Here is a 200161-nt window from a genome sequence, read left to right on the forward strand (position 1 = left end):
GATTGTCTGCATCCAGCGCACCGACGAGGTGGCAACCGGTGATGGCAAAGATCTTCTGGTCCCGTAGTAATAAACCGTCGAGCGATCGTGGTAATGGAACGGTGAAGAGTTCTTTGCCTTCCGCGATGAGAACGCGATGTGAGTGGCCTAGTTTATTCCACATGGCCGTGGCTCCGATAGTGGCATAGGACAGGACGCCGTCGGCTCCGGCGCGGTAGAGAGTGGCAACGTTGTGTTCCGAGCTCGCGCGGGAAATGACTTGCAGTTCGGGTCGAAGACGGTGACAATACAGGGTGAGGTAGACGTTAAGGTCGTCATCGTGACTAGTAATGACCACCCCAGAGGCATCGTGCAAACCCGCGTTGCCCAGCACGTCGAAATCGGCTGCATCGCCCTCGATATAATTCAGGTGCTCGGGGACCCGCGACGGGACCTGTTCAACGATCATGTAAGGAACATTGGATTGTTTAAAGGTTTCGGCTACGGCGCGACCGACGCGCCCGCCACCAAGCACCAGGACAGGGCCCTGCAACTGCTGTGGATTCTGGAACTGGTCATCGTAGATCGCTAAGTCGTCCCGAGTGCCCGCGATGATCAAGACCATATTTTCGTCAAGGGTTGTATCTGGCTCAAACGATATGAGACGTCCCCGGCGCATGATCGCCAGAATTTGTGCTTGGGATTGAATGCGGCGTTGTGCTTGCGCGAGTGTCGACCCGACCAGAGCCGTACCTTTTACTGCCGCCTCGGCGATCTGGGTATCACCGATTGCATCAATGATATGAGAGCGACCTGTAGTGCCAAGGACACGATTGGCAAGCTCGGTGCCGAGGGCGGAACTGAGTTGCACGACATGATCGGCACCCGCCAGTTCAAGCACATCATGGGAAGCTTTCTTATCGGCCGTGACAGTGATCGGCACATCCTGACTGACGGCGCGAACAGTAAAGGCAACGTTGGTGTTGGTGGTATCGGCCTGGGTTGAGACCACCATCAGGGCGCGATTGGCCCCGGCGTGACGGTAAGTCGCCGGAGAATCTAAGGCGCCGACCATCGCCTCGTATCCTTCATCCTTAATTCGGCTGGCCTCGGCCGGGTCCTCGACCAGGACCACTGTCGGGGTTTTCGTCCGCTTCGCTCGAGCAATAAGGGTGCGGTTAATGCTGTCTAGCCCGATGAGTAACAGGTGTCCGCGCAGGTGGTCTGGGACTCTGCGCGGAGCACGTGCTTTGTCGCGGTCGGCAATCCATGGTGTCACAACGAACTGAATAAATAGATACGGCAGCAACACCAGGATCAGCAGTACTCCGCTGACCAAGACGACCATTGAAAAGAGGCGTCCAGCTATGGAGGAAAAGGTGATGTCACCGTACCCCAGAGTGGACATCGTGGTAATAGTCCAATAAAGCGCGCCGCTCCAGTCATGAACTTGACCTTCGCGGGCCATCAGCCAATGGAAGATCGTGCTGTAGATGAATAGGAGTGCTATCCCGCCCAGCGCTATCCATAACAACAGCCGGGCACGGCGACGCTTTTGCTGAGCTTGAACCGCGCGCGGTTCGCGTGAAAGGTATTGCATATATCACTCCTCGTAGTCTGGTGCTGATGAAGTTCGTCTGCCCACCATGAAAAACTCGTTGAGGTCTGGGTGATCGCACACGAACACCGCGGCAAATGGTCCTACTACAGCGTCATCGCCGCAGGTTTCGAATAATTGGGTATTGTGCTTGACCGCAGTGATATCGCCCAATAAAAAGTGGCACTAGAGAGACCAAAACTTCACAATAAGAGTGGGTAGAGCTGCTTCATTTCCCAAGAGCCACCTGATGCGACAGCCAAGCCACAGAAACGATTCGACGATACTCCCCGGATGTCTGCCGAGTACCACGGCTCCCAGCCGTGTAAATCCGCCAACCGAGGCCAACAATCAAAGACTTGTGCAGGCCGGAAAGAATTCCTGCTAGTTGTAACCAAACGTCGGCACTTTCGGGGTCCTGCATGCAACTGCGTAGAAGTCCGCTTAGCGGGTTTAACGCAGTTCTCAGGCGATTGGTTTGAGGCGCAACTGCTGATACAACCTGGCAGATGTCCTCGCAGGCGTGTCGACAACCTAGGCTTCAAATGAACCTCACACACGCTACTATATTTCTTGAGCTTGCCACCAGTGATGCCGAAACGCTGAGCAGTTTGCTCCGAATTGAAAAGTACCCGAAGTGGGACTCGAACCCACACATCTTTCGATATTGCATTTTGAGTGCAACGCGTCTACCAATTCCGCCATTCGGGCTAGGCACTTGACCTATTTTACACAAGTTTGTGGAATAACCAAAAGAAGAGCTCTGCGTTTCTAACGTAGAATGATCCACTGATCCCCGCCCGTCACACCGATGATATGAGGTTCTGATGACAGCTACCGAGTCAACCCAGCCGATACGCATTGTGGTGGCTGAAGACGAGACCATTATCCGTTTGGACATCGTCGAAACACTCACTGCACAAGGCTATGAGGTAGTTGGCGAGGCGGAAAACGGTGAGCGTGCTGTGGAATTGGTCGAGGAGCTTCGACCCGATGTGGTGCTCATGGACATTTCCATGCCCGTGATGGATGGCCTGTCGGCAACCCGTCATATTGCGGAACGTTCTTTGGCGCCGGTGGTGATTCTCACAGCATTTTCTCAACGGGATCTCATCGACCAGGCCACACAAGCCGGAGCGATGAGCTATATCGTCAAGCCGTTTAGTGAAACGGATCTGGTGCCGGCAATCGAATTGGCCAAAGCGCGGTTTGATCAGTTGGTTGCGCTTGAGTCAGAGATTTCGGATCTGACCGTCCGTTTTGAAACTCGAAAATTAGTGGATCAGGCAAAGGTTTTACTGCAAGAAAAACTGGAGATCACCGAACCTGAAGCGTTTCGGTGGATTCAAAAGACTTCGATGGACCGTCGGTTGACCATGAAAGATGTTGCCCAAACGGTCATTGACCAGTTGGGCAACAATCCTTCCTAGGGTGTTACATCGGTGACCAGCCGGACACGGCGTCCCAGCGATGGGCTGCCGGTGCTACAGCGGTGTCGATCAGTGCTGGATCTATTTCCGCAGTGGTAGCCCCCATACGGTGGACTTTGAGCATATTGGTCGATCCTGGGACGCCTGGAGGCGAGCCGGCGACCATCACCACGAGGTCATCGAGTTTTGCCAGGCCGTTTTTGACCAGTTCATGATCGATTTGTTCGGTCATTTGGTCTGTGGAGTCTTTGAACGGCACGACCTTGGGCACCACACCCCACGACAGGCACAGCACATTGGCCGTGGTGAACGAGTGAGTAAACGCATAGATCGGCTGTGGCGCGCGCAGTCGCGACAAACGTCGTGCTGAGTCACCCGATTGAGTGAAAGCCACCAGAAATGGAATGTCCAAGGACCTTGCAATATCCACGGCCGCCCGGGTGATCGCTCCCCCACGCGTGCGGGGCCGAGTACCTAATGGTGGCATACGCTCCAGGCCATGTTCCTCGGTGGACTTGATGATTTTCGCCATCGTTTGCACCGTACGGACGGGGTATTTACCGACCGAAGTTTCACCAGACAGCATGACGGCATCTGCGCCGTCCAAGACCGCGTTGGCACAGTCCGAAGCCTCGGCACGGGTTGGCCGTGGGTTTTCGATCATGGATTCTAAAACCTGGGTGGCCACAATGACTGGTTTGGCCCAGCGGCGCGCCAGGTCGATGGCGTTCTTTTGGACGACGGGGACCTGTTCGAGGGGTAGTTCTACTCCGAGGTCGCCGCGTGCAACCATGATCGCATCGAAGGCATCAATGATCTCTTGCAGGTTTTCAACGGCCTGGGGTTTTTCCAGTTTGGCAATGACTGGAATGCGTCGCCCCTCGTCCTCCATAATTTTGTGGACGGGTTCGATGTCGCTGGCGCTGCGTACGAACGACAGGGCGATCATGTCGACCCCGAGTTTGAGTGCAAAGCGTAAGTCTTCTTCATCTTTTTCGGTCAGGGCCGGAATATTGACGGCCACGCCGGGGAGGTTGATGCCCTTGTTATTGGATACTTCCCCACCGATGACGACGTTGGTCACCACATCCGTTGCGGTGACTTCGATGGCTTGCAGCTGGATCTTGCCGTCGTCGATGAGCAATTGGTCGCCGACTTCTACGTCCTGTGGCAGGCCCTTGAACGTCGTGGAGCAGATGTCCTGGGTGCCTTCAACGTCACGGGTGGTGATGGTGAAGGTGTCACCGTCTTCGAGTAAGTGTGGTCCGTTGGCGAACCGGCCGAGACGGATTTTGGGACCCTGCAGGTCGGCAAAGATCGCAACGGGTTGGTCAAGGTCGGATGACGCCTGGCGCACGGTATTGAATGTGGTCGTGTGGACCTCATGATCTCCGTGGCTGAAGTTCATCCGGGCAACATTGACTCCGGCTTTAATTAGTTCACTGGTGGTTTTATATCCCTGCGTTGCAGGGCCAAATGTGGCGACGATCTTCGCATGTCTCATATGCGCAAGTCTAGGGTTCAACCACCCGAAAGTTAATCATTGGACGCCGCTGACGGGCATGACCTACATCATGATCAGGGTCGGCTGGGATCGTCGTCGTCCGTAGTGGCAGCAGGATTGTCCGCCGTGTCGTCAAGGATGTCCGGGTTGGCGGCTTCGGCAACTTCATCACGGTCGTCGCGATAGAGTTTATTGGCCTCGGCCCACTGCTCCGGGGTTTTTGGACGATTGGCAATCGAGTAGATCAGTAGTGCCAGGGCGATCAGGAACATGATCACCGAGGTCCAGGTATTGGTCCGGAGTTCGAGTCCGAAGAGCGACCAGGTTTGGGCCTGGTCTAAGCGGATCGATTCGATGGGGATGCGACCCAGGGTGTACCAGACAATGTAGGACCACAGCATCATGCCGTTGCGCAGTTTGAAGCGCCGGTCGATGATCAGCAGGACGGCGACACCAAGCAGGTTCCACACGGATTCGTACAGGAATGTGGGGTGGAATAGGGTGTCAGCAGGTAATCCGGCTGGGAAGTTGAAGTGATCGGCTTCGACTTCCAGGCCCCACGGCAGGGTGGTTGGTTCTCCGAAGAGCTCCTGGTTGAAATAGTTACCCCACCGGCCCACAGCTTGGGCCAGCAGGATTCCAGGTGCAATGGCATCGGCCATGGCGGGCATGCGGATGCCGTAGCGTCGACATGCGAACCAGACACCCAGGGCACCACCGCCGATGGCACCCCAAATGGCGATACCGCCTTCCCAGATCGCAAAGATTTTCGCCAGGTCACCGGTGCCATCATAGTTGGGGCCAAAGTACACGTCAGGCACGGTCAGTACGTGATATAACCGGGCACCAATGATCCCGAAGACGACGGCCCATAGGCCGACGTCGTACATTTCTTCGGCCTTACCGCCGCGTGCAGCCCAGCGCTTACCGCCCAACCAGAAGGCAAGCACGCCTCCCAAAATGATGCACAGCGCGTAGATGTGAATCTTGACCGGACCGATTTCAAAGCCATCGAACGGTGGTGGCGGGATGGATGCCATCAGGGCTGCAAGCTGCATAAGGCGAGGTGTCCTAGTGGTGGGTTGTTGCGTTAGTTTTTGGTGGCGCCGCTTACCAGGTGGCGGGTCAGTTCACCGACTGCTGCTGGTCCACCATCACGTAAGGCGGCCACCAGCGCGGTGCCGACGATCGCACCATCTGCGTAGGTCCCGATCTCGGTGACGTGTTCAGGCTCAGAGATACCCAGACCAACACACACCCGTGGTGCCCCGGCTTGGTGAGCGCGTTTGACGACGCGCTCGGCGGCGTCGGACACTGACGTGCGTGCGCCGGTGATCCCCATGATGGACACGGCGTAGACAAATCCGCGTGAGGATTCCACGGTGAGTTTGACGCGATCATCCGGGGAGGATGGTGCGGTCAAAAAGATTCGGTCGAGTTCGTATTTATCGGATGCTTCGAACCATTCGGCGGCTTCTTCTGGCACGAGGTCTGGGGTGACGAGGCCTGCTCCCCCGGCTTCGGCGAAGCGGCGGGAAAATTCGTCGACACCCATGCGATCCACGAGGTTCCAGTAGGTCATGATGACGACGGCGGCATCCGTGCGTGAGGTGACTTCTTTGACTATGTGGAATACATCGGCCACCCGGAAGCCGTTTTCTAGGGCTTGGCCGGTGGCTTGCTGGATGACTTCGCCGTCCATGACGGGATCGGAGTACGGTAGCCCAATTTCGATGATGTCGGCACCATTGTTGCCCAGCTGGACGGCGGCTTCAATGGATTCATCAATGCTGGGGTACCCGGCTGGCAGGTAGCCGATAAACGCGGTACGCCCTTCGGCTCGGGCCTGTTCAATTTTCTGCGCGGTGAGTGAGCGAATCTGTTCTGACATGTATCTATTCTCCAAGTCCGGCTTGATCTTCTGGGACCATACCGAACCAGGTGGCGGCGGTACTGACATCTTTATCACCGCGACCTGACAGGTTCACGATAATAACTTTTTGGTCTGCTTCGGGGGTGTTGGCATCCACGACGCCGTCTGCGACCCATTGTTCGGCTAGGCGCTGTGCTCCGGCCAGGGCGTGTGCGGATTCAATGGCGGGCATAATGCCTTCGGACTGGGTCAGGGACTTGAAAGCGTTCATGGCTTCGGAGTCTGAGACCGGCTGGTAGCTCACGCGGCCGGAGTCATGCAGAAATGCGTGTTCTGGACCGACCCCCGGATAATCCAGGCCTGCAGAAATCGAATGTGAGTCGATGGTCTGTCCGTCTTCATCCTGCATTAGGTAGGTGCGTGCCCCGTGGAGCACACCGACGCGGCCTAAAGTAATTGGGGCGGCGTGTTTGCCGGTTTCGACACCAGCACCGCCGGCTTCCATACCGTAGAGCTCGACGTTCTTGTCATCAAGGAAGGCGTGGAAGATGCCGATGGCGTTGGATCCGCCACCGACGCAGGCAATGACGGCGTCTGGCAGTTTCCCGGCCTGGGTCTGGGATTGCTCGCGGGCTTCTTGGCCGATGACCTGGTGGAAGTAGCGGACCATTTCCGGGAAAGGTGCTGGACCGGTCACGGTACCCAGGAGGTAGTGCGTGGTCTCCACGGAGGCTACCCAGTCGCGCAGCGCTTCGTTAATGGCATCTTTGAGGGTGCGTGCACCGATTTTCACGGCGACGACTTCAGCACCGAGCATTTCCATGCGGGCAACGTTGAGTGCCTGGCGCTGGGTATCGGCTTCGCCCATGTAGACGGTGCATTCCAGACCGAAGAGTGCTGCTGCGGTGGCGGTGGCGACACCGTGCTGCCCGGCACCGGTCTCAGCGATGAGCCGGGTTTTGCCCATGCGTTTGGCCAGGAGTGCTTGGCCGATGACGTTGTTAATTTTGTGCGAACCGGTGTGGTTGAGGTCTTCGCGCTTCAAGAAGATGCGCACGCCCGGGTACGGTTCGGCAAAGCGTTTTGCTTCTGTCAACAGTGACGGACGGTTAATGTAGTTGGCATACAGGTCATCAAGTTCGGCAAGGAACTCGGGATCTTTAATCGCCTCGCGGAAGGTTTCTTCGACTTCCTGCAGGGCTGCCATCAGAGATTCTGGCATCCATCGGCCACCGTATTTGCCGAAGTATGGACCTTCTTGATCTCGGAAGGCTCCCTCATGCGAGGTGGAACCGGACTGTGGTGTATCCATTGGGACGCTCATGAACTGTCTTTCCAAATACGACAACCGCCCCGGCACATTGTCCGGGGCAGCTTAGAGGTGGTTATGATCTGCTGGCTTGTCGGAAGTCAACGATGGCCTGTTTGGGCTCTCCGTGTTTCACCAGTGCTTCGCCTACCAGCACCGCATCTGCGCCCTGGGAGGCGTACATTGCCACATCGCTGGCGGCTTTGACGCCAGATTCTGCGACTCGCACGACATTATCGGGCAGTTGATCCGCCAGTGTTCCGTAGTGGGAGGTATCGACCTCGAGGGTTTTGAGGTTGCGCACATTGATACCCACAATCTTCGAATCCACAGCTGCAGCGCGTTCGATCTCTTCGACCGTGTGTGTTTCGACCAGTGCGTTCATACCCAGTTCGTGGGTCAAAGCAAGATAGTCACGTAGCTGAGCGTCGTCGAGTGCAGCAACGATCAGTAACACGAGGTCTGCATCATGGGCGCGGGCTTCGTAGATCTGGTACTCATCGACGGTGAAGTCTTTACGCAGCAGTGGGATATCGACCCGCGCGCGAACGGCGTCAAAGTCTTGTAATGATCCGTTGAATCGCCGCTGTTCCGTAAGCACCGAGATGACTGCTGCTCCCCCAGCTTCATACTGGGCGGCCAGCTCGGCCGGAGAGTCGATCTGTGCCAGTGGACCGGCAGACGGCGAGGAGCGCTTCACTTCGGCGATGATATTGACACCGACGGGGTTGTCACGGCCACCCAGCAGTGCAGCATGCGCATCCCGCGCAGGTGAGGCCTCAGCAGCCAGCTGCTGCATGCGTGCTAGCGGGGTGTCAGCTTTTCGGGCGTCCATATCTTGGATGACGCCGTCAATAATGCTGTCGAGAACCGTTCCGGTTACGGGGTTTGGTCGGGTCATTTATGAGTAGTCTCCGTTGGCACCTTTACCGGCCAGGCGCATGAAGAAACCAACCGGCAGACCGATGACGGCGATGACGATGCCGATCCACATAACGATCCAGGCTGAAGCAAGCGAACCGATAGCAGCGATGACCAGGCCGACTAGGACCAGTGCGACCAGTGACCAACCAGCCGGTGAGTTCCCGTGGCTTGGTGATTCGTCGTGGGTAGGGTCGTTTAGAATACGCCCGTATGCATCGACTTGGATTTCATCTGTGGTGTTAGCCATGTGGTGTTGCCTTTCTTACAGCCAGGATATTTCCGGCAGCCTCAAGTTGCTAGCGATGATATGTGTTCCATTGTGCCATTTTTTCTTCTGGCCCACTGCAGAACACGAACTACTACGTGATTTTAGGTTGGATCTTGGCCGCGGGACAATTCATCCCACGTGTCAATCTCATCCAGCGGCCCGTTACGGTCGGTGCGCTGTTGCACACCGACGTCGTATTTTTTCGTTTTGCCCACCGGCCAGTGACCTCCTGCGGTCAGGGCGATGATCCCACCGGCCAGACCAATCAGAGCGCCAATGACCGTCAGCCATGGCAGCATCGAGACTTCGATGCTGGGCGCGATGTCTGCAATACCTGTGGTACCGGTGGTTTCGGCAATTTTCTGGGCGACCGCGTCGGTTGGGTTCAGCGCCACGTTGATGGTGGTCCAGCCCATGGTGATTGCAGCCAGCACGACGACTATGCCGATGATCCAGCGGCCAATGCGACGGGCAATGGACAGTGCCGCACCGGCTGCAACAGTGACAAGTGCCATGGCGGTGATGACCGGGGAGGCTTCCTGGCCGGATAATTCAACGCTGTGGATATGGGCTGCTTCAAAACCGGTGGCCGTCACCCAGGACTGGGTGGCACCGATGAGCGCCAGGACGCCGCCGAGCAGCATGATGATGACGGTTATACCGCGGGTAATGCCGGCAGAGCGCAGTGGCGGTTGGCTTGGTTGTGGTGTCGTCATCTATTGGGGGTCATCCGGTTCAATGGTTTGTAATTGCTGGGCGGCCAACACGGCACGGATCGCGGCGGTTGCTTTGGTCAGCGTCTCATCAGCTTCCGTGGCGGGCACGGATTCTGCGACGATGCCGGCACCGGCTTGCAGGTAGGCGACCTGGTCTTTGAGGATCGCGGTACGGATCGTAATGGCCATGTCCATGTTACCGGCCAGATCGAAATAGCCAACCGTGCCGCCGAATGGACCGCGGGCATGTGGTTCCCATTCATCCAAGAGTTCCAGGGCCCGGTGCTTCGGGGAGCCAGACAGGGTACCGGCCGGGAAGTTGGCACGCAGCACATCCAGTGCCGTGGTGTTGGCTGCGATGTCACCTTCGACCGTGGAGACGATGTGCAGAATGTGGGAGAACTGTTGGACGATCATGTAGTCCGACACTTCGACCGTTCCCGGGGCACAAATATTCGACAGCTCGGATTTTGCTAGATCCACCAGTTGTTGGTGCTCTTCGCGTTCTTTCGGATCGGCTAACAGCTCTTCTGTGATGGCTCGAATACTGCGCGTTGGATCTTTTGGCTTTGACCCACCGATCGGGTGAGTCAGTACACGCTGGTCTTTGACCGAGACCAGGGTCTCTGGGGAAGCGCCTACGAGGTGGTAGACGCCTTCGCGGTCCGGGTATTCAAACGTATAGAGGAACATGTACGGGCTGGGGTTAATGGCCCGCAGCACACGATACGTGTCGAGCGCAGTGGCAGTGGTCGGAGCGGTGAAACGGCGCGAGATGACCAGCTGGGACACTTCGCCGTCGCGAATCGACTGCTGAGTCTTGCGCACGGCATTGAGAAATTCGTGTTCGGGCCAGGAGTGATCAATGTCTTGGGAGAAATCTCGATCCAACCAGCCGGCCGGGGCGACAGATACTGGATCAGCAATTGGTTCTACCAGGCGCTGGGTCATATCTTGGAGTCGTGCGACGGCGCGATCATAGGCCGCATCGACGCCACTTGCTTCGCCGTCAAAGTTAATGGCGTTGGCCACCAGGGTCACGGTGCCATCGAAGGCATCATGGATGGCTAAGTCGGTTACCAGGTTCATGGCCATGGATGGCAGGTTCAGGTCATCCTGCGGTCCATCGCCAAGTTCAACCCAGGCGCGCACCGTATCCCAGCCGAGGAAACCCACAAATCCCGACACCAGGTACGGCAGGGCGTCCGAGATATCGGAGCGGACGTCGGTGGCAAGGTATTTCAGGGATTCTTCGAGTACCTCAAGTGGTGCGCCAGTGGCGGGGACACCGGCGGGGACTTGGCCCTGCCAAAACGCTTGACCGTTGTGTTCGGTCAGCGTGGCGGCAGTGCCGGCACCAATGAACGAGTAGCGTGACCAGTTACCGTCCTGGCCGGCCGATTCCAAGAGGAACGTACCGGGGGCGTCATTAGCTAGACGCCGGTAGATCCCGACCGGGGTGAGGGCATCGGGTAGCAGCGTCGTGGTTACCGGGATCACCTTGTGATCGGCAGCTGCAAGTTCACGAAACGTTTCTCGAGAAGGAAACACTGGGCCTATATCACGCATCGGATTCTTTCATGTGGTCTGAGGAGTCTTGGGTACCGGTGACGGTAAGCTCCCGATCAGTAAAACAGGATGGGGTGCCGGTGTGGCAGGCGGGTCCAATTTGATGGACCTGGACTAACAGGGTGTCGGCGTCGCAATCTAAGGCAACCGATACAACGTGTTGCACGTTGCCGGAGGTATCGCCCTTGCGCCAGTATTCGCCTCGGGAGCGCGACCAGTACCAGGCGCGACCGGTGGTCAGCGTCATGTGCAGTGCCTGGTCATTCATGTATCCCAGCATGAGGACCTCGCGAGTTGCGGCGTCTTGAACGATGGCAGGCAGGAGTCCATCGGGATTACGTTTCAACCGGGCGACGATCTGTGGGTCAAGATCGGATTCGGGCGGCGAAACTTCAGAAATGTTCATGATGGATCTAGTCTAGGGCGGCCTGTCTACTGTTGCCACTGATCAACACGTGATAATTTCACATATGTGACAAAAATATCTGCGGGATCCACCAGTTACGACGGCGACGACTTCGTTGCGGCGTCTCGTGATGCGCTGGTGGCAGCCCTGTATGCCGCTGGTCCCAACGAACCGACCCTGGTCGAGGAGTGGCAAACGCAACATTTAGCTGCGTCAGTGTTTTTGAAGGAAAATCCGCAGCATGTCACAGAACGAGGCTTCGGATCGAAGTCAGCTGCCCGCCAAGCGGCGATTACCAAACTGGGTGAAGAATCTTCATCGCGCAAGGCATTTTATAATCTCGTGCGCAAGATTGCCGACGGCCCGGAAGAACAGCCTGCACCACCACGGCAATCCGTTTTCTCACGTTTGCGTCATGCAGTCTCACCGCGTAAGCCACAAGCTGACAGCATGCTGCTGCATTTCTTTGTGCATACCGAAGACATTCGACGCGCCCAGAACCGGTGGGCTCCCAGAAGACTCACCGACGCGTACGCTGATGCGCTCTTTGAGCAACTGCGCGAACAGGCACGCAGCTATTATGCCCATGCCAAGACCGGGTACGTGTTGATTCGTACGAATGGTGAACGCATCGTTGCCAAACGCGGCACGGCACAAACATTTGTCACGGGTCCGGCCGGAGAACTGGTATTACATGCTCTAGGCCGACCGGACCACGCGTTAGTGTTGATTGACCGCCCGTAGTAACTGGCGGTTTGTGCCTAGCGGCGTACCGGGTAGCCGGCAGCCTCGATGGCGTCTTTGACCTGCTTGATCATGTCGTCTGGCCCGTAGTGGAACAGTGAGGCCGCCAGCACAGCATTGGCACCGGCCTCGATGGCAGGTGGGAAGTGTGCAGGCTCGCCCGCTCCCCCGGAGGCAATCAGTGGAACACCGACGGCGGCGCGGATCGCGCGAATCATTGCTAGATCAAATCCATCACGGGTGCCATCGGCGTCGATCGAGTTGATCAGGATTTCTCCGACACCGCGTTCTTCAGCTTCCTTGACCCATTCGATAGCGTCTTTGCCGGTACCCTCTTGACCACCTTTGATCATGACCTCATAGCCCGAAGGCAACTCAGGATTGGCACGAGCATCCAGTGACAGCACCAGAACCTGGGCGCCCCAGCGCTGTGAAATCTCGTTGATGAGCTCGGGATTACTTACAGCTGCTGAGCTGACCGACACTTTGTCGGCACCATTGCGCAGCAACTGCTCTACGTGCTCAACGCTACGAATCCCGCCACCAACGGTCAACGGAATGAATGCTTGCTTTGACGTTGCATTCACCAAGTCATAGGTGGTGTCGCGGTTTTCCGTGGTCGCGGTGACATCGAGGAAGGTCAATTCATCGGCACCTGCGGCGTTGTATCGATGAGCGAGTTCAACTGGATCGCCTGCATCGCGCAGGTTTTCGAAGTTGACGCCTTTGACGACTCGGCCATTATTGACATCCAGGCATGGGATGACGCGAATTGCAGTGCTCATAATATTCCTCGCGGTTGTTGGTGTTATAGGCGGATGGCGTGAATTGCTGAAGCCAAAATGGCTTTGGCACCCATTTCGTACAGTTCGTCCATGATACGGTTCATGTCCTTTTTCTTTGCCATGGAGCGTACCGCGACCCAGTCATCATCGGCTAGCGGTGAGATGGTGGGCGACTCCAGACCAGGGGTGACTTTCAGTGCGGCTTCCATGTGTGCACGCGGGACGTCGTAGTCGACCATGACGTATTCGCGAGCGACCAGGACACCGTGTAGGCGTTGGATGAGCTTATCCAGTCCGGCAGGGTGTTTGCCGGTTTGGCCAATCAGAATAGCCTCGGACCGTAGGATCGGTTCGCCGAAGATTTCCATGCCGGCGGCCTTCAGCGTTGAACCAGTTTCAACGACGTCGGCAATCGCATCGGCGACCCCGAGCTTGACTGAAGATTCCACAGCACCATCAAGGTGAACAATTTTATTCGTGTCGATGGCCGAGGACTTCAGATAGTCCGACAGCAACCCGTCATAGGAGGTTGCGATCCGTTTACCGGCAAGCTCTGCAACCGAGGTGAACGCTCCGGATGGTGCAGCGAAGTGGAACGTGGACCGAGCAAAGCCTAACGCCATAAGCTCTTCGGCGGCGTCACCAACCTGGGCGTCTAGGAACAGATCGCGCCCGGTCAGACCGGCATCCAGTGTTCCTTTGGCGACATAGATGGCGATGTCGCGGGGCCGCAGATAGAAAAACTCGACACTATTGTCCGGGTCTACGAACACCAGTTCTTTAGAATCACGACGTTGACGGTAGCCCGCTTCGATCAGGGTTTCCCGAGCTGCATCGGACAACGAGCCCTTGTTGGGCACAGCAATGCGCAACATGTTGCGTTCGATTCTCCTAGTTAGAGGTACTTGTAGACGTCGTCCAAGGAGATACCTTTGGCCAGCATCATGACTTGGAGGTGGTAGAGCAGCTGCGAGATTTCCTCGGCTGTCTCGTCGTTGGTTTCGTATCGTGCAGCCATCCAGACTTCGGCAGCCTCTTCGACAACTTTCTTGCCGATAGCATGCACCCCGGCGTCCAATTGTTGTACCGTTCCGGAGCCTTCCGGGCGGGTGCGCGCTTTTTCAGTCAGTTCAGCAAAGAGTTCTTCGAAGGTTTTCACACCTACTAGCGTAGTTGTTTGTGACCGGCTTTGTGGACAAGCATGCACTTCGTGACAAAGGTGGGTCAAGAATTTGCCCGCTGTTCATCGGGTTCTTGCAACGTCGGATCAGGCATAAGAGTTTCAACGGCGGGCTTTTCGCGAGCTCGTGCCCGTGCCCAAACAAAGAAGCCAATCAGTGTAAAGACCCCGTAGAACAGATACATGAATGCCGTGGCATAGTACCCGGCTGAGAACAGTAATGGCACTCCAACGATATCGACGGCCACCCAAATGAGCCAGAATTCGACCCAGCCTTTGGCCATGCCGAAGGTTGCTAGCAGGGAGCCGACAAAGGTCCAGGCATCTGCCCAGACCGGCTCATATGATCCCAGGGTGCGGAACAGTGGTGTTATGGCCACTGTCCCGCCGATCAGAATGACAACCAGACCAATACGTGTCGGCCAGGACGCCCATTTCGGCACGATGGCCGTGTTCTTTCCTGTGGCACCTTGCATGCCACGTGATTTTTGCCACTGTACCCAGCCGTAGATGGAAACGGTGGTGAACATGATTTGGCGTCCGGCCTGTCCCAGCAGATTCGCGGTGTCGGCACCACCAAAAATGCTGCTGAGAAAAACGGTAAGCAGCGTGAGGTTACCGATAATCCCAACCGGCCAGGCCCAGACTTTGCGCTGCATCCCACCCAGGGCCGAGGCCAACCCGAAGATATTGCCAAAGACTTCGCGCATCAGTAGCCCACCGCCAGCAATGGGGATGGTCCAGTTGAACAGGTCAATGAGCCACTGCATGGTTTCGGGAGTCCTTAGTGTTGTGCGTTGCGTGCCAAAGCGCGCAGCTGGTCAATAGCTTTGGCTGGATCCTCAGCCGAATACACGGCCGATCCGGCAACGAAAACATCGGCTCCGGCCTCGGCTGCTCGTTCGATCGTGTCAGGGGCAACTCCCCCGTCGACCTGCAGAGCAATTGGCACACCGGCGTCTTCGATGGCCTGGCGGGCACGACGGATTTTTGGCAGGACGACGTCAAGGAATGATTGGCCCCCGAAGCCGGGTTCTACCGTCATCAATAAAATCATGTCCAGCTCGGTGAGCATGTCCATATACGGCTCGATTGGGGTGGCTGGTTTCAGCGCCATAGACGCCTTGGTGTCACGGGCTCGCAGTTCTCGGGCCAAGCGTACTGGTGCTTTGGAGGCCTCGACGTGGAAGGTCACCGATTCAGCGCCTAAGTCTGCGTAATCTGGTGCCCACCGGTCGGCGTCTTCGATCATCAGGTGAATGTCCAAGGGTTTATCGGTCGCAGCACGAATGGCCTTGACCACCGGCACGCCCATGGTCAGATTCGGCACGAAGTGATTGTCCATGACATCCACGTGGATGGCATCAGAAGTGTGGACGCGTTCGATTTCCTCGGCGAGGCGAGCAAAGTCGGCAGACAGAATAGAGGGGTGGATGTGGATACCGGTCACGGTCGGGCTCCTTGAGTGTGGTGTGCGTGTGATCAGTGAGTCAGCAGGGCAAAAAACATGGCGTCAGTTTTGTGCAAGTCAGGCCACAGCTGCGCGGTATTGGATTCGGTGTCGGCACCGGTGATGGTGGCTCGATCCAGTGCAGAGGCGCCCTCGTGCTGTAGTGCGGCACCCTGCAGAGCTGTTGCTGAGTCCAGCAGTTTGGCGTCAGCGTTGCGTTTTAGCAGATCCGAAACCTGCAGTGTGGTCTCAGCGATGTGCGGGGAACAGGTCACATAGGCCAACAGTCCACCGGGTTTCAGCATGGTCATGGCGGCGTCAAGCAGTTGGGCCTGCAGCTGGGTCAGGGTTGCCAGATCCTGCGGGGTCCGGCGCCAGCGGGATTCCGGACGACGACGCAGCGCGCCCAGCCCGGTACACGGGGCATCGAGCAAGATGCGGTCAAAACGTTGCACGTTGGCGGGATCCTTGGCCAGTTCCAGACCGTCGGCCACCGACATCGTCCAGACATCCTCATCCACCACTCGTAGGGCTTGTGCAACGAGTTTGGTGCGGTGTTCCGAGACGTCGTTGGCCAGCAGGCTGGCGCCTTTGGTCTGGGCCAAGGAAGCCAGCAGTGCGGCTTTGCCGCCGGGCCCGGCGGACATATCCAACCAGGATTCGTCTGCCTCAATGTCACGTGCGTTCGCCAGGGCGCGAGCCGTCAGTTGCGAGCCAATATCTTGGACGCGAACGGTACCTTCCGCCACCCCAGGGATGCGGCCGGCATCGCCGCCAACAAAGACAGCAGCATCGGGTGCCAGGTCTGATGGTTGGGCACCGTAATCCAATACCGGCTGCAAGTCCCCGATGCCGGGGAGGGCGATGAGGTTTAATTCGGGAGCAATGTTGTTGGCGGCCAGTACCGCATGAAAATCTTCCGGGGGGCGCCCGTTAGTGGCCAGCGATTGCTTAATGGCGCGCAGAATCCAAGTTGGGTGAGCATAGCGGATGGACAGGTCGGTGTCGGATTCTCCTGGTGCCAAATGATCGAGCCATTCATCCAGGCTGCGGTCGCTGACCTTGCGCAGGACAGCATTGACCAACCCCGACGGCCCGGCTCCGATTTGGTCGCGAACCAGCGCGACCGTGGTGTCTAAGGCAGCGTGTGGGGGCACTCGCATGTTCAGTAGCTGGTGGGCTCCGATGCGCAGAGCATCTAGCACCGGTTTGTCGAGTTTTTTCAACGGACGATCAACACATTGGGCCAGGATCGCATCGTAGGTTCCGATGGAGCGCAGCGTCCCGTAGGTCAGTTCGGTGGCAAAGGCCGCATCCTGACGGTCGAGTTTATTGCGCCGGATGCGCGTGGGCAGAATCAGGTTCGCGTAAGCGTCTTCGTGCGTTACAGCCTGCAGGATTTGGAATGCGGTGAGCCGTGCAGGGTCGCTGGACCGCTTGCGTTGCGCCGGTGCTGCCGCAGAGTATTTGCGTTGACGTCCCGCCTGTCCACGGTTGCGCTGTCGCCCTTTGGTATTGCGGCGGTCTTGTGAGGTCTCGTCTGCCAAATTCTTTGTCCTTAGTTGACCTGAAACTCGTCTGGGTGCGTGAGTGACGTTTGTAGTCTCACGGCATCGTCTACGCCGCGCGCCCAGTCGGTTGCGCGCATCATTTTCTTGCCCGCTGGTTGGACGTCGGTGAGTTCAATAACACCATCTTGACATACCAACAGCACACGCTTGGCTTCCAGGATGAATTCGCCAGGTTGCAGGTCATATTCGGGCTGGTCTTCAACCGGGCGTGCCCGGCCGATTTTGAATCGTTGTGGTGCGCCGTCAGCGGATGCTAACTGGCTCCATGCTCCGGGGGCTGGCGAGGTGCCGTTGATCAGTCCCCGAACCGCTTCGGCGGGTTGTGCCGGATCGATTTTTGCCTGGTGACTGGTCAGTTTTGGCGCCCAGGTGACCGGGCCTTGTTGCGGCGTGGACTCAGCGGAGCCTGCAGCAATCTCGGTCAACGTGGTGGCCAACAGGTCGGCTCCAGTTTCGGCCAGATCCGCCAGGACCTCTCCGGCGGTATTGGTTCCGGACAGGGGCCGTGACACAGTGGAGAAGACTGGTCCGGTGTCCAGTCCAGCTTCCAGTTGGAAGACAGCGGCCCCGGTTTCGGTTTCCTGATTGATGATGGCCCATTGCACCGGGGCTGCACCACGGTATGCGGGGAGCAGGGAAAAGTGGAGATTCACCCAACCCTTGGGCAACATATCCAAGACGTGCTGTGGTAGCAGTCCCCCGTAGGCAACGACAGCGCCGATGTCGGGTTGGAGAGCTTTGAGCTGTTCGATGGCGGCCTCGCCGTCGTCGGTATGAAACCCATCAGCTTTGATGACAGGCAGTCCCAGTTCTTCAGCGCGTGCAGCGACCGGCGACGGTGTCAGAACACGTTTGCGGCCGACTTTGGCGTCGGTGCGGGTTAGCACACCCACAACATTGTGACCGGCCTCCACTAGAGCATTCAGAGAGGCCACTGCAGGTTCTGGGGTGCCAGCAAATACGATTCGCATGAACTTCCTTTACGAGGTTGATGAGCCAAATGCAGCGCCCGACCCAAAGGTCGAACTGGTCTCGCTGGAGCGTTGAGAGTTGACCCGCTTGGTGGCTTCCATGAATTTCGATGACACCATGGCACGGCGGGCTGCACGGCGTTGTTCGCCCTCGAGCCGGTCGACGAAGAGATAGCCGTTGAGGTGATCAACTTCATGCTGCAGCATCCTGGCGAAGAGGCCTTCGCCTTCATATTCCACGGGATTGCCCTCGACATCGACGCCCTGGACTTTGGCAAATTGTGCTCGCGGCGGAGTGTGGTAGAGCTCGGGCACTGACAGGCACCCTTCTTTTGGCTCATGTGTGGTGGGGCCCCAGGTTTCGATGACCGGGTTGATGACGTGACCGCGTCGTCCTTCAAGATCAAAAACGAAGATGGCTTGACTGATGCCGACCTGTGGGCCGGCCAGGCCGACTCCTTCAACTGTTTCCATGGTTGTGTACATGGAGTCGATGAGCCGCTTCAGGCCGGTGGAGCCGAATCGACTGGCATCAACGGGCACAGTTTGACTGCGCAAAACGGGATCTGGGACGGTCCGAATAGATAAAACACTCACGGGATAAGACTACCCAAGCTGATCAGGAATGTTGCGGCACGACAAGTGGTGGGCCAAGGGGCTGGAGTGGTTTGGGTGCAGCCTCTACTGCTTGCTGGTACTGCCACACTTGACGCAGTGCCCAGAATTTCTGCCAGTACTGTGGCAGTGTCTGCGGGTTGGCTTGATATGCCACGACTTCAGTCTCCCCGAGTGCTACACCAATAAGCAGTGCGTCATCCCCGTAGGCCCAGGGTTCCCAGGTGCCAGCCTCGGCGTCCACCAGAGATTCTTCTGCTTTGAATCCGGCAGCTAATTGCATGACGACGTTGTCGCTGAGCGTTTTGACGCGTCCAAATCGATCTGTCCCGCGGGTCTTGTAGTCGATTAGGCAGACTTTGCCACCGATTTCTGCCACGAGGTCCAAGGTGCCGGCGTATCCCACGGTGTGATTCCAAACTGTGATCTCTGCGGCGAGGGGTTTGACCTGATAGGTTTCCCACCATTCATCGAATCGGTCAGCGAAACCGACCTCGTTGTGCTGGGCGAGTGCTTCGCGAGCTTCCGCCATGGTGTGTGGTTTACCCAACATACGGAGGGCAACTTGCTCGGCGTAGTCGTGAACCCTGTCACCTCTAGCTGCTGAATCGTCCCGGAAACGCTCGGCGGCATCATTACATTGCCGCGCCAAAGTCTTGAGTTTTGCAGGTGACCCTACCGCCTCCGGCAGGCGCGTGTCAGTGATCAACGCGGTGGTGGCCATGTGACTTGCCCAGCCGGTGAGATCAAGGTGCTGTTGCCCGATAACAGTGGTGATCGAGGGAACTTCGGGAAGTCCCAGCAATGATCGAGAGTACATTCTTCCGGCGTTTGTTTGATGAGCAAGTTGAGGTTGAGTCATGGTCTCTATTATTGGTCATTTGGAGGACGCGATAAGTGTTTCCGCCCGACACGAAACGCAACGGTGAATCTAATTTGCACTTTTGAATTTTTGTTGTGTATAGTTCTTATCTGTTGGACACACGGTGAACAACTTCGAAACAGAAGTTCACCTCGTCTGCGGATGTAGCTCAGCTGGCTAGAGCACCACCTTGCCAAGGTGGGGGTCGCGGGTTCGAATCCCGTCATCCGCTCGCAACACCCTCAGGGTGGGGTGGCCGAGTGGTGAGGCAGCGGCCTGCAAAGCCGCGTACGCGGGTTCGAATCCCGTCTCCACCTCGATCGGATTTCCGAGATAGTACGAAAGATGCTATCGTAGGAATCTGCAAGACTTGCGTTTCACTTGGTGAAACACAAGCGCGATTGGCGCAGTTGGTTAGCGCGCTTCCCCGACACGGAAGAGGTCACTGGTTCGAGTCCAGTATCGCGCACAGGATTACTTTCCTAGTAATTCACGCGGATGTAGCTCAGCTGGCTAGAGCACCACCTTGCCAAGGTGGGGGTCGCGGGTTCGAATCCCGTCATCCGCTCGCGATAGAAAACCCCGGTATACCAACCGGGGTTTTTGCTTTCCCTTGTAGATGTCACTTCTCAGTAGGTGTGGGTAATATCACGAAGGCTCTACTAGTTTGGATTCACCTGGAAGATAAGTGGACATCAGTCGCCATGCTGATTCATTGAAGCAAATCTATGTCACTCCCCCAGTAGGGTTCGCATCCGATACTCCGCAGCGCGCTCAATGTCACCAGGGGCATCATATCGGGCGTAGCACCCTATGCGTCTATCAAGACCAGGCCATAACGGCAAGGTCCTCCCGTCTTGGGGCAGACCAAACTATTGCCATATAAGCTGAGCTTCCGTAACTCGGTCAGAACGTTTGGTGGGTGGCTGGCTAGGCTCAGGATGTCATCATTGTGTATGGGCCGTCCGACGCCGAGCCAGATAATTTTGGATGACCAGAACCTAGCGACAGAATAGCCGCTGTGGTCTGTGTTGAGGCGTTCCACGAACCTTACGACGTGGGAAACTTCTTGTCTTTGTTTAGTGCTTGAGATGCTCTGGATCTGCAGCAAGGCGTATCCGATAATCCTGTGACTCCCCGGTTCAACCAGGCACGATAACTACGGGGCGTCGAAGATTAAAGGGCTTTTTCGCCTAGGTGTCCTTCGCGTGCCAACGCCGTCATACGTGAGACGGTTCGGAAGTATTTTTTCATGTAACCGCCTGCCATCATGTCTTCAGTAAAGAGTTGTTCAAATGGCACACCGGAGGCCACCACTGGAACATCTTTATCGTAGAGGCGATCAGCTAGCACAACGAACCGTAGTGCCATGGCTTGCTCGGTAATCGTGGTGACGTTGCTTAGCACCAAGACATCGATATCTTTGACAAGTTCACGATACCGAGACGGATGAACGCGAGAAAGGTTTTTCGTCAAGGCGGCCCAGTCGTCGACTGCGAAGACTTTTTCGTCTGGGAAGTTTTCCTTTGCGCTCTGAACTTCAGCACCCACTGGAACTGGTTCAGGAGCGCGTTCTAGGCCGCGGTGACGGAAATCTTCGCCATCGACGCGGATCGTTTCAAACTGATCAGCCAGGACTTGAATTTCGCGTTTGAAGTCCTGGGATGCAAAGCGACCTTCCCCGAGTGCACCGGGTAGGGTGTTTGACGTCGCTGCGAGTTTGACGCCAGCATCGGATAGCTCCCGCATCAGCCGGGACATCAACACGGTGTCGCCGGGGTCATCGAGTTCAAACTCATCAATGCACACCAGGGTGTATTCCTTTAAGACCTCGACAGTGGTGGTGAAGCTCAGTGCTCCCACCAGGTTGGTGTATTCCACAAAGGTCCCAAAGGCTTTTCGTCCCGGCGCTGCGTGCCACAGCGACGCCAGCAAGTGAGTCTTGCCGACCCCAAAGCCCCCATCGAGATAGAGCCCATTGGGTTGTCCGTTGCCATTTTTCCCATTGGCCTTTTTGGCATCACGACGGAATATCGAAAACAGACCACCCGCTTTTTTGGGTGCTTTCATGGAAGCTGCAAAGGCTTCAAGGCGTTCTACGGCTCCGGCCTGGGATGGGTATGCTGAATCAGGAATATAGGTGTCGAAGGATACCTCACCGAAGCGATATGACGGATGAAACCCTGCCAGAAGTTCTTCGGAAGAAACCTGTGGGTTTCGCTCCGATAGAGCTACGATTTCTGTCACGTTGATTCCCATCCTTGATTATTGCAACGGTGCGACCATCAGAACAGTCGGCTAACCCTATACATCCTAAAACGCCCCAGAATCCCGGGCGCACTATTACTTTCACAGCGTGCATAGAAGTACTAGTGTGACGAGAGCCGTGGCAATTAACACACAGGCTTGTATCCTTAATATTCAGTACGTGTCACCTGCTGACGGTCACCCACTACGAAAGGCACATCCCTTCATGACTACGACAGTCCCCGTGGAACAATCCGACTACGCGCACCCGGAAAAACTGGTCTCAACCCAATGGGTCGCCGAGAACAAAGACAACCCAAGTGTTGTTGTACTCGAGTCGAATGAAGACACTCTGCTGTATTCCACCGGGCATATCCCGGGTGCAGTAAAAATCGACTGGCACACCGAGCTCAATGATCCGGTAACCCGTGATTTCATTGGTGCCGAAGCCTTCGCCAAAATGGCTGCCTCAAAAGGTATCAGCCGTGATACCACCGTCATTTTTTATGGCGATAAATCCAATTGGTGGGCCGCCTACGCGCTATGGGTTTTCACCCTCTACGGTCACGAAGACGTTCGCCTGATGAACGGTGGTCGCGACAAATGGATCGCTGAAGGTCGTGAAATCACCCGTGATATCCCAGAGATCACCGACGGCGTCTACCCTGTTGTTGAGCGCGATGACAACACTGAGCGTGCTGACAAGGCCCAGGTTCTGGACAGCATCGGCCAGGTGCCACTGATTGATGTGCGCTCCAACCCTGAATACACCGGTGAGACCACCCACATGGCCGGTTACCCACAGGAAGGAACGCTGCGCGGCGGTCACATTCCGACTGCCGAATCTGTTCCATGGGCAACTGCTGCCAACGAAGATGGCACATTCAAATCGCGTGGAGAACTAAAAAATCTCTACGCTGAGGATGCCAATTTGGGCAAATCGGACAAAGTGATTGCCTACTGCCGCATTGGTGAGCGCTCAGCGCACACCTGGTTTGTTCTGCGCTACCTGTTGGGCTACGAATCCGTCCGCAACTATGACGGATCGTGGACCGAATGGGGCAACAGCGTCGGTGTTCCAATCGTCGTTGGGGCTGAACCAGGTCAAGCACCAAACTAACTGATGGACAGTCTTCGCCGGTATCGGATGCCTTCCGATACCGGCGAAATATTTTGGGGCCCATCCGCGTTAGACTAGAGTGCGGATCTCTTCCACAGAAAGGCTTTCATTGACTGTTAAAACTCCACAGGTTCTGCAGGAAATCATCGACGATTTCCAGGATATGCACGAACAAGAACGTCTTGAACTGCTTTTGGAGTTCTCGGATAACCTTCCAGAACCACCAGAACGCTATGCCGGTCACGAAGACGAAATGGAACAGGTCATTGAATGCCAGACTCCCCTGTTCTTAGCTCTAGAATTCTCTGATGACCCAGACCCAGAGGTCACGATTATTATTTCGGCGCCACCGGAAGCCCCAACTACTCGTGGTTTTGCCGGTGTCTTGGTTGAAGGACTCTCCGGTCACTCAGCCTCCGTCATTCTTGGCGTCCCAGATGACATGCCAAATCAGCTAGGCCTCACGAAGGCTCTGACCCCACTGCGTCTGCGTGGAATGACCGCGCTACTTGGTCGTATCAAGCGCAATATCACCAGCCACCAGGCATGAGTACCGCAGCACGGACTGCCACACCTGCCCTGCAACTGCTCCTCGATGCTGACATTTGGCATCGGGTCTATACCTACGATCACAAAGCTTCCGATCAGGGTTTTGGTCTCGAGGCAGCCGAAAAACTTCAGATTGCACCTGAGCGTATCTATAAGACGCTGCTGGTGGAATCTTCTGAGCGCAAGCTAGCCAATGCGGTCGTAGCGGTTGCCGATATGTTAAATCTCAAACGCCTGGCCGCAGCGCTTGGCACCAAGCGGGTAGAGATAGCAAATCCAAACCTCGCGCAGCAAAAGACGGGGTATGTGCTTGGTGGTATTTCGCCACTAGGCCAGAAAACTCAGCTGCCGCTCGTGGTGGATACATCCGTTAAGCATCATGAGACCATCTGGGTTTCTGGTGGACGCCGCGGTCTTTCAGTCGAAATGCGTACTGATGATTTTCTAAGCATCACGGCGGCGACCGTAGCTGACATCAGCCGATAGGTATCCTCTAGCCTCGCATGCCGGTGGCTTGACCGCGCGTGGCGGTCAGCGATTCCGCGATCGCATTTTCAACTGCTTGCAGCGACTCCGCAATTGCTGGCTCTTGCTGGGCTGCTTCGGCATGAAACGCATCGAGGCGTTCTTTGACCATTTTATTCTGTAGCCCAGGGAATAATCTCGTCAGAACATCCGTGGAGTACAGCAGTTGTACCAGTGGCCAGGTGCTGGCATCAAGCGCGGTGTCCCGACCAAGCAACGTGGCTCGCAGGCGCACATACATATCCATCCGACCATAGGATTCGTCTGGTACATAGCGGGTGCGTGGCACGAGACCTAAGAAGCGTTTCGTCATGACCGTGATGTCGCCGCGAGTTTGCAAGGATTCAAGAATGGCATCCATAAGCGCTGGTCGTGAGAACCGATTAATCCATTGCTCAGCGTCTTGGTTTTCGGGTGCATCTTTCATGATCTGCAAGACGGATGCCAGGGGCTCTTCTAATACAATATCTGGTGCCGATTTCACGATCACCAAATCCCGGGTGACGTACAGGCACCCTCGACGTGCAAGGTCTGTCAGGACGGCACCTGCGATACCAACCCGAACCGTGTGTGTTTGGGTCAGCAGTTTGCCATGCTGATCAAGACACGTCAGCAGATAGTACTCCGCGATATTTAGTGGTCGATTTTTCGTGCCCTGTGTTTCCGACATCATGTCTCTATTGTCTCGACTTTTCTGGCTGGAGTTGGGAACTGAGACTTACCGCTGAAGCGTGTCACGCCTCACGCTCATTCATTGGTCGAGCTTGTTGCTCTCGAAAGCGTTGGGCTCCAGTTTCCCAAGCGTCTGCAATGATCTGTCGCATATCCCCGATGGTTCCGGTGACGTTTTTCGTTTGGGCAATAATTGGCAAGAAGTTGCCGTCGCCACCCCAACGCGGCACGATATGTTGATGCAAGTGCGCGGCAATGCCTGCTCCCCCGGCGTTGCCCTGGTTCATGCCGAGGTTGAATCCAGCAGCGTTTGAAACGTCGCGCAACACTTCCATACCGATCTGGGTCAGCTGTGCGAACTCGGCGGTTTCCTCAACTGTCAGATCGGTGTAATCCGGGATGTGCCGGTATGGGCAGACCAGTAAGTGCCCGGGATTATAGGGATATAAATTCATCACCACATAACAGGTGATCCCCCGGGCAACGATCAGCGACGTCTCGTCGTCGCGCTGCGGTGCAACACAAAACGGGCAGGACGCCTCATCGGTGACCTGACCTTGTCCCTTGGACACGTAGGCCAACCGATGAGGGGTCCATAGCCGTTGGAAGGCATCTGGCGTACCTGCTAATGCAAAATCATCAGTGAATTCTGCATCACGATCTGCATCGCGGTTCGCCATGACGAGCTACACCTGCTGACGCTGCTCGACAGCTGAGACAATGCGTTCAATGGCCTCATCTACTGGGACACCATTGTCTTGTGAACCGTCCCGGAAGCGGAAGGACACAGCGTTTGCCTCGGCGTCTTCTCCACCTGCAATCAGCACGAATGGTGCTTTATGTTTGGCTGCGGTACGGATTTTCTTCGGGAACCGGTCGGTGGAATCATCCACGCGGGCACGGATTCCGCGAGCCTTGAGCTTGCCCACAATGTCAAAGAGGTAGTCGTTGAATGCTTCAGCAACCGGAATAGCAATCACCTGTTCGGGTGCCAGCCACGCTGGAAACGCCCCGGCATAGTGTTCGGTCAGCACACCCATGAAGCGTTCGATGGAGCCAAATAGTGCACGGTGAATCATCACCGGACGTTGGCGGGTACCGTCAGCGGCCTGGTATTCCAGATCGAAACGTTCTGGCAAGTTGAAGTCCAACTGAATGGTCGACATCTGCCAGGTACGGCCCAAAGCATCACGAGCCTGGACCGAGATCTTTGGCCCATAGAATGCGGCACCGCCTGGATCATCGACGAGTTCAAGTTTGGATTCTTCGGCTACCTCCGCTAACACGCGGGTTGCGTTGTCCCAAACTTCCTCACTGCCAACATATTTTTCCGGATCGCGGGTCGACAGTTCAAGGTAGAAATCATCGAGACCGTAGTCTTTGAGCAGGTCCAGAATGAAGTTCAGAGTGTTCGTCAGCTCATCTTTCATCTGGTCTTCAGTGCAGTAGATGTGCGCGTCGTCCTGGGTCATGCCGCGCACTCGAGTCAGACCGTGGACCACACCGGATTTTTCATACCGGTAGACCGACCCGAACTCGAACATCCGCAGCGGCAGTTCGCGGTAGGAACGGCCACGGGATGCAAAGATCAGGTTGTGCATCGGGCAGTTCATGGGCTTGAGATAGTAATCTGCCCCGGCCCGGGTGACTTCACCGGTTTCTTCATCACGGATCTCGTCGATGTGCATCGGTGGGAACATGCCATCGGCATACCATTCCAGGTGGCCTGAGGTTTCATACAGGTTCTGTTTGGTGATGTGCGGGGTGTAGACGAACTCGTAGCCGGCTTCTTCGTGACGACGGCGTGAGTAGTCTTCCATTTCCTTGCGGATGATCCCACCCTTGGGGTGGAAGACGGGCAGGCCTGAGCCCAGTTCATCTGGGAAGGAGAACAGGTCCATTTCGGCCCCGAGTTTGCGGTGATCACGGCGTTCTGCTTCAGCGATGCGTTCCTGGTAGGCGACCAGATCGTCTTTAGATGCCCATGCGGTACCGTAGATGCGCTGCAGCTGCGGGTTGTTTTCGGATCCCAACCAGTAAGCTCCGGCGGCACGGGTCAGTGAGAAACCGTTGGCGATGAGTTTGGTTGATGGGATGTGCGGTCCACGGCAGAGGTCGTACCAGACGACTTCACCTTTGCGATCAAGGTTGTCGTAAATGGTGATCTCACCGGCACCGATTTCCACGGCAGCACCTTCGGCGGCGGCTTCTTCGTCATGTTGACGATCAAGCAGCTGCAATTTATATGGCTCGTTGGAGAGTTCATCACGGGCCTGGGCCTCATCCACGGCACGGCGGTTAAAAGTCTGACCTGCCTTGACGATGCGCATCATGCGCTTTTGGATCTCTTTGAGATCGTCAGGGGTGAAGGGTTCATCGACGTCAAAATCATAGTAGAAGCCGTCTGTAATGAACGGCCCGATGCCCAGTTTGGCGTCCGGGTGAAGCTCTTGGACAGCCTGTGCGAGGACGTGTGCGGTCGAGTGACGCAGGACTTCCAGTCCCTCTTGGTCAGTAATGTCGACGCGTTCAACGGTGGCACCGGCTGGGATGACGCGGAATAAATCCTGCAAGACGCCATCGACCTTCATCACTACCGTAGTTTTTTCATCTGCAAACAGGTCATTGCCTGTGGTTCCTTCAGCGACCTGGGTAGTTTGATCGTCTACGGTAATGGTTATTTCTTTAGGTTCGGCCACGTGCCAGTTCCTCCTTGTGTCAGGCTGTGAATTCGGTGGCATACTGGACCACCGATAAGCCACCCGCCATTCTATCTGCTTGGCAGATTGTTTGCAGGTGGCTCGCGGCGATGTGCTTAGTCGGTTTGGATATCCACAACAAGACGTACCGGGTCTTGCAGAATCGTCACGGCATATGGGCGTTGCTCATCGAGTCCAATGAAGTAGTTTGAGGTTGCCTCAAAGGGAGGGAACACGACCACGCTCTGGGCCGCGGTGGTGTTTAGATCGGTGATCGGGTCGTTGACCTGCATGAGTTCATCGACATCCATATCGTCAATGCTTGAGGTACCTGACCAGACGACTTCCAGTACGGCGTCTTGATCAATGCCTAAGTCAGCGCCTGATCCGGGTGCCATGGGCTCATCGGTGTAGCGCACCAGCATGCTCGGGGTACCGGTTCCGGCGTGTTCGATGACAATGCGTTCGAAGCCGTCGTGGACCGCTGAGCGCATCGCTACCGGATACACGCCTTTAGCGTCGCCGAAATCAGGCCAGTTGTCTGATTCATAGCTGCCCGTCCTGAACTCTCCCACCGGCTGGGTGCCGGGTTCAGACTGTTGCTGGGTTGGTTCTGACTGTTGTTGTGTTGGTGAGGTTTGCGGACTTGAAGCTGCCGAAGCATCGGGTGGTGTGGCATCGGGGCGCTCATAGGTACTGCAACCTGTGGCAGTCAATCCGACGATACATGTTGCGAAAACAAATCGCAGCACGACGGTGGGTGTACGGTGGTATTTCATGTTGGGCTCCGCCTTGGTCACGCATTAACAGCTATGGATTAATGATATCCCAGCACCCGTGCACCAGAGCCGGTGTTATGGGGTTTTCCTAGTTGGCTTTGATGCCGAATAGTTGGCAGTGGGGCGTTGCGAGTAAACCAGTTAGCCCAGTGGTCGCGTTCGGTATCGAAGTAGTCGGGATCCGGTAGCGACGTCGGGTCGTGCAAATCCCAGGCTCGTGTGGCTTGCAGCGTGATACCGCGGGCCCCGGTGCGCCGGGTTGTGCCTTCAATTAAGAGCAGTCGTGCCGAGAACAGGATATCGCCGGTGGCGTGTTGGGCTTGGGCAAAAAATGACGTGTCGATCACCCCGGCGCCGTCGTCGATGGAAATAAAGACGACGCGGTCCCCGGAACGCATCGGTGGGGTCTGGGTTGCCACCCGGACGCCTGCTACCAGTACCCGAGTGTGGTTGCGCAACGTGATGAGCTGATCTGCCGGGGTGATGCCCAGGGCTTCGAGATACGGTTTGTGAGATTGCATCAAATGCCCGGTGGTATCGATTGCGGTCAGGTCCAGTTCGGTGCGGATTTTTTGTTCTTTGCTGGGTTCCGGGAACAGTGCGGGGAGGGTGTCTAGTTCGGTGTCGCCGAGGCAGAAGGCTTGTTGGCCATCGATTTGTGGGCTGCCGGTGCGCAGGGTGCGTCCGGTGCGATCGCGTTTGGTCGGTGAGTGTAAAAATTCTAGGTGGTGGACGACGTCGGTGCGGCTGATGCCGGTATCGGGAAAGATACTATCGAGGGCTCCCAGTTGAGCGAGGTTTTCGAAACTCTTTTTGCTCAGCCGTGCCCGGTCGCGCACATCGGCCAGGCTGTCAAAGGGTTGGGCGCGTTCGATGCGTTGTTTTTCTTTCTGCGTCAGACCTAACACGGTTTCTAAGGACAGTCGGATCCCCCACGGGTGCCGCGAGGTGTTGTTGGTTTCGGCAAGGCGTTCTAAACGCATGTGCGTGGTGGAAGTATTAATATCGACCGGTAAAATTTCTATGCCCATGCGACGGGCCTCGGCAACCATGAGCCGTTGCGGATACATGCCCGGATCGTGTTCCAGTACCGCGGCCATAAATGCTGCCGGGTAGTGGGTTTTTAGCCAGGCGGATTCAAATGTTGGGATGGCAAAGGCTGCCCCGTGTGCCTTGCAGAAACCAAATGAGCCGAAGGCGGCCAAGGTATCCCAGACTTCGTCGATTACATCGAGTTCCCAGCCGTTGGCCATGGCTTTGGCACGAAAGTATGTTTCGACGTCGTCTTGGGTTTCAGAGCCTAACCTGCGGCGAAACTCATCGGCCTTTGCTAATCCACACCGGGTCATTTCATCAAAGGTGCGCAACAGTTGTTCGTGAAAGACGGTGACCCCGTGGGTTTCTTCCAGGATAGGTTTCAGTTTTGGGTGTGGGTAGCGGGCTGGGGCCAGCTGGTGTCGGTAGTCCAAGAAGGGTCGGACCATGTCGGATTTCATGGGTCCGGGTCGAAACAGTGAGATGTCGATGATCAGATCGGTAATGGATTCGGGTTCTAATTTGCCAATGAGTTCACGCTGGCCTGGCGATTCGATTTGGAAACACCCCAGGGTGTGGGTGGTTTGGATCATCGCATAGGTGTCCGGGTCATCATGGGCAATGTCTTCAAGGTTGATGGATTCACCGGTGGTGCGTTGGATCTCTTGTTGTGCATAGGCGATGGTGGACTGCATTCGCACACCTAGAACATCGAGTTTCAGCATGCCCATCGGGTCCATATCATGTTTATCAAATTGACTCATGGCCAGGCCCATGCCGGAAGCCTCAACCGGGGTCCGGTCCAACAGGGTTTGATCGCCCAGAATCACCCCGCAGGGGTGCATGGAAATGTGGCGTGGTAATCGGTCGAGCCGTTCGGTCAGATCTACTAACAGATCCAGTTGCTGGTTGCCGGCTTTGCGGTTGCTGTGCACTTGGGCGGCGAAGGTTTGCAGTTCTGGCATGTGTTCTAGGGCTTGGCGAAAATCGGATGCCGAGAATCGCCAGAGTTTTTTGGCCAGGTGGTCGACTTGTTCGCGTTCTAGTCCCAGTGCCCGTCCGGCGTCACGCACCGCACCGCGAACCCGGTAGCCGTTTTGCATGCTCATTAACGTGGTGCGTTCGGCCCCGAAGCGGTCAAAAATGGCGTGATAGATCTCGTGTCGGCGGGCAGATTCGACGTCGATATCAATATCCGGCAGTGTGGAGCGGTCCTGCGATAAGAACCGTTCAAAGATCAGGTTGTGTTCGATCGGGTCGACATGCGAGATTCGCAGGGCGTAGTTCACTAACGACGACGCCCCGGAGCCGCGGGCGGACACTCGCACGTTGCGGTCTTCGATCATTGCCACGACCTCGGCAACGGTCAGAAAATAACTGGAAAAACCTAGATCTTGGATGATGCCCAGTTCGTGATCCAGTTGACGGTGGATCCGGTCGTAGAGTCCCCCGCCGGGATCCAGGTGGCCAAAGCGCAGCGCTAATCCGGCTCGGGCGCGCTGGGTGAGCACGGTGGCCGGGTCGCCGTCGATACCGATGATGTCGAATTCGGGCACTCGGGGTTGTCCCCATCCCAGATCCTGAGCCGGGTCCAGCGCGCAGGTTTCGGCCAGTTGTTGGGTGGTCTCAAGTAGTTGCCGGGCCGCTGCGGTGCCCAGGCCGGCTTCGTACGTGATTTCATGGGCCAGGGCGTGCATGGTCTCGGCAGTTTTCAACCAGCCCTGCCCGTTGGGTTGGATATCAGTGAGTTTATCCAGGCTCGATAAGGCGCGGGCGGCGTCGACGACGTCTGCGGTGGCGGCCCCGTCCGGGGTCGCGTACCGGACCGCATTGGTTAACACCGCGTCCAGACCCAGCTCTGCACTGGCTCGCAACATGCGCACGGCGTGGGACGTTGCGAGCCGCTCGGTGGGTAATGACAGGTGGGAGACAATTTCTACGTGTGCGCTGGCTGCGGGCAGGACCTGTTTCCACAATTTCAGCCGTGTTCGACCTGCGGTGTATTTGCGCTGGGTCATCAACCCACCGACATCAGATTCTGGTCCCAGCAGCACGTGTAACACGGGCTTGTTGCCGGCAGCTTTGGCCAGCTGGGAGACCAGAATATAGGGGCGCTGATCGCGGGTGAGTTGGGTGTGGGCGCACGAGATGAGTCGCACTAGCGCCTGATACCCGGCCCCGAGGTTGCGGGCTTGACCGTACCCAACGTTGGCGGCGCTGGCAGCCAGGATCGTGACCCGCCCGGCAGGTAGCGGGTTGCCGTCCACGGTGTATTTTGGGTCCCACATGACCGCAAGATTCACCCCGACCACCGGGGCAATGCCGTGGGCAATGCAGGCTTTGAGGTGTTTGGCCATCCCGTAGAGCCCGTCTCGATCCGTGCAACCCAGCATCTGGGCGCCATCGGCCACCGCGACCTCGACGAGTTCTTCGGGCCAAGAGACTCCAAAGTGTGCCGAGTACGCGGTGGTGACGTTGAGATGGGCAAAAGACGGCGCCATGGTTTAGGCGGCTTCTTCTAACCGCAGCGCGTCGTGGACCTGAACCAGACGCCAGCGGCCAGATTCGATGTGGTGGGAAATATCCAGGGTCAACATCGGAGCATTGGCGGCTCGAGTGAGGCTGACCTGGACACGCCAGACCTGATAATCCACCAGGCCGGGGCCGTGGCCCAGCGCGGCGCGGTATTCTTCGGCCCACCAGCGACGTCGTACGTACCAGCGTTGTGGTTGGGCTTTGACCGTATAAGACCGGCCCCCGTAGTTCAGGTGCAGCGGGATCCCGGCGGTAGTGCAGGTAACGTGAACTGATTGTGTGAGTGTGCCCATGAAAATTCCCCTTCTGATCAGCGGCGTCAGTGCCAAACGGTTGTTCGCGCTTTCAGCATAAAAATCTGCGCGGACACGATAAGCGAACCTGTCGCCGGTGCATGACAGCATTCATAATGGGGAAGATGACCAACACTGCTTTTGATGCCGTATTGACCACGCTGCTGGATTCGCCTCGGTTGACCGGATTGACGGTGAAATCGGGCCGAATCCTCACGACCGTACAACAATTAAAACAAGACGGCACCGGGTATGTCAGCCAGCTGTGGGATGTGACCGACACACCAGTGCAACTGACATACGGTGATGACTCCGTGAGCGCTGTTGAACAAGCCGAGGACGGTCAGGTGTTCTTTTTGTCCTCGCGTGCTGGCACAGCCAATGACCCCGATGCCCCGTCCGAAGCAGGGGCGAAACTCTGGGTGTTGCCGCCCGCCGGCGAGCCTAGGGTTGTTGCTCAGCGGACCTGGGGTTTTACCGGGCTGAAGGTTGCTAACACCAAGCTGGTGGTCACAATGCAGTGGCACAGTGGTGCTACCACTCACGACGAGCACGAGGAGCTGGCCGCCACGCGCAATGATGCCAAGGTCACCGGCGTGCTGTACTCCACGTTTCCCACCCGCTACTGGGATCACGACCTGCCGGCCGGTCGTACGGTCTTGGGCATCGCACCGATCCCCAAACCCGGGCAGCTTCCTGAGTTTATTCGTATCAATCTGCCTCCCGGGCGCTTGTTGAACTGGCATCTGGATACCGCGGCGACCTTCGCGCTGGTGACCATGTCCCAGCACCGCGGCAACACTCCCGATGAGGTGGAAACCCAGGTGATCTATCGGGTGGATTTCATGACCGGACAGGCCATCGAACTGCTGGCCTCCACCCCGCAGCACGAATACAGTGCAGGGGCCATCAGCCCGGATAGCATGCGCGCCGTCGTCAGTATCAGCACCCCGTGGCGCGAGGGCACCAACCTGGCGGTCACCGCTGGCCTCATGGAGTTGCCATCGGGTCAGGTGCAACCGTTGTGGTCACAGTTAGATCGTTGGGTCTGGCCCGATTGGTTGACCAACGCGCATCTGGTGGCCGCGTGTGACGACCAGGGCGCCGGCGCGATCTATGTGGGCCACCGCGATGAACATCTCCCCACCCGACTGACCGCACCGGTGGATACTTGGCAGGCCCACGACGCCCTGGATGCCGCCCGGGTCTATGACGCCGTCACCACGGATACCGATGCCAATACCGACGACGAAGCCACCGTGTATGCAATCGCATCGGGAATTGCCGCCAGTCCGCAGTTGGTGCGGTTTTCGTTCAGCCCGGCAGCGCCCGTTGCGACCGATCCGGTGGTCGTGGACACCGCGGTGGACGCCCTGGACTCCCCCGGCCGACTCGACACTTTGAGTACCACCGCACAGGACGGTACGACGGTGCGTTCCTGGTTGCGTCTGCCCGACGGCGATGGCCCATTTCCGCTGTTGGTCATGGTGCACGGCGGGCCGTGGGGGTCCTGGAATGCTTGGACCTACCGGTGGAATTCTGATCCATTCGTGGCCGCAGGTTATGCGGTGCTACTCCCGGACCCGGCGATCTCCACCGGCTACGGTCAGCACATGATCGAGCGCGGCAATCAACAACTTGGCGGTACCCCGTTCACCGATCTGCTGGCGCTGATTGATGCTGCCGAGGCTCGCCAGGATATCGACGCGACCAAAACCGCCCTGGCCGGTGGTTCCTACGGCGGGTACATGGCCAACTGGGTTGCCGGGCACACCGGCGACCGCTTCCGCTGCATCGTCACACACGCCTCGCTGTGGGATACCATCGCGATGGGTCAGACCACCGATAATGCGGTCTGGGATCGGGCCATGGCTCCGCAGTCCCAGTACTCACCGCACCTACACGCCGGTGAGATCGCCGTCCCCATGTTGGTGATTCACGGGGATAAGGATTACCGGGTGCCTATTGGCCAGGCCCAGCAGTTATGGCACGCCCTACACACGGTCACCCCGCCCATTGCCGACGACGACGGCAACACCGCACACCGGTACCTCTACTTCCCGGATGAGGGTCACTGGATTCTGAGCCGAGGCAATGCCGAAGCCTGGTATCGCGTGTTCTGTAACTTCTTGGATGTCCACGTGCATGGCGCATCCGAGCAGTTGCCATCGCAATTGGGCTAGACCGGCACATTGGCTAGACCAGGGTGTCTTGGCCTCCGGTTGGATCAAACGGTTCGATGAGTTCCGGACCGTTATTGCGCACCGACCCGACGGCCGGGTCTACCGGATACATTTCCCATTGAGTCGCCACGTCAAAGGCCTGGGTAACGACGGCATCGACCAACTGCGAAGCCTCGTCTTTGGAGACCTCTCCTGCGCCCAGCCACTGGTCCATCATCTCGCTGCTCATCGGCAGTGGGAGTCGGTCGTGCAAGGCGGATAAGTCATTGAGGATCTCCGGCTGATCTCCGGGTTGCGGGGAGGCGCCGGTCAGGATCGTCGTCGAGAGCACCCATGGGGCGTCATCTTCGGCGGCCGGATCCTTCCACCATTCATAAAGTCCGGCAAAGAAAATCGGTGAGCCATCTTTGGGTCGGACAAAATATGGTTGTTTGCGTTCACCCTTGGTTTCTGGGGCTAACCACTCGTAGTAACCATCCACGGGCACAACTGCACGGCGAGCTTTGACGGCCGAACGGAACGAGGGTTTTTCGACCACGGACTCGGACCGGGCGTTAAACGTGCGTTGACCAAAGGACAGATCTTTGGCCCACACTGGAACCAGGCCCCAGCGTGCCATATAGAGGTTGCGTTGCCACGGGGTGGTGGTGTCTTTGGGGTCTTGATAATGCTCCACGACCACGGGCACATCTTTGGTCGGGGCCACGTTATAGTCCGGGCGCAGCTCTTCGAAATGCACTGCATCGGCACCTGTGGCTGCCATGAGATCACCAATTGCTCTGGCCATTACGTATCGTCCACACATGCTTCCAGTATGCCTCAGACAGAAACGATTATGCAGCCTTCCGGGAATCTGGAGTGGTTTGGTGACGGTCAATCATTCTTGGAACGCTAGCCTCCACCTGGTCCAGTTCATCATCAAACGATTTCACGCACATGTTCAGTGTTTCGGTCAACGTGGGATACCAAAGACTAGACCGCCGAGAGGACTAACGAGAACTATGCGGCTGTTTTGGTCGCTCGTTTCTTTTCTACTCTCTTCCTAGCCGCTTCTTCGATCTCTTCCTCAGACTTAAAAATCGTCGTCGCACCAGCCGCCAGAAAAACAACAGAGACAATCGTAAGTGGCAGAGCAACGAGCCACGTATACCATTCGCCATTTTGGAATACCCACAACCAAGCTGGATACATAGCGCAAAACACAATGACCGCTACGATAACCATCGCTACCAAGCTAGAGCTATCCAGCCTCTGTCGCATAGTTTCGCTCAATTTCTTTGCCACCGACTCAATTGCCCTGTCCAGCCTTTGACCTGCAAGGCTTTCATCGTCGCACCGCTCGCGTAGATCTAACAACGTGTCGAGCTCGGCCATTACACGTTTTTTACGATTTGCAAACAAGCTAATAGACGCAACACCAAGACTCGGAAGTAAAGCCAAAACTTGCGGCAACCATGCACCAATATTCAATCGTCTACTCAACCCCACCAGATTTGCGAACTTCCAGGCTGATTCCGACCTCGCCCATCACTCCCACTACTTCATATGAATCTTCAAAGACCATCGTAAGCAGTCTCAGTATTTGAGCAGAGTCGTTCTCAGTGGCTTCAATCTCGATATCCCCGTGCGCCATGTCGTTACCAAACAAACGGACCTGGTGCGCAGCATCTTTTATCGTTTTGCGAATCAACCCATCATCGGCAAGTTTGTCAATCTTTGTTGCGAGACTGCCCGATTCCACCTTATTATCTTTAGCAGCGGCTTCGATGGAAGTGCGAGCCATCAAGATTGCGGACATATAAGCGCCAATACCGTGGCATTTGTAAGCTTCGCTCGCAGCTTTTGCAATGTACTTAGGCACATGCTTAAATATTTTTCCTTCCACCCATTGCGGGGCGACGTCAGCCGGTTTATTCTCTCTCCAAAATTCCTCTACGTCATCAAGCTGGGCAGCACGCGCTGGCGACTCTCCAATAACAGTGAACGCAATCGACCGCCCTAAACAAGCAGAACACTGCATTGTGGTGTATACACGAGAAATTGGCGGCACCGATTTCTCTTGTTGCTCTTTACGGGTAAGCGGAACTACCCACCCTTGATCCGTAGGTTGCATGTATGCATGTTCCCCACACCAGCCACAGTTCCAGGCAGCCATTATTCTCCCTTTTCGGAGTGCGAGTTTTACGCCCCCATTATGCCTACATCTCTCGAAACCGAGTCGGCATGACTACTAATGTGACTTCATTCATGCCCACACAGGATAGGTCGCATGGCTGTTTATGGTTACTCATTTATGACAAGCCTGCCGCCCATCATCTGATAGGCATCGTTTTGCTTGCAAACAGCATATGCAAGGCTTTCCAGACCCCTACGTGGCAGGAGGAGAATGATGGCATGGAATTTTGCGAAGCTTTATACTGAGCCCTAGCTTAATGACCGGTCCAAAGTATTGTCATCGCATACGCACCCTTTGTTTATGCAAATTTTTAGTCAGTAACGTTTAGATAATGCCAACACCCCGTTATGACAGCTCACGGTAGCAGCCAGGTCAGCACCGGACCTGAGTCCGGGCGTCGTGGGCGATCGCTGCCCCGACCCAACGCAACTGCCTCTCCGCTCCGCACATGGAAAACCGTTGAATAATTCCTGAGTTAAAAACACTTTGCTGCAAAGCAATGAGAAGCCAGTATGTACACCACAAAAATAAAAAGTTGAGAACCTAGCCACAGACCGAGCACTAAGACCACCGCTTCTTATATATCAGCGTGTTGTCAACCATGGTCAGGGGCCTTACCGATATGGTCAGATAGTGTGTGACCGCCCACGATAGCTGGTGGGCGCAACCGTGATTTCAAGGAGAGATTAATGGCGTATAAGGTTCAGGCCGCCGTCGTGCGGGCCAAAGATGCACCAGTGACCATCGAAACGATCATCGTGCCAAAACCTGGCCCCGGTGAGGTGGTTGTTGATGTATCCACCTGCGGTGTCTGCCACACCGACTACCTGTATGTCGAAGGCGGGGTCGGCGATAACTACCCGTACCTGCTGGGCCACGAATCCACCGCCGTCGTCGCCGAGATTGGCGAAGGGGTCACCAACGTTGCCGTGGGTGACAAGGTCATCTTGAACTGGCGCGCCGTGTGTGGTGAATGCCGCGCTTGCAAGAAGGGCCAGCTGCAGTACTGCTTTGCTACCCACAATGCCACCCAGAAAATGACCCTGGAAGACGGTACCGAACTGGAAGCCGCCCTGGGCATTGGCTCATTTGCCGAAAAGACCCTGGTTGCCGCTGGCCAGTGCACCAAGGTCGAAGCCGATCTGGAAGATCACCAGGATGCCGCCGTTGGCCTGCTGGGCTGTGGTGTCATGGCCGGTATCGGTGCCGCCATCAACACCGGTGAACTCAAGCGCGGTGAATCCGCCGCTGTGATTGGCTGTGGTGGTGTCGGGATGGCTGCCATTCAGGGCGCCAAGCTGGCCGGTGCGACCACGATCATCGCCGTCGACATTGACGACGCCAAACTGGAACAGGCCAAGACCCTGGGCGCAACCCACACCGTGAACTCCAAACAGGTTGATGCCGTGGAGACCATTCGCGAACTCACCGATGGTTTCGGCGCCGACCTGGTGGTTGAAGCCGTGGGTCACCCAGAAACCTATAAGCAAGCCTTCTACGCACGCGACCTCGCCGGCCGCGTCGTCCTGGTGGGTGTACCGCACCCGGATATGAATCTGGAACTGCCATTTCAGGATGTGTTCAGCCGCGGTGGTTCGTTGAAGTCGTCGTGGTACGGCGATACCCTGCCATCACGGGACTTCCCAATGTTGGTTGAACAATACCTGCTGGGTAGGTTGGACCTGGATGCATTCGTATCCGAGCGCATCGAACTGAACGATATTAACGAAGCTTTCGACAAAATGAACGCAGGCAAAGTCTTGCGCTCAGTGGTGGAGTTGTAAATCCATGGCCAAGATTGAAAATATTGTAACCTCAGGAACGTTCTCCCTGGACGGTGGCACCTGGGATGTAGACAACAACGTCTACATCGTGGGTGATGACACCTCGGTGATCGTCATTGACCCGGCCCACGAGGTCGAAAAAGTCCGTGACGCGATCGGTGGTCGCAACGTGACAGCGATCCTGCTGACCCACGGCCACGACGACCACATTTCGGAAGTCATGAAACTGCGCGAAATGGTCGATGCACCAGTCCTGATCCATAAAGATGATCAGATGCTCTGGGACGCAACCCACCCCAACGATCAACCAGATGGTTACATCAGCGACGGCGATACTTTCGAAATCGCTGGCGTGACCCTGACCGCCATCCACACCCCGGGCCACTCGCCTGGTTGTGTGGTCTTCCACGCCCCTGAGCTGGAAGGCGGTGTGCTGTTCTCCGGTGACACCTTATTCAACGGTGGCCCCGGTGCAACTGGCCGTTCGTATTCGGATTTCGATGTCATCATCGAGTCCATTAAGAACAAGATCTTCCCGCTGCCCGAGCACACCAAGGTGTTGACCGGTCATGGTGATTCCACGGTGATCGGTGAAGAAAAACCGCACCTGGATGAATGGATTGCCCGCGGTCACTAAGCCGCATTTAAACGACTCGGGGCTCCACAATCGCAACAGATTGTGGCGCCCCGAGTGCATTTAATACAGGACTTATACGTCAGCGAGTCGAACCGTCTGGGATTGTTCGCTGCGACCCAGGACGCCGTCGGCGTCGTACAAGATGGCCGATGTGATACCGCCACCCGTTTGGCCAATATTGGCCGAGATCGCAAACCCGAGCCATTCACCAACCGGTGGACGCAAGAAGTGGATCGTTAGATCAACGTTGGCAAAAAAGACATTTTCTTCGGAGGGCTCTGCCAGCGGAGCCAACCCATTAGCGGTATCAGCCAGGCCAATGAGCTTGGCGAAGGAGGAGGTCTTTTCGCCTTCGATAATGTCCAGCTCGGTGGTGATCCACACGCGACCGTGGCCCGGTGCATGGTCCGGGAACTTTCGTGCCTGGATGGAACGAATAAACCCGCCGGGCCAACGCGTAGACATCTCATCCCAAGGTTTGGCCTCTTCAACCGGTGGCAGGTGCTCATCGCAAATATTTGCGACCCGGGACGTGTCAGAGGTGATGATCTTCCAGGTACGACCAACCAGTACGGCCCGACCTTGGGCATACACGGTGGACTGAATCAATTCGATGGTGCGTCCGGGGCGAATGGTTTCGGTAACGACTTTGACCTCACCGGCGTGCAGCTTGCCCAGAATATCGAAACTGATCCGCGACGTCAGAAAATCCTTGCGCGGATGATACGCTTCCAGTTCTGCAGCCACCAGACCCGAAACCGGAGCCATGTGCAGTTCATCTTCTTGCCACGCGCCCTGCGCGTGCTGTGTTGAGACAAAAAACGACGTCCGGACGTCTTCACTAATTTCGATAGGTTTAGTCCGGCGAAAATACGCAGTCTCGTGTGGTTGAGTTGCTTGGGGTGATGAGGTCATGAGCCTATCTTGCCAGAAACCTCAGTACCTTGTGAGATGTGGCACGGCAATGTTTCGTTGTTCGGTGACTGACTGCGAACTCAAATGAGTAACGGGATAAATTCGCTTCCGATAACGGAGATTCCCATGACTAGGACGAACCAACCGAATCCGGTTCGCAATGTGCTGGCTGGTATTTTGGCAGCAAGACGTGCCCCAAGCAGCGAACCGACAACGGCCAATGCCGTAAAAGCCAGAGTCAATGGCCAGTTGATACTTACAGCAAAGAGGTGTCCACCAAGTGCAGCGGCGTTTTTCATCACGATGGCTAGCAGCGAGGTACCGATCGCGAGGTGGACTGATAACCCGCCAAACATCACAAGCGCTGGCACAATCAGGAAGCCACCGCCGGCTCCGACCAACCCCGTAACAGCACCGACCCCTGCCCCAATCAGCAATGAGGCCCAGAGCTTCGGCATTGCCTTATCATCAGCTACACGTTGCTTTTTTCTGATCATATTGAACGAGGTGGCAATCATGATGACAGCAAAGAGACTCATCAGCAGGAACCCTGGAAGGAATTGCGCTGTCAAACCACCAAGAAAGGCTCCCACCATCGACGCCAGACCAAACGGTAGCCCCACGCGGAACGAGACGTGTTTGCCTTTCCAGTGTGGGATGAGAGCTGCTAAGGACGTCAGCGCGACGATGACCAGCGAGGAGGCGATGGCTTCCTGCGCTTCCATTCCCATGATGTATTTGAGAATGGGCACCGTCAGGATCGAGCCACCACCCCCTAACAGGCCAAGCGACAGACCTACCAGTATGGCGAGGACATAACCGGCAATGATCATGGTTTATGCCCTCGGGCGGGCTGGCACATTGCCGGGCTTGGCTGCCCAGGAATTGAAGTTTCCGTCGAGTTCGGCCACATCATAACCATATCGCCGCAGCGCCGAGGCTCCCACGGCAGCTCGTCGCCCGGAAGCGCAATACGTCACGATCGTGGCGTCGTCGGGTAGTTTCGATAAGTCCCAGATGACGCGGCTAACCGGCACTCGTTCGGCCCCCGGGATGTACCCTTCGGCAAATTCAGTGTTGTTTCGCACATCTAATAGGAACACGTCATCGTTCTCGGCCAGTTCATCCACACTCATGACCGGTACGCCCTGCCCCAACAATCCGTCAAGCGAGGTGGTGAATCCAGTGAGCCCATCCACACCAACCCGAATAAAGTGGTCACGATACCGTGCGGCGTCTTCGGCATCCTGTGCCAGAATCACCAGGTCGCGATGTTCGTCTTCGGGGTTGTACGCCCACGCAATGTGGGTGGCGGCTTTGGAAGCATCAGCAATGGAGAGGGCCCCGGCAACGGCGGCATCATATCGTTCGGTGTGATGCCGAGTGTCGACGAAGATCTTGTCGTCGTGGTCTAGCAGTGGTTTGAGCTCTGCAGGCGTATATTCGGTCAGTTCTGGCAGTTCGCCAAGAATTGCCGGACCTTGACGGTTTTGGACTTTCATCCGTGCAAAATACGCGTGGGCATCAGGCTGAGAGTTCAACAGCTCATTGACGAACCCGCCAATATCATTGTTTTGTACAAAAGGTGCCCACCATGAGAAATTGCGTTCGTATCCCACGGTTGTGGTGGGTACTGCACCAAGGGCCTTGCCACATGCAGAGCCCGCACCGTGTGCTGGCAAGACCTGCACATAATCGGGCAGCGGGAGAAAATGTTCACGTAGCGAAGCAAAGAGCTGCTGGGCGCCAACGAAGCGCGTATCTACGCCACCGGCTGCTTCATCCAGAAGATCTGGGCGACCCAGGTCGCCCACAAAAACGAAGTCGCCGCTGAGCATGAAGCCTGGTTCTGAGGCTTGCGCACCGTCAGTGACAAGGAAAGCCATGTGCTCTGGAGTATGGCCAGGAGTATGAACGGCTTCGAAAGTGATGTTTCCTATAGAAATTTTGTGGCCGTGCTTCATACGAACCGCGTCATCGAAGCCCTCACCGTAGAGCCAATCGGGCCCGCCTTCGTCTGAGACATAGACTTGTGCCCCGGTTGCATTGGCTAGTTCAAGGGTTCCCGAGAGATAATCCGCATGGATGTGGGTCTCGGTTACACCGATAATCTCCATACCTTCTGCTTCCGCCATATCGAGGTAGACCTGGATATCACGTCGCGGATCGACCACAATAGCGGTGTTGTTGGCCTGACAACCAAAGAAATAGCTGCCTTGGGCAAGATCTGGATCGTAGATGTGTTCAAGTAACATATTGGCTCCTTGTACTTCGTTGCAGGTGAGTTCTAGCGTCCGAATAACCGGGCCAAAATGCCCGGATTAGCTGCCCGAGCGGCAGCAATTTCTTGTTGAGAGTGCTTGCCGTTGCACCACTGCGCGGCTGGCACGGATGCCTTCACAACGTCAATGTGCTGGCCGCAACCAGCCCACGTCGTTTTTCCGCAAACATCACATTTCACTGATCGACACATTTATATCTTCCTCATACTGTTACGGGAGTTTACCTGTAAATACCCCCTGGGGTATACGAGACTATACTCCCTGGGGTATGCTGGAGGCAAGTTAACATCGATTTTTGGAGTGATGATGGTTCAGTCAACTGGATTAGAGAACGACCCCCAGGCTAAAAAGAAGGTAGTCAACCGCCTGCGTCGGGCACACGGTCAACTTGCGGCCGTTATTAGCGCAGTCGAAGATGACGCGCATTGCACAGAAATCATCCAGCAGCTGTCGGCCGTCTCGAAGGCCTTAGACCGTGCGGGCTTCTTGGTCATTTCTTCCGCACTTCAGGAATGTTTGACAGTCGGCAAGGTGCAAGAGGAAGATGTAGCACAGTTGGAAAAATTGTTCCTGTCGTTTGCTTAGGTTCAGGTCCATCTCACTACACTGTCGCCATGCTCCTGGACACCTCAACTCTGGTGAGAGACGGCAGTCAGCCAATAACTTGTGGAGGGCACCGCACTTCCCTAGTCCACGTCCTCTAACTTAAGCTGAGGTATGGTTTCTTGCTGCCCCGGGGCCCATATCTGAAGCGCATGAAGGCGTGTTCAATAGGCGATACGCCTGAAAACTGGCGAGCCAATACCCCTCCGTGGATTGACTCCTGCTGCCTCACGCATTGTTGAGGTTGTAACCGCAGCAGGGATGGATGCTTGTCTCTGATTGCTTGATGCAGGCGTTGAACTTGACCGCATCCGTTGGATTCGACCACGTGAAGCATGGTTCATCGACGGTGCCCAACTGCAACCGCTCAAGCAGGTCGGTGCTCTCATTGAGGGCGCAGCACACGAAGCTGAAGCGGGTGCTAAGGCGAGTGACGTCACCGATCTTTTCCGCCGCCTAGAAGACGCCGGGCGGGTCATGCGTTTGGATGAACATCTCGAACCAAAAATGTATCGCGTGACCATGCTCAGTCGTGCTGAGCTCATGGATTTACGACAGATTACCGGGGTGATCCGCCGCGGTCACGTGCGGGCGGTCGAGCAGAGGCGCGTCATGCTCGATGACGGCGAGCTGAGCATCTCAATCGATGAGCTCCTCATCGATAGTTCCGCTTATGGGCTCGCTGCCTCGCCGAAGGTGCAGATTTTCCAAGACAATAAAATTATCCTGCAGCAGATCAGACATGCCTCGCCTACCTTCAATGCAGCGCTTATTGCCTTTCTGGAAGTACACCGAGACGATAACAATGAACGAAACCGACTAGCGCCACCGAACGTCTCTACCAATAAACCCTCCGATATTCTCATGATGCTCGTCCGTACGTGGGTCGCCGCCGATCATTGGAGAAGTGAACCTGATGTGAAGAGCTAGATAGCGCACAGCCGACTGAAGCTGACGCGAGGTGTTAGCACGAGAATGGACGATCCGCTGGGGCGCGCCGCGGTTGAGCGATACGTCGCGCATCTACCTAAGACAATACAAATATGCGAGCCCTTGCGAAAGTGTAGCAGTGCTATTCATTAATATGCTCCGAGACCGGATGGGCAGATACAGCGGGATCGGTAGGGCTTCATCGTTTCAGCATATTGCGCAGAGTGAGGGTCTCGAAAGCGAACAAGACTAAAATACTATTCATAACAAGTTTTTTTCAGAATCTCATAGTCTGGGTGTGCATGGAGCCCATATTTTTCGGTGATCGGATCGATGAAGACGTCTGGTTCACTCGGCGGTCGAAGAGTAAAACGAAGAAACGCAACGAGTAACCCGCCGAGAAACACGACCGCAAATACAACTGTCACCCATGAAGGATCGAGTTGTTCTAAGACCAATACGAATAATGTCTGGGCGACGGCGATGATCACGAAGAAGGTAGCGATGTCCAACCAAAGGATGTTCCGCTTTGTGATGCTCTTGTAAAGAAATACGATGCCAATCATGCTGATCGGCAATGAATAAAGCGCGATCGTCGCGGCAGGGAGGAATGCAGGATACTGATAGCCGCCAGCTGCGAATAAGATTATCTGCAGGAGTACCACGGGCCAGATAGCGATTTTAATGTGTTCCCAGTAGCTCTCGTTGACCGCGCTGAAAATTGCAGCAAGTCTATTATGCCCTGTCCAATCAAACGTGAAGTGAAGTAAACTCCCCACAAAACTCAGCGGTAGGATCATCCACCAACTGACAGTAACCAGGGTTTCAAACGCCATGCACACACCGTAGCACCCTTCGGTGTAGAGCGTCTATTGGTGGTTCAAGTGACTTTTCCGTCACCAATACATGGTCTCTGCGATTGTGAAGAAGTCGCTAAAGACGCCCCGGACCTGCCAGAGATCGCAGATCCGGGGCGTGATCAGGTTTTATAGCAGAAGCTTCAAAGAGCGGTTCTTAGAAGTCCCAGTCGTCGTCTTCGGTTTCTTCTTTAGCACCGATGACGTAGGAGGAGCCGGAACCGGAGAAGAAGTCGTGGTTCTCGTCGGAGTTCGGGCTCAGCGCTGACAGGATCGCAGGGTTCACGTCGGTGACGGAGTCCGGGAACATGGCTTCGTAGCCCATGTTCATTAGCGCCTTATTAGCGTTGTAGTGCAGGAACTTTTTGACGTCTTCGGACAAGCCCAGTGGGTCGTAAATGTCGTGGGTGTAGGCCACTTCATTGTCGTACAGATCCTGGAGCATATCGAAGGCGAATTCTTTGAGTTCTGCTTCGCGTTCTGGGGTTTCGGTTTCCATGTTGCGCTGGTATTTATATCCGATGTAGTAGCCGTGGATTGCTTCGTCACGGATGATCAATCGGATGAGGTCAGCGGTGTTGGTCAGACGTGCCTGCGAGGAGAGGTACATCGGCCAGTAGAAACCGGAGTAGAACAGGAAGGATTCCAGGATGACCGACGCGATTTTGCGTTTCTGTGGGTCATCACCTTCGTAGTGCTTGATGATTTCGTGGGTTTTGTACTGCAGTGTAGGTTCGTCGCGAGTCCAACGGAAGATATTGTCGATAGCTTCGGTCGACGCCAGGGTGGAGAAAATCGATGAATACGATTTGGCGTGGACGGCTTCCATGAACACGATGTTGGAGAGCACGGCTTCTTCGTGCAGAGTCAGCGCGTCTGGGAGCAGCGAAACCGCTCCGATGGTGCCCTGAATGGTGTCAAGCAGGGTCAGGCCAGCGAAGACTTTCATAGAAACTTCGCGTTCGTCGTCGGTCATTTTGGACCAAGACTGCAGGTCGTTGGACAGCGGGACCTTTTCGGGCAGCCAGAAGTTTGTGGTGAGACGGTTCCAGACTTCGAGGTCTTTGTCGTCTTGAATTTGGTTCCAGTTGATTGCCTGGTACGTGGGGATGCGCTGCGCTACTTCTTCAGGAGTCATGCAACTTTCTTTCTACGATTTTAATTTCAGACGCTGATGCTTACCTGAGAAAGTGTGCCGCTTGACGCGTCGTCGGTCAAACGGCACACCCTCGTGTGTTGGCTTACAGCATGCAGGATACGCAGCCTTCGATTTCAGTTCCTTCAAGCGCCAGCTGGCGGACCCGGACGTAGTAAAGGGTTTTGATGCCCTGGGTCCAGGCGTAGATCTGGGCTTTGTTGACGTCACGTGTGGTGGCGGTGTCTTTGAAGAAGAGTGTCAACGACAGACCTTGGTCAACGTGCTGGGTTGCAGCAGCGTAGGTGTCGATGATTTTCTTGTAACCGATTTCGTAGGCGTCTTCGAAGTATTCGAGGTTGTCGTTGGTCAGGTACGGAGCTGGGTAGTAGACACGACCCAGGCGTCCTTCTTTGCGAATCTCTACCTTCGAAGCCACCGGGTGAATCGACGAGGTCGAGTTATTGATGTATGAAATCGAACCCGTTGGTGGTACTGCCTGCAAGTTCTGGTTGTAGATCCCGTGCTCCATGACGGAGGCTTTGAGCTCTTGCCAGTCCTGCTGAGTCGGAATGTGGACATTGGCATCGATAAAGAGCTGTGCAACTTTATCGGTGGCTGGTTTCCATTCCTGATCGGTGTATTTGTCGAAGAATTCACCGGATGCGTATTTGGAGTCTTCGAATCCGCCGAAGGTCTCGTCGCGCTCGATGGCAATCTTATTGGATGCGCGCAGTGCGTGATAGACCACGGTGTAGAAGTACATGTTCGTGAAGTCGATGCCTTCTTCAGAACCGTAATGGACTTGTTCACGAGCAAGGTAGCCGTGCAAGTTCATCTGACCGAGACCAATTGCGTGAGACTGGGAGTTGCCTTTAGCAATCGATGGGACAGAGGAGATATCTGACAGGTCAGATACTGCGGTCAATGCGCGGACTGCCGTTTCGATGGAGCCACCGAAGTCTTCGGAGTCCATGGTCTTGGCAATGTTCATTGATCCTAGGTTGCACGAAATGTCTTTTCCGACGTGGTCGTAGGACAGATCTGCGTTATAGGTCGATGGGTCAGAGACCTGCAAGATTTCCGAGCACAGGTTCGACATCGAGATGCGACCCTTGATCGGGTTGGCTGCGTTGACGTGATCTTCGAAGACCATGTAGGGGTAACCAGATTCGAACTGGAGTTCAGCAACGGTTTGGAAGAAGTCACGCGGTTTGATCTTGGTTTTCTTGATCCGTGGATCGTCAACCATTTCGTAGTACTTCTCGGTGACCGAGATTTCGCTGAATGGCATACCGTAGACGCGTTCAACATCGTATGGGCTGAACAGGTACATTGGTTCGTTCTTTTTGGCCAGTTCAAAGGTGATGTCTGGGATGACGACACCCAGCGAGAGCGTCTTGATGCGAATCTTTTCATCAGCGTTTTCGCGTTTGGTGTCCAAGAACGTCATGATGTCTGGGTGGTGTGCGTTCAGGTACGCTGCACCTGCTCCCTGACGTGCACCAAGCTGGTTGGCGTAGGAGAAGGAGTCTTCTAGCAGTTTCATGACAGGCACGACACCGGAAGACTGGTTTTCAATCTTCTTAATAGGTGCACCTTGTTCACGCAGGTTGGTGAGGTTTAGTGCGACCCCGCCACCACGTTTGGACAGCTGCAGCGAGGAGTTAATACCGCGTGCAATGGATTCCATGTTGTCTTCGACACGTAGCAAGAAGCATGAGACCAGTTCGCCACGCTGTTGTTTACCAGCGTTCAGGAAGGTCGGGGTGGCCGGCTGGAAGCGGCCCAGGATGATTTCATCCACCAGGCTGCTTGCCATGGCTTGGTCACCGCGCGCTAGGTACAAAGCGTTCATAACGACGCGATCTTCGTAGCGTTCCAGGTAGCGTTCGCCGTCAAAAGTCTTTAGCGCGTAAGAAGTGTAGAACTTGAAAGCGCCCAAGAATGATGGGAACCGGAATTTGTGAGCGTATGCCTGATCGTAGAGGCCAAAGACGAACTCTTCCGGGTACTGTTCGAAGGTTTCTGCTTCGTAGTAGTCGTTTTCGATGAGGTAATCGATCTGTTCGCGACGACTGTGGAAGAATACCGTGTTCTTGTTAACGTGCTGCAAGAAGTATTGACGTGCAGCAGCATGATCGGCTTCGAACTGGATCTCACCGTTTGAACCATAGAGGTTCAAAATAGCGTTCAGTTCGTGGTATCCGAGGCCTTTCCAGGCCTCAGGAAGCTTCTTAGCCGACTGAATTAGTTCTGCTTCAGTGAGTGTTGTTGCCAAAATGCATCCAATCCTTCACGAACTTTGGTGACATCCGTAGGGGTGCCCATGAGTTCGAATCTATACATAACCGGGACGTTAGTCTTAGCCGAAATGATGTCGCCGGCAAGACAGTAGGCGTCGTAAAAGTTTGTGTTTCCAGCAGCGATGACGCCTTGAATCAGCTCTCTGTTGTTTTTGACGTTCAGGAACTTAATGACCTGTTTGGGTACAACCCCTGGCCCTTTTCCTGCACCGTAGGTCGGTAGCATCAGAACGAATGGTTCTCGTGCGTACAGTGTGGGGTCTCGGGTAATCAACGGCAACCTTGCGGTGTCGCCTTCTTCTAACCCGAGCTTCTCCACGAAACGATGAGTGTAACCGGACACCGAGGAGAAGTAGATCAGATTCGCATGAGTCTCGACCATATCTTGCGATTCTGGAGACTTAACGAATGATCTATCCTGCACCTGGGCAGTCATTAGATCCCTGCTTTCAAAAAAGTTAAAGAAAAGCTTATGCAACGGTCGAGGCGGCGACGGCGGCCTCGAGGGTGGCGATTTTGTCAGGGCGGAAGCCTGACCAGTGATCAGAGCCTGCCATGACAACCGGAGCCTGCATGTAACCCAGGGCGCGGACACGTTCTAAAGCATCCATGTCCTGCGACATGTCGATGACGTTATATTCGATGCCTTTTTTATCCAATGCGCGCACGGTTGCGTTGCACTGGACACATGCTGGTTTGCTGTAAACGGTTACGGTCATGATCTCTCCCTAAGTCGTTGCCTTCGTGCCGGTCTACGCCGCCGTCCTCAAGAAAGTCGAAGGGGCTCTCGGCTGTTCTGTTGAATTCTTGGTGAACGCCTTATCGGGCTCAACCACTGTATTAATACTACATCTAGGGATTGAGAACGCAAGGCACAACTAGATGTTGTGCTCACGTGTTTGACATTCACCCACAGGGTTCTCCACAGCCTTGTCACCAGAATTCCACAAGTACCCCCATTGATACTTCGGCATCCTGGTGCGGGACTAGTGCAGCGTGCAAAAAGTTCTCCACATTCCCACATCAAGGACAAAACCCGTCAATCCACAGAAAAAGAAATTTTCGACACGGCGTGTTGCGCCCCGAAATCACCAGTGATTGTGTTCCACAACCGTGACAACCACAACAAATTGTGGTGTACGGGATATTAAGGGCGTCGGTCAACAGATGGGATCTTAGTTTCCGAAAGGCAAATTGAGCGCCTCTTCTCCGTGATGTTTGACCCACAACTGGGATCTGACCATGGTCCATGGAACAATGGTGTCTCGTGGACGCTGAGAACTTGACTAGAACGACATCATTTCGCCCCAATATCGGTTTCGACTCGCAAAAATACATTAAATTGCAGTCGCAATTCATCTCTCAGCGACGTCAGCAGATCGGCAACAAGCTGTATCTGGAAATGGGCGGCAAACTCTTTGACGACCTGCACGCCTCGCGCGTCCTGCCCGGTTTTACCCCGAATAATAAGATTTCCATGCTCCAGCAGCTCAAAGATGAGCTAGAAATCATGATGGTCCTCAACGCCAAGGATCTGGAATACGAAAAAGTTCGGGCCGATCTCGGCATTACGTACCAAGATGAAGCCATGCGTCTCATTGATATCTTCCGCGATGAGGGCTTCATGATCGAACATCTGGTCATCACGCAATTATCGGCAGATTTTTCCAACGCCCTGGCATTTAGTGATCGTATGCAACGTGCCGGGCTGAAGGTAACGCATCACTACCCTACCGCTGGGTATCCCACTGACACCGAGACCATCATCTCGCCTGAAGGCTTTGGCCAGAACGAGCACGCGCAAACGACCCGTTCACTCGTTGTCGTGACTGGCCCTGGGCCTGGTTCAGGCAAACTGTCTGCTTCGTTGTCTCAGATTTATCACGATTATCAACATGGGATTCGTTCGGGGTATGCAAAATTTGAGACATTCCCCATCTGGAATCTACCCCTGCAGCATCCGGTGAATCAGGCCTACGAGGCTGCAACCGCAGATCTTGACGACAACAACATCATCGACCCCTACCACCTTGCGGCGTATCACGAACAAGCCGTCAGCTATAACCGCGACGTCGAAGCGTTTCCGCTGTTAAAAGCGATGTTAGAGAAACTGTATGGGGAATCTCCCTATCAATCGCCGACCGATATGGGAGTCAACATGGTCGGGCATTGCATCAGCGATGATGCAGTGTGTGCTGAGGCTGCCCGGCAGGAAGTCATCCGGCGCTGGTATAAGGCTCGCGTTGAAGAGCGTCGCGAAGACACCGCCGATCACACCGTGTCGTCGCGTATCGAAGTCATCATGAAACGCATCGGCGTCACCAAAGAAGATCGTCCAGTGGTGACGCCTGCCATAGAACTGGCCGAGCGCACTGAACAGCCGGCAAGCGCGGTGCAATTACCCGATGGCACCATCTTGACGGGCAAGACCTCGGATCTTTTAGGCTGTTCTGCAGCCATGTTGCTCAATGCGTTGAAGTACATGGCCGGCATTGACGAAGATGTCCATCTGCTGCGTCCTCAGGCGATCGAACCCATCCAAACGCTGAAGACACGACACCTGGGTTCGGTCAACCCCCGGTTGCATACCGACGAAGTCCTGATTGCGCTGTCGGTGTCGGCTGCTGAATCCGATGACGCTCGCAAAGCGATCGCCGAGCTGCAGTATCTGCGAGGCTGCGACGTCCACACCACCACGATTCTCGGTTCGGTAGATGAATCTATGTTCCGCCAGTTAGGCATGCTGATCACTGCTGAGCCAATATACTGGCGGAAATCGCTGTATCACCGCAGTTAGCCACCCGCTGTAAGGCCCATTTCGAAGCTGTGGCGTAGATACGATCTGTTCAGTTCGTGAGGTGGCGGGCACTACCATAGGCGGGATAACCGTTTCTCGCAGTTCAGTCATAGGAGGCATGGTTCATGAAAGCGGCCATGGCACGCTTATGGCGGATCATCAAGCCCATCCGACCTCGTCTATATATGGGATTGGTCGTCACGATTGCAGCATCCATCGTGGGGCTGATGATCCCCCAGGTGCTCGAATTCTTGGTCAACAGTCTCAACACTTCCCCGACCGCCACCACAGTGTGGATTGCTGGTGCCGTTGTGATCGCACTGGGTCTGGTGGAAGCCGTGTTGTTGTGGTTGCGTCGGATCTTTGCTGTTGGTCCCTCAACGGAAACCGAACGGCAAATGCGAGTCAGGTTTTATACCCGCATCCTGGATATGCCGGTGGCGTTTCATAACGACTGGGGTTCCGGACAATTATTATCGCGTTCCCAACAAGATGTGACACAGATCCGTCGCTGGATTGCATTTGGCATGATCATGACGGTCTCCTCGGCCGCGACCGTGTTGGTAGGAATTTTCATGATGTCGCGATCCTCAATGCTGCTGGCGCTGATTTTTTTGATCATCGTCCTTCCCATTGTGGTGTTGACGTATCGTTTTCAGCGCGATTATTCGGTGTTGACGCGTCGTTCCCAGGATCTCAATGGTGAAATCTCGACGACGGTAGAGCAGTCCGTGCAAGGTATTCGCGTGCTCAAAGCATTTGGCCGCAGCGAGCAAGCCTTATCGAATTTTGAAACCGATGCGGTCGCACTGCGAAATAACGAAATTCGGAAGGCCACCACGCTGGCCCGATTCGATATGTTCATGTTGGCACTGCCCGAAACGATGCTGGGGATTTGTCTGTTGTTGGGCCTGTTGCAGGTCAATGCCGGTGCGATGAATGTCGGTGAGCTGGCTAGTTTCTTTGCCACTGCCACACTGGTGGTCGGGCCTACCCGGATGTTAGGGATGCTCTTCGGTCAGGCTGTGCAATCTACTACCGCTTTGGAACGGTACTTCGAAGTCATGGACACCGATAACACGATCGTCTCCCCCAAGGATCCAGCTGCGGTGGACTTCGAAAATGCCACCGGTGAATTGGTCATGGACGACGTTCACTTTCGTTTCCACGATGCCCCAGAAGACTCTCCTGACTTATTCCGTGGCGTGAATCTGCATATTCGTCCCGGCGAAACACTAGCTTTGGTTGGTGTGACAGGCAATGGAAAATCCACCCTGTTACAGCTGGTGCCACGCATCTTTGATATCACCGGCGGCCGCATCACGATTGATGGGGTTTCCGTGCACGACATGGACCTAGACGATCTGCGCCGGCTGACAGCTTTTGCCTTCGAAGACACGACACTGTTTTCTTTCTCCGTGCGCGAGAACGTGCTGCTGGGTGTCGATCCATCACTACCGGACGACGTGAAAGAAGACATCGCCTGGGAGGCCCTGCACGCCGCCGACGCAGGCTTTGTTGCTGACCTCGCCCAGGGACTCGACACACCTATCGGGGAACAAGGCTTCTCGTTATCCGGTGGCCAGCGACAACGCATTGCGTTGGCTCGAGCTATTGCTTCTCGGCCGGCATTGCTATTGCTGGATGATCCACTCTCGGCGTTGGACACCAAAACCGAGGAACGCGTCATCGCCCAATTGCGCGAGGTGTTGGATAACACCACGACCTTTATCATCGCCCACCGGTCCTCTACAGTCGCGCTGGCAGATCGTGTTGCCCTGCTGGATGATGGCCAGATCGCGGCGGTCGGCACCCACCAAGAATTGCTTCGAACCTCGGCTCGGTATCGCTATATCATGGCCAGCCAAACCGAGGACGCTTGGGAGGTGCAATCATGAGTGGGCCAGGACGCGCACGCGGTGCAGGATCCGCGGACTACCAGCGCATGACGCGTGCCGAACGGCGAGCCTCACTGCGGTTGCTGGGCACACTGCTGAAACCGTTCCGGTGGCAGCTGGTGGGGCTGTCGATCGTCGTCGTCATTGCCCAAATGGCATCCGTGGCCGGTCCGGCCATCATTGCTTGGGGTATTGATAACGGCATTCCGGCCTTACTTGAGGGCAATGCCACGCCCGCGATTGCAGCCTCGGTGGCACATATCGTCGCAGCGCTTGTTGCCGGCGGGCTCATGTATGTGTTCATTCGCTGGAACATGACCCTGGGTCAGACCATGCTGTATGGGTTACGGCGAAGGCTGTTTTTGCACAGTCAGCGCCTGGATATGAAGTTCCATGAGTCCTATGCCTCCGGACGTACCGTCGCCCGGCAGACCTCGGATATGGACGCGCTAGCCCAGCTGCTGAACTCTGGCCTGGATATTATGGTCGGGTCGGTGTTGCAAATGGTGTTCACCATGGTGCTGATTCTGACCATGGACCTGCCCTCTGGTGTGGTCATGGCCGGGCTGTTGGTACCAGCCACCATGCTGACCGTTTGGTTCCAGAAACGCTCGTCGGTGATTTACCGCCAGATCCAGACCAACTCTGCCCGGCTGATTTCACATTTCGTTGAGACCGTCTCGGGTATTCGCGCGGTTAAAACGTATCGTCGCCAACAGGCAAACGGTGAACGCTACGAACAACTTGCCGAAGATCACCGTCAGTCGGCACTGCGCTCAATTCAGCTGTTTGGTATCTACCAACCCACGCTGCGCTGGTTATCGTCGATCACAATTGCTGCGGTGCTCATGGTCGGTGGTTTCCGTGTTCTGGGCGGCGAGCTGCAAGTCGGTGTGCTCATTGCCCTGGTGCTCTATGCGCGCCGTTTCTTCCAACCGATTGATGAGATTGCCAACTTCTACAACACTTTCCAGTCTGCTGTTGCCGCGTTGGAAAAGATCTCAGGTCTGTTGGCAGAAAAGCCTTCGGTGACCGATCCAGAAGAGCCCGTGGAACTGGATGAGGCGTCCGGTGAGATCGTCTTCGACGACGTCTCGTTCCGGTATCAAGATGAGCTGCCCCTGTCGCTACAGCCAACCTCGCTCCACGTCCCAGCGGGACAAACCGTGGCCATTGTTGGCTCAACAGGTGCGGGCAAATCGACGATCGCCAAGCTGATGGCTCGATTCTATGACGTCACCGATGGGACGATCACCTTGGATGGGATCAATCTCAAGGACCTCGAGTTAGACACCCTGACCAAACACATCGTCATGGTCACCCAAGAGTCCTATCTGTTTTCTGGTTCGGTGGCCCAGAATATTGCGATCGGCAATCCGGAAGCTTCTCGAGAAGAAATCCGAGCGGCTGCGGCAATCATCGGCGCTGATACGTTCATTGACCGGCTGCCAGAGGGGTTTGATACCGATGTGCGAGCCAAGGGTGGTCGCATGTCTGCCGGGCAACGACAACTGGTCTCGTTCGCACGGGCATTTCTCGCCGATCCGACGGTGTTGATTCTGGATGAGGCGACGTCATCACTTGATGCGCCGACTGAGGCACTCGTTCAAGAGGGCCTGAAAGAACTGCTCGGTGAGCGCACCTCCTTTATCATCGCCCACCGCCTGTCCACGGTGATGATTGCCGATCGTGTGTTGGTGGTCGAAGGCGGGCAAATTATTGAAGACGGCACACCGGCTGAACTCATTGAAGCCGGTGGACAGTTTGCCCAGCTGCACCAGGCTTGGCAGGATTCCCTCAGCGATGCTGAACAGTATTAGTTTCTCAACACGTCAGGAGTACACAGACATGCATGGCAAACTCAAGGCCGCCCTGGTTGGTGGGATGATTGGCGCTATCGTTGTCGTCTTTGTCGAATTATTGGCGGTGCTGATTAATGACGAAGCATTTTTTGGTTCCGACCGGTCGTGGCTGATTTTGCTGTTTGCCGTGGTGCTTTTTGCCTGGAGTCAGATGCGTTCGTATGACCGCAAGCAGAACGAAGCTGCCAAGCGCGATGGTGCCCAGAATGGACCACAGGACCCGCATCGCCCATAGTGCTCTGCGGGTCCTGGACCAGCATTATCCGAACTGGATGTCTCCGAGGGCTCGTTGTGGCAGGTCATTGATCGTGCCAAAGCGGTGAGCTGTCATGGTGACGGCCTGTTCTCGAAGAAACGGTAGCATTTCCAACCGACCGGCCGAGGTGACCGGTTGACGATACACGGCGATCTCGGGTGTCTGGGCTGTGGCTTTGATCGTCTCGTCGGTTTCGTCGTCACCGATCAGTCGAATCCGCTGCGACCCTTTCGTAGGGTCTGCTTGTGCCAGCCGCCGGGCGCGTTCTAACCATGACGTCGTATCATCAAAGACCACGCGCACATTTGTAGCATTGAATACTTTGGTAATGGCTTCGGGAGTATCGGCGGGTAGCGACACAGTGTTCATTGGTAGAGCTCCGGTCCCCTGGCCGCTGGCAACAGCCCGCTGTGCACGGATTCCGGCGTATCCGACTCGAATCGCTTGCGCGAGGGTCGTGGAACCGGTGTCGGTGACACGCATCGTGACGGGTACCGGACGATAGCGTAGCACGTTGATTTCGACGTGCAGATTCGAGATGTCGCGCTGACCAGTATAAGTTTCGACCGCCGTAGCGTCGTGAGCAACAGCCTGGGTCAACCATTTGAGATCCGCAGAGTCAAGTACAGATCCGATGGTGGCCTCGAGCTGGTCAGCAATGTCGTCTTGGGCCGCGGAGACTGTGTCGGGGGCATCGGTCCAGTCCGTGAGGCTCAGGAGGTAGTTCGGTCCCCCGGCTTTGGCACCGGGACCGATCGCTGAGCGTTTCCACCCGCCAAATGGTTGGCGTTGAACGATCGCGCCGGTGATGCCGCGATTAATGTAGAGATTGCCCGCTGCGACATGTTCGGTCCAGAGGGCAATTTCATCAGGGTCTAGGGAATGGATGCCGGAGGTGAGCCCAAACGGTACTGCGTTGACGTACTCGATGGCCTCGTCGAGAGTTTCGGCTGACATGACACCAAGCACGGGACCGAAGTACTCGGTCATGTGATACTCGGACCCGGGTTGTACACCCGAGCGGACCCCTGGCGAATAGAGCTGTCCTGAGTCATCGAGCAATCGAGGTCGCAGGTGCCAGCGCTGCCCATGCTCTAATGTGGTCAACCCTCGGGTGAGTTTTTCTCCGGGCGGTTCAATGACGGGACCCATCTGAGCCTCTGGGTTCGTTGGATAGTCGACCACCAGAGAATTCACGGCGTCTAACAGTTGCCGATGAAAGCGTTTACTGCGAGCCGTTTGCCCCACCAGAATCACCAGGGAAGCCGCCGAACATTTTTGTCCAGCGTGGCCAAATGCTGAGTTCACGACGTCGGCGACTGCAAGATCCAGGTCGGCTGACGGGGTGACGATGATGGCATTTTTTCCGGAGGTTTCGCCAAACAGCGGCATATCTGGGCGAAGGTCGGTAAATAGCTTGGCGGTTTCGTATCCACCGGTCAGAATGACGCGTTCAACGCGCTGGTCAGTGACCAGGTTGGAACCAAGCGAATTCTCTTCCGCGATAACAAAAGTAAGAATCTCATGTGGGAGCTCAAACTCATCGAAGGCGTCCCAAATGGCTTGGACGATGACGGCGGCAGTGCGCTGCGCTTGTGGTGCCGGTTTGATAATGACCGGTGACCCGGTGGCCAGGGCGGAGGTCATGGAGCCGGTGGGAATCGCCATCGGAAAATTCCACGGCGGTGTCACGACGGTCAAGCCCACAGGATGCGGCTTAGCACCTGCGATGTTGTCCAATTCCAGACACTGCTGGCCGTAATACCGGGCAAAGTCGATGCCCTCGGATACTTCGGGATCGGCCTGGTCGATGGTCTTGCCGGTTTCTGAGCCCATGACTTCAATGAGTCGGCCCCGATTGGCAGCCAGGTGATCGCCGATACGGATCAGAACTCGGCTTCGAGTCTCCAGCGGCAGCTTCCGCCAGGTTTCCCCTGCTGCGATTGCCGAGTCTATTACCTCGTCGAGCTGTTTCTGATTGGTCACCTGATGCGAGGAAACCAGGTCGTCGCCCAGCTCAGAATCGGCCATGCGACCCAGTATGGCCCCGGCCCAGTCACGGTTCTGCGGGAGGTCGGGATCGGTATCAGCGGCATTGTGAAACTCCACTGGCGACGCTTTTTCGAAGTGTTCCGTTGCACGATTTTGTTGTCGGCGAGGTTGCGGCACCAGGTCTGCTTCAGCCTCGAGCTGTGCCAGCGATGCTTGGAATCGTTGAGTCTCGCGGTCAAAGATCACTGGATTGTCGAGGTCAAAGACCGCTGACATGAAGTTCTCGTGCGAGGCACCTTCTTCAAGACGTCGCACCAAATACGAGATAGCAACATCAAATTCATCCGGATGCACCACCGGGGTGTATAACAACAAGCGGCCGACGTCGGCTCGAATGGCTTGCGCTTGAGTAGTGGCCATGCCGAGCAGCATCTCAAAATCCACCGGCCCATCTATCGGAATGTTGCGGTGCTGCATGAGCAAATAGGCCAGCGCGATATCAAAGAGGTTCTGGCCGGCCACGCCAATCTCAACATTGGTCAGGCGCTCGGGAGTCAGAGCGTGGTTGAGGATGCGTTTGTAGTTGGTGTCTGTATCTTGTTTTGTGGGCCACACGGTTTGTGGCCAGTGGTGCATGGCGGCCTTCACCTTTTCCATCGGCAGATTGGCGCCTTTGACGACGCGCACTTTGATGGGTGCTCCCCCGGCCGCAACGCGCTGGGCGGCAAACTCCTGCAGGCCAACCATGGCCTGATAGGCATCCGGCAGATAGGCCTGCAAGACGATACCGGTTCGGAAGTGTTTGAATTCGGGTTCCGAAATCAGCCGGCGGTAGACATCGATCGTCAGATCAAGATCCTTGTACTCTTCCATGTCCAGGTTGATAAACGTGACCGGGTCAGAGGTCATTGCCGCGCGATACAGCGGACGCAGCTGTTGGACGATGTTTTCAACTGCTTCGTCATGTGCCCAGTGGTTATGTGGGGCGACCGTTGCTGAGACTTTGATCGAAACATAATCAACATCGTGGCGGTGGATCAGAGCCAAGGTAGCGGCAACGCGGTTATCGGCTTCACCTTGACCAAGAATGGCTTCGCCCAGCAGGTTGATATTGAGATCAATGCCGTCGGTACGTAGGCGTTTGATGGCTTTGCCGAGTTGTTTATCGCGTGAGTCGATGATCAAATGCCCGACCATGGCACGCAAGGCGGCTTGTGCCGCAGGAACGACAACCCCCGGAGCGACTTCGGCGAGTTTCCCACCGGTGCGAACAGCACTTTGAAGATACCAGGGTAGAAACGCTGGGACGTCGTAGGCAATGTGAGCTAGGGCGGAAGCCGCGGCATGATGATCCTCGGGTCGCACGACGCGATCGACAAAGCCGACGGTAAAATCGAGTCCGTTTGGATCTTTCAGCACACCCGCCAGTTGTTGGGCTGATGCATCCGGCTTGATGTTGGCGGCCTGAGCCAACCACGTGCGAACCTGTTCAATGGCCTGGTCGCCGAGTTGCCACGGGGTGATCTCGGAGGTGGCATGTGCTGGGGTTTGCATAAGACTCCCGGATAGACGGACAAAACTGTGTTGTGCCACACAGCTTACGCCTCAACGGGTATTCGGGTATAGCGAATAATATCGAAGTACACCATTCATAATATTCGAAAGGTCGTCATGCTGGATCTACATCGCTTGAGCTTACTGAGGGAACTTGCACTCCGCGGCACCATCACGGAAGTGGCCGCTGCGTTGAATTTCGCGCCATCGACCGTGTCGGCTCAGTTGACGCGTCTGGAGAAGGAAGCTGGCACAACCTTGTTGGTGTCCTCAGGTCGACGGCTCATGCTCACGACGGCCGCGCTAGGGTTAGTAAAACACGCCAATCAGATGTTGGCAATCATGGAAGAGGCCACCGCCGAGTTAGCTGCCGCGGCTGACACAGTGGCTGGAACGGTGCGCTTATCAATGTTTCAGACTTCGGCACTAGCGCTGCTGCCAGGAACCTTACGATTATTGAGCCAGAAGCACCCTGATGTACGCGTGGAAATGACACAACGAGAGCCAGAACAAGCCCTGCACGATACTTGGTCTGGCGATTTCGACATCGTAGTCGCTGAACAATACCCCGGTCATGCCGTCCCGCAGCTGCCAGACATGATTTCCACTGCACTGGTTGAGGATCCACTGCGACTCGCAGTTCCGAAGAACCTTGCCGCAAACATCGCAGATATTGGTGGGGCTGCGGATCTACCGTGGATTATGGAACCAGCACCTGCAGCATCGCGTCACTGGGCTCTGCAGCAATGTCGCGTCGCAGGGTTTGAACCCGATATCCGGTATTCATCGGCGGATCTCCAAACGCACGTGCAGCTGATCGAGGCCGGCGAAGGTGTGGCGATCCTGCCGGGTATCCTCGGTGGATATCGTCCACCAGATGTTGCCTGGGTACCCCTGGCAGACAAACCGAGGCGACAAGTGTTTCTGGCAATGCGCCAGGCTTCAGCCCAACATCCAGCCGTCGTGGCGGTTGCAACAGCCCTGCAACGACACGCGCAACACGCCGCTGCATAATATTCGTTATAACTCACGACCCTAAAACCAGCCTTTCAGGTTGTGACCAGGCTTTCTACAGGTTTCAACCAGGTTATAAACTTATGTATTTTGAAGTTCATTCCAAATGTGATTTGGTGATTTGGCTGACAGTGGCGAATAATTGTTTGCTATGAGTGAAGAACACGCCTTTCAATTGGCAGCAATCGTTGTATACCTGATCGGAATGCTCGTGATCGGCTACTATGCCTATCGACGAACTAAGACAGGTCGAGACTTCCTCCTGGCAGGCCGTGATCTCTCACCGCGCGTCGCAGCGCTGTCAGCCGGTGCCTCCGATATGTCAGGCTGGTTGCTGATGGGGCTTCCCGGTGCACTGTATGCCACAGGGCTAATTGAAGCCTGGATCGCCATCGGCCTCACTCTGGGTACATGGTTGAACTGGATGATCGTCGCACCACGATTGCGCGTCTATTCGGAGATCACCAGTGACTCGATCACGATGCCGGCGTTTTTCGAATTCCGATTCCGAGACAGAACTCGTCTGATCCGTTCCGTATCAGCAATCATTATCCTGGTCTTCTTTGTCTTCTATGTGGCCTCGATGATGGTTGCTTCCGGTGCATTCTTTGAGTCAGCGTTCGGGTGGAACTACATGACCGGGGTTCTGGTTGTAGGCGGAGTGACCCTGACCTATACAGCATTCGGTGGCTTCCTTGGGGCATCACTGACTGACGTCGCTCAGGGTCTATTGATGATGGCAGCTTTGGTGTCAGTACCCATTATCGCCACGATCCAACTGGGCGGCCCCGGCCGCGTCGTGAGCTTGATTGACGAAGCTGACATTCAAGTTGGTCTGGATCACCTGTCTTTTACCGGTGGTGGACTCTCCTGGGCATCGATGCTCGTGATCATCTCTGGTTTGGCGTGGGGTCTGGGCTACTTTGGACAACCACACATTCTGGCACGTTTCTTTGCGATCCGCAGCCACTCGGATGTCAAGACCGCACGTCGTATCGGAACGGGCTGGGTCATCCTGTGTATGGGTGGCGCGGTGTTGACTGGTCTGATCGGTGTGGCCTGGTTCCATGAAGCCGGTCAGCCACTGGACAACCCGGAAACCGTATTCTTGCTCCTGTCGCAGACACTATTTCATCCATTTGTTGCTGGATTGGTGTTAGCGGCAGTCATCGCTTCCATCATGTCGACCATGTCGTCACAACTGCTTGTCTCGGCGTCTGCCCTGGTTGAAGATATCTACGGACTGTTCAAACACGATCCAGGTGAGAAACAGCAATTATGGCTGGGACGTCTTGCCGTTGTGGTGGTCACTATCATTGCGATTCTCATTGCCCAAGATCCAGATTCCACTGTCCTAGACTTAGTTGGTTTCGCATGGGCCGGATTCGGTGCCGCCTTTGGTCCGATGATTCTCATGTCGCTGTACTGGAAGAGGGTCACCGCGATGGGGGCCCTGGCCGGTATGATCGCCGGCGCAGCCGTCTCCTATATATGGGGCACGGTGCCAGCAATCAAAGAAACCATCGATCTCTATGAAATCATTCCTGGGGTCATTGCCCACTTCGTGATAGCAATCATCGTGTCACGCTTGACCAAAAAGCCCGACCCAGAGGTCGCAGAAGAGTTCGAGCAGATGCGCGAAACGGTCTCTTCCAAGTAATCCGATTTCTGTTTACAATTTGGTTGGCGGCGACTCATATGCAGAGTCGCTGCCAACCTTTTTGTTTAACGGGTCTACGATGGTCACATGGGCTTTTCGCGGACACAAACGATATATTTGGCACTTTCCACAGACATGGTTTGGGACCTGCTGGCTTCTCCCAGCGCGTGGCTGCAGTTTGACGACCAACTACAAAAATTCACACCGGTCAAAATGGTCGGCAACCGGTTGCAAGTCGGCGATACCGTCAAAGTGGTCCCCAAGGCTTTAGTCCGGGGGTTCGTCCATGCGATCACCGCTCCTGCAGCCACGATTGTGACCGCACGAGAAAACCAGGAAATCGCCTGGCGACAAAATCAACCAGGAGGTCATACCCAACAGCGTTGGATTATTCATTCCGCTGACGACGGCGGCACGAATCTAACCCGTCACACCGAAGTTGTCGGACCACTTGCCGCTCCCCTGGGTGTTGCCCTGGCTGATCCGCTTGCCGGTGATTTAGGTGCCGTTGGAGCGCGTATGTTCAAGATGGCCGGCAAACCGGATCTTAGTCAGCCGTTGAATATCATTGCCGGTGGATCCGGGTACCTGGGATCTCGTTTGGCTACCCGGATGCTTGCCGCCGGAAAACGCGTCATGGTGCTGTCACGCAACCCGAAATCCGGTGCGCCTTTCCCTCAGACCCGGTGGGGTCACGACGATCTGGTGGCACTGCATGAACAACTCATGGATGATGCCGGATTCAATATCATCAACCTGGTCGGCCGCCGGATCGGCGCAAAATTCACTGCCCAAGAAGTCGACGCCCTAGCCGCCTCACGTATCCCGCCCACAGAAACATTAAGCAGAGCGGTCAGGACCGCAGAGCATCAGGGAGGCAAACTCCATCGGTGGATCCAGGGCAGCGCTGTGCCAATGTGGGATCCTAAATCCACCGCCGAATTCACAGAGGAAACCTCTCCCACCGCGGCACAAGATGGACCAGACGGTATGGGACAGCTGGTGGATGATTGGGAAGCAGCCGCACCAAAGGGCGCAATCATCGTACGGAGCGGGGTTGTCTTAGGACCGCAAACCGAAATCATCATGGGACTGGCCGCTATGGCGATGTCCAAGACGCGACCTAATATTGACGGGTTCCTGCCCTGGATCCACGAGGATGACTGGGTTGGAATTATCGAGCATTTATTGACGATGCCTCGTCCACCCAAGGTCATAGTGGCCGTTGCACCCCAACAAACGCGTCTATCAGAAGTTATTACAGCGTTGGCCCCCGGTCTTGGCACACGCAGCGTCCCGGTTCCGGCCACAGTGTTGTCCATTGGGATGAATATCATTCGGATGGAGCCCGGCATGTTGATGGGCAGCACGCGGGCACGATCGGAAGTACTGGAAGACTCTGGATATCACTTCAAGTACCCCACGATTGCTGAGGCTGCTGACGCAGTTACGCTGTAGGCGGCGCATGCTCGGCCAGCCACCGGCTATACAGCGGTCCGATCCGTTGTGCCTGCGGCCCGGGAACACAAATACCTTTACGGAACGCCCGTCCTAGTTTCCCAGGCATCGGTAACGGCAAGATAACTTGGCGTCTGGTGGGTAATTGTTTCGTCATATCCCAAAGCGTCATGGTTTCTGGACCCGCCAGCTCTACTGAGTCGCCGATCCGCCCGCCAACAGCAACGTCAGCGATCACCTCGGCGACCGCCTCCAGGGCCACCGGTTGGATGGTCATCTGTGGCACCAATGAAACTGGGCCGACTTTGAGTCGGACGAGATTCTGTGCGGCAAATTCAAACCACTGCGTGCTGCGAATAATGGTCAGCTTGTCGCTTTCGCTTCGAGCGACGCGTTCCTGGGCGGCTTTGCCCGCGAAGTATCCGTATCCTTGAACCTCTGGTCGCTCGCAATTGACGATGGACAGCAAAATATGGTGAGCCCCATGATGTTGTGCTGCCGCGGCTAGGGCCCGTGTCGAACGAGTGAAGAACTCGGTAGCAGTTTTCCTGCTCGTGGTAAATCGCCCAGTGGCTTCAATAACGACGTCGAATCCCGCCAGACGCAGGGTGGCGTTGTCCTGGAGCACGTCGAATCCGGTAGAACGTGATAATAATTCGGCTGTTGCTCCACGATCGAGCAGGGCTTGTTTGATGGCCTTGCCTGATATTCCTCCACCAACGACCGCGACTCGCATGGTTGGTTCCTCCCACCAAAGCAAACACTTCTATGCACCGCAGATGGTGTTTATCCTAGGAGATCACTGGCAGATGAACAATGCATTCAGCGCCACTACCGAAGCCGACCGTCGGTAATGGCGCTGAAGCCACAGTGGGTTACAGACTTACTCGGCGACCTTTGCGACGAGTCGGCCGGTCACTTCGCCGCGCTTGAGGCGATCAACGCCGTCGGCGATTTCTTCAAAATCAATCAGCGTCAACGTTGGCTCTAGATCACCGGATGCGATCCATTTCATGACGGAAGCGATGTCATCTTTGGAGCCACCGTTGGATCCGACCAGTTCGACCTGGCCGAGAATCATGGCGTTGGTGTCGATGTTGGCTTCAAGTTTGCCCATGCCGACCAGCACAACGCGGCCCTGGAATTTTACGGTCTGAACGGCTTCATTGGTGGTGGTACCGAATCCGGCGAAGTCGATGATGACATCGAGTTCATCGTCTTTGAATTCGGAGATCGATTTGGCGACTTTGACCGCACCGCCAGCTTTGGCCTGGTCCCAGACCTCTTCTTTAATCTCGGCAACATAAACTTCGGCACCTTCGAGGTGTGCCAAACGGGCACCGATCTGGCCGAGTCCACCAAATCCGATGATGCCGACCTTCATGCCGGCTTTGACGCGGCCTTTGCCGAAGACTGCTCCGGCGGACGTCATCCCGGCGTCGGTGGCAGCAGCGGCTTGTTCAAAGGAAATGCCTTCTGGCATGGCGACCAGCTGATCTGGGTCGACTTCGGCTTTAGCTTCCCAGCCACCGTTGACGCCGTAGCCGAATGGGCCGATCATTGGCCAAACAGCGACTTTATCGCCGACTTTCCAGTCGGTGACGCCTTCGCCAACCTCGGAAACAGTGCCGGAGGTTTCGTGGCCTGGCACAACCGGCATCTCTTTCATCAGGCCCATCCAGCCTTCATCTTCGAGAATACCGACGTCGGAGTGGCACAGGCCTGCGGCCTGCACATCGATGACAACCTTGCCCGCCGAGGCTTTTGGCTCGTCGATGTCAACGCGTTCAAATGGTTTACCGGTTCCGTGGAAATGCCAAGCTTTCATGCTGAACTCCTTCATAGAGCCAATGCTCTGGTCATCAATGGTTGCATGATTTATCCAACCATTCTCATGCTAGTCAATGCGCATACCGGGATTCCAAGGTTGGGGCGCTTACGGTTGGTCACATTGGGACCTGGGACTAGGAATGCTGCTGCAGAAGGTGCTTGGCCGTCAAGGCAACACCGCGATCCTGGTCATTGGTCATGCCGCAAAGTACATGCATCGCCGATTCGCTGGCAATCTCGGCTAAGGCAGCAGCCAGTCGTTGCCGAGCTGCGGGATCCACGAGTGTCAGAGCGTTGCCGATTGCCGCAATGACCTCGTCGGTGAGTCCAAAGGCTGCACATAGTTCAGCCAGTACCTCGGCGGCTTCAACGTCGTCGTCACCGTCGACGATCAGATCCACCAGTGTTGGGATCGCACTATGGCCACCTCGGCGTGCATGGGCAAGGGCTGCTCGGCGGTGCACGAACGGATCGGCGTGCGGGTAGGCGTCGGCTAACGCAGTATTTGCGGCAGCCGATCCGAGCTTCGACAAAATGGTCACGGCACGGTGACGTCGCTGAGCACTGGGCGCTTGCAGTGCTTGTTGGACGGGTGGGATGGCCTCGTCGCCGATCTGTACCAGCGTCCAGTCCAGCGCCCCGGCGGCGTTGGTGTCGGTTTCTTGCAGGGCTGCGTCAATCAGCACGGTCACGTTGCGCGAGTGCTCTGGTGCTTGTAGGGAGAGCGCGAGGCGGAGGCGTTCGGATGGGTTGGTGGTGTTGAGTCCGTGCATCAGATCGATGGTCCCTAAGACGTCGGACCAGTCGGCGGGCTCGCTGTCTTTGATGCTCAGCAGGTGGTCGCGCAGGGCTTGCTGCTGGGCGATGCTGTCTTCGGTGCGTTGAAGGAGCCCGTCAAGTGTGGCTTGGGCATCAAAGGTGAGATTGTCGATGATGTCGGCGATCTCTCGAAGCCCGAGACCCAGCGAACGCAGGGCTTCGACTTGAAAGAGACGACGAATGTCATCCGAGGAGTAGCTTCGGTATCCGTTTGAGGTTCGGGTGGAAGCAGATACCAGCCCGAGGGACTCGTAGTGTCGCAGCATGCGAGTGCTGATGCCGGATCGTTCGGCAACCTCACCGATCAGCATGATTTACTCCTTGCGTGGTGATCCCGAATGTTCTTCTTCGACACGTTGGGCTTGGTCCAGGAGCGTTTCGAAGGCGGCCTCCGGATTGGCCATGAGTAATAGCGTCGCTGTTGCATGAATCCGCACCCGGGCATCATCGCTGTGCTGGGCTTGTTCTATGACCGACGATACTGGATCACCCAGCGTGACAAAAGCGGCACTGAGGCTGCGCTGTACGTCGTGGTCGCCGCGACCAAATTGGGTGGCGAGGATGCTAGCCAAATTGAGCTGTTGTTCAGGGGGTACAAGACCTGCTGCGGTGCGCCATGCGGTTCTGGCGACCTCGTCGTCATCAGCGACCAGATGGTCTGTGGTGATGGCTTGCCAGGTGGTGGGTTCGCCGAGTTTCGACAGCGTGTGCAGGGCCTGACTTTGTGCCTGGGCCACCGGTGAGCTCAGGGCTGCGACGAGGTGCGGGACGACCTGGTCGTGATCGTGGCGGGTGAGCGCCCAGGTGATCATGTCACGAACGAAGAAGTCGGATTCGGCCGCGACGTGACGCATCAGGATGGTAATAAAGGTTGGATCAGGCGTGGTGCCTGCCGTCAAGGCGGCTTGTAATCGAGTGGATGGGTTGTGGCTGTCCAGACCGCTCTGCAGCCTGTCGGCAAGACTCATCACGTTTGGTGTATTGGTCATTGGTATCTACCTCCAGTGGCCAGTCAACACCTTGACACAGTGTGAAGGTCAACAACCCTGGCGGACTGTTCAATCGGCCGCCAATACATCAGCAGGTCGAAGCCCTCTCAACGGTTCGTTGAAAGGGCATCGACCTGTGGAGTGCTCCGAGCCGTGATCTATGAGATCTGTGAGGCTTGTGCCTTGTCGGTACTGGTGGGCAGGTCTTGGACCTGTGCCGCCTGGTGCGATCCGGACTGGCGACCGTTTCGCAGCAGCCGCATGGCGTTGAGGATGACGATCAGTACCGATCCTTCGTGGACCAGCATGCCAAGTGCCATGGTGACGTTGCCGGCAAAGACACCGACCAGCAGCACGGCCACCGTGGCCAGTGCGATGACGATGTTTTGTTTCATCACGCGGTTGGTGCGCTTGGCGAGGCTGATGGCCTCGGGCAGTTTCAGCAGGTTATCCCCCATCAGGGCAATATCTGCTGTTTCAATGGCCACTGCCGAACCGGCAGCACCCATGGCAACACCGATGTCTGCTGTCGCAAGGGCAGGTGCGTCGTTGACGCCGTCACCAACCATTGCCACGGTGTGACCCTGTTGCTGCAGTTCCACGACCGCATCGAGTTTGTCTTCTGGAAGTAACGAGGCATGAATTTCGTCGATCCCGGTGGCTTTCCCAATGGCTTCGGCCACTAGATGGGTGTCACCGGTGAGCATGACGACTTTCGATACGCCTGCATCGTGAAGTTGCGCGATCATCGCAGGGGCATCTGCCCGGATTTGATCTGCCACGGCGACGACGCCAATGATGTGCTCATCGACGGCGACGATCATCGGAGTCTTCCCCGCGCTTGCAAAAGAATCTGCCGCAGCTGTCGCTTCGAGCAGTCCCTCGACCTCATGGTCAGCCATAAGGGCTGGGTTTCCGATCAGAATCTGGTGACCGTCAACGTCAGCGACAACACCTTTACCGACCACTGGTGTGACATCTTCCGGTAGGTTTACTGGTGCTACACCGTGTTCGGCTGCGGCCTGCAGAATCGGGGTTGCCAGCGGGTGCTCAGAACCCGCTTCGGCGGCGGCAGCCCACGCCAAGACCTCGTCCTTCGTCATAGTGGGGCTCAGCACGAACACATCAGTGAGTTTGGGCTTTCCTGCGGTCAGCGTACCGGTCTTATCTACAGCGACCGCAGAGATCTTCCCGGAGGTCTCCAGGTACTCGCCACCCTTGATCAGGATGCCGTTGCGTGCGGCTCGACCGATACCGGCCACGATCGCGACGGGAATCGAAATGACGAGGGCACCCGGGCAACCGATCACTAATAAGGTCAGTGCCAACACGACGTCCTGGGTGATCAGTCCGGCAAGTAGTGCCAGAATCATGACCGCCGGGGTGTACCACGTAGAAAACCGGTCAATAAACGCTTGGGTCTTTGCCTTCGCGTCTTGGGCTTCTTCGACCCGGTGAATGATGCGTGCCAAGGTGGTATCGGCACCAATGCCGGTGGCCTCAACCTGGAGAAACCCTCCGTTTGAAATGGTCCCCGCATACACTAAGTCCCCTTGGGATTTTTCAACAGGAATGGATTCGCCGGTGATCGAGGCTTCATCGATCGAACCGGTTCCGGCAAGCACTACGCCATCGACCGGTACTTTGGCACCGTTTTTGACTAACACGGTTTCGCCGCTTGCTACCTCGTGTGCAGGGATTTCATATTGCGTTCCCTCACGTAGTACTACCGCGGTATCTGGAGCGACCGCGACCAATTCGGCCAGGGCGGAACGAGTCTTATTCATGGTGCCAGCCTCAAGAGCATGACCAATCGAGAATAAGAAGGTGACGGCGGCGGCTTCCCAGAAGTTCCCGATGATAATCGCACCGATGGCAGCGACGGAAACGAGCAGGTCAATACTGATCATCTTGGTGCTGAGCGCTCGAACTGCCGAGATAAGAATTTGATAGCCGGCTACCACAGCTGCAATGAGCATGAAGAGGTTTGCCAAGGTGAATTCATCTAGGCCATGGTGTGCGTGAGCGCCGGCATCTACCCACCAGCGTGGTCCAAAGATAACGTTGAATGCGCCGTCGGCCAGGTGCTCAACCGCAAATGATGCGATGATCAACAACCCTGAGATGGCCGGGATGGCCCATTTCCCGCGCAACCATGCTTGAAGCTTGTGCAAGTTCCTCGCCCCTTTCGTAGTAAGTCAACAGTGTGTAGTCAGAAATCGGGTGGCTAGCTGGTTGAGCAAGCCACCCGAGATTGGTTGTTAGAACGCTGATGGTTTCGCGGTGTAGCCCGCTTTGGCTACCGCATCGACCAGATCATCCACCGAGGATTGCGCCTCGTCATGGTCAACTTCGATGCGCGAGCTGGCGAAATGCACGGTGACGTCGTTGACGCCGGGGAGTTTGCTGACGCGCTTTTCGATCTTGGTGACACATGATGGGCAGGAGAAGCCTTCGGCACGAAGCAGAGTGTGAGTGTTTGGGGTGGTCATGGTGTGTTCCTTTCCACATACTTTCGAATTCTTTTCCTCAACTTCTGAGGATTTATCTTTAGATTATCCGGTGGCTGATCAAAGAGCCTTGACGAACGTCAAGCCGGATGTGCTGGGCTGTTGTAGCCTGTCAGCATGCGGGAATTACCGATTCGAGATATTACTGTCCACGACGACAACTGTGTTCGTCGAGTTCCGATTTTTGCCGGGCTGACTGCGACCCAACAAGATTTAGTGGCGACCATGGCGCGCCCGCAGTTTTTAGATGACGGCGAACTCGTCCACCGCGTTGGGGAACGCACGGGCAAGATGTTCGTGGTGCATTCGGGGCAAGTGAAATTGCATCGAGTCTTACCGACCGGCAGGAAATTATTGATCCGGGTGGCACAGCCCGGCGAGACCGTGGGCGAGCATGCGTTCTTGACGAGCAGCCCCACACTTGATGAAGCCGAGGCCATGGATGGCACCCGGTTATGTGTATTTGTCCATGATGATCTGGCAGGTCTGATTCAGCGCTACCCCGACATTGCCCATCGCATGCTGGTCACCCTGGGTGAGCGACTGGCACAGACCGAACATCAACTGACGTTAAATACCCAGAGTGTGGACGTGCGGATCGCGGATTATCTGCTCCAGCAGCCATTGCTACGCGACGGTCAGTCCAGCGAGTCGATGCGGGTGCGTTTGCCCCTGGATAAAAAGGATGTAGCGTCCCTGTTGGGGACGACGCCGGAGTCCTTTAGCCGAGCCTTGGCACGGCTTCGGACCAAAGGACTGATCAGTGTCGACGACGACACGGTGACCCTGTCAGACCCCGATGCGCTGGAAGCTCTCGTGGCCGGGGCCGCCTAGCGATATGCCCGGTGATACTGGATCGGGGTTGGTGGGGTCTTGTGGCGCAACACCTGGGCGGCATGGATTGGGAAATCTGCATTACGTAGGGATTCGCGACCTACCAACACGACGTCGGCTTGCTCAGTGGCCAGGATGTGCTCGGCCTGGAATGGTTGAGTGATCAGACCAACTGCGGCGGTGGGAACGCCGGTGCGCTCTCGGATGGTTTCGGCAAATTTCACCTGGTAGCCAGGCCCGGCAGGGATTTTGGCGGGCAGGTTTGACCCCGAGGACACATCGATCAGGTCCACACCGTGTTCGCTCAACCATTGGACAACCTGGACGGTGTCATCAATTGTCAGCCCGTCATCAATCCAGTCCACCGCAGACAGGCGCACCAGGAGCGGCATGTCTGATGGGATCTCGTTGCGGATGGCATCGACAACCTGCAGCAAGAATCGTGCTCGGTTTTCCAGCGAGCCGCCGTGGTCGTCGTCACGGGTATTGCTCAGTGGCGAGAGGAATTCGTGTAACAGGTAGCCATGCGCCCCGTGGATCTCGATGAAATCAAATCCTGCTTGCACGGCACGACGCGCAGAGGTCTGAAACGCAGCGATGAGCTCTTCGATACCGGTGCGGTCCAGGGCTTTGGGAACAGCGAGTTCTGGGTAGGCCAGAGCAGAAGGGCCAACGGTTTCCCAGCCACCGTCGGCAACTGGCACGGTGCCGGATTTGTCAGGCTCGAATGTTCGATAGGTACTGGCTTTTCGTCCGGCGTGGGCCAACTGGATGCCGGCTTTGACGCCTTGTGACTGCATGAAGGCAACCGTCGGTGCCAGCGCGTCGCGTTGTGCATCGTTCCATAGGCCAAGGTCTTGCGGAGAAATGCGTCCTTCGGGCGTGACGGCGGTGGCTTCGACGATCACGGCCCCTGCTCCCCCGCGGGCTAGGCCACCCAGGTGGACCATGTGCCAGTCTGTGGCCACACCGTCTTGGGCTTCGACGCTGTATTGGCACATCGGCGGAACCCACAGTCGGTTGCGTGCTGTCATGCCGCGCAGGGTGATGGGTTCAAAAACGAGTCGTGACACTTGGGAAAACTACCTCACGTGGTTGTGGCGTTGCATTGCAGGTCTGAAGCGGATGTTACCAGGCGCACGGCGATGGCTGTGGCGCATGCGTAGCACGCGTTGATATGCGGCATCAGCTCATCAGCGTCAGGATGTAGACGGAAAAAATCATCAGGTGTGCCATGCCGTGGACGGCGGTGGCACGTCCGCCCAAAAATGATGCGAAGGTCAGCAGCAGGCTGACCGCTAGCAATATCATGTGCGCGGGGCTTTCACCCAGAATCACGGATTGACCGGTGACCATCCCGATGATCAGGACCACCGGGATGGTCAGGCCGACCGTGGAGACCAATGCACCGTGGCACAGATTGCTCACGCGTTGCATTTCCCCGGCGGCGGCCGCGCGCACTGTGGTGACGGTTTCGGGTAGGAACACGATCGTGGCAATCACAATGCCCGACAGTGCTACGGGAGCGCCCGCCCGATCCAGCAGGGTATCCAGGTAGGTGGCCATGTCGTGGGATAGCAGCACGATGGGTAGGACGGTGGCGACGAGTAGTAGCGTGCGGGCGAGGATTTCGCTTCGATGTACCCGAAGAATCTGACCGATGCTGGAGCGTTGCTCGGTCGTTACAGTGCCGCGCTCAGCCGGGTCGAGATTCGCAGAAACCGTGGGTTCTTGGAAATCTGTGCGCTGGCGTCCAGTTTGGAAATACAGGAACAACCCATAAACCAGGATCGTCATCGCCACGATTGGGATAGCTTGACCCACCGAGTACTGGCCGTCGTCGCCGATGAAAGCTGGCAACACCAGCCCCACGGTGAGCAGCGGCAACAAGATGCCGAGATAGGCCCCGACACCCGTGCGATTGACACGCAGTTTGGCGTGTCGCAACCCGCCGACGATCAGTGCCAAGCCCACCACGAGGTTCAGAATGATCATGGACACGGCCATGACTGAGTCGCGGGCAATCGTTGGGTGTTCGCCGGGACCCAGCATTACGGCGGCAATCAAGATGACTTCGATCATGACGATCGACATGGTCAGAATCAGGGTGCCGTAGGGATCGCCGAGCCGTCGTGCTAGGTGTTCTGCCTGAGTAACCACGCCGAAGGCAGCACAAATAATGACGGCGACGATAGCCACCAGGATGATCACGAGCGCGACCGTTTTCTGGGGTGGTTGAAAAAATGTTGAACCGAGCCGGAAGAATACTACTGCCGCCCAACCGATGATGAATTGCAGTATGGCACTGGGGGTCAGAATGCTGCGAAGCAGTGCAGAGGTCATGAAGAGGCCAGAATATTTCTGCGGGCCGTCCCGGCACTGAGGTCATCGTCCGGGTCGTCCCGGACGTGTTTTGCACACGATACGATGCTAGCCCAGTGACCTCGAATTCGCGAGTTACCGCCTATTGTTGATCTCAACCAGATAGCTGCGGATCGTTTTGATCTTGGCCGTCTTGGAGTGTCCGGCAAAGATGAAGACGTGATTAAACGCGATCTCCGTGCCGTCGGTATACGTCACGCGCCCATCTGCGCCACAGTCAGTGCCGTGGGTAATCACGGTGTGTAGGTGCAAGGCTGTTGCTGACGGTTGGGATTCCACCCACGAGGTGGAGTCGTCCCCGCCCTGCAACTGGGCTGGCCCAAGGATGTCCCAGTCAACATCGTCTTTCAAGCTTTCTTGTACTTGCGGTATGTCGCGTTGACACAGCGCGATGAGAAAGTCCCGTATCACCGCTTTGCGTGGTGCATTGCCACAGTGTTCGGGAATATCGATGACGTCCAAGGTGCCAGCTGATTGGGTCATGGGATCGTGTCTCCTGGAGCAAATAGCAAAGGTCAGGGGGCGTGTGCTCCCCTGACCTTATTCCTAGCAATTCTATGCGCTCATTGCTAGACGCTTCTTGAAGATGCTGGCTTATGCTCCTGCACCGATGAGTTTTTCGGTCTTGGCGTCAAAGAACAACACGCGCTGGCGATCGGCGAGCAGTGAGATGCGCTCACCGGCCGCTGGATCTTGGTCTTTACCGATCCGGGCCACCATTTGGGTACCCTCTGGTGAGCCATGAACCGAACCGTACACGTAGGTATCGGACCCCACGGATTCGACGAGTTTGATGTCCATGGTGATGCGGTCGGAGTCTGACCCGGCGTCGACGACCGCCTCTTCTGGCACGAAGAGGTCTTCGGGTCGAACACCGACAACGACGTCGTCGTGGGAAAATTCCAGCTCGGCCGGGACGGGCACGAGGTTGCGTCCGACGCGCACGAAGCGGCCGGTGCCGTTGGACTCGAGTGTGCCGGGCATCAGGTTCATGGTTGGTGAGCCGATGAAGCTTGCGACGAAGAGCGTTTCGGGGCGGTTATAGAGGTCTTTGGGACGGCCGACCTGTTCGATGCGGCCTGCATTCATGACGACGACGCGGTCGCCCATGGTCATAGCTTCGGTTTGGTCGTGGGTGACGTAGACGGTGGTGACCCCCAGGTTGCGTTGCAGCTGGAGGATTTGGCCGCGGGTTTGCACGCGCAGTTTGGCATCCAGGTTGGATAACGGTTCGTCCATGAGAAAGACTTGCGGGTTGCGCACGATGGCTCGGCCCATGGCCACGCGTTGGCGCTGACCGCCGGACAGTTGGCGCGGTTTGCGGTCCAGGTACTGGTCGATGTCCAGCAGTTCGGCGGCTTTTTGGATGCGCGCGGTGCGTTCGTCTCTGGGCATCTTGGCGTTCTTTAGCGCAAACTCCATGTTGCCGGCAACACTCATGTGCGGGTAGAGCGCGTAGTTTTGGAACACCATGGCAATGTCGCGTTCGGCGGCGGGCACGGTGGTGACGTCGTCGTTATCAAATGCCACGGTGCCTTCGGTGGGCAGTTCCAGACCCGCCAGCATGCGCAGGGTGGTGGATTTGCCGCAGCCGGACGGGCCAACGAGGACGAGGAATTCGCCGTCGTTGATCGCCAAGTTGATGTCTTGGACCGCGTTGCGTGTGGCGCCGGGATAGCGCAGACCGACGTTTGACAGGCTGACGCGCATTGTGAGCGTTCTCCTTGCGGGCTAGCGGCGGGGACAACTGTTGTCGTCCCCGCCGTGATGTGGTGTTTTTGTGAGTTAGTTGTCCAGCACTGGGGCCAGGTCGGAGTCGTAGAGACCCTGGAGCGTGGTTTGAAGCTCGGTGAGGGTTTCGTCGACATCGGCATCGGTGGTCAGAATGCTCTGCAGGGTCTGGGACAGGTTGAGGTCACCGCCAGGCAAAAAGACGCGGGCGAAGTCTTGGGAGCGGGCGTTTTCTAGCTGGTTGACGGCAACTTCGAAGGCCGGGGTCTCGGCGTAGACGTCAGACATGTCAGCATCGGTGCGCACTGGCAGGTAGCCGGTGCCTGCGGAGAAGGTGGCGGTGTTTTCGGCGTTGGTAACAAAATCGATGAACATTGCGGCAGCGACTTTGTTTTCGGCCGGGGCTTTTTCGGCGATGCTCAGGCCGGCACCACCGGTTGGGACCACGGCGTTGTCACCGGTTGAGCCCAGTGGCAAGAAGCCAACGCCAACTTCGAAGTCAGCGGTTTCCAGGATGCCCGACAGCGAACCGGTTGAGGCAACAACCTGGCTGACAGCACCTGCGGAGAAGTCGGTCCCGGGGTCGCCGGAGACGACGGTGGCCCAGCCTTCATCTACGGCGTCCTGGGCGAATTCCAGGGCTTCGACTGTTTCATCGGAGGAGACGGCGGAGAAGTCCCAGTCGTTGCTCCAGGCGCCACCGTTAGCCCAGATGAGGTTGGACATGGTCCAGGCTGGGTATTCGGCTTGGGGTGGGAAACCAAATGGTGAGGCGCCGGTGTCAGCATCGGCGAGGGCGGTGGAGTGTTCTTCGACGTCTTCCCAGGTTTCTGGGGCGTCAGTCAGGCCGGCTGCTTCGTAGTGGTCGGCGTTGTAGTAGAACAACGGGGTGGAACGTGCGTATGGGGCGCCGTAGTGGGAGCCTTCATACAGGTAGTCGCCGTACAGGGCGTCCTGGTAGGTCGAGGTGTCGGCGCCGATTTCTTCAAATAGTGGGTCCACTGGTGCCAGCGAGCCGTTGAGGTAGTTGGTGAACCAGGTGGCATCGGATAATACGACGACGTCGCCGACGTCACCGGAGGCCTGGGCGGTTTGAAAGCGTTCGGAGACTTCTTCGTAGTTGGCGCCGGCGGTGACCAGTTCCACGCTGATGCCGGTTTCTTCTTCGAAGGCTGCGATCAGTTCGCGTTCGATGTCGATTGAGCCGCCGGGGTGGTTGGACCAGAAGGTGATCGAATCGGCTGGTTCGACCCCGGAAATATCGGCTGCAGCCGCTTCGGCGTCGTCGCCGGTGCTTCCGGTGGATGGGCCGCACGCGGTAAAGAGTAGTGCGGAGGCGGCGAAGATCGCGCCGGTGGCCAGCCGCTTGCGGCCGGTGAAGAAAGTAGACATGTTTGGGGTTCCTCTCGGTGATGGGGTGTGGTGTCTTCGGTGGTTATTTGACCGCGCCCTGAGTCAGGCCGGCCACGATGTAGCGCTGCAGGGCAGCGAAGATGATGAGTACGGGGATAATGACTAACACAGCACCGGCCATGAGCACGCCGTAGGATCCGGTGGATGATTCAATCGAGTTCAGCAGGTTCAAGCCGACCGGCAGGGTCATTTTGTCGGCCGAGTCGACGATGATCAGCGGCCACAAGAAGTTGTTCCATTCATTGACGATGGTCACCAGCGACACGGTGGCAATGGTGGGCATGGTCACGGGTACCAGCACAGTCCAGAGGCGTTTCCAGTGACCGGCCCCGTCGAGTTCGGCGGCTTCGACCAGAGCATACGGCACCGTTTTAAATTGCTGGCGCAATAAGAACGTGCCAAAGGCGGTGCCCAGGCCGGGCAGGATGATGCCCCACAGGGTGTTGCGCCCGCCTAAGGCTGAGATGGTCAGGTAGTTGGGTAGGATCGCGACTTCCGGTGGGACCATCAGGGCGACCAGGATGCCCAAAAAGATGACGTTTTTGAATCGGACGTTAATGAAGACCAGCGCATAGGCGGTGGTGATGGCCAGTAGGACCTTGATACACGACCCGACCGCGGTGGTGATGATCGAGTTCAAAAACACTTGGCCCAGGGTTACGCGCTCGGCGACCTGGTCGTAATTTTCTAACGTTGGATCACCGGGAAGGAAGGTCGGTGCGGTCGTGACGATTTCGGCCACGGGTTTGAACGATGAGATCACCATCCACAACAGCGGCAATACGACGATGAGGAGGGCCAGCAGCATGGGCAGATACCCGCCGGCGATGGCCGAGGCGAGGTTGCGAGGGGTCAGGGCGCGTTTCATGCGTAGTGCACCTTCTTCTCCACGAACCGGATCTGGATGAATGTGACCAGAAACAACACGACGAATAGCACCACGGAGATGGCAGCGGAGTAGCCGGCGCGCTGGTAGGCACCGAAGGACTGCAGGTAGACCTCAAACAAGATGGTGTTGGTACCGTTACCGGATGGGGTCATGATGCGCAGCACGTCGAATGCCTGCATGGATGACAGGATGCTGGTGATCAGAATGAAGAGCATGGTGGGGCTCACCAGTGGCAGGGTGACCTTGAAAAATGTGCGGACGGCGCCGGCACGGTCGATGGCTGCGGCTTCGAGCAGATCGTTGGGAATGGACTGCAGCCCGGCCAGAAAGATGACGGCACAGTACCCTAGGTTCTTCCAGATGTAGACGATGATGACCATCAACAAGGCCAGATCTGGATCCAAGAACCATTCGGGCGAGTTTTGCCCGAAGTAGGCAAATACGTGGCTGAGCACCCCCAGATTGGGGTCGAAGATGAAGCTCCACACCAAGCCGATACCCACACCGGAGAGCACATAGGGTGAGAACACTGCGGTGCGCACGACGGTACGACCGGGCAGTTTTCGGTTCAACACCACGGCTAGCAGCAGGCCCAGAACCATTGATCCAACCACGGTGGCCACGGTGAAGATGATCGTGACGCGCCAGACTTCCAGCCCGGTCGCCGAGGTGAAGAATTGGGTGTAGTTCTCCAGGCCAATAAACGTGGCCGTGTCGGACCCAAGGCGCCAGTTGAGCAGCGAGTAGCGAACGTTGGCGATTAACGGGTAGTAGATGAACAACAGGATCAGGGCAATATTTGGCCCGGCAAAAAGTAAGAAGGTCGTCCAGTTTTTTCTGGAACGTGCTCGACGAGCTTGCTTATGCTGTTGCGCGGTGTGGCGAACAACCGGGGTGCGTTGTTCTGGATCGGCCTTGGTGGCCGGCGGTCTGATGGACATAGCTGTTGAGATTAACAGTGGCTGGTAGACGGTTAGGGCCTGCCGGGTCAACGAATCCTAAACCTGCGGTAAACGAGTCCGGTTTTGTCGGCAACGTCATAGAGTGGAATCGATGAAACATGAATCTTCTGGCAACGGTTCGACTCTTGTAGTGGAGTCTTTCGATATTGTCGCGATCGGTGTGGGGCTACCAGGACCGGTAAAATCACGTACGTGCCACCAACAGTGGCCAATCGCCTTTTGACACAGGGTAGGTCCGGCAAGGTGGTGGTCACTCAGCCACGCGTATGACTGCTCGTGCGGCAGTCCGCAGCTTGGCCTATCTAACTGGTACCTGGCTAGGTAGAAATCGGGGTAGTCGGTGCGCCGGGATCAGCAGACATCCTCGACAACCCGGATTGTGGCCGTCCGATTCCTGGACTACTCGCGAGACAGATCTCCACTATCACCGATGACAAAGGACATATCGCCGACCTCCTCAAACCAGAGCTGGTACGCGACGAACGTCTCTGTAATGGCATAGGTGACGAAAGAGCGCCAGGAGGCTGAGTGCCAGAAGTTGCTCTACCGCAAAGAGAACGAGTCCTTGTGGGAGATCGCCAAGACAGTCGTGTCAAACGACTGCGCGATCCTCGATAAGCAGACTTATGAGTAGGTCGGCGACCACCAAGCCCCCTCGAACTACAGTGGCCAGAGGCGCTTCGTCATTCTTGAGTGAGGTCGTCCCACTCCCCCGGACGCCGTGATTCCAGGGCATGGGTGAGGCGGTCCGCCGCCGGCAGCACTGCTTTCTCGTCGGCGGGCAGCATCTCGTAGGTGTAGGAACTGACGGCCATGGGCCGGGTGACGCCGCTCAAGGCGTACCTAACGACTGACTCGCTCTTGTCTGAGACCATCAGAATGCCGACAGTCGGGGCGTGCTGCTCACGGCGGAAGAGATCGTCAACGACGCTGACGTAGAAACCGAGCTGACCGGTGTGCTCAGGTTTGAAAGGCCCGGTCTTGAGCTCGACAACGATGTAGCGCAGTTGCTCAACGTGGAAGAAGAGCAGATCGAGGTAGAAGTCTTGGCCGTCGATTTCAACGTGACGTTGCCGGTCCACGAACGCCCATCCGGTACCGAGTTCTCGGAAAACTTCAACCATGGGTCCATCAAAGCTTGCTCGAAGCGGCGCTCGTCGGCGTCAGCAGTCAGCCCGAGGAAATCGAAGACGTACGGGTCCTTTGCCAACTGACGTGCTAGGTCAGAGTCGGGATGTGCAAGCTGTTCGGAGAAGTTCGAGGGGGCAGCGGCCTCACGTCGAATCAGTTGGTTGGCGATCTGGTGTTGTAGGACGTTGCGTGACCAACCATGCTCCGAGGCGGTCGCGGCATACCATTCACGCTCGGTCTGGTCGTCGACCTTGTCTAGGAGGAGCCGGATATGGCCCCACGGCAAAAGTCCCACAGGCTGTGGGACTTTTGACCCCAAGGAAGGCCATGCGTCGGCGAAAGACCGCATGTAGAAGAGATTGCTGCGCGAAAGCCCTCTCATCTCAGGGAACTCTTTCCGCAGGTCCTCCGCCAGTCGCCCAACCACGCCGCTCCCCCAAGGTGCCACTTCCTGCCTCTCAAGGATGGTGCGTCCGATCCCCCAGTACAGAGTGACAAGCTCGGTATTGAGCGTTCGTTGGGCGGACCGGCGTGACGACCTTACCTGCTCCTTGATTGAGGACAGGGCGCTGTCGTACCCCTTGGGGAGGTTTACTTCGGAAGCCATGCCTCTAGCCTAGAGCCCAAAACAACCACGATGAGGCACATGTACCACGCGTGAAAGGCTCCGAGTCCCTCAATATTGCCTGGCTGCTCGGCTGCAACACGAGTATCAAATACTCGTGCATGTGCATGCCTCGGAGGTTGATCTGGCGGCGCACCCATATCGTTACATACCACAACACAACCGCTTCTTGTACCCGTTGCTGCATCCCCGCTCGTTACCGACGATCGGGCGGATGGCTGCAGCCGGTGCATTATAGGGGCGAGGTATTACCGGTACCCATACGTTTACCGGCTCTGAGCCACTCAACGCTTCGGGTCAAGGAATCCTAAACTTGCGGTAAACGAGTCCGGTTTTGTCGGCAACGTCATAGAGTGGAAGCGATGAAACATGAATCTTCCGGTACCAAGGCACGCTTTGACCTCGAGGTCATCGGTGCTGGGCTGCCTGCGGCGGATCTGACCGGGCCCTTATTAGCTGGCGAAAGCGCGCTGCGCACCGTGGTGGTGGCGCCTCCTGGGACCGGGAAGACCACCATAGTGCCGCCGACCGTGGCGAATCGTTTAGCTTCCCAGGGGCGAAGCGGCAAAGTCGTGGTTACCCAACCGCGTCGGATGGCCGCCCGTGCTGCTGCCCGCCGTTTGGCCCAACTAACCGGCACGCGGCTTGGTGCCGAGGTCGGATACGCTGTGCGTGGTGATCAGCAGACCTCGAAGGCTACCGTGGTGGAGTTTGTGACCACCGGTGTGTTGTTGCGTCGACTCATCCGCGACCCCGAAGCATCCGGGATTGCCGCCATCGTGTTGGATGAGGTGCACGAACGCCATCTGGATACCGATCTAACGTTTGCCATGGTCCAACAACTGGGGCAATTACGCGATGCACCACTGGACATCGTGGTCATGTCGGCAACGCTGGATGCCAAGCTGTGGGCAGGGCTGTTGACCGACGACGGCGAGGCGGCCGCCGACATTTTGAGTGTCGCAGCTGCCACCTATCCCCTGCGTGTGCAATGGGCGCCGCTGCCGGGTAACCAACGTGGCCTCGATGCCCGCGGGGTCACCGATACGTTTATCACCCATCTCGCCGATACCGTCGTCTCCACCGTTGAGCGCGAGCCGGATGGTGATGTCTTGGTTTTCTTACCCGGTGCTCGGGAGATCGATCGCGTAGCTCAGCGGCTATCCCAGCAGTTGCCTGGTGTCGAGGTTTTACCGCTGTTGGGCTCCACTCCGGCAGCTGAACAAGACCGCATCTTACAGCCGCACGGTGAACAACAACCGCGCAGAGTTGTCTTAGCGACCAATGTGGCTGAATCAGCCCTGACGGTACCCGAGGTCCGCATCGTGGTAGATGCCGGTCTAGATCGCCAAAGCCGACTCGATACCATTCGCGGGGTGGCCGGGCTCGTCACGGTTGGGGCCGCGAAATCCTCGATGGTTCAACGTGGCGGCCGTGCCGCAAGACAAGCACCCGGTCTGGTGGTGCGGTGTGTATCGGATGCCGAATTCGCGGCCCGTCCAGCACATCGGCCGGCTGAAATTCGCACCGCCGATCTCACTCAGGCGGTTCTAGATTTGGCCTATTGGGGTGCCGCCGACGGCGCCGGAATGGCGCTGCCCGAACCCCTGCCAGAGCGTGCATACACCACAGCCGTGGACACGCTTACGCAGCTGGGTGCCCTGGATGACCAGCACCGCGTCACCCCATTGGGTCGCAAACTGGCTGATCTGCCGGTGGATCCGCGGCTGGGTCGAGCCCTGTACGACGGCGCCGAATTTGCCGGTGCACAATTAACCGCAGAAACCGTGGCAACCCTCTCCTCAGACCAACGTGCCCCGGGCGCAGATCTCACCGCCCTGCTACGTCGTCTTCGATCCGAACGACCACAACCCTGGACCAGTGACATCGCCCGGTTGCGTCGTGTGCTGCCATCCGATGCAACAGAACCTTCCCGGGATCCACTGCAAATTGGCATGATCACCGCACTGGCCTACCCCACCCAGATTGCTCGTCGACGCGGTACAGCCACCGGCCAGGCTGCCGAGTATCACTTGGCTTCGGGCACGGCGGCCTCACTCCCCCGAGAGTCATCCTTACAGGGTTGTGAATGGTTAGCCATCGCGCAGCTGACCCTGCACGGCAACCGGGCAATCATCCGCAGTGCTGCCGAACTGGACCAAGACCACGCAGAACTTGCCGCAGGCCCCTTGGTCACCACACAGACCGAGGCGAAATTTGTCGACGGCAAAGTTTCAGCGCGCTCCATTCACCGACTCGGAGCCATCGAGTTATCTTCAACTCCGGTCAAGCCCACCTCGGAACACACAAAAGCCGCCGTGGCCGCCGCGATTCGTGAGCGCGGCGTGCTGGACTTTTTTGCTGTAGAAAACAATCCCAAACGGTATGCCGAGTTTGAGAACCTGCGGGGACGACTTGGGATCTTACACAAAGTCATCGGCGCGCCCTGGCCCGAGGTCACAGACTCGGCGCTGACACAGCACCTGGATGACTGGCTGGATCCGGAAATCGAACAGCTTGCCAGCGGCACCCATCGAGATCGTCTCGATCTGACCGCGGCACTACGGCGTCTATTGCCATGGCCCGATGCCGCACGCTTGGATGAGTTGGTGCCCGAGCGTCTCCAGGTGCCATCGGGATCGCACATGCGCATTGATTGGCCCGCACCAGAAGAACACAACGACGACGACGTCGCACCACCAGTGTTGGCGGTCAAACTCCAAGAGTGTTTCGGCTGGACCGGTAGCCCGACGACTGTCGATGGTAGGGTGCCGGTGATCTTGCACCTGCTATCCCCCGCACAGCGTCCACTAGCGATTACTCGGGATCTGGCGAATTTCTGGGCGAATGTTTATCCGCAGGTGCGAGCAGAAAATCGTGGCCGCTATGTCAAACACCCCTGGCCTGAAGACCCTATAGGCGCCGTAGCTACTGCTAAAACGAATCGGGCACTCCGCAATCAGCGTGATTGAGCAGCAAGTACAAGGCATCCAAAACGGTTATGCTCCACCGCGTTCAGCACGTGTAGATTCTGCGGCAGTTTCGCCCCCGTATGGCCGTACTTGTCGATCCGCAAACTTTTCACGGAGTTCTTTTGGACTCCGTACTGCTACCGATAGATTTTGCAATCGTCGCCACTCGGAAAAGTGCTCGCCGAAATCAGCAAGGCCTTTCTTAAGCGCTAATGGCCGAGGTCTGCGCAGCGGGCCACTTTCATTCATAAGTGACACATTACCTCAGCGAGTCGTCAAATATGACAGATCCTTACTGTCTAGCCAGTAAATAGTACTGTTTCTTCGACGGCTGCTGTTAATTCTCGTTGGAACGCGCTGTGACGTGAATATCGGGTTTTCCATTTCTGCAACAACACGACACTGGCTTCGGGGCGGTTCGCCAAAATCAGCGCTTCCCCACAGTATGTCAACAGGCGGGCCGCTCTTACATATTGGTCTCGGGCTGTGGATGAGACAATGACGTCGACGTCATGCTCAATCGCTTGAACAGCGATCTCGAGGCGTCTTGAAAGGATGTCCTGGTCGGCATTTTGTTTGTTGATCTGCGCCAGGAAAAGTTCAGATAACGGCGGCACGGTCGACCCATAACTGCCAACCAAACCCCATAAAAACGAGCGGTCAACGACGTTCAAGAAGTTTTTGAGACCGGTTGACAACCATTGGGGATGCTGCGGCCCCGCACAACCCGATATCAACAGATAGGGTACGACCACATCGCGCAGGGAACGGTCTGTCAGCCCTGTCGACTGTATGAGTATGGTCGCCGCGTCATCCACGCGTCCGGCCAGTACCAAAAGCACGGCGCGCAGTCCATTGCCTGGGTTATCCAGTGCTCTTTGTGTGCCCAATGCTGCAAGCTCATCTGCCATAGTCTCAGACGCCTGGGACAGTTGGGCCGCCGCTTCATGGAGCCGGATGAGCCGCAGCAGATTCGGATCTGCGCGCCAGGCAGCCCGACGCGCAGCGACCACGTGAACACCATTATCCTTGGAAAGAACAGCTAACTCTTCCGCGATGAGCGCCCGCATAGGTCTGTCGTGGTCCAGCATCGATAGCGCCTCATGTGCTGCCTCAATGGCTTCCCCTTGGCGTTCCGCCCGTCGAAGCGCTTGCACCCAGCGAAGGTAATATTCTCCCTGATCAATCCCGCTACCGCGTGCCAGGTCTCGTAGACCGTTGAGGCCTCCAGCAAGCTCTGCTGCTTCGGGCAGTAGCTCGCGGGCTATTGGTGAGTCACGGTCTAAGGAGTGCAATACGTTTATCCACTCAGGAAGAAATTGCTCGAGTTCTGGGAGCTTTTGCCCTCGACTTTGCCGCAGGCTATCAAGGCTGACGTCGGCGTCAAGTTCTGGAAGGACAAACCATTCCTTGGCTAATCCTGCGGCTCGTTCTTCTGCCGGTGTTGTTTCATACACAGCGCGCAGGTAACATGCCTGCGCTTCGGCAAGGTTGAAGCCCACCATGTCCATTGCAGACTCAGGACCACAGAACGTCTCGACGTCGTCGTCTAATGACAATGCGTGAAGCAGTCTTTGAAATGCTGCCCGGGCTAAGCCAAGCTGTCCGTTGAGAAATGCCTCATGAGCTTCTGATAAGAATTCGTCGAACTCCAGCACCCACGATTCGTCACCAAATGACCGCTCTTGGTAACTTTCATGGTCCCACTCGAAGCCGTCGAAATACTCTCCAGAGGCTATCCGGTCCACAAAAGCGTCAATTTCTTCAAGCAGTGGATGACTATCGACCGGCCATGTCACATTTGATGACTGCTGCTGATTCGTCTGGCGATTGTGCTCGAAAATAGCGAGGAATGCTGCTCGGTCACTATTTTGCAGGGTGTGCGCATGCTGCAGGAGTGACTGGCGGATTTCTTCTGTCGACATCTCCACTAAGCGGCGCTCAAGCGCATCAATGAATGTTTGAAGACTCGGGTTTGGGCTATTCACAAAGCAGCGCCTGTCTGATCATACGACGCACGAATTTCACACATTTCAGCATATTCGTTCAATCTCCATCAAGAAGGATGTCGCCATAGTAGTTGGTGGGAGCAGGACGCTACCAACGTATCCGTCCAAGCATCGTGTCATGGAGAAAGAAAGCACTCGTCGTGCGCCGCGGCACGCTGTCAGTGGCTTTAACTTCCTGCAGTTCTTCCTGCAGTTCTTCTTGCAGTTTACGAATCTCACGCTCTGCGTGTTCAAACCGTGCATGCACGCTACTGACTTTCAAGAACACTTTTCTGATCCCTATATCAATGTGCTCGTAGTGGGCATGTAACTGATCAAAGCGCTGGTCCATATGTCGTCTGATTCGCACGAAGCCAACCAAACTGACACTGCCTAGGGCGACCAAAACGCCGGCAGCGGCAATGATGATCGTGGTGATTTCAATCGACATCTGTCTTCCTCCATCGAGGTTCTGACCGGTTGTGTGTCACACCAAGCTACGACATCAACTGCTTTGGCAGAAGAGCATTTTCTCCAGCTGTGGAGAACTCCCACCGTCCACGATGTAGGTTCGACCAGCAATGAGCAGCGCTAGCTAACGGTCGTCGAGAGTTTGGTCCGCATGTCAGCGCCGAATGCCGCGAGTGAAATACAGGATCGGACCAACGAAGTCCACAGCAATAATAGCGGCCCATTTGCCTTTGCTGCCGTTGACTTCGGTAGCATCTCGTCGTGCCAAATCGATCCATGCCGTGCCGGCTAACGCAACCTGGACTGACGCTAGCGCAACGATTGCTGCGCGTTGACCAGGGCTGAAATCCTTCCAGCCCTTTTTCTTCGATGCTTTGGTATCCACAGTTAGTCCTTGTGTTCGATCCGGTGTGTTTCAGATATTATTCGGATGGGATGATATCTTCTAGCTCGGTCAGGAAATCTTCTAATACCGGCCCGTTGGTCTGGGCACCAGCAAAGCCCTCCGAATAGAACAGCGCCACCGCTAGATCACCGTGTGTGGCCATGATCCAGGTGTGGGCTAAGTCTTCGCCGTCATCGACATATTCAGCAGTGCCGGTTTTTGCATAGACCGGTGCGCCAGGCACGTTTTGCAGAATCGGCACGGTCCCGTATTCGACCGGCCCTGCCATGAGTTCCTGCAGAGTTGCTGCTTCGTCTTCGGTCAGCGGCGCATTACCCGGCAGATTATCGTTGTCATTCGGTTCCACGGCGGGGTCAGTCACCATTACCGGGGTGACGGTTTGTCCAGCCGCGATCGATGCCGACACGGTAGCCATTCCCAGCGGCGAGGCCTGTACGAGACCTTGACCAAACAGCCCAGCAGCGTGCTGAGTTCCTTCAACCTCGGTGGGTACCGAGCCCAGAAAAGCACCGTTATAGCCGACAATCGGGTCCTCGACCAGACCCAGGGCGACCGCCGCGTCGTGAACGTCTTGGGTGCTGAGCTCTTCCCACTGGCTAACGAAGCTGGTGTTACATGATTGGGCTATTGCATCGGCCAGCGTGATTTCACCTAAGTAGTCAGACGGGTAGCCCTCAAAGTTAGAGAATTCGGCACCATCGATGGTGATCGTTTGCGGACAGTCGACCATAGATTCCGGGGTCATCCCGTTGCGCAACATAGCCAAAGCGGTAATCATCTTGAAAGTCGATCCCGGCGGGTAGGTCCCGGTGGTTGCCAATGGCCAACTGAGCTCGGATGGTCCTTCCGCGGCGGCCAGGATATGCCCATCGGAGGGACGGACGACGACCAGCCCGGCTGGGACCTCGGCGTCGGCAATCATGTCCTCGGCCAACTGTTGAACATCCATGTGCAATGTTGTGGTCAACGCCTGGCCGTCCACCACCTCACGGCTATATGAGACTTCTTCGCTGGTCATTAATTCCGAGGTCGGCTGGGTAGCTTCGGTGTTATCAATAGTGATGTCCAGCCCGTCGCTACCGGCGAGGTGTTCGTTGTACATGCGTTGCAGCCCGGTCAGTCCGGTTTGCACACCGGCGGTGAATTCCCCGTCCGAGGCTTCGATTTGTTCGGCATTGGGCTGACCGTAGGTCCCAAACAGTGACCGAGCAAATGTGCGGGAGGGCCCTAGCACCATGGTGTCTTCCATGGCCATGGCACCTTGGATTTCAGCGATATCGTCGATAGGGATATCGGTGTCTTCGTCATCGCGTAGCACGATGAATTCAACCCAGGCGCGTTCGCCTGCGGCCAGGGTGCGGTCCACCAACGGTTCCGGATCCAGGTCCAGGGCTTCGGCCAGTGCGGTGGCCGATTCAGTCAGGGTCTGTTCGATATCGTCGTCCGAGGGTTCAGAATCAGCCGAGGATAATGCTTCCAGCACATGAGACTTATCGATCCCAATGCGTTGCACCGGGCGGTCCATGACCATGGCGTTATCGTCGCCGTCTCGGATCGTGCCACGTTCTGCGGTGTCGATCTCCACGTTCACGTGTCCGTCATTTGCTAATCCGGGAACCAGAGTGCTGGCATCCAGCTGGGGCTGCCAGCTTTCATTGGTCTCATCCCACACCAGGCTGGCATGGGTTTGATAGCTCCAGTCTTCCGACTCGGCGGCGTCTTCGTTCGCATCGCCCTCCCCGTCGGGCGTGCCCCCTGGGGTGAGATCCCAGGTGACTGTGTACTGAGCGGTTGCAGTGACCGTCTCATCATCCGTGTCATCCACCTGGGCAGAATCCAAGCTCACCGACAGTGGGAAACGCTGCAGTTGGGCAACGGCGTCTGCGAGCGCAGCCGGGTCCATCGAATCATCGGTCAGTGCAAGATCAGTTAGTCCGCTGAATTCTTCGGATACCAGTTGATCGGCAAATTGCTGGGCCGTGTCGGTTGGGTCGGGCACATTCGGACCACAGGCGCTCAACCCCAGCGCTCCGGCGATCAGCACGGCGGTGAGACTGTAGCGGCGTCGTCGAAATATCCGTGATGGTGCGGTTGACTGGGAGTGATGTGCGGTGTGAGTGGATGACATCATGGTGGGTAGTCTAACGGTCTGAACGCATCCCCAGGTGCGCGTGACATGGGCCACACGAGCGGCCTGGCAGTCTTCGGGTTATCCCGAACAAAGACGATGGGAAGCCCTGTCGTTTCCCACACCCGGGCCTTCTAGGCTGACTGGCATGACATCCTTGCAGCGGAATCTTGGCACCCAACCTGAAATGCCAGATCATGCGTTCCCATAAGCTTGCTAGCCGGTATGTGGTCAATGATGTGCGCCGGAATACGCCGGTCACGGTGGCGTTGTTGTTGCTGCTGACGTTGTCCAGTGCGCTGGTGGCCGGCAGTGTGCTGGTGATCGAACGGGTCAATTCTTCGGTAACACACCTGTTCGACACTGCTCAGCCTCCGCATTTTTTGCAACTGCATACCGGTGAGGTCAGTCGCGCAGCACTGCAGGATTTTGCCTCGGCGCGTGATGATATCGAAGCCTGGCAGCTTGCGCAGATGGTGGGGTTTGCTGGCACCGATCTGCAGGTGCAACGTGGTTCCGGTACCACGCCCACGGATCTGAGTGGGTCACTGATCGATCATCTCTTCGTAACCCAGAATCCAGACTTTGATTATTTGCTGGACGACGACGGCGCTATTCCTGAGCCGGCGGTCGGTGAAGTGTATGTCCCTATTGCCCTGGCGGATCAATTCGACATTGGTGCCGGCGACATCCTGGCGGTGAACACCGGCGCACAGGTGGAGGCGCTAACTGTGGCTGGCACGGTGCGAGATGCGCAGATGGGATCGTCGATGGCCTCGGCGGCACGGTTTGTGGTGGCTCCGCAGGATGTAGCCAGCTTGATGACTGCACCACGTGGGACGCCGGAAACCCTAGTTGCCTATCGTTTGACAGATACCGCTGATGTTGCGGCATTCCAGCAGGCCTATGAGCGTGACCCTCGCCTGCCTACCAATGGTCAGGCGGTGACTGAAGTGATGATCCGCCTGGTGACGGTGATCAGTGAAGGCCTCGTGGCGGCCGTGGGCATACTCGCCGGATGTGTGCTGATTGGCATTGCCTTGTTGAATATGCGGTTTGTCATCCGGTCTAGTCTGCAAGATGAACTCCATGAGATCGGCACCCTGCGAGCGCTGGGCATCCCGCCGGGAGCGATTACACGGTTGTATTTGACCAGATACCTTGCCCTGACCGTGGTCGCCAGCGTCAGCGGATTACTCTTAGCGTTGGCTGGAGGTGCACTGGTGGCTGGTGATTCCCAGCAGGCCCCGATCACCGCTGTCACAGTTCTGCTACCTGTGGCCGCTGTTGTACTGGTCAACGGTTTAGTCCTGGGCATCTGTGCGCTGACGCTTCGCCGCAGCCTGAGCGTCAATGTCCTGGATGCTTTGTTACACGGCACATCAGCACTTCGCGCTCAGCGGCTGGGTGGCTCAACATCCCGCTCTGTGTTGGGTTCCACACGTGGCCCAGGGGTAAATCGCCGATTGGCTCAGCGTCTGTTGCGCTGGGATCTGCGCCACTGGATGATTGTGCCCATCGTCTTTGGTCTCGCCACGGTCATGGTCACCATCCCGGCGCAGTTGCTCTCCACATTCGAAAGCCCTAGCTTCATGCAGTATCTGGGTGCACCACAAACCGATCTCCGGATCGAAATTCACGACCAAAACTCCTCCGTAGCATCCCAAGACCACGAGTCCCTCATGACCCGGCTGGCCGAGGATCCACGGGCGACGAATGTCCAGTCATATGCCCACCAGCGCTTTGACGTCGCACACGAGGGCAGTTGGCAGACCTTGAACGCACAGCTTGGTGATCACTCCGGTGCCGCCATAGCTTTTGTCGATGGTCAGGCCCCCGGTAGCAGTGAGATCGCGCTGTCGACCTTGAACGCTCAAGCACTAGAGGTGACCGTGGGCGATGACCTGCGATTACAGGATGCAACAGATATCCGCACTTTGCAGGTCAGTGGGGTGTATCAGGATGTCACAGCCGGTGGGTACACCGCGAAAATACACGACCCCACCGTAGAGTCTGCTGCACGGTGGACCGTCTTTAGTGATGTCCGTCCCGGTGTGGATCCAGGTCGTCTCGCGGCCGAGTATCGACAAGACTTTGCCACCGCCCAGGTGTTACCCATGACCGACTATGTCGACCAGACACTGGCCTATGTCACCGATGGCTTGCGCTCGGCGTCCTGGATCATCTTCATAATTGCTCTTGGCGCCGTCACCCTAATTACGACACTATTTCTCCGATTACAGCTGAGCCGTAACCACGCCGAATCAAACACCCTGCGCTTGCTGGGCTTTTCTGCACGACAGCTGACACTCCAGACCATGGCGCAACTGGGGCTGATGATCCTGGTTGGTATAGGAAGCGGGCTGGTTCTTGCTGCCACGGCCGGTCAATGGTTGACCTCCCAAGCCCTGGCGGCTGCAAACTTCGGCATTATCGAACTGAGCTTCATCTCCAACCCCGTGCTGATCTATCTCATCTATCCGGGGCTGCTGATCGGCACCAGCCTGCTGGGTGCAATCCTGTTGCTGCGAAAGCACTACGCCAACCGCGCTGTTTTTGCTTCACGAGTGGCCTAAGGAAAGGGACGTCATGCAACTGGCACAACACACCAAGACCGCAATACTCCACAGCAGCAACCTGACCAAGGAATTTGCAACGACCAGTCGCCCAACCCCGGTGCTCAATGGCATCGACCTCACCATCCACTCCGGTGAATTTGTCGCCATCATGGGGCCGTCTGGTTCAGGCAAATCCACCCTGCTGCATCTGTTGAGCGGGCTGGATGACCCCTCCAGCGGACAGATCGAATTTGAACAACACTCACTACACGATCTCAACGATCGTCAGCGCAGTCGCCTGCGCCTGCATCGGATGGGTTTTATCTTTCAGCAGCCACATTTTCTCAAAAGCCTGACCATCTATGACAACGTGCTGCTGCCCGCGCTGAAAGCAGCGCCGGATAGCAACGCCGTCCAGCACTGCGTGGATCAGCTGCTACACCAGTTCTCCATCGATCACATAGCCCACCAGTACGCCTCCGAGGTATCTGGCGGCCAGTTACAACGAGCTGCGCTGTGTCGCGCCTTGGGTACCAAGCCGGCCATGCTTTTTGCCGACGAACCCACCGGTGCGTTGAATTCACAGATGACCCAGGGTGTTCTTGACGCGCTGGCAGCAGCACACACGCTGGGAACGACCATCCTGATGGTCACGCATGACCCGGTGTGTGCCGCCCGTGCCGATCGTATTGTGTATCTCCGCGACGGCGTCGTCGTAGATGAACTGACCTTAAACGGTTCCCAGCACGACGCCGCAACACGGGAAAACACAGTGCGGACGTGGTTGAGCCACCAAGGCTTTTGAGTCCACTGCCAACTATGATCCCAGCCGGGCTGTCACGCTATGTACACTCGGTTCGAAGCGGGCTGGCAAAAGGTAGGGGCATGACATGACTCGCGACTCTCGGGACCAGACCCTGTGATCGAATGACCCCGACGTGAGTAATATTTAGGTATATCAACAGAACTCTGGACAGGATGACATCGTGTTGAACCACAACGTGATTTATATCGATGGGGTAGCCACACCTTCGGCATCCATGACCGACACTTTGAACCAAGTACAGGACGTCGGCGTTGCCTGGCTGGACTTCGTCAATCCCACCCCGCAAGAGCTTGCTCAGGTCAAGGCTGCGTTTCAGCTCCATGAGCTAGCCATCCAAGACATTCTGCAGGGCCGTCAACGGCCAAAGATCGAAGCATACGGCGCAACACAATTCATTGTGCTGCGCCCGGCCCGGGTTCTAGACAACAGACTGCACACTGTAGAGTTCTACCTTTTTATCGGGCCCAACTTCATTATCACAGCACGGCACGAAAACTTCCCGGCCCTCGAGCCAGCAGCACACCGGCTCATCGAAAACCCCCATCTGGCTACGAGCCCTCAACACATCCAGCAGGTCATCCTCGATACGATTTGCCACAGCTATAGACCAGCAATGCTCTATCTCCGCGATGCGATTGACGACGTCGAAGAAGATATTATCCTCGGGGAAGAAACTGCCCCACACCGAGTCTATGAACTACTTCGAGACGTCATGAAGCTCCAACGCAGCGCTCACCCATTCCCTGACATTGTCAACGATTTGCGTAAAGACCTCACAGGGGAACTGGACACCCATCTTCGCAGCCTGGAAGACAGGGCTCTTCGATTATCGGGGCATGTCGATAGTTTCCGCGATGCGCTCACCGCGGGCTTACAACTCCATGCTGCACTGTTAGGCGAACGACAGAATGAAGAGATGGCCCGCATGACCGAGGCTGCCTATAACCAAGGCGAACAAGCTAAAAAGGTCTCCGCGTGGGCCGCTATCTTATTCACTCCCACGGTGATCGCCGGAATTTACGGCATGAACTTCCGCCATATGCCGGGTCTGACCGAATCATACGGGTTTACGGTATCGCTACTGGCCATGTTGGTATCGTCCGTCACGCTGTACATCGTCTTCAAACGACAACACTGGCTCTAAGTCTCTTGAATGCCACCCTTGCCTGGCTAGCAGCATGTTGTCTGAGCGGCCGCCCCGGATAAGACCATGGGACTGGGTGCTGGGCGATTCCAGCTCCCACCGCACTAGCTGGCGGTGCAAAGCCCAGTGTCAGTGTCCGGAAGATGTGATTTTGGGATCCTTCTGAGCAGGAAGCTATTCTCGTTGAACTCGGACTAGATATACTCGAGACAGGGGTGTTGGTCGTGCACCTCGTGACTGTTCACCGTCACCTCCTAGCATTCTTTGTCCAACCGAGATCGCTTTGACAGCGGAGCAGGAGGACTCCATGCAAGCACTGATCGTCTATGAATCCGCATGGGGCAACACCAAAGATATAGCCCAGGCTATTGGCCAGGGACTCTCCGAAGAGGACATCCATCTGCAGCTCAGTGCGGTCCAAGACGCCCCTGCACTGCAACAGGTAGCGGTGGACCTCCTCGTCGTCGGCGCCCCGACCCATGCGTTTGGTCTGAGTCGAGAATCCACGCGCGAAGACGCGCATCACCGCGGTGGTGCCCTGATCAGCTCGGGAGTGCGGGAATGGCTCGACACTGGCCCCGTCGCGCTGACTGTGGCAACCTTCGATACCCACGTCCGGCATCCGAATCTGCCGGGGCATGCCAGTCGCAAAATCGCCAAGAAACTCAAGAAACTCGGGTGTACGGTACTGACCGACCCGGAAAGTTTCAACGTCGACGACTATGACGGTCCACTATCACCAGGGGAACACGATCGTGCTCGCGCTTGGGGCCACGAACTTGGGCGTCGTCTCATGGGCCGATACTACGAGCACCAGCCTTAACAGGCCCACCCTTGCACCGGGATGTGAACGGTGAGTTGTCACGGCCCCGAGGAAGGATGATTCGATGCGCGGCTCAAATATGACTAGCCACGTTGATGGACCCCTGACCCCCGCCGAGCTGAATGGCATCGACGCGTGGTGGCGGGCCGCAAACTATCTGTCCGTCGGGCAAATCTATCTGCTGGCCAACCCGTTGCTGCACGACCCCCTACGGGCGGAACATATCAAACCCCGTTTGCTGGGTCACTGGGGCACCACCCCGGGCTTGAACTTCATCTACGCGCATCTTAATCGGGCCATCATCCAACGCGATCTGAACATGATCTATGTGATGGGGCCCGGTCATGGTGGTCCAGGCCCGGTCGCAGCCAGCTGGCTGGAGGGCACCTACAGCGAAACCTATCCAGAGGTCAGCCAAGACATCGACGGAATGGAAAAGCTGTTTCAACAATTCTCTTTTCCCGGAGGCATCCCCAGCCACGTAGCCCCGGAAACCCCTGGCTCTATCCATGAGGGCGGGGAACTGGGATACGCTTTGTCCCATGCCTACGGTGCGGCTTTTGATAACCCTGATCTCATTGTGACAGCCGTGGTAGGTGACGGCGAGGCCGAAACCGGGGCACTAGCTACCAGCTGGCATTCCAATAAGTTCCTCAATCCCACCACCGATGGTGCGGTGTTGCCCATTTTGCATCTCAACGGTTACAAGATCGCCAATCCCACCATCCTGGCACGGATTGATCGAGACGAGTTGGACGCCCTGCTGCGCGGATATGGACATACGCCATATTATGTTGAAGGCCAGGATCCGGATCAGATGCACCAGGACTTCGCCCGCACCCTCGACACCTGTCTGGAGGAAATCCACCAGCTCCAACACCGGGCCCGTGAGCACGGCGAGACGACAAGGCCCAGGTGGCCGATGATCGTATTGCGATCCCCCAAAGGATGGACCGGCCCCACTGAAGTGGACGGACACCAGGTCGAAGGCTCCTGGCGTTCCCACCAAGTGCCCTTCAGTGCAGCCCGGGAGAATAAGGATCACCGCAAGATCCTAGAAAACTGGCTACGCAGCTACCGTCCAGAAGAGCTCTTCACCGCCACCGGGGCACCGGTCAAAGAGCTCCGCCGGCTCCGTCCCGAGGGTACACAGCGGATGAGCGCTAACCCGCATGCCAATGGTGGATCGTTACTTCGGGATTTACAGATGCCAAATTTCCGCGATTATGCAGTTTCCGTAGAACGCCCAGGGACTGGACAGATCGAGGCAACCCGAGTGCTAGGACAACTGCTGCGCGACGTCGTCGCCGCGAATATGCAGACCTTCCGAGTCTTCTCCCCAGACGAGAACAACTCCAACCGCCTGAACGCCATCCTGGAAGCCACCGATCGGATGTGGAATGCCCAAACGCTCCCCGAGGACGATCACCTTGCTCGCGACGGGAGGGTTATGGAAATCCTGTCTGAGCACACCTGTCAGGGTTGGCTGGAAGGTTACTTGCTAACCGGCCGACATGGGTTCTTTTCGTGCTACGAGGCTTTTATTCACATCGTAGATTCCATGTTCAACCAACATGCAAAATGGTTGGATACCACCAACGATATCTCCTGGCGTCAGCCGATTGCCTCACTAAATTATTTGTTGACCTCTCACGTCTGGCGGCAAGACCACAACGGATTCTCCCATCAAGACCCCGGGTTTATCGACCACGTTCTGAATAAGAAACCCGAAGTTGTCCGCGTATATCTGCCACCTGATGCCAACACGCTGCTATCCGTGGCTGACCATTGCCTACGCAGCCGTCAATACGTCAATGTCATCGTCGCGGGCAAACAGCCACAGCTGCAATACCTGACGATGAACGAGGCCATCGTCCATTGCGCTGAAGGCATCGGCACCTGGGACTGGGCCAGCACGCACCCGGACACCGAACCAGACGTCGTCATGGCCTGTGCCGGTGACGTGCCTACCATGGAAACCCTGGCGGCAGTGGACCTGTTGCGCAGCAATTTTCCGGATCTGGCCATCCGAGTCATCAACGTTGTTGATCTGTTGAGGTTACAACACGACTCTGTTGGTCCCCACGGATTGCCAGACACTGATTTTGATGCATTATTTACCACAGATAAGCCTGTAATCTTCGCCTACCATGGCTATCCGTGGCTCATTCATCGACTCACCTACCGGCGCACCAACCACGGCAACTTCCACGTCCACGGTTACCAAGAAGAAGGCACCACGACCACACCGTTTGACATGTGCGTGCTCAACCGGCTCGACCGTTTCCACCTGGCGATCGCTGTGATTGACAGAGTGTCCCGGCTCAAGAACGTATCGTCCGGTGCACGCGAAACATTCCAGAACGCCCTGATCCAGCATCACCAGTACATCCGTGTCCACGGCGAGGACATGCCTGAGATCAAGAACTGGCAATGGCCAGCTGCCCCGAACTCTTCTGCAAGCTCAGAGTGAGAGTCCTAGCCTCAAGACGAGTCGAAGCACTCAATGCCGAGGAGCATCAGGCTGGCCGGTCATGAACGAGCTCATTCACCAGAACGTTGTGCCAGACAGAAATATTGCGATCGTAAGGATGATTTTCACAATGCCCCTCGGTCTTGTCACCGTCTGTGACGGCTCAGCATTCGAGCTGGATTATTCGACGCGTTGGTCTTCGTAGTAAGAACGCAACGCCGGGAAGTAATCGTCGAAGTCTGGGACAGGATCGCCGTCAATGACGGCACAGAGCTGATCGAGATAGTATTCCCAACCGGGCCCAATTTCGCCGATTATTGATGGGTTAGCATCATGCATCGTAAAACGTAACTCGGCGTGTTCGTTGCTCTCGGTCAGCTCGATTGATAAGTCCCAGGGCAGGTGCTCGTCTAAGGTTTTGACCCGAAAATGTTCAGGAGCATGGCACTCGAGGATTTCGACTTTGAACCCGGGCTTTCCTTCCTCAAATCCCAGATACAGTTTAATGGTCTCCCCCACAGATCCGATACCGTCCCAGGGGCCAATCCATCGCTCCGTGAACTGGGATTCGGTGACGTAATCCCAGGCATGCTCGACGGCGATGGGCAGCTTCCGGGTGATCACAAGGTCGTATCCGTCCGTGGTCGATACAAGCTGACCGGTTGGTTTAAGCATCACGGTGTCCCCTACTGTCGAGCCATGTTCGCACCGTAAATTCTACGCCGGACCCACTCGAAATGTCTCACATATATGAGCTGGCGTACCTAGTCTGGGGCTCCAACGGTGACAATGTTTGCTGCAGTAGCGTTCTTGGTGCAGCGATCTTCCCACTGGCATAGTCTTTTGGTTATCAGCCACCAGTGTGGTGGTCTTTTTTGCTCTAGCAAGACATTGTCTAACGAATACGAACCAACGCTGACTCCAACTATGTGCAGAACGTCAACATGTGGTCTCGTGAAGATTGCTCCCCCACATCAGTCACCGAGCTGACTGATAGTAAAGGCCAGCAAAAACCCTGCCGAAGCGATTAGACCGGTCCAGGCGTGGGTCCGTTCGAAGGCTTCCGGGATCATCGTATCGGACAGCATCGTCAGGATCGCACCGGCAGCGAAAGCGGTGATAACTGCCACGGTCTGGGCCGAAGCATCACCCAGCAGCAGATAACCCATCGCAGCCGCCAGAGCGCTGGCCACCGCGATACTGCTCCAGACCCCAAATACGTACCGGGCACTGCGATCGGCTTGTTTCATCCCGGCAGCACTCGACAGCCCCTCGGGCAGGTTAGAAATAAACACCGCCGCAACCACGGCTGTGCTCACCCCACTGCCGCCGAGCAGACTCGCACCTAAGACCACGGACTCTGGTACACCATCCAGCAGCGCACCGACGGCGATCGCCCGACCACTACCCGACTGGTCACTCTCTGTAGGCTGTTGGTCCTGGGACCGTTTACGGTGCCGTGCGCCGAACCTGTCCAGTAGCTTATTGGCGAGCATGTAAGTAACCGCACCAACAGCAAAACCGCCTACGACCGGTGCGACACCGGCACTTTCGGCAGCCTCCTGAACGAGGTCGAATGCCAAAGCAGAGATCAATACCCCAGCACCGAAAGCCATCACTGCGGCCACAACTCGAGCGGGCACCTGAACAAACCACGCGATGGTCGCACCGATCACGAGCGCTCCACCAGCTAATAGCCCCCAGGCACCGGCCACGAGCGTCCCCATGAGTGGATCGCCCGAAGCGGTGGCGATGAGCGAATGTATCACTGGCCGGTTTTTCTTAACGCACTGCCCTTATGTGCCGCGATATGTTCGGTCTTATCACTTTTGATCTCGTATTGAGGCTCATCGTCTGAAGCGCGCCGAGTGTGGCCCTTATAGTCGAAATCTTCAGTGTGTACCTTGGTCACGGTGCCTGAAACTTGCCCGGCCTCGGAATTCCAGGTCACATGGTCACCAACCTTGAATCGTTGAGCCACGCCCACTCCTCTCAACCATTGCGGAACGCGAGCTTGATATGCACATTATCACCGTCCATGCCAAGTCTGTAGGCCCAACTTTTCACTGCAGCCAACCAGCCGAGGAGCATGTATCAGAGGTCAGTGTGATGCGGGCAGGTAGGGAAAGTCGTACACTCAAAACAACGGCAACCGCTGGTTCAGCAAGGAAATGAGGCCCGGATGTGTCGTTGGCTTGCTTATCTCGGCTCATCGATACCGCTGGAGGATGTGCTGGTGCGCCCGAACCACTCGCTCATCGATCAGAGTCTGCATGCCCGACAGCTATTCCTGCCCGGTGACCCGCTTGCAGCCCTCTTCCTCGATAATGCTTTCCCAACGAATGGCGACGGGTACGGCATAGCGTGGGCAGGGCGCGCTGGAACCCTCGGACAATACCGCCAAATCGGACCAGCCTGGGACAGCCTCAACCTTCGGCATCTTGCCGCGCAGATCGAAGCAGGATGTTTTCTCGCCCATGTCCGAGCGGCACCGGGTCAGACGATTGCTGAACAGAACTGCCATCCTTTCATCCACGACGGATGGATGTTCCAACACAACGGCGAGATACCCAATTTCCCTGAACTAAAACGAGAACTGACATTCGATGTCGATCCCAAACTGTACCCCTCAATCCTTGGCAATGCAGACACCGAGGTGTGTTTCTACCTGGCCCTGACCTATGGCCTGGCACATGACCCGCTACAAGCTATGACACGAATGGTAGAGCGAGTCGAACGCGCCCGCAACGAACATAATATTGCCGCACCTTTTCGTGCCACGATGTGTGCATCTGATGGCGATCAACTGGTCGTGCTGCGGTGGGTAAGCCCCGATGTGAAGGGCGCTTCTGCTCCGACTCTCTACCATTCCTATGGGCCCACCATGCTCCATACTGTCGACGGTGGCGCGGATACTCTGCCCGATAACGCACAGCTTGTCGTATCCGAGCCACTTGAGTTGCACTGGAGTACCCACGTGTGGAATGAAGTGCCGTCCGGATCGATTGGTATCTTTCGCCCAGAAATATCGCCTGCCTTCACACCTGTCGACGTGGACTTGCAACACTAAACGGGCACGCGACCATACCGTCTCAAAGACATCCGAGGCGAACCCGCAATGCCTGGAGTGACGCCCCTTCGAGTAGATCAACGACGACCGGAGGTTTGGAGATGAGTCCGGTGATCGAGTCCTTCGTACTGTGGGCAGCATTCGCGGCGGGATGGGTAGCGATCGCCGCCGCCACTTTGAAGCGTGAACCCAACAGCCCGCCGGTACGCTTCACCTGGTGGGCGCTGATTCTCTGGCTCATCGTGGCTGTCCCAGCACTTCTCCAGCTCGCGTTCCCGCAGCTTCTTGAGCTCGGCATGCGCAATGATGACATCGTTCAACACGGCCAGTGGTGGCGGCTTGTGACAGCCAATGTTCTGCAGGACGGCGGCCTGGCCGGAACGCTGAGTAATCTGTCGGTCCTTGCGGTTACTTTACTCATCGTCGGCCGCGTGCTCCCCGGCACGTTGGCGGTACCGCTGTTCATCGTCGGCGGGATAGGCAGCATGCTGCTGCAGCTCAATCACCCCGGCGCTGGTAACTCGATGGCCACTCTCGCACTGCTCGCGGGCACGGCTGTCATCGGATTTTCGCCCCGCCTCACTTCCATACTGGGCCTAGCTGCCCTCATAGTGATCGGCGCGGTGCTCACGGTGCTTGGCAATGAGCATGGGCCAGCGATCCTCCTGGGGCTCGTGATGGGCGTGATCATCCGTATCGTGTCGCGCCCAGAGAGTCCGCCGCGTAGTGGAATACACGCACCTCCTACGAGCAGTGACACGTGATGTCGCACAAACAACAGTCCGACTGGATCGCTCAACAGCTAGACGCCTTCGGCCAGCTCGGCCATCCGTGCAAGTCCCTGCTCGGCCACGGCTCCCAGCCGATCCACTGCGGAGCGAACCGCAGGTTCATCACGTCGGCCCGGATCAATGCGGGCAGGGTTGAGTGCACAGCTATTGGCCCACGCAGCGATGTCTGGTTCCGAATTGAACGCGCGTGTGGCCTGGATTCCTCGGACCTGCGTCTGGGTCCAGTCGAACGGGTTGTTGGGAAGCCTATTGGGTGGACACAGCCGATTGCGTTCCCGATCGTCGTCACGGGTTGCCTCAACGTAACCGGCCAGTGCAGCGCAAAAGCAGGGAAAGCCGGCCCGGATCGTCTGGCACCGAATTTTGTCATCACCCCAGATAGGGACCACAGGCGGGTACTGCAGTCCGGAGGCAGCACTGTGTACGACCAGGGCGTCTGGGGGCATGGCAACCGCACCGTCTTGCAGGACGATCCGGTCGTCGGTCATATACTTGATGTGTCCAAGGTGGACCACATGTTCGATGCTGCGCAGCAAATCCAGCTCCCAAGTGCCCAGCGTTGGGGTCTTTGCCATCGTCGGAGTACGGGCAGTATCAATCCGAAGCATCACCCCGGCTGCTTCGAGGCGTAAGAACATGTCCTCGACCGACTCGGCTCCAGCAGCCGCCTCCATAGTGTCAGCTGCAAGTCCGAATGCCACGACCGGGTCCGGCTGGACGACGGCACGATTCAGCATCCATGGTTCTCGTGGTCGTACCCACATGATCCGGTCTGGCTCAACACCATGGTTCAGCAGCCAGATGATCGCATCGGTGCCGGTCTTGCCAGATCCAACAATGACGTAGTTTCTGGGCGTCTCATCTAAGTTCGTCAGCGCATTGATGGGAACAACTCGGGTGCTGTCAGCAATTCCGAAGGGCGGGGGCGTCGTCACGGGGATGGTTGGGGCCAGATAGGTTGCATCGACAATACGTCGTCGTACGTTGATCAGGGTCGTTTCGCCTGATACCCGGGATGTGACGTAGTGGGAGGCGCCGTCGTCATGGTATTGGCTTGCTCCAAGAAACTTGACACGTCCTGAATCTTCGAAGCGATGATACAGCAGCTGGTCGTAGTAGTGGAGGATCTCGGAGCGTCGCGCACGTTCGTGAAGTCCCGCCTCAGGACCGTGCTGTTGCACCGCACCGGTACCGAGCAACGTCGAGGCAACCCCGTAGAACTGCGATGCCTGGTGAAGCTGTACGAAAGGGTAGGTATCTTGCCAGTGACCGCCGGGCCCATAACGACGATCGACCATCGTGACATGGACATCCGCGTGGTCAATCAGAGCATCCGTGAAAGCCATGCCGGTCGCGCCCGCGCCTACGACAAGGTAGTCAGTCTCCAACGAACGCATCGTCATCGCCTCTGATCTCGTCCTCGGAATAGACCTTCGATACAAATAAATGTACTCCGTTACCCAGCGCCCAACAATAAGCCCACATGCTAGATATCCAGCACGCGGTTCATGCCGTGCCTGACACATTTTCAACGCGAAACCACGAGTGCGACATGAAGGCTGGACCGTTGGATGTGATAGGGATGACGCCTCATCGATTCCGACCCCGCAGTATGTTGGGCAAGGGGTTACAAGTGGCTGGCAAAGCTGTCGATCTACTCCTGGTATCAATTGGTCGCATGATCGCGCCGGGACTACTGACCAGAACCGGTGCCCACCACTTGACGACAGTCAACGAGGGCACGAGGCAGTAGAAGCACGACCGATGACGATGCAGCCAAAACCAGCCTTCGCACATTCACATTGCCTCTCGTGGCGGAAGCAGTTGCTTATCTCCCCACCTCAGTCGATCGTCGTGCGTGACTGACCGAAGATCGGCGGCGTGCGCTCTTCAACCCAGGCAACGAGTGCATGAAAAGCCGCGGAGTCCTCAGCATCGATGCCGTCGCCACGAATGACCTCGTATTGGCGCCGGCCCACCGAGATCTTGAGTCGGCGCGTGAAGCCGTCAAAAATCACCGTGGTGGGTTCGACGTTTGGCACGTTGAAGAAGTCTGCCTGGGTGATGAGCTGCCGCAGCTTCTCATCGTCGGCCTCGCTAAGCCTGTAACTATCGGTTTCGAAGGTCGTTGACCACCCGCCGATGCCTCCCGACACCGTGTAACTGAGCCGGATCTCGGTGTCATCGTGCACCTTGCGGCGGGCGCGACGCACATTTCCCAAGCGATCAGTGTGATAGGTGGCTCCGCGTGCGAGCCGCACCCGGAACCCAGGGGTGACGACGTCGGAGCAGGCTTCGCCGTCAGACGGGACGCCGAGGCAGGAGTCGGGCCAGTCGACGGCCTCCACACTGTGAATCGCGATCTCGTCTGCCGGCACTCGTTCGCGCTCGCTGGCATCGGTGAGCACTGCTGAAAGTGCGCTGATCAGAGGGTGTGACTGCGTTGTCATGGCTGATCTCCTTAGGGTGAGGCTCAACAAGCGTGGCCTGTGAGGTTTACTCTAGTTCGTTTTATCGGACAATGGGGGTAAAGCTTCGGTATCCAGGGGCACTACCCCACCGTCGGGTCAGCAACGATCTGCGTCTGCGCGCAATGGGGTGATAACGTTCGATCGTGAGAATGGTCGCCGCCACCGCCATGGTGAAGACGTGGAACTGTCCAGTCAGGAGCACCAGCACCATGGCCGGGCCGCACAGCCCGACGCAAAGTGCGCCTGATCCGAGCCCGTAGCGTAGGGATTCGCGGGAGGCATCGATGCCGAACGCCCGCAGCGCCGGGGTGCGATGGCATCGTCTTAGCAGGCGCAGGCGAGGCGAACTGAACTGCCACACAAGCACCGCAATCGCCATGCAACCGATGAGCGCGATGTTTCCCGTGGTCGCCAAGTTCAGCGGTACGGCGAGGAGGCCCGCAAGTGCCCAGACGAGCGAGTAGCCAAATAGGAACAGCAGTACTCTCACCGTACGATTTCGGCGCAGACTCGTGCGCCACAACGTGCCGACCTCTCTGATAAGCATGGGCGGTGACATGGCGAGGATCATCGCGAGCCACATTCCGACAGCGGGCAGGATCACTGCCGCTGAGAAGGTAGAGCCGTGTCCGTTCTGCCCCGCATGAGCCTGCTCCGCCGATGGTGTGAACAACACCTGCCCGTCGGTCACGCCAGTCTCGAGAGCACCGTGGGCTCCTGGGTGCCACCCGATAAAGAGCCACCAGCCAACGATTGCCAGGAGGATCAGCGTAGGCGCAGGCGCACTCCAAGCGGTAGCCAGCACGGCTCGCAATCGGAGACGCATCTTGGACATGATTACTCGATCACGTAAATACTGACCCGGCCGACCGAGAATTCCGCCCGGGCAACGGTCTCATTCGCCGGGACGAAACGCACATCGAGCGTAAGCGCCTCCGCACCCAGGGCACCGACGTCGACGATGTCACTGATCTCGAGCACCTGACTGATGCCGCTGCCGGAATGTGTTCCCTCGGGGTCGCTTGCTTCAGAGACCCCGAACAGGGAAACGACACCGGCGAGGCGCTCGGGGTGATCCTCAGGTTCTTCGTTCTCCGGCACATCAACGTAGACGTGGTAGATTGCGGCGTCACTTGCACTTCGAATTCCTTCGAGCTTGAGGAACACGCGTGGGGGTATCGTGGGGGTCGCCTCCGACCTGCGAGCCGCGGTACGACTGAGCGATCGCATGCGAGACCCGTCGAGCTGCACTGGTGTGTCGGTCTGGCCGTGCACGACCACATGGGTGTCGCTGGCCCCGACGAGTTCTGGCTTGCCTTCTGATTTCATGATGACTCCTCTGCTGCGGGCGGTGACGCGCGCTGCTTCCGGCGCGGGGCGAACATCAACCGGTGCCGGTGTCTCGTCGGCCGAGGCCACCCGCTCCTCCGGCTCCGCACCCGGAAGAGCGTCATAGACGTAGCCGAGTGCGACGGTATCGAGGACCTCTTGCGCGGTGAACACCCAATCGCCGCCTTCCCAGGTCGGCACGACGAACGAGCGGTCAGCGGGACCTTCGAGCCAGCCGGGGTCGTCACTATCGGTGTTGGTCTGCCGCCAGAGCTCCCACAGGCGGTCGATGTTGGCGTGATGTAGCCAGAAGATCGGGTCGAGTGCGGCGGTGATCGGCATGGTCATGAGACCCAGATTGCGCCAGTCGTTCGGATCCTGTCCTGGCGCACTGCCCCCGAGCGCGGTGTGCAGCACATTGTGCGGCAGCGCTTCCAGGCTGCCGTTCGTGGAGGGCCCCTCAGTGCCGTGGTGGAACAGTGTGCGCGGGCCGCCGAAGCCGGGCGGGATATCGTTAGTGCCACCTGCGAATGCGGTGTCGGTAAGGGCAGAGAGTGAGACCATTCGCTCGTCGATGACGATCGGCATCTCGCCGCTACCGTAGCGGCGTTCGATGTTCAGCGGGTTCGGGGACCCGTCAGGGAGCGTCGGTTCTGAGAAGGCTGACGGAAGAGTCCGGGCGTCGGGTCGTGCGGGGTCACTGTAGTTCCAGTAGGGAACGGCCCAGTCTTCGGGGCCACCTGCCGCGATGATAGCAGCACGTGCGATCCGTTCGAACGAGACGAGATATCCCCGGTGCCAGGGCAGAAAGTACCAGCTCTGATGCTGGCATTGGTTCCAGAGACGCTGCTGGACCGTTGCAGGAGGCCTCGGCGCATCCGCATCGACGACTCCGAACTCGTCCCACACCTGCGGGTGGGTGCCGTGGATCGCCGCGAAGAACCACCAACTCGTAGCATCGGTGAGAGGACGTGATTGCATTTCGCGAACCGCCACTGCATACCACAACAGCGTTTCCGTCCAGCCCTCTCCGGACGAGCGAACTTCACGACGAACATCGGCCATGGCGACCTCTCCCTCAACGCAGCGTTGATTGAAGAGTAAGGTATGCCACACAGACAAGCAAGGCGTGCACTACGCCTACTAGGTGTATTCTGGGCGAGCGTCCAAGTGTAAGACCTGCACCCGCTGTGCCTGTCGGTGTCGCCGAGCAACTCATGGCCGTCGGCATCCAGATCAGCGCAAACAAAAAAGCGACGATAGAACTCTCGGAGTCCTTCGCCGCCCTCGCACTAGCCCGCGTCATCCTCTTTCGAGAGATCTAGCAGGTATAAGATTTGTGGAGCTTAGGGGATTCGAACCCCTGACCTCTTCCGTGCCACGGAAGCGCGCTACCAACTGCGCCAAAGCCCCTTATCAAGTTTTTCTTGTTACCTCGCTGGGCAACATGTATTAGTATACATAGCTTTGTTTTGAAAACAAATTCCGCATGTCAGATTTTGCACGTGATGTTAAACACTGGTTTGCGTCAGGGTAAATGACCCGAAAGCGCCCGAGTTCGATTGCAAAACGTGTGCATTGCAGTTGGCCAGTCGAGGCACGCTGGCATAGTCCTCATCGTCGTGTCCGGTCAACAGGTGCGCGGCAGCACGAAGTGCGTTGCCGTGAGCAATAACCAGCAGCACATCTGCGGTATCCAGGGCTTCCATGACAGCCTGGGCGGTACGGGTTCCCGATTCACGTGGGGTTTCTCCCCCGACGGGTCCGGCATCGATATTGGGCAAACGAAATGCGGCATGTTCGTCCGGCCAGCGCTCCGCGATATCGGTGTACAGCAGCCCTTCCCACTGTCCGCCATGAGTCTCTTTCAGATCTTCGTCGATGACAAAATCAAGTGCACGGTCGCGAAACATAATCTGGGCAGTTTCGACGGCGCGGAGCAGGGGTGACACAATCGCTGCATCAAATTCGGTGTGCCCCCACCGACGGGCGGCGGCCCTCGACTGATCTCGTCCAGTGTCGTTCATCGGAACATCTTGTTGACCTTGAAAACGCCCTTGAGCATTCCAGTCAGTTTCACCGTGTCGAAAAAAGACGAGAGTCTTCATGTCGAAGGTTCACCTATCTCATGTCAGAAGTCTTGGCTAATCAGTCTCTGGCAGATCGATCTGTGGAGCATCAGACCAAAGACGGTCCAGTGCATAGTTTTCGCGTTCTTCGTCATGTTGAACGTGAACCACGAAGTGCCCATAATCCAACAGTACCCAACGGTTTTCCGATTCACCCTCGCGACGCGAGGGCTTCAGCTGGAGCTGTTCGCGTAACTGGTCTTCAATCTCGTCAATAATGGATTTCACTTGTCGCTCTGTAGGAGCGGATGCGAAGAAAAATGCATCGGTGATACCGAGGCGATCAGCAACATCTACTGCTGCGATATTTTCAGCCTGTCGAGTTGCTGCTGCTTTAGCTGCGATGTGCAACGCGTCCAGGGTTGGTTCGGGAACTGCCACGAAACTCCTTCTAAGTTTAGCGAATCAGCAGAATGATGGCTGTGATCAGGGCAATGATGCCGATGGCAAAAACAATGGCTGACGACAGAACCATCCGGCGTTCTGGCGCTTCGAAAACTTTATCATCGAGAGAATCCAGGCCGTGTGCTTCAGTGGCATCGACCGGTTCACCCGAACTTTGCTTGGCTGGGCGCTGTAGCCCTCCGAGCAATTCGGCCGAAGGTACCGGTGCAGGCTTATCGGCCGCATGTTGGTCCACATCAAATGGACCGGTAATCATCGGTGGTGATTGGGCACGGCGAGTGCGCCGACGCGTCGCTTTCGGTGTATCCGGTGACGACGGTTCGTCTTGTATTTCAACTGCCGGTTGCTGAGTTTGAGCTATCGTCTCTTCGACGACCTCATCAGCTTCGGTGCCTTCGTCTTTGAGATCTTCTGGCTCGGGCTCGGGCTCAATAGGCTGGGCATCGGTCGTGGTAATGACCAGTTCTGCCTGACCAGGGTCCTGCGTGCCATCGTCGCTGGATGCCTCGTCATCGTCTGCAGTGGGCTGCTCGGATTCCTCGATGATCGCAATAGCGGCGGTCTCAAGATCCTGCAGCTCTTTCGATTTCTCAGCGAGTTCTTTTTGACGCCGCAACATGGCCGGATCAATGACATTTGGATTGGCTTGACCCATTTCCAAAATTTCTTGGGTCAACCGTTCGGTCTCGGCCCGCAGCCCTGCACGCCGAATTTCGATGGTGTCCAAACCGGACATGTCGGTAATTTCGACGGCAGATTCCGTGAAGGAATCCCCCATGGTCACATCGACGTCCTCGTCCGGTGCACTGTCAGGCTCAGCTGTTGTTTGCTGCGGCACGGCAGGCACCGTGATCGGAGGAATCGAAATTGGCGTCGTCTGTGGTGCGGTCGCACGACGAGCTGGCTTTGGATCCGATTTTTCTTGTTCGCGCTCTAAGCGAGCGATTTCAGCACGACGCTCGGCTGCTCGACGGGCTTCAATTTCACGTTTTTCACGACGCGATACCGGCCGTTCAGCAGCCTTATCTGCGCGAGGCTTGCTGATAATCGGAATCATGCCGGTGGAAGTGACTTCAGAATCAACGCGTCGGCGACGGCGGGTGCCCGCGGGAGCATCGACTGCGGCTTCATCGACGTCGGCGGGAGCATCAACCGGACGGCCCGATGCACGACGCCCCAGGGAGGCCGTGTCGTCAATATCAGCTTCCTGGTCTTCAACCTGCTCTGTGGGCTCGTCTTGGGCTGAGCTTGCCACTCGTTGTTCGAGTTCGGTAGCCCAGCGCTGCGCTTCCTCGTCGCGCAGTTTTGCACGTTCTTCACGTTCGCGTTGTAAGCGCAGCTCTCGGCGGGAGGGATAAGATTTACTCATCGGTTTCCTCCGGTCGATTGTTCAAAGATACGGTCGCCTGACGTTCCACTGTTGGTTGTTGCATGTTGCCATTATGGTCTATATAAAGACCATACTTTCCGATGTATTGCACCACCCCGTCGGGGACCAAATACCACACGGGTTTGCCTTCTGCCACACGTTCGCGGCAGTCGGTCGATGAGATCGCCATCGCGGGGATTTGCATCAGCGAGACTTCTTCTGACAACCCATAGTCGGTTAATTCATGGCCTGGCCGTGAGACACCAACAAAGTGTGCCTTGCCCCAGAGCTGTTCGACGTTTTTCCACGTCATGATTTGCCCCATGGCATCGGCCCCGGTGATGAAGAACAGATCCGCATCTGGACGTAATTCCTGGATATCGTCCAGCGTATCGGCTGTATAGGTCTGACCGGGTCGATCAATATCGACCCGAGACACAGAGAACCGCGGATTTGATGCCGTGGCAATCACGGTCATCAAATAGCGGTGTTCTGCTGGGGAGACGTCCCGCTCCGTTTTTTGCCATGGTTGGCCGGTCGGGACGAATACAACTTCGTCCAGATCAAACTCTGCGGCCACTTCACTGGCTGCCACCAGGTGCCCGTGGTGAATGGGATCAAAAGTACCACCCATAATGCCCAGTCGGGTTCGGCGGGCAGGGGGCGTTTGCGGAGTTTGCGTCACAGTCAGTTGTTTAGCGCTTTGCGGTGGTGGAGCCCTGAGTTGGCTGTGCGACGTCGGTAGAAGCCGGAGTGTCTGGGCGCAGTGCAACCGAACGCAGCGACATGATGGCCAGCAGCAAGAACATCAGCGCGGCAAAGATCGCGATGCCGTAAACCATCGGGTGAACGGCGAGTTCGTTAACGACAGCTTCTTCTGCTGCTGCGAGGAACAGTTCCATGGATTAGTACTCCTGTATGTGTCAATGTTGCTAGTAGATGAGCTTACCGAATTTTTGTGGCCGAATGGTCACGGTGTCGCCGGTTAATGCCGGATTTGACCGTCGCCACGCAGAATCCATTTGGTTGAGGTCAATTCTTCTAACCCCATCGGTCCGCGAGCGTGCAATTTTTGGGTTGAAATGCCGATTTCAGCACCCAAACCAAACTGGCCTCCGTCGGTAAATCGGGATGAGGCGTTGATCATGACCACGGCTGCATCGACTTCAGCAGTATAGCGATCGGCATTGGATACGTTTTCGGTCACAATGACTTCGGTGTGGCCGGTCGTATAGGTTTCAACGTGTTCGAGTGCCTCGTCAATGTCGTTGACGATCTTCACGGACATCACCATGTCCAGCCACTCGGTGGACCAGTCTTCTTCCGTCGCCGCAACCGCGTCGGCAACCCAGGTCGCAGCCGTGGGATCCACGTGCAGCACGACTCCTGCTTCTTGCAGAGCGGTGAGCACTTTGACGCCGGTGTCCTGAGCGTCCTTGTGGATCAGCACGGTTTCGGCAGCGTTACAGACCGACGGACGGTGGGTTTTGGAGTTGAACACAATGTCCACGGCTTTTTTCGGATCCGCGGATGCATCAACAAAAACGTGGCCAACGCCAGCTCCGGTTTCAATGACCGGTACGGCCGCGTTTTCTACCACCGCACGAATCAGGCCCGGGCCACCACGTGGAATCAAGACATCGACTCCCCCGCGATAGGTCATCAGTGCATTGGCGCCTTCACGACCAAGCTCATCGATACCCTGGATCAGATCAGCAGGTAATCCTTGGTCTTGCAGTGCCCCACGCAAGATGGAAATAGTGACGCCGTTGGTAGTTTCAGCAGCCGAACCACCACGAAGAATTACCGCGTTACCTGATTTAATGCCGATACCGGCGATATCCACGGTCACGTTGGGACGGGCCTCATAGATCGCGCCAACCACGCCCAGCGGCACACGCACCTGCTGCAAACGGATGCCGTTGGGCAGGTTATTGCCACGTACCATATTGCCAATCGGATCCGGCAGGGCAGCCAGCTCGCCAAGGGCAGAGACCAGCCCGTCAATGCGGTCATCAGTCAGCGCCAGACGGTCAAGCAATGCGGCGGCAATATTATCGGCCTTGCCACGTTCCAGATCGGTGGCGTTGGCTGCCAAAATTTTGTCACGGTTGGTGTCAATGGCAGCGGCCATGGCGTGCAAGGCAGCGTCTTTCTCGGCGCGCGAAGCACCGGCCAACGCTTTTTGTGCTTTGCGACCCGCCTGGGTGATCGCTGCGATCTGTTGGGTCACGGAATCTAGTTGAGCGGTCATAGTTTGATTCTAGCCGGTGTGTTAACTGGTCAGTGTTGTCTGCTTCACGATGACCGTATCATCGGTGTGGATAACCACCCGGTCATACTCCGGGCCGAGTTCATCGCGCAATTGTCGAGTCGATTTACCGACCATGGCGGGCAGTTCGGTCACTGAGTAGTTGGTCAGTCCGCGGGCGATCACGGTGCCTTGACTGTTGGTGATTTCTACGACGTCGCCGGCTTCAAAGGTGCCAGAAACACCAATCAGGCCTGCGGGCAGCAAGGAACGACGACGCACGGTGATAGCTTCGACTGCGCCGTCATCGATCATGATGCTGCCGCGCGAGATGGCCATGTGTTCCAGCCACGCATTGCGTGCGGATTTCCGTTCCCCTCGGGAGGCGAACCAGGTGCCAATATCTTCGCCATCGATGGCGGCCTGAGCGTTTTCGGCCGAGGTCAAAAACGTTGGGATGCCAGCATCCGTGGCGATCGAGGCGGCCTGGAGTTTGGTGACCATGCCGCCGGTGCCGATTGACGAGCCGGAATCGCCCACTGAAATGTGGGCCAGGTTGGCTTCTGCCGAGACATTGGCAATTCGGCGGGCGCCAGGCTGGGTTGGTGGCCCGTCATAGAGGGCGTCCACATCCGAGAGCATGAATAACACATCGGCTTTGATGACGGCGGCCACCAGCGATGCCAGCCGGTCGTTATCGCCAAACCGGATTTCGTGGGTGGCCACGGCGTCATTTTCGTTGACGACGGGCAGCACTCCGAGGTTCAAGAGGCGGTTGAGTGATCGAAAAGCGTTGTTGTACTGGGTGCGACGCATGAGGTCTTCTGCGGTCAGCAGCACCTGGGCGACACTGATCGAGTGTTTCCAGAACGATTCGGTGTACTGGGCCATCAGGCGACTTTGTCCCACGGCGGCAGCAGCCTGCTGGGTGGCCAGGTCTTTGGGGCGTTTGTCGAGTCCCAGTGGTCGAAAACCAGCGGCGATGGCACCTGAGGAGACCAACACCACCTGTGCGCCGTCGTGATACAGCTGTCCGACCACGCGAGTTAGCGCGTCGATCGCCGGGACTGAAACACCGCCTTGACCGTCTGTGAGCGATGAGGACCCAATTTTGACGACGATGCGTCGGGCATCGCGCAATTTGGTGCGATCAGTAACCGGATTGGGGGTAGACAGGTTTGGGGTGGACACAAGGTGCTTTCTTGAGGTGGTCTATTCGTTGTCGGAGTCGTAGTCGGTCCACAACCCGGAACGGCGTTCTTGTTCCATTTCGGCTCGTGTTGCAGCCCGAGCGGCTTTCCGGTCGGCGTAGTCTTGGCGTTTTTCTTCGCGGGTCGGTCGCTGGCGACCTTCCAACCGCGGGTCGGCGCCGCGTGGGCCGGTGAGGTGTTCGGCACCGGTGGTCATGGTGGGTTCCCAGTCAAAGACCACACCGGACTCATCATCGCCGATTACTACGGCATCACCGGGGCGGGCACCAGCTTCAAATAGGGCCTTTTCGATACCAAGACGTTCGAGCCGATCTGCCAGGTACCCAACGGCTTCGTCGTTATCGAAGTTGGTTTGGGCGACCCAGCGTTCGGGTTTGTCACCGCGAATCCGAAACAGCGGTTTTAGGCTGCGTTCTTCTTCGGTGAGGCTGAATTCTTTTGGACGGCCGCGGCGTCGGCGGGCCGGTTCAATCGTAATGGTCTGTGGTAGATCCTCTTGAGCTGCGACTGCCTCGGCGAGCTGTTCACGCGCTTCGGTAACCAGTTGCGCCATCGCGTATTTCAGTTCGTCCAAACCTTTACGGCTGACCGCTGAGATTTCAAAGACGCGCAGGCCGCGTGATTCCAGTTCGGCACGGGTCATATCGGCCATGGCTTGACCATCGGGTAGGTCCGTCTTGTTGATGGCCACCAGTTGCGGGCGTTCATTGAGGGCAATGAGTTGTTCGCCGGCTTCGGTCAGGATGGGTTCTACCGCATAGGCGGAGAGTTCTTTTTCTAACGCGTCGTAGTCGGAGATCGGGTCGCGATCCGATTCGAGTGTTCCGGCATCCAGTACATGGACCAGCGCGTGGGTGCGTTCTACGTGGCGCAAGAACTCCAGCCCGAGCCCTTTGCCTTCCGAGGCACCAGGAATCAGGCCGGGCACATCAGCCACGGTGAAGCGGATACCACCGGCATCCACGACCCCAAGGTTCGGCACCAGGGTTGTGAAGGGATAGTCAGCGATCTTTGGTCGTGCAGCCGAGATGGCGGCAATCAGCGATGACTTTCCGGCCGAGGGGAAGCCCACCAGAGCAATGTCTGCCACGGTTTTGAGTTCCAGGACGAAGCTGCGTTCTTCGCCGGGAATGCCCAGCAGAGCAAAGCCGGGAGCTTTGCGTTTGGGTGAGGCCAGTGCGGCGTTGCCTGCTCCCCCGGTCCCACCTTCGGCGATAATGACTTCTTCGCCTGCAGTGACCATGTCGTGCAAGATGTTGCCGTCGGTGTCTTTGATGACGGTACCTACGGGGACCGGCATGTAGAGGTTTTCACCGTTTTTGCCGTGTTGCAGATCGCCACGCCCGGGTTCACCATTGGTGGCTTTGCGGTGTGGTTGGTGGTGATAGTCCAACAGTGTAGTGACGTCGGGGTCGGCAACCAGAATGATGTTGCCACCGTGGCCACCGTTGCCACCGTCGGGTCCACCGAGGGGTTTGAACTTTTCGCGGCGCACGGAGGTTTCACCGTGTCCACCGTTTCCTGCGGTGGCGTGCACGGTCACACGATCAATGAATTGTGACAATTGGGTTCCTCCGGGCAATGCTGTGGTGAAAACTCAAAGCGGGGGCGGACCAGGGACGGTCCGCCCCCGCTGGAGCGTTATAAAGCGGTTTTCGTCTTAGGCTTCAGCCGGGACGATGTTCACAACTTTGCGACCGCGGCGGCTACCGAATTCAACGGCACCACCTTCGAGTGCGAACAGGGTGTAGTCTTTGCCGACACCGACGTTACGGCCTGGGTGGTATTTGGTACCGCGCTGGCGAACGAGAATTTCGCCTGCGTTGACGACCTGGCCACCGAAACGTTTGATCCCAAGATACTGTGGGTTTGAGTCACGACCGTTACGTGTGGAACTAGCACCTTTTTTTGTTGCCATGAGTTAAATCCTTTACGAGTTGATCCGAAAACTAGTTTACTTGATTTCGGTAATCTTCACGCGGGTCAGGTCCTGGCGGTGACCCTGGCGTTTCTTGTAACCGGTCTTGTTCTTGTATTTCTGGATAACAATTTTCTTCCCGCGGGTGTGCTCAAGCACCTCGGCGGTTACTGTGACCTTATCCAGATCTTTTTTATCTGAGGTGATCTTGTCACCATCGACCAGCATGAGGGCTGGCAGTTCAATTGAGCTGCCGACTTCTGCTGCTTGGCGGTCAAGGACCACCAGGTCTCCTTCAGAGACTTTTTCCTGGCGTCCGCCAGCGCGTACAATCGCGTATGCCATTTGGACTCACTTCTCTCGACGTTAATCAAAAAATGTATTCAGCTGTTTAAACACCTGAGGGTCTTGGCTCACGAGACAAGTTGCCGATATGGGACACCAACTGCCAGGTTTCACAGCACCAAACAGGTAGTCTATCGTTTTTCGCCTCATGAGCCAAATTGATCATCAGCCTGTCGTGCCTGGCGAGGAGATATCCTCCGCCGAGACCCCAACCCCCAGGATTGCTGATGATTTCACAGGTTTCTCAGCCTTCTTGGGCTGATCCTCCACACTGGCCGCAAAGGTTTTACCCTGCGGTTCAGGCGCATCGGTGGCCTGCTGAATCTTGGTGGCGCCGGTGGCCGATGAGGCGGCCCGACGACGCTTCTTGGCAGCCGGTTGGCTCTGAGTCACCTCTTGACGAGGCTGACCCGGCTGCTGTGGCGCCTGCTGTTGCTGCGTCTTGGGTTCGTCTGCCTGCTCAGCGGCCGAGGAAGACTGCTTGGCGCTTTGACCGCCAGTTTGGCCTGCCGAACCCTGCGGAGCTACCGCACGACGACGCTTGCGTGATGAGCGCGAACTGCGCTGACCTTCATCCGAACCAGTTGAGTGATCAGAGTTGTCTGACTGTGGCTGCTGTTTGGCAGGTTTTTCCTGGTCATGATGTTCATCACGCTGCGTGTCTCGTGAGGTATCATCGGCGCGACGGTTCGAGCGGCCACGGTCACTTCTGCGACGACGGCGCGATGATCCTTGCGAGGATTCTTGGGCGTCATCAGTTTGCTGCTTGGTCTCAGCAGCATCCGGCTTGGCGTCCCCATTGTCCTTATTTGTGGTGGCTGCAGCGATCGAGGCCATAGCGTTGCGAGTCTGCTCGGCCTTTTCATGGTGGCCATCATCCTGCTGCTGCGGCTGTTGTTGCTGCTCGTCGCCCTGCTGATCTTTCGTCTGACGACGACGGCTACGACGCGTGCCCGCTTCTCCCCCACGACGACGCTGTGATGACGACGTCTCATAGGGTTTACCGCGTTCAACTGGCTCATCGTGGACGATGATGCCGCGACCCACGCAGTGCTCACAGGTGTGTGAGAATACTTCGACTAATCCGGTGCCCATGCGTTTCCGGGTCATTTGGACCAAGCCCAGTGAGGTCACTTCGGCAACCTGGTGGCGCGAGCGGTCGCGGCCTAGGCATTCGACCAGACGACGCACCACGAGGTCACGGTTGGATTCCAAGACCATGTCGATGAAGTCGACCACGATGATGCCACCGATGTCGCGCAAGCGTAGCTGGCGGACAATTTCTTCGGCTGCTTCCAAGTTGTTCTTGGTCACGGTTTCTTCCAGGTTGCCCCCGGAGCCTGTGAATTTACCGGTGTTGACATCCACCACGGTCATGGCTTCAGTACGGTCAAAGACTAACGACCCACCTGATGGTAGGTTGACCTTGCGATCAAGGGCCTTGTGCAATTGTTCATCGATGCGGTAGTGCCCAAAGAGGTCCGCACCATTGAATGCTTTCGGGTCCCACTGTTCCAGTCGATCCACCAGATCTGGGGCCACGTAGGTGACATAGGCCTGGATCTTGTCCCATACCTCTTCGCCTTCGACTAGCATTTTGGTGAAGTCTTCATTGAACACATCGCGTACCACTTTGATGGTTAGATCCGGTTCGGAGTGCAAGAGTTCTGGTGCTAAGACTTTATTCGACTTGGACTGTGCTTCGATTTCTTCCCACTGCTTGCGCAAGCGGTTGATGTCGTTGAGCAGTTCGTCTTCGGAAATGCCCTCGGCGGCGGTACGAACAATCACGCCGGTCTTATTCGGCAGATTTTCCTTCAGGATCGCCTTGAGACGATTGCGTTCGGTATCGGGCAGTTTGCGGGAGATACCGGTCATCGAACCGCCTGGCACATACACCAGGTAGCGGCCGGGCAGCGAGATCTGTGCGGTCAGGCGGGCACCTTTGTGGCCGACCGGGTCTTTGGTCACCTGCACCAGAACCGAGTCACCAGATTTCAAGGCGTTTTCAATTTTTTTGGCCTTGCCATCCAGTTGGGCGGTATCCCAGTTGACTTCACCGGCGTACAGTACCGCGTTGCGGCCACGGCCGATGTCTACGAATGCGGCTTCCATGGATGGCAGCACGTTTTGTACCTTGCCCAGGTACACATTGCCGATCAACGAATCCTGCTGGGTGTTCGAGACAAAGTGTTCGGCAAACACTCCGTCTTCTAAAACGGCAATCTGAATGCGGGTGTCATGTTGGCGAACCAGCATCTTGCGTTCCACGGATTCCCGGCGGGCCAGGAATTCGGCCTCAGATACCACGGTGTTGCGTTGGCGACCGCGACGTGTTGAACGACGACGTTGACGCTTGGCTTCTAGGCGGGTCGAACCGCGCAGCGAGGTAACTTCATCTGGGCCAGAAGTTGAGGCTTGGCGTGGGGCACGCACCCGGGTAATGGTATCTTCCGGATCGCCTTCACCACCGCCGTCCATTTCTAAATCGACATTGCCACGGCGACGTCGACGACGTCGGTGGGACACCGGCTGATCTTCGTCCATGGGCCGGTGGCGTTCCGCATCGCGTTGACCGCGCGCCGAACGTTTATTGTCGTCACCAGAGTCGTCATCGGTCTGGCGATCCTGCTGGTCGGCGTCGTGTCGATCGTCTCGTTGTTTGCGATTGTTGCGCTGCTGGCGCTTGGTGTTATCGCGTTGACGGTCATCACGGGACCGGTCCTCTTGGGCTTCTTGGCGTTCGGGTTTCTTGCGACGAACGGGAACATGCGAGTAGTCAGGGGCTTGAAAGAGTAGCCCCGTGGGATCATCGGGCAATGGTGTGCCCGCGACAGGTGAAGACTGCGTATATTGAGTTTGTTCTTGAGTTTTATTGGCAGCTGGCATGCTGCGCCTCCCGGACCTAGCCGCGATCCGCACTCATCACGGGTAGGCCAAATCCGATTGCGCGTACGCCATAGCGGCGGATACGCACTACGAAAAAGCCTAAAATGAACCGGTCATTACCGGAGCCAGCAGAAGCATACAAGACGATTCAAAAACTTCAGGAGCTTACGTCGAGGGATTCAACATATTTATTGTCACAATGGAATCAACCTTCGCAGCCGTAAGCCATAAAGCTTCCGCAGGACCCATCGAGTGTGCGTGCACGATGTGGTCTCCACCATTGTGACATACTTTTGGCCAAAACCCGTTATTCTGTGCTCGCACTCAGCTGACGGCCCTATACTTGGCCGCGTGAATACCGCTCTAAACAACTCTTCTGACACCGAAGAACAACCCTGGTACGCCTCCAGTTTCGGCACCGCGATGGTGCTACTGGTAAGCGGCATTATCGGGCTGATTGCCACGTTGGTGTTGACCTATGAACGCGTGCAACTGTGGATGAATCCCGACTATGTCACCTCATGTGACATCAGTGTTTGGGTTTCCTGCGGGACGGTCATGCAGTCCTGGCAGGCCAGCTTATTTGGGTTCTCGAATCAGTTCATTGGCATCGTAGGTTTTACGATCGTCATCACGATTGCCATGGCGATATTTGGTGGGGCACGGTTTGTGAACTGGTGGTGGCATGCAACCTCAATTGGGCTTGGACTTGCCATGATCTTTTGTCTGTGGTTGTGGACCCAGGCGGTGTACGTCATCAACACGCTGTGCATCTACTGCATGATCGTATGGGCCGTGACTATCCCGGCTGCGGTACTCATCTTTGCGCGAAATGTTTCGCAGGACTTGATCAAAGTCACACCACGGACGAAGATGATCATCACAACAGCCACCTGGCCGACGATCATTTTGCTATATGTTGTGATCGCTGGATCAATCCTGCTGCGTTTTGGCGAAGCAATGTTTTAGGACCGTGTAATTGGACGCTCAAAAATTCAATGCCATGCCCCGACCGGAGCTCACCCACCCGTATGTGGCAGCCCGACAGGCCGCTTCCATCATTATGCTGCGCCAGGTGAACTCTGAGCTGCAGGTATATGTCCAACACCGGGCAACCACCATGGACTTTGCGGCCGGGGCCGTGGTGTTTCCGGGTGGTCGCACCGACGCCGAGGATGCGCTGTTTGACTTTGGTGACGAGGTACAGCCGATCTTGCGTCAACATGCCCGCGGCTGGCAGAGAACCTCGCTGGGTTCGGCAATTCCAGGCCGGTCAGTCAAAAATGCTGCCATGATGCTGCGCACCGGTTTGCGCGAAGTAGAAGAAGAAACCGGGGTGGCTCTCAAACCTGACATCATGCGTCCGTGGGCGAATCTGATCACCCCGGTGGGATACCCAAAACGGTTTGATACCTTCTTTTATCTGGCCACTCCAGATGATGATGTGATGCCCGAAAACATCACGACCGAGGCTACTGCGGCAGACTGGCACAGTATCGAATCGATTCTGCACGGTGATGAGGCCAAAAAGATCGCACTGATGCGACCCACGAAGTTCTTGCTGCTGGATATTGTAGAGGCCGGCTCAATCCAAGCACTGCTGGCTCGAGATCCGGTGGTCAACCCAATTCGCGGCTTGTAGGCTCATCGCCTCATGTATCGGTCAATGTGGTGTGGCGTGTAGGGGTTGCAATGATCGGACTCTTCGTTACAGGTTCATGATTGCAACGCTTTTTGTTTTAAGATTGCATATTCTTCCGCAGTGCTGGCACCGTCATCAAGCAGTTGCTTTGCTTGTGCAATATCTGCTGCTGCGCCACCAGTCACACCACGGATGTACGCTGTAGTTACTTCTCGGGTGTCGTCAGCCCGTTTTGTTGCACGTTCACCCATGCCGCCGCCCCGAACGATCAGGTACACAAGTGCGGTGAGAAATGGAAGGAAAATAATAAACACGAGCCATAGGGCTTTCACCCAGCCGTGAAGCTTCCGGTCGCGTACCAGGTCACTCATGATGAAGAAGAGTGTCATCAGGTATGCGATGAAAACAAAGACCGTTACACACCACAGAGTATGCCCCAAATTGTCGACCAAAACTCCATGACAATTGACCTCTTTTTACGCCGATGGTTGAGGTTCAGGCCGCTGTTTCTCCACGATGAGCGGCAGAAGCCACGTGCCCAGGGCAGTCACCAGCCACACCACAAGCGTTGCAAGAACCCAGGTCGTAACTTCCGAAATCTGCAGCCCACCAGGAAAGAGCGATGCGATGAGCAGGGCAACGAACGTTGACAGTAGCTCCACGCCGCCCAGAAGTGCTTCGGCATAGCGCTTGATCGCTTTCTCAATCAGCGGTGATAGCAGACTTTGCGCAACCGCGAACACGATGACAGCGGTCACAAAACCTGGCAGTGAGAGCCTGAAATCATCAAGCAAGAGCCAGGCAAGAACTATGCCCAGCATGGCGCTCCCCAAGAACATCGCCGTTCTGATAATCCAGCGAACCATGGTCATGTCCTTTCACGCAGCTTCGCAACGAGACAGGACTCGGAAAAACAATGTTGTGACCGTGTAATTGCATTATAAGTTGTGGCAAATACAGGTGTCTATGCGTTGGCCAGGTGATTCATCCCAGCGTGACCTCGTTAGTTAGCGCAATATTTTTGAACCTCAGTTTCTGGCCCAAAGACTAAGCGGTATCGAACACCGTCAGGGCTACTTCGACTCCGAAAAGCCCGCTTAAATATTCAAAGGGCACCGATACCGGTGCCCTTTGAATATTAGCGTTTGAGGTTTAGCCGAACCAGAGATCGATCTCGCGCTCTGCAGACAGCGTGGAATCGGAGGCGTGAATGAGGTTCTTCTGGACGCCTTCACCCCAGTCGCGTCCAAGATCGCCGCGGATGGTCCCGGCGTCTGCCAGGGTCGGGTCGGAGATACCGGCCAGCTGGCGGATTCCTTCGATCACGCGGTCGCCTTCAAAGATGGCCGCCACAATCGGGCCGGAGGCCATGAAGTTGACCAGTGGCTCAAAGAACTCTTTGCCCTGGTGTTCTTCGTAGTGTTCAGCCAGCAACTGAGGGGTGGCGTTGAGCATCAGCAGTTCGGTGATCTGATAGCCCTTGCGCTCAATACGCGACAAGATTTCACCGGTCAGTCCACGTTCCACGCCGTCGGGCTTGACGAGTACAAGTGTGCGTTCAGGCTGGCTCATAAAACTTCCTCATTCATCAGCTAGTTCAGGTCACGCGGTTGCGTTACCCTCAACGATCATACCTAATCGGTCTCGGATTCCGTACCGTGTTCTTGTTCCCAGGCTTCTTGTTCTTTGGCTCGTTGAGCGTTTTCGATGTCAATTTGTTGGCCCTTGGTCACGGCGTACCACCAGGCTAAAGCAAATGCGATGCCAACAATGAACCCAAAGGATTCAAAGAAACCGGAGGCAACCAGCATGCCTTGGATAATCCATCCGACGGCGATGCCCACGGGCTTTTTGACAAACCGTGATGTCACCGCGGCAATGAGGGCCAAGGCCAGGCTGCCCAGCAGCATCCAGAGTCCACCGTTGTCTTGGTTCAGGCCATAGAGCATCAGCCCGAATAATGCGATGACGAAGGCTTCACCCAGCAGCACGGTCGAGGCGAACATCACCAAAATGGACCGTTGTTTTTTCTGTTGACCGGGTTTCCACTCGCGTTGTGATCTGGTCTCGCGTTCTGCGCGCCAGGATTCACGGCCGGGTTGTTCTGCGTTACTCATGGTCATCGTCCTCCTGGTCTTCTTGCGGGAAGAAGTCGCTGAAGTCATCGTGGCCTTCGACTTCGACACTGGCATCCGTGGCGGTGGCTTCGGGGCCCAGCAGATCACGGACCTGACCGACCAGGGTGATCGACCCGGTGACAAGGATGCCCGCTCCCCCGGTGCCCGCAGTCAGACTGCGACCGGCGTCTTGAATTCGTGCGTCGATATCACGAACCCCCTGGACTGCCCAGGCGATGGCATCCACCACCGAGTCGGTGGTGAATAGTTGGTCTTCGTCCCAGCCTGCGTCCAGTGCGATCTCGGTGAGCTCTTCGGGGCTGATGGCTCGCGGTGAGTTGGATTTGGTGATGGCCAGGTGTTCGACGTCGTCACCAAAATGATCGAATAGGGCGGTGAGAATACCCAGGGCGTCTTTGTCGTCCAGGATGCCCACGACCAGGCCCAGCGATGAGAAGTTGAAGGTCTCGCGCATGGTTGTCGCGGTGGCTTCGATTCCCTGCGGGTTGTGTGCCGCGTCGATGACCAGCGACGGGTTGGTGCGCAAGAGTTCCAGGCGTCCCGGGCTGGTGACCATTGACAGGCCGTCCTGTAGGATGTCGCGTTGTAGTGGCTGGTCGCCGACTCCCAGAAAGGCTTCCAGCGCTGCGATGGCGACCGCGAGGTTTTGGACCTGGTGGGCGCCGTGCAGCGGTAAAAACAGGTTGTTGTAGTCCGCGGCGAGGCCTTTGATGGAGACCTGTTGTCCCCCAACGGCCACCGAGCGCTCGGTGACGCCGAATTCGATGTTTTCGAATTTGAAGTTGGCGTGTTTCTGTCGGGCGGCTTCCAGTAACACTTGGGCGGCTTCAGGATCTTGGGCCGCGGAGATCAGGTAGCCGTTGTCTTTGATGATCCCTGATTTTTCCACTGCGATCTGCCCCGGGGTGTCGCCGAGTAGCTCGGCGTGGTCAACCGAGATTGGGGTGACCACCGAAACCTGGGCATCGGCGACATTGGTGGCATCGGTGATGCCACCTAAGCCCACTTCTAACACCATGACATCCACGGGGGCATCGGCGAAGATCGCAAAGCCCAGGGCGGTCACAGTTTCGAAGTAGGTGAGTTGTTGTTCACCGGCCTCGACCAGTTTGGCGTCCACCATGTCGATCAACGGGGCGATCTCGTTGAACACGCGCACAAAGGTGTCGTCGTCAACGGGCTCGCCGTCCAGGGTGATGCGCTCGGTGACCTTGACCAAGTGCGGTGAGGTGTAGCGGCCGGTGCGTAGCCCGTGGGCGATGAGGACTTGTTCGATGATGCGCGCCGTCGTCGTCTTGCCGTTGGTGCCGGTCAAGTGGATGACGGGGGCACTGGTTTGGGGGTCGCCCAGTAGTGCCATGATGTCGAACATCGGTTGCATGCGGGGCTCCATTTTATTTTCAGGAGCCCGCGATAACAGGTGTTCATAAACCTGTTCTGCGGTTTCAAACATTAGGCGTCGACTTTCTGCACGGTGACGTCCACGGCTTTGGTGGCGTCGTCGGCGAAGGATTCGCGGGGGTCGGCGGCGTCGGTAGCTTCGAATGCGACCTGCAGCGACAGGGTCTCATTGCTGATCAGGCCTTCGTGGGCGCTGATGGCACTAATCACGGCGTCCGGTCCGGTGATCACGGTGTGAATCCGGTCCGAGACGTCCAGGTCGGCGTCGCGGCGGGCCGATTGGACGGCACGGATAACATCGCGTGCCGCGCCTTCGGCGGCCAGGGTTTGATCAACGGCGGTGTTGAGGATGACAAAGCCCTGTGGGATGACCGCAACGGCGGATTCCGGGTTGTCTGGGTCTTCTTCAACCACCGTGGACAGGTTGTATTCGTTGGGTTCTAGCGCGATGCCACCGGCAACTACGGTGCCGTCGTCTTGGACCTTCCAATCATCGGTTTTGGAGGCCTTGATGACGATCTGGACGTCGCGACCCAGGCGTGGGCCGGCTTCGCGAGCGTCGACGACCAGCTGCTGGGAGATCCCGAAATCTTCGGCCGAGGTGTTGGCCACGTCTACGAGTTTGATGTTCTTCAGGTTCAGCTCATCGGCCAGAATGTCGGTGAATTCTTGGGTGAAGCGCTGGATATCCGGCACGACGACGGTCAGCTCGGACAGTGGCAAGCGCACCCGACGGTTGGCACCCTTGCGCAAGGAGGAGGCCGACGAGGCGATCGTGCGGACTAATTCCATGGTGTCTTGGAGTTGTTCGGCCTCGGCACCGGATGGGAAGAGGTCGGCGTCCGGGTAGTCGGTCAGATGCACCGAGCGTCCACCGGTCAGTCCGCGCCAGACTTCTTCGGCGACCATGGGCATCAGTGGGGCGGCAGCACGCACGAAGGCTTCCAGCACGGTGTACAGGGTGTCCAGGGCCTGGGTGTCTTCGGCGAAGAAGCGCTGACGCGACCGGCGGATGTACCAGTTGGTCATGGTTTCCATGTAACCGCGGATGGCTTCGGTGGCTCCGGAGACGTTGTAGTCATCTAGCGAGGTTTTTACATCGCGCAGCATGGTGCCGGTGGCGGCCAGGATGTACTGGTCCAGCGGGTCGGTGGATTCATACCGGAAGGAGGCCTGGTAGCCTTCGGGGCGTTTGCCGCCGTCGGTGGCCGAGTTGGCATACAGACTAAAGAAATGCCAGACGTTCCAGGCCGGCAGGATGGCCTGGCGGGCGGCTTCGCGGATGCCTTCTTCGGTGACAATCAGGTTGCCGCCGCGCAGGATGGGCGAGGCCATCAAGAACCAGCGCATCGCATCTGAACCGTCACGGTCTAAGACCTCGTTGACGTCGGGGTAGTTCTGCAGGGACTTGGACATCTTGTTGCCGTCGGAGCCCAGCACAATACCGTGAGAGATGACGTTCTTGAAGGCCGGACGGTTGAACAGTGCGGTACCCAGCACGTGCATGGTGTAGAACCAGCCGCGGGTCTGGCCGATGTATTCAACGATGAAGTCGGCCGGGTTGTGGGTGTCGAACCAGTCCTTATTCTTCATCGGGTAGTGGACCTGGGCGTATGGCATCGAACCGGAGTCGAACCAGACATCTAGGACGTCTTCGACGCGACGCATCATCGATTTGCCGGTTGGGTCATCCGGGTTTGGACGTACCAGTTCATCGATCCATGGACGGTGGAGGTCGACCTCACCCTCGGCGTTGCGGGGCAGTTTACCGAAGGCTTCTTCGATTTCAGCTAAGGAACCATAGACGTCGATGCGCGGGTAGTTTGGGTCATCAGATTCCCATACCGGGATGGGCGAACCCCAGTAACGGTTGCGTGAGATTGACCAGTCGCGAGCGTTTTCTAACCATTTACCGAACTGGCCGTGTTTGACGTTGCCTGGGATCCAGTTGATTTCTTCGTTGTGCGCGAGCATGTCGTCTTTGAAGTCGGTGACTTTGACATACCAGGAGGTGATCGCACGGTAGATCAGCGGGGTGCGGCAGCGCCAGCAGTGTGGGTAGGAGTGCTCGTAGGATTGTTCACCTAACAGCAAGCCCTGGGCGCGCAGTGCACGGATGATGGTGCGGTTGGCTTCAAAGACCTGGACGCCGGCGATGTCTTTGAGTACACCGCCACCAAGGTTCTCATCGCCAAACAGGGGCAAAAAGTTGGCACCTTCGTCAACCGAAAGGACCACGGGGATGCCGTGGGCTTCGTTGACTCGTTGGTCTTCTTCACCATAGGCCGGAGCCTGGTGAACCAGGCCAGTACCGTCTTCGGTTGAGACATAGTCATCGACCAGGATGCGGAACGCGTTTTGCGTGCCGTAGGTTTCGGCATCAGCAAAGTAAGTGAACAGCGGCTCATAAGCCAGACCGGCCAGCTGTTGACCGGTGTAGGTTGCTTCGATAGCGGCCACAGCAGCATCGGCGTCATCGTAGCCGAGCATCTTGGCGTGGGCACGCACCCGGTCGGTTGCCAGCAGGACTTTGGCGGCGCCGAAGGAATCGACTTCTGCGGCTACTACCGGCACCACGGCGTATTCGATGTCTGGACCGGCGGCCACCGAAAGGTTGGTGGGCAGCGTCCACGGGGTGGTCGTCCAAGCCAATACGCCAACACCGGTCAGGGCTTCAGCGGTTTCGGCGGTGATACCACCTTCAGGTACCAGGGCTGGGTTGGCTGGCAGGCCGGTGACCTTGAACTGGACGGTGACCGATGGGTCTTGACGCATCTTGTAGACGTCGTCGTCCATGCGCAGTTCGTGGTTGGATAGGGGGGTTTCGTCGTTCCAGCAGTATGGCAGCACGCGGAAACCCCGGTAGGTTAGATCACGCTCATGCAGGGTCTTGAAGGCCCAGATGACGGATTCCATAAAGGATGGGTTCAGGGTTTTGTAGTCGTTTTCGAAATCAACCCAGCGGCCCATGCGGTTGATGTATTCGCGCCATTCTTGGGTGTATTCCAACACCGAGGCGCGGCAGGCGTCGTTGAATTTATCGATGCCCATTTCTTCAATCTCGGCTTTATCTGTCATGCCGAGTTGTTTCATGGCTTCCAATTCGGCCGGCAGCCCGTGGGTGTCCCACCCGAAGCGTCGCTCCACGCGGCGACCCTGCTGGGTTTGGTAGCGCGCAACGAGGTCTTTGACGTAGCTGGTCAGCAGGTGGCCGTAGTGCGGCAGGCCGTTGGCAAAGGGTGGGCCGTCATAGAACACGAACTCATTATTGTCGCCGTCGACTTCTGCCGGACGGTTATCTATGGAGGCTTGGAAGGTGCCGTCTGCATCCCAGTATTTTAAGATCAGCTCTTCAATGGCGGGCAGATTTGGGGTGGACGGTGTGGAACCGTTTTGAACCCATTGATCATGGGAACTAGCCAGAGGGTACACAGTTACCTTCCTTGCATCGACGTTGGTTGTCACGTGTATATACATGTGCAAGGACGCCTGACGACGCGGTACCACCCTGCTTATCTTGGAATACTCCAAGACCGCTTATAACAGCTATATCGGGCTGACCCGTTCGGTTCTACTGAGCATGTGCCGTTCTTCCGAAGCACTCCCCGATGATGGTCGGATCACTGCGCAATCGCAACCATCCTACAACATATTTGAGGCCATGAAATCAGCTCTACGCAAGGTTTTGCGCTTAGGCGACATGCACGATTGGCCGGTGGCGCACATTGGGTTCAGCTTCGCGGAGCACTTCCCGGGTGACCGATGCGATCGAACCCTCCCCAAAGACCAGGTAGCGCAGAATATTGGTCACCGGGGTTGCTTCGGTCCATTGGAAATACACGTGGGTTTCACAGTCCAGGGCATCTCGTAGATACAGGGCAATTGCCGCGATGGTGTTGGCGACCGTTGTGCCTTCAGCAACCAGCACGTGATAGCCGTAGCGTTGAACACCGCGCACCATGACATCGGTTTCAAATTCTGAACTATCGGCGACCACGACTTCGATAAATAACACCCCGTCGACCGGCAGGTTGTGCGCTGCCTGGGCTTTGCTCAGAGATTGGCGATAGCGCTGGGCGGCAACGTGTCTGGGGTTATGGGCAATGAGTCGCAGCACGCCGTCGGAATGCTGTTCCAGCAGGTGCTGGGCGGGCGCATCAAAGTGGATGGAGGTAGCGCGCAGTTCGGTTGAGCGCACGGCTCGAGAAATGAGGCTGACCACTAGGATGGCCAGGATGAAGCTGCCGGCAATTTTGATGCCGTCGGGGCGTTCAATAATATTTGCGATCGTCGTGTAAATAAAGATGACGGCGATACCGCCATATCCGAGCATGGCGCCCCGCTGAGCTTTGTGCCGTGCCGCCAGGGTGACGGCGATGGCTGCCGAAGTGATCAGCACCAGCACCCCGGTGGCATAGGCGCCGCCTTGAGCATCGACGTCGGCCTGGAAGATAACCGTGATGACAAAGGCGATGGCTGCGAAAACAAACACCAGTGGACGGTTGCGTTGTGTCCAGGCCGGGGCCATCCCGTAGTGCGGTAAATATCGGGGCACCAGGTTCAGCAGCCCGGCCATTGCCGAGGCGCCAGCGAACCATAGAATCGCCACCATAATGACGTCATAGACCGTCCCAAATACCGGCCCTAGATACTCATGGGCAAGATAGGCCAGGGCACGGCCGTTGGCTGGGCCGCCCGCTTCGAAGGCTGCAGCCGGAATCAGCACCACCGTGGTGATTGACGAGGTGATCAAAAACGCGCTCATGATCAGCGCTGAGGTGGTCAGCAGGTGTTTGGTGTGACGGATACGACCGGTTGGCTGAGCCTCGGTATCGGTGGCGTCCCCTCGGATCTGGGGCATGACGACGACGCCGGTTTCAAATCCTGACAGACCCAGCGCAAGCTTGGGGAAAACGAGCAGGGCCACTGCGACGGCGAATAAGGGATCGCCGTGCTGGGTGGTGAGCACCGTCCACCAATTACTCACCACTACAGGCTGTTGCAATAGATGGACGAATGCGACCACAATGACGATACCGTTCACGGCCAGAAACGCGGTGACTAGGACCGTGGCAACCCGGATGGCTTCTCGAAAACCCCACAGGAAGATCAGCGCGAGCCCGGCTAATAGGACCAGGGTGGTGACCACTTCCCTGCCGTTCACCACGGATGAGGCCACGGGGTTCTCGCTCAGATGGGCTGTGGCATCTGAAGCTGACAGAGTCATTGTAATGACGAAGTCGGTGACGACAAAACCCAATAAGATCAGCACCGCAAGTTTGCCTGCCCAGCGTGGCAGCAGTTTGGCCAGCATGGCGATCGAACCGGTACCGTGTGGGCTTTCTTGTGCGACGCGACGATACACCGGTAGTGCACCGGCCAACGTGACGACCACCAGCACAATGGTTGCTGCCGGAGCAATGACCCCGGCTGCCAGGGCGGCGATCGCGGGTTGATATCCCAAGGTCGAGAAATAATCCAGGCCGGTCAGACACATGACCCGCAGCCAGTGAGCACGATCGTCGTGGTCTTCTACCCGCCCGTGTGGCCCGGCATGACGACCATGCGGCACCGAGGTGTCGGCCAGCATCCAGCGGCGCAGACGTTTGATGTGTCTTGGTTGCGCTTGCTGCTCTGGGGCGGCGTGATGTGCCGGGTCCGGTCTGTGGGCTCGTTGCCAATCATGCGCATTGTGCTGGCCATCCATGGCCTTCCGATCACCTGTGGTTCCCATGCTCGCTCACCGTGCCTGGTGCGCTCATCGCAGACGCGAGGTCAGCGGTTTATGGGCTGGTTCAATCGTAGTCCTTCCCACGGCTCGGCGGGAGTCCCCTCATCGCACATTGGCTCGCCCCAGCCGAAACTCAATCTCATACAACCAGGCGTTATCACTTACCGGTCGGGTACGTCGTGTCCGGTGAGAACTCGACCGGTGGTAGGCGATACTTAGGCGCTGTCTTGAGCATCGCGAATGAGCTTGTGTTGGGCGGCCTGTTTGACCGGGCGCATCACGATTTCATCCAGGTTAATGTGGTGGGGAAGATTCACGGCATAGGCGCAAACATCGGCAACGTCTTCTGCGGTCAACGGCTTGTCGACTCCGGCATATACATCCGCGGCTTTGCTGGCGTCACCGCGCATACGATTGAGTGCAAACTCATCGGTCTTCACCAGACCAGGCAACACCTCGATGACGCGAATATTGTGCTCGGCTTCTTCCAACCGTAGGGCTCCGGTCATGGCGTGCTGACCAAATTTGGCTGCGTTATACCCGGCGCCGCCTTCATATGCGACGACACCGGCCGTTGAAGTGAGATTCAAAATCGTTCCGGCACCGTGCGCTCGCAGCATTGGTAAGAATTGCTTGATGACCCGCAGCGAGCCCAGCACGTTGGTGTCGATCATCCATTCCCAATCGGCCAGATCTGCCTCGGCGATTGGTTCAGCACCCATCGCCCCACCAGCGATATTCAATACGGTGTCGACACCGCCCTGGGCCTCAACCGTCTCATAAAGCGCCGTCACGGAAGCATCATCGGTGACATCGGCAGCTACCGGGATCAGCACTCCGGGCAGGTCCTGGCACTCTGCCGCGAGGTTCTCGAGGTTGTCGGTGCGGCGGCCGGCGGCAAATACCTTCCAACCGTTACGGACAAGTTGCAGTGCGGTGGCACGACCAATCCCGGAGGTTGCTCCGGTGACAAGGGCAGCAGGTTGTTCAGCAGTCATGTGCACCACCCTAAAACAGGGCGGGCGAAATATCGATGTTTGCGGTGACGTCAGAGACCAGGATCAGTGTCAGAATATGAAACAATAGTGGCCATGGCTGAAAATACGATGGGCACAGACACGCCCAAAACGATAAGTGTTCCAGATCGCGTCGGTCTGGAAGGACTCGAAGAAAAATTTAGCACCCGGTGGGAAGAAGACCGGGTGTATGCATTTGATCCGAACACCACCCGCGACCAGGTCTACTCGATTGACACCCCGCCACCAACGGCCTCGGGCTCGTTGCACGTCGGCCACGTGTTCTCCTATACCCAAACCGATGTAATCGCCCGGTTTATGCGCATGTGCGGCAAAAACGTGTTCTATCCGATGGGCTGGGACGACAACGGTCTGCCTACTGAACGCCGCGTGCAGAACTATTTTGGTGTCCGCACCGATACCTCGGTTGCCTATGATCCGAACTATCAGCCGCCTGCACAACCGGCCAAGAACCGCCGCGACTGGGACGTGGTTTCGCGCCAGAACTTCATCGAGCTGTGCTTGGCACAATCTCGCGATGACGAAGTGATCTATGAACAGCTCTTCACACAACTCGGTCTATCGGTTGACTGGAATTTGAGCTACCGCACGATTGATGACCACTCACGCGAAATTTCACAGCGGGCATTCCTGCAAAACCTTGCCGACGGTCACGCCTACAATGCCGAAGCGCCCACCATGTGGGATGTCACCTTCCAGACTGCGGTTGCTCAGGCTGAGTTGGAAGACAAAGAAGTTCCAGGAGCCTACTACCGCTACCCGTTCTTTGCTGAAGATGGCTCAGAAGTCTTCATTGAAACCACCCGTCCAGAACTGCTGGCAGCATGCTCAGCACTGGTCGCACACCCGGACGACGAACGCTACCAGCACCTATTCGGCAAGACCGTCACCTCTCCCCTGTTCGATGTTGAAGTTGAGGTCTACCCACATGAACTGGCACAGCCTGACAAGGGTGCCGGTATCGCCATGGTCTGTACCTTCGGCGACCAGAACGACATCACCTGGTGGCGCGAGCTGCAACTACCAACTCGCACCCTGATCGGTCGCGACGGGCGATTTGCTCGCGAAACTCCTGAATGGATCACCTCAGAGCGCGGTATCGAAAACTATGCCCAGCTCGCCGGGAAGACCGTCTTCTCGGCAGAAAAAGCCGTCATCGAAATGTTGGAAGCAGCAGAACTGCTCGATGGCGAACCAAAGAAGATCATGCACGCAGTGAACTTCTTTGAAAAAGGCGACAAGCCCCTAGAAATTGTCACCTCGCGTCAGTGGTACCTGCGTAATGGTGGCCGCGACGCTGAACTGCGCAATAAGCTCATCGAACGCGGCAACGAGCTGGAGTGGCACCCCGGATTCATGCAGTCCCGGTACGCTAACTGGGTCGAAAACCTCTCAGGCGACTGGTTGGTCTCCCGCCAGCGCGTCTTCGGCGTGGCAATCCCCCTGTGGTACCGCTTGGACGAAGAAGGCAATCCAGACTACGAGAACCCGATTGCCCCATCCGATGAGCAACTGCCTGTGGATCCGTTGGAAGATATTCCAGCAGGCTTCACCGCGGATCAACGCGATGTGCCAGGTGGTTTCACCGGTGACCCAGACGTGCTGGACACCTGGGCTACCTCATCGCTGACTCCCCAGATCATTGGGCAGTGGTCCAAGGACGACGAGTATTTCAATAACGTCTTCCCATTTGATCTGCGCCCCCAGGGCCACGACATCATCCGGACCTGGCTGTTCTCGACCGTTGTTCGCGCCGACCAGCTGCAGGACACCGTACCGTGGAAGCACACCGCACTCTCTGGCTGGGTGCTAGATCCACAGCGTCAGAAGATGTCCAAGTCCAAGGGCAATGTTGTGGTTCCAACCGACATCCTGGATGAGTTTGGCGCTGATGCGGTGCGTTACTGGGCGGCTTCTGCTCGCCTGGGTTCGGACACCGCGTATGAAGTCAACCAGATGAAAATTGGTCGTCGTTTGGCGATCAAGCTGCTCAATGCCTCGAAGTTCGCTTTGAACCTTGGTGCGACCCAAGACAAGATCGTCTCAACCGCTGATGATGCTGCAGTCATCACTCATCCATTGGATCAGTCACTGCTGGCTCAGCTGCATGAGGCGATCGTGCAGGCCACCCGGGCGTTCGAAAAGTATGACTATGCTCGCACCCTGAATCTAGTCGAGACCTTCTTCTGGCACTTCACTGATGACTACATCGAGCTCATCAAAGACCGTGCGTACGGTTCTCGTGGTGAAGCCGAACAGGCATCGGTCGTGGCCACCTTGGCAACAGCCCTTGATGCACTCCTGCGCTTGTTGGCACCGTTCCAGCCATTTGCCACCGATGAGGTCTGGTCATGGTGGCGTACCGGTTCGGTACACAAAACGGCGTGGCCAGGACTAGAAAACGAGTTGGCTGGTATTGCCACTGCTGCACATACCGGAAATGTCGAAGTCCTCTCGACCGTTACTCGCGCCATTTCCCGCATCCGCAAGGCCAAATCGGATGCGAAGGTCAAACAGCGTACCGAGGTGGTCGCTGCGACGATCACGGCTACCGAGGATCGCATCATCGAGCTCAAAGCTGGCTTGGATGATCTGCGTGCCGCCGGAAATGTCACGGACCTCCAACTGACTGCTGGCGAAGCGATCACCGGTGAGGATGACGAAATCATTGATTTGCGTCTCACCGAGGTCGAGCTGGCACCGGCTGAGTAACACAGTTCAGAATGCAACAAACCCCCACAGGTTCTAAACCTGCGGGGGTTTGTTCATTGGTCTGTGATTAGCTGAACTCTGGCTTGGTGTTGCGTGCGCGCTTGAGTTCGTAGAAGTATGGATACTCGACGAGCGTGGAGAAACCGTCCCAGATCTTGCCGGCTTCTTCTCCGCGTGGGATGCGAGTCATGACCGGGCCAAAGAATGCGGAGTCACCGATGGCGATGATAGGGGTTCCAACGTCGTCTCCGACAAGTTCAAGTGCGCACCTGGTGGATTCGCGCAGTCCCTCGTCGTACGTGTCTTTCTTGGATTCTTCGAAAATCTCGTTGGCATCATCGACGCCAATTTCTGCGAGAGCTTCGGTCATGGCATCGTCATAGCGCTCCGTGCCGTAGCCTTCGTTGTGAATGCGAGTACCTGCAGCGGTATAGAACTCACTGACTTTCTCGGCTCCGTGGCGTTCGCGGACTGCCAGTGCGGTGCGAGCTCCTTGCCAGATAGCCTTGGTGCCCGGATCATCTTGATCCTGGTGCTTTTCATTCAAGACACCCAGCGAGATGACTTCGAAATCGACTTTGATGTCGCGGACCTGTTCGACTTCGCGGATCCAACGTGAAGTAATCCATGCAAATGGGCAGGCAGGGTCGAACCAAAATTTGACTGTTTGTGCCAAGCTGTCTCCTTAGGCGGTTTTATTGCGACGTTTGCGGGCGACTTCCCGCGAAACCATGACCGGTTGTCCTGTACCGTCAACGGTTTCTTTGGTGATGGTAACTTGTGCGATATCGTCGCGGGATGGCAAATCGAACATGATCGGTTGCAGTACGTCTTCAATAATAGAGCGAAGACCACGAGCACCAGTCCCCCGGGCTTCTGCTTTCGCAACAATGGCCTCTAACGCTTCCTGGTCAAAATCCAGTTGCACGCCATCGAGTGCAAACATTTTTTGGTATTGCTTGCTCAGCGCATTTCTCGGCTCGGTGAGCACCCGGATCAAGGCGTCTTCGTCGAGATGTTCTACGGCGGTGATGACCGGCAGACGTCCAATGAATTCTGGGATGAGGCCGAACTTGATGAGATCTTCGGGTTGAACGTCCAGGAATGATGGCGCATCTTCGTCTCCGGCGACTTTCAGCGGAGCACCAAAACCGATGGATTTTTGTCCTGCACGGGCATCAATAATGTCTTCAAGTCCAGCAAATGCACCCGCAACAATAAAGAGGATGTTGGAGGTATCAAGTTCCAAGAACTCTTGGTGTGGATGCTTGCGGCCACCTTGAGGCGGCACCGAAGCAACTGTTCCTTCAAGAATCTTCAGCAGCGATTGCTGAACACCTTCGCCCGAGACATCACGGGTGATGGATGGGTTCTCGGATTTACGCGAGATTTTGTCGATCTCGTCGATGTAGATGATGCCCTTTTCGGCTTTGGCGACGTCGTTGTCTGCTGCTTGAATGAGTTTGAGCAGAATGTTTTCAACGTCTTCACCGACATAGCCTGCTTCGGTGAGCGAGGTCGCGTCAGCAACGATGAACGGAACGTCGAGTCGTCTGGCCAGGGTTTGGGCCAGATAGGTCTTCCCTGAGCCGGTCGGTCCGACCAACATGATGTTGGACTTGCCGATTTCGACTTCATCTAGATGCGAGAAGTCGACATCCGTGCCGAAGGCTTCTCGCATTGAAGCTTTAATGTTGTCTTGGGCGTGAACGCGCTTGTAGTGGTTATATACCGCTACTGACAGTGCCGCTTTGGCTCGTTCTTGTCCAATGACGTAGTCATCAAGGTGGGCGTAGATTTCTTGCGGGGTGGGCAGGACGAATTCGCTGCTCTGAGTGACCTCGGCAAGTTCTTCTTCGATTATCTCGTTGCACAGCTCGATGCACTCATCACAAATATAAACACCAGGTCCGGCGATGAGCTTACGCACCTGCTTCTGAGTTTTCCCACAAAAGGAACACTTCAGCAGATCTGCTGATTCTCCGATTCGAGCCATTTCATCTCCTTATGCACCTTACTAGTCCAGCATAAATGGTCAGGAGGTTATTCCCCGGGAGGTTGCTCCAGGCGTGGATAACTTTATTTGCCGCTGTCATCGGGCGTATTCGCCGTGTGCAAACAAACGCGCCCTACCTTCTATGGTAGGGCGCGTGCTGCATGATCGGGGCTACTGTGCCGTCTTTTTACGAGATTCCAGCACTTCGTCGATCAGACCGTATTCTTTGGCCTGTTCGGCCGACAAGAATTTATCGCGGTCGATGTCCTCGCGAACCTCGTCTGCGGTCTTGTTGGTGTGGTTGGCCAGCGTTTCTTCCATCCAGGTACGAATACGTAGCAGTTCGTCTGCGTGAATCTGCAGATCGGTTGCCGTACCGCGGTCTCCACCCATCGATGGCTGGTGGATCAATACACGCGAGTTGGGCAATGCCAAGCGTTTACCTGGAGCACCGGCAGCCAGCAGGACTGCGGCAGCTGAAGCGGCCTGTCCGAGGGCAACGGTCTGGACTTCGGGGCGAATGAACTGCATGGTGTCATAGATAGCAGTCATCGCCGTGAAGGAACCACCCGGTGAGTTGATGTACAGGGTGATGTCACGATCCGAGTCCATGGCTTCCAACACGAGTAGCTGTGCCATGACATCGTCTGCTGAAGCGTCATCGACCTGGGTACCCAAGAAGATGATGCGGTCTTCGAACAGACGAGCGTATGGGTCCTGGCGTTTGAAACCGTATGGTGTGCGCTCTTCAAACTGCGGCAGGATGTAACGGTTAGAAGGCATCGGGGTGGCCGGTGTGCCCTGTGGCATTTCGAAGTTCATTAAAGTCTCCTGAAGAAAATATTAGATTCTGTGTCGCGACTGGGCAGCCGGTTATTTTTTGTCGATTCCGCCGCCACCGACCATGGATGCGGTTCCGGAAGCGATGTGGTCGAAGAATCCGTATTCAAGGCCTTCTTCAGCCGTGAACCATTTGTCACGTGCGTTATCTTCGAGGATGCGTTCTACCGGTTGGCCGGTCTGCTCAGCGGTGAGTTCGGACATGACTTGTTTCATGTGCATGATCAGCTGTGCCTGAATGCGAATATCCGACTCGGTACCACCAATGCCGCCGGAAGGCTGGTGCATCAGGATACGGGCGTGCGGCGTGGCATAACGTTTACCGGGGGTACCGGAGGACAGCAAGAACTGGCCCATGGAGGCGGCCAGACCGGTGGCAACAGTCACCACATCGTTTGGAATGAGCTGCATGGTGTCATAGATGGCCATACCGGCGGTTACGGATCCACCTGGCGAGTTGATGTACAAGAAGATGTCAGATTCTGGATCTTCTGCACTGAGCAGGAGCATCTGAGATGCGATGGTGTTGGCGTTGTCATCGCGGACCTCTGATCCAAGCCAGATGATGCGCTCTTTGAGCAAGCGGTTGTAGATGTAGTCTTCACGGCTGGCTGGATCTACCGAGGCCATTCGTGGTGCGTGGGACGAGTCAGTCACGACGTCCTACCTTCCTTCACTTGCGTGATTGGTTTAGCAAACTTGTTCTGGTCAACGACATTACTGGGCGAAACACAACTTGAGCAGAGTTGACTCACGCTTTTCGCTGTCAGCCGTGATTGTACTTAAATAGCCGAGGTCCACCCCCTATTGTAGGAGCGGACCTCGACGTTTGGGCAAGACTTAGTTGTTGTCTTCTTCTGCTTCTTCTGCGGTTTCTTCTTCACCCTCTGGGTTGAGGAAGAACGACAGGTCGACGTCGTTGCCTTCGGTGTCTACGACCTTGGCTTCTTCGAGGACAGCAGCAAGGGCTTTACGACGGCGAACTTCGCCCATGATCATTGGGACCTGGCCGGCCTGATCCAGCATCTGTGCAAACTGGTTTGGATCCATACCGTACTGGGAAGCTGAGCTCAGGATGTATTCGATCAGTTCGGACTGTTCGACCTGAATTTCTTCCTGGTCTGCGATTGCATCAAGGACGACTTCGTTGATGAACGCCTCACGGAAGTTCTCTTTGACTTTTTCGCGGTGTTCTTCTGTGTCGTGCTCGTCGCCTTCGGTGTGTCCCTGAGAGGTGAAGTGCTGTTCAACCTGCTCGGCGAGCATGTTTTCTGGAACAGGAACTTCAACGAGTTTCAGCAGTTCTTCCAGTGCGTTTTCGCGTGCTTCGACGCCCTGGTTGGTTTTGGCTTCTTCAGCCGCCTGGTTCTTCAGGTCTGCTTTGAGTTCGTCAATGGTGTCGAACTCGGATGCTAGCTGAGCGAAGTCGTCATCAGCTTCTGGCAGTTCGCGTTCTTTGACGGATTCCAGAACTACTTTGACGGTTGCTTCTTCACCGGTGTGCTCGCCACCGGCAAGGGTGGTTTCGAAGATCGCGTCTTCGCCGGCGGAGAGACCTTCGAGGGCTTCATCGAGGCCGTCGAGCATGGTGCCAGACCCGATTTCGTAGGACAGGCCTTCGGCGGTGTCGACTTCTTCATCATCGATGGTTGCGTTCAGACCGATGGTGACGGTGTCACCCTTGTCGGCTGGACGATCAACGTCAACGAGGGTTGCGAAGCGTTCGCGCAGATCGTCAAGAACTTTTTGTTCTTGTTCTTCGCTGACGGTAACTGGCTCAACGGTAACTTCCAGGCCTTTATAGTCTGGCAGTTCTACGGTTGGACGAATGTCGAATTCGGTGTTGAACTTCAGGGGTGCTTCGTCGTCACCTTCGTTGCCTGGCACGGACGTGACATCAACTTCTGGGCGAGTCAGTGGTGACAGCTCGTTGTCACGAAGAGCTTCTTGGAAGAATGCATCAAGGTTGTCATTGACTGCGTTTTCGATAACGAAACCACGCCCGACGCGCTGGTCGATCAAGCGTGATGGAACTTTGCCCTTACGGAAGCCAGGGACCTGAATTTGGTCTGCAAGTGATTTGTAAGTAGCATCGATACGCGGTTTGAGTTCTTCGAAAGGAACCTCAACCTCTAGTTTGACCCGAGTTGGGGCGAGGTTTTCAACGGTGGATTGGACCACGTAGGACTCCTGGATTCTAATCGGAATTTCTATGGTTTCGGTACTTGCCGAATTACATCATATGCTTCCGACAGCACCATGCAGTCGGGACGACAGGATTTGAACCTGCGACCTCACGCTCCCAAAGCGCGCGCTCTACCAAGCTGAGCTACGTCCCGCGATCAGGTCATTGACCTGCTGGATTATCCGCCATTGAAGTCTTACCCCTGTAGCGGCTCGCACCATGGCGCCGAGAGATAACTATATGACAAAGCTTTCCGAAAGTCCAAATCGAGATGAGCCTTTTCTGAAAACTTTCTAATTTTTGGTGCAATTGCAACGGCTTTGCGTTCAAAAGTGACGTTAGCCATAGCTGTTTTGACGTGGCTTTTTACCCGCAATCACTTCAGCTTCGGAGAACCCGAGTTTTACTCAGAAGGCTTGCAAAGTTCGAGTGGAAGCTATCGGGAGTGAGGTTCCAGAGTGTGTCACTTCGAAAATGTGATGCATAACAGACGCGATCACCTCAGTGGCCCCTGAGTCGCAGAGCAGCTTCATGCAGCGATGTCATTTTTTGGAAAAACAAAAGCTCCGATTCGACCTGAGTTTGAATCGGAGCTTGGAGCGGGTGACGAGAATCGAACTCGCACTATCTGCTTGGAAGGCAGAGGCTCTACCATTGAGCTACACCCGCATACCGCTTGGGCAACAGACATAACAATAACCTATAAGCTGCGGTCATGCAAAATTGGGACACGTTCATTCCTGAAAATTTCTAGCCAAGTTCAGTCGGCTCTCATGTCGATGTTTCTTGGTGAATTGACGTGTAGGACGTTCATTTTCACCCCTTGATCACTTAGGATTAAGCTCTATATCGCATACTCGTTACGAGACTTGTCGCAGCCACTATTATGTGGATTATCAGCTGTCTTTGTGCTTTTGAAAACACATGCTGACTGGCCCGGACTAAGTTAACGAAAATACAAGGGACAAGAAAACGATGTTTGAAGCTAAAACGCTCGATCACCGCAACGTAGGTCAAACACTAATCTACCGGGGCGGGCAATCGGTCGCCGTGATCCAAGCGATCCACCATTACCCCGATAAAGGCACCGTAGACGTTGTCACGCCTGAAGAAGTCGTGACCTATAAAGAAGACGACTGGGTCAATACCACCCTGTCACCCGAACTCAACATGATTCGAGTGGTTTATAAATCATGGATTGAACGCGATGCCACCCTGACTGAATCAGATCTCAATGATCTGATGAATAAATTCTCCCGGGGTGACAATAACGGGTTTTAAATAAACTTCCTACCGTATTCGTTGTCCCGTGGGCGATCAATCGTTCCTAAAAAGCCATACCGTACCTGTCCGCCCGGGGCGGCACGGTATGGCTTTTTAGTTCTCTAACATTTTGCTAGTTGAGTGAGGCCGCTGGGATAGCAACGACATCGGCGTTGTTATCCTCGAACCGGGAGGCAACAGATTCGGCTTCCTGACGGGCCGGGATATCGGCACCTTCGGCCAGGTGGCTGAACTGTGCTGGGATGTCACGGCCCAGTGCGCGCATGGCTTCCACATAGAGCTTGCCGGAACGGTACGATGAACGAACCAGCGGTCCAGACATAACCGCTTTGGCGCCGTGTTCGTAGGCGAAGTCGCGCAGCCGTAAGAATTCTTGGGGTTTGACCCACCGATCCACCGGGTGGTGCAGCGGCGATGGGCGCAGGTACTGGGTAATGGTGATGATGTGGGTTCCAGCGTTGATCAGATCAAGAATCGTTGATTCGATCTCTTCGGTGGTCTCCCCCATCCCCAGGATCAGGTTCGATTTGGTGACCAGTCCGGCATCACGCGCCTTACTGATTGACGCCAAGGATTTTTCATACCGGAACGCCGGGCGGATGAGTTTCATCAGCCGCGGGACAGTTTCCAAGTTGTGTGCGAAGACCTCGGGTTTGGCATCAAAGATCTTCTGCAGTGCGCTATCTCCCCCACGGAAGTCGTCCACGAGCAGTTCGACGCCTGTATGCGGGGTGCGTTCATGGATGGCACGTGCGGTCTCGGCGTAAAGCCAGGAAGCGCCGTCTTCCAGATCGTCGCGTGCTACACCGGTGACGGTGACGTAATTCAGACCAAGCTCATCGACCGTCTCAGCGACGCGGTAGGGCTCTTCGGTGTCGTATTCTTCGGGCTTACCGGTGGCAATGTCACAGAATCCACAGCGTCGAGTACACACGGCACCGCCGATGAGGAAGGATGCTTCACGGTCTTCCCAGCATTCATAAATATTGGGGCAGTTGGCTTCAGCACACACCGTGTTCAACGACGTCGTGGCGACCTGCTCTTTGAGATTCTTATATTCGGGCCCCACGGTGGCACGGGTTTTGAGCCATTCGGGGCGCGGCTCGCGAGGTACTTGAGCGTTGCGCGCCTCAATACGCAGAAGTTTGCGACCTTCAGCCTGCGGGATGGTAGACATGGACGTCTCCTTCAATCGTTGTCGGTGCAAGTAGTGGTTCAAGTCGTTGCTCTAAGGCGGCTACCAGCGGTGCGGCCACAGCACCCAGGGTGGTATCGATGCCTTCTTCAGCCATGGAGGTCACGGTGGCGTCGGTGATACCGCACGGGACAATCCCAGAAAATGCGGTGGCAGGATCGGTGTTGACGTTGAGCGAAATGCCGTGCAGCGTCGCGTCCTGGGAGATCTTCAGGCCGATGGCAGAGATCTTGCGGTTGTCGATCCATACGCCGGCTCGACCTTCGATACGGCGGACGTCAAGATTAAAGGAGTTCTGCAAGGTGTCTAGAACGGCGCCTTCGACCGCACGGATGTATTTGATGACATCCACCGGTGCGGCGAGTTTGACCAGTGGGTAGCATACGAGCTGCCCGGGGCCGTGCCAGGTAATGGAGCCTGCGCGATCAGTTTCGATGATCGGCAATGTGGGATCGATGATGTCGTCAGACCGGGTGTGACGACCGGCCGTGTAACTTGATTCTGTTTCGAAAAGCAGAAATGAGTTGGGATGCTCACCGCGGGCGATCTTGGCATGCAAGTCACGTTGCATCTCGTCCATCGCGGTGTACGTTTTTAGGCCGGTATCAAGTAAATCTATGACATGCACGGAGTTAACTAAACCACAGTTCCTGATGCGCTTTAAGGTTTCATGAAATGTTTAAGACTTCTGACAGGCTGTACACCAGTACAGTTTTCGAGCTTCTAGCTCCTCGACAATGATCGCGTTGTTGCCACACACAAGACACTGTTGTCCCTGGCGTTGATAAACATAGTTCGCGTGTTCGGGAAAGGCATCAGCCAATGCCACGCCGGGGCGGTGCTCGGCTTCGGTGGTGATGATCCGTCCGGTCTCAACGCCAATGTGCAACAGATGCACCTGGTCTACCCAGATGGCTTCGTGGATATCCTTGGGCAGCCTATTGGCCGGTGTGTGCGGGTCCAGATCCAGCCTGAATAGCCCTTCTGCACGGTAGATATTGCCGATGCCGCCAATGGTTTTTTGATCCATGAGGATCGCCCCGATGCGCCGTCGAGTCTTGGCCGCAACATCGTAGAAGCGTTCCGGATCCGCGTCCTCACGGAGCGGATCCGGGCCGATACCGTCGATGACATCTTGGGCCTCGGCGATGGTCAGCGTTCGGCACACGGAAGCACCCACCAGATCGGCCCATGAGTTATCGCCGATGATTCGCACGCGAGTGGTCGGGCGTGGCTCGGTGAGTTCAACGGCAGCGCTCCGGTGGTCTTCCTGTTCGCCGATCTTGCGTGGTGCCCCGATCGAGGAGTGCTGGGACCCGCCGAAGGTCCAGGCCCCGTACATGCCCAGGTGCACATTGAGCACCAGCTCATTGTCGAAGTATAAGAACCAGTGCTTGCCGTAGGCCTCAGAGGCAACGGCGCGATGCCCGTCCAGCAGTTTCGCCCCGTCGACAAACCGCCCCTGTGGTGATGACAGGGTGAGCTGTTGGTTGACGAAGACCTCGTCGAAGTGCCGGGCAATCCGGTGAATGGAGTGACCTTCTGGCATTAAGGCTTGGCAATCCCTTCGGTGCCCAGTTCAAAACCGTCGAGTGCCCCGGTGGTTTCGTATTCACCGATCTGGCCAATGCGCCGGGCGTGGCGTTCTTCATTGGACCATTCAGCGGTCAAAAACGCCTTGATAATTTCGAGTGCTTCGGCGGGTTCGTGCTGACGACCACCCACGGCAACCACCTGGGCATTATTGTGTTCGCGAGCCAGTTGGGCAGTGGAAATGTTCCAGGCCAGGGCGGCGCGAATGCCCTTGACCTTATTGGCGGCCATTTGTTCACCGTTGCCAGAGCCTCCCAGCACAATGCCCAGCGAGTCCAGCCCCGCCTCACGATCAGCGGCGACTGCGAGCGCAGCGTTGATGCAGAATGACGGGTAGTCATCTAGCGCATCATATTCCTGGGGGCCATGGTCGATCATGTCGTAGCCGGCTTCGGCCAGATTGTCGATCAAATACTGGGCCAGTTCTAAACCGGCGTGGTCGGTGGCAATGTGAACGCGCACGTGGGCTCCTAGAAGATAACAGAATTTGCTGACTCCAGCTTAGTCGGGGTTATGAAGTGACACGAGTTGGTGAAACAATAGTGACATTGTTTTGAAAGGATCCGCCGTGCCCGCATCACTCACCACCACGATTACCCGCCACCAGGCTCAACTGCGTGCGGCAATGCTCGAGGTTGATACCTACCGATTGCACTTTGATCTCACCGATGACGACGTCTTTACGGTCCATACTGTCGTGAACTTCTCGGTGTCGGCTGCGGCAATCGGGCATTCCACCGCCATTGATCTGCTGGGCCACGAGGTCGTCTCGGCTGAGCTCAATGGTCAGCCGGTGACCTATGACGGCGCTCGGCTGAGTTTGCCAGACCTGCACGAGGACAATGAGTTGATGGTGCGATCATCGGCGAAATACTCGACCACTGGTGAGGGCCTTCACCGCTACATGGATCCCTTTGATGAGGCGGTCTATTTGTATTCTCAGTGTGCGCCAGCCGATGCGCGGCGGATCTTCCCGGTGTTTGATCAGCCCGATCTCAAAGCGCGCTACAAAATCCAGGTGACGGCCCCTGCCCACTGGCATGTGATATCCAATGAACCCGGTGAATGCACCATCCATGACGAGGTCGCCCACTGGTCATTTGCTCCCAGCCCGGTCATGTCGTCGTACCTGTTCGCGCTCATTGCCGGTGAATACGTTCAGGTGGGCGAAGACTCCTGGGACACCGCCGATGCATCCGTAGCACTGGGTTTGTGGTCGCGTCGATCCCTTGCCAGATACGTGGATGCCGAAGAGATCTTCGATATCACCAAAAACGGCTTTGCCTTCTATGAGGATCAGTTCGACCAGCCCTACCCGTACACCAAGTACGACCAGATCTTTGTGCCCGAATTCAATGCCGGAGCCATGGAGAACATCGGGGCCGTGACCATGTTGGAAGACTATATCTTCCGGTCCCCGGTCCCCCAGGCCACGGTGCAGCGCCGCGCTATCACCATCTTGCACGAGCTGGCCCACATGTGGTTTGGCAACCTGGTGACCATGAAATGGTGGGACGATCTGTGGCTGTCGGAGTCTTTTGCCGAATTCGTCTCCCACATAGCTGCCATTGATGCCGGTTTCACCGATGCCTGGACCACATTCAACGCCACCGAAAAGACCTGGGCCTACCGCCAAGATCAACTGGCCACGACCCACCCGGTGGTTGCCGATATGGTCGATTTGGATGCGGTAGCCGGCAACTTTGATGGCATTACCTATGCCAAGGGTGCCTCGGTCCTTCGCCAACTGGTTGCACTGGTTGGTCAAGACCAATTCATGAAGGGTATCCGACAGTATTTTGCCGAACATGCTTGGGGCAATGCCGAGTTCTCTGATCTTTTGCGCCACTTGGAGAACGCCTCTGGACGCGACCTATCTGACTGGTCACGCCAATGGCTACACTCCACCGGGGTCAACACGCTTAGCTGGCAACGGCAGAATGGGCTGACCATTATGCAGACCCAACCGGTGCAGCAACACCGCGTGGGCATTGGCTGCTATGACTTCACCGGTAACAAGCTCACCCGTACCCACTACGTTGAGACCGATCTAAACGCCGAGATCACCACACTTGATATCCCGGATACACCACTGGTCTTAGTCAACGACGCCGATCTGACCTACGCGAAACTCCGTGCCGACACCACCTCCGTCCTCACATTGACCGACCACCTGGGCGCAATCGACGACGCACTGGCACGGTCATTGGCATGGGGGTCAGCGTGGGATCAGACCCGCGACGCCAACGCTTCGGCCTCCTGGTTCCTAGAACTCGTGCTGGACCACATCGCATCCGAAACGGACTCGTCAGTTGTTATGATGCTCATGCGCCAAGTCGCCGAATCCCTCGATCGATACATCCCTACTGCCCACGTCCCGCTGTACCGTCAACATTTTTCATCTCGCCTATGGCAATTGGTCCAGCAAGTCCCTGCAGGTTCCGATGTGCAGCTCCAGCTCATCCAAACGTTCATTCGTCACGCCCGTACGGACGACGTCACTACGGTCAGCGCGCTCGCAGATAAACGGGGCCCCGAAGGCTTCTCAGTCTCCACGGATATGGCATGGACTGCGTTGCAACGTCTCGTTGCTATGGGCGAGGCAGGTGAAACTGAAATCGACGCAGCAGAAATCGAAGATGATACTTCCACGGGTTATCTTGCGGCCATCCATGCGCGTGCCATGATCCCAACACCGGAGAATAAAGCTGCCACCTGGGAACTTATAACTTCTGGAGAACCCACCAACCTGGAGCTGCGTCACTTAGTGATGGGCTTCCGCGACGTCCATGACGTGTCGCTACTACTCCCCTACACTGCTCAATACTTCGACACCGTTGATGATCTGTGGGGTGCCAGCAGCTTCGAAATGGCAGAGACCCTTGCTGTCGGACTATTCCCCATGTGGGAGATCTCCGAGCAGACCGCACAGCAAACCCAGGACGCTGCTAGTGCCACCATCCACACTGGTCTGCAGCGCATTCTGACAGAATTGCACGACGACGTTCACCGAGCACTCACGGCGCGCAAGGCTTTCTAAACGGTCATCAAAGGCAAAACTAACAACCCCAGGCCTGTGGGTTCTGCCCACAAGTTTGGTCCACGTTGCGCGTAACAGCTCGCCAGATTTCGATCTCGACTGGCTCCGCCTGCTGGGTGACTGTAGAACTGACTGCCTGAGTCGGCCCACCATCAACCTGGTAGGTTCCCTCAAAGACAGTAGTCAACGTGACGGTGTAGGTTCCTGGCTCGGTGAATTGGTGGCTCGTCTCAGTCTCAACGTTAAATGTCTCGGCCGGACGACCGGGTGTCTGAGTAGTCAACGTATTGCCATCACCATAGTCCCAGCGATATTCAATGGGTGTAGCTACGATGGTGACTTCCTGACCAAACATGGTTTCCGTGACCGTCTGGGCCTGGTGATTACTGGCATAGAAGTTGGTATGCGCATTCTTCAGCCCGAACGGACCACGGTCCATCACGATTTGCGGAGTTGAAGGAATCAGCTCCATCAGGTCGGACGTAGTGATGATAATTTCAATGGGTTGGGCAACGGGTCCCGACTGCGCCACTGGAACTGCTGGATCCGTATTCGTCTCTGGGGTACGAAGGAGGTCTTCTAACACAGGCATATTGCAAAGGTAAGTAGCGGACATTGGGGCGGCGGCATCCCTGCCCCCTCTAAAGCAAGTGGAGGATCTTGTAGGCGCTTGAGAAGTAATCGGCCCATCGTGCACCGAATATGAGATGGAAGGGGCGTTGGTCCTAGCATTGTAGTTGGACGAACGGCTGGAATGCTGGGTCGATTCTGAGACGTGAGGCCTGGTGTTTGGTCGGTTCGAGACACGAGAGTTCTGTTCGATGCGTACGAACATCGAATGTCCGTCACTTTCATCTCTTACATCGACGGCAGGATCAGCCATCCCATTTGAATAGGAAACGAAGAGCAGCATAGTGAGAGTAGCAAAGCACACAACCAAAGAATTCAAAGTTTGACGAATCACTGCTGGTCCTCAGACAGATGATCTTCAACACCAATCCACTCAATCTGCCAACGCTCAGACGTCTCATCGAAGCTTAATTCAGCCCACCAATCTGCTGAACTTTCCGTATCAAAACTATCTTCTTCGAGGTATTTTCCTGCCTCATAAAAGTCGACTGCAGGTTCGGTCATGATGAAACTGATGCCTGCAATAGATTCCTTGGCCTCGTCTTCAGTATTTACATCCTGAACTTTCAAAGCCATTTTCCCGTGTAACACTGCCCACGAGTCTTCCTCGTATACTCGCTTCCATCCGGAAATAAGGTCTGAACATAGAGCACACGTATCCGATGAAACAAGCTCAGCGTAGGTCGTATCTCCCGTTAACCGCCCATAATCGATAGCTTCCCAAAAATACTCCAGCGTGGCTTTGGCCCCGCCCTCCGATTTCTCGGTTGCTGAGATGGGTAGTCGTGGTTCGGGAACGTTCTGAGCAGGTCCGTCTGCGGAAGCTGGAACATAATCTGCTGTCTCGGCTAGAGACGCATCGGTGGTCTTTTCTAATTCCGGGCTCTCCTCGGCTGTTTGGGAGCAACCGGCTAGAGAAATTGTGAGTGTAAACGCAGTAAATCCGCCCAGCAGCCACTTGATGGCAGACTTCTTCGAGGATGATTTCATGAGTGACGCCTTTAATCAGTTCGGAAAAGACTGTCCCCATAAATTAGCGCTTATAAAACGGAGTCACTAGGTCTGATCAGCGTATTGTGGAAATTTCAAGTATTATTCGTTCCTCAGTTAACACTTATCCACAAAATGCAGGGCAACAGGTTGCACCTGGGGTCGCGACCGCCTAATGCGATTCGCGCGATGAAGCTAGGTTACTGAGCGACTTCGACGTCGTCGGCAACGACTTCAGGTGGCACGATACGATCTTCGCCAGCATAGATGACGCACCGGTGACCGCGGGTGAAGCCCACAAGAGTCATATCGGATTCGCGGGCCAGCTCGACAGCCAACGACGACGGTGCAGAGACGGCCACCATCATTGGAACACCGGCCATTGCGGCTTTCTGCACCAGCTCAAAGCTGGCGCGCGATGACGTCACGAGAACATGGCGACGTAACGGCAGCAAACCTTCCATCAGAGCCCAGCCCAGAACTTTATCAACGGCGTTATGCCGGCCCACGTCTTCACGAACCACGAGAATTTCGCCGGTGTCGACGTCATAGAGCCCGGCACCGTGCAGCCCACCGGTCTTGGCAAAAACTTTCTGGTCCTGACTAAGTCGATCAGGCAGGCCCATCACAGTGTGCTCATCCAGTGTGAAGTTCGAGCGCTCATCGAGCGGGTAGCAGCCGCTTTGGTGAACATCATCAAGCGACTGACGACCACACAGCCCGCAGGAGGAGTTCACCACCAGCTGGCGTTGTGCCGCACTGGCAGGCGGAGGAACATGCGGTGCCAGGGTGATGTCCACAACGTTATCTGAGGTGTCATCCAGCGCTCCGGCAAAGGTGCCGAGCGTCAGTGGCATGGCTAGCGCAGCGGAAGCATCAACATCCGGGGTCAGTTGGCCCACGGGTTTGAGCCCTTTGGGTCCACTATCCTTCTGGCAATACCGGACATTTGCGACGTCGTCGGCGGAGTTGATAATGCCCTCGGAGAGGGCAAAACCCACGGCAAGGGAAAAGTCATGGACGGGGGTGCGCATGGTCACGGCGAGGCGCTCGCCATTGACGCGGATTTCCAGCGGCTCTTCAACGGCCAGTGTGTCGGCACGGTGCGTTCTGCCGCCGTCTTTGGTGACGCGGGCGACCCGGATTCGAGCTTGTGAAGAACGCATGTGTCTATCCTAACGTTCGCCGGTTACTTTATGGCAGCACATTGTTAGGCTTGGAGCATGAATATTGGCCCAGATTTTATCCGTTCCAGAACGGCCAGACATCGTCGCTTACCTGAGATTGGCGACGGCGGTGCCGCCCGACTGGCTGACGCGCGCGTGGCTGTGGTGGGTGCCGGCGGGCTGGGATCCACTGTGATCCCGTATCTTGCGGCTGCCGGTGTGGGACGCATCGATGTGTTTGATGACGACGTGGTGGAACTGTCGAATCTCAACCGTCAGATTTTGCACTCGGTGGAGCGGATCGGCCAACCCAAGGTGGACTCGGCTATTGCCGCCGGGCAGCGTATCGCTCCTGAGGTTGAGGTGGTTGCTCACCGGGTGCGCCTGGACGAGAACTTTGCCGAAGTTGTTGGACCGGTGCGACCGGATGTGGTGATCGATGGTTCTGACTCATTCGATACCCGCTTTATTGTGGACGCCGGAGCTGCTGAACTCGGCGTGCCGGTGGTCTTTGGTGCGCTGATGCAGTGGTCAGCCCAGGTAACGATCTTTGATGCGGCTGGAGCCTATGGGCCGGCGATCCGGCTGACCGATATTTTCCCAGATACCGCCCAGGTGCGTGCCACCCCGGGGTGTGCGGAGATGGGGATTCTGGGCTCAGTTGCCGGGATGGTCGGGACGATGTTGGCCACCGAGGCGATCAAATTGCTGCTGGGCGTGGGCAAAACGCTGCTGGGGCGGATGTTGGTGATCGACACGCTGGATATGACCACCACCGAAATTCCGCTGGCACCGCCCGAAGCAGTAGAAACAATCCGCGTCAGAGCGGTGACGCCACAAGTATTGGATGCAACGACGACGGTGGTGGATGTGCGCCGGGACGATGAGGTGGCCGAGTTTCCGGCACCGTTGGTCACCGTGCATGTGCCATTTGATCAGTTGGAGAGTTTCAAACCGGTTGCTGGTCAGCGCATTGTGACGCTGTGTCGCACTGGGCCGCGTTCGGTTCGTGCGGCCCAACGTTTGGCGGCGTCTGGACATGAGGTGGTGGGGTATCTTGATGGTGGTGTCCAAGCGTTGAACACCACGGCAGTCACCAGTGAAACGAGCCTGAGATGATCACCCAAGAAGAGCATTTATCGCGGATTTTGCACCTGATCAGTCCACTACGGGTTACCGAGGTGCCACTCAACGAGGCTCTGGGGCAGACGCTGGCAGCCAATGTGACCGCCAGCGTGGATCTGCCACCCTGGGATTCCGCGGCCATGGACGGGTATGCGATCTCCCTGCAAGACTTCACCCTCGGGACACTGCCGGTGACCAAAACCATTGCCGCCGGGCATCGTCAGAAAGAAAAAATCGGCCCCGGTGAGGCCGCAGCCATCATGACCGGTGCTCCGGTCCCCGAAGGCGCCGATACGATCGTGCCGCTGGAGTTCTTCCACGAACCAACCCAGGATCTGCCCACAGAAATTACATTTGATCACGTACCCGAAGCTAATCGGCACATTCGCAAACGCGCCGATGACACCACCGCCGGGTCCATCGTGGCGGCAGCCGGGACCTTCCTGCGCCCCAATCACATCGGGGCTATTGCGGCCACCGGTACCGCTAGCGTCTACACGGCCCGCCAACCGAGGGTTGCCATCATCTCCACCGGCGATGAACTCGTCTCGCCCGGCACCCCGTTAGAACACGGCCAAATCCCGGATTCCAATGCCCCACTGGTGGCCGCAACACTGGAAAGCCTCGGTGCCGAAGCAACCCACCAGGTACGCGTGCGCGACTCAGCAGCCAGCCTGGAACACACAATCGCCCAGGTCGAACACTCAGTGGATGCGATCATTCTGACCGGCGGCGCCTCAGTGGGCGCCCACGATATTTCCAACTACGTGCTCTCCGCCTGGCAACACGAGGACCCAGAACAGGCTATTCGGTTTGGTGAGGTCAATATCCGCCCCGGCAAACCCCAGGGCTTTGGCTTATCCCCGGCCGGCACCCCGGTGTGGTCGCTGCCCGGTAACCCGGTGGCAGTATTTGTGTCACTGCAGATTTTTGTGATCCCCGGGATCAAAAAGATGCAGCGCCAAGCACCGCACCCGCGCACCCATCACGTGGTGACCACCAAAGAACTGCGCACACCCAAAGACCTGCACTACTACATGCTGGCCACGGTCGATGACAACGATCGTGCCACCCCGCTACCATCCAATTCACATCTGGCCGCCAAAATGGCCCAGGCCACCGGCCTGCTGCACGTCCCACCCAACGTGGACGGCGTGCCCGCTGAAGGAACTGTCGAGTACATACCGCTATGATTACCGTTCGTCTTTTTGCCGCTGCAGCCGACGTCGTCGGCACCAAACAACTCGAACTGCACGCCGATACCGTGGCAGATGTCGTCACGCAACTGTCCGATGCGCGCACGAGCGCCGATGTGATTTCGCGGTGCTCGTTTCTGGTCGACGGCGCACGGGCCACCGAGCAGACTGCGCTGCAACCCGGTGCGACCGTGGATGTGCTGCCGCCGTTTGCCGGTGGTTAGATCCCAACCCAGGTGCTGCCCTCGGCCCCGAACTGCAACTTCCAGATCGGCACGCGAGCTTTAATTTCTTCGACAACGTTGCTGCACACCGCAAAGGCTTCCTGCCGGTGGGCGGCCGAGACTGCCACAAACAGCGCGGTATCTCCCACCTCGAGGTGACCAATTCGGTGGGCGGCGACCACACGGACCGGGAGCGGGCCGTGGTCCAGCTCGTTGTGTACCTCGGTATTGGCTTCGGCGATGATCTCGCGCAAGAACGTTGTGGCGTCCGGGTGCGCCGTATATTCCAGCCCGGTCACCTGGCCGGTGGCCTCCGGGTCGTGATCACGCACCACGCCCTCAAATACGACGACGGCGCCGGCGTCTGCGGCGGTGACTGCCGCACGCAGCGACGCGGTATCCAGGGTGGTCTCGGTGACTTCGGAGCGTTCAACCAAATTCATGCCCACCAGTCTAAGTGTTCGCCGCTTGGGGCAATGCTCAACCGCGCCGCAGCTGCTGAACTAGACTGAGCATGTGCAACACGAGTTTTCTTTACGCGCCGAATGGAACACCGATACGACCCGTCCACACCCGGACCGCGGGTTTAGCCGCGACGTCGTCATACAGGCCGATGGGCCCGGTGAACTCCTTGGCTCGGCGGCCAAGCCGTTCCACGGGGATGCTGCCCGCTGGAATCCGGAGCACCTCCTGCTGGCCGCGCTGGCCGAATGCCACATTCTGTCGTACCTGTATGTCGCAGGACAGGCCGAACTTGAGGTGGAAAAAGTCATGGTGCGCGGCGAATTGACGCTTGAGGCCGGAGCCGAGGGTGGTCAGGTCACCTCCGCAACTCTGTACCCGGAAGTTTGGGTGGCCGATGCGATGCAGCTACCGCGTGCTCGTGAACTGCACGAGGAGGCTCACCGGCAGTGCTTCATTGCCCGCAGCGTGAATTTCCCGGTGACCATTGAGATTCCAAATCAGCATCAGATCCCTGAACTGCCCAAGTTCTCTTCGCGTCTGGGCGCACCGATTGCCGTGTTGAAACCACGTCAGTCCAAAAAACCCTCGCAGGTCACCGGCAATGACGACGCTCGCCTGGCCGCTATTCGTGCTGAGCACGAGGCCGAACAACAGCGCCGTACGAACATTGCCGTGCAGCATACTGAACCGGCCGATGCGCAAGAAGATGCCAACGCGACTGCCGAGCAAACGCAGGCTGCCGCCCAAACGGCCCAACGAACGAATGCTCCGGCGGAACAAACCTCGTTTTACGATCAGGTCGGTGGCGAACCGACCTTCCGCAAACTCACCGCAGAGTTCTACAAGCAGGTTGCCGACGACGAGGACTTCCGGGCGATGTATCCCGAAGAGGACCTTGGCCCTGCAGAAGAACGCCTGCGCCTGTTTTTGATCCAGTACTGGGGTGGCCCCACCGATTACTCCCAGCTGCGGGGTCATCCGCGCCTGCGCGCCCGCCACATGCCGTACCACGTTGATACCCAGGCACGTGAGACCTGGCTGCGCTTTATGCGCAATGCCATGGATACCCTGGAGCTGTCACCCCTGCACGATGACACGATGTGGGATTACTTCCAGCGGGCTGCTCGCGCAATGCAAAACCGCCACTAACTACAGGGCCACTGCCGCACGGGCTATCACATGCCCGCCGGTGCTCGTGAGCCGTACCCAGTTGCCTGCCGTCGAGACGGTGGTCTCCCCGCGCGGCAAGAGGAAACCTAAACTGTGGGCACCAAGGGTGGCACCGGCAGGAAATTCCACGTGATCGGCGTCGCCAATCTGTTCACCCCACACCGCCGAGCGCACCTGAGCTAACAGTGGTGCCCCAGGATTTGATGGCAGGCCCTCGGAGACCTTGGAGATCCCGTTGCGGGCGACCTTGCGAATGTCGGCGTCGTCGACCACTGCGGCGGTGGTCCAGCCGGAACGCGGAGCATTCATGGCCGTCCAGGTCACCGAGATCTCAGACGGCGGCAGCGTGAAGGCCGTCGAGTTTGACGAAATCATCCGGTGGGTCCGATCGGTCACCGCGTCCATGGCAAACACCGAGTCCAGTTCGAAGCGTGGGTGGTCGGAAAAATCCAAGGCGAAGGTGCGCAAGCCGATAACAATCGGGACCCCATCGCCGAGCCCTGCCGGGTGCATCACCGAGACCGAGGCGGCCAGCACGTTGCCAGTCACCACGAATCGTACGCCGGTGGTATCCAGGGTTTTTGCCCGGGTCACAAAGCTTTGTAAGTCTTTGACGGAGTTGAGCGAAGCGAAGGGCAAGACGTGTTCCATGAAAACAATTATGCCCAGCACGCCCACAGGGTCGCTAAGGTCTGCCCGCAATTGAGCTGACAGCACTAGAGTATGAACAAAACTCCATCTGAAAGGCGCACATGGCAAATACTCCATATCCTGATGACCCCACCGACATTCTGCGTGATGTGTTGAAACTCGAGCGTGTTGACGCCGATGAACACGCCAGCACCTTTGTGGGGCACACACCGCCCCAGACCGGTGGTCGTGTCTTTGGTGGCCAGGTCATGGCCCAATCATTGGTTGCCGCCAGCCACTCAGTTGATGCCGATCGGTTCCTGCACTCGATGCACTGCTACTTCATCCGCCCCGGGGATGCGACCCAACCGTTACACATCACCGTGGATCACCACCGCGACGGCCGATCATTTTCCGTCCGCCATGTCGAGGTCACCCAGCATGACAAAGTCATTTTGTCGCTGACCTGTTCCTTTCAGACCGAATCCGGCGGCGTTGAACACCATGAGCCAATGCCCGAAGGCATCCCGCACCCCGACCGGCTGCCACCAATTTCCGCTCTGGTGGGCATGATCGATGATCCAGCAGCCCAAGAACTGGCCTATAACCGTCCCTTCGATATTCGCTATGCCTACGAGCCGATGTTCCTACGCCCGGCAGCCGAAAAGGTCAACCGCAATATTGTGTGGATGAAAACCTTCACCCCAGTCAACGTCTCGCCCAATGTCGCAGCCGCCGGACTGGCGTATGCATCCGACTACACGATCCTAGAATCCGTCCTCCGCAACCACGGGGTCACCTGGAGCCAACCGGATAAATCGGTGGCCTCCTTGGATCACGCCATGTGGTTCCACCGGCCCTTCAACCTGGATGACTGGTTACTGTTCGTCCAAGAATCCCCCTCCGCGCAATCAGCACGCGGGCTGGGTATCGGCCACATTTACACCATCGACGGCGACCTGGTAGCCACCGTCGCACAGGAGGGCATGATCCGACTGCCACAATACGACTGACCCAGAACAGACCCGCAGGTCATTACGTGTTTACCTGAACGCCACCCCACTATGGTTAGGATGCGAACATGTCTGAAGCCGTCACCACATCTCGTTCCCCGCACCAACCGCGGATCAAACGCTCACATGTGACCGCCTGGGCGATGTGGGACTGGGGTTCCGCCGCCTTCAACGCGGTCATGATCACCTTCGTTTTCGGGACTTATCTGGCCTCCGAATCCTTTGGTGCCGATGATCGCGGTACCTCCTGGCTGGCCGCCGGCAACGCGATCGCCGGGGTCATCATTGCGCTGACCGCACCGGTCATCGGGCAACGCGCCGACAACGACGGCCGACGCACCCTGTGGCTGGGGATCAACACCGGGCTGGTCATTGCCACCATGGCCGCGTGTTTCTTCGTCCAGCCCCAGGAATCCTACCTCCTGCTGGGGGTCATCCTGCTGTCGGCCGGCAACGTGTTCTTCGAGTTCGCTGGCGTCCAGTACAACGCGATGCTGGTCAAAATCGCCACGCAGTCGACGATCGGGCGCATCTCAGGTCTCGGTTGGGGTGCAGGCTATCTGGGCGGGATCTTTTTACTGCTGTTGGTGTACATCGGATTCATCAGTGGTGATACCCACTGGTTCGGGATTACCAATGACGACGCAATGAACATCCGCATGGTTGCTGTATTTGCCGCCGTGTGGTTCTTGGTATTCTCGCTACCGGTCCTGGTCGTGATGCGAAACCGCGAAAGCACCGGACCAAAACCAACAACCCGACGTGCCTCGATAGTGCAGTCATATCGTCAGTTGATCGCCACCATTGTGGATCTGTGGAAGAACCGACGCAATACCTTCTGGTTCTTTGTCGCCTCAGCGATCTTCCGTGATGGCGTCGGTGCGGTCTTTGCCTACGGTGCCATTTTGGGAACCACGGTCTATTGGGTGGACCCCGGACAGATTTTATTCTTCGGGATCGCCGCCAACGTCGTGGCAGCCGCCGGCGCATTTGTCGGTGGCTTATTCGATGACCGCTTCGGCCCCAAACGCATCATCACGGTTTCGCTGCTGGGACTGATCGTCTCGGCCGTCATTATTTTTGTCCAGAACGGCACCCTAGCCTTCTGGATCTGGGGATTATTCCTGTGTTTCTTTGTCGGCCCGGTTCAATCGTCATCTCGCGCATTTTTAGGTCGGTTGACGACCGCACAAACCGCCGGAGAAATGTATGGGCTGTATGCAACCACCGGCCGCTCGGTCTCATTTCTCACCCCGATGCTCATCGCAGTCTTCGTGGGCATCTCGGGCCAGTCACGAATGATGGTTCCAGCAATCATCATCGTGTTGGTTCTGGGGCTGTTGTTGCTGTGGTTCGTCAAAGATCCCAAGACCTCGGATGACGAGCCGGTACTGACCGATGTAACCGAACCACCAGCCTCGCAATAGGTCACAATTCAGGCGTTAAAAGCCGCTGCCCTGCACATCGATTCAGATGTGCAGGGCAGTTGCATATTGAGCGACTAGTTCCGTGTCAGGCGACGGTGCGTGGCGCGTGCTTCGCGGATGGCGTCCGGGCCGAGACGGTCCAGCTTGTTGGCTTCGTAGGATTCGAAGTTTCCTTCGAACCAGTACCAGTTGGCTGGGTTTTCTTCGGTGCCTTCCCATGCGAGCATGTGGGTGGCTACGCGGTCGAGGAACCAACGGTCGTGCGAGATGACCACGGCACAGCCGGGGAATTCCAGCAGTGCGTTTTCTAGCGAGGTCAGGGTTTCGACGTCCAGGTCGTTGGTCGGTTCGTCGAGCAGCAGCAGGTTGCCGCCTTCTTTCAGCGTCAGTGCCAGGTTCAGGCGGTTGCGCTCACCACCGGATAGGACCCCGGCCTTCTTCTGCTGGTCTGGGCCTTTGAAACCAAACGCGGAGACGTAGGCACGGGATGGCATCTCGACATTACCAACCTGAATGTAGTCCAGACCGTCCGAGACGACTTGCCACAGAGATTTCTCGGGGTCGATGTTCGTACGGTTCTGGTCGACATAGGAGATCTTGACCGATTCACCGATCTTCAGATCCCCGGAGTCAATTTCTTCCAGACCAACCAGGGTCTTGAATAGCGTGGTTTTGCCGACACCGTTTGGACCGATGATGCCCACAATGCCGTTTGGTGGCAGCGAGAAGCTGAGGTTGTCGATCAGGGTACGACCGTCAAAGCCTTTCGAGATGTTGTCGGCTTCGATGACCTGGCTACCCAAGCGTGGACCAGGTGGGATCTGGATTTCTTCGAAGTCCAGCACACGGGTTTTTTCGGCTTCGGCAGCCATTTCTTCGTAGCGTTCCAGACGAGCTTTCTGCTTGGCCTGGCGACCCTTGGCGTTGGTGCGAACCCAGTCGAGTTCTTCTTTCAGGCGACGAGCAAGCTTGGCGTCTTTCTTGCCCTGAACATCCAGACGTTCGCGTTTCTTTTCAAGGTAGGTCGTGTAGTTACCTTCGTATGGGTACAGTCGACCGCGGTCGACTTCAGCAATCCATTCGGCAACGTGATCCAGGAAGTACCGGTCGTGAGTAATAGCAATGACAGCGCCTGGGTAGTTGGCCAGGTGGCCTTCAAGCCATGCAACCGACTCGGCATCTAGGTGGTTCGTCGGTTCGTCGAGCAATAGAAGATCTGGTTTTTCCAACAGGAGTTTCACCAGTGCGACACGACGGCGTTCACCACCGGAAAGGTGGGTGACAGGTTCATCGCCGGGTGGCAGCTGGAGGGCTTCCATGGCCTGGCCGATCTGAGAGTCGATGTCCCATCCGTCAGCGGCGTCGATGGCTTCTTGCAGCTTGCCCATTTCATCCATGAGGGCTTCGAAGTCTGCATCGGGTTCAGCCATTTCGGCAGAGATTTCGTTGAAACGTTGCAGCTGCTGGTAGACCTCACCAACACCTTCCTGCACGTTTTCCAAAACGGTTTTGTCTTCAGTCAGCGGTGGTTCCTGCAACAGGATGCCCACCGAGTAACCCGGTGATAGCCAGGCTTCGCCGTTGGAAGGCTCGTCCAGGCCTGCCATGATTTTCAAGATGGTTGATTTACCGGCACCGTTGGGTCCGACCATACCGATCTTGGCGCCGGGGTAAAAGGACATGGTTACGTCGTCGAGAATGACTTTATCGCCCACTTTTTTGCGAGCTTTGATCATTTGGTAAATAAATTCGGCCATATGCTCTACAGTAGTCGGTCGCCGCGGCAGAACGTAATTCTTCTCGTTGCGCGGCAACCGATCTACTTCCTAGCGAACATTAGGCCGATAGTGCTTCAGGTTCTTCCCAACCGTGGTCTATCAGTGGGCCATCGTGTGAGTCTTCTGCAACGAGCGGTGACCTGGATTTGGTGTACCGGGTAAAGTCGGTAAATCCAAGTAGCAGATCGTGTCCTGCGGTCTCTGCATTGATCTCCGGGGTGGTACCTTTCTTATCCTCTTTGGAGGTCCACTGTTTGATGGTCAACTTGCCAGAAACTATCACCGGGTCCCCCACGGAGAAGGATCGAAATACGTTTTCGGCCAGCCGACGGAATGCTGACACCGTATACCAGGAGGTCGTGCCGTCTTCCCATTCTTGAGTTTGCCGGTTGAAGTATCGTTCGGTGGCGGCTAGTCGGAACTCTACGATCACGGTCCCAGAATCAGTCACTACCCGGCGTGGGGCGGTAGCAACATTTCCTCGAACGGTCAGTTGGGTTTTCATGTTCCAGTCCTTTCAGTCAACATTTATCCGAAGCACACTTCGAATATGTGTTCAGTCAAGGCGATCCGCACACTACCGATGATTCAGAGACGCTAAACTGTGGATAACATGGTTGTCGAGTTCGAGTTGTGGACAACTTTTTAGGTAGACTATCCCCTGTTGCCTCAGTAGCTCAGCTGGATAGAGCAACGGCCTTCTAATCCGTAGGTCGGGGGTTCGAGTCCCTCCTGGGGCGCAACAGGCCGGCATCTGACCAGATCAGATGCCGGTTTTCTTTTTTTCTTGATCCCTCACTCCGACCTATGACAACAGGCCCGCATCACGGGCCACCAATGCGGCCTGCGTGCGGGAATCAATACCCAATTTTTCCAAGATGTGTGATACGTGGGTTTTTGTGGTGCCCAAACTGATGCCCAGATGCCTGGCGATTTGTTTATTAGATCTGCCATGACCGATCTCAGTCAGGACATGGAGCTCGCGATCGGTCAACTCATCAAGACCCGCAGCTGTACCTACTGCTTCATCAGTTTCTGTGGATGCAGCATCGGATCCCGCGACAGCAGCAAAAATTCGACGGCTCACTTCTGGGACGATGGCTCCCTGCCCGGCTGCGACGCGTTGCACAGCGTTGATGATTTCAGCGGTTTCTGCTGTTTTCAGTAAGAAACCTGCGGCGCCTGCACGGACGGCACCAAAGACATAGTCGTCGTGATCGTAGGTGGTCAGGACCAGGACGTTCATCCCCTGTGCCGCCAGTTCGCGAGTTGCAGCTATGCCGTCGAGGTTGGGCATCTGCAGATCCATGAGGATGACGTCGGGTTTGAGCGCGTAGGCGTTTTGCAGCGCGGCATGCCCGTCTGCGGCCTCGGCCACGACCTGTATGTCATCTGTGTTTTCTAGGATCATGCGCAGCCCAGTACGAATGGCGCCATGGTCGTCTGCTATCAGCACAGTGATCATCGAGCGGCTACTCCTTTGGATTGTTTCCTGCGGTCTGGGCATGGCCGTGATGATTTGGCGTCACGGGCAGTTCAACGCTGACCGTCCAGAACCGATGGCCCTTATCTGAGTGAACCCCCGCAGTAAAACAACCGCCAAGGTCATCAACCGCTGCAGCCATTGAGCCCAGACCGAAGCCACCAGAGAGCCCAGTAGGTGTTTGTGAGACCTGATCGATACTGATTGAGGGCATCGGATTTTTGATGCTGCAAGTCATGACATCATCATCGACCACAATGTCCAACGAGGCGGTACCATCACCGTGTTTATATGCATTCGTTAACGCTTCTTGCACCACCTGGGTGACCAGACGCGCTGCAGCGGGCTCCAGCCGGTTGATCGAGTCAACTGGCTTTCCGGTGACTGACAGTTCGAGGCCAGCCGAGCGAAGCCGCTGCAAGAGCTCGTCAAGCGATACCGGATCATGTGTCACCAGCTGGTTATGGTCATCTTGTGTCGTGAAGGTTCGCAGAACATCTATGAGTTCACGCATATCTTTCAGTGCTGCGAGCGCAGCGTGCCGGATCTCTGCCAGCACGTTACGGTCTTTGTCAGCTTGTCTCGGCATATCGAGGGCCCCGGTTGTGTACAGCGCGATGGTCGATAAGTGTGATGAGATCGTGTCGTGTAATTGGGCTGCGAAATCTGCGCGTTGGCGGCGTAAGAGTTCTTGGCGTTCGAGTTCTTCTCGACGCCGTGCAGCCAAAGATTTGAGTCGCTCCATCTCTGCACGTTCGTATCCTCCACGGACTTCGCTCCCCCACCACAGCGAAATGACAGCGACCACAACAACCTGGAAGATGCCGCCAACACTCCTGCCCAGATCTCCTGTCAATGCCACAATCCAGACGAAGATCGCAAGACCGATGCCGACCAAACTCCATCGCAACATCCTGCCAGGCGTATAGCGAGCCGTGTTGTACACGGCGTTGCCCCAGACTAGTAACACCGCAAGGTGGACGCCCATGGTCATGTCGATGATCAACACGCCAGTGATGATCCAATACACCGCCAACGGGTAGCGAGTTTGATACCAGGTCGCTATACACGTGAGGGCTAACGGTAACGTATGCCACCAGTGCAGTTGGTCTGCGGTGAAGGGCCACAACACCGGATATTGCTCAAATGCGTGGACTCCTAATGCGAGTAATACAAGGCCGAGGGTCAGAAAGACTAGACCCGAGAAGATGTCTCTGCCGATGGGCTTATTCCCTGTCAGACCGCTGGAGGTGCTTGCTTGCACAGTCATGTTCTTTAGTATTCCACGGTTGGTGCACCTCAGATATAAGACCAAAGATAGAGGTGGGCTTCGGTCCAATGGCCGATGGCAGCGCGCCTGCACGCCAATAACCTCAAATCATGGATATCGAAATCGTGACTTCATTTGCCGTGTTGTTCCCGGTGCTCGCGGGTTTGGCGTTAGTCGACTCGTTGAGCTTTGGGACCTTGGCCATCCCGGTGTGGCTGTTGATGGCACCTGGTCGACTACGGGTCGGTCGAATATTGGTGTATTTGGCCTCGATTTGTGGCTTCTATTTTCTCGTTGGGCTCGTCCTGCTCTTTGGCGCGCGCTTCGTCAGTAGCCAAGTGCAGATTGACTGGAGCCACCCAGGGATGATGCTGTTGGGATTCGTTTTCGGACTGGGGCTGCTGGTGTTGAGCTTTGTCATGGATCCGCCCAAGTCCTGGCACAAGGCAGGCCCGAAGGAAAAAACGCAGAATCGGGGACGGATGGCTTCGCGGATGATCGCATGGCGCCAGTCAATGGTTCAGGAGACCGTGACTCCCTCAGCGGATCATCCCAGCGTCATGGTCAAGAGCCATTACCGTAGCAAGGGTAAGAACCTCAATCTGATGGGCCTTGCGGCAACCGCCGGGCTCCTCGAGGTGGCGACCATGTTGCCCTATCTTGCGGCCGTAGGTTTATTGACCGCAAGCGCTCCTACGCTGGGATTGGGCTCTGTGCAAAGTGCAGGGGTTCTTGCTGGGTACTGTGTCGTGATGGTGTTGCCAATGCTGATATTACTTCTGGGACGAGTACTCTTCCAGAAAGCAGTGACACCGCTACTGCAACGCGTGGATGCCTGGTTTGCTGAAAAAGGCCAGTCAACGATCGCCTGGGCGATCGGCATTGTGGGCGTTGTCCTGATGCTCAACACTTGGCCAGTCGCACAAGAATTATTGCCTGGTACAAACCTTGGCTGACACTGGGTATTGGCCATGTTGCCCCATGCCAGCCACGACGCTTCGATGTTGGAATGCAACATGTGGTTGTCAGAGTGCTGCTAACACTGCTTTTTCAAAGTTCATCACGTGGCTGATGGCGAGTCGTTCGGCTTTCTCGACATCTTGGTCAATCACGGCTTGCAGCAGCTCGAGGTGTTCATCAACGTGTGGTTTCATCACTTGTAACCGTGGCAACACGTAATTCCACATGCGCTGCGACAGGGTGAAGTACTGCTTGAGGGTGGATTCGATGTACCGGTTATCCATGGCTCGATAAATGGCTTCATGCATTCTTGCATCAATATCCAGCAGTCGTTCAGCATCGGTATCGTCAATGGTCTGTAGTTCTTCGTAGGCTGCGATGAGGTCTTGTCGAAAGGCGTCGGACTTCGACTGTGCTGCTCGAGCTGCGGCATAGCCTTCTAGTACTCGGCGAGCTTCTGAGATCTGTCGAAGATCACGCACCGTGACTTCTGGGACGAATGTGCCGCGGTGCGGGTAGATGTCTAAGAGCCCTTCGGCCCGCAAGCGGCGCATGGCCTCACGCAGTGGAGTCCGGCCGATTCCCAGGCGTTCGATCATGCGTTCTTCGTCAATGAGTTGGCCAGGTGCAAGCTGAGCCGAGATGATGAGGTCGCGCAATTGTTCGTAGGCTCGTTCGGCAAGTGTCCGATGTGCTGGCGGGCGCGATTCCCCCATAGTGCTTGGCTCCTGGTCTCTTGGAAGAAACAAAATGTGCTGAGCCCCCAGTCTAGTGGCTCAGCACATTTTGAAAGCTTCACTCGTTTAGGTCAGCGAGGTTTCCTTGGTTTCTGGAGCCCACGCTATTGAGGCAACTAACCCAATAATCGGGAAGATCGCCATGATCAACATCGTGACAGATCCGCCGAACTCGGCCATCAACCAGGGCAGCATGTAGGTCACCCCTGCGGCAGAAATCCTAGAGAACGCAGCGGAGAAGCCAACCCCGGTACCCCGAACCCGCGTATCAAAGATTTCACTAGGGTAAACATACTGGATGTTATTGGCCGCGGGAGCCATGAACAGATAGAGCGCGAATAAGAACACCACCCAGTGGCTCGTGCCGGGTAGTAAGCCTAAGGCAATCAGCGTCAGCGCGATGACAGCAAAAGTCAACGTGACGAAGCCTCGGCGGCTTAGCCAGTGCAATAGCAGCAAACCAAATCCTGCCCCAGCTAACTGAATGAGATTCAGCACGATCTCGGTGCCAGTAGTTTGTTCGATGCCTAAGCTGTCGAAGACCGGTGTCAGGAAGGTGAAAATTGCAAAGAATGGACCAACCTGACAGAACCAGAACAATCCGGAATACAAGCTACTGCGCCAGTTGTCACGGGTGAAGAGCTCTTTTGGCGATGGTTGGCGCTCGCCAAGCACAACCTCTGGAATATGGTAGCCCTCGCCATAATGTTTGCGAACAACCGCTTCGGCTTCATCAACGCGACCTTTTGCCTTAAGCCACATCGGTGTTTCTGGCAGGCGGGTTCGTAAGACGAAGACGATGAATGCCGGCACAGCGCTGGTGGCAAGCAGCAAGCGCCAGTTGTCACCGCTCCAGACCACGCCAACCAGGAAGGCGCACACGAAACCAATCATCCAGAAGACAGCAAAGTTGCCCAGGATGACCCCGCGGCCTTTGCGTTTAGAAAATTCTGCCAACACGGCGGTACCAACTGCGTATTCGACGCCGATTGCCAACCCCAGGGCAAGTCGGATCAACACCAGATCCCAAACCCCGACGGTCACCAACTGCAGCAAGGACAGCACGACGAACGCCAGTAGGTTCCAGAAGAAGACCGGGCGTCGTCCGAATCGATCGGCAAGGGACCCAAAGATCAGGCCACCGACGAAGACGCCGATCAACGCACTTGAAGCGATGAGACCTTGGGAAAGCGGGCCGAGTTGCAGTTCCGACTGGCCCATGACCAGGCCTGGGCCGATGATGCCCAGGATGTAACCATCCACATAGGCGCCGCCGAGCACACAGATCGTGGCCAGTAAATGAATCGGCTTGAAAAGCGCTTCATCGAGGGGTGTAAGTTTGGCGACCTTCGTTGCGGTAGCCGTACGAGCAGTTGTTCTGTCCATTTACTATCCTGCTTTGCAGATGCGGGAGAATCCCAGCTGATATTTCAGAGATATATACGTTATGTATACGTGAGACAAGACAGTAATGCAGCTCACATTTATTCGCAAGCATTTGCTAGAAGTTTTTAAAATGGCCGCTTCAGCGGCCCGCCAGGCAGCCTCGACCAGTTTAGGCGACGCGCTGGATCGTCTTGCGCGTTTGCGGGAAGGCACGACGGGTCAGCGGATCGAAGAAGATCAAAATTGCCAAACCAATCAATCCAATGGTCCCGGTGAGGATGCGCATGGGCAGCAGTGGAATCCATTGCGACACGGCCAGCTGATCGACCACCCCGACCACGATCAACACGGCGACGAGGAGATACAGCAGCGATGAGGACCAGCCGCGCCAGGCGCCGGCAATGACGAACAGCGGCAGAACCCACAACACGTACCAGGGCTGGAAGACGGGGGCGGCCAGGATCGCCGTCGTCAGTGCAATGGCGGCCGAGAAGATCGGGTGTTTGGGTTTTGGCAGCAGGGCGAGCCAGGCGGTCACCGCGGCGATGGCAAGGGTGCCCAGGCTATAGACGACCTCAGCGGCGGGTTCGGTTCCGGTGCCCCAGATGAGGTCAACCAGCCAGCCGATGCCCAGGCCGAGTAGCCCGAAGGGGGCGTAGGGGAAGGCTGCGGAGCCGGAGGTCATCATGGCCGGTATCCAGCCGAACCACAGCCCGGTGACGGCGCCCAGTACGGCGAGCAGGAGACCGACGACGACCACGGATTTGGCCCAGACTGCGATGCGGGCGCGATAGGAGATGGTGGTGTTGGGCCGCCAGAGCAGCAGCATGCCGGCAAAGGGTAAGACCAGTACCGTCAGGGGTTTGACGGCGATGGAGCCGCCCAGCAGGATAAAGCCCAGCAGAATACGTCGTCGGCGGTGATTCAATGGCGCCCAGTGCGGGTTAACGAAGTACAGGCCGGTCAGTAGCAGCCCGAGCATGAGGGTGTCGTTGTGGGCGCCGGCGATCATGTACAGGCCAAATAGTGGGTTGGCGATGAAGATCCATTGGGCCCAGTCGCCGCGGACACCAAAGCGGCGGGCCAGGCGTGGTATGGCCCACATGCACATGGCCATGCCGCCGAGGAACAGGAGGCGGAAGAACAGGATGGCCCATTCGGGGCCGCCGTTGGTCACAAACCACACGAATTGTGAGATCAGCAGAAAGGCCGGGCCGTAGGGTGATGGGGATTGGGCCCACAGGGAGTCAGCACCGATCATGAACCAGCCGGGCAGCGAGGAGACGCCTTCGCCGTAGGGGTCGAGGCCGGCGTGCAGCAGGCGGCCTTGGGCCAGATAGGAGAACACGTCGCGCGACATGATCGGAAAGGCGAAGATCAGCGGGACGGTCCAGTAGAGGATTGCCCGGTTGATCACGGTGAGTTTGTGGTCGTTGATGCGGACTTTGCGCGCGGATTCTTTGACGCTGCCAACGTTGGTTGCCCCTGAACCGGTGGTGTAGGGCAGCTGAAGGGCTTGGCCGAGGCGCAGCCAGGAGCGGACCAGCAGGAGTCCCCCGGTGACCAGTGCGACGGCGCAAACGGTGACGCCGGGGGTCCAAAAGCGTAGTGGGTTCAGGACGGTGGTGCCGGCGAACCAGGAGTTTTGGGTTTGTGGTAACCAGCCGACGCCCCAGGAGGCAACCATGATGATGATGGCTGCGGCCAGGCCGACCCGGATGTGGTGGCCTGGGTCGGTGTCGATCCTGGATGGGACAAACCACTTGCCCATCAGCGCCCCGCTTGGGTGCGCGAACGTTTCCAGCGCTGATAGGCCAAGACCATGCGTCGCCAGGATTGGCGCAGGTGCCATTGGTTTTTGAACATCGGTGAGGTCCACGGGTCATAGTAGAGCACCCAGATGGACAAGACGACCGACAGCCCCCAGGACAGGGCTTGCATCCAGCCGCCGAGCTCTAAGAATTGCCACACGTAGAGTTGGTCGCCTGCACCATAGGCGGTGAAAAATGCGACGGTGAAGATGACCCAGCGCAGCTGCCAGTTTGACCGGATGCCCAGCATGACAAAGAGCGGGAGTAGCCACAGCAGATACCACGGGTGGATGACGGGTGACAGCACCACGATCGCAGCAAATGACCAGGTGGCGCGGGCCAGGATTTGGTCATAGGTCCCTGCGAACATTAACACCAGCACAATGACCACGGACAGCAATCGCCCGGCCAGTCGAACGGCTGGCATGACCCATTCGCCGTCGCCCAGGCCCAGTTCGACCACGGCAACGCGCAACAGCTCTCCCCCGGCTCCGATGGGTGACCACCAGCTCCAGATGGACCCGGTACCGGCAATGACTTTGACCCAGTCCAGCCCGTAGCCGTTAATCCACCCGACCGCCAACATAATGGCGGCGGTCAGGCCAAGGGTGATGCACCAGTACCAGAAGATTTTGATTTTCGATGCGTTGCGCCCCGCCCACCACAGGCCAATAAAGGGCAGCAGCACAATCGAGATGACTTTCATGCCGATCGAGATGCTCATCATCAAGACGGCCAGCACGCCGTGTCCACGCCACACCGCGTAGATGGCTGCGACCATAAACCCGACCATCAGGGAATCATTGTGTCCGGAGGCTACAAACGAGATGATAAACAGCGGGTTGGCCGCCGAAATCCATTGGGCTCGGGCCGGATCCCACCCCTGCATTTCAGCCAGTTTGGGCACGTAATAAATGATCATCGCTACACCCAGCAGCGAGACCAGCCGGAACATAAAGATGGCGATATCAGGTTGGCCCACGCCGGTAATGCCGACGACGGCGCCTTCGATCCACAAGAACATCGGCCCATACGGGGTAGCGTCTTCAGCCCACATCGTATCGGTCCCCAGTTGGAACCAGTTGGGCAGATTTGAGATGCCCAACTCATAGGGGTTTTGGCCGGCTAGTACCTGGCGCCCCTGGTTGAGATAGGCCAGCATGTCGCGGGAAAAAATGGTCAGCGCAAAGAGCTGTGGCAACGACCAGAGGCCCACCGCCCAGTTGATCGTGCGCATACTTTCAGGCGGGAATTCGTATTTGCCTTTGAAGGTGCGCGCCGGACGTCGCAGCACTCGCCCCAGTCGTAACCAGCCCCAGATCATGCCCCAGGCGCCGATGGTGAGCATGATCGTACCAATGGTCACACCGAGCTCGGTGGTACGGAATGGTGCCAGCCAGGTGGTGGAGTTAATGTCAGAGTTGGGAGCGACCCAGCCGACTGACCATGATCCGATGGAAAGGATTAAGGACCCCAAAAACCCGACGACAATTGCGGGCCAGGCGTGGCGTGTTGTGCCCCGACGGGCATGTTCCAAGGTGGTCATCAACAGCTTTCAATGGATCAGTTTGATATCAATGACGTTGGGGATAAATGTATCACCGGACATCGGTAGGCTAAACATCGACACCTGGAGCAAGGAGAAATATCTTGGACACCACAACACCACAACCCTACGAACCGGCTTCTGAAGCTTCAAAAGACCGTGACCGAAACCTCGTCTGGTTAGACGCTGAAATGACTGGCCTGTACCCCGGCGTGGATGCACTGGTCGAAGTCGCCATCATCATCACCGACGCGGATCTGAACATTCTGGATGAAGGCATCGACATCATTATTAAGCCTCCAGCTGCCGCTGTAGAACAGATGGATCCAGTCGTTGTGGAGATGCATGCCCAAAACGGTCTGGCCGAACAATGGGAAAACGGACTCAGTGCCGAAGAAGCCGAACAACAGCTGTTGGGGTACGTCAAAAAGTTCTGCCCGGAACCACGCACTGCCCTGTTGGCAGGAAATACCGTAGGGCAGGATCAGCGATTCCTATTAGAAGAGATGCCACAATTGGCCGCTCATTTGCACTATCGGATTGTTGATGTATCTTCGATCAAGGAGCTGGCCAAGCGCTGGTACCCATACGCCTACGAAAAATCCCCCGAGAAATTGGGCAACCATCGCGCACTGGGTGACATCACCGATTCGATCAACGAGTTGCGCTACTACCGTGAAGCAATCATGGTCCCTCCACCAGGTCCGAGCGTGGATGAGGCTCGGAAAGTTCGCGATGAACTCGTGTTGTACGTCGAGCCAGAACTTGTCCAGGACACGGATTAGGCAAAACAAAAAATCTCGGATATACTGAAGGGCGTTGCCTAAGGGCAATCACCGTCGAGTGAAAACTCGATGTGGTGGGTATAGCTCAGTCGGTAGAGCGTCTGGTTGTGGTCCAGAAGGTCGCGGGTTCAAGCCCCGTTACTCACCCGGTATAGATCCCTGTGAACATGCGGAAGTTCACAGGGATCTTTTTTCGTGGTTGTAAATGGTTGCGATCCCCCGTATTGAAGAGGGATCTACACATGGCGAACATACAGGAACGCGTCACAAAGGCAGGCGTAACAACCCACCGCGTGGACTATTACGACGACAATGAGAAATTCAAATACACTCCTACCCCGGCAAATCAGAGATCATCGAAGAACAAGGCTACGACATTGCCTTGGAAATTCTTGGCGCACAACAAAATTCTGATGAACTCACCTTGCGCGAATCGTTCCCCCGACCTAGCAATTCGCGCTATTGAAATCACCAACGGGACCACTGCAGAATACGAGCGAGAAGCTGCCCGCACGTAAATGCCCCGGTTCGGGGACTTCCCGCTCGACACGACCACTAAAGACTGGATGATCGACTGCTGACAAGACTCCTGGCGGATGGAAGCTAGGCCGGCAATGGCGATTCGACCTACAGCAGATCGAAGCCTATGAGATCTCGCAGCGCCCACACGATTGTTTGCGCTGGCACCAAACGCAAGAAAGCAACAACAAACACGACGACGGATTGCGTAACCATCGCAATCAAAAAGCATCAACCCCTCACCCGGTGATTCGACCACTTCCATAACAGTACAAACACCAAACACCCGCCTAGTTCTAGGCATTCTTTTACCCCCATTTTCTAAGACTTACTTGGCGTACCAAAAAGCAGGAGTTTCATTTTGAAAAACGCATCAAGGTGGTCATTATGAATACCACAACAGCTACCAGGCCATCGGGAAAACTCTCGTCTAAGGCACCCCGGACAGTCGTCCGCAACGCAGTCTCATTCAGGGACTTATGCGCTTATTTCAGGACGGAGCTTCGGTTGTCGAAGCGTCAATCAGTAGATTTGGGGAGAGACCGGCGAATTCATGCGCCGCTCCCCTGGTGTATCGGATCCAACATCGCGGGATGCAATACGGAATATTGAAAGATGATAAATAAACTATCTGTCTTGCTGGACCTTGGACCATGGAGATTTTGAAATTTTTCTCCATTCTTTTCTGTCCCTTCTCTTCGAATTTTTCCGTATAAACACCTGCTTTTGAGAAAGTAACCAATCATCCCTGTTTCCTTGCCACTGTGTTTGATTTTCATCGAGATCAATCAGGTAAGCATCGAGACCGTACTCACCTGAGTTGATCTCATAAACAAATTGTTCCTCGGTTATCGGCTTATCTACCCAGTCAGTCAATTTGATGAATTGATACTTGTGGGCCATACGTCTCCGAGGAAAACCTGGTTGAGTCCATGCGACCAATATTCCAGCATCGTCCCAGTGTACTGAGTGCACTTCATAGTGTCCGCTGATACTGTCCCCAGGATTTAGATACGGTTCTAACGGCGTTGTTATCTTGTACCCTTCAACTAGGTTCTCACGCTTCCCACAGTAGAAGCCAAGGACCCGGACTCGATATGCAGGCGCAGCTCCGGTGTTGACGACTCGCACTTCAACAGAAGGCCCTTGAAGGTCTCCTACCATATCTATTCCCCAAACAGGATCGCTAATTTGTGGTTCCCAGTTAGGTTTCGTCCGGTCAAGCATGTTAATAAACAATGTAAAAATGCCGCTGATGAAAATTGGCAGAACCAAGTTTGTTAGAAGACTGAATGAACTCATTGCAGAAGCGCCTGCATCCAAATCACTCAGATTCTCTAAGTGTTGTAGTTCGCTGACAAACACAAACAGTTCCATTTATTACCCCACACATACTTAACCCCGCCGGTTGTAGCCGACGGGGTTGTTCTTATTCACGAAAGGAAAACTTTGAGCGCCAACAAATTTAGCGAAACATCACTCGGTTCCGATCATCTTGCCAGCCATAGTGGAAAGCATATTTCCCGCGCTACTGGAGGTGGCATCCGAAAACCAGTTTCCAGCGATTTTGAAAAGATTCTTAAAGAACTTCTTTCGTTCATCCCCTTCAACTTTGAGGGTGATATGAATCGATGCACCAACGATTTCATCAGTCAAGGATCTCACTCGAGCGAAATCTGGGGTGGAGCTACTGTTGACGATTCTGAAGACTTCATCAATGAGCTGATTAATACGCTGTCTCGCGTCATCAGGGATTCCGGTGGTGATATTGACCGTCTCGCGGATTTCTTCCAGAGTTTCGCGAAGACTCTCGATTTGCTCCCCAGAAGGGGCTAATTTTTTGTTCTCCTGATTAGCAGAGTGCCCGAGTACAGCTAGGGATGACCTTACGGCATCACTGAGCCTTAGTCCACGAGTAGTTGGTGCTTGGCCGAGGAATTCCCAGGCAACGTCGAATGCTGATTTGAAATGCTCAAAAAGTGCTGGGGCTGAGTCGTCGTAGCTTTTTTGCATGAGCTCGCTCAGTCCGTTTATTGCGTCCAGATGTTCTCGCCAGGTCGGCGGACCCCAAGGGTGATCATCTCCTTGCTCATACCTATCTACATAATCCAAGAACTGAATAGCAGGCCCCACAAGTCCCCCTTGATACCGCATTAGTAAAGCCCACCGGCTGCAACTGGTGGGCTTCTTTATTTCCAGAAAGGAATCACATTGAATACTCACATTGTACAGCGTGACGGTCTTGGACTGTTTACAACGTCTGAGATTATTGCAGGTCACGCGGAAGTATCTCATCAAACAGTGCTGAAACTGGTCGATGGGTACAGGACTGATTTAGAAAAGTTCGGCAAGCTCGGATTTGAAACCAGAGATGCGTCTAACAATGCTCAAATTCGTGTCGCTCCGTTAATGAGCAGTAATAATCACTGCTGCTTTCGTATGTACACATCACCGATATCCTGCGCCGGTTCAAAAAGGATCTGGTCAAAGCGTTCTTTGAGATGGTCCAGCAGCTACAGCAACCAGCGGTCCCTGCTTATCCGACGGCGTTACGTGGGTGGGCTGATGAGCTCGAGGGTAAACGCGCGTTGGAAGCGCAGGTGGCCAGCGACGTACCCAAAGTTGATTATCACGACACGTTCATTGCCGATGAAGACCTGATCTCATTTCGCACGTTTGCTATCGACTTGAAAGTTGGTGAGCAGCTCATACGTCAGATACTCATTGACGCGAAGTGAACTTATATGCAACATACGTCGCGGTAGTCTGATTCTCAGCAGCGGAAGCTGACGGTCACGGACCAGTCAATCAAACGCTTGTTCTTTGGCTCCCAGCAAAGCGTGCTCTGATTCTTCCAACGGCAATGTATCAGAGCCCATCGTCGTGCGGGTTGCACACCCTACGATCTTGCGAGAAAAAGCATCCGCGAAAAATGCGGTATAACAAAACCCAGGGCGCTTCATGGTCGCTTTTTCATGCCCAGCCACAAGGATAAGTAAACCAGCTAGAACCCGAGCGGTCCTAAAAACAGTCGGCCCCTTCTGCCTATTAACCCGCAAAGTTCACAGGGATCTTTTGTTTTCCTTGCCTTTCGTAGCCGCAGATGGTTATGTAGCTCTCACCAGTAACACTTTCAGCTCACACAACGCCAAACCAGGAGACGGGCCGGTACCACGGACGTATTGCGAGTCCCTGGCACGAGTCCGCCCAACCAGCGATGTTGGGATGCTGAATTCGTCAACCGGCCCTGGCAGGAACATATGACGATAACAGGCCCCCACCGTACCGACACTTCTGAAGACCGACTCGAAAAAGGGCTGCCTGAACGACGCTACTTGCCTGAACTCCACGGTGTGCGCGGGCTTGCTCTGACGTGGGTGGTGCTGTTTCATCTCTTTGGTGATGGGCGCGTCTCGGGCGGCATCGACATTTTCTTGGCGGTCTCAGGTTTCCTGTTCACCGGAATGCTCCTGCGCGAGGCCGCTGCCTCCGGCGGTCGAATCGATGTGCTGAGATACTATGGCAGACTGGTGCGGCGCATTCTTGTACCGGCAGCAATCGTAGTTGCTGCCACGCTCGCCGCCGGTCTACTGCTGGCACCGGTGACTCAGCACCGGCAGCTCTGGGCCGAAGCCCGAGCTTCGCTGCTGTACTTTGAGAACATCGAGCTGATTAATTCACAGCTTTCCTACGGTGCTGCAGGCCCCGACACGTCACCATTCCAGCACTTTTGGTCGCTGTCAGTGCAAGGACAGTTCTATCTGGTCTGGCCAGCACTGGCCATTATTGCTGTTATCGTGGCCAAACGCTTCCAGACATCAGCTGCAAAAGTCATGGCAATCATGATCGGGGTCGTATTTATCGGCTCATTTGCGTACGCAATCTATGTGGGCCGTTATGACCAAAGTGCCGCGTATCTCATGACGACCACTCGCGCCTGGGAGCTGGGCTTCGGCGGACTGCTGGCACTGGGGGCCGGAACCCTTCGATTGCCACAACCCCTGCGTGCCCCAGCCGGATGGTTAGGACTCATGCTCATCATCTCCTGCGGATTCGTCCTCGACGGCGGCCGACTCTTCCCCGGTCCCTGGGCACTCTGGCCGCTGCTGGGATTCACGCTAGTCCTCATCTCGGCAGGACCCACCGGTGGCAATCGCGACCCAAAACATACCGCCACCAGGTTTCTGTCCAATAGACCGCTGGCGTGGATTGGCCACCACGCGTACAGCCTGTACCTGTGGCATTGGCCGTTACTCATTTACTATCTGGAAATATGGGACCTGCAAGCGCTGAACCTCACCGGTGCCCTGATCGTGCTCGCAGTCTCCGTAGCACTGGCCATGCTGACCTACCGGTACATAGAACAACCGCTCCAGCGCCTTGGCAAAAAAGAGCCCACAACTCAACGTCGGATCAACCGCACCACCGTCCTAGCCGGTGCCAGCACTCTCATCGTTGCGGGGTTCACCATGTCAGCCTTTACCCAGCCGCCATCAGTAGACACCACCTATGGCGATCTTGACCCTGAAGTCTACCCCGGAGCAAATGTTGTCACCATGGACGGCGAGCTGCCACAGGTCGAGGCGTTCCCCGCAGTGGAGAACGTTGATGCCTACCAACCTGCCTATCTTGACCGTGACTGCGCCCAACTTCCAGGACAAGACCCTGGTACCGACGAAGTCATGGTGTGTCAGGACGAGGATGCTCCAGAGCACCCGACGGCAACCATCGTGCTGGCCGGTGGATCCCATGCCGGGCACCTTGAAGCAGCATTCAAAACGTTGGCCAGAAAATATCACTGGGAAGTCCTGGTCGTCATCAAATCTGGATGCTCCTTCGGCTTTGAAGAACTCCCCAATGAAGCCATGTGCGAGTCCTGGAACCATAACTTCATTGACTGGCTGCATGACCATCCCGCCGACCTCGTCGTCACTCCCGGCACTCGCCTCGACGGGCCAGAAGAATATATCTTTGATGCAACACCCCAATGGTGGGAGCAGATCGTAGAGACCGGCACCGAGCTATTGCTCATCCGAGGCACACCGCGAAACGATTTCTGGACTCCAGACTGTTTAGCTGACGGCGGTACACCCCAAGAATGTGGTCCGCCGAAGGAGATCTACGCAGAAGAAAACCCACTGCTCAGTATGGACCTGCCAGCAAATACGCACCACATTGACCTCACCGAGTATGTCTGCCCGAACATCCACGATGACACCACTAAAAATTGCGATGCGGTGGTCGGCAATATTATGGTCACCTTCGACTTCCACCACTTCACCGCACCATTTTCACAATCGTTGGCTCCAAGTATTGAAGCAGAAATGCAGGACGTCGTACCTCACCTCTTGAGATGAAAGAGCCGTCGCGTACGGGGCATGTCTAACGATTCGTATGTTCTGGGTAGGGCTATACGAATTCTTCAATGATTGTGGGCGATGGATGAATACACAGCATTCGCAAGTTGGTCTGCCCTCGGTTGCGAAAACGATGCACCGATTCGGCTGACACCGTGACGATATCCCCTGGATCGACCTGCAATTGCTCGTCTTGGGTTTCAATGAGCACCTCGCCCTGCAGGTCCACCCAGGTTTCGGCATAGGAACTCAGGTCCTGTACCAGGTGCTGCATCGACCCAGAAAAGCGAAACATCCGCATGGTGAAAGTAAACACACATTGGATGCTATATGAAACGGCCGATGAAACGAACAATAGACGCGACACTTCATTATATTTTGAACCAACGGTATAAAGACGATTCCGCTGGTCAGAGTTTCGCATTCCAAAAGGCAAGATCCGTAAGGATTAAACGTGCACGAAGCACTGTAAATCATCAAAAACATTTATACGATGCCGCCATTGAAGCAACATCTACAGTCTCTAATTTATCTAATACCGGAGTGAGACAAATGCCCACAGTCTCCATTGAGATTAAGCCTGCTCGGCATATCAAGAAGTGCATACAAACACACCGGCGACAAAAAGACGCAAAATCGTTCACCATCAAATACAATACATAGTGCCAAAGATTAAATTACTATGAATCATGCTCCACGCCCCCAGGTGCGCCGCCACATGATACTCGTTTCAAGGCTGGCGCAAGGCCTAATGAACAAGGAAACGAATATGGAATCCAGAAATCTGCCAACTATCGAGCAAACTGATACCGGCCTCGTAGTGACTAGTGATGTTGTTGCCGAAGGGACGGGGACAGAGCACGAGAATGTACTGGAGCTACTTGACCGCCACAAAACAGACTTCCAGCCCTTTGGAGCCATTGCTTTCCAAAAGCGTCCCTCAACAGAAGGCAATAGAACAGTTCGGACAGCTATGCTCAACGAACTTCAGTCAACAGTGTTGATGACCTACATGCCAAATTCTGAAAGAGTCGTCAGGTTTAGAATTGCATTAGTCCAAGCGTTCTACCAAAAGACACTCAAACTTACCGGACACAGCCAAGCCCCGTTGTTCTCAGAAGATTTCAGTAATGATGCCCTTGGTTTAAGTATCGGCGCACCAGTACCCGAAATACCAACATCCATTACCGGCACAAGATTAGATCCACGTACGATCCGAAACGATCGTATTGCGCATGCTGCTCGTGATGCGAAGGGACGATGGGTTCCAATTACGATTAGGGATTTTAACAAGAAACAATATGCGGAGCTAGCTAAAGCCATCTCCTATGGAACACGTCGGTCGTTTTCAAAAGGTGACTATCAAGGGGTGGCGGGAGACGGCCAACTGTACATTAAGCATGTTAAAACTAACGAACCTCGAGCTTGAACGAGGACTACTTCAATATTTATTTGCTCTTTAACTCTGACACTACGGACGTCTGCTCATTGTTGAGCTAAACCACAACTATCAATCGTTGCTCACTTTATTTCAGAGCACTCAACCTCCAGCTGCGAGCGGGCCTGGTAATAATGTCCCCGTCCTGTTTGAAAAGCAACGGTGAAGATATGTGTTAGTCCCCGTTCAGTTGATCTTGGATTTCTGCATCCATACACAAATATCGGCCTGAACTTACGGAAAGCTCAGGCCGAACTTTATCAATTGATCTAGATTGGAACCAGGGCATGTTCAAGAGAAACTATGGGGCATGGCTATGCCTTTCTACTCTTGCACCTCCCAGTCACCACACCCCAAATGAGTAGGACCATCAGTCCATCACCGATGGCTGGCAGCCAGGTGGCCAATGATCAGAACTCTCCGACCCCTACTCCAAAAATGGCGGAATCTATCCCACCACCGACCACTGCTCCAAGAACTCCGAGCAGCAGGGTCACTAACCAGCCACAGCGTTGTTCTCTCGGGGCTGCTTGAGTGAGACAGGTTAAGATGGAGCCTTACTCAAGCATACCGGCGCACTAAAAGAGCTACTGCGTACAGGGGGTGTTCTGCAACTGTTCGTATCTTGTTACGAAGGCGATACGAATTCTTCAATGATTGTGGGCGATGGATGAATACACAGCATTCGCAAGTTGGTCTGGCCTCGGTTGCGAAAACGATGCACCGATTCGGCTGACACCGTGACGATATCCCCTGGATCGACCTGCAATTGCTCGTCTTGGGTTTCAATGAGCACCTCGCCCTGCAGGACCACCCAGGTTTCGGAGTAGGGATGCCAGTGGAACTCAGGTCCTGTGCCGGGGGCCGCATCGACCCAGAAGAACGAAATATCCGCCCGGTGATCGGCTCCCGTAAACAGTCCCGTTGCGGAATCGGGTAACAATACGGCTTCGCGGTTGGTGACGGTGAGCATGGGGGGCCTACTTTCTTTGACGTCACGTGACAGCAGGTTCCGTTCTGTCGACCATCGCGTCGTCAGTATTCGCAGCGTACGTTTCAGCGCGTGTGCCGTCAAGACCAGTGCACGCTATGGCTCCTAGGACAGCCAGCGTGCTTGATGCTCACGAAAACCACGGATTTCGTGAGCATCAAGCTAGGGCTGCCTACCGCTGAAATAAGATGGCTCACTCCGAGTTTCGCAGACCGTACGTGAGTATCATATTGCCCTGCGGCGTGCGCACAGCCTCGAGTAAGTCCAGCCTGGTCGTCGGAATGCTCTCATCAAATAGTCTGCGGCCCTGACCTACAACCACCGGATGCGTTGTGAGGGTCAGAGTGTCAATTAAACCCGCCAAGAAAAGGGAGCGAATGGTTTCTATCCCTCCGAGCACGGAGATTGTCCCACCGTCCTGGTCACGGAGGTTTTGGACATAGTCGACAGGATCACCGGTGACCAGGGTGCTATTCCATGGCAGGTCAGTCGGCAGGGTCGAGGAGATCACATGCTTGTGCATCGGGTTGATCCACTGACCAAAAGGCTCCTCACCATTTTCGGGCCAATACTCTGACCATTCTTCCCATAGTCTCCGACCAATCACCGTGTCAGTGACTGGAGCAAGTGAATCTGCCATGGCTTGGCCTTCTTCTTCACCAAAGGCGTCAAATTGCCAGAGATGCGGGTCTTCTACCACCCCGTTGGCGGAATGAAACAGGTGGGCGGTAACCGTTCGTGTCATGGTCTTGCCTTTCGTAGGTATGGATACTTGCACTAACTCAGACGACGCGGGAAACCAAAACTCATCGGTCTGAGTCAAATTTCTTTGACCAATGTCGATGCGGTCAGCTGTGACGGTAAGTTGAACTCGCGAAAAACCCCGGCACCCATGAAATGCGTAATGGCCTCAATCTGCCCATGTGCTGTCTCAAGTACATGGATGGCAAATGGTTCCCAGCGTGTGGAGCTGACCGCATGATAGACCGCAACTGCCGGTTGACCATTCGCACGAACGGTGATGGTCCGTGAACCGCGGCAGACCTCTCCCGGCCCACGCCACCAGGATTCGATTGCGTGGGTGCCCTGCAGCCAGAGCGTATATGGCGGCATGCTGAATTTCGCATCCTCGGCCAGCAGTGCAACCAGCCGGTCGACGTCGTAGGCTTCAAATGCTGTGACGTAATTTACGAGAAGCTGCTGGTCGTAGGGTTTGGATTCTCCCTGGTGATGATCGCTTAAAGTTGATCTGGCACGTGTGAGCGCAGAGTTCACAGCAGCCACCGAGGTATTCAGCAGTTCGGCGCATTCGCGTGCTGACCACGTGATGACATCTCGTAAGATCAACACGGCACGCTGCCGGGGCGGGAGCACCTGTAATGCGGTGATAAACGCTAATCGAATCGAATCGCGTAAGGCCGCCCGTTCAGCTGGGTCATCACTGAGCACCTCATCCGAGATGGGTCCAACCCACGTCAGCTCTGGCAACGTCTCAAGCGCGGCGGCGCCGTCTGGGACTTGTCCGGCAACCGAAAGATCCATGGGTAGATACCTGCGCTGTGGCGCCTTCTTCATGTCCAGGCACACATTGGTGGCGATGGCGTACAGCCAGCGACGTACTGAAGACCGGTAGCCGAAGTCTTGGGCGTGCTGCCATGCACGAGTCATGGTCTCTTGGACGGCATCTTCGGCATCTGCATAACAACCAAAGAAGCGGTAACAGAATCCGATCAGTTCAGATCGATGGGAATCTAGTGTTGCGATATCAAGCATGTCAACGGCTCGTGCGGCTCGTAGGAATCGCGAAGTCAACGCTAACAAAAAAGAGGATTAGCCGGACCGGTATCACCTACGCCGGCAGCTTTGCGGTGCAGCGTTCTGACCTTCACGCGGAGGTTCTCTTATCGTAGAGAGGTGCTTCGAAGGCAGTCAATAGCTAGGCCTGCTGTATCTGCCACTGAGCCTCTCTGGACAGGCACGTACTGAACTGCCTTGTCGAGTCTGAAATAAGGTGGGGTGATTGTTCAATGTTTTGAGCAAAAGTGATCTTCCAAGTCACGACAGACAAAAAGATCGGCATGAACGCATAGCGTCTATACCGATCTTTTTGTTGGTGTGATGGTCGTGGGCTAGGCCCGTTTTCGCGTGATGAGGCCCCAGATTACTAGGACAATGAGCGCCCCACCGATCGCCAGGAGCCAGGTGGATATCGACCAGAACTCAGTGATTCCAACGTCGAAGATGAGCGACCCCAGCCAGCCACCGACTACGGCACCAACAACGCCAAGCAACAGCGTGACTAACCACCCTCCACCTTGTTCACCCGGCATAATGGCCTTTGCAATCGCGCCTGCAATAAGGCCGAGAACTATCCATCCAATGAAACCCATCGTTCCTCCTTGATAGGGGAAGTTCGACTCATCAACATGGTTATGCTGATGTGATGTATTCTACTTTCGACACTTCTCAGAAATAAGGGCTTGGCCAAATCAAAGCTACGTTAGCGGCCATCTAGGGTCCCTACAAGCAGCTTGAATGGGCCAGAGGTCACCCTCCTGAAGATAGAGCGACATGGTTCACCTGCTTGAAATACTTACTCTTCTGCATTGTTCCGTGGGGTTCCTTTAACTGCTTCTATAACCCTCGGGATGCCGGACAGAGCCGGAAGGGTTAGGAGCCAGAAAGCATTCGGATTGGCCATGAGTACGCCACCTATGAAAGCACCGGCAACGCCGAAGAGCACCAGAACGAGAAACCCAATCATTCCCACAACTGTTGCTACTGCTTCAGCAAGTGAGGAACGCTTTTCGATAGTGATCCTGGTCTCGAGGTCAATTTCGGCCATCCGCATGATGCGTTCGGGGAAGTCGTTGCCGGCCTGTGCGTATCCTCTCAGTATTGCAGGATGAGGTAAAGGTCCCCTGTAGGATTCGATATAGGACGCACCACTGTCAGTTTCTAGCGCGCTCTCGGGGAGTTCTCGTCTGCCGATTGGCTGATCGCGTTCCCCACCGCTGACCAGCTTTGCTCGACGTATGTCTTCGTTTTCGGTTTCTGCTGGCGAGGAACCTTGAGACCCAGCGCGAGCGCTATGCCCCGGTTCAGGCTTTTCGATATGCTCACTGTCGCCTCCTTGTGGTTTTTCCATGGGACCATGATTGCACTCGTTAACATGTCTGTGTCGCGAGACGATCACGATGTGGATAATTCTATTCTCCTGCCATCGTACCGTCGCTGCATTGCATACTGCCATCATCATGAATTCTTCTAGCTATCCATACGTCCGATAACATTTCTTGGTTCCCAGGGGCTGCGATCTCAGAGGGCAACCCAAGTAACATCGTTCACTTGGCAAGCACGGTCAGGACAAAGTTCGTCCTTTCCCCGTATAGAAGTGCACCTAGCGCAGCGCGGCGACCACGTCGGATAACTTCCTGGCAGCCTGTTCTTCACGGTCTGCCAGCTCATCGAGATGTTCTGCCATCACGCGAAACAGCTGGGCTCGATCCTCGACGGACGTCTGAGGATCAATCACGTCAATAAATGCGTCCCAGCGCGGGGCCAGCTCACGGTATCCATCAATGCAACCTTCGAGCGCGTCCAGCCCTTCGAGTTGTGCGGCTTCAGTAAGAAACTCAGCATAGATGCCCCGCAGCCCACCGTCTCCGCCCCACCGTGGGCTGGCCGCCAACGATTGCAGCATTTCTAACCCTGTGGTCAGTCTGTGCTGGTCAGCAAACAGCGCCGGCCAACCACGTTTGGTTCGTTCGTCTCTCAGCAACTTGGCGAAGGTTCGCATCCCTTGGACACCAAATTTCGGCAGCCACGACGATGGAACACCGGTGAGGGGCAGGGTGCCCAACATTCTTGCGGTGGTTTCCTGGATCGATGCACGCACATTTGCCGTGAGCGCCTCGATACTTGGCTGTAGTGCAGTGGGATCGACGCTGACTGCCCAGTGTCGATCGGCTTTGCGTTTGTCTCGTGCATGGGACAGTTCATCACGCGAGGCTCGGTGAAATTGCTGATCATCGCCTGCACCAAGATCCAGGCCGCCGCCGTCGACCAGATAGGAGTCTGTCTCACGGCCGACAACTACGACGTCGATGGATTCTTGTAGCTCCAGACGATCCGAAGCAATCCACGGCAAAGCGCCGTGCGTCACCCGTACCATCGCGGCGCGACCGGCCTCGAGTGCTGCATCGAGTGTCTTCGACGCTACATTGGCGCTGGTCGTGTTCGTACGCTCCAGCGCCACCCCGGATCGTTCTAACAAGTTGTCGGTAAAAGGTTCAGGGTGTGCCCGCAGCACGACCGTAGCAGTGGTGAGTTCCTCGTAGGCAAAGGTCGCAACCATAAACCCGATGCCACCGGCCAGTCCGGTCAGCATGGCAGTACTCAACGGCTCCCCCTGTTGCGGGATTGAGGATGCCCGCCTGCGAAAACACTCGCTGCCAGAGCGCGGCGTCGTATTGGCTTGCAGGGGCTTCGAAGCCGACGGGAACCTGCGGATAGTGTGGCAGTAGGCCGACATTTGCGGTTTCGGTGGCCCGCGTGGCTAATAGATGACGCCGGGCGGCTGTGTAGCGTTCGCCCGTTTTGGCCATGCGCTCGCGCACGAGTGCTTTGAAATGTTTATTCTGTACCACGACAGAGCCTTTCACACGGATATCGATCAGGTCCCGCGCACCGCGACAACATCCGCTACAGAAAGGTGTCGTTGAGTCACCAGCCCGGAAGCTGAACCTCCTTTGCCCCGTGGATCCGGTGGCGTGGGCACCGGCGGTGGGGTTGGGCGTTGGGCTGCGCCACTGTTGATACTGCGGGAAAACACAAAACCCGTAAACGCCGCAATGATCAGCCGTTTTGCAGCTCGTTGCAGGTCAGTCGATCGTTATCACCGAGGTCAACAGCCTGTATTGTGTCTCACAGCTGGTGCCCTAAGGCGCTTGCTATCACGATCAAGTAAGAGGAAGGTATATGTCGATTCAACTCTCCGTGCATAACGGCGTCGGCACCGCCACGATGAACCGTCCTGAGTCCTTGAACTCCATCACCGCAAAAGTGTTGACCGAGTGGGCGGCAGGCATCCAGGAACTCGCGGATACCCCAGAGGTCAAAGTCATTGTGCTCACCGGTGCTGGCCAGGCCTTTAGCGCCGGGCTGGATTTGAAAACACCGTTTGATACCGGTGACGAAATGCCCTGGAGCAACGAGACGAATCCGGCAAATCGTCTGTCCAAGGCGCTGAGCTATGGCATTGAGTTCATCCGTACGCTGGCGCGGGTCAGCCAGCCAACGATTGCTGCGGTCAACGGCTACGCGATCGGTGCCGGGCTCTCCTTTGCCGCCGCCTGCGATATTCGCATCGCTTCCTCGCAGGCTATGTTCTCGGCACCGTTCGTCAAGCTTGGAATTTCCGGTGGCGATCTGGGGCTCTCCTGGTTCCTGCCGCGCATCATCGGGCTGCCCAAGGCCACCGATATGATCCTGAACTGTCGTGAATACACTGCTCAACAAGCCATGGATATGGGCCTGGTGACAGGCATTGAAGACGACGTCGTGGCGGCAGCCCAAACCATGGGTGAGCACATGTCGAGGTTTGAACCCTATGCGATGACGGCCTCGAAACGCCTGTTGAGCGCTTCTCTGAATTCATCATTGGATGCCCAGTTGAATGCCGAGGCGACCGCCCAGGTTCTGGGGTTCTTTACCGATACCGCCCAGGCCCTGGGCCAGCAGTAAGCACCTCGCCCCAAGGGCTAGCGGGTCCTGAGCAGCAGCCGGACGGCCAGAGCGGCACCCACCGAGATGGCCACCAGGGTCGCAATAACCACGGCCATGGGTACGGCTGAGGTCTCCCCCGCTACACCAACCAGCGGTGTGGTGATGGTGGCCAGCAGAAATTGTCCGGCGCCCATGACTGCGGCACCTGCACCACGAGTGGATGGGGTGGCTTCCGCTAGTCCAATGGCGTTGGCATTCGACATCGTCAACCCGGCGCCTGCGGTCAGAACGAAGGCCGTGACTACAAACCCGGGAATGGTCAGTGCATCTGAGGCAATCTGGATGACAAAGGCCGCTGCTGCCATGACCAGCAGTACCGACCCGACACTAAACATGGCTTGCGGTCCGCGAGCCACCGCCATGCGGGCATTGATGAGGTTGGCAAAGATCAGCGATGAGGCGGCCAGCGCGAAACTGAGCGAATACGGCACCGGCCCCATCCCAAGGATCGACTGTCCCACAAACGGTGAGGCTGCAATATACGACATCATCGCCCCGAAGCCGCACGCGAAGCTGATGGTTGAAAACAGGAACACCGGCTTCTTCAGGATCGTAAAGATTGACGCGTACGCCGCCAGGATTGGTCCGGTGGTGCGTTGGTCTTTCGGTAGCGATTCGGACACAAACGCAAGCGCCAGCACCCACATCAGTACGCCGAACCCGGCAAGCACCGCCAGTACGCCGCGCCAGCCCAGTAGCTCGGCGATGACACCACCAATCGGCGGGGCCAGCAACGGACCCAGACCAATCACCGTGGCAATTAAACTCAGTGCACGAACGGCGGTGGCCCCGTCGGACAGATCGACGGCAATGGCTCGGCCGAGGACTCCCCCGGCCGCACCACCGAGTCCTTGGAGGAATCGGGCCACCACAAAGAACCCGATATTCGGGGTGAACATCAGTGCCACCGAGGTGAGCGCAAAGATGCTCAGAGCGATGAGCATGACACGTCGTCGTCCGTATTTATCTGACGCTGGCCCCAAAATCAGCTGGCCAAGGCCCAGTCCAGCCAAGAAGGAAGTCAGGGTCAGCTGAACCTGCGTTGGTGTGACTCCTAAGGATTCGGTAATGTCGGTAAACGATGCCAGATACATGTCGGTCGAAAATGCGGCGGTCGTGGCAATCGTTCCCAGCAGGGTCAACAACCCCGCTGTTAACCGTGGTTTGTGCGTCATCTCATCTCTTTCATATCCTGTCAGAGGATATCCTGAAAGGTGACGTGAACCTGTTGTTTTGATGAAGGAGACACCCGTGTCGATTGTGGTTATTAACGCGCTGAGCGTTCCAGAAGGTCAAGGCGAAGAACTCGAGGCACGCTTTGCGGCGCGCAAGCATGCAGTCGATACGGCTGAAGGCTTTGAGGGCTTCAACCTGTTGCGCCCCACCGGCGACAATACCCAGTACTTTGTGTACACTCAGTGGGCCTCGCGCGAAGACTACGAAAACTGGCGGGATTCTCGCGATAACGCCGCCGCGCACGCCTCCGAGGACGGCAAACCGCGCAAGCCGGTGGCTTCGGGTTCTGACCTGCTCGAGTTTGACATCGTGGAGCTGTAATTGGCATTTGAAGGAAAGATTCTGCCGATCGTCATTCACGGCGATCCGGTGTTGCACCATCGTGCCGCAGAAGTCGAAGAAATTAATGACGACGTTCGCCAACTGGTCGCGGATATGCACGTCACTCAGGAGGCCGCCCGTGGTGTTGGGCTGGCTGCACCCCAGGTGGGTGCGGGCTTACGGATTTTCACCTGGGCCTTCGAACACACCGGGGATGCCCCACAGCAGGGTGAAGTCATCAACCCGGTGCTCACATTGCTGGGCAAAGTTTCGCAAGAAGACCCGGATCCGGAGACCGAGACCGAAGGTTGCCTCTCCGTGCCGGGGCTGGGCTATCCGCTGAAGCGTTCGGATCATGTGCGCCTACAGGGCTTTGATGTCGACGGCAACGAGCTTGATTTCGAAGCACACGGCTGGTTCGCCCGGATCCTGCAGCACGAATTCGATCACCTCAATGCCACCCTGTATATCAACCGATTGAACACTCGCTGGTCAAAACGGTGGAAAAAGGAATTGCGCAAGCAAGGATGGAACACCGCCGGCAACACCTGGATGCCCGGTGAAGATACCGATCCTTTCGGACATGATGAGGACGCCGACGACGACGCGTAACGCTGAATAGCGCAAGAACACTGCAGCCCTTGGACGAGGTGAATTCGTCCAAGGGCTGCTTTCATGAAAACCGCCGCTAGTTCAGGTACTGCGGGAATACCTGATGCATTTCCCGCTCAAAGGCTGGAGCCATTGAGTGAGCATATTCTGGAGTGAAATGGGATCCGTCGTACCAGACGATGATGTTCCCGACCACAGCTTCACACCAGGCATCTGAACCTTGGTCAAGGTTTTCACAAACATACGGGTTCATATCGATGGTGTGGGCGCCATCGGGTAACTCCATGGTCTCCAGCGGGTTCGGATTGGCGGCATCGCCTGCGATCACACCGCAGTCTTGTGGTGCGCCACCGTTTTGGAGACACCGGCCGCCGTCGTCTCCTGGTCGTGGAGTGCCCCGTACCAAGAGGAGATCGATGCCTAGGTCCCGGATTTCATGCCAGCGGTCTTCGGCGCCATTCATGATGACTTCATTGCTTTGCTGACCCACAATCCGAGTTGCAGAGCTGATGACGAGGTCGACGTCGTTGATATTCAACCACTCAATGAAGTTGTCATTCCAGGACTGGCAGACCGTTCTGTCTGGGTTGTCATTATTTTGCAGTGGGCACCCGGATTTGGTGACGACCTGAACTTCCCAACCGTACTGTTTGCCGAGCGAGCGCACTGTGCTCTCCCAGTGGCCCGAGTGTGACCCGGCGGCCAGCACAACCCGTGCGGTGGGGTTGGCTGGGGCCTGGGGATCTTCGCACACAGAGATCGTGTCGGTACCTGGCTCTTGGCCACCTTCTTGTTCACAGTCCTGGAATTTATAGGGTGGTAAGTCACGATGCAGCCGGTCTAATCCTGGAATGAACTCAGCCTCACCAACGGCATAGTTGTCACTAATGCTCAGCGCTCCGGGATGCACGGAAGTATCCAGCGCCACAGAGGCGGTCATGCGATCACCGTCGGTGGGTATGTGAGGAAACGCAATGAGAACTCCCGCGGCCATTGCGGTTGCTCCAGCACTTAGAGAAATCCAATTCAGTCGCGGACCGCGTCGTGTTTTGCCAAGGCGTTCGAGGGGTTTCTCCACGAATGTGTGCATGAGCATGCTCAACACAATGGTTGCAGCGAAAATGATGGCTGCCCCGCGGATGCCTACGGCGTCACGGTCGCGCAGGGTCAGGTAGAACACCAGCAGCGGCCAGTGCCACAGATACAGTCCGTAGGCGTGATCGCCGATCCAAGCAAAGACTCGGTTGGACAGCACACTTGGAGCAGCACCCTTTTGAACAGGGTCCTGGCTGTTAGTGGGAGCAGCCAGCAGAATCAGGGCGAAGCCAACCAGCGGCCATAGCGCCCATGGTCCGGGGAACATTTGGGCGCCCTCCAGAATGAATCCCACAACGATAACGGAGACCAGACCGATGTATCCCACAATGAATCGGGTTGTCCTTGCCAGTCGAATCCGGTCGATGACGATGGCCAGCAGCCCACCGAAGGCAAACTGCCAGACTCTGGTGCGAGTCATGAGATATGCCTCATCTTGGGCATAGGCCCCGACATAGACCGCATACGCCAAGGAGGCAATCAGAACGGCGGCCAGCAACCAGGCCATGACTTTGGCGACAGAGGTTCGGAAGCGTCGTGCAAGCCAGTATGTGCCCAGGACGACGAATGGCAAGACCAGGTAGAACTGGCCCTGTACCGAAAGGGACCAGAAGTGTTGGAATGGCGACACGTCTTGGCTTGCGGCTTCATAGGACAGGTGGGACCGAATCAGTTCAACGTTTTCGAAGTACAGCAGTGAGGCAAGAGCTTCGGTCCAGACCTGTCCGTGCTGCGGGGTCGGGAAGACCACTAGTCCCACCGCTACGGTCGCTGCAATAACAATGGCTGCCGGGACGAAGATCCTGCGAAACAGCCGACCAAAGTATCGGGTGAAGTCTAGCCTGCCCCGTTGTTCGGCGACTTCGCGGAGCAGCATTCCGGTGAATAAAAATCCCGAGATGGTCAGGAAGATATCAATGCCACCCGATACTCGTCCTGCGCCGAACAGGTGGAAGAGGACGACGCCCAGGATTGCGAGCCCGCGAACGCCGTGAAGCTCGGGTCGGTATCGCCTTTCAGGAAGGTTCTGAGCAATCCGTTGCCCCGTTTTATGCTCAGATATTTCTTTTAACATATGCAGTTTCTCTCAAAGTCTGAGCACAGCTCACACTTCGTATCTTTGTGCTGTCGATTACGTGATGACTATCTATTCATTGGCTTCTGGGAGAGCATTCTCATGACGCCAAGAAAATGAGGCCGCCCATCGGACGGCCTCATCTTCGTAACGTTAGCGCTTAGGCTTTAGCAGAAGCTGCTACCTGGCTCTTTGGGAACACTGGAACGTTTTCGCCAGCCATTTTCTCAACTGCGCGAACAACCTGGGTTGAGTACCCGAATTCGTTGTCGTACCAGACATAGAGGATCAGATTGGATCCACCATTGGAGCCCTCGTTGACGATGGTGGCAAGACCATCAACAACACCGGCACGGTCGGAACCAACAAAGTCGGTGGAGACTGCATCGTGGGAGTAGATGTAGTCGATCTGTTTGTTCAGGTCACCGGTCAGAGATTCCTGACGCAAACGAGCGTTAATCTCATCCTTGGAAGTCTCACCATCAAGCTGCAAGTTCAGGATGGCCATCGACACGTTCGGGGTTGGTACGCGGATCGCGTTACCCGACAGTTTGCCGGACAGTTCTGGCAGGGCTTTGGCAACAGCGGTGGCGGCACCGGTTTCGGTGAGCACCATGTTCAAAGCAGCTGCACGACCACGGCGGGAGCCTTTGTGGAAGTTGTCGATCAGGTTCTGGTCGTTGGTGTAGGCGTGCACGGTTTCAACGTGACCGTGGTGAATGCCGTACTCGTCGTTGATAACTTTCAGAACCGGGGTAATCGCGTTGGTGGTACAGGAAGCAGCCGACAGGATGGTGTCTTCTGCGGTGATGTCATCGGTGTTGACGCCGTAGACGATGTTCTTCAGGTTGCCTTTACCTGGGGCGGTCAGAATGACCTTGGAAGTGCCCTTGGCCTGCAGGTGCTGACCCAGACCTTCTTCATCGCGCCATACACCGGTGTTGTCGATGACGATGGCGTTGTTGATACCGTATTCGGTGTAGTCGATTTCGGCCGGGTTCGAGGCGTAGATGACCTGAATCTTGGTGCCATTGGCGGTAATGGTGTTGGCTTCATCATCGACTTCGATGGTGCCGTTGAATGCCCCGTGAACGGAGTCGCGGCGCAGCATCGAAGCACGCTTGTGAATATCATCATCCGAGTTACGACGTACAACCATGGCACGCAAACGCAGTTTGGTACCGCCACCGGCACCGTCAAGCAGAATGCGGGCTAGCAGACGGCCAATGCGGCCAAAACCGTATAGGACAACGTCGGTGGATTCTCCGAGACCTTCACCGTTTTTCTCAACGATGTCGGACAGTTCATTGCGCACGAAGTCTTTGACGTCGCCGCCGTTTTCGCGGAATTTGTTGACCATACGGGCCAGATCAACCGAGCCAGCGCCCAGGTTGAGTTCTGACATCGCCTGCAAGATGGCAAAAGAGTCTTCGACCGGAAGGATCGCTTCATCAACCTGACGAGCAAAGCGGTGAGCTTTCAGGATGTCAACTACTGATTCGTGAACGAGGCTTCGACCGTAAATGGAAGTCACGACGTTGTTGTTGCGGTACAACGAACCAATGAGCGGAACCATTTGCTCTGCCAACTGTTCACGTTCGCTCCACTGTTGTAGAGTCTCCTGCGTGCTGGCGGTGATATCTGCCACGATGTGGTCCTTTTCTGCAGAGTGTGCGAATGGCGAAGAAGCCAATCTGATGGAAAACATTCCCAATCTTAGCGTTTACACGCCAAAGGATACATGTTTAACGTTGCGGTCTACAGTTCTGCCGCTATTGGCGAAGCAGGTCCAGCTCGTCAGCGGTGGTGTAAACCGGTTGCGTTGGACATTCATTCAGTACACCGTGAATTGCATCGTATTCTGCTTGCGTGACCCACAACTCGTATTTGGCTTTCACGGCCGTTTGGATGGACACGAACTCACAACGAAACGCCTTATTCGCTGGCAACCACGTGGCCGCATCGGCATCGGACTTTTGCTGATTCGCCGGGCCATCCACAGCCAGTAGGTTCAGCGGATCGTTGGCAAAGCGCTTGCGCTGTTCTTCGGAGAGTTCTTGGGCGCCTTTCTGCCAGGAATCCGACAGCGCTACGACGTGGTCAATCTGAACGTCAGATGAGGTTGCAGGCCCACGTAAGAAATTGATGGTCTCCCCGGTGAATGGATCATCCAGCACACCACTCAGTACGGTGCACCCATTGTCTGCCAGCATTGCATTGTCGAGGTCACGCTGCAAGATGTCATTGCGACCATCACAACCATTGCCGTCAGGATCCAACCAGCCGTTACCGAATTGATCGCGACTGTACCCAGTTTTGGGTGCCCGGCCCTTTACCTCCAGCGTGTCTAACTGCTCCAACGCGGTGCCTTCTTGCGGAACATATGCTTCTTCCTGCTGGGTAGGAAAAAAGTAGGTCACTACAAAGTAGGCGCCGACCACCAGAATCAGGATCGGCAGGGGCAGCTTGGCTAATTTTGAAGTTTTTTGTGACTGGGACAATGTTTTCTTTCACACAACCGGGGAAGCTAAAACGGGATGGAGTGCTATAAGCCGGATTCTGTCGCCTCACAATTATGAGTCGTGAGGCTGATGATCATCTATCTGGTCACCGCGTTGCCGCGGGACTCAAGCGATCAACCCGAACACTGGGCGGGCCGCCTCATAACGTGTTCTGCTTGATCTTGCACCAGATGGGGTTTACCGAGCCGAGCGTGTCACCACGCCCGCTGGTGGTCTCTTACTCCACCCTTTCACCCTTACCCCAGCACCTGGGGCGGTCTACTTTCTGTGGCACTAGCCTGCGGATTGCTCCGAGTGGGTGTTACCCACCATCCTGCCCTGTGGTGTCCGGACTTTCCTCGACCGAAGTCGCGATCATCCGCAGCTCCATCCCGAACCTCTTATTTTAGCCAAGATTGGTCCCGGCACGTAATCGGACCTACTAAACTGACGCTCATGCTGATTTTGTTGCCCCCATCTGAAGGCAAGACCCCACCTGAAACCGGAGAACCCCTAGATTTCAATTCCCTGCTCTTCCCGGAACTTTCCGGTGAACGGCGTACCATTTTACAAGAGCTTCAGGTGATTTCCAGCCTGCCGAACGCTCACGAAAAACTCAATGTGGGCAAGTCGCTGCAGCACGAAGTCGCAGCAAATCAACATATCTTAGAGGCACCTACGGCACCGGCGTGGCAGGTTTATACCGGGGTTTTATTTGACGCGTTGGATTATGCGACGTTGGAAAATGTCGACGACGACGTGACGCTGGTGTTTTCGGCACTTTTCGGTGCGACACGGCTATCCGATGCGATCCCGGCCTATCGCTTTCCTGCAACCGCAAAACTTCCTGGCTTTGGGCCAATGGGTACGTGGTGGCGGGAGCGTCTGACTGATCAGATGGCTGGTCTTGCCACTGGTCCGTTTATCGACTGTCGCTCCACGACATACCGGCCGTTTTGGAAAAGCCCACCATTGCTGACTGTCACGATCGATGTGTTCCAGCGGGTCAATGGTCAGCTCAAGGTGGTCTCGCACTGGGCAAAACAGGCTCGCGGCTATGTAGCCCGGCGATTGCTGCAAGAACACGCGCGCAGTCCGATCTCGTCTTTGGACCAAGTCACTGAGGCGGTCAGCGGCCTCTACGAGGTGGAACTGGTTCCGCCAACGACGCGTAAAGCAGCATCATTGCGCGTGCTGTTGAACTGATCAGCTCCGCACAAGGATCGCACCGGTATCGGGACAGTACGCCAGTTCATTGGCTGGTGTGTTCTTGATGTCAGCCAATTCAGCCGGTGCGATTGGTAGCCCTGCACCAGATAGTCCTGCGGCAGTGAGCTCAACAGCACCGATCCCCTGGTTTTGGTCCCGCAGTAGTTCGTATTCAGAAACCACGTCTGATGGCAGTTCTTCGGAGAGTAATTTACGTTCGGCGGTGAGTTCCTTGCCTTGCAAGGACAGCTGTTGACCCTGTTCATTAAGTGTCGTAATGCGCACGTTGACTGCTTGTTGTGCTTCAGCAATCTGCGCCTGTTCCAACTCCAATGCCGCCTGGGATTCTTCTAAAGTCTGGATCGCTTCCAACTGGGCGTCTTCAAGCTGTGCAATACGCAAGGTCAGCTCGGCAATCTCGATGGTGACCGCTTGAACGTCACGGGTGGCGACTTGATCTGCGTCTAACCTGGACTGCATCCCGTCACGCCGTTTCGTGGTTTCTGCTACCACGCGTTCGGCTTCTTGAGCTGCAGCTTCGTGCTCTGCTACCTGCGCTTGTGCAGTCTTGGCACGTTCAACTGCTGCAGCGCCGCCCTGGCGAAGCGAATGGAGTTGTTCGTCATGTGGAATATTGTCAATCTGGGTGCGAACCCGAACCAACTGACTGTCCAGTGATTGCAGATCGAGCAGTTTACGTTGTTGTTCAGGAGTAGCAGTAATAGCCATCAGTTATTCCGTTTCGGTCGTGATCGTCTTGGTATCGTCGCCCGAGGTCAATATGAAGTCCCACGGATCAGTATTAATTGCAGAAACCGCTGTTGTTACGGTGTAGCCCTCATCTGCCAAGGCGCGCTCCAATGCGTTTGCCCCGGTAGGAAGCCACAACCACTCGGAAGCAAAATGTGAGACATCAATAAGGTAGGGTCGATCGCCACTCATCATGGCCTGCTCGCGTGCCTCAGATGCCGGGTGATGTCGCAGATCTGCGGTGATATACACGTCGGCTTCGTGCTCGCGCACAAAGTCAAACAGACTATCGCCGGCTCCCCCGGTGATCGCAATCTTAGAAACGATCCCGTTGGGATCACCAGCGACTCGGACGCCGCCAGCAACCGCAGGCATGGCACTGTAGACCCGAGCTGCGAAGTCTTCTAATTGCATCGCATGCTGCAAGGTTCCAACGCGCCCAATGCCTTCTTCGACCAGTCCATCCTCAGCGGCTGCCAACGGGACGATGTTTTCTAGCCCCAGAATCTCGGCTAGGACATCAGACACTCCACCAACCGCGGAGTCAGCATTGGTATGGGCGGTGATCAGTGCACAGGAGTTCTCTACCAGCGTGTGCACGACCTTGCCCTTAAAGGTTGTGGCGGCCACAGAGGTCACCGGTTTGAGAAACAGCGGGTGGTGGGTGATGAGTAAATCCGCATCGTAACCGACCGCTTCATCCGCAACAGCTTGGACCGGGTCGACCGCCCAATGGATGCGCTCAATGATCTGCTCCGGACGCCCAGCAACGATCCCTGAAGCATCCCATCCGGCTTGGAGACTGAGTGGCCACAAAGATTCCATCGCCTCGATAACTTGCGAAAGAGTGGGGTGAATTGTTGTCTGGGATGAACCCTGCTGAGATGCCATACCGCCCATTGTGCCTGGTACTGATGTGGAAATCACCCTTTAACGAACCAACATTCCTAGTCAACTCAGTTATCGAGATGATGACGGAAACGAACACTAAATAACAATTAGGTAACACTCAGTCGAATCACAGTATTTTCTGAGGAGCTTGCTAAATCCCTGCAAACAAGCGGATCATAAAATCCAATTGTCGGAAAATCGCGCCTAGATCGTTCACTCAGGTTGCAATTGAATAACAAGAATGTCACGCTTGATAACGATCTGATAACAACGAGTTATCGGAACGCGTCTGAAAGTAGATGCGGAATAGCTAACACGTCGTCGTTTGAGAGAAATACCATGTCCTACCCCACTCGCCGAGCACGCATTGAAGCCGAAAAAGCACAGCAGCTTGCGCTGCGATCAAAGCGGAGCAAGAAATTCTCGCTAGGTGTTGCCAGCCTGGCCACCGCCGCTAGCGCCACTTTCTTCGGCATGGCACCAGCCAATGCAGCGCTTGACGATGTTCCAGCCCCAAGCAGCTCGCAAGCAGACACTGCTTCGCAGAGCTCCAGTGCAGCTGGCACATACACCGTTCAGTCTGGCGATACGCTTTCAGCTATCGCACGTTCGCAGGGCGTTTCCCTCAACGAACTCCTGAATGCCAACGATCTGTCGGCATCCTCAATCATCTATCCTGGCGATGTCTTGAAACTTTCGGGTTCGTCTTCTTCCTCCTCGAGCTCGTCAAACAGCTCCCAGGGTAGTTCGTCTTCCCAAAGCGCTCAGTTTGCGAGCGCAAGCTCAGTCTCGACCGCTTCCGTATCAGCTTCCGGCCCAAAGGCTGCTGCCATTGATAAAGCCCTAGATATCGTGAACTCGGGTGCTGCCTACCAGTATGGTGGCAATGGTCCAAGCGCGTATGACTGCTCTGGCTTCACCAAGGCTGCTTTCGCTGCCGCTGGTATCGAGTTGCCACGCGTCTCCTCGGCTCAGTACAGCCAGGCAAAGTCCTACGTTTCGTTGGATAACCTGCAAGCAGGTGACTTGGTGTTCTGGTCCAACAACGGCTCAGCATCCGGTATTTACCACGTTGCTGTGTACGTTGGTGATGGCAAGATCGCTCAGGCCCGTAACCCGCAGGCCGGCATTAGCGTTGACTCGCTGTCCACCTACACAAAGTACAACCCACCATTGAACACCGCTGCACGTTACTAAGCCCTAACGTAGCGATCTCTACCGCGGCTGCACCGATACGGTGTAGCCGCGGTAGTGTTTAACAAACGGCCATTTCCACGCTTTCAGGCACGTCAGTGAGCAAAGCGCACCAAGGTGTGCAAAGACCTACAAGAGATGCCTCTGTGACTGATGTCTACCAGATACTCACCAGAGTTTGATATAGGTTGACCATGACAACTGAGACTTCAGCCCTCATGGCCCCAGACCCCAGCGCACCTTTTGAACGCGGAACTATCACACGCCGCGCCTTACGCAGCGACGACGTGCTCATTGAAATTGCCTATGTCGGTATCTGCCACTCAGATATTCACAACGCCCGTGACGAATGGGCGCCAGGAACCTATCCCATGGTGCCCGGCCATGAGATCGCCGGGATCGTTACCGAAGTCGGCTCGGCAGTCACCAACTTCAAAACTGGTGATCGAGTCGGCGTTGGTTGCTTTGTTGACTCGTGTGGAGAATGTGATGCCTGCGTCAGCGGCGAAGAACAGTTCTGCAACCGCAAGACCATGACCTACAACTCCAAAGATGCCCAGGGCAATATCACCTATGGCGGGTATTCAACCCACATCGTGGTTCGAGAACACTATGTGCTGCGTATCCCCGAAGCCCTCTCGCTCGAGTCAGCCGCTCCCCTGTTATGTGCCGGGATCACCACCTATTCACCTCTGCGCCATTACAACACCGGCCCAGAATCTCGCGTGGCAGTCATTGGAATGGGTGGATTGGGCCATATGGCGGTCCAATATGCCCATGCGATGGGAGCACACGTCACCGTCATCTCCCAGACGCGCTCCAAGGAAGCCGACGGACGTCGCTTTGGCGCCGATGATTACCGTGCTATGAGTGAGCCGGGCACCCTGCAAGCCCTGCGTGGCAGCTTCGATCTGATCATCAACACGGTATCGGCCAACATTGATACCACCGCACTGCTCCATACGCTGCGACTCGATGGCACCTTGGTGTTTGTTGGCCTGCCGGTCGATCCACAGGCCTTCCAAGTTTCTGCCTTAACCTCCCGACGACGCTCCATCGCTGGGTCGAATATCGGTGGCATCCGCGAGACCCAGGAAATGTTGGATTTCTCGGCAGAACACGACATCGCTGCTCAGGTCGAAGTCATCACAGCCGACGAAGTCACCGAAGCTTTTGATCGTGTGGTGGACTCGGATGTCCGCTACCGGTTCGTCATTGATGCCGCCACAATTTAATCTCTGGTGGATCTTATGCCTCAATGATGAGGTCGCTGCAGGGTGTGGAGCAGCAGGGTAGAAACTTTCCAGCGTCAATTTCCCGAGCACGAATGCCGCCTTGGTGATGCATTTCTACTTCGCCCTGGGTCTTGTTGCTTTTACACGACCCACACATGCCTTGTCGACAGTTCATGGGGAGGCGAATACCAGCGGCCTGAGCAGCATCGAGCACGTTCTGTCCGGGATCGATACGCACATTTTTGCCGGACCGAGTAAAGCTCATGACGAACTGACCAGTACCAACGGTTTCGAAATCCTCAAGACTCACTCTGGCCCCCTCGACCAGTGCCCCCTGGTCGACGGATCCGCTGAGGAGCTCCGGTGTTCCCATAGCGTCTGCAGGCTCATGATCTACGGTAAGACGATCAAGTTCTGAAGACTGGTATGCATTCGTAAGAATCGTTGTCTGGGACGGCTCTTGGGCAAGCCCATTGGCAACGATAATTTCGTCGCGATATTCCTGTGGTAATTGATGGTCGTCAGAAAAGTACTCAACGTGGATCGATGAATCATCAACTCCCACTTGACCAAGCAGTACTTGTGCGTGCTGTAAATACCCTTCAGGACCGCACGCATAGACCTGGCGGCCATTGGCATCCGGCGCAATCTCGTCAAGCATAGCTGCGTTCAATCGTCCAGAGAACCAAGCCCACGAATGTGGCAACGCGCGATCACCTAAAGAATAGTAGATCTTCATCCGTGAATCCGTCATAGCAAGATAGCCCAGTTCCTGCCCGAATGCGAAGCTTTCGGGGTCGGCGGCGTGATACAACACAATGACGTCAGCACGACCCGGTAGCGCCCGGATCGTACGAATCATGGACATGATCGGGGTAATCCCGGCACCCGCAGCAAGCAACAGGTACCGGGCTCTGCGATCCGCATCCGGCAAATGGAAAGTGCCGACCGGCCCCAGTACATCCAACACGGTTCCGGGACGAACATGTTCATGGACCCACGGGGATACCAAACCCTCAGGATCTCGCTTAACGGTACTGGCGAAAGTCCACGGGGCAGTCGGTGCGCTGGATATGGAATAGCTTCGGCTCACAGGTTCGTGGTCCGAACCATGCACCGGAAAATCGATATTGAGGTACTGGCCCGCTCGAAACGCCAGCGGAAGACCATCTGCGCGTCGAAAAACAATGGTCATCATATCGTCGGTTTCACTGATAGTTTCCACACATTCCACTAAAAACTCCTGTGGATGCCATGGATTGAGCCCTTGCACCGAACCTGCTGTATCGGTGCTCAGCCCACGATTCCACGGCATTTCCAGGCCGCGTATCCGCTGGACTTCGGTGGTGTATTCGGTGATCGGTTCACCAGTCATCGTCATGGCATGTACTCCCGCGCACGTTGGATGTACCAATTGATAAAGGCTTCGACCTGATATTCACTCCGCATATAAGGGCCCTGTTCATACACCGGACTGCTGATACCCCGCTGCGCAAGTTCCACGAGCTCCTGATCCTGGGTATTTGTTTGCTCCCATGTATGGGTGAGCTGCTGCAAGTCATAGTCGACCCCTTCGACTGCGTCATCAGCCACCAGCCACGTTGTGCGGACCAGGGTTCGATCGACGCCGATCGGAAACACAGCGAAGGTGATCGCGTGATCGGAAAGGAAATGGAACCAACTATTGGGCTGCAGGTGCATCGAGCAACGGCCCAGACGGAAATCCGGAAGATCACCTAAGAGTTTTTTCGACAACCGGCGGCCATCTACGGAGAAGGACTCCCCTTCGCCATCAAGGGCATCCCTGGCGATCCGGATACCCACGACGCGGGTATCAAGTTCTTCGATTTCCTCATAGGGCAAGCCGTACCTTTGGCAGCGCTGCCGCAGCACGTCTTCAGCCTGAATGCTACGTTCCCAGGCCTCTTCCAAATGCGGTGGGACGAGATCTTCGGTGAGGCCATAAGTTGGGAAATATGAGCACAGAAGTTCAGGGTGACCGTCACAGTGGTAGCACTCGCGATTGTTTTCCATGACAAGTTTCCAATTTGCACCTTCGATGAGGTCTTGCTGATACGCGACTTTGGTTTTGGTCAGCTCATGTGGTGCCACGTAGGGCTCAAAAATCTGACTCACGTGGTCAAAATCCTCAGGAGGCTCTTCGGCCAAGCACACGAAAATGAGTCCGGCGACCACCCTGCTATGTGCTCGACGTAGCGCAAAGCACTGTTTGTTAAAATCCATTTCTCCAGGAATCGAAGCGTAGATCAGCTCGCCTTCCGGAGAATAGGTCCATGAGTGATAGCCACACACCAAATTGCCTGTGGTGCCGGAGGATTGGTTCATAATTCTGGCACCGCGATGGCGGCACACGTTGTGCAGAACGTTAATTCCGCCGTCATCATTGTGGAGCACGATCAGCGAATAAGGCCCGTAGTCCACCGTGACGTAATCGCCGGGTTCGGGAAGTTCCGCGATGCTTGCGGCAAAGAGCCAGTGTTGTCCAAATATGGCTTCGGTATCGAATTGGAATAGCTGCGTATCGGTATAAAACGGTGCCTCGAGCGAGAACCCTTCACGTCGACGCGCAAGGAGCTGTTCAATCTCAGCAAGTTTATCTGAGCTCATCCGGGAAGTTTTTGATCGTACCGTCGATGCGTTGATCGTTTCAGACATTTTGCTCTTCTCCTTACTGTTGACATACCGCAGCTGCCACCCAAGGTGATGTTGATTACAATTCTAGGAAAGGAGTATATACAAGAAAAGCGTGATTAATTTCCGAATTCCATGCACAATAGTTGCATGATTGATCCTCGGTTATTGGTCCTTCGTACGTTTGCCAGGTGTGGCACGGTTGCTGCCACCGCCGAATTGACGGGCTACTCACCATCGGCAGTCTCGGCACAACTCAGGGAGTACCAGCGTGCTGTGGGTATGCGGTTACTTGCCAAAGACGGTCGGGGTTTACGATTGACGGCCACGGGGCGCTATCTTGTAGATCGCACAGACCAGCTAGTAACCGAATGGGAAAGAATTCGATCGGCTGCGCTGACTGCGGGTGACCAAACACCCAAGACCTTTGGGATTGGCGGGTTTTCAACGGCTGCCTCAAATCTGCTAGCTCCACTGGCCGGTCACCTGAGAGATTCCATGCCGAATGTCGATGTTCATGTGGTTGAGGCGACGCCAGCTCGATGCTTTGACCTACTGATTGCCGAACGAATCGACCTTGCCGTGGTGATTGCGATGCAGGCCGATGTGCAGGTTGATGACGACCCGCGTTTTGAACAGATCGCACTGTTGGACGATCCACTAGATGTCATGGTCGCCGCCGATCATCCAATAGCCCAGCGGGAATCCGTAACACTTCAGGAGCTTGCCAGAGAGGCATGGATCGCTGATGCGCCGGGATCGTCATATCGCGCCCTGTTTACGGCTGCGTTTACGGCGGCCGGAATTACGCCAAAAATCACTCACGAGATCGCCGAATGGGAAACTGGTATGGCGTTGGTCGAGGTAGGGGTTGGCATCGGGCTAGTACCGAGGTTGGCCAGTTTCGAGACTACGCGCGATGTGGTGCGAGTGCGCATCAGCGGAGAGCACAGTCCAACGCGAAAGATCGTGGCGGTCATGCGCGCAGGAAGTCTCGAGTCACCGTTGATTCACCAGTCGCTTGACCATCTTCGCCAAACGGCACGCAATATCTTGGGAACGCGCCGCCAAGCGTGATCCGCGAGGTCCAGCGATAGGCTCTACTGACTAAGAGTATGAGTTCAGGGCCTCAATGAACGACAGCTACCAGTACCCCTTGGACGCAGAAACCTACACTGGCTCGCTGAGCCCATGAAGCCTAGTCACCTCACCGCACGAGCACGGATCAGAGCAACATCCAAATACCAAGCGACGACAGGCTGATGAGAATCACTGCAGCAATAGCGCACCACCAGAGCTCAAACCCTGCCAGGAAGCTGACAGCTGATGGAATCAGGATGATCAGTGCCACGATGATCAGCACTCTTTCTAAACCGATTTCAGCCTTCAGAATCGCGTAATAGTTGTGCATAGAGTTCGGCTGCTTCGCTTACGTTGAGCTGTGCGATCTCGGCATCTGAGACACCCAGCCTCGTTAACTCCCGGTATAGATAAAGCGGCACCGGTTTTTCTATTTCAACTCGCTCTGGTCCACCACGATCCGGCAGTTCTGATTTTCTGACACATGCCCAAAAAGCCACTGAATCTACTTCGAGCTGTTCACGAAGGATGTGGTTCCACATCCTGGCCGCATATTGAGTCCCATTGACGGGTCGTGAAATACGGGTACGCAATATCCTTCCGTCCCACAGCTCAAGCACATACGTTTTATGGTGCCGAACCGGCTGCCCTTTGGCACCACGCTTCAGTTCCCATTTTTCATGGATACAAAAAGTATCATGATCATCGCGCGTCGCCGGTGGAAACTTACTCGCCATCACGCTCAAACCAGTCTCGCAACTGCTGATCGCTCGACAACGTCACCAACTCGACAAGCGCCCAATTCCCAGCATGATTCGGTGCACCAGATAGGTGTTCGACCCAGTCTTCAGCGTACTCCCGCAGTGACTCGATCAAATCGTCGAGTGCATCATCAACCGTGAGCCCTTCCGATACGAAGGGCCGTGATTCCATAAAAACAATGATCCTGTCATCTTCATGAGCAACTTGAATCTGCGGCCGGACGGTCTGTGTCAGGAGTTCACGAAGTTTCTCTGCGGATAGGACAGCACTTTTTTCATGTCCGCGAGCAATAGTGACAATTTGGCCACGATCAGCTCGATCGAGCACTTCTTTCAAATGAATCCTGGCGCTTGAAAACGATGGATAGTCTGCCGAAGGAAGCATAAGTACCTCTTTCGAAAACCTCAAGAAGTGTACATAATGTACTTATCGTACCTGCTTCGATTGGAAAAGCGAATACCGCAAGCACCTGCGACCGCCATTGAGCTCCGTTCCCATCGACGGACGCCACTCCGGGCTTGCCATCACGGTACAACGTTACGTAGCTGACCCCAACGAAACGTTGCTTCACCAGCGACTGACCAACCTGGGACCAGCAACAGCAGCGATCTTGTCTGCAGCTAATGACTCACAAGCCAACAATATCGTCGGCGAACTGCGAGCGCTGAGAATCCCTGTACTGCCCTTGCTCATCGCAACGCTCCGCTGGCATCCACGGGCTGCTCCCCCAAGCTTTCACTGAGCTCGCGAGCATCGCACGCGATCACCTGGCAAAGCCACAACGCGCTGTGGATGATTGGTCGATCGATTGGACAAGCCCCGGTGGCAACGATGCCGACGAGCTCGAACGCTTCCTCAAAGCAAAAGATGAGCGCATCCTAGAATGGCCTCTGGCCAAACCACGCCGTCAACAAATCCATATGTTTATTGACCGCGCCGGACTGCCCGTGAAGCATGCAGCGCGACGCCAAGGCAGTCCCCCACGTGTTGGTTCTGGAAAAGACCCAAGATCTGTTCACCCACGAACCCAGGCACGAAAACAAGCCGAGCACGTTCTTGCCTGGATATCCGAAACTATCGGGTAACCGGAGGCATGTATCTCACGCACATCTTCTGTAAGACTTGAGGCATGGCTAAAACCTGGTTATCAATTTCAGTGGAACTGCTGGGTGGTCGTGGCGAGGAGCTCTGGTCCTACCCCGGCCGCATCTTCGCGGTCGGCCCCTCGCACACTTTTCAGGCCTTCGCCGAAGCAATCAACGTAGCCTTTGCACGGTGGGATATGTCGCATCTTTGCGAATTTATGCTCGAAGATGGAACGACCATCGTTGACCCCGCGTACCAAATGAATCTTGCCGATCCGATCAGTCAGCCTGCCGATATGTCCACGGCAAAAGTAGCGCGCGCTGTCCAGCCGGGAGACCAGTTTCAATTCGTCTACGACCTCGGGGATCACTGGACACACCAGTGCACGGTAGACACGGTCAAAGTCGATCCGGTGGAAGTACTTGGCATCCGGCCCAAAGCACCGCTGGCCTACTGGGGCTGGGGCAACATGCCCGATCAGTACGGCCGGCGTTGGCCCGATGACGACGGTGCAAGCAGCCCTCCGCGGCCCCCCGCAAAAATCCACTCCATGCTCAGCAATCAGTGGCTCGGCCAAAAACGGGCACCACAGGTAGACATGCGTGAGGTGCGCGGGGCTATCTACAACGGTGCTGCTGACGCGTTCCGCTCAGCCATCACCGGCCCCGATATCGACGACGCATTACAGCAAGTCGCAGCTGGTGCACCGCTCCTGTTGGAAACTAACACGAAGGATGACAAAGCTCTGGTGGCTACCATCATCAACCGCCTCAACTGGCGCGGTAACCCAGGTGATCAACAACTGGCCGATGATCTGTTAGCACGTCTGCGCAACGAGTCACTCGCCGGAAAAGCCCTTCCCGTAGATTTAGATATGTTCGCCGAATTAATCGAAGGCGACCCGGTCACAATGGAGGGCGCGTATCTGGATTCGGTCACCGGCGCCGTGTTCCCTCCAGATCTGACAGATCCAGTCGCCGTTGGAGACGAGGCGATTGACGTGGAATCCGATCCAGAACGGTATCTATGGTTCGAGCGGATTGGCGGCCGTGATGGCTGGAACGATATGGCCGAATTCGCCGAACGCCTGCCTGATGCACAGCTGAGTGAACGTCTTCTGCAAGCCATTCGCGGTAAGGGCGCTTTCCGTGCTTTCGGCAACCTGGTGTTCGATACAGAGCTAGAAACACAGTGGAACATCTTCTCAACCGACCGGCAGCTTGGCCGAGCTCGCCAGCGACTTGCAGACGAAGGCATCCGCCCCGTTTAACACGCACCGACGAACGATCGTAGGGTGAAATACACTCCATGAACACAGCGGCAACCTACAGCAGGCCGGGCACCAGATTTGCACGTTGGATCAACCCGGTGCGTGGCGAATCTCGATCCCACGTTTGGCCGAATGCATCAGCTGTAATAAACAAACCGGCGGCCAAGGCAAGTGAGATCACCGTCCAGGCCACCCCTGGCAACACGAAAGCTGCGATCACTGCAGCCAGAGGTAATGTAAAGAACACCGCTTCTCCGGCGTCATCATGCAGCTTGTGCCAGAGTGTAAAACTGCTCGGATCGCCTTGCGGTGTCCCGGGTGGATAACTGTCTATCGGATCCATCCGGAATATGCCAGTGTGGATATTGTGTAAAGCCATAAACCAGCGGTTTTCCACGTTCGATGCCTTATAGCGTGACACTGCCATAGTCTGCCCAGGTGCGGTAGCCTTAACTAATATGACGCAGCAACAGGGATCCCAAGCAAATAGCAATCACCGCACCCTGATCATGGGCGGCGGATGTTTTTGGTGTCAGGACGCTAACTCGTCATCTCCCTTCGTTGCATCGGCGCCCAGGAGCACCTTACAGCTGTGTCTTTGAGCCGAAATCACGTCATAGCCTTTCAGAGCCAATCATTCGGTTTCACATCCGTGCACTCTCAAATGTGCTCTTAAGTTGCTCTCAAAAGTGTCCACTATCCCTACTGTTCACACCTGTTCATTCTATCGCTGAGACTGGTCATCAGCTCGGATCGCGCGCCGGACACTGTATAGGTATGACGCAAACACAACATACCCCAATGACCAAAGCAGACCTACCGCGCTTGATGACCCGACCAGAGGTAGCAGACTACCTCAATATCTCTACAGGGACCCTGGCCAACTGGAATTCGGCTGGCACCGGTCCAACGCCGGTAAAGTGGAACAGTCAGTCAGTGATGTACTTGCCCGAAGACGTGCTGGACTGGGTGCATAGTAGGCGCGCAGAATGAAAACTCAAACAGCAGCGCCCCGGCGACCGTATCGGTAACCGGGGCGCTGCTGTGTTGAGGCGACCCTGGGCGCATCTGTTGGAATGGCATCGGCAATGCATTCCCAGCCAACCTGTAGGACTGCAATGGTGTTAGACGATGTAGCGCCCAGCACCGAAAGCTTGGAGGCGGTCTGCGTGTTTATGAGATCATAATGGTGGTTGAGATGGTCAGGCTGCAAAACAAAACGTGGACCCTGCCATGTTTAGCCACCAACGATGTTTATCGGCACGAACCCTAGTCTTTTTCCTCTTCGACCACGGCTGCACCACCAGAGCGCACCCAGTCATCGACCTCGGAAGCTTTGAACTTCCACAATCTGCCGATTTTATGAGCTGGCATGGCTCGATCACTGATCCAGCCGTAAATCGTATGCTTTGTAACGCCGAGGTGTTCGGCCATGTCATCAGCAGACATCCAGGGTTCAATCATAGGGTCTCCTTAAAGACGCGAACTTATGATCTCCTATGCTAATTCGCTAAGCTCCATAATCTCTGATCGTATCCTACATACAAGTGAGTGACACCAGAATCATGCACCCATCATTGCCGTCACAACCACATGCACCTACCGCAACCTCCTTTAACACCAGAACACCACCGTGTCTGAGATGTCGAGTTAGCCGGTAGTAAGCCTTTATCGGCGGATCGGCGCCAAGAGGTTGCCAGCCACCTCACCTTGTTCGCCATTATCCCACTGGACATAGCACCTTGTAGTGAAGAACCCTCCGACTTCGACGATGGTCCCGGTCATACCTTGGGGAACTGATGTAAAGAGTCCAAATCTGAGGTTAGCTGTTGCAATAACTCGTTGGCCTGGTCCAAGCTTCACGATGTCTTCCTTTGTCACTGGTATTGCAAAATTATCTTGACGATCTAATGCATCATTGCTACTGACATCACACCTGATGTATGTCGGGTATCCCGAAACTACCACGATGTTGCACCTCATGCGGATTGAGTGTCACTACCTCTTGTAGTTCCCACGATGCAAGCAATAAGAGTTCCGTCCTATCAAATGAATCGTGATAATTACAAAACTATGAGACCGACCCCGGTCAACCCTGGGTGTATAGCAAACGAGCGGAATGACAGCAGGTGCGACAGACGATTACGCCCCGATAATCACGGTGATCATCGGGGCGTAATGTAAACGCTGAATCAGCCTAGGATGCATCCTCTGGAATGCATGGACTGGCAGAGCTATCGACGAAATCATCGGGGTCTTCATAGAAGAAATCCGAGATGATGTTGTCGCTGCCGGTGGTGTCAACGGTCGCCTCTAAAGTGCGAGGCCCATCCACGACCGGTTCCATTTCATCGGCAACCCAAGCCCAGCACACTTGCATCTCAACGGTACTGTTGTCACGGTAGTGTTGCGAGCTGTAGTCATGCAGCCACACGTAGGACTTGGCCTCATGTTCGTATGCCGTCCACCAGGATTGCGAAGGCGTTGGACGGTGTGGCATTTCGATGGAATCTGCCAGGTCGTGAGTCATCAGTGGCTTGGCGCGAATCAAGCCATCAGTGTGGTGCACATCTTCTGCGGTATCCCAGGTGGTGGACACTTCAGCGAAGTGCAACGCCAACGCATCGACCCCCAAGCCCTTGTTGTCAGCTGTGGGCATCGAGATGTCGCCAGGATTCATATCTTGCAGCGCAGTGTAGCTGGGTCCATCGTCCGGTATGACGGGTGGGTCTTCATCTTTGATGTCTTCGATGATCTGGTAGTTGCTAGTACTGTAACCTGCATCGTCCATCCAGACTTCAAAATCTTCTCGACCCTGAGCTTCGTGTCCAACATACAAGTGGAGATGGATGGCAAAGTCGTGAGCATCACCCTCCGGTATTCCCTGGTATGCGCCGTAGTATTGGTCCTCTTGCGGTAAATCGCTCAAAATAGGGTGCTTGTCAAACATGCCTTCTGCACGGTCGTGGTATTCCTCTGTAATGACCTGTTCATCGACCACACTGTCTTGCTCATCAACCAGCTCTTCGGCCTCTGGGGTTTCTGGCACCAGGCCAAAATACACGGTCTGTGCCTCCCCCGGATCAACAGTGAGAGGCAGCGATTCAGGGGTGAATCCCTCTCGCGATGCCTCCACGATGACATCGCCGGACAATTCGACTTCCAGCATTTCACCACTGGCAACCGAGCCATAGTCTTGACTGTCAATGGCAATGTCCACCTGGGTTGGTGACAGTTCAAAGGTTAGTTCTGTCTTTGGGGTGCTCCAAGGGCGCAGTAGCGCCAGGACAATTACGGCAATCAATCCCAGTGTTGCAGCAATTGGCCAGTATTGTTTGATGGGCTTTGACATGGCCCTCCTTTCCAGTGCGCTGGGCAATGTAGTTTGTTTGACAGTGTCCGGACGACCTTACGAGCTCACCAAGCGAGCTACCTCGTAACCGCCGCGATTGTCGGATAGATAGGTAATGTGACCAGATGGTGGTCGAGTGCTCAGCGATGCTCCTTGTGAACTGCCATCAATCCCACTGTGTCGCTCACCGGTGTAGATGAAGATGTGGCCGTTCAAGAACAGGATGTCGCCGGACTGGAGGTCGCCAACACTGGAAGGGTGGAAGGTCTCATACTTGTCACTGCCGCGCAGATATGACTGCATCACGGCGGTGCCTCGGATTGGAAAGCTCTCATCTGCACCACTGGAGCGCATCACGGTCGAGACAAAGACACCACAGTCGGTGAAGTATGCCGTATGTGTGTCGGGGTTGATGCTGGTAGAAACTTCCACAAATTCAGGCTTTGCCCTGACTTGCACAAGTTTAGTGACCCGTTTTAGGTTGTGAGCTTGAGTCGGTCCAGGATGTGGGCTGCGCCGGGGGTGATGTCTGGCGGGAAGGTGATTTCGTGGTCGCCGATGCGGCCGGTGAATT

183 protein-coding genes, 10 tRNA genes, 1 other RNA gene and 2 pseudogenes (1 of these 196 running past the window's edge) are annotated in these 200161 nt (G+C 56.2%); 61 read left to right on the forward strand and 135 right to left on the reverse strand.

The window, feature by feature from the left end; genetic code table 11:
• Window positions 1-1579, reverse strand: the 5' portion of a protein-coding gene (locus A6F49_RS10980; protein ID WP_043058323.1) for a potassium channel family protein. The gene continues 113 nt to the left of window position 1, outside the view; 1579 of the gene's 1692 nt are visible here — the first part of the coding sequence; the start codon lies at window positions 1577-1579; the stop codon falls past the left edge of the window.
• Between the two features lie 626 nt (window positions 1580-2205).
• Window positions 2206-2287 (reverse strand) — tRNA-Leu (locus tag A6F49_RS10985).
• Between the two features lie 116 nt (window positions 2288-2403).
• Here A6F49_RS10985 and A6F49_RS10990 point away from each other — a divergent pair.
• The gene (locus A6F49_RS10990) at window positions 2404-3006 is read left to right on the forward strand and encodes an ANTAR domain-containing response regulator (RefSeq protein ID WP_043058324.1); all 603 of its coding nucleotides are present in this window, start codon (window positions 2404-2406) and stop codon (window positions 3004-3006) included.
• 4 nt (window positions 3007-3010) lie between these two features.
• Here A6F49_RS10990 and pyk read toward each other — a convergent pair whose 3' ends face one another.
• The 9 genes from pyk to hisI all read right to left on the reverse strand — a co-directional run bounded on the left by pyk (window position 3011) and on the right by hisI (window position 11575).
• Window positions 3011-4510: a pyruvate kinase gene (gene pyk, locus A6F49_RS10995; protein ID WP_082911745.1), complete on the reverse strand. Its 1500-nt coding sequence runs from the start codon at window positions 4508-4510 to the stop codon at window positions 3011-3013.
• A gap of 74 nt (window positions 4511-4584) precedes the next feature.
• Complete coding sequence (gene lgt / locus A6F49_RS11000) at window positions 4585-5568, reverse strand: prolipoprotein diacylglyceryl transferase (RefSeq protein WP_043058325.1); 984 nt, start codon at window positions 5566-5568, stop codon at window positions 4585-4587.
• A gap of 32 nt (window positions 5569-5600) precedes the next feature.
• Entirely contained in the window at window positions 5601-6401 is an 801-nt protein-coding gene (gene trpA / locus A6F49_RS11005; RefSeq protein ID WP_043058326.1) for a tryptophan synthase subunit alpha, read from the reverse strand.
• 4 nt (window positions 6402-6405) lie between these two features.
• Window positions 6406-7695, reverse strand: coding sequence for a tryptophan synthase subunit beta (trpB, locus tag A6F49_RS11010; protein WP_043058327.1), 1290 nt, complete (start codon window positions 7693-7695; stop codon window positions 6406-6408).
• 73 nt (window positions 7696-7768) lie between these two features.
• Entirely contained in the window at window positions 7769-8593 is an 825-nt protein-coding gene (gene trpC, locus A6F49_RS11015) for an indole-3-glycerol phosphate synthase TrpC (RefSeq protein WP_043058328.1), read from the reverse strand.
• A complete protein-coding gene (locus tag A6F49_RS11020; RefSeq protein ID WP_052504931.1) occupies window positions 8594-8863 on the reverse strand; it encodes an HGxxPAAW family protein in 270 nt (89 codons plus the stop codon). It lies immediately after the preceding gene.
• A gap of 122 nt (window positions 8864-8985) precedes the next feature.
• On the reverse strand, window positions 8986-9600 hold the full coding sequence (locus A6F49_RS11025; protein ID WP_043058329.1) for a Trp biosynthesis-associated membrane protein: 615 nt from the start codon (window positions 9598-9600) through the stop codon (window positions 8986-8988).
• Window positions 9601-11169 carry a chorismate-binding protein gene (locus tag A6F49_RS11030; protein ID WP_043058330.1) on the reverse strand — a complete coding sequence of 523 codons (1569 nt, stop codon included), beginning with the start codon at window positions 11167-11169 and terminating at the stop codon, window positions 9601-9603.
• Window positions 11162-11575 (reverse strand): phosphoribosyl-AMP cyclohydrolase, encoded by a 414-nt coding sequence (hisI, locus tag A6F49_RS11035; protein ID WP_043058331.1) that lies wholly within the window; start codon window positions 11573-11575, stop codon window positions 11162-11164. The genes A6F49_RS11030 and hisI overlap by 8 nt, the downstream gene beginning before the upstream one ends.
• 66 nt (window positions 11576-11641) lie before the next feature.
• Between hisI and A6F49_RS11040 the strand changes: the two genes are divergently transcribed.
• Window positions 11642-12319 carry a maleylpyruvate isomerase family mycothiol-dependent enzyme gene (locus A6F49_RS11040; protein ID WP_043058332.1) on the forward strand — a complete coding sequence of 226 codons (678 nt, stop codon included), beginning with the start codon at window positions 11642-11644 and terminating at the stop codon, window positions 12317-12319.
• A 17-nt stretch (window positions 12320-12336) separates the two neighbouring features.
• On the opposite strand, the gene hisF is transcribed toward A6F49_RS11040, so the two are convergent.
• From hisF to A6F49_RS11085, 9 genes are all read right to left on the reverse strand, one after another.
• Window positions 12337-13104, reverse strand: a complete 768-nt coding sequence (hisF, locus tag A6F49_RS11045) for an imidazole glycerol phosphate synthase subunit HisF (protein WP_043058333.1) — start codon at window positions 13102-13104, stop codon at window positions 12337-12339.
• Window positions 13105-13127: 23 nt separating this feature from the next.
• Window positions 13128-13979, reverse strand: a complete 852-nt coding sequence (gene hisG / locus A6F49_RS11050) for an ATP phosphoribosyltransferase (protein ID WP_043058334.1) — start codon at window positions 13977-13979, stop codon at window positions 13128-13130.
• Between the two features lie 20 nt (window positions 13980-13999).
• Window positions 14000-14263 (reverse strand): phosphoribosyl-ATP diphosphatase, encoded by a 264-nt coding sequence (locus A6F49_RS11055; RefSeq protein ID WP_043058335.1) that lies wholly within the window; start codon window positions 14261-14263, stop codon window positions 14000-14002.
• A gap of 65 nt (window positions 14264-14328) precedes the next feature.
• The gene (gene pnuC, locus A6F49_RS11060) at window positions 14329-15054 is read right to left on the reverse strand and encodes a nicotinamide riboside transporter PnuC (protein ID WP_043058336.1); all 726 of its coding nucleotides are present in this window, start codon (window positions 15052-15054) and stop codon (window positions 14329-14331) included.
• Window positions 15055-15068: 14 nt separating this feature from the next.
• Window positions 15069-15734 carry a ribulose-phosphate 3-epimerase gene (rpe, locus tag A6F49_RS11065; protein ID WP_043058337.1) on the reverse strand — a complete coding sequence of 222 codons (666 nt, stop codon included), beginning with the start codon at window positions 15732-15734 and terminating at the stop codon, window positions 15069-15071.
• Window positions 15735-15766: 32 nt separating this feature from the next.
• Entirely contained in the window at window positions 15767-17281 is a 1515-nt protein-coding gene (locus A6F49_RS11070; protein WP_043058338.1) for an RsmB/NOP family class I SAM-dependent RNA methyltransferase, read from the reverse strand.
• Window positions 17282-17292: 11 nt separating this feature from the next.
• Entirely contained in the window at window positions 17293-18276 is a 984-nt protein-coding gene (fmt, locus tag A6F49_RS11075; RefSeq protein ID WP_043058339.1) for a methionyl-tRNA formyltransferase, read from the reverse strand.
• A 9-nt stretch (window positions 18277-18285) separates the two neighbouring features.
• Complete coding sequence (gene def, locus A6F49_RS11080) at window positions 18286-18873, reverse strand: peptide deformylase (RefSeq protein ID WP_043058340.1); 588 nt, start codon at window positions 18871-18873, stop codon at window positions 18286-18288.
• A 22-nt stretch (window positions 18874-18895) separates the two neighbouring features.
• Entirely contained in the window at window positions 18896-19753 is an 858-nt protein-coding gene (locus A6F49_RS11085) for a cytochrome P450 (RefSeq protein ID WP_043058341.1), read from the reverse strand.
• A gap of 158 nt (window positions 19754-19911) precedes the next feature.
• Between A6F49_RS11085 and A6F49_RS11090 the strand changes: the two genes are divergently transcribed.
• The 4 genes from A6F49_RS11090 to A6F49_RS11105 all read left to right on the forward strand — a co-directional run bounded on the left by A6F49_RS11090 (window position 19912) and on the right by A6F49_RS11105 (window position 20321).
• Window positions 19912-19985 (forward strand) — tRNA-Gly (locus A6F49_RS11090).
• A 14-nt stretch (window positions 19986-19999) separates the two neighbouring features.
• A tRNA-Cys gene (locus tag A6F49_RS11095) sits at window positions 20000-20070 on the forward strand.
• Between the two features lie 78 nt (window positions 20071-20148).
• A tRNA-Val gene (locus A6F49_RS11100) sits at window positions 20149-20222 on the forward strand.
• 25 nt (window positions 20223-20247) lie between these two features.
• Window positions 20248-20321: transfer RNA gene (locus tag A6F49_RS11105), tRNA-Gly, on the forward strand.
• Between the two features lie 608 nt (window positions 20322-20929).
• Here the strand turns inward: A6F49_RS11105 and zapE are convergent.
• A complete protein-coding gene (zapE, locus tag A6F49_RS11110) occupies window positions 20930-22000 on the reverse strand; it encodes a cell division protein ZapE (RefSeq protein ID WP_043058342.1) in 1071 nt (356 codons plus the stop codon).
• 226 nt (window positions 22001-22226) lie between these two features.
• Here zapE and A6F49_RS11115 point away from each other — a divergent pair, with 226 nt between their 5' ends.
• The 3 genes from A6F49_RS11115 (at window position 22227) to ybaK (ending at window position 24155) form a co-directional block, all read left to right on the forward strand.
• Entirely contained in the window at window positions 22227-23120 is an 894-nt protein-coding gene (locus A6F49_RS11115) for a sulfurtransferase (protein ID WP_043058343.1), read from the forward strand.
• A gap of 109 nt (window positions 23121-23229) precedes the next feature.
• Window positions 23230-23670, forward strand: coding sequence for a SufE family protein (locus tag A6F49_RS11120; RefSeq protein WP_268751196.1), 441 nt, complete (start codon window positions 23230-23232; stop codon window positions 23668-23670).
• Window positions 23667-24155, forward strand: a complete 489-nt coding sequence (gene ybaK / locus A6F49_RS11125) for a Cys-tRNA(Pro) deacylase (RefSeq protein ID WP_043058344.1) — start codon at window positions 23667-23669, stop codon at window positions 24153-24155. Before A6F49_RS11120 ends, ybaK begins: the two co-directional genes overlap by 4 nt.
• A gap of 7 nt (window positions 24156-24162) precedes the next feature.
• On the opposite strand, the gene A6F49_RS11130 is transcribed toward ybaK, so the two are convergent.
• From A6F49_RS11130 to A6F49_RS11155, 6 genes are all read right to left on the reverse strand, one after another.
• Complete coding sequence (locus tag A6F49_RS11130) at window positions 24163-24867, reverse strand: GOLPH3/VPS74 family protein (protein WP_043058345.1); 705 nt, start codon at window positions 24865-24867, stop codon at window positions 24163-24165.
• Between the two features lie 61 nt (window positions 24868-24928).
• Window positions 24929-25546 carry an HIT family protein gene (locus tag A6F49_RS11135; protein ID WP_043058346.1) on the reverse strand — a complete coding sequence of 206 codons (618 nt, stop codon included), beginning with the start codon at window positions 25544-25546 and terminating at the stop codon, window positions 24929-24931.
• Between the two features lie 6 nt (window positions 25547-25552).
• Complete coding sequence (gene thrS, locus A6F49_RS11140) at window positions 25553-27565, reverse strand: threonine--tRNA ligase (RefSeq protein WP_043058347.1); 2013 nt, start codon at window positions 27563-27565, stop codon at window positions 25553-25555.
• 116 nt (window positions 27566-27681) lie between these two features.
• The gene (locus A6F49_RS11145) at window positions 27682-28344 is read right to left on the reverse strand and encodes an AMIN-like domain-containing (lipo)protein (protein ID WP_043058348.1); all 663 of its coding nucleotides are present in this window, start codon (window positions 28342-28344) and stop codon (window positions 27682-27684) included.
• Window positions 28345-28382: 38 nt separating this feature from the next.
• Entirely contained in the window at window positions 28383-31880 is a 3498-nt protein-coding gene (locus tag A6F49_RS11150; RefSeq protein ID WP_067605780.1) for a DNA polymerase III subunit alpha, read from the reverse strand.
• Window positions 31881-31883: 3 nt separating this feature from the next.
• Window positions 31884-32207, reverse strand: coding sequence for a DUF6504 family protein (locus tag A6F49_RS11155; protein WP_043058349.1), 324 nt, complete (start codon window positions 32205-32207; stop codon window positions 31884-31886).
• A gap of 125 nt (window positions 32208-32332) precedes the next feature.
• On the opposite strand from A6F49_RS11155, the gene A6F49_RS11160 reads away from it, so the two are divergent.
• Window positions 32333-34390, forward strand: a complete 2058-nt coding sequence (locus A6F49_RS11160; protein WP_052504932.1) for a S9 family peptidase — start codon at window positions 32333-32335, stop codon at window positions 34388-34390.
• 13 nt (window positions 34391-34403) lie between these two features.
• Here the strand turns inward: A6F49_RS11160 and A6F49_RS11165 are convergent, their stop codons facing one another.
• The 3 genes from A6F49_RS11165 to A6F49_RS17370 form a co-directional block, all read right to left on the reverse strand.
• Window positions 34404-35195 carry an SOS response-associated peptidase gene (locus A6F49_RS11165; protein ID WP_043058351.1) on the reverse strand — a complete coding sequence of 264 codons (792 nt, stop codon included), beginning with the start codon at window positions 35193-35195 and terminating at the stop codon, window positions 34404-34406.
• Between the two features lie 194 nt (window positions 35196-35389).
• Window positions 35390-35860, reverse strand: a complete 471-nt coding sequence (locus A6F49_RS11170) for a hypothetical protein (RefSeq protein WP_067605784.1) — start codon at window positions 35858-35860, stop codon at window positions 35390-35392.
• A gap of 4 nt (window positions 35861-35864) precedes the next feature.
• Window positions 35865-36545 carry a DUF4145 domain-containing protein gene (locus tag A6F49_RS17370; RefSeq protein WP_052504933.1) on the reverse strand — a complete coding sequence of 227 codons (681 nt, stop codon included), beginning with the start codon at window positions 36543-36545 and terminating at the stop codon, window positions 35865-35867.
• Between the two features lie 710 nt (window positions 36546-37255).
• On the opposite strand from A6F49_RS17370, the gene A6F49_RS11180 reads away from it, so the two are divergent.
• Together A6F49_RS11180 and A6F49_RS11185 are read left to right on the forward strand one after the other, a co-directional pair.
• Window positions 37256-38350 carry an S-(hydroxymethyl)mycothiol dehydrogenase gene (locus A6F49_RS11180; protein WP_043058353.1) on the forward strand — a complete coding sequence of 365 codons (1095 nt, stop codon included), beginning with the start codon at window positions 37256-37258 and terminating at the stop codon, window positions 38348-38350.
• Between the two features lie 4 nt (window positions 38351-38354).
• Window positions 38355-38987 (forward strand): MBL fold metallo-hydrolase, encoded by a 633-nt coding sequence (locus A6F49_RS11185; RefSeq protein WP_043058354.1) that lies wholly within the window; start codon window positions 38355-38357, stop codon window positions 38985-38987.
• 72 nt (window positions 38988-39059) lie between these two features.
• Here the strand turns inward: A6F49_RS11185 and A6F49_RS11190 are convergent, their stop codons facing one another.
• The 3 genes from A6F49_RS11190 to A6F49_RS11200 form a co-directional block, all read right to left on the reverse strand.
• A complete protein-coding gene (locus A6F49_RS11190) occupies window positions 39060-39902 on the reverse strand; it encodes a thioesterase family protein (protein WP_043058355.1) in 843 nt (280 codons plus the stop codon).
• A gap of 80 nt (window positions 39903-39982) precedes the next feature.
• Window positions 39983-40735, reverse strand: a complete 753-nt coding sequence (locus A6F49_RS11195) for a sulfite exporter TauE/SafE family protein (protein ID WP_043058356.1) — start codon at window positions 40733-40735, stop codon at window positions 39983-39985.
• A gap of 3 nt (window positions 40736-40738) precedes the next feature.
• Window positions 40739-42157: an MBL fold metallo-hydrolase gene (locus tag A6F49_RS11200; RefSeq protein ID WP_043058357.1), complete on the reverse strand. Its 1419-nt coding sequence runs from the start codon at window positions 42155-42157 to the stop codon at window positions 40739-40741.
• A 330-nt stretch (window positions 42158-42487) separates the two neighbouring features.
• Between A6F49_RS11200 and A6F49_RS11205 the strand changes: the two genes are divergently transcribed.
• Together A6F49_RS11205 and A6F49_RS11210 are read left to right on the forward strand one after the other, a co-directional pair.
• Window positions 42488-42769, forward strand: a complete 282-nt coding sequence (locus A6F49_RS11205) for a metal-sensitive transcriptional regulator (RefSeq protein ID WP_150119469.1) — start codon at window positions 42488-42490, stop codon at window positions 42767-42769.
• 297 nt (window positions 42770-43066) lie between these two features.
• Window positions 43067-43717 (forward strand): hypothetical protein, encoded by a 651-nt coding sequence (locus tag A6F49_RS11210; RefSeq protein ID WP_052504934.1) that lies wholly within the window; start codon window positions 43067-43069, stop codon window positions 43715-43717.
• A 257-nt stretch (window positions 43718-43974) separates the two neighbouring features.
• Here the strand turns inward: A6F49_RS11210 and A6F49_RS11215 are convergent, their stop codons facing one another.
• The 5 genes from A6F49_RS11215 to nrdH form a co-directional block, all read right to left on the reverse strand.
• A complete protein-coding gene (locus A6F49_RS11215) occupies window positions 43975-44553 on the reverse strand; it encodes a DUF6512 family protein (protein ID WP_043058359.1) in 579 nt (192 codons plus the stop codon).
• Between the two features lie 178 nt (window positions 44554-44731).
• Window positions 44732-45712 (reverse strand): class 1b ribonucleoside-diphosphate reductase subunit beta, encoded by a 981-nt coding sequence (gene nrdF, locus A6F49_RS11220; protein WP_043058360.1) that lies wholly within the window; start codon window positions 45710-45712, stop codon window positions 44732-44734.
• A 103-nt stretch (window positions 45713-45815) separates the two neighbouring features.
• Window positions 45816-47960, reverse strand: coding sequence for a class 1b ribonucleoside-diphosphate reductase subunit alpha (gene nrdE / locus A6F49_RS11225; RefSeq protein ID WP_043058490.1), 2145 nt, complete (start codon window positions 47958-47960; stop codon window positions 45816-45818).
• Window positions 47960-48397 (reverse strand): class Ib ribonucleoside-diphosphate reductase assembly flavoprotein NrdI, encoded by a 438-nt coding sequence (gene nrdI, locus A6F49_RS11230; RefSeq protein WP_407643840.1) that lies wholly within the window; start codon window positions 48395-48397, stop codon window positions 47960-47962. Before nrdI ends, nrdE begins: the two co-directional genes overlap by 1 nt.
• Before the next feature lie 88 nt (window positions 48398-48485).
• Window positions 48486-48734 (reverse strand): glutaredoxin-like protein NrdH, encoded by a 249-nt coding sequence (nrdH, locus tag A6F49_RS11235; protein WP_043058362.1) that lies wholly within the window; start codon window positions 48732-48734, stop codon window positions 48486-48488.
• Window positions 48735-49297: 563 nt separating this feature from the next.
• Here nrdH and A6F49_RS11240 point away from each other — a divergent pair.
• The 4 genes from A6F49_RS11240 to A6F49_RS11255 all read left to right on the forward strand — a co-directional run bounded on the left by A6F49_RS11240 (window position 49298) and on the right by A6F49_RS11255 (window position 54807).
• Window positions 49298-50812 (forward strand): DUF1846 domain-containing protein, encoded by a 1515-nt coding sequence (locus tag A6F49_RS11240; RefSeq protein WP_235604975.1) that lies wholly within the window; start codon window positions 49298-49300, stop codon window positions 50810-50812.
• 125 nt (window positions 50813-50937) lie between these two features.
• Window positions 50938-52710, forward strand: a complete 1773-nt coding sequence (locus A6F49_RS11245) for an ABC transporter ATP-binding protein (RefSeq protein WP_043058363.1) — start codon at window positions 50938-50940, stop codon at window positions 52708-52710.
• Complete coding sequence (locus A6F49_RS11250; RefSeq protein ID WP_082911749.1) at window positions 52707-54530, forward strand: ABC transporter ATP-binding protein; 1824 nt, start codon at window positions 52707-52709, stop codon at window positions 54528-54530. The genes A6F49_RS11245 and A6F49_RS11250 overlap by 4 nt, the downstream gene beginning before the upstream one ends.
• A complete protein-coding gene (locus A6F49_RS11255) occupies window positions 54514-54807 on the forward strand; it encodes a hypothetical protein (RefSeq protein WP_161485808.1) in 294 nt (97 codons plus the stop codon). The genes A6F49_RS11250 and A6F49_RS11255 overlap by 17 nt, the downstream gene beginning before the upstream one ends.
• A gap of 24 nt (window positions 54808-54831) precedes the next feature.
• On the opposite strand, the gene A6F49_RS11260 is transcribed toward A6F49_RS11255, so the two are convergent.
• Window positions 54832-58374, reverse strand: a complete 3543-nt coding sequence (locus A6F49_RS11260; RefSeq protein ID WP_043058365.1) for a bifunctional proline dehydrogenase/L-glutamate gamma-semialdehyde dehydrogenase — start codon at window positions 58372-58374, stop codon at window positions 54832-54834.
• A 117-nt stretch (window positions 58375-58491) separates the two neighbouring features.
• On the opposite strand from A6F49_RS11260, the gene A6F49_RS11265 reads away from it, so the two are divergent.
• The 3 genes from A6F49_RS11265 (at window position 58492) to A6F49_RS11275 (ending at window position 62506) form a co-directional block, all read left to right on the forward strand.
• Window positions 58492-59388, forward strand: a complete 897-nt coding sequence (locus A6F49_RS11265; protein ID WP_043058366.1) for a LysR substrate-binding domain-containing protein — start codon at window positions 58492-58494, stop codon at window positions 59386-59388.
• 151 nt (window positions 59389-59539) lie between these two features.
• Window positions 59540-61048, forward strand: coding sequence for a sodium/proline symporter PutP (putP, locus tag A6F49_RS11270; RefSeq protein ID WP_043058367.1), 1509 nt, complete (start codon window positions 59540-59542; stop codon window positions 61046-61048).
• A gap of 117 nt (window positions 61049-61165) precedes the next feature.
• Window positions 61166-62506 carry a DUF1731 domain-containing protein gene (locus tag A6F49_RS11275; RefSeq protein ID WP_161485809.1) on the forward strand — a complete coding sequence of 447 codons (1341 nt, stop codon included), beginning with the start codon at window positions 61166-61168 and terminating at the stop codon, window positions 62504-62506.
• Here A6F49_RS11275 and A6F49_RS11280 read toward each other — a convergent pair.
• From A6F49_RS11280 to A6F49_RS11305, 6 genes are all read right to left on the reverse strand, one after another.
• Window positions 62496-63242 (reverse strand): SDR family oxidoreductase, encoded by a 747-nt coding sequence (locus A6F49_RS11280; RefSeq protein WP_043058369.1) that lies wholly within the window; start codon window positions 63240-63242, stop codon window positions 62496-62498. The genes A6F49_RS11275 and A6F49_RS11280 overlap by 11 nt on opposite strands.
• 147 nt (window positions 63243-63389) lie before the next feature.
• Window positions 63390-64334 carry a zinc-binding dehydrogenase gene (locus tag A6F49_RS11285; protein WP_043058370.1) on the reverse strand — a complete coding sequence of 315 codons (945 nt, stop codon included), beginning with the start codon at window positions 64332-64334 and terminating at the stop codon, window positions 63390-63392.
• A gap of 136 nt (window positions 64335-64470) precedes the next feature.
• On the reverse strand, window positions 64471-65466 hold the full coding sequence (locus tag A6F49_RS11290) for a MerR family DNA-binding transcriptional regulator (protein ID WP_043058371.1): 996 nt from the start codon (window positions 65464-65466) through the stop codon (window positions 64471-64473).
• A 3-nt stretch (window positions 65467-65469) separates the two neighbouring features.
• Window positions 65470-66144, reverse strand: a complete 675-nt coding sequence (locus tag A6F49_RS11295; RefSeq protein ID WP_052504935.1) for a HEAT repeat domain-containing protein — start codon at window positions 66142-66144, stop codon at window positions 65470-65472.
• A 158-nt stretch (window positions 66145-66302) separates the two neighbouring features.
• Window positions 66303-68318, reverse strand: a complete 2016-nt coding sequence (locus tag A6F49_RS11300; protein WP_043058372.1) for a heavy metal translocating P-type ATPase — start codon at window positions 68316-68318, stop codon at window positions 66303-66305.
• 87 nt (window positions 68319-68405) lie between these two features.
• Window positions 68406-68636, reverse strand: coding sequence for a heavy-metal-associated domain-containing protein (locus A6F49_RS11305; RefSeq protein WP_043058373.1), 231 nt, complete (start codon window positions 68634-68636; stop codon window positions 68406-68408).
• A 135-nt stretch (window positions 68637-68771) separates the two neighbouring features.
• Here A6F49_RS11305 and A6F49_RS11310 point away from each other — a divergent pair, with 135 nt between their 5' ends.
• Window positions 68772-69488, forward strand: a complete 717-nt coding sequence (locus A6F49_RS11310) for a Crp/Fnr family transcriptional regulator (protein ID WP_043058374.1) — start codon at window positions 68772-68774, stop codon at window positions 69486-69488.
• Here the strand turns inward: A6F49_RS11310 and A6F49_RS11315 are convergent.
• From A6F49_RS11315 to A6F49_RS18715, 9 genes and pseudogenes are all read right to left on the reverse strand, one after another.
• Window positions 69485-70561, reverse strand: coding sequence for an NADH:flavin oxidoreductase/NADH oxidase (locus A6F49_RS11315; protein WP_082911750.1), 1077 nt, complete (start codon window positions 70559-70561; stop codon window positions 69485-69487). The two genes, A6F49_RS11310 and A6F49_RS11315, sit on opposite strands and share 4 nt — an antisense overlap.
• Window positions 70562-70673: 112 nt before the next feature.
• A complete protein-coding gene (locus A6F49_RS11320) occupies window positions 70674-71831 on the reverse strand; it encodes a calcium:proton antiporter (RefSeq protein ID WP_043058375.1) in 1158 nt (385 codons plus the stop codon).
• 114 nt (window positions 71832-71945) lie between these two features.
• Window positions 71946-72353 (reverse strand): hypothetical protein, encoded by a 408-nt coding sequence (locus A6F49_RS11325; RefSeq protein ID WP_043058376.1) that lies wholly within the window; start codon window positions 72351-72353, stop codon window positions 71946-71948.
• A gap of 111 nt (window positions 72354-72464) precedes the next feature.
• On the reverse strand, window positions 72465-73580 hold the full coding sequence (locus tag A6F49_RS11330; protein WP_043058377.1) for an ABC transporter ATP-binding protein: 1116 nt from the start codon (window positions 73578-73580) through the stop codon (window positions 72465-72467).
• Between the two features lie 75 nt (window positions 73581-73655).
• Complete coding sequence (locus A6F49_RS11335; protein ID WP_043058378.1) at window positions 73656-74993, reverse strand: ABC transporter substrate-binding protein; 1338 nt, start codon at window positions 74991-74993, stop codon at window positions 73656-73658.
• Window positions 74994-75036: 43 nt separating this feature from the next.
• Window positions 75037-75882, reverse strand: a complete 846-nt coding sequence (locus A6F49_RS11340) for a carbohydrate ABC transporter permease (RefSeq protein ID WP_043058379.1) — start codon at window positions 75880-75882, stop codon at window positions 75037-75039.
• Complete coding sequence (locus A6F49_RS11345) at window positions 75879-76844, reverse strand: carbohydrate ABC transporter permease (RefSeq protein WP_043058495.1); 966 nt, start codon at window positions 76842-76844, stop codon at window positions 75879-75881. Before A6F49_RS11345 ends, A6F49_RS11340 begins: the two co-directional genes overlap by 4 nt.
• A 704-nt stretch (window positions 76845-77548) precedes the next feature.
• A complete protein-coding gene (locus A6F49_RS18710) occupies window positions 77549-77989 on the reverse strand; it encodes a PDDEXK nuclease domain-containing protein (protein ID WP_327019965.1) in 441 nt (146 codons plus the stop codon).
• Between the two features lie 212 nt (window positions 77990-78201).
• A pseudogene (locus tag A6F49_RS18715) lies at window positions 78202-78603 on the reverse strand (DUF1016 N-terminal domain-containing protein); the annotation flags it as partial.
• A 380-nt stretch (window positions 78604-78983) separates the two neighbouring features.
• On the opposite strand from A6F49_RS18715, the gene hrpB reads away from it, so the two are divergent.
• Window positions 78984-81593 carry an ATP-dependent helicase HrpB gene (gene hrpB, locus A6F49_RS11355; RefSeq protein WP_043058380.1) on the forward strand — a complete coding sequence of 870 codons (2610 nt, stop codon included), beginning with the start codon at window positions 78984-78986 and terminating at the stop codon, window positions 81591-81593.
• A gap of 299 nt (window positions 81594-81892) precedes the next feature.
• On the opposite strand, the gene A6F49_RS11360 is transcribed toward hrpB, so the two are convergent.
• From A6F49_RS11360 to A6F49_RS11375, 4 genes are all read right to left on the reverse strand, one after another.
• Window positions 81893-83581 (reverse strand): hypothetical protein, encoded by a 1689-nt coding sequence (locus tag A6F49_RS11360; RefSeq protein ID WP_150119470.1) that lies wholly within the window; start codon window positions 83579-83581, stop codon window positions 81893-81895.
• Between the two features lie 109 nt (window positions 83582-83690).
• On the reverse strand, window positions 83691-84032 hold the full coding sequence (locus A6F49_RS11365) for a hypothetical protein (protein ID WP_043058382.1): 342 nt from the start codon (window positions 84030-84032) through the stop codon (window positions 83691-83693).
• 174 nt (window positions 84033-84206) lie between these two features.
• Window positions 84207-84437, reverse strand: coding sequence for a membrane protein (locus tag A6F49_RS11370; RefSeq protein ID WP_043058383.1), 231 nt, complete (start codon window positions 84435-84437; stop codon window positions 84207-84209).
• 37 nt (window positions 84438-84474) lie between these two features.
• Window positions 84475-86589, reverse strand: coding sequence for a penicillin-binding transpeptidase domain-containing protein (locus A6F49_RS11375; RefSeq protein ID WP_082911751.1), 2115 nt, complete (start codon window positions 86587-86589; stop codon window positions 84475-84477).
• Between the two features lie 194 nt (window positions 86590-86783).
• On the opposite strand from A6F49_RS11375, the gene A6F49_RS11380 reads away from it, so the two are divergent.
• The 5 genes from A6F49_RS11380 (at window position 86784) to A6F49_RS11400 (ending at window position 94410) form a co-directional block, all read left to right on the forward strand.
• Window positions 86784-89162 carry an ABC transporter permease gene (locus tag A6F49_RS11380; protein WP_043058384.1) on the forward strand — a complete coding sequence of 793 codons (2379 nt, stop codon included), beginning with the start codon at window positions 86784-86786 and terminating at the stop codon, window positions 89160-89162.
• Between the two features lie 13 nt (window positions 89163-89175).
• Window positions 89176-89949 (forward strand): ABC transporter ATP-binding protein, encoded by a 774-nt coding sequence (locus A6F49_RS11385; protein ID WP_052504937.1) that lies wholly within the window; start codon window positions 89176-89178, stop codon window positions 89947-89949.
• A 181-nt stretch (window positions 89950-90130) separates the two neighbouring features.
• A complete protein-coding gene (locus A6F49_RS11390) occupies window positions 90131-91114 on the forward strand; it encodes a magnesium and cobalt transport protein CorA (RefSeq protein ID WP_052504938.1) in 984 nt (327 codons plus the stop codon).
• A 307-nt stretch (window positions 91115-91421) separates the two neighbouring features.
• Window positions 91422-91937: a flavodoxin family protein gene (locus A6F49_RS11395; protein ID WP_043058386.1), complete on the forward strand. Its 516-nt coding sequence runs from the start codon at window positions 91422-91424 to the stop codon at window positions 91935-91937.
• Between the two features lie 64 nt (window positions 91938-92001).
• The gene (locus A6F49_RS11400) at window positions 92002-94410 is read left to right on the forward strand and encodes a phosphoketolase family protein (RefSeq protein WP_043058387.1); all 2409 of its coding nucleotides are present in this window, start codon (window positions 92002-92004) and stop codon (window positions 94408-94410) included.
• Window positions 94411-94590: 180 nt separating this feature from the next.
• Here the strand turns inward: A6F49_RS11400 and A6F49_RS11405 are convergent, their stop codons facing one another.
• From A6F49_RS11405 to A6F49_RS11415, 3 genes are all read right to left on the reverse strand, one after another.
• Entirely contained in the window at window positions 94591-95085 is a 495-nt protein-coding gene (locus A6F49_RS11405) for an SRPBCC domain-containing protein (protein WP_052504939.1), read from the reverse strand.
• 299 nt (window positions 95086-95384) lie between these two features.
• Entirely contained in the window at window positions 95385-96137 is a 753-nt protein-coding gene (locus A6F49_RS11410; RefSeq protein WP_043058498.1) for a ZIP family metal transporter, read from the reverse strand.
• A gap of 38 nt (window positions 96138-96175) precedes the next feature.
• The gene (locus A6F49_RS11415) at window positions 96176-96391 is read right to left on the reverse strand and encodes a hypervirulence associated TUDOR domain-containing protein (RefSeq protein ID WP_043058389.1); all 216 of its coding nucleotides are present in this window, start codon (window positions 96389-96391) and stop codon (window positions 96176-96178) included.
• A 255-nt stretch (window positions 96392-96646) separates the two neighbouring features.
• Here A6F49_RS11415 and A6F49_RS11420 point away from each other — a divergent pair, with 255 nt between their 5' ends.
• Window positions 96647-97480 carry a class II glutamine amidotransferase gene (locus A6F49_RS11420; RefSeq protein WP_235604976.1) on the forward strand — a complete coding sequence of 278 codons (834 nt, stop codon included), beginning with the start codon at window positions 96647-96649 and terminating at the stop codon, window positions 97478-97480.
• Between the two features lie 101 nt (window positions 97481-97581).
• Window positions 97582-98244 carry a hypothetical protein gene (locus tag A6F49_RS11425; protein WP_052504940.1) on the forward strand — a complete coding sequence of 221 codons (663 nt, stop codon included), beginning with the start codon at window positions 97582-97584 and terminating at the stop codon, window positions 98242-98244.
• A 38-nt stretch (window positions 98245-98282) separates the two neighbouring features.
• On the opposite strand, the gene A6F49_RS11430 is transcribed toward A6F49_RS11425, so the two are convergent.
• The 16 genes from A6F49_RS11430 to A6F49_RS11510 form a co-directional block, all read right to left on the reverse strand.
• Window positions 98283-99674: an NAD(P)-binding protein gene (locus tag A6F49_RS11430; protein ID WP_043058391.1), complete on the reverse strand. Its 1392-nt coding sequence runs from the start codon at window positions 99672-99674 to the stop codon at window positions 98283-98285.
• Between the two features lie 438 nt (window positions 99675-100112).
• Entirely contained in the window at window positions 100113-100721 is a 609-nt protein-coding gene (locus A6F49_RS11440) for a protealysin inhibitor emfourin (protein ID WP_043058393.1), read from the reverse strand.
• Between the two features lie 61 nt (window positions 100722-100782).
• Window positions 100783-101433 carry a copper chaperone gene (locus A6F49_RS11445; RefSeq protein ID WP_161485810.1) on the reverse strand — a complete coding sequence of 217 codons (651 nt, stop codon included), beginning with the start codon at window positions 101431-101433 and terminating at the stop codon, window positions 100783-100785.
• Between the two features lie 146 nt (window positions 101434-101579).
• Window positions 101580-103136, reverse strand: coding sequence for a tyrosinase family protein (locus A6F49_RS11450; protein ID WP_043058394.1), 1557 nt, complete (start codon window positions 103134-103136; stop codon window positions 101580-101582).
• A 275-nt stretch (window positions 103137-103411) separates the two neighbouring features.
• Window positions 103412-103484, reverse strand: a tRNA-Ala gene (locus tag A6F49_RS11455).
• Window positions 103485-103582: 98 nt separating this feature from the next.
• Window positions 103583-104179 (reverse strand): histidine phosphatase family protein, encoded by a 597-nt coding sequence (locus A6F49_RS11460; RefSeq protein ID WP_043058395.1) that lies wholly within the window; start codon window positions 104177-104179, stop codon window positions 103583-103585.
• A 36-nt stretch (window positions 104180-104215) separates the two neighbouring features.
• On the reverse strand, window positions 104216-104581 hold the full coding sequence (gene rsfS / locus A6F49_RS11465) for a ribosome silencing factor (RefSeq protein WP_043058396.1): 366 nt from the start codon (window positions 104579-104581) through the stop codon (window positions 104216-104218).
• A 16-nt stretch (window positions 104582-104597) separates the two neighbouring features.
• Window positions 104598-105974 (reverse strand): hypothetical protein, encoded by a 1377-nt coding sequence (locus tag A6F49_RS11470; RefSeq protein ID WP_043058397.1) that lies wholly within the window; start codon window positions 105972-105974, stop codon window positions 104598-104600.
• On the reverse strand, window positions 105967-106659 hold the full coding sequence (nadD, locus tag A6F49_RS11475; protein ID WP_407643841.1) for a nicotinate-nucleotide adenylyltransferase: 693 nt from the start codon (window positions 106657-106659) through the stop codon (window positions 105967-105969). The genes A6F49_RS11470 and nadD overlap by 8 nt, the downstream gene beginning before the upstream one ends.
• Before the next feature lie 10 nt (window positions 106660-106669).
• Window positions 106670-106876: a hypothetical protein gene (locus A6F49_RS11480; RefSeq protein ID WP_043058399.1), complete on the reverse strand. Its 207-nt coding sequence runs from the start codon at window positions 106874-106876 to the stop codon at window positions 106670-106672.
• Window positions 106877-106959: 83 nt separating this feature from the next.
• A complete protein-coding gene (locus A6F49_RS11485) occupies window positions 106960-108228 on the reverse strand; it encodes a glutamate-5-semialdehyde dehydrogenase (protein ID WP_043058400.1) in 1269 nt (422 codons plus the stop codon).
• A gap of 21 nt (window positions 108229-108249) precedes the next feature.
• Complete coding sequence (proB, locus tag A6F49_RS11490; RefSeq protein ID WP_043058401.1) at window positions 108250-109416, reverse strand: glutamate 5-kinase; 1167 nt, start codon at window positions 109414-109416, stop codon at window positions 108250-108252.
• A gap of 21 nt (window positions 109417-109437) precedes the next feature.
• On the reverse strand, window positions 109438-111000 hold the full coding sequence (gene obgE / locus A6F49_RS11495; protein WP_043058402.1) for a GTPase ObgE: 1563 nt from the start codon (window positions 110998-111000) through the stop codon (window positions 109438-109440).
• 96 nt (window positions 111001-111096) lie between these two features.
• Window positions 111097-111354, reverse strand: a complete 258-nt coding sequence (gene rpmA, locus A6F49_RS11500) for a 50S ribosomal protein L27 (RefSeq protein ID WP_043058403.1) — start codon at window positions 111352-111354, stop codon at window positions 111097-111099.
• Window positions 111355-111390: 36 nt separating this feature from the next.
• Window positions 111391-111699 carry a 50S ribosomal protein L21 gene (gene rplU, locus A6F49_RS11505; RefSeq protein WP_043058404.1) on the reverse strand — a complete coding sequence of 103 codons (309 nt, stop codon included), beginning with the start codon at window positions 111697-111699 and terminating at the stop codon, window positions 111391-111393.
• Between the two features lie 165 nt (window positions 111700-111864).
• A complete protein-coding gene (locus A6F49_RS11510; protein ID WP_052504942.1) occupies window positions 111865-114588 on the reverse strand; it encodes an Rne/Rng family ribonuclease in 2724 nt (907 codons plus the stop codon).
• Window positions 114589-114939: 351 nt separating this feature from the next.
• On the opposite strand from A6F49_RS11510, the gene A6F49_RS11515 reads away from it, so the two are divergent.
• Together A6F49_RS11515 and A6F49_RS11520 are read left to right on the forward strand one after the other, a co-directional pair.
• On the forward strand, window positions 114940-115557 hold the full coding sequence (locus A6F49_RS11515; RefSeq protein WP_150119471.1) for a vitamin K epoxide reductase family protein: 618 nt from the start codon (window positions 114940-114942) through the stop codon (window positions 115555-115557).
• Between the two features lie 10 nt (window positions 115558-115567).
• Window positions 115568-116230, forward strand: coding sequence for an NUDIX hydrolase (locus A6F49_RS11520; RefSeq protein WP_082911752.1), 663 nt, complete (start codon window positions 115568-115570; stop codon window positions 116228-116230).
• 74 nt (window positions 116231-116304) lie between these two features.
• On the opposite strand, the gene A6F49_RS11525 is transcribed toward A6F49_RS11520, so the two are convergent.
• The 8 genes from A6F49_RS11525 to A6F49_RS11560 all read right to left on the reverse strand — a co-directional run bounded on the left by A6F49_RS11525 (window position 116305) and on the right by A6F49_RS11560 (window position 126498).
• The gene (locus A6F49_RS11525; RefSeq protein WP_043058504.1) at window positions 116305-116682 is read right to left on the reverse strand and encodes a PLD nuclease N-terminal domain-containing protein; all 378 of its coding nucleotides are present in this window, start codon (window positions 116680-116682) and stop codon (window positions 116305-116307) included.
• A gap of 24 nt (window positions 116683-116706) precedes the next feature.
• On the reverse strand, window positions 116707-117096 hold the full coding sequence (locus A6F49_RS11530) for a hypothetical protein (RefSeq protein ID WP_043058405.1): 390 nt from the start codon (window positions 117094-117096) through the stop codon (window positions 116707-116709).
• Window positions 117097-117382: 286 nt separating this feature from the next.
• On the reverse strand, window positions 117383-117802 hold the full coding sequence (ndk, locus tag A6F49_RS11535; RefSeq protein ID WP_043058406.1) for a nucleoside-diphosphate kinase: 420 nt from the start codon (window positions 117800-117802) through the stop codon (window positions 117383-117385).
• Between the two features lie 62 nt (window positions 117803-117864).
• Entirely contained in the window at window positions 117865-118347 is a 483-nt protein-coding gene (locus A6F49_RS11540; protein WP_043058505.1) for a DUF4233 domain-containing protein, read from the reverse strand.
• A complete protein-coding gene (locus tag A6F49_RS11545; protein ID WP_067605787.1) occupies window positions 118340-119821 on the reverse strand; it encodes a bifunctional folylpolyglutamate synthase/dihydrofolate synthase in 1482 nt (493 codons plus the stop codon). Before A6F49_RS11545 ends, A6F49_RS11540 begins: the two co-directional genes overlap by 8 nt.
• Window positions 119821-123246 carry an isoleucine--tRNA ligase gene (gene ileS, locus A6F49_RS11550; RefSeq protein WP_162840620.1) on the reverse strand — a complete coding sequence of 1142 codons (3426 nt, stop codon included), beginning with the start codon at window positions 123244-123246 and terminating at the stop codon, window positions 119821-119823. Before ileS ends, A6F49_RS11545 begins: the two co-directional genes overlap by 1 nt.
• A 214-nt stretch (window positions 123247-123460) precedes the next feature.
• A complete protein-coding gene (locus A6F49_RS11555) occupies window positions 123461-125359 on the reverse strand; it encodes an APC family permease (protein WP_407643843.1) in 1899 nt (632 codons plus the stop codon).
• A gap of 356 nt (window positions 125360-125715) precedes the next feature.
• On the reverse strand, window positions 125716-126498 hold the full coding sequence (locus A6F49_RS11560) for an SDR family oxidoreductase (RefSeq protein WP_043058408.1): 783 nt from the start codon (window positions 126496-126498) through the stop codon (window positions 125716-125718).
• A 93-nt stretch (window positions 126499-126591) separates the two neighbouring features.
• Between A6F49_RS11560 and valS the strand changes: the two genes are divergently transcribed.
• The gene (valS, locus tag A6F49_RS11565; RefSeq protein ID WP_043058508.1) at window positions 126592-129249 is read left to right on the forward strand and encodes a valine--tRNA ligase; all 2658 of its coding nucleotides are present in this window, start codon (window positions 126592-126594) and stop codon (window positions 129247-129249) included.
• A 67-nt stretch (window positions 129250-129316) separates the two neighbouring features.
• On the opposite strand, the gene A6F49_RS11570 is transcribed toward valS, so the two are convergent.
• The 7 genes from A6F49_RS11570 to A6F49_RS11600 form a co-directional block, all read right to left on the reverse strand.
• Complete coding sequence (locus A6F49_RS11570) at window positions 129317-129925, reverse strand: mycothiol-dependent nitroreductase Rv2466c family protein (RefSeq protein WP_043058409.1); 609 nt, start codon at window positions 129923-129925, stop codon at window positions 129317-129319.
• Between the two features lie 9 nt (window positions 129926-129934).
• Window positions 129935-131245 (reverse strand): ATP-dependent Clp protease ATP-binding subunit ClpX, encoded by a 1311-nt coding sequence (gene clpX / locus A6F49_RS11575; protein WP_043058410.1) that lies wholly within the window; start codon window positions 131243-131245, stop codon window positions 129935-129937.
• Window positions 131246-131416: 171 nt separating this feature from the next.
• The gene (locus A6F49_RS11580; protein ID WP_043058411.1) at window positions 131417-132067 is read right to left on the reverse strand and encodes an ATP-dependent Clp protease proteolytic subunit; all 651 of its coding nucleotides are present in this window, start codon (window positions 132065-132067) and stop codon (window positions 131417-131419) included.
• A 51-nt stretch (window positions 132068-132118) separates the two neighbouring features.
• Complete coding sequence (locus A6F49_RS11585; RefSeq protein WP_043058509.1) at window positions 132119-132715, reverse strand: ATP-dependent Clp protease proteolytic subunit; 597 nt, start codon at window positions 132713-132715, stop codon at window positions 132119-132121.
• Window positions 132716-132925: 210 nt separating this feature from the next.
• Window positions 132926-134266, reverse strand: a complete 1341-nt coding sequence (gene tig, locus A6F49_RS11590; RefSeq protein ID WP_043058412.1) for a trigger factor — start codon at window positions 134264-134266, stop codon at window positions 132926-132928.
• Window positions 134267-134350: 84 nt separating this feature from the next.
• Window positions 134351-134424, reverse strand: a tRNA-Pro gene (locus A6F49_RS11595).
• A 441-nt stretch (window positions 134425-134865) separates the two neighbouring features.
• Window positions 134866-134939, reverse strand: a tRNA-Gly gene (locus A6F49_RS11600).
• 306 nt (window positions 134940-135245) lie between these two features.
• Here A6F49_RS11600 and A6F49_RS11605 point away from each other — a divergent pair.
• The gene (locus A6F49_RS11605) at window positions 135246-135551 is read left to right on the forward strand and encodes a hypothetical protein (protein ID WP_043058413.1); all 306 of its coding nucleotides are present in this window, start codon (window positions 135246-135248) and stop codon (window positions 135549-135551) included.
• Between the two features lie 115 nt (window positions 135552-135666).
• On the opposite strand, the gene A6F49_RS11610 is transcribed toward A6F49_RS11605, so the two are convergent.
• The 4 genes from A6F49_RS11610 to A6F49_RS11625 are packed head-to-tail and all read right to left on the reverse strand — an operon-like array spanning window position 135667 to window position 138804.
• Window positions 135667-136731 carry a lipoyl synthase gene (locus A6F49_RS11610; RefSeq protein WP_043058414.1) on the reverse strand — a complete coding sequence of 355 codons (1065 nt, stop codon included), beginning with the start codon at window positions 136729-136731 and terminating at the stop codon, window positions 135667-135669.
• On the reverse strand, window positions 136709-137377 hold the full coding sequence (gene lipB / locus A6F49_RS11615; RefSeq protein ID WP_043058415.1) for a lipoyl(octanoyl) transferase LipB: 669 nt from the start codon (window positions 137375-137377) through the stop codon (window positions 136709-136711). Before lipB ends, A6F49_RS11610 begins: the two co-directional genes overlap by 23 nt.
• A gap of 51 nt (window positions 137378-137428) precedes the next feature.
• Window positions 137429-138298 carry an Fpg/Nei family DNA glycosylase gene (locus A6F49_RS11620; protein WP_043058416.1) on the reverse strand — a complete coding sequence of 290 codons (870 nt, stop codon included), beginning with the start codon at window positions 138296-138298 and terminating at the stop codon, window positions 137429-137431.
• Complete coding sequence (locus A6F49_RS11625) at window positions 138298-138804, reverse strand: ribose-5-phosphate isomerase (protein ID WP_043058417.1); 507 nt, start codon at window positions 138802-138804, stop codon at window positions 138298-138300. Before A6F49_RS11625 ends, A6F49_RS11620 begins: the two co-directional genes overlap by 1 nt.
• 106 nt (window positions 138805-138910) lie before the next feature.
• Here A6F49_RS11625 and pepN point away from each other — a divergent pair, with 106 nt between their 5' ends.
• On the forward strand, window positions 138911-141382 hold the full coding sequence (gene pepN / locus A6F49_RS11630; protein ID WP_052504945.1) for an aminopeptidase N: 2472 nt from the start codon (window positions 138911-138913) through the stop codon (window positions 141380-141382).
• Between the two features lie 19 nt (window positions 141383-141401).
• On the opposite strand, the gene A6F49_RS18075 is transcribed toward pepN, so the two are convergent.
• From A6F49_RS18075 to fdhD, 3 genes are all read right to left on the reverse strand, one after another.
• On the reverse strand, window positions 141402-141974 hold the full coding sequence (locus A6F49_RS18075; RefSeq protein WP_161485811.1) for a PKD domain-containing protein: 573 nt from the start codon (window positions 141972-141974) through the stop codon (window positions 141402-141404).
• A 368-nt stretch (window positions 141975-142342) separates the two neighbouring features.
• On the reverse strand, window positions 142343-143002 hold the full coding sequence (locus A6F49_RS11640) for a DUF6318 family protein (RefSeq protein ID WP_052504947.1): 660 nt from the start codon (window positions 143000-143002) through the stop codon (window positions 142343-142345).
• Between the two features lie 200 nt (window positions 143003-143202).
• Window positions 143203-144168 (reverse strand): formate dehydrogenase accessory sulfurtransferase FdhD, encoded by a 966-nt coding sequence (gene fdhD, locus A6F49_RS11645; RefSeq protein WP_043058418.1) that lies wholly within the window; start codon window positions 144166-144168, stop codon window positions 143203-143205.
• A 57-nt stretch (window positions 144169-144225) separates the two neighbouring features.
• Between fdhD and A6F49_RS11650 the strand changes: the two genes are divergently transcribed.
• The 3 genes from A6F49_RS11650 to A6F49_RS11660 are packed head-to-tail and all read left to right on the forward strand — an operon-like array spanning window position 144226 to window position 146713.
• Window positions 144226-145287, forward strand: a complete 1062-nt coding sequence (locus tag A6F49_RS11650; RefSeq protein WP_043058419.1) for a HesA/MoeB/ThiF family protein — start codon at window positions 144226-144228, stop codon at window positions 145285-145287.
• On the forward strand, window positions 145284-146486 hold the full coding sequence (locus A6F49_RS11655) for a molybdopterin molybdotransferase MoeA (RefSeq protein WP_043058420.1): 1203 nt from the start codon (window positions 145284-145286) through the stop codon (window positions 146484-146486). Before A6F49_RS11650 ends, A6F49_RS11655 begins: the two co-directional genes overlap by 4 nt.
• On the forward strand, window positions 146483-146713 hold the full coding sequence (locus tag A6F49_RS11660; protein ID WP_043058421.1) for a MoaD/ThiS family protein: 231 nt from the start codon (window positions 146483-146485) through the stop codon (window positions 146711-146713). Before A6F49_RS11655 ends, A6F49_RS11660 begins: the two co-directional genes overlap by 4 nt.
• Here the strand turns inward: A6F49_RS11660 and A6F49_RS11665 are convergent.
• A complete protein-coding gene (locus A6F49_RS11665) occupies window positions 146710-147156 on the reverse strand; it encodes a molybdenum cofactor biosynthesis protein MoaE (protein ID WP_043058422.1) in 447 nt (148 codons plus the stop codon). The genes A6F49_RS11660 and A6F49_RS11665 overlap by 4 nt on opposite strands.
• Before the next feature lie 73 nt (window positions 147157-147229).
• On the opposite strand from A6F49_RS11665, the pseudogene A6F49_RS18485 reads away from it, so the two are divergent.
• A pseudogene (locus tag A6F49_RS18485) lies at window positions 147230-147658 on the forward strand (OsmC family protein); the annotation flags it as partial.
• A gap of 192 nt (window positions 147659-147850) precedes the next feature.
• Window positions 147851-148327: a globin gene (locus tag A6F49_RS18490; RefSeq protein WP_407643844.1), complete on the forward strand. Its 477-nt coding sequence runs from the start codon at window positions 147851-147853 to the stop codon at window positions 148325-148327.
• On the opposite strand, the gene A6F49_RS11675 is transcribed toward A6F49_RS18490, so the two are convergent.
• Entirely contained in the window at window positions 148328-148999 is a 672-nt protein-coding gene (locus A6F49_RS11675) for a hypothetical protein (RefSeq protein WP_043058513.1), read from the reverse strand.
• Window positions 149000-149100: 101 nt separating this feature from the next.
• Here A6F49_RS11675 and A6F49_RS11680 point away from each other — a divergent pair, with 101 nt between their 5' ends.
• Together A6F49_RS11680 and A6F49_RS11685 are read left to right on the forward strand one after the other, a co-directional pair.
• The gene (locus A6F49_RS11680) at window positions 149101-149991 is read left to right on the forward strand and encodes an acyl-CoA thioesterase (protein ID WP_043058424.1); all 891 of its coding nucleotides are present in this window, start codon (window positions 149101-149103) and stop codon (window positions 149989-149991) included.
• A gap of 68 nt (window positions 149992-150059) precedes the next feature.
• Complete coding sequence (locus A6F49_RS11685) at window positions 150060-151418, forward strand: MFS transporter (RefSeq protein WP_043058425.1); 1359 nt, start codon at window positions 150060-150062, stop codon at window positions 151416-151418.
• Between the two features lie 74 nt (window positions 151419-151492).
• Here A6F49_RS11685 and ettA read toward each other — a convergent pair whose 3' ends face one another.
• Together ettA and A6F49_RS11695 are read right to left on the reverse strand one after the other, a co-directional pair.
• Window positions 151493-153175, reverse strand: a complete 1683-nt coding sequence (gene ettA, locus A6F49_RS11690; protein WP_043058426.1) for an energy-dependent translational throttle protein EttA — start codon at window positions 153173-153175, stop codon at window positions 151493-151495.
• 79 nt (window positions 153176-153254) lie between these two features.
• A complete protein-coding gene (locus A6F49_RS11695) occupies window positions 153255-153701 on the reverse strand; it encodes a single-stranded DNA-binding protein (protein WP_052504949.1) in 447 nt (148 codons plus the stop codon).
• A gap of 161 nt (window positions 153702-153862) precedes the next feature.
• Here A6F49_RS11695 and A6F49_RS11700 point away from each other — a divergent pair.
• A tRNA-Arg gene (locus A6F49_RS11700) sits at window positions 153863-153936 on the forward strand.
• 65 nt (window positions 153937-154001) lie between these two features.
• Here A6F49_RS11700 and A6F49_RS11705 read toward each other — a convergent pair.
• Together A6F49_RS11705 and A6F49_RS11710 are read right to left on the reverse strand one after the other, a co-directional pair.
• Entirely contained in the window at window positions 154002-154661 is a 660-nt protein-coding gene (locus A6F49_RS11705; protein WP_043058427.1) for a response regulator, read from the reverse strand.
• Between the two features lie 7 nt (window positions 154662-154668).
• Window positions 154669-155949 (reverse strand): sensor histidine kinase, encoded by a 1281-nt coding sequence (locus A6F49_RS11710; RefSeq protein WP_043058428.1) that lies wholly within the window; start codon window positions 155947-155949, stop codon window positions 154669-154671.
• A gap of 110 nt (window positions 155950-156059) precedes the next feature.
• Here A6F49_RS11710 and A6F49_RS11715 point away from each other — a divergent pair, with 110 nt between their 5' ends.
• Window positions 156060-156905: a GAP family protein gene (locus A6F49_RS11715; protein WP_043058429.1), complete on the forward strand. Its 846-nt coding sequence runs from the start codon at window positions 156060-156062 to the stop codon at window positions 156903-156905.
• Between the two features lie 69 nt (window positions 156906-156974).
• Here A6F49_RS11715 and A6F49_RS11720 read toward each other — a convergent pair whose 3' ends face one another.
• The 4 genes from A6F49_RS11720 to mptB (A6F49_RS11735) form a co-directional block, all read right to left on the reverse strand.
• A complete protein-coding gene (locus A6F49_RS11720) occupies window positions 156975-157625 on the reverse strand; it encodes a GntR family transcriptional regulator (RefSeq protein ID WP_043058430.1) in 651 nt (216 codons plus the stop codon).
• A gap of 87 nt (window positions 157626-157712) precedes the next feature.
• Window positions 157713-159032, reverse strand: coding sequence for an MFS transporter (locus tag A6F49_RS11725; protein WP_043058431.1), 1320 nt, complete (start codon window positions 159030-159032; stop codon window positions 157713-157715).
• A gap of 169 nt (window positions 159033-159201) precedes the next feature.
• On the reverse strand, window positions 159202-160911 hold the full coding sequence (gene mptB / locus A6F49_RS11730) for a polyprenol phosphomannose-dependent alpha 1,6 mannosyltransferase MptB (protein WP_161485812.1): 1710 nt from the start codon (window positions 160909-160911) through the stop codon (window positions 159202-159204).
• Entirely contained in the window at window positions 160803-162389 is a 1587-nt protein-coding gene (gene mptB, locus A6F49_RS11735; RefSeq protein WP_043058432.1) for a polyprenol phosphomannose-dependent alpha 1,6 mannosyltransferase MptB, read from the reverse strand. Before mptB (A6F49_RS11735) ends, mptB (A6F49_RS11730) begins: the two co-directional genes overlap by 109 nt.
• Window positions 162390-162490: 101 nt before the next feature.
• Here mptB (A6F49_RS11735) and orn point away from each other — a divergent pair, with 101 nt between their 5' ends.
• The 3 genes from orn to A6F49_RS11750 all read left to right on the forward strand — a co-directional run bounded on the left by orn (window position 162491) and on the right by A6F49_RS11750 (window position 163692).
• The gene (gene orn, locus A6F49_RS11740; RefSeq protein ID WP_082911753.1) at window positions 162491-163174 is read left to right on the forward strand and encodes an oligoribonuclease; all 684 of its coding nucleotides are present in this window, start codon (window positions 162491-162493) and stop codon (window positions 163172-163174) included.
• Window positions 163175-163248: 74 nt separating this feature from the next.
• Window positions 163249-163321: transfer RNA gene (locus A6F49_RS11745), tRNA-His, on the forward strand.
• A 95-nt stretch (window positions 163322-163416) separates the two neighbouring features.
• Entirely contained in the window at window positions 163417-163692 is a 276-nt protein-coding gene (locus A6F49_RS11750; protein WP_067605792.1) for a hypothetical protein, read from the forward strand.
• A gap of 628 nt (window positions 163693-164320) precedes the next feature.
• Here A6F49_RS11750 and A6F49_RS11755 read toward each other — a convergent pair.
• Window positions 164321-165070: a hypothetical protein gene (locus tag A6F49_RS11755; protein WP_150119474.1), complete on the reverse strand. Its 750-nt coding sequence runs from the start codon at window positions 165068-165070 to the stop codon at window positions 164321-164323.
• Window positions 165071-165169: 99 nt separating this feature from the next.
• Window positions 165170-165826, reverse strand: coding sequence for a hypothetical protein (locus A6F49_RS11760; RefSeq protein WP_150119475.1), 657 nt, complete (start codon window positions 165824-165826; stop codon window positions 165170-165172).
• 368 nt (window positions 165827-166194) lie between these two features.
• Here A6F49_RS11760 and A6F49_RS11765 point away from each other — a divergent pair, with 368 nt between their 5' ends.
• Both A6F49_RS11765 and A6F49_RS11770 read left to right on the forward strand, forming a co-directional pair.
• Entirely contained in the window at window positions 166195-166431 is a 237-nt protein-coding gene (locus A6F49_RS11765) for a phage antirepressor KilAC domain-containing protein (RefSeq protein ID WP_052504951.1), read from the forward strand.
• Between the two features lie 522 nt (window positions 166432-166953).
• Window positions 166954-169050, forward strand: coding sequence for an acyltransferase family protein (locus A6F49_RS11770; RefSeq protein ID WP_043058436.1), 2097 nt, complete (start codon window positions 166954-166956; stop codon window positions 169048-169050).
• A gap of 52 nt (window positions 169051-169102) precedes the next feature.
• Here A6F49_RS11770 and A6F49_RS11775 read toward each other — a convergent pair whose 3' ends face one another.
• Window positions 169103-169351 (reverse strand): cupin domain-containing protein, encoded by a 249-nt coding sequence (locus A6F49_RS11775; protein WP_161485813.1) that lies wholly within the window; start codon window positions 169349-169351, stop codon window positions 169103-169105.
• Between the two features lie 468 nt (window positions 169352-169819).
• On the opposite strand from A6F49_RS11775, the gene A6F49_RS11780 reads away from it, so the two are divergent.
• A complete protein-coding gene (locus tag A6F49_RS11780; protein WP_161485814.1) occupies window positions 169820-170479 on the forward strand; it encodes a Rha family transcriptional regulator in 660 nt (219 codons plus the stop codon).
• 637 nt (window positions 170480-171116) lie between these two features.
• Here A6F49_RS11780 and A6F49_RS11785 read toward each other — a convergent pair.
• From A6F49_RS11785 to A6F49_RS11810, 6 genes are all read right to left on the reverse strand, one after another.
• Complete coding sequence (locus A6F49_RS11785; RefSeq protein WP_043058437.1) at window positions 171117-171461, reverse strand: cupin domain-containing protein; 345 nt, start codon at window positions 171459-171461, stop codon at window positions 171117-171119.
• 211 nt (window positions 171462-171672) lie between these two features.
• The gene (locus A6F49_RS11790) at window positions 171673-172224 is read right to left on the reverse strand and encodes a dihydrofolate reductase family protein (protein ID WP_043058438.1); all 552 of its coding nucleotides are present in this window, start codon (window positions 172222-172224) and stop codon (window positions 171673-171675) included.
• A 74-nt stretch (window positions 172225-172298) separates the two neighbouring features.
• Window positions 172299-173252 (reverse strand): RNA polymerase subunit sigma-70, encoded by a 954-nt coding sequence (locus A6F49_RS11795; RefSeq protein WP_043058439.1) that lies wholly within the window; start codon window positions 173250-173252, stop codon window positions 172299-172301.
• Window positions 173253-173608: 356 nt separating this feature from the next.
• Entirely contained in the window at window positions 173609-173869 is a 261-nt protein-coding gene (locus A6F49_RS11800) for a GlsB/YeaQ/YmgE family stress response membrane protein (RefSeq protein WP_043058440.1), read from the reverse strand.
• Window positions 173870-174072: 203 nt separating this feature from the next.
• A complete protein-coding gene (locus A6F49_RS11805; RefSeq protein ID WP_150119476.1) occupies window positions 174073-174627 on the reverse strand; it encodes a hypothetical protein in 555 nt (184 codons plus the stop codon).
• Between the two features lie 252 nt (window positions 174628-174879).
• Window positions 174880-176013 (reverse strand): DUF4872 domain-containing protein, encoded by a 1134-nt coding sequence (locus A6F49_RS11810; protein WP_082911755.1) that lies wholly within the window; start codon window positions 176011-176013, stop codon window positions 174880-174882.
• A gap of 446 nt (window positions 176014-176459) precedes the next feature.
• Here A6F49_RS11810 and A6F49_RS11815 point away from each other — a divergent pair, with 446 nt between their 5' ends.
• A complete protein-coding gene (locus A6F49_RS11815) occupies window positions 176460-177224 on the forward strand; it encodes an enoyl-CoA hydratase/isomerase family protein (protein WP_043058443.1) in 765 nt (254 codons plus the stop codon).
• A gap of 17 nt (window positions 177225-177241) precedes the next feature.
• Here A6F49_RS11815 and A6F49_RS11820 read toward each other — a convergent pair whose 3' ends face one another.
• Window positions 177242-178441 carry a Bcr/CflA family efflux MFS transporter gene (locus tag A6F49_RS11820; RefSeq protein ID WP_043058444.1) on the reverse strand — a complete coding sequence of 400 codons (1200 nt, stop codon included), beginning with the start codon at window positions 178439-178441 and terminating at the stop codon, window positions 177242-177244.
• A gap of 76 nt (window positions 178442-178517) precedes the next feature.
• Here A6F49_RS11820 and A6F49_RS11825 point away from each other — a divergent pair, with 76 nt between their 5' ends.
• Window positions 178518-178823, forward strand: a complete 306-nt coding sequence (locus tag A6F49_RS11825) for an antibiotic biosynthesis monooxygenase family protein (RefSeq protein ID WP_043058445.1) — start codon at window positions 178518-178520, stop codon at window positions 178821-178823.
• Window positions 178824-179435 carry a peptide deformylase gene (gene def / locus A6F49_RS11830; RefSeq protein ID WP_235604977.1) on the forward strand — a complete coding sequence of 204 codons (612 nt, stop codon included), beginning with the start codon at window positions 178824-178826 and terminating at the stop codon, window positions 179433-179435.
• 76 nt (window positions 179436-179511) lie between these two features.
• Here def (A6F49_RS11830) and A6F49_RS11835 read toward each other — a convergent pair whose 3' ends face one another.
• From A6F49_RS11835 to rnpB, 4 genes are all read right to left on the reverse strand, one after another.
• On the reverse strand, window positions 179512-181605 hold the full coding sequence (locus A6F49_RS11835; RefSeq protein ID WP_043058446.1) for an acyltransferase family protein: 2094 nt from the start codon (window positions 181603-181605) through the stop codon (window positions 179512-179514).
• Between the two features lie 160 nt (window positions 181606-181765).
• Window positions 181766-183253, reverse strand: coding sequence for a glyceraldehyde-3-phosphate dehydrogenase (locus A6F49_RS11840; protein ID WP_043058520.1), 1488 nt, complete (start codon window positions 183251-183253; stop codon window positions 181766-181768).
• Between the two features lie 124 nt (window positions 183254-183377).
• Window positions 183378-184106 carry an HNH endonuclease family protein gene (locus A6F49_RS11845; RefSeq protein ID WP_052504954.1) on the reverse strand — a complete coding sequence of 243 codons (729 nt, stop codon included), beginning with the start codon at window positions 184104-184106 and terminating at the stop codon, window positions 183378-183380.
• A 31-nt stretch (window positions 184107-184137) separates the two neighbouring features.
• An RNA gene (rnpB, locus tag A6F49_RS11850) (RNase P RNA component class A) lies at window positions 184138-184498 on the reverse strand.
• A gap of 64 nt (window positions 184499-184562) precedes the next feature.
• On the opposite strand from rnpB, the gene A6F49_RS11855 reads away from it, so the two are divergent.
• Window positions 184563-185312, forward strand: coding sequence for a YaaA family protein (locus A6F49_RS11855; protein ID WP_043058447.1), 750 nt, complete (start codon window positions 184563-184565; stop codon window positions 185310-185312).
• Here the strand turns inward: A6F49_RS11855 and A6F49_RS11860 are convergent, their stop codons facing one another.
• Together A6F49_RS11860 and A6F49_RS11865 are read right to left on the reverse strand one after the other, a co-directional pair.
• Window positions 185313-186044, reverse strand: a complete 732-nt coding sequence (locus tag A6F49_RS11860; RefSeq protein ID WP_043058448.1) for a zinc ribbon domain-containing protein — start codon at window positions 186042-186044, stop codon at window positions 185313-185315.
• A 3-nt stretch (window positions 186045-186047) separates the two neighbouring features.
• Window positions 186048-186956: a Nif3-like dinuclear metal center hexameric protein gene (locus A6F49_RS11865; RefSeq protein WP_235604978.1), complete on the reverse strand. Its 909-nt coding sequence runs from the start codon at window positions 186954-186956 to the stop codon at window positions 186048-186050.
• Between the two features lie 339 nt (window positions 186957-187295).
• On the opposite strand from A6F49_RS11865, the gene A6F49_RS11870 reads away from it, so the two are divergent.
• Both A6F49_RS11870 and A6F49_RS11875 read left to right on the forward strand, forming a co-directional pair.
• Window positions 187296-188153: a C40 family peptidase gene (locus tag A6F49_RS11870; RefSeq protein ID WP_052504955.1), complete on the forward strand. Its 858-nt coding sequence runs from the start codon at window positions 187296-187298 to the stop codon at window positions 188151-188153.
• A 191-nt stretch (window positions 188154-188344) separates the two neighbouring features.
• On the forward strand, window positions 188345-189385 hold the full coding sequence (locus tag A6F49_RS11875; protein WP_043058450.1) for an NAD(P)-dependent alcohol dehydrogenase: 1041 nt from the start codon (window positions 188345-188347) through the stop codon (window positions 189383-189385).
• Between the two features lie 13 nt (window positions 189386-189398).
• Here A6F49_RS11875 and A6F49_RS11880 read toward each other — a convergent pair whose 3' ends face one another.
• Together A6F49_RS11880 and A6F49_RS11885 are read right to left on the reverse strand one after the other, a co-directional pair.
• On the reverse strand, window positions 189399-190760 hold the full coding sequence (locus A6F49_RS11880; protein WP_043058523.1) for a ferredoxin reductase: 1362 nt from the start codon (window positions 190758-190760) through the stop codon (window positions 189399-189401).
• Window positions 190761-190762: 2 nt separating this feature from the next.
• On the reverse strand, window positions 190763-192061 hold the full coding sequence (locus A6F49_RS11885; RefSeq protein ID WP_043058451.1) for an aromatic ring-hydroxylating oxygenase subunit alpha: 1299 nt from the start codon (window positions 192059-192061) through the stop codon (window positions 190763-190765).
• 126 nt (window positions 192062-192187) lie between these two features.
• Between A6F49_RS11885 and A6F49_RS11890 the strand changes: the two genes are divergently transcribed.
• Window positions 192188-193114 carry a LysR family transcriptional regulator gene (locus A6F49_RS11890; RefSeq protein ID WP_043058524.1) on the forward strand — a complete coding sequence of 309 codons (927 nt, stop codon included), beginning with the start codon at window positions 192188-192190 and terminating at the stop codon, window positions 193112-193114.
• A 148-nt stretch (window positions 193115-193262) separates the two neighbouring features.
• Here A6F49_RS11890 and A6F49_RS11895 read toward each other — a convergent pair whose 3' ends face one another.
• From A6F49_RS11895 to A6F49_RS11900, 3 genes are read right to left on the reverse strand one after another with little or no spacing between them, the layout of a single operon-like run.
• On the reverse strand, window positions 193263-193448 hold the full coding sequence (locus A6F49_RS11895) for a hypothetical protein (protein ID WP_043058452.1): 186 nt from the start codon (window positions 193446-193448) through the stop codon (window positions 193263-193265).
• On the reverse strand, window positions 193417-193857 hold the full coding sequence (locus tag A6F49_RS17760; RefSeq protein WP_150119477.1) for a cytotoxic translational repressor of toxin-antitoxin stability system: 441 nt from the start codon (window positions 193855-193857) through the stop codon (window positions 193417-193419). The genes A6F49_RS11895 and A6F49_RS17760 overlap by 32 nt, the downstream gene beginning before the upstream one ends.
• On the reverse strand, window positions 193844-194263 hold the full coding sequence (locus tag A6F49_RS11900) for a hypothetical protein (RefSeq protein WP_043058453.1): 420 nt from the start codon (window positions 194261-194263) through the stop codon (window positions 193844-193846). The genes A6F49_RS17760 and A6F49_RS11900 overlap by 14 nt, the downstream gene beginning before the upstream one ends.
• A 97-nt stretch (window positions 194264-194360) precedes the next feature.
• Here A6F49_RS11900 and A6F49_RS11905 point away from each other — a divergent pair, with 97 nt between their 5' ends.
• The 3 genes from A6F49_RS11905 to A6F49_RS11915 are packed head-to-tail and all read left to right on the forward strand — an operon-like array spanning window position 194361 to window position 196235.
• The gene (locus A6F49_RS11905) at window positions 194361-194621 is read left to right on the forward strand and encodes a hypothetical protein (protein WP_043058454.1); all 261 of its coding nucleotides are present in this window, start codon (window positions 194361-194363) and stop codon (window positions 194619-194621) included.
• A 46-nt stretch (window positions 194622-194667) separates the two neighbouring features.
• Window positions 194668-194964, forward strand: coding sequence for a hypothetical protein (locus tag A6F49_RS11910; RefSeq protein ID WP_043058455.1), 297 nt, complete (start codon window positions 194668-194670; stop codon window positions 194962-194964).
• 44 nt (window positions 194965-195008) lie between these two features.
• On the forward strand, window positions 195009-196235 hold the full coding sequence (locus tag A6F49_RS11915; protein ID WP_043058456.1) for a UPF0158 family protein: 1227 nt from the start codon (window positions 195009-195011) through the stop codon (window positions 196233-196235).
• A 55-nt stretch (window positions 196236-196290) separates the two neighbouring features.
• Here A6F49_RS11915 and A6F49_RS11920 read toward each other — a convergent pair whose 3' ends face one another.
• Window positions 196291-196656 carry a DUF998 domain-containing protein gene (locus tag A6F49_RS11920; RefSeq protein ID WP_150119478.1) on the reverse strand — a complete coding sequence of 122 codons (366 nt, stop codon included), beginning with the start codon at window positions 196654-196656 and terminating at the stop codon, window positions 196291-196293.
• A 356-nt stretch (window positions 196657-197012) separates the two neighbouring features.
• On the opposite strand from A6F49_RS11920, the gene A6F49_RS11925 reads away from it, so the two are divergent.
• The gene (locus tag A6F49_RS11925) at window positions 197013-197228 is read left to right on the forward strand and encodes a helix-turn-helix transcriptional regulator (protein WP_150119479.1); all 216 of its coding nucleotides are present in this window, start codon (window positions 197013-197015) and stop codon (window positions 197226-197228) included.
• A gap of 276 nt (window positions 197229-197504) precedes the next feature.
• Here A6F49_RS11925 and A6F49_RS11930 read toward each other — a convergent pair whose 3' ends face one another.
• The 4 genes from A6F49_RS11930 to A6F49_RS11945 form a co-directional block, all read right to left on the reverse strand.
• Window positions 197505-197699, reverse strand: coding sequence for a helix-turn-helix domain-containing protein (locus A6F49_RS11930; protein WP_043058458.1), 195 nt, complete (start codon window positions 197697-197699; stop codon window positions 197505-197507).
• A 204-nt stretch (window positions 197700-197903) separates the two neighbouring features.
• Window positions 197904-198098 (reverse strand): hypothetical protein, encoded by a 195-nt coding sequence (locus A6F49_RS11935; RefSeq protein WP_043058459.1) that lies wholly within the window; start codon window positions 198096-198098, stop codon window positions 197904-197906.
• Window positions 198099-198432: 334 nt separating this feature from the next.
• A complete protein-coding gene (locus tag A6F49_RS11940) occupies window positions 198433-199587 on the reverse strand; it encodes a hypothetical protein (RefSeq protein WP_043058460.1) in 1155 nt (384 codons plus the stop codon).
• A 57-nt stretch (window positions 199588-199644) separates the two neighbouring features.
• Window positions 199645-200019: a hypothetical protein gene (locus A6F49_RS11945; protein WP_043058461.1), complete on the reverse strand. Its 375-nt coding sequence runs from the start codon at window positions 200017-200019 to the stop codon at window positions 199645-199647.
• Window positions 200020-200161: the final 142 nt, after the last annotated feature.

The organism is Enteractinococcus helveticum (genome assembly GCF_001657475.1).
GTDB lineage: Bacteria > Actinomycetota > Actinomycetes > Actinomycetales > Micrococcaceae > Yaniella > Yaniella helvetica.

Excerpts from the sequence above, each read along its gene's own strand:
- trpB (WP_043058327.1), bottom strand. The coding sequence starts at position 7,695 with ATGGATACACCACAGTCCGGTTCCACCTCGCATGAGGGAGCCTTCCGA.
- A6F49_RS11385 (WP_052504937.1), top strand. The coding sequence starts at position 89,176 with ATGCAACTGGCACAACACACCAAGACCGCAATACTCCACAGCAGCAAC.
- A6F49_RS11815 (WP_043058443.1), top strand. The coding sequence starts at position 176,460 with ATGTCGATTCAACTCTCCGTGCATAACGGCGTCGGCACCGCCACGATG.
- fdhD (WP_043058418.1), bottom strand. The coding sequence starts at position 144,168 with ATGCGTTCTTCACAAGCTCGAATCCGGGTCGCCCGCGTCACCAAAGAC.
- trpC (WP_043058328.1), bottom strand. The coding sequence starts at position 8,593 with ATGACCCGACCAAACCCCGTAACCGGAACGGTTCTCGACAGCATTATT.
- pyk (WP_082911745.1), bottom strand. The coding sequence starts at position 4,510 with ATGAGACATGCGAAGATCGTCGCCACATTTGGCCCTGCAACGCAGGGA.
- A6F49_RS11585 (WP_043058509.1), bottom strand. The coding sequence starts at position 132,715 with ATGGCCTCGGTAGATCCAGCCAGCCGTGAAGACTACATCTACAACCGC.
- A6F49_RS11605 (WP_043058413.1), top strand. The coding sequence starts at position 135,246 with ATGTTTGAAGCTAAAACGCTCGATCACCGCAACGTAGGTCAAACACTA.
- A6F49_RS11395 (WP_043058386.1), top strand. The coding sequence starts at position 91,422 with ATGCAAGCACTGATCGTCTATGAATCCGCATGGGGCAACACCAAAGAT.
- nrdI (WP_407643840.1), bottom strand. The coding sequence starts at position 48,397 with ATGGTCGAGACTCATGCGAATCTGATCTACTTCTCCTCGGTGTCCGGT.
- ndk (WP_043058406.1), bottom strand. The coding sequence starts at position 117,802 with ATGAGCCAGCCTGAACGCACACTTGTACTCGTCAAGCCCGACGGCGTG.
- A6F49_RS11020 (WP_052504931.1), bottom strand. The coding sequence starts at position 8,863 with ATGGCTAACACCACAGATGAAATCCAAGTCGATGCATACGGGCGTATT.
- A6F49_RS11765 (WP_052504951.1), top strand. The coding sequence starts at position 166,195 with ATGGTCCAGCAGCTACAGCAACCAGCGGTCCCTGCTTATCCGACGGCG.
- A6F49_RS11795 (WP_043058439.1), bottom strand. The coding sequence starts at position 173,252 with ATGCTTGATATCGCAACACTAGATTCCCATCGATCTGAACTGATCGGA.
- A6F49_RS11025 (WP_043058329.1), bottom strand. The coding sequence starts at position 9,600 with ATGACGACACCACAACCAAGCCAACCGCCACTGCGCTCTGCCGGCATT.
- hisG (WP_043058334.1), bottom strand. The coding sequence starts at position 13,979 with ATGTTGCGCATTGCTGTGCCCAACAAGGGCTCGTTGTCCGATGCAGCT.
- A6F49_RS11405 (WP_052504939.1), bottom strand. The coding sequence starts at position 95,085 with ATGCTTAAACCAACCGGTCAGCTTGTATCGACCACGGACGGATACGAC.
- A6F49_RS11650 (WP_043058419.1), top strand. The coding sequence starts at position 144,226 with ATGAATATTGGCCCAGATTTTATCCGTTCCAGAACGGCCAGACATCGT.
- A6F49_RS11660 (WP_043058421.1), top strand. The coding sequence starts at position 146,483 with ATGATTACCGTTCGTCTTTTTGCCGCTGCAGCCGACGTCGTCGGCACC.
- ybaK (WP_043058344.1), top strand. The coding sequence starts at position 23,667 with ATGAGTACCGCAGCACGGACTGCCACACCTGCCCTGCAACTGCTCCTC.
- A6F49_RS11530 (WP_043058405.1), bottom strand. The coding sequence starts at position 117,096 with ATGGTTCGCTGGATTATCAGAACGGCGATGTTCTTGGGGAGCGCCATG.
- mptB (WP_043058432.1), bottom strand. The coding sequence starts at position 162,389 with ATGACCACCTTGGAACATGCCCGTCGGGGCACAACACGCCACGCCTGG.
- A6F49_RS11775 (WP_161485813.1), bottom strand. The coding sequence starts at position 169,351 with ATGCGGATGTTTCGCTTTTCTGGGTCGATGCAGCACCTGGTACAGGAC.
- A6F49_RS11680 (WP_043058424.1), top strand. The coding sequence starts at position 149,101 with ATGGCAAATACTCCATATCCTGATGACCCCACCGACATTCTGCGTGAT.
- A6F49_RS11665 (WP_043058422.1), bottom strand. The coding sequence starts at position 147,156 with ATGAATTTGGTTGAACGCTCCGAAGTCACCGAGACCACCCTGGATACC.
- A6F49_RS11340 (WP_043058379.1), bottom strand. The coding sequence starts at position 75,882 with ATGAAACGCGCCCTGACCCCTCGCAACCTCGCCTCGGCCATCGCCGGC.
- A6F49_RS11205 (WP_150119469.1), top strand. The coding sequence starts at position 42,488 with ATGATGGTTCAGTCAACTGGATTAGAGAACGACCCCCAGGCTAAAAAG.
- A6F49_RS11710 (WP_043058428.1), bottom strand. The coding sequence starts at position 155,949 with ATGACTGTGCAAGCAAGCACCTCCAGCGGTCTGACAGGGAATAAGCCC.
- A6F49_RS11195 (WP_043058356.1), bottom strand. The coding sequence starts at position 40,735 with ATGATCATTGCCGGTTATGTCCTCGCCATACTGGTAGGTCTGTCGCTT.
- A6F49_RS11560 (WP_043058408.1), bottom strand. The coding sequence starts at position 126,498 with ATGACTGCTGAACAACCTGCTGCCCTTGTCACCGGAGCAACCTCCGGG.
- A6F49_RS11925 (WP_150119479.1), top strand. The coding sequence starts at position 197,013 with ATGACGCAAACACAACATACCCCAATGACCAAAGCAGACCTACCGCGC.
- A6F49_RS11715 (WP_043058429.1), top strand. The coding sequence starts at position 156,060 with ATGGATATCGAAATCGTGACTTCATTTGCCGTGTTGTTCCCGGTGCTC.
- A6F49_RS11820 (WP_043058444.1), bottom strand. The coding sequence starts at position 178,441 with ATGACGCACAAACCACGGTTAACAGCGGGGTTGTTGACCCTGCTGGGA.
- A6F49_RS10990 (WP_043058324.1), top strand. The coding sequence starts at position 2,404 with ATGACAGCTACCGAGTCAACCCAGCCGATACGCATTGTGGTGGCTGAA.
- A6F49_RS11940 (WP_043058460.1), bottom strand. The coding sequence starts at position 199,587 with ATGTCAAAGCCCATCAAACAATACTGGCCAATTGCTGCAACACTGGGA.
- A6F49_RS11265 (WP_043058366.1), top strand. The coding sequence starts at position 58,492 with ATGCTGGATCTACATCGCTTGAGCTTACTGAGGGAACTTGCACTCCGC.
- A6F49_RS11215 (WP_043058359.1), bottom strand. The coding sequence starts at position 44,553 with ATGGCGTTTGAAACCCTGGTTACTGTCAGTTGGTGGATGATCCTACCG.
- A6F49_RS11335 (WP_043058378.1), bottom strand. The coding sequence starts at position 74,993 with ATGTCTACTTTCTTCACCGGCCGCAAGCGGCTGGCCACCGGCGCGATC.
- pnuC (WP_043058336.1), bottom strand. The coding sequence starts at position 15,054 with ATGCAGTGGCTCATTGACCTGTTCAACTGGACCATCCCCATTGCTGGC.
- A6F49_RS11870 (WP_052504955.1), top strand. The coding sequence starts at position 187,296 with ATGTCCTACCCCACTCGCCGAGCACGCATTGAAGCCGAAAAAGCACAG.
- A6F49_RS11345 (WP_043058495.1), bottom strand. The coding sequence starts at position 76,844 with ATGTCCATCAGACCGCCGGCCACCAAGGCCGATCCAGAACAACGCACC.
- A6F49_RS11685 (WP_043058425.1), top strand. The coding sequence starts at position 150,060 with ATGTCTGAAGCCGTCACCACATCTCGTTCCCCGCACCAACCGCGGATC.
- A6F49_RS11165 (WP_043058351.1), bottom strand. The coding sequence starts at position 35,195 with ATGTGTGGACGATACGTAATGGCCAGAGCAATTGGTGATCTCATGGCA.
- nrdH (WP_043058362.1), bottom strand. The coding sequence starts at position 48,734 with ATGACCGTAACCGTTTACAGCAAACCAGCATGTGTCCAGTGCAACGCA.
- A6F49_RS11880 (WP_043058523.1), bottom strand. The coding sequence starts at position 190,760 with ATGACTGGTGAACCGATCACCGAATACACCACCGAAGTCCAGCGGATA.
- rplU (WP_043058404.1), bottom strand. The coding sequence starts at position 111,699 with ATGGCATACGCGATTGTACGCGCTGGCGGACGCCAGGAAAAAGTCTCT.
- A6F49_RS11410 (WP_043058498.1), bottom strand. The coding sequence starts at position 96,137 with ATGGGGACGCTCGTGGCCGGTGCCTGGGGGCTATTAGCTGGTGGAGCG.
- A6F49_RS11610 (WP_043058414.1), bottom strand. The coding sequence starts at position 136,731 with ATGTCTACCATCCCGCAGGCTGAAGGTCGCAAACTTCTGCGTATTGAG.
- hisF (WP_043058333.1), bottom strand. The coding sequence starts at position 13,104 with ATGAGCACTGCAATTCGCGTCATCCCATGCCTGGATGTCAATAATGGC.
- A6F49_RS11130 (WP_043058345.1), bottom strand. The coding sequence starts at position 24,867 with ATGATGTCGGAAACACAGGGCACGAAAAATCGACCACTAAATATCGCG.
- A6F49_RS11485 (WP_043058400.1), bottom strand. The coding sequence starts at position 108,228 with ATGACCGCTCAACTAGATTCCGTGACCCAACAGATCGCAGCGATCACC.
- putP (WP_043058367.1), top strand. The coding sequence starts at position 59,540 with ATGAGTGAAGAACACGCCTTTCAATTGGCAGCAATCGTTGTATACCTG.
- clpX (WP_043058410.1), bottom strand. The coding sequence starts at position 131,245 with ATGGCTCGAATCGGAGAATCAGCAGATCTGCTGAAGTGTTCCTTTTGT.
- A6F49_RS11375 (WP_082911751.1), bottom strand. The coding sequence starts at position 86,589 with ATGATGTCATCCACTCACACCGCACATCACTCCCAGTCAACCGCACCA.
- A6F49_RS11620 (WP_043058416.1), bottom strand. The coding sequence starts at position 138,298 with ATGCCAGAAGGTCACTCCATTCACCGGATTGCCCGGCACTTCGACGAG.
- A6F49_RS11860 (WP_043058448.1), bottom strand. The coding sequence starts at position 186,044 with ATGGCTATTACTGCTACTCCTGAACAACAACGTAAACTGCTCGATCTG.
- A6F49_RS11780 (WP_161485814.1), top strand. The coding sequence starts at position 169,820 with ATGGAATCCAGAAATCTGCCAACTATCGAGCAAACTGATACCGGCCTC.
- A6F49_RS11425 (WP_052504940.1), top strand. The coding sequence starts at position 97,582 with ATGAGTCCGGTGATCGAGTCCTTCGTACTGTGGGCAGCATTCGCGGCG.
- A6F49_RS11770 (WP_043058436.1), top strand. The coding sequence starts at position 166,954 with ATGACGATAACAGGCCCCCACCGTACCGACACTTCTGAAGACCGACTC.
- A6F49_RS11785 (WP_043058437.1), bottom strand. The coding sequence starts at position 171,461 with ATGCTCACCGTCACCAACCGCGAAGCCGTATTGTTACCCGATTCCGCA.
- A6F49_RS11805 (WP_150119476.1), bottom strand. The coding sequence starts at position 174,627 with ATGGAAAAACCACAAGGAGGCGACAGTGAGCATATCGAAAAGCCTGAA.
- A6F49_RS11915 (WP_043058456.1), top strand. The coding sequence starts at position 195,009 with ATGGCTAAAACCTGGTTATCAATTTCAGTGGAACTGCTGGGTGGTCGT.
- A6F49_RS11555 (WP_407643843.1), bottom strand. The coding sequence starts at position 125,359 with ATGCTGGCCGACACCTCGGTGCCGCATGGTCGTCATGCCGGGCCACAC.
- A6F49_RS11290 (WP_043058371.1), bottom strand. The coding sequence starts at position 65,466 with ATGCTGATCGGTGAGGTTGCCGAACGATCCGGCATCAGCACTCGCATG.
- A6F49_RS11895 (WP_043058452.1), bottom strand. The coding sequence starts at position 193,448 with ATGCACAACTATTACGCGATTCTGAAGGCTGAAATCGGTTTAGAAAGA.
- A6F49_RS11725 (WP_043058431.1), bottom strand. The coding sequence starts at position 159,032 with ATGGACAGAACAACTGCTCGTACGGCTACCGCAACGAAGGTCGCCAAA.
- A6F49_RS11030 (WP_043058330.1), bottom strand. The coding sequence starts at position 11,169 with ATGCGTGATATAGGCCCAGTGTTTCCTTCTCGAGAAACGTTTCGTGAA.
- A6F49_RS11330 (WP_043058377.1), bottom strand. The coding sequence starts at position 73,580 with ATGCGCGTCAGCCTGTCAAACGTCGGTCTGCGCTATCCCGGCGCCACA.
- A6F49_RS17370 (WP_052504933.1), bottom strand. The coding sequence starts at position 36,545 with ATGGCTGCCTGGAACTGTGGCTGGTGTGGGGAACATGCATACATGCAA.
- A6F49_RS11655 (WP_043058420.1), top strand. The coding sequence starts at position 145,284 with ATGATCACCCAAGAAGAGCATTTATCGCGGATTTTGCACCTGATCAGT.
- A6F49_RS11810 (WP_082911755.1), bottom strand. The coding sequence starts at position 176,013 with ATGTCGGCCTACTGCCACACTATCCGCAGGTTCCCGTCGGCTTCGAAG.
- A6F49_RS11720 (WP_043058430.1), bottom strand. The coding sequence starts at position 157,625 with ATGGGGGAATCGCGCCCGCCAGCACATCGGACACTTGCCGAACGAGCC.
- A6F49_RS11310 (WP_043058374.1), top strand. The coding sequence starts at position 68,772 with ATGCGGGAATTACCGATTCGAGATATTACTGTCCACGACGACAACTGT.
- A6F49_RS11580 (WP_043058411.1), bottom strand. The coding sequence starts at position 132,067 with ATGAACTTCGAAATGCCACAGGGCACACCGGCCACCCCGATGCCTTCT.
- ileS (WP_162840620.1), bottom strand. The coding sequence starts at position 123,246 with ATGTATATACACGTGACAACCAACGTCGATGCAAGGAAGGTAACTGTG.
- A6F49_RS11875 (WP_043058450.1), top strand. The coding sequence starts at position 188,345 with ATGACAACTGAGACTTCAGCCCTCATGGCCCCAGACCCCAGCGCACCT.
- hrpB (WP_043058380.1), top strand. The coding sequence starts at position 78,984 with ATGAAACATGAATCTTCCGGTACCAAGGCACGCTTTGACCTCGAGGTC.
- A6F49_RS11930 (WP_043058458.1), bottom strand. The coding sequence starts at position 197,699 with ATGATTGAACCCTGGATGTCTGCTGATGACATGGCCGAACACCTCGGC.
- A6F49_RS11160 (WP_052504932.1), top strand. The coding sequence starts at position 32,333 with ATGACCAACACTGCTTTTGATGCCGTATTGACCACGCTGCTGGATTCG.
- A6F49_RS11510 (WP_052504942.1), bottom strand. The coding sequence starts at position 114,588 with ATGCCAGCTGCCAATAAAACTCAAGAACAAACTCAATATACGCAGTCT.
- A6F49_RS11085 (WP_043058341.1), bottom strand. The coding sequence starts at position 19,753 with ATGACTCAACCTCAACTTGCTCATCAAACAAACGCCGGAAGAATGTAC.
- A6F49_RS11855 (WP_043058447.1), top strand. The coding sequence starts at position 184,563 with ATGCTGATTTTGTTGCCCCCATCTGAAGGCAAGACCCCACCTGAAACC.
- ettA (WP_043058426.1), bottom strand. The coding sequence starts at position 153,175 with ATGGCCGAATTTATTTACCAAATGATCAAAGCTCGCAAAAAAGTGGGC.
- A6F49_RS11255 (WP_161485808.1), top strand. The coding sequence starts at position 54,514 with ATGCTGAACAGTATTAGTTTCTCAACACGTCAGGAGTACACAGACATG.
- A6F49_RS11790 (WP_043058438.1), bottom strand. The coding sequence starts at position 172,224 with ATGACACGAACGGTTACCGCCCACCTGTTTCATTCCGCCAACGGGGTG.
- A6F49_RS11865 (WP_235604978.1), bottom strand. The coding sequence starts at position 186,956 with ATGGCATCTCAGCAGGGTTCATCCCAGACAACAATTCACCCCACTCTT.
- valS (WP_043058508.1), top strand. The coding sequence starts at position 126,592 with ATGGCTGAAAATACGATGGGCACAGACACGCCCAAAACGATAAGTGTT.
- A6F49_RS11885 (WP_043058451.1), bottom strand. The coding sequence starts at position 192,061 with ATGTCTGAAACGATCAACGCATCGACGGTACGATCAAAAACTTCCCGG.
- A6F49_RS11675 (WP_043058513.1), bottom strand. The coding sequence starts at position 148,999 with ATGGAACACGTCTTGCCCTTCGCTTCGCTCAACTCCGTCAAAGACTTA.
- A6F49_RS11470 (WP_043058397.1), bottom strand. The coding sequence starts at position 105,974 with ATGAGTAAATCTTATCCCTCCCGCCGAGAGCTGCGCTTACAACGCGAA.
- A6F49_RS18075 (WP_161485811.1), bottom strand. The coding sequence starts at position 141,974 with ATGCCTGTGTTAGAAGACCTCCTTCGTACCCCAGAGACGAATACGGAT.
- A6F49_RS11545 (WP_067605787.1), bottom strand. The coding sequence starts at position 119,821 with ATGTTTGAAACCGCAGAACAGGTTTATGAACACCTGTTATCGCGGGCT.
- rpmA (WP_043058403.1), bottom strand. The coding sequence starts at position 111,354 with ATGGCAACAAAAAAAGGTGCTAGTTCCACACGTAACGGTCGTGACTCA.
- A6F49_RS11460 (WP_043058395.1), bottom strand. The coding sequence starts at position 104,179 with ATGAAGACTCTCGTCTTTTTTCGACACGGTGAAACTGACTGGAATGCT.
- nrdF (WP_043058360.1), bottom strand. The coding sequence starts at position 45,712 with ATGACTCCTGAAGAAGTAGCGCAGCGCATCCCCACGTACCAGGCAATC.
- A6F49_RS11800 (WP_043058440.1), bottom strand. The coding sequence starts at position 173,869 with ATGGGTTTCATTGGATGGATAGTTCTCGGCCTTATTGCAGGCGCGATT.
- A6F49_RS11280 (WP_043058369.1), bottom strand. The coding sequence starts at position 63,242 with ATGCGAGTCGCGGTCGTTGGTGGAGGAATATCAGGCAAGGCCATCAAA.
- A6F49_RS11540 (WP_043058505.1), bottom strand. The coding sequence starts at position 118,347 with ATGAGTAACGCAGAACAACCCGGCCGTGAATCCTGGCGCGCAGAACGC.
- A6F49_RS11750 (WP_067605792.1), top strand. The coding sequence starts at position 163,417 with ATGGCGAACATACAGGAACGCGTCACAAAGGCAGGCGTAACAACCCAC.
- A6F49_RS18710 (WP_327019965.1), bottom strand. The coding sequence starts at position 77,989 with ATGGTTGAAGTTTTCCGAGAACTCGGTACCGGATGGGCGTTCGTGGAC.
- A6F49_RS11115 (WP_043058343.1), top strand. The coding sequence starts at position 22,227 with ATGACTACGACAGTCCCCGTGGAACAATCCGACTACGCGCACCCGGAA.
- A6F49_RS11320 (WP_043058375.1), bottom strand. The coding sequence starts at position 71,831 with ATGACCTCTGCACTGCTTCGCAGCATTCTGACCCCCAGTGCCATACTG.
- A6F49_RS11260 (WP_043058365.1), bottom strand. The coding sequence starts at position 58,374 with ATGCAAACCCCAGCACATGCCACCTCCGAGATCACCCCGTGGCAACTC.
- A6F49_RS11185 (WP_043058354.1), top strand. The coding sequence starts at position 38,355 with ATGGCCAAGATTGAAAATATTGTAACCTCAGGAACGTTCTCCCTGGAC.
- A6F49_RS11145 (WP_043058348.1), bottom strand. The coding sequence starts at position 28,344 with ATGAAATACCACCGTACACCCACCGTCGTGCTGCGATTTGTTTTCGCA.
- A6F49_RS11245 (WP_043058363.1), top strand. The coding sequence starts at position 50,938 with ATGAAAGCGGCCATGGCACGCTTATGGCGGATCATCAAGCCCATCCGA.
- A6F49_RS11480 (WP_043058399.1), bottom strand. The coding sequence starts at position 106,876 with ATGGAACTGTTCCTCGCAGCAGCAGAAGAAGCTGTCGTTAACGAACTC.
- A6F49_RS11200 (WP_043058357.1), bottom strand. The coding sequence starts at position 42,157 with ATGTTACTTGAACACATCTACGATCCAGATCTTGCCCAAGGCAGCTAT.
- A6F49_RS11180 (WP_043058353.1), top strand. The coding sequence starts at position 37,256 with ATGGCGTATAAGGTTCAGGCCGCCGTCGTGCGGGCCAAAGATGCACCA.
- A6F49_RS11430 (WP_043058391.1), bottom strand. The coding sequence starts at position 99,674 with ATGACGATGCGTTCGTTGGAGACTGACTACCTTGTCGTAGGCGCGGGC.
- A6F49_RS11285 (WP_043058370.1), bottom strand. The coding sequence starts at position 64,334 with ATGAAAGCTTGGCATTTCCACGGAACCGGTAAACCATTTGAACGCGTT.
- A6F49_RS11305 (WP_043058373.1), bottom strand. The coding sequence starts at position 68,636 with ATGACCACCCCAAACACTCACACTCTGCTTCGTGCCGAAGGCTTCTCC.
- A6F49_RS11380 (WP_043058384.1), top strand. The coding sequence starts at position 86,784 with ATGCGTTCCCATAAGCTTGCTAGCCGGTATGTGGTCAATGATGTGCGC.
- A6F49_RS11640 (WP_052504947.1), bottom strand. The coding sequence starts at position 143,002 with ATGAAATCATCCTCGAAGAAGTCTGCCATCAAGTGGCTGCTGGGCGGA.
- A6F49_RS11440 (WP_043058393.1), bottom strand. The coding sequence starts at position 100,721 with ATGACAACGCAGTCACACCCTCTGATCAGCGCACTTTCAGCAGTGCTC.
- A6F49_RS11900 (WP_043058453.1), bottom strand. The coding sequence starts at position 194,263 with ATGCTTCCTTCGGCAGACTATCCATCGTTTTCAAGCGCCAGGATTCAT.
- A6F49_RS11135 (WP_043058346.1), bottom strand. The coding sequence starts at position 25,546 with ATGGCGAACCGCGATGCAGATCGTGATGCAGAATTCACTGATGATTTT.
- trpA (WP_043058326.1), bottom strand. The coding sequence starts at position 6,401 with ATGTCAGAACAGATTCGCTCACTCACCGCGCAGAAAATTGAACAGGCC.
- A6F49_RS11325 (WP_043058376.1), bottom strand. The coding sequence starts at position 72,353 with ATGACCCAATCAGCTGGCACCTTGGACGTCATCGATATTCCCGAACAC.
- A6F49_RS11835 (WP_043058446.1), bottom strand. The coding sequence starts at position 181,605 with ATGTTAAAAGAAATATCTGAGCATAAAACGGGGCAACGGATTGCTCAG.
- A6F49_RS11295 (WP_052504935.1), bottom strand. The coding sequence starts at position 66,144 with ATGACCAATACACCAAACGTGATGAGTCTTGCCGACAGGCTGCAGAGC.
- A6F49_RS11400 (WP_043058387.1), top strand. The coding sequence starts at position 92,002 with ATGCGCGGCTCAAATATGACTAGCCACGTTGATGGACCCCTGACCCCC.
- A6F49_RS11705 (WP_043058427.1), bottom strand. The coding sequence starts at position 154,661 with ATGATCACTGTGCTGATAGCAGACGACCATGGCGCCATTCGTACTGGG.
- A6F49_RS11890 (WP_043058524.1), top strand. The coding sequence starts at position 192,188 with ATGATTGATCCTCGGTTATTGGTCCTTCGTACGTTTGCCAGGTGTGGC.
- A6F49_RS11695 (WP_052504949.1), bottom strand. The coding sequence starts at position 153,701 with ATGAAAACCCAACTGACCGTTCGAGGAAATGTTGCTACCGCCCCACGC.
- A6F49_RS11755 (WP_150119474.1), bottom strand. The coding sequence starts at position 165,070 with ATGGAACTGTTTGTGTTTGTCAGCGAACTACAACACTTAGAGAATCTG.
- A6F49_RS11365 (WP_043058382.1), bottom strand. The coding sequence starts at position 84,032 with ATGTCGATTGAAATCACCACGATCATCATTGCCGCTGCCGGCGTTTTG.
- hisI (WP_043058331.1), bottom strand. The coding sequence starts at position 11,575 with ATGAACATTTCTGAAGTTTCGCCGCCCGAATCCGATCTTGACCCACAG.
- A6F49_RS11250 (WP_082911749.1), top strand. The coding sequence starts at position 52,707 with ATGAGTGGGCCAGGACGCGCACGCGGTGCAGGATCCGCGGACTACCAG.
- lgt (WP_043058325.1), bottom strand. The coding sequence starts at position 5,568 with ATGCAGCTTGCAGCCCTGATGGCATCCATCCCGCCACCACCGTTCGAT.
- A6F49_RS11150 (WP_067605780.1), bottom strand. The coding sequence starts at position 31,880 with ATGGCGCCGTCTTTTGCCCATCTCAACGTCACCACCGCGTACTCGGCA.
- A6F49_RS11450 (WP_043058394.1), bottom strand. The coding sequence starts at position 103,136 with ATGGCCGATGTTCGTCGTGAAGTTCGCTCGTCCGGAGAGGGCTGGACG.
- A6F49_RS11155 (WP_043058349.1), bottom strand. The coding sequence starts at position 32,207 with ATGGGCACACTCACACAATCAGTTCACGTTACCTGCACTACCGCCGGG.
- A6F49_RS11190 (WP_043058355.1), bottom strand. The coding sequence starts at position 39,902 with ATGACCTCATCACCCCAAGCAACTCAACCACACGAGACTGCGTATTTT.
- fmt (WP_043058339.1), bottom strand. The coding sequence starts at position 18,276 with ATGCGAATCGTATTTGCTGGCACCCCAGAACCTGCAGTGGCCTCTCTG.